Annotated in this window: 171 protein-coding genes and 3 tRNA genes (2 of these 174 only partly in view); 105 read left to right on the top strand and 69 right to left on the bottom strand. The window is 64.1% G+C overall.

All coding sequences use genetic code 11. The annotated features are described in order from the left end of the window. From ccmA to HXS65_RS08655, 13 genes are all read left to right on the top strand, one after another. Positions 1 to 619, top strand: partial view of a cytochrome c biogenesis heme-transporting ATPase CcmA gene (gene ccmA, locus HXS65_RS08715; RefSeq protein ID WP_176493758.1) — the 3' portion only. 95 nt of this gene lie to the left of the window's left edge; 619 of the gene's 714 nt are visible here — the last part of the coding sequence; its start codon lies off the left edge, out of view; its stop codon occupies positions 617 to 619. Then, the gene (gene ccmB / locus HXS65_RS08710; RefSeq protein WP_077378925.1) at positions 616 to 1338 is read left to right on the top strand and encodes a heme exporter protein CcmB; all 723 of its coding nucleotides are present in this window, start codon (positions 616 to 618) and stop codon (positions 1336 to 1338) included. Before ccmA ends, ccmB begins: the two co-directional genes overlap by 4 nt. Before the next feature lie 150 nt (positions 1339 to 1488). Further along, positions 1489 to 2286, top strand: coding sequence for a heme ABC transporter permease (locus HXS65_RS08705; RefSeq protein WP_176493757.1), 798 nt, complete (start codon positions 1489 to 1491; stop codon positions 2284 to 2286). Beyond that, entirely contained in the window at positions 2286 to 2480 is a 195-nt protein-coding gene (ccmD, locus tag HXS65_RS08700; RefSeq protein ID WP_176493677.1) for a heme exporter protein CcmD, read from the top strand. Before HXS65_RS08705 ends, ccmD begins: the two co-directional genes overlap by 1 nt. 81 nt (positions 2481 to 2561) lie before the next feature. Next, positions 2562 to 3059, top strand: a complete 498-nt coding sequence (ccmE, locus tag HXS65_RS08695) for a cytochrome c maturation protein CcmE (RefSeq protein ID WP_176493676.1) — start codon at positions 2562 to 2564, stop codon at positions 3057 to 3059. Beyond that, positions 3059 to 5059: a heme lyase CcmF/NrfE family subunit gene (locus tag HXS65_RS08690; RefSeq protein ID WP_084209385.1), complete on the top strand. Its 2001-nt coding sequence runs from the start codon at positions 3059 to 3061 to the stop codon at positions 5057 to 5059. The genes ccmE and HXS65_RS08690 overlap by 1 nt, the downstream gene beginning before the upstream one ends. Continuing rightward, positions 5056 to 5625 carry a DsbE family thiol:disulfide interchange protein gene (locus HXS65_RS08685; RefSeq protein WP_176493675.1) on the top strand — a complete coding sequence of 190 codons (570 nt, stop codon included), beginning with the start codon at positions 5056 to 5058 and terminating at the stop codon, positions 5623 to 5625. The genes HXS65_RS08690 and HXS65_RS08685 overlap by 4 nt, the downstream gene beginning before the upstream one ends. After that, entirely contained in the window at positions 5622 to 6155 is a 534-nt protein-coding gene (locus HXS65_RS08680) for a cytochrome c-type biogenesis protein (RefSeq protein WP_103751472.1), read from the top strand. The genes HXS65_RS08685 and HXS65_RS08680 overlap by 4 nt, the downstream gene beginning before the upstream one ends. Beyond that, complete coding sequence (gene ccmI / locus HXS65_RS08675; RefSeq protein WP_176493674.1) at positions 6152 to 7489, top strand: c-type cytochrome biogenesis protein CcmI; 1338 nt, start codon at positions 6152 to 6154, stop codon at positions 7487 to 7489. The genes HXS65_RS08680 and ccmI overlap by 4 nt, the downstream gene beginning before the upstream one ends. Positions 7490 to 7739: 250 nt before the next feature. Then, complete coding sequence (gene smc / locus HXS65_RS08670) at positions 7740 to 11258, top strand: chromosome segregation protein SMC (protein WP_176493673.1); 3519 nt, start codon at positions 7740 to 7742, stop codon at positions 11256 to 11258. A 259-nt stretch (positions 11259 to 11517) separates the two neighbouring features. After that, positions 11518 to 12777, top strand: coding sequence for a cell division protein ZipA C-terminal FtsZ-binding domain-containing protein (locus tag HXS65_RS08665; protein WP_077378945.1), 1260 nt, complete (start codon positions 11518 to 11520; stop codon positions 12775 to 12777). Positions 12778 to 13198: 421 nt separating this feature from the next. Further along, a complete protein-coding gene (gene ligA, locus HXS65_RS08660; RefSeq protein ID WP_255304476.1) occupies positions 13199 to 15319 on the top strand; it encodes an NAD-dependent DNA ligase LigA in 2121 nt (706 codons plus the stop codon). Between the two features lie 74 nt (positions 15320 to 15393). Continuing rightward, positions 15394 to 15696 (top strand): YheU family protein, encoded by a 303-nt coding sequence (locus HXS65_RS08655; RefSeq protein ID WP_240499610.1) that lies wholly within the window; start codon positions 15394 to 15396, stop codon positions 15694 to 15696. A 168-nt stretch (positions 15697 to 15864) separates the two neighbouring features. Here the strand turns inward: HXS65_RS08655 and HXS65_RS08650 are convergent, their stop codons facing one another. Then, the gene (locus HXS65_RS08650; RefSeq protein ID WP_084209380.1) at positions 15865 to 17175 is read right to left on the bottom strand and encodes a 2-hydroxycarboxylate transporter family protein; all 1311 of its coding nucleotides are present in this window, start codon (positions 17173 to 17175) and stop codon (positions 15865 to 15867) included. 269 nt (positions 17176 to 17444) lie between these two features. Between HXS65_RS08650 and HXS65_RS08645 the strand changes: the two genes are divergently transcribed. Next, entirely contained in the window at positions 17445 to 19199 is a 1755-nt protein-coding gene (locus HXS65_RS08645) for a sensor histidine kinase (RefSeq protein WP_255304465.1), read from the top strand. Between the two features lie 63 nt (positions 19200 to 19262). Then, a complete protein-coding gene (locus HXS65_RS08640) occupies positions 19263 to 20000 on the top strand; it encodes a response regulator (protein WP_084209824.1) in 738 nt (245 codons plus the stop codon). Between the two features lie 92 nt (positions 20001 to 20092). Here HXS65_RS08640 and mnmC read toward each other — a convergent pair whose 3' ends face one another. The 3 genes from mnmC to HXS65_RS08625 all read right to left on the bottom strand — a co-directional run bounded on the left by mnmC (position 20093) and on the right by HXS65_RS08625 (position 23459). Then, positions 20093 to 22435, bottom strand: a complete 2343-nt coding sequence (mnmC, locus tag HXS65_RS08635; RefSeq protein ID WP_308483177.1) for an FAD-dependent 5-carboxymethylaminomethyl-2-thiouridine(34) oxidoreductase MnmC — start codon at positions 22433 to 22435, stop codon at positions 20093 to 20095. Positions 22436 to 22578: 143 nt separating this feature from the next. Then, complete coding sequence (locus HXS65_RS08630; RefSeq protein ID WP_077378958.1) at positions 22579 to 22878, bottom strand: YciI family protein; 300 nt, start codon at positions 22876 to 22878, stop codon at positions 22579 to 22581. Continuing rightward, positions 22878 to 23459, bottom strand: coding sequence for a septation protein A (locus tag HXS65_RS08625; RefSeq protein WP_077378961.1), 582 nt, complete (start codon positions 23457 to 23459; stop codon positions 22878 to 22880). Before HXS65_RS08625 ends, HXS65_RS08630 begins: the two co-directional genes overlap by 1 nt. Before the next feature lie 255 nt (positions 23460 to 23714). Between HXS65_RS08625 and HXS65_RS08620 the strand changes: the two genes are divergently transcribed. From HXS65_RS08620 to HXS65_RS08610, 3 genes are all read left to right on the top strand, one after another. After that, complete coding sequence (locus tag HXS65_RS08620; protein WP_240499608.1) at positions 23715 to 24719, top strand: PHP domain-containing protein; 1005 nt, start codon at positions 23715 to 23717, stop codon at positions 24717 to 24719. Between the two features lie 141 nt (positions 24720 to 24860). Continuing rightward, the gene (locus HXS65_RS08615) at positions 24861 to 25484 is read left to right on the top strand and encodes an L-threonylcarbamoyladenylate synthase (RefSeq protein ID WP_176493671.1); all 624 of its coding nucleotides are present in this window, start codon (positions 24861 to 24863) and stop codon (positions 25482 to 25484) included. A gap of 175 nt (positions 25485 to 25659) precedes the next feature. Then, positions 25660 to 26469 (top strand): 5'-nucleotidase, lipoprotein e(P4) family, encoded by an 810-nt coding sequence (locus HXS65_RS08610; RefSeq protein ID WP_255304464.1) that lies wholly within the window; start codon positions 25660 to 25662, stop codon positions 26467 to 26469. Between the two features lie 121 nt (positions 26470 to 26590). Here HXS65_RS08610 and HXS65_RS08605 read toward each other — a convergent pair whose 3' ends face one another. Together HXS65_RS08605 and HXS65_RS08600 are read right to left on the bottom strand one after the other, a co-directional pair. Next, positions 26591 to 27631: an ion transporter gene (locus HXS65_RS08605; protein ID WP_084209376.1), complete on the bottom strand. Its 1041-nt coding sequence runs from the start codon at positions 27629 to 27631 to the stop codon at positions 26591 to 26593. Between the two features lie 178 nt (positions 27632 to 27809). Further along, the gene (locus HXS65_RS08600) at positions 27810 to 28817 is read right to left on the bottom strand and encodes a CYTH domain-containing protein (RefSeq protein WP_176493670.1); all 1008 of its coding nucleotides are present in this window, start codon (positions 28815 to 28817) and stop codon (positions 27810 to 27812) included. A gap of 481 nt (positions 28818 to 29298) precedes the next feature. On the opposite strand from HXS65_RS08600, the gene HXS65_RS08595 reads away from it, so the two are divergent. From HXS65_RS08595 to glrR, 6 genes are all read left to right on the top strand, one after another. After that, positions 29299 to 29979 carry a TIGR00153 family protein gene (locus tag HXS65_RS08595; protein WP_077378976.1) on the top strand — a complete coding sequence of 227 codons (681 nt, stop codon included), beginning with the start codon at positions 29299 to 29301 and terminating at the stop codon, positions 29977 to 29979. A gap of 41 nt (positions 29980 to 30020) precedes the next feature. Then, positions 30021 to 31304 (top strand): inorganic phosphate transporter, encoded by a 1284-nt coding sequence (locus HXS65_RS08590; protein ID WP_077378980.1) that lies wholly within the window; start codon positions 30021 to 30023, stop codon positions 31302 to 31304. 301 nt (positions 31305 to 31605) lie between these two features. Next, positions 31606 to 32916 (top strand): amino-acid N-acetyltransferase, encoded by a 1311-nt coding sequence (gene argA, locus HXS65_RS08585; protein WP_136939061.1) that lies wholly within the window; start codon positions 31606 to 31608, stop codon positions 32914 to 32916. Between the two features lie 1136 nt (positions 32917 to 34052). Then, positions 34053 to 35549: a HAMP domain-containing sensor histidine kinase gene (locus HXS65_RS08580; protein ID WP_077378985.1), complete on the top strand. Its 1497-nt coding sequence runs from the start codon at positions 34053 to 34055 to the stop codon at positions 35547 to 35549. 44 nt (positions 35550 to 35593) lie between these two features. Continuing rightward, on the top strand, positions 35594 to 36160 hold the full coding sequence (locus HXS65_RS08575) for a hypothetical protein (protein WP_077378987.1): 567 nt from the start codon (positions 35594 to 35596) through the stop codon (positions 36158 to 36160). Positions 36161 to 36281: 121 nt separating this feature from the next. Continuing rightward, positions 36282 to 37649, top strand: coding sequence for a two-component system response regulator GlrR (glrR, locus tag HXS65_RS08570; protein WP_127736341.1), 1368 nt, complete (start codon positions 36282 to 36284; stop codon positions 37647 to 37649). A gap of 202 nt (positions 37650 to 37851) precedes the next feature. Here the strand turns inward: glrR and xseA are convergent, their stop codons facing one another. The 4 genes from xseA to HXS65_RS08550 all read right to left on the bottom strand — a co-directional run bounded on the left by xseA (position 37852) and on the right by HXS65_RS08550 (position 42367). Continuing rightward, entirely contained in the window at positions 37852 to 39222 is a 1371-nt protein-coding gene (gene xseA, locus HXS65_RS08565) for an exodeoxyribonuclease VII large subunit (protein WP_176493669.1), read from the bottom strand. A gap of 161 nt (positions 39223 to 39383) precedes the next feature. Continuing rightward, complete coding sequence (locus tag HXS65_RS08560) at positions 39384 to 40886, bottom strand: tripartite tricarboxylate transporter permease (RefSeq protein ID WP_084209371.1); 1503 nt, start codon at positions 40884 to 40886, stop codon at positions 39384 to 39386. Between the two features lie 18 nt (positions 40887 to 40904). Next, on the bottom strand, positions 40905 to 41345 hold the full coding sequence (locus HXS65_RS08555) for a tripartite tricarboxylate transporter TctB family protein (RefSeq protein ID WP_077378995.1): 441 nt from the start codon (positions 41343 to 41345) through the stop codon (positions 40905 to 40907). After that, entirely contained in the window at positions 41342 to 42367 is a 1026-nt protein-coding gene (locus HXS65_RS08550) for a tripartite tricarboxylate transporter substrate binding protein (RefSeq protein WP_255304463.1), read from the bottom strand. Before HXS65_RS08550 ends, HXS65_RS08555 begins: the two co-directional genes overlap by 4 nt. A 179-nt stretch (positions 42368 to 42546) precedes the next feature. On the opposite strand from HXS65_RS08550, the gene HXS65_RS08545 reads away from it, so the two are divergent. From HXS65_RS08545 to guaA, 5 genes are all read left to right on the top strand, one after another. Further along, the gene (locus HXS65_RS08545) at positions 42547 to 43218 is read left to right on the top strand and encodes a response regulator (RefSeq protein WP_077378999.1); all 672 of its coding nucleotides are present in this window, start codon (positions 42547 to 42549) and stop codon (positions 43216 to 43218) included. Then, complete coding sequence (locus tag HXS65_RS08540; RefSeq protein ID WP_176493668.1) at positions 43215 to 44603, top strand: sensor histidine kinase; 1389 nt, start codon at positions 43215 to 43217, stop codon at positions 44601 to 44603. Before HXS65_RS08545 ends, HXS65_RS08540 begins: the two co-directional genes overlap by 4 nt. 59 nt (positions 44604 to 44662) lie before the next feature. Beyond that, on the top strand, positions 44663 to 45694 hold the full coding sequence (locus tag HXS65_RS08535) for an ABC transporter substrate-binding protein (RefSeq protein WP_255304462.1): 1032 nt from the start codon (positions 44663 to 44665) through the stop codon (positions 45692 to 45694). 253 nt (positions 45695 to 45947) lie between these two features. Beyond that, on the top strand, positions 45948 to 47417 hold the full coding sequence (gene guaB / locus HXS65_RS08530; protein WP_077379374.1) for an IMP dehydrogenase: 1470 nt from the start codon (positions 45948 to 45950) through the stop codon (positions 47415 to 47417). 165 nt (positions 47418 to 47582) lie between these two features. Continuing rightward, a complete protein-coding gene (gene guaA, locus HXS65_RS08525; RefSeq protein WP_077379004.1) occupies positions 47583 to 49157 on the top strand; it encodes a glutamine-hydrolyzing GMP synthase in 1575 nt (524 codons plus the stop codon). Between the two features lie 189 nt (positions 49158 to 49346). Here guaA and HXS65_RS08520 read toward each other — a convergent pair whose 3' ends face one another. From HXS65_RS08520 to HXS65_RS08510, 3 genes are all read right to left on the bottom strand, one after another. Then, on the bottom strand, positions 49347 to 49964 hold the full coding sequence (locus HXS65_RS08520; protein ID WP_176493667.1) for a hypothetical protein: 618 nt from the start codon (positions 49962 to 49964) through the stop codon (positions 49347 to 49349). Continuing rightward, positions 49961 to 51154 carry a DUF3500 domain-containing protein gene (locus HXS65_RS08515; RefSeq protein ID WP_218015069.1) on the bottom strand — a complete coding sequence of 398 codons (1194 nt, stop codon included), beginning with the start codon at positions 51152 to 51154 and terminating at the stop codon, positions 49961 to 49963. The genes HXS65_RS08520 and HXS65_RS08515 overlap by 4 nt, the downstream gene beginning before the upstream one ends. A gap of 142 nt (positions 51155 to 51296) precedes the next feature. Next, positions 51297 to 52187 (bottom strand): pseudouridine synthase, encoded by an 891-nt coding sequence (locus HXS65_RS08510; protein WP_176493666.1) that lies wholly within the window; start codon positions 52185 to 52187, stop codon positions 51297 to 51299. 309 nt (positions 52188 to 52496) lie between these two features. Between HXS65_RS08510 and HXS65_RS08505 the strand changes: the two genes are divergently transcribed. Then, complete coding sequence (locus HXS65_RS08505) at positions 52497 to 53777, top strand: NAD(P)-binding domain-containing protein (protein WP_176493665.1); 1281 nt, start codon at positions 52497 to 52499, stop codon at positions 53775 to 53777. A gap of 121 nt (positions 53778 to 53898) precedes the next feature. Here HXS65_RS08505 and HXS65_RS08500 read toward each other — a convergent pair whose 3' ends face one another. Together HXS65_RS08500 and HXS65_RS08495 are read right to left on the bottom strand one after the other, a co-directional pair. Further along, positions 53899 to 54213 carry a hypothetical protein gene (locus tag HXS65_RS08500; protein ID WP_077379015.1) on the bottom strand — a complete coding sequence of 105 codons (315 nt, stop codon included), beginning with the start codon at positions 54211 to 54213 and terminating at the stop codon, positions 53899 to 53901. Positions 54214 to 54429: 216 nt separating this feature from the next. Further along, positions 54430 to 54891, bottom strand: coding sequence for a hypothetical protein (locus tag HXS65_RS08495; RefSeq protein ID WP_176493664.1), 462 nt, complete (start codon positions 54889 to 54891; stop codon positions 54430 to 54432). A 295-nt stretch (positions 54892 to 55186) separates the two neighbouring features. On the opposite strand from HXS65_RS08495, the gene HXS65_RS08490 reads away from it, so the two are divergent. Then, the gene (locus HXS65_RS08490) at positions 55187 to 55627 is read left to right on the top strand and encodes a hypothetical protein (RefSeq protein WP_077379019.1); all 441 of its coding nucleotides are present in this window, start codon (positions 55187 to 55189) and stop codon (positions 55625 to 55627) included. A gap of 338 nt (positions 55628 to 55965) precedes the next feature. Here HXS65_RS08490 and HXS65_RS08485 read toward each other — a convergent pair whose 3' ends face one another. Beyond that, a complete protein-coding gene (locus tag HXS65_RS08485) occupies positions 55966 to 57495 on the bottom strand; it encodes a hypothetical protein (protein ID WP_218015068.1) in 1530 nt (509 codons plus the stop codon). Between the two features lie 835 nt (positions 57496 to 58330). Here HXS65_RS08485 and dbpA point away from each other — a divergent pair. From dbpA to HXS65_RS08470, 3 genes are all read left to right on the top strand, one after another. After that, positions 58331 to 59731 (top strand): ATP-dependent RNA helicase DbpA, encoded by a 1401-nt coding sequence (gene dbpA / locus HXS65_RS08480; RefSeq protein WP_077379020.1) that lies wholly within the window; start codon positions 58331 to 58333, stop codon positions 59729 to 59731. A gap of 224 nt (positions 59732 to 59955) precedes the next feature. Further along, entirely contained in the window at positions 59956 to 60528 is a 573-nt protein-coding gene (locus HXS65_RS08475; RefSeq protein ID WP_077379022.1) for a GNAT family N-acetyltransferase, read from the top strand. A 225-nt stretch (positions 60529 to 60753) separates the two neighbouring features. Next, positions 60754 to 60921, top strand: a complete 168-nt coding sequence (locus HXS65_RS08470; RefSeq protein WP_164850377.1) for a hypothetical protein — start codon at positions 60754 to 60756, stop codon at positions 60919 to 60921. Between the two features lie 185 nt (positions 60922 to 61106). Here the strand turns inward: HXS65_RS08470 and HXS65_RS08465 are convergent, their stop codons facing one another. After that, positions 61107 to 62465: a NarK family nitrate/nitrite MFS transporter gene (locus tag HXS65_RS08465; RefSeq protein WP_077379024.1), complete on the bottom strand. Its 1359-nt coding sequence runs from the start codon at positions 62463 to 62465 to the stop codon at positions 61107 to 61109. Positions 62466 to 63074: 609 nt separating this feature from the next. Here HXS65_RS08465 and HXS65_RS08460 point away from each other — a divergent pair. The 3 genes from HXS65_RS08460 to HXS65_RS08450 all read left to right on the top strand — a co-directional run bounded on the left by HXS65_RS08460 (position 63075) and on the right by HXS65_RS08450 (position 65745). Next, entirely contained in the window at positions 63075 to 63650 is a 576-nt protein-coding gene (locus HXS65_RS08460) for an ANTAR domain-containing response regulator (RefSeq protein ID WP_077379026.1), read from the top strand. Between the two features lie 50 nt (positions 63651 to 63700). Next, the gene (locus HXS65_RS08455; RefSeq protein ID WP_077379028.1) at positions 63701 to 64909 is read left to right on the top strand and encodes a CmpA/NrtA family ABC transporter substrate-binding protein; all 1209 of its coding nucleotides are present in this window, start codon (positions 63701 to 63703) and stop codon (positions 64907 to 64909) included. Positions 64910 to 65124: 215 nt separating this feature from the next. Further along, positions 65125 to 65745, top strand: a complete 621-nt coding sequence (locus HXS65_RS08450; RefSeq protein WP_077379030.1) for a TetR/AcrR family transcriptional regulator — start codon at positions 65125 to 65127, stop codon at positions 65743 to 65745. Positions 65746 to 65928: 183 nt separating this feature from the next. Here HXS65_RS08450 and preA read toward each other — a convergent pair whose 3' ends face one another. The 4 genes from preA to HXS65_RS08430 all read right to left on the bottom strand — a co-directional run bounded on the left by preA (position 65929) and on the right by HXS65_RS08430 (position 71259). Further along, entirely contained in the window at positions 65929 to 67293 is a 1365-nt protein-coding gene (preA, locus tag HXS65_RS08445; protein WP_176493663.1) for an NAD-dependent dihydropyrimidine dehydrogenase subunit PreA, read from the bottom strand. Beyond that, entirely contained in the window at positions 67293 to 68684 is a 1392-nt protein-coding gene (locus HXS65_RS08440) for an NAD(P)-dependent oxidoreductase (RefSeq protein ID WP_255304461.1), read from the bottom strand. Before HXS65_RS08440 ends, preA begins: the two co-directional genes overlap by 1 nt. Before the next feature lie 211 nt (positions 68685 to 68895). Further along, complete coding sequence (gene hydA, locus HXS65_RS08435; protein ID WP_176493661.1) at positions 68896 to 70338, bottom strand: dihydropyrimidinase; 1443 nt, start codon at positions 70336 to 70338, stop codon at positions 68896 to 68898. Between the two features lie 84 nt (positions 70339 to 70422). Further along, entirely contained in the window at positions 70423 to 71259 is an 837-nt protein-coding gene (locus HXS65_RS08430; protein ID WP_375782210.1) for a nitrilase-related carbon-nitrogen hydrolase, read from the bottom strand. 834 nt (positions 71260 to 72093) lie between these two features. Here HXS65_RS08430 and HXS65_RS08425 point away from each other — a divergent pair. Further along, positions 72094 to 73620 carry an NCS1 family nucleobase:cation symporter-1 gene (locus HXS65_RS08425; RefSeq protein WP_176493659.1) on the top strand — a complete coding sequence of 509 codons (1527 nt, stop codon included), beginning with the start codon at positions 72094 to 72096 and terminating at the stop codon, positions 73618 to 73620. A gap of 125 nt (positions 73621 to 73745) precedes the next feature. Here HXS65_RS08425 and HXS65_RS08420 read toward each other — a convergent pair whose 3' ends face one another. Further along, on the bottom strand, positions 73746 to 74639 hold the full coding sequence (locus tag HXS65_RS08420; RefSeq protein ID WP_176493658.1) for a LysR family transcriptional regulator: 894 nt from the start codon (positions 74637 to 74639) through the stop codon (positions 73746 to 73748). Positions 74640 to 74878: 239 nt separating this feature from the next. Here HXS65_RS08420 and HXS65_RS08415 point away from each other — a divergent pair, with 239 nt between their 5' ends. The 10 genes from HXS65_RS08415 (at position 74879) to HXS65_RS08370 (ending at position 88934) form a co-directional block, all read left to right on the top strand. Next, positions 74879 to 75988 carry an S-(hydroxymethyl)glutathione dehydrogenase/class III alcohol dehydrogenase gene (locus tag HXS65_RS08415; protein WP_077379043.1) on the top strand — a complete coding sequence of 370 codons (1110 nt, stop codon included), beginning with the start codon at positions 74879 to 74881 and terminating at the stop codon, positions 75986 to 75988. A 133-nt stretch (positions 75989 to 76121) separates the two neighbouring features. Then, positions 76122 to 76985 carry an S-formylglutathione hydrolase gene (gene fghA / locus HXS65_RS08410; protein ID WP_176493657.1) on the top strand — a complete coding sequence of 288 codons (864 nt, stop codon included), beginning with the start codon at positions 76122 to 76124 and terminating at the stop codon, positions 76983 to 76985. 635 nt (positions 76986 to 77620) lie between these two features. Continuing rightward, on the top strand, positions 77621 to 78910 hold the full coding sequence (locus tag HXS65_RS08405) for a GlxA family transcriptional regulator (RefSeq protein WP_240499605.1): 1290 nt from the start codon (positions 77621 to 77623) through the stop codon (positions 78908 to 78910). A 289-nt stretch (positions 78911 to 79199) separates the two neighbouring features. After that, positions 79200 to 79961, top strand: a complete 762-nt coding sequence (mtgA, locus tag HXS65_RS08400) for a monofunctional biosynthetic peptidoglycan transglycosylase (RefSeq protein WP_375782209.1) — start codon at positions 79200 to 79202, stop codon at positions 79959 to 79961. Between the two features lie 248 nt (positions 79962 to 80209). Beyond that, on the top strand, positions 80210 to 81220 hold the full coding sequence (locus HXS65_RS08395) for a dipeptidase (RefSeq protein WP_077379049.1): 1011 nt from the start codon (positions 80210 to 80212) through the stop codon (positions 81218 to 81220). A 124-nt stretch (positions 81221 to 81344) separates the two neighbouring features. Beyond that, the gene (locus tag HXS65_RS08390; RefSeq protein WP_043333737.1) at positions 81345 to 81881 is read left to right on the top strand and encodes a DUF5943 domain-containing protein; all 537 of its coding nucleotides are present in this window, start codon (positions 81345 to 81347) and stop codon (positions 81879 to 81881) included. 272 nt (positions 81882 to 82153) lie between these two features. Then, complete coding sequence (dgcA, locus tag HXS65_RS08385; RefSeq protein WP_176493656.1) at positions 82154 to 84232, top strand: dimethylglycine demethylation protein DgcA; 2079 nt, start codon at positions 82154 to 82156, stop codon at positions 84230 to 84232. 32 nt (positions 84233 to 84264) lie between these two features. Continuing rightward, the gene (locus tag HXS65_RS08380; protein ID WP_176493655.1) at positions 84265 to 86454 is read left to right on the top strand and encodes a (Fe-S)-binding protein; all 2190 of its coding nucleotides are present in this window, start codon (positions 84265 to 84267) and stop codon (positions 86452 to 86454) included. Beyond that, positions 86451 to 87992: an electron transfer flavoprotein subunit alpha/FixB family protein gene (locus tag HXS65_RS08375; protein ID WP_176493654.1), complete on the top strand. Its 1542-nt coding sequence runs from the start codon at positions 86451 to 86453 to the stop codon at positions 87990 to 87992. The genes HXS65_RS08380 and HXS65_RS08375 overlap by 4 nt, the downstream gene beginning before the upstream one ends. A 33-nt stretch (positions 87993 to 88025) precedes the next feature. Then, a complete protein-coding gene (locus HXS65_RS08370; protein ID WP_176493653.1) occupies positions 88026 to 88934 on the top strand; it encodes an electron transfer flavoprotein subunit beta in 909 nt (302 codons plus the stop codon). Between the two features lie 66 nt (positions 88935 to 89000). On the opposite strand, the gene HXS65_RS08365 is transcribed toward HXS65_RS08370, so the two are convergent. Then, the gene (locus HXS65_RS08365) at positions 89001 to 89708 is read right to left on the bottom strand and encodes a DUF4174 domain-containing protein (RefSeq protein WP_176493652.1); all 708 of its coding nucleotides are present in this window, start codon (positions 89706 to 89708) and stop codon (positions 89001 to 89003) included. 440 nt (positions 89709 to 90148) lie between these two features. On the opposite strand from HXS65_RS08365, the gene HXS65_RS08360 reads away from it, so the two are divergent. Then, positions 90149 to 90541 (top strand): DUF4168 domain-containing protein, encoded by a 393-nt coding sequence (locus HXS65_RS08360; protein WP_077379061.1) that lies wholly within the window; start codon positions 90149 to 90151, stop codon positions 90539 to 90541. Between the two features lie 97 nt (positions 90542 to 90638). Here HXS65_RS08360 and HXS65_RS08355 read toward each other — a convergent pair whose 3' ends face one another. Then, positions 90639 to 92228, bottom strand: coding sequence for a BCCT family transporter (locus HXS65_RS08355; protein ID WP_084209349.1), 1590 nt, complete (start codon positions 92226 to 92228; stop codon positions 90639 to 90641). A 435-nt stretch (positions 92229 to 92663) separates the two neighbouring features. On the opposite strand from HXS65_RS08355, the gene HXS65_RS08350 reads away from it, so the two are divergent. From HXS65_RS08350 to HXS65_RS08335, 3 genes are all read left to right on the top strand, one after another. Beyond that, the gene (locus tag HXS65_RS08350) at positions 92664 to 94436 is read left to right on the top strand and encodes an NADH-ubiquinone oxidoreductase-F iron-sulfur binding region domain-containing protein (RefSeq protein WP_176493651.1); all 1773 of its coding nucleotides are present in this window, start codon (positions 92664 to 92666) and stop codon (positions 94434 to 94436) included. Then, positions 94433 to 97465, top strand: a complete 3033-nt coding sequence (locus HXS65_RS08340; protein WP_255304460.1) for a molybdopterin-dependent oxidoreductase — start codon at positions 94433 to 94435, stop codon at positions 97463 to 97465. The genes HXS65_RS08350 and HXS65_RS08340 overlap by 4 nt, the downstream gene beginning before the upstream one ends. A 222-nt stretch (positions 97466 to 97687) precedes the next feature. Then, complete coding sequence (locus HXS65_RS08335) at positions 97688 to 97927, top strand: hypothetical protein (protein WP_077379069.1); 240 nt, start codon at positions 97688 to 97690, stop codon at positions 97925 to 97927. A gap of 154 nt (positions 97928 to 98081) precedes the next feature. Here the strand turns inward: HXS65_RS08335 and HXS65_RS08330 are convergent, their stop codons facing one another. Further along, positions 98082 to 98720 carry a flavin reductase family protein gene (locus HXS65_RS08330; RefSeq protein WP_176493650.1) on the bottom strand — a complete coding sequence of 213 codons (639 nt, stop codon included), beginning with the start codon at positions 98718 to 98720 and terminating at the stop codon, positions 98082 to 98084. Between the two features lie 1380 nt (positions 98721 to 100100). Here HXS65_RS08330 and cyoA point away from each other — a divergent pair. The 5 genes from cyoA to cyoE are packed head-to-tail and all read left to right on the top strand — an operon-like array spanning position 100101 to position 104905. Then, complete coding sequence (gene cyoA / locus HXS65_RS08325) at positions 100101 to 101069, top strand: ubiquinol oxidase subunit II (protein ID WP_077379075.1); 969 nt, start codon at positions 100101 to 100103, stop codon at positions 101067 to 101069. A 3-nt stretch (positions 101070 to 101072) separates the two neighbouring features. Next, positions 101073 to 103082, top strand: coding sequence for a cytochrome o ubiquinol oxidase subunit I (gene cyoB, locus HXS65_RS08320; protein WP_136939036.1), 2010 nt, complete (start codon positions 101073 to 101075; stop codon positions 103080 to 103082). Between the two features lie 2 nt (positions 103083 to 103084). After that, on the top strand, positions 103085 to 103711 hold the full coding sequence (gene cyoC / locus HXS65_RS08315; protein WP_077379079.1) for a cytochrome o ubiquinol oxidase subunit III: 627 nt from the start codon (positions 103085 to 103087) through the stop codon (positions 103709 to 103711). Continuing rightward, a complete protein-coding gene (gene cyoD / locus HXS65_RS08310; RefSeq protein WP_054555337.1) occupies positions 103708 to 104037 on the top strand; it encodes a cytochrome o ubiquinol oxidase subunit IV in 330 nt (109 codons plus the stop codon). Before cyoC ends, cyoD begins: the two co-directional genes overlap by 4 nt. Before the next feature lie 13 nt (positions 104038 to 104050). Beyond that, entirely contained in the window at positions 104051 to 104905 is an 855-nt protein-coding gene (cyoE, locus tag HXS65_RS08305) for a heme o synthase (protein ID WP_084209346.1), read from the top strand. 154 nt (positions 104906 to 105059) lie between these two features. Here cyoE and HXS65_RS08300 read toward each other — a convergent pair whose 3' ends face one another. Next, entirely contained in the window at positions 105060 to 106343 is a 1284-nt protein-coding gene (locus HXS65_RS08300; protein WP_077379084.1) for an SRPBCC family protein, read from the bottom strand. A gap of 673 nt (positions 106344 to 107016) precedes the next feature. Here HXS65_RS08300 and HXS65_RS08295 point away from each other — a divergent pair. Both HXS65_RS08295 and nhaC read left to right on the top strand, forming a co-directional pair. Further along, positions 107017 to 108126 (top strand): hybrid-cluster NAD(P)-dependent oxidoreductase, encoded by a 1110-nt coding sequence (locus tag HXS65_RS08295; protein WP_077379384.1) that lies wholly within the window; start codon positions 107017 to 107019, stop codon positions 108124 to 108126. A gap of 200 nt (positions 108127 to 108326) precedes the next feature. Beyond that, complete coding sequence (gene nhaC / locus HXS65_RS08290; RefSeq protein ID WP_255304459.1) at positions 108327 to 109856, top strand: Na+/H+ antiporter NhaC; 1530 nt, start codon at positions 108327 to 108329, stop codon at positions 109854 to 109856. A gap of 544 nt (positions 109857 to 110400) precedes the next feature. Here nhaC and HXS65_RS08285 read toward each other — a convergent pair. Further along, positions 110401 to 111294 (bottom strand): AEC family transporter, encoded by an 894-nt coding sequence (locus HXS65_RS08285; protein ID WP_084209344.1) that lies wholly within the window; start codon positions 111292 to 111294, stop codon positions 110401 to 110403. Positions 111295 to 111594: 300 nt separating this feature from the next. Here HXS65_RS08285 and glyA point away from each other — a divergent pair, with 300 nt between their 5' ends. From glyA to purU, 6 genes are all read left to right on the top strand, one after another. Next, positions 111595 to 112905, top strand: coding sequence for a serine hydroxymethyltransferase (gene glyA, locus HXS65_RS08280; protein ID WP_077379135.1), 1311 nt, complete (start codon positions 111595 to 111597; stop codon positions 112903 to 112905). A 141-nt stretch (positions 112906 to 113046) separates the two neighbouring features. Beyond that, complete coding sequence (locus HXS65_RS08275; protein WP_084209343.1) at positions 113047 to 114297, top strand: sarcosine oxidase subunit beta family protein; 1251 nt, start codon at positions 113047 to 113049, stop codon at positions 114295 to 114297. Positions 114298 to 114322: 25 nt separating this feature from the next. Then, positions 114323 to 114649 (top strand): sarcosine oxidase subunit delta, encoded by a 327-nt coding sequence (locus HXS65_RS08270; protein WP_043333138.1) that lies wholly within the window; start codon positions 114323 to 114325, stop codon positions 114647 to 114649. Continuing rightward, a complete protein-coding gene (locus HXS65_RS08265) occupies positions 114646 to 117753 on the top strand; it encodes a sarcosine oxidase subunit alpha family protein (protein WP_176493649.1) in 3108 nt (1035 codons plus the stop codon). The genes HXS65_RS08270 and HXS65_RS08265 overlap by 4 nt, the downstream gene beginning before the upstream one ends. Then, a complete protein-coding gene (locus tag HXS65_RS08260; RefSeq protein ID WP_255304458.1) occupies positions 117746 to 118447 on the top strand; it encodes a sarcosine oxidase subunit gamma in 702 nt (233 codons plus the stop codon). Before HXS65_RS08265 ends, HXS65_RS08260 begins: the two co-directional genes overlap by 8 nt. Before the next feature lie 203 nt (positions 118448 to 118650). Continuing rightward, positions 118651 to 119526, top strand: a complete 876-nt coding sequence (gene purU, locus HXS65_RS08255) for a formyltetrahydrofolate deformylase (protein WP_136939031.1) — start codon at positions 118651 to 118653, stop codon at positions 119524 to 119526. Positions 119527 to 119656: 130 nt separating this feature from the next. Here the strand turns inward: purU and fhuB are convergent, their stop codons facing one another. From fhuB to HXS65_RS08210, 9 genes are all read right to left on the bottom strand, one after another. Then, positions 119657 to 121780, bottom strand: a complete 2124-nt coding sequence (fhuB, locus tag HXS65_RS08250) for a Fe(3+)-hydroxamate ABC transporter permease FhuB (protein WP_255304457.1) — start codon at positions 121778 to 121780, stop codon at positions 119657 to 119659. Next, positions 121767 to 122777: an ABC transporter substrate-binding protein gene (locus HXS65_RS08245; protein WP_176493648.1), complete on the bottom strand. Its 1011-nt coding sequence runs from the start codon at positions 122775 to 122777 to the stop codon at positions 121767 to 121769. Before HXS65_RS08245 ends, fhuB begins: the two co-directional genes overlap by 14 nt. Then, the gene (locus tag HXS65_RS08240; RefSeq protein ID WP_077379143.1) at positions 122774 to 123541 is read right to left on the bottom strand and encodes an ABC transporter ATP-binding protein; all 768 of its coding nucleotides are present in this window, start codon (positions 123539 to 123541) and stop codon (positions 122774 to 122776) included. The genes HXS65_RS08245 and HXS65_RS08240 overlap by 4 nt, the downstream gene beginning before the upstream one ends. A gap of 46 nt (positions 123542 to 123587) precedes the next feature. Next, on the bottom strand, positions 123588 to 124187 hold the full coding sequence (locus HXS65_RS08235) for an RNA polymerase sigma factor (protein ID WP_240499599.1): 600 nt from the start codon (positions 124185 to 124187) through the stop codon (positions 123588 to 123590). Positions 124188 to 124504: 317 nt separating this feature from the next. Further along, positions 124505 to 127186 (bottom strand): GNAT family N-acetyltransferase, encoded by a 2682-nt coding sequence (locus HXS65_RS08230; RefSeq protein ID WP_218015067.1) that lies wholly within the window; start codon positions 127184 to 127186, stop codon positions 124505 to 124507. Further along, on the bottom strand, positions 127183 to 128739 hold the full coding sequence (locus HXS65_RS08225) for a lysine N(6)-hydroxylase/L-ornithine N(5)-oxygenase family protein (protein ID WP_176493647.1): 1557 nt from the start codon (positions 128737 to 128739) through the stop codon (positions 127183 to 127185). The genes HXS65_RS08230 and HXS65_RS08225 overlap by 4 nt, the downstream gene beginning before the upstream one ends. Further along, positions 128732 to 130420, bottom strand: a complete 1689-nt coding sequence (locus HXS65_RS08220) for an aspartate aminotransferase family protein (RefSeq protein WP_176493646.1) — start codon at positions 130418 to 130420, stop codon at positions 128732 to 128734. The genes HXS65_RS08225 and HXS65_RS08220 overlap by 8 nt, the downstream gene beginning before the upstream one ends. Positions 130421 to 130781: 361 nt before the next feature. Beyond that, a complete protein-coding gene (locus HXS65_RS08215; protein ID WP_176493645.1) occupies positions 130782 to 132917 on the bottom strand; it encodes a TonB-dependent siderophore receptor in 2136 nt (711 codons plus the stop codon). A gap of 282 nt (positions 132918 to 133199) precedes the next feature. Further along, entirely contained in the window at positions 133200 to 133841 is a 642-nt protein-coding gene (locus HXS65_RS08210) for a hypothetical protein (protein ID WP_176493644.1), read from the bottom strand. A gap of 215 nt (positions 133842 to 134056) precedes the next feature. Here HXS65_RS08210 and HXS65_RS08205 point away from each other — a divergent pair. Next, a tRNA-Ile gene (locus HXS65_RS08205) sits at positions 134057 to 134133 on the top strand. 341 nt (positions 134134 to 134474) lie between these two features. Here HXS65_RS08205 and HXS65_RS08200 read toward each other — a convergent pair. Then, positions 134475 to 135032, bottom strand: coding sequence for a PRC-barrel domain-containing protein (locus HXS65_RS08200; protein WP_176493643.1), 558 nt, complete (start codon positions 135030 to 135032; stop codon positions 134475 to 134477). Between the two features lie 587 nt (positions 135033 to 135619). Further along, positions 135620 to 135766 (bottom strand): hypothetical protein, encoded by a 147-nt coding sequence (locus HXS65_RS08195; protein WP_157109499.1) that lies wholly within the window; start codon positions 135764 to 135766, stop codon positions 135620 to 135622. A gap of 25 nt (positions 135767 to 135791) precedes the next feature. Between HXS65_RS08195 and HXS65_RS08190 the strand changes: the two genes are divergently transcribed. The 3 genes from HXS65_RS08190 (at position 135792) to HXS65_RS08180 (ending at position 137433) form a co-directional block, all read left to right on the top strand. After that, the gene (locus HXS65_RS08190; RefSeq protein WP_065392415.1) at positions 135792 to 136025 is read left to right on the top strand and encodes a hypothetical protein; all 234 of its coding nucleotides are present in this window, start codon (positions 135792 to 135794) and stop codon (positions 136023 to 136025) included. Between the two features lie 601 nt (positions 136026 to 136626). Beyond that, a complete protein-coding gene (locus HXS65_RS08185) occupies positions 136627 to 136920 on the top strand; it encodes a hypothetical protein (RefSeq protein ID WP_136939025.1) in 294 nt (97 codons plus the stop codon). Positions 136921 to 137205: 285 nt separating this feature from the next. Further along, positions 137206 to 137433 carry a hypothetical protein gene (locus tag HXS65_RS08180; protein ID WP_077379159.1) on the top strand — a complete coding sequence of 76 codons (228 nt, stop codon included), beginning with the start codon at positions 137206 to 137208 and terminating at the stop codon, positions 137431 to 137433. A gap of 94 nt (positions 137434 to 137527) precedes the next feature. Here HXS65_RS08180 and HXS65_RS08175 read toward each other — a convergent pair whose 3' ends face one another. Further along, positions 137528 to 139141, bottom strand: coding sequence for a peptidoglycan DD-metalloendopeptidase family protein (locus tag HXS65_RS08175; protein ID WP_255304456.1), 1614 nt, complete (start codon positions 139139 to 139141; stop codon positions 137528 to 137530). A 543-nt stretch (positions 139142 to 139684) separates the two neighbouring features. Here HXS65_RS08175 and HXS65_RS08170 point away from each other — a divergent pair. Next, on the top strand, positions 139685 to 140572 hold the full coding sequence (locus tag HXS65_RS08170; RefSeq protein ID WP_077379163.1) for a LysR family transcriptional regulator: 888 nt from the start codon (positions 139685 to 139687) through the stop codon (positions 140570 to 140572). 157 nt (positions 140573 to 140729) lie between these two features. Next, the gene (locus tag HXS65_RS08165) at positions 140730 to 141740 is read left to right on the top strand and encodes a glutathione S-transferase family protein (protein WP_176493641.1); all 1011 of its coding nucleotides are present in this window, start codon (positions 140730 to 140732) and stop codon (positions 141738 to 141740) included. Positions 141741 to 141771: 31 nt separating this feature from the next. Here HXS65_RS08165 and HXS65_RS08160 read toward each other — a convergent pair whose 3' ends face one another. Next, positions 141772 to 142278, bottom strand: a complete 507-nt coding sequence (locus tag HXS65_RS08160; RefSeq protein ID WP_077379167.1) for a YaiI/YqxD family protein — start codon at positions 142276 to 142278, stop codon at positions 141772 to 141774. 577 nt (positions 142279 to 142855) lie between these two features. Between HXS65_RS08160 and HXS65_RS08155 the strand changes: the two genes are divergently transcribed. From HXS65_RS08155 to HXS65_RS08145, 3 genes are all read left to right on the top strand, one after another. Beyond that, positions 142856 to 144553: a DEAD/DEAH box helicase gene (locus HXS65_RS08155; RefSeq protein WP_065392493.1), complete on the top strand. Its 1698-nt coding sequence runs from the start codon at positions 142856 to 142858 to the stop codon at positions 144551 to 144553. A 178-nt stretch (positions 144554 to 144731) separates the two neighbouring features. Continuing rightward, positions 144732 to 145304 (top strand): PRC-barrel domain-containing protein, encoded by a 573-nt coding sequence (locus HXS65_RS08150; protein WP_176493640.1) that lies wholly within the window; start codon positions 144732 to 144734, stop codon positions 145302 to 145304. A 53-nt stretch (positions 145305 to 145357) separates the two neighbouring features. Then, positions 145358 to 146125 (top strand): endonuclease V, encoded by a 768-nt coding sequence (locus HXS65_RS08145; protein WP_176493639.1) that lies wholly within the window; start codon positions 145358 to 145360, stop codon positions 146123 to 146125. A gap of 51 nt (positions 146126 to 146176) precedes the next feature. Here HXS65_RS08145 and HXS65_RS08140 read toward each other — a convergent pair whose 3' ends face one another. Together HXS65_RS08140 and HXS65_RS08135 are read right to left on the bottom strand one after the other, a co-directional pair. Beyond that, positions 146177 to 149707 carry an AAA family ATPase gene (locus HXS65_RS08140; protein WP_176493638.1) on the bottom strand — a complete coding sequence of 1177 codons (3531 nt, stop codon included), beginning with the start codon at positions 149705 to 149707 and terminating at the stop codon, positions 146177 to 146179. Beyond that, positions 149704 to 151101, bottom strand: a complete 1398-nt coding sequence (locus tag HXS65_RS08135) for an exonuclease SbcCD subunit D C-terminal domain-containing protein (protein WP_176493637.1) — start codon at positions 151099 to 151101, stop codon at positions 149704 to 149706. The genes HXS65_RS08140 and HXS65_RS08135 overlap by 4 nt, the downstream gene beginning before the upstream one ends. Before the next feature lie 358 nt (positions 151102 to 151459). On the opposite strand from HXS65_RS08135, the gene HXS65_RS08130 reads away from it, so the two are divergent. The 8 genes from HXS65_RS08130 to HXS65_RS08095 all read left to right on the top strand — a co-directional run bounded on the left by HXS65_RS08130 (position 151460) and on the right by HXS65_RS08095 (position 168660). After that, positions 151460 to 151879: a DUF1499 domain-containing protein gene (locus HXS65_RS08130; protein WP_077379176.1), complete on the top strand. Its 420-nt coding sequence runs from the start codon at positions 151460 to 151462 to the stop codon at positions 151877 to 151879. Between the two features lie 522 nt (positions 151880 to 152401). Beyond that, positions 152402 to 153742, top strand: a complete 1341-nt coding sequence (locus HXS65_RS08125; RefSeq protein ID WP_176493636.1) for an MFS transporter — start codon at positions 152402 to 152404, stop codon at positions 153740 to 153742. A gap of 210 nt (positions 153743 to 153952) precedes the next feature. Beyond that, on the top strand, positions 153953 to 158020 hold the full coding sequence (recC, locus tag HXS65_RS08120) for an exodeoxyribonuclease V subunit gamma (protein WP_176493635.1): 4068 nt from the start codon (positions 153953 to 153955) through the stop codon (positions 158018 to 158020). Continuing rightward, a complete protein-coding gene (locus tag HXS65_RS08115) occupies positions 158017 to 162291 on the top strand; it encodes a UvrD-helicase domain-containing protein (protein ID WP_176493634.1) in 4275 nt (1424 codons plus the stop codon). The genes recC and HXS65_RS08115 overlap by 4 nt, the downstream gene beginning before the upstream one ends. Then, positions 162284 to 164443 (top strand): exodeoxyribonuclease V subunit alpha, encoded by a 2160-nt coding sequence (recD, locus tag HXS65_RS08110; protein ID WP_176493633.1) that lies wholly within the window; start codon positions 162284 to 162286, stop codon positions 164441 to 164443. The genes HXS65_RS08115 and recD overlap by 8 nt, the downstream gene beginning before the upstream one ends. A gap of 112 nt (positions 164444 to 164555) precedes the next feature. Continuing rightward, complete coding sequence (nosP, locus tag HXS65_RS08105) at positions 164556 to 165746, top strand: nitric oxide-sensing protein NosP (protein ID WP_176493744.1); 1191 nt, start codon at positions 164556 to 164558, stop codon at positions 165744 to 165746. Beyond that, positions 165736 to 167169, top strand: coding sequence for a hybrid sensor histidine kinase/response regulator (locus tag HXS65_RS08100; RefSeq protein WP_176493632.1), 1434 nt, complete (start codon positions 165736 to 165738; stop codon positions 167167 to 167169). The genes nosP and HXS65_RS08100 overlap by 11 nt, the downstream gene beginning before the upstream one ends. A gap of 174 nt (positions 167170 to 167343) precedes the next feature. Continuing rightward, positions 167344 to 168660, top strand: coding sequence for an Nramp family divalent metal transporter (locus HXS65_RS08095; RefSeq protein ID WP_255303108.1), 1317 nt, complete (start codon positions 167344 to 167346; stop codon positions 168658 to 168660). Positions 168661 to 168710: 50 nt separating this feature from the next. On the opposite strand, the gene HXS65_RS08090 is transcribed toward HXS65_RS08095, so the two are convergent. Beyond that, a complete protein-coding gene (locus tag HXS65_RS08090; protein WP_176493631.1) occupies positions 168711 to 169517 on the bottom strand; it encodes a response regulator transcription factor in 807 nt (268 codons plus the stop codon). Between the two features lie 419 nt (positions 169518 to 169936). Here HXS65_RS08090 and HXS65_RS08085 point away from each other — a divergent pair, with 419 nt between their 5' ends. Beyond that, complete coding sequence (locus HXS65_RS08085; RefSeq protein WP_084209318.1) at positions 169937 to 171457, top strand: aldehyde dehydrogenase family protein; 1521 nt, start codon at positions 169937 to 169939, stop codon at positions 171455 to 171457. A gap of 270 nt (positions 171458 to 171727) precedes the next feature. Next, positions 171728 to 172756: an alcohol dehydrogenase AdhP gene (gene adhP / locus HXS65_RS08080; RefSeq protein WP_176493630.1), complete on the top strand. Its 1029-nt coding sequence runs from the start codon at positions 171728 to 171730 to the stop codon at positions 172754 to 172756. Positions 172757 to 172963: 207 nt separating this feature from the next. On the opposite strand, the gene HXS65_RS08075 is transcribed toward adhP, so the two are convergent. The 4 genes from HXS65_RS08075 to HXS65_RS08060 form a co-directional block, all read right to left on the bottom strand. After that, positions 172964 to 173455, bottom strand: coding sequence for a pyridoxamine 5'-phosphate oxidase family protein (locus HXS65_RS08075; RefSeq protein ID WP_084209317.1), 492 nt, complete (start codon positions 173453 to 173455; stop codon positions 172964 to 172966). A gap of 191 nt (positions 173456 to 173646) precedes the next feature. Then, positions 173647 to 174138 carry a CreA family protein gene (locus HXS65_RS08070; RefSeq protein ID WP_077379193.1) on the bottom strand — a complete coding sequence of 164 codons (492 nt, stop codon included), beginning with the start codon at positions 174136 to 174138 and terminating at the stop codon, positions 173647 to 173649. A gap of 73 nt (positions 174139 to 174211) precedes the next feature. After that, positions 174212 to 174553 carry a DOPA 4,5-dioxygenase family protein gene (locus HXS65_RS08065; RefSeq protein WP_136939013.1) on the bottom strand — a complete coding sequence of 114 codons (342 nt, stop codon included), beginning with the start codon at positions 174551 to 174553 and terminating at the stop codon, positions 174212 to 174214. A gap of 100 nt (positions 174554 to 174653) precedes the next feature. After that, positions 174654 to 175424 (bottom strand): sulfite exporter TauE/SafE family protein, encoded by a 771-nt coding sequence (locus HXS65_RS08060; protein WP_254696411.1) that lies wholly within the window; start codon positions 175422 to 175424, stop codon positions 174654 to 174656. A 310-nt stretch (positions 175425 to 175734) separates the two neighbouring features. Here HXS65_RS08060 and HXS65_RS08055 point away from each other — a divergent pair, with 310 nt between their 5' ends. Further along, positions 175735 to 176760, top strand: a complete 1026-nt coding sequence (locus HXS65_RS08055; RefSeq protein WP_077379197.1) for a succinylglutamate desuccinylase/aspartoacylase family protein — start codon at positions 175735 to 175737, stop codon at positions 176758 to 176760. Between the two features lie 144 nt (positions 176761 to 176904). Here the strand turns inward: HXS65_RS08055 and HXS65_RS08050 are convergent, their stop codons facing one another. From HXS65_RS08050 to HXS65_RS08040, 3 genes are all read right to left on the bottom strand, one after another. Further along, positions 176905 to 178302: a peptide MFS transporter gene (locus tag HXS65_RS08050; protein ID WP_176493629.1), complete on the bottom strand. Its 1398-nt coding sequence runs from the start codon at positions 178300 to 178302 to the stop codon at positions 176905 to 176907. 468 nt (positions 178303 to 178770) lie between these two features. Continuing rightward, positions 178771 to 179778, bottom strand: coding sequence for a tRNA dihydrouridine(20/20a) synthase DusA (gene dusA, locus HXS65_RS08045; RefSeq protein WP_176493628.1), 1008 nt, complete (start codon positions 179776 to 179778; stop codon positions 178771 to 178773). A gap of 148 nt (positions 179779 to 179926) precedes the next feature. Next, entirely contained in the window at positions 179927 to 180544 is a 618-nt protein-coding gene (locus tag HXS65_RS08040) for a TetR/AcrR family transcriptional regulator (RefSeq protein WP_176493627.1), read from the bottom strand. A gap of 273 nt (positions 180545 to 180817) precedes the next feature. On the opposite strand from HXS65_RS08040, the gene HXS65_RS08035 reads away from it, so the two are divergent. The 3 genes from HXS65_RS08035 (at position 180818) to HXS65_RS08025 (ending at position 184558) form a co-directional block, all read left to right on the top strand. Further along, positions 180818 to 181372, top strand: coding sequence for a carboxymuconolactone decarboxylase family protein (locus HXS65_RS08035; protein WP_077379203.1), 555 nt, complete (start codon positions 180818 to 180820; stop codon positions 181370 to 181372). Positions 181373 to 182170: 798 nt separating this feature from the next. Continuing rightward, positions 182171 to 183223 carry a magnesium/cobalt transporter CorA gene (gene corA / locus HXS65_RS08030; RefSeq protein WP_084209312.1) on the top strand — a complete coding sequence of 351 codons (1053 nt, stop codon included), beginning with the start codon at positions 182171 to 182173 and terminating at the stop codon, positions 183221 to 183223. A gap of 435 nt (positions 183224 to 183658) precedes the next feature. Beyond that, positions 183659 to 184558, top strand: a complete 900-nt coding sequence (locus tag HXS65_RS08025) for a LysR family transcriptional regulator (protein WP_043333112.1) — start codon at positions 183659 to 183661, stop codon at positions 184556 to 184558. A 36-nt stretch (positions 184559 to 184594) separates the two neighbouring features. On the opposite strand, the gene HXS65_RS08020 is transcribed toward HXS65_RS08025, so the two are convergent. The 3 genes from HXS65_RS08020 to cydD are packed head-to-tail and all read right to left on the bottom strand — an operon-like array spanning position 184595 to position 189145. Further along, positions 184595 to 185488: a short-chain dehydrogenase gene (locus HXS65_RS08020; RefSeq protein ID WP_176493626.1), complete on the bottom strand. Its 894-nt coding sequence runs from the start codon at positions 185486 to 185488 to the stop codon at positions 184595 to 184597. Positions 185489 to 185513: 25 nt separating this feature from the next. Next, positions 185514 to 187337, bottom strand: a complete 1824-nt coding sequence (gene cydC / locus HXS65_RS08015) for a thiol reductant ABC exporter subunit CydC (RefSeq protein ID WP_176493625.1) — start codon at positions 187335 to 187337, stop codon at positions 185514 to 185516. Then, complete coding sequence (gene cydD, locus HXS65_RS08010; protein ID WP_176493624.1) at positions 187334 to 189145, bottom strand: thiol reductant ABC exporter subunit CydD; 1812 nt, start codon at positions 189143 to 189145, stop codon at positions 187334 to 187336. The genes cydC and cydD overlap by 4 nt, the downstream gene beginning before the upstream one ends. A 301-nt stretch (positions 189146 to 189446) precedes the next feature. Between cydD and gltX the strand changes: the two genes are divergently transcribed. The 3 genes from gltX to HXS65_RS07995 all read left to right on the top strand — a co-directional run bounded on the left by gltX (position 189447) and on the right by HXS65_RS07995 (position 191288). Further along, positions 189447 to 190922, top strand: coding sequence for a glutamate--tRNA ligase (gltX, locus tag HXS65_RS08005; RefSeq protein ID WP_077379213.1), 1476 nt, complete (start codon positions 189447 to 189449; stop codon positions 190920 to 190922). A 196-nt stretch (positions 190923 to 191118) separates the two neighbouring features. After that, positions 191119 to 191194: transfer RNA gene (locus HXS65_RS08000), tRNA-Ala, on the top strand. A gap of 18 nt (positions 191195 to 191212) precedes the next feature. Beyond that, positions 191213 to 191288, top strand: a tRNA-Glu gene (locus HXS65_RS07995). A 575-nt stretch (positions 191289 to 191863) separates the two neighbouring features. Here HXS65_RS07995 and HXS65_RS07990 read toward each other — a convergent pair. Next, positions 191864 to 192751 (bottom strand): NAD(P)-dependent oxidoreductase, encoded by an 888-nt coding sequence (locus HXS65_RS07990; RefSeq protein ID WP_136939007.1) that lies wholly within the window; start codon positions 192749 to 192751, stop codon positions 191864 to 191866. Between the two features lie 239 nt (positions 192752 to 192990). After that, positions 192991 to 194277, bottom strand: coding sequence for a citrate synthase (gltA, locus tag HXS65_RS07985; RefSeq protein ID WP_077379217.1), 1287 nt, complete (start codon positions 194275 to 194277; stop codon positions 192991 to 192993). 391 nt (positions 194278 to 194668) lie between these two features. Between gltA and sdhC the strand changes: the two genes are divergently transcribed. The 10 genes from sdhC (at position 194669) to HXS65_RS07935 (ending at position 207168) form a co-directional block, all read left to right on the top strand. Continuing rightward, on the top strand, positions 194669 to 195046 hold the full coding sequence (sdhC, locus tag HXS65_RS07980; protein WP_043333108.1) for a succinate dehydrogenase, cytochrome b556 subunit: 378 nt from the start codon (positions 194669 to 194671) through the stop codon (positions 195044 to 195046). Next, positions 195040 to 195387, top strand: a complete 348-nt coding sequence (gene sdhD, locus HXS65_RS07975) for a succinate dehydrogenase, hydrophobic membrane anchor protein (protein ID WP_077379219.1) — start codon at positions 195040 to 195042, stop codon at positions 195385 to 195387. The genes sdhC and sdhD overlap by 7 nt, the downstream gene beginning before the upstream one ends. Positions 195388 to 195390: 3 nt before the next feature. After that, positions 195391 to 197163, top strand: a complete 1773-nt coding sequence (sdhA, locus tag HXS65_RS07970) for a succinate dehydrogenase flavoprotein subunit (RefSeq protein WP_077379221.1) — start codon at positions 195391 to 195393, stop codon at positions 197161 to 197163. A 114-nt stretch (positions 197164 to 197277) separates the two neighbouring features. Continuing rightward, positions 197278 to 197982, top strand: coding sequence for a succinate dehydrogenase iron-sulfur subunit (locus tag HXS65_RS07965; protein ID WP_077379223.1), 705 nt, complete (start codon positions 197278 to 197280; stop codon positions 197980 to 197982). 228 nt (positions 197983 to 198210) lie between these two features. After that, positions 198211 to 201045, top strand: coding sequence for a 2-oxoglutarate dehydrogenase E1 component (locus HXS65_RS07960; protein WP_077379225.1), 2835 nt, complete (start codon positions 198211 to 198213; stop codon positions 201043 to 201045). Positions 201046 to 201096: 51 nt separating this feature from the next. Beyond that, on the top strand, positions 201097 to 202647 hold the full coding sequence (gene odhB / locus HXS65_RS07955; RefSeq protein ID WP_077379227.1) for a 2-oxoglutarate dehydrogenase complex dihydrolipoyllysine-residue succinyltransferase: 1551 nt from the start codon (positions 201097 to 201099) through the stop codon (positions 202645 to 202647). A 110-nt stretch (positions 202648 to 202757) separates the two neighbouring features. Continuing rightward, positions 202758 to 204197 (top strand): dihydrolipoyl dehydrogenase, encoded by a 1440-nt coding sequence (gene lpdA / locus HXS65_RS07950; RefSeq protein WP_077379229.1) that lies wholly within the window; start codon positions 202758 to 202760, stop codon positions 204195 to 204197. Positions 204198 to 204305: 108 nt separating this feature from the next. Next, a complete protein-coding gene (gene sucC, locus HXS65_RS07945) occupies positions 204306 to 205472 on the top strand; it encodes an ADP-forming succinate--CoA ligase subunit beta (RefSeq protein WP_077379231.1) in 1167 nt (388 codons plus the stop codon). Beyond that, on the top strand, positions 205472 to 206344 hold the full coding sequence (sucD, locus tag HXS65_RS07940) for a succinate--CoA ligase subunit alpha (RefSeq protein WP_065392579.1): 873 nt from the start codon (positions 205472 to 205474) through the stop codon (positions 206342 to 206344). Before sucC ends, sucD begins: the two co-directional genes overlap by 1 nt. A 281-nt stretch (positions 206345 to 206625) precedes the next feature. Then, the gene (locus tag HXS65_RS07935; protein WP_176493623.1) at positions 206626 to 207168 is read left to right on the top strand and encodes a DUF302 domain-containing protein; all 543 of its coding nucleotides are present in this window, start codon (positions 206626 to 206628) and stop codon (positions 207166 to 207168) included. Between the two features lie 185 nt (positions 207169 to 207353). On the opposite strand, the gene glpQ is transcribed toward HXS65_RS07935, so the two are convergent. From glpQ to HXS65_RS07900, 7 genes are all read right to left on the bottom strand, one after another. Beyond that, complete coding sequence (glpQ, locus tag HXS65_RS07930) at positions 207354 to 208499, bottom strand: glycerophosphodiester phosphodiesterase (RefSeq protein WP_205632712.1); 1146 nt, start codon at positions 208497 to 208499, stop codon at positions 207354 to 207356. A 143-nt stretch (positions 208500 to 208642) separates the two neighbouring features. After that, positions 208643 to 209647, bottom strand: a complete 1005-nt coding sequence (locus tag HXS65_RS07925) for a lysylphosphatidylglycerol synthase transmembrane domain-containing protein (RefSeq protein ID WP_084209307.1) — start codon at positions 209645 to 209647, stop codon at positions 208643 to 208645. 63 nt (positions 209648 to 209710) lie between these two features. Beyond that, complete coding sequence (locus HXS65_RS07920) at positions 209711 to 210526, bottom strand: DUF2334 domain-containing protein (RefSeq protein WP_176493622.1); 816 nt, start codon at positions 210524 to 210526, stop codon at positions 209711 to 209713. Further along, the gene (locus tag HXS65_RS07915) at positions 210519 to 211628 is read right to left on the bottom strand and encodes a glycosyltransferase family 1 protein (RefSeq protein WP_077379411.1); all 1110 of its coding nucleotides are present in this window, start codon (positions 211626 to 211628) and stop codon (positions 210519 to 210521) included. The genes HXS65_RS07920 and HXS65_RS07915 overlap by 8 nt, the downstream gene beginning before the upstream one ends. A gap of 646 nt (positions 211629 to 212274) precedes the next feature. Then, a complete protein-coding gene (locus tag HXS65_RS07910; RefSeq protein ID WP_176493621.1) occupies positions 212275 to 212628 on the bottom strand; it encodes a hypothetical protein in 354 nt (117 codons plus the stop codon). Positions 212629 to 212900: 272 nt separating this feature from the next. Continuing rightward, positions 212901 to 214847 (bottom strand): exoribonuclease II, encoded by a 1947-nt coding sequence (locus HXS65_RS07905; RefSeq protein WP_136939002.1) that lies wholly within the window; start codon positions 214845 to 214847, stop codon positions 212901 to 212903. 172 nt (positions 214848 to 215019) lie between these two features. Further along, a complete protein-coding gene (locus HXS65_RS07900; RefSeq protein WP_077379241.1) occupies positions 215020 to 215685 on the bottom strand; it encodes an NAD(P)H-binding protein in 666 nt (221 codons plus the stop codon). A 406-nt stretch (positions 215686 to 216091) separates the two neighbouring features. Here HXS65_RS07900 and HXS65_RS07895 point away from each other — a divergent pair, with 406 nt between their 5' ends. Beyond that, entirely contained in the window at positions 216092 to 217213 is a 1122-nt protein-coding gene (locus tag HXS65_RS07895; RefSeq protein ID WP_255304455.1) for an oxidoreductase, read from the top strand. A 100-nt stretch (positions 217214 to 217313) separates the two neighbouring features. On the opposite strand, the gene HXS65_RS17565 is transcribed toward HXS65_RS07895, so the two are convergent. From HXS65_RS17565 to HXS65_RS07860, 7 genes are all read right to left on the bottom strand, one after another. Next, entirely contained in the window at positions 217314 to 218519 is a 1206-nt protein-coding gene (locus HXS65_RS17565; RefSeq protein WP_255304454.1) for a TIGR01620 family protein, read from the bottom strand. Further along, a complete protein-coding gene (locus HXS65_RS07885; protein ID WP_255304453.1) occupies positions 218516 to 220003 on the bottom strand; it encodes a YcjX family protein in 1488 nt (495 codons plus the stop codon). Before HXS65_RS07885 ends, HXS65_RS17565 begins: the two co-directional genes overlap by 4 nt. Positions 220004 to 220124: 121 nt before the next feature. Next, positions 220125 to 221330: an MFS transporter gene (locus HXS65_RS07880; RefSeq protein ID WP_084209808.1), complete on the bottom strand. Its 1206-nt coding sequence runs from the start codon at positions 221328 to 221330 to the stop codon at positions 220125 to 220127. Positions 221331 to 221496: 166 nt separating this feature from the next. Beyond that, complete coding sequence (locus HXS65_RS07875; protein WP_176493620.1) at positions 221497 to 222333, bottom strand: DUF2927 domain-containing protein; 837 nt, start codon at positions 222331 to 222333, stop codon at positions 221497 to 221499. A 157-nt stretch (positions 222334 to 222490) separates the two neighbouring features. Next, positions 222491 to 224083 (bottom strand): solute:sodium symporter family transporter, encoded by a 1593-nt coding sequence (locus tag HXS65_RS07870; RefSeq protein ID WP_136938999.1) that lies wholly within the window; start codon positions 224081 to 224083, stop codon positions 222491 to 222493. Positions 224084 to 224522: 439 nt separating this feature from the next. After that, positions 224523 to 226118, bottom strand: coding sequence for a solute:sodium symporter family transporter (locus tag HXS65_RS07865; protein WP_077379247.1), 1596 nt, complete (start codon positions 226116 to 226118; stop codon positions 224523 to 224525). Between the two features lie 392 nt (positions 226119 to 226510). Continuing rightward, positions 226511 to 228220: an alkaline phosphatase gene (locus HXS65_RS07860; RefSeq protein ID WP_255304452.1), complete on the bottom strand. Its 1710-nt coding sequence runs from the start codon at positions 228218 to 228220 to the stop codon at positions 226511 to 226513. A gap of 327 nt (positions 228221 to 228547) precedes the next feature. On the opposite strand from HXS65_RS07860, the gene HXS65_RS07855 reads away from it, so the two are divergent. From HXS65_RS07855 to katE, 3 genes are all read left to right on the top strand, one after another. Beyond that, positions 228548 to 229174, top strand: coding sequence for a DUF924 family protein (locus HXS65_RS07855; protein ID WP_176493619.1), 627 nt, complete (start codon positions 228548 to 228550; stop codon positions 229172 to 229174). A 99-nt stretch (positions 229175 to 229273) separates the two neighbouring features. Further along, the gene (locus HXS65_RS07850; protein WP_084209300.1) at positions 229274 to 229519 is read left to right on the top strand and encodes a GlsB/YeaQ/YmgE family stress response membrane protein; all 246 of its coding nucleotides are present in this window, start codon (positions 229274 to 229276) and stop codon (positions 229517 to 229519) included. Between the two features lie 259 nt (positions 229520 to 229778). Next, positions 229779 to 230686 carry the beginning of a catalase HPII gene (katE, locus tag HXS65_RS07845; RefSeq protein WP_176493618.1) on the top strand. The gene runs 1336 nt beyond the window's last position, so 908 of the gene's 2244 nt are visible here — the first part of the coding sequence; the start codon lies at positions 229779 to 229781; the stop codon falls past the right edge of the window.

Here is a 230686-nt window from a genome sequence, read left to right as displayed (position 1 = left end):
CCAGACGCTCGACTTCAGCCTCGCGGCGGGCGAGATCCTGCAGATCGAAGGCCCCAATGGCAGTGGCAAGACCACCCTGCTCAAGATTCTGTCCGGGCAGTTCCATGATCACGAAGGCGAAGTGCTCTGGCAGGGGCAGCCTGCCTCGCGGGTGCGCGACGACTTTCTGGGATCACTGCTCTATCTGGGTCACCAGCCCGGCATCAAGGGCACGCTGACGGCATTGGAAAATCTTGCCTGGTATCAGGCGCTCGGTGACGCCGCATCTTCTCGAAACGCCGCGGAGCGACGCTCGCTCGCCTGGGCAGCGCTGGACGCCGTGGGGCTTGCCGGCTTCGAGGATGTCCCGGCCCAGCAGCTGTCGGCTGGTCAGCAGCGGCGCATCGCCCTGGCGCGATTGCACCTGACACCGCGTCGACTGTGGGTGCTCGACGAGCCCTTCACCGCCATCGACATCGATGGCGTCCAGGCGCTGGAGGCGCTGTTGCTGGCGCACGCCGAGCGGGGTGGCAGCGTGGTGATGACGACCCACCATCGCTTCTCGGATGTCTCGCGATTGCGCCGAATAGGCCTTGGGCAACGCGCTGGCGCGGAGTCGAGGGAGGGCGCCTGGGCATGAGACATGATCCTCTGACACCATTGTCCGAGTCTCCCGTTGCCTGCTCGTTGGGTGGAGCACTCAAGGCGACACTTCGACGCGACCTGCGTCAGGCGTTGCGCCGGCGCAGTGAGCTGATCAACCCGCTGGTATTCTTCGCCCTGGTGATCACGCTGTTTCCGCTGGGGATCTCGCCGGACAAGGCGCTGCTGGCGACACTGGCGCCGGGGCTGCTGTGGGTGGCGGCCTTGCTGGCCACGTTGCTGTCACTTGAGGGGCTGTTCCGGCAGGACCTCGACGACGGTAGCCTTGAGCAACTGCTGCTGACACCCCAGCCGTTGCCATTGCTGGTGCTGGCCAAGGTGGCGGGGCACTGGCTATTGACCGGTCTGCCGCTGGCGCTGATGGCACCGCTGCTGGGCGTGATGCTGGGGCTGCCGAGCGGCGCCTTCGGGGTGCTGATCGCCTCGCTGGCGCTGGGCAGTCTGAGCCTGTCGCTGATCGGCGCGATCGGCGCGGCGCTGACGGTCGGGCTGCGGCGCGGCGGCGTGCTGCTCTCGCTGATCATCCTGCCGCTGTACATTCCCGTGCTGATCTTCGGCGCCGGCGCGGTGCAGAGCGCCGTCACCGGCATGCCCAGCGCCGCCCACCTGGCCATGCTGGGTGCGATGCTGGCGCTGGCACTGTTGCTGGCGCCGCTTGCCATCGCCGCCGGTCTGAGGTTGAGCATCAATGGCTAGTCCCTGCTCCCTGCCGGCTGGCAGAGGGTGGCCTGAGTGCCGCCAGCACTTCGCCAGATATCCTTTCGCCCCTGACAAGAGGCTCGTGTGAACGCCGATTCCGACTCTCATCAAGCGCCTGCTCGCAAGGTTCGCCCGCGCAAGGGCGGGCTGTGGCCATGGCTGCATCGCTTGGGCACACCGGCGACCTTCTTCGTGGCCAGCCAGCGCTGGCTGCCGTGGCTATGGGCCGTGGCGATCCTCGCGCTGGTGGCCGGCAGTGCCTGGGGACTGGCCTTCGCGCCGGCGGATTACCAGCAGGGCAACAGCTTCCGCATCATCTACGTGCATGTGCCGGCGGCGATTCTCGCCCAGTCCTGCTTCATGCTGCTGGCGGCATGCGCACTCATCTTCCTTGTCTGGAAGATCAAGCTGGCGGACATGGTCGCCACGGCCGCCGCCCCCGTCGGCGCCTTGATGACGGCGCTGGCGCTGTTTTCCGGCTCGGTATGGGGCATTCCCACCTGGGGCACCTGGTGGATCTGGGATGCCCGGCTGACGTCGATGCTGATCCAGCTGTTCCTGTATCTGGGCGTGATCGTGCTGCGCGGTTCCTTCGCCAGTCGTGACAGCGGCTCGCGTGCCGCCTCGATTCTGGCGCTGGTCGGCATGGTCAATATCCCGATCATCAAGTATTCGGTGGATTGGTGGAGCACACTGCATCAACCTGCCACCTTCACGCTGAGTGAAGCACCGCCGATGCCGGCCAGCATGTGGATTCCGCTGCTGCTGATGGTCATCGGCTTCTACGCCCTGTTCGGTGCGCTGGTGCTGATGCGCACGCGGGTCGAGGTGCTGAGGCGTGAGAGTCGCAAGCAATGGGTGCGTGACCTGCTGAGCCCGCACTCGGACTCACGCCCCGGCCAGAATTCGCCTGCAGGCCCCGTTTCCACAGAGGGTGATCACTGATGAGCCTGCCCGATGTCGCCTTCTCGAGTGTCAGCGAGTTCTTCGCCATGGGTGGCCATGCGCTGTATGTGTGGTCCGCCTGGGGCCTGACGGCGACGTGCCTCGCGGGGCTGGTGATCGCCACGCGGCTGTCCCGTCGCACGGTGGAGGCTGATATCCGCCGTCGCCTGCGTCGGGAATCCGCCCGCTCCTGAATCCATTCTCGACCTCCCGTGCCAGTCGTCCCGCTGGTCGCGAGAGGCATGATCGTCCCTTGCCCTGATCGAGCCCTGACCATGACCCCCAAACGCAAGCAGCGCCTGTATCTCGTCACGGCCATCGTGCTGCTGGCCGCCCTCGCGGTGGGCCTCACGCTCTATGCCCTGCGCGCCAACATCAATGCCTTCTACACCCCGACCCAGATCGCCAGTGGCGAGGCGCCCCAGGGGCGTCAGATTCGCGCAGGCGGCATGGTGCGCGATGGCAGTGTCAGGCGTGACAACGAGACGCTGGATGCCATCTTCACCGTCACCGATTTCGATCATGACGTGACGGTGCATTATCAGGGCATCCTGCCGGACCTGTTCCGTGAAGGGCAGGGCGTGGTGGTGATGGGCACCTTCGATGGTGAGCATCTCGAGGCCAGCGAAGTGCTCGCCAAGCATGACGAGAAGTACATGCCGCCGGAGGTGTCTGATGCTCTCAAGGCGTCCGGACGTGATGTCTCTGGCAACAGGACGGATGACAGGATAGACACCGGGATGACAGAGAAAACACCTCAGGAGGCGCAGTGATGGTGACGCAACTGTTGCCGGAAATCGGCCATTTCGCGCTGATTCTGGGGGCCTGTCTGGCCTGCGTGCAGGCGGTGGTGCCGCTGGCGGGAGCCGCCACGCGTCGCCCGCTGTGGATGAGCTTCGCCCAGCCGATGGCCTGGGGGCAGTTCCTGTTCGTGCTGATCGCCTATGCCTGCCTGACCGCGAGCTTCCTGCTGGATGACTTCAGCGTCGCCTACATCGCCAACAACTCCAACAGCCAGCTGCCGTGGTACTTCAAGTTCAGTGCCGTGTGGGGCAGTCACGAGGGTTCGGTGCTGCTGTGGAGCCTGATACTGGCGGGCTGGGGCTTTGCCGTCTCGCTGGGTGCGCGCGATCTGCCGCGCGACATGCTGGCGCGGGTACTGGGCATCATGGGATTGATCTCCACCGGCTTCATGGCCTTCGTGCTGCTGACCTCCAATCCCTTCGCACGTCTGCTGCCGGACATGCCGGCAGATGGCGCGGATCTCAATCCGTTGTTGCAGGACATCGGGCTGATCATCCATCCGCCGATGCTCTACATGGGCTATGTCGGTTTCTCGGTGGCATTCTCGTTCGCGATGGCGGCCCTGCTGGGCGGGCGCCTCGATGCGGCATGGGCACGCTGGGCGCGCCCCTGGACCAACATCGCCTGGGCGTTCCTGACCGTTGGCATCGCGCTGGGCAGCTGGTGGGCCTACTACGAGCTTGGCTGGGGCGGCTGGTGGTTCTGGGACCCGGTGGAGAACGCCTCCCTGATGCCGTGGCTGGCCGGGACCGCCCTGATCCACTCACTGGCGGTCACCGAGAAGCGCGGTGCCTTCAAGAGCTGGACGGTGCTGCTGTCGATCTTCGCCTTCTCGCTGTCACTGCTGGGGACCTTCCTGGTGCGCTCCGGCGTGCTGACCTCGGTGCACGCCTTCGCCAGTGACCCGGACCGCGGTCTGTTCATCCTCGTGCTGCTCGGTATCACCGTCGGTGGTTCACTGTTGCTGTTCGCGCTGCGCGCACCGCGCGTGCGCTCGACGCTCGGCTTCCACTGGCTGTCGCGGGATGCCTTCCTGCTGGTCAACAACCTCGTGCTGCTGGTGATGATGGTCACCGTGCTGCTGGGCACCCTCTATCCGCTGGTGCTGGATTCGCTGGGGCTGGGCAAGATCTCGGTGGGCCCGCCGTACTTCAATGCGCTGTTCGTGCCGCTGACCACGCTGCTGTGCGCCTTCATGGGGCTCGGGCCGGCCTCGCGCTGGAAGCAGATGCCGGGGCGCGAGCTTGCACGCCGTCTGGCACTTTCCGGCGGTGCGGCACTCATCATCGGTAGCCTGCTGCCGCTGTTGCTGGATATCGAGTGGAGTCTCTCGGTGGCGCTCGGGCTGGTCATCGCGCTGTGGGTGGTGCTGCCGCTGCTGCGCGACCTGTGGGACAAGAGTGCCTCCAGGGCAGGGCGCTGGGCAGGTCTCAAGCGCCTCACGCCCAGCTACTGGGGCATGCAGCTGGCGCATCTGGGCCTGGCGGTGACCATCGTCGGCGTGACGCTGGTCTCCAATACCGAGGTCGCCGAGAACGTGCGCATGGTGCAGGGCAAGGAAGTCAGCGTGGGCGGCTATCAATTCCGCATGACCGAACTTGGCGAGTATCGCGGCCCCAACTACCTGTCCGACCGCGCCACGGTGGAGGTCAGTCGTGATGGCGAGGCGGTGACGACGCTGCATCCCGAGAAGCGCCTGTTCCTGGCCAGCGGCATGCCGATGACCGAAACCGCGCTGGATGCCGGCTTCACGCGTGACCTCTACGTCGCCATGGGCGAGAAGCTCGATGACGATAGCTGGGCAGTACGCATCCAGGTCAAACCCTTCGTGCGCTGGCTGTGGCTTGGCGCCTTGCTGATGGGCGCGGGCGGTGTGATCGCCGTGCTGGATCGCCGTTATCGTCGGCGTGTCGAGGCCAGCACGGTGACCGACAATCCCTCACTCACCACGCAGGAGGCTCACCCATGAATCTTCGTCGTCTGGTGCTGTTCTTGCCGTTGGTGGTCGTGGTGGGGCTGGGCGCTTTTCTCTATCAGCGCCTCGATGATGACCCTTACGCGCGGGATTCCGCGCTGCTGTCGCGCCCCTTCCCTGAATTCTCGCTCAGCACCCTGGGTGACCCGCAGGCGAGCCTCGATGCCTCGCTGCTCAAGGGCCAGGTCAGCCTCGTCAACGTCTGGGGCGAGTGGTGCCCGACCTGCAAGCACGAGATGCCGCAGCTGCTGGATCTCGCGAATCGTGGTGTGCACATGGTCGGGGTCGACTACAAGGACACGCGTGCCAAGGGCCGGCAGTTCCTGGAGGAATTCGGTGACCCGTTCAGCGTCAATCTCTTCGACCCGGACGGCACCCTGGGGTTTGATCTCGGCGTCTATGGAGCACCGGAAACCTTCCTGGTCGATGCCGAGGGCGTGATCCGCTATCACCACACCGGCTACATCCGCCCCGAGGATGTCCGTGATGTCATCCTGCCGACACTGGAGCGGATCGCGAAACCTGCGACTGGTGCCGCCGGCGAGGAGGCCAGCTCATGAAATCCGTGCTCAAGAGTGTCGCCATCCCGCTGGTGCAGGCGCTGGTCGTGCTGCTGTTTCTCTCGTGGCTGGCGGCTGGCAAGGCGCAGGCCGCCATCGAGGTGCATCAGTTCGACAATCCTGTGCTGCAGAAGCGCTACGACAGCCTGACGGCCGCGCTGCGCTGCCCCAAGTGTCAGAACCAGGCGATCGGTGACTCGGATTCCCCCATCGCCGGTGACATGCGCCAGAACGTGGCGGATCTGCTCAATGACGGTCGCAGTGACAGCGAGATCCAGAATTTCATGGTCGCGCGTTTCGGCGAGTACGTGCTCTACAATCCGCGCCTCGATGGGCGTACCTGGCTGTTGTGGGGCGGCCCGGCGGCCCTGATCGCGCTCGGACTGCTCATCGTGGCCTTGATCGTGCGGGCCCGGCGACGGGCACGGGTGCGTGCGCTGGACGATGATGAGCAGGCACGCCTGTCAGCGCTGCTCGACAGGCACCGCGATGCCGGCAATGCACCGCAAGACGCCAAGGAGCGCTCATGATTCTGTTATGGCTGGCGATCGCCGTGCTGCTGCTTCCCGCCGGTTGGCTGCTATTGCTGCCACTGCGCCGCGCGCGCCGTGTGCATGCTGACCAGCAGGCCTTCGAGGACAACGACAGCCTCGGTGCCGAGAACGTGCGTGTCTATCGACGTCGGCTGGCCTCGCTGGAGCGCGGCCATGCGCGCGGCGAGCTGGATGACACGGCGCTGGCGGAAGGGCGTGTCGAGCTGGAACGCAGTCTGCTGGAGGATGCCGAGGCTTTGAGGCGCTCCCCGCTCAAGGCGGCCGGCAGTGGTCGTGTGCTGGTGCCCGTGTTGCTGGTAGCGATGGTGGCGGGCTCGCTCTACTGGTATCAGCGCGAGGGGGCGAGCGGCGATCTGGCGCTGGCGCAGGCGATTGCCGCCACGCCGATCCATGATGCCGCCAGCTTCAATGCGCGCATCGCGCGTCTGCGTGCCGAGGCCGAGGCACAGCCCGACAACGCCAAGGTGTGGATGGCACTGTTTCCGCTCTATCGTGATGCCGGACGCCTCGATGAGGCGATGCAGTCTCTCGAGGCGTTGATCGCGCTCGAAGGTCGGGTGCCCGCGCTGGTCGCGCAGCTGGCGCAGCTCAAGTTCTTCGCCGCGCAGCGCACGCTGACCGATGAGGTGCAGGGGCTGGTCGACGAGGTGCTGGCAGCCGACCCGCGTCAGCCTACCGTGCTCGGCCTGTTGGGTATCGAGGCGTTCGAGCAAGCCCGCTATCCCGAGGCCATCCACTACTGGCGCAAGGCGATTGCCGGTTTCGAGAACCCCGATGCCGCCAAGGCCCTGCGTGAAGGCATCGCGGCCGCGCGTCAGCGCATGGCGAGTGCCGGTGAAGTCGATGCCTCGGTGGCGCTGGACAGCCCGGCAACGGCTGCTGCTCAGGACAGTCAGGCAGGCACTGCACGTCTGACGCTCAAGGTGTCGCTGGACCCCGCACTCGAGGCGCAGCTGGCGGCGATGCCGGTGAGTGCTGACGAGGCGACCCTGTTCATCGTGGCGCGTGACGCCGAAGGCAAGTTGCCGCCGCTGGCGGTGGTGCGTACCACCGCAGACACGCTGCCGTTGACGGTCACGCTCTCGGATGACGACGCCATGGCCCCGATGGCGCGGCTCTCGATGGCGGAGCGCGTCACTCTCGTCGCGCGCATCTCCGCTTCCGGTCAGCCGGCGGCGCAGTCGGGGGACCTTGAAGGCAAGCTCGAGAATGTCATCGTTACTCGCAGCACCGAGGCCGATGCTGATGTCAGCCACGAGGCTGCGGACGCACCGCTGATGCTGCGTATCGATCACCGCGTCGCACGGTGAGTCGCGATGTGCCCCGACTCGACGATCTGATCACGTGGATCATCATTGCGCCGGTTGGGGCCATCGCCGCTTTTGGGTAGACTGCGCGCTGGTTTTTCGAAATGCCCTCGATGAGCGGCTGCTTCGTCGTTAGGACATGTTTACCCTGCCGCGGCGCGGGCTCTCCACCGGGAGACCTGAGAGACCGCGGCGGTTCAGGTTTTCCTGCTTCAGCTCTTCTTCCTCCAGACTCAAGGACGCGCCAGGCGCAATGCGGCTCAAATCGATCAAGCTGGTCGGCTTCAAATCCTTCGTCGATCCGGTCACCGTGCCCTTCGACAGCAACATGACGGCGATTCTCGGCCCCAACGGCTGCGGGAAATCCAACGTCATCGATGCTGTGCGCTGGGTCATGGGCGAGTCCAGCGCCAAGAACCTGCGCGGCGAGTCGATGACGGACGTCATCTTCAATGGCTCCACCGGGCGCAAGCCGGTGGGGCAGGCCTCCATCGAGCTGACCTTCGACAATGCCGACGGCAGCCTCGGTGGCGCCTGGTCCGAGTACGCCGAGATCGCCGTCAAGCGTCTGGTAACGCGTGACGGCCAGTCCGGCTACTTCCTCAATGGCCAGAAATGTCGCCGACGTGACATCTCCGATGTCTTCCTCGGCACCGGGCTCGGCCCGCGTTCCTACTCCATCATCGGTCAGGGCATGATCTCGCAGCTGATCGAGGCGCGCCCGGATGATCTGCGCAGCACCCTCGAGGAAGCCGCCGGCATCTCCAAGTACAAGGAGCGCCGCCGCGAGACCGAGAACCGCATGAAGCGCACCCAGGAGAACATGGAGCGCCTGGATGATCTGCGCGAGGAACTCGACAAGCAGCTCGAGCGCCTCAAGCGTCAGGCCGAAGCCGCCAAGCGCTACCAGACCCTCAAGCAGGACGAATACCGCCTCAAGGGTGAGCTGGCCGTGCTGCGTCGGCGTGGCCTGCGCGCGCAGCAGCGTGAGCAGCAGTCACGTGTCGCGGAGCTGGAAACCGGTGTCGAGCGCGAGATTCTCGGTCAGCGTCAGTGCGAGAGCCAGCTGGAAGAGCAGCGCTATCAGCACGACGAGCTGGCCGGTGAGCTGGAAACGCATCAGGCCGCCTTCTATGAGACCGGTGCCCAGATCGCCCGTCTCGAGCAGAGTCTCGAGCACGCCCGAACCCGTGAGCAGCAGCTGGCGGCGGATCTCGAGATCGCGCGGCGAGAGCTGAGCGACATCCAGCGCGTCGAGGGCGAGGACGGTGAGCGTCTCGAGATGATCGAGGCACGTCTGGAAGATATCGCGCCGGAACTGGAGCTGGCGCGTGAGACGCTGGAAGGCCTCGAGCTTTCGCTGGAAGAGGCCGAGGAGCGCCGCCAGGACAGCCAGAGCGAGTGGGAGCGCTTCAGCCAGGCCGACAACGAATCCCAGCGCGGGGCCGAGCGTGCCCAGAGCGAGATCCAGCGCATCGAGAATGCCATTCGTGACGCCGAGACTCAGCGCGAGCGCCGCCGTCAGCAGCTGGCGGAGCTGCCGGATGTCGTCGAACTGCGCGAGACACGCGAGGAACTGCGCGAGCAGCTCGACGAGCTGACGCTCGGCAGCGAATCGCTGGAGTCGCGCCGCGAGCAGGCCAGTGAATCCCGTGAGCAGGCACAGACGGATCGTCTGGCGCTGGACGGTGAGCGTGACCAACTGCGCCAGCGTCGCAACGTGCTGCAGGGCGAGCAGGCCTCGCTTCAGGCGCTGATCGATGCCGCGCTGCGGGATGACGATGACAGCCTGGCGACGCATCTGGACCGACATGGTCTCGCGCAGGCCCCGGCGCTGGCCGAGGGGCTCGAGGTCGCCGAGGGCTGGGAGTCCGTCAGTGCCTGGGTGCTGGGGCCCTTCCTCAAGGCACGCATGTCCCGTGCAGAGTCGGATGTGACGGCTGCCCTGATGAGTGAGTTGCCCGGTGGCGAGCTGTTGCTGGTCGATGCTGCCGGGGAGACGAATGCCACGGCCCCTGAAGGTACGCTGGCGGCGCGGATCACCGGTGCCCCGGCGCTGACGGGCTGGCTATCCAGCATTCACTGCGTCGAGTCACAGGCCGCCGCCTGGGGCCGGCGCGATACGCTGGCCGCCCATGAAAGCGTGCTGACACCGGACGGCCTGTGGTTGGGACGTGGCTGGAGCCGGCGTCAGATAGCGGGCGAGCGTGCCGACAGCGTGATCGGCCAGCGCGCGCGTCTCGAGCAGGTCGTGCTGGAACTGGAAGCGCTGGAGTCGCGACTCGACGATATCGAGGCGCGGCTGGCTGCCGCTGATGAACAGATTGCCGGCGCCGAGCAACAGCTCGAGCATCTGCGGGTCGAAGAGCGGGAGCTTGGCGAGCGTCAGCGTGAGCTGAGCCTCAAGGAGGCGGGGCTCGCCAGCCGACTCGAGCACGTCGATGGCCGTGCCCGTGAGCTTGAGGAAGAGCTCGAGCAGCTGGCGGAGACCCGCGAGAATCATGCCCTGACGCTTGAGGAGGCGCGCGAGCGCTGGCAGCAGGCGCTGGAGGCAGTGGAGAACAATGCCCAGTCGCGTGAGTCGCTGGAGCGCTCACGGCGCGAGCATCAGGAGGCGCTGGCCGGGCTGCGTGCCCAGCTGGCGCCCGCGCGGGAGCAGGTCAGCCGTCTCGACATGGAGAGTCAGCGCCTGGTGACAGAGCGCGATGGCATGCAGGGCCAGCGCATGCGAGCCGTCGAGCAGCGCGAGAAGCTCGCCGAGCGCATCGAGCTGCTCGAGGCCAGCCGTGAAGAAGCCTCGCTGCCGCAGGAAGAAGAGCGCGAACAGCTCGAGATGTTGCTCGAGACACGCCTCTATCAGGAAACCAAGCTGAATGCCTGTCGTGACAAGACTCATGAATTGGTCGAACAGATGCGTCAGGCCGAGCAGTCGCGCCAGACCCATGAACGCAATCTCGAGGGCATTCGTCAGCGCCTCGAGGAAGGGCGCATGCAGGTGCAGGCCCTGACCTTGAAAGCGGATGCGCAGGATGAGCAGCTGGTGGAGCTGGGCTATGACGAGGCGGCGATCACGCTGCTGGAGGACGAGCTGGACCCGAACGCCACCGAATCGGCCTGGAGCCACAATCTGGAGCAGGTCGGTGAGCGCATCAAGCGGCTGGGGGCCATCAACCTGGCCGCCATCGAGGAGTACGACCAGCAGGCCGAGCGTCGCAACTACCTGGAAGCCCAGCATGCGGAGCTGGCCGAGGCGCTGGAGACCCTTGAGCGTGCGATACGCAAGATAGATCAGGAAACGCGGGTGCGTTTCAAGGACACCTTCGACAAGGTCAACGCCGGAATCCAGACGCTTTTCCCGAAGATCTTCGGTGGCGGAACCGCGTGGTTGACACTGACAGGCGATGATTTGCTCGAGACGGGCGTGGCGATCATGGCACGCCCGCCCGGCAAGAAAAACTCGACCATTCATCTTCTGTCAGGTGGGGAGAAGGCTCTGACGGCGCTGGCGCTGGTCTTCGCCATCTTCCAGCTCAATCCGGCCCCGTTCTGCATGCTCGATGAGGTGGATGCGCCGCTGGATGATGCCAACGTCGGGCGTTATGCAAGGCTGGTGAAAGAGATGTCGGAAAGCGTACAGTTCATCTATATCACCCATAACAAGATCGCCATGGAGGCGGCGGATCGGTTGATGGGCGTCACCATGCAGGAACCGGGCGTCTCGCGTCTTGTCTCTGTAGGGATCGAAGAAGCGGCGGTACTGGCTGAAGCGTGAGTGAAAAGCCGTGCAGGAGGCCAAGGTCATCCTTGTGCGCGGTAGCCAGCGGCCGTCTTTGCGGCCAAGTTGGCAAAATCGTGTTGCACATAGAGATCGAAAGCACTACGAGTTTGCGTCATAGTGTCAGTCAGGGATAATTGAAGGGCGATTGCGCAGGTCACCACCACAGGATTGACATTCGAAAAATGTCCCCTTTTTCTGCAATCGCGCTATGCTGTTCACGTGCATGGTGCCCAAGCAAACAGGCTAATGACCCATGGAATTGAGAGAGTGGCTCATCTTGTTGGGGTTGGTGCTGGTCGCAATCATCGTCGTTGACGGTGTGCGCAGGCTCCAACGTCAACGTCGAGTACCCCGACTGGATCGAGCGGGTACGGAAGATTCCACCGAAGAGGCGGGTGTTTCCGCGGTGGAAGAAGAGGAAGAACGTGACAACTGGGAGCTGCCGAATGGCGGCTACCGGGTGGTTGGCGATGCCGAAGCGCAGGCCGAGGCGGAGCAGGATGCCGTGCTCGACAATGCCCATGGCATCAAGGCCTCACGGGTGACGCAACCGAGTCGTCCGGCACAGCCCATGGAGCGCCGTGAAGCGCCGGAGCGCAAGGGCTTCGGCGAGCGTGCGGCGGCCTTCGGGGCGCGTGCCAGCCAGTCGATGCGCGACGTGACCGCCAGTCTGGGCGCGCGGCGCGACGACGAGCATGACGAGGCGCATCGCGAGCCTGTGCTCGGCACCGCCTCCAGCGAGCAGTCAGAGACGGCGCGCGAAGAGGACTTCCATGAGAAGCCGGTGATCACCGCCGAGGACGACAGCATCAGCGTCTCCTCCACCCAGGCCGATGATCTCGAGCCGATGGCCGAGATCGAGGAAGGTCAGGATGTGAAGGCCGAAGCGTTCTCCGCTGGCCAGCAGGCCGATGACGAGCACGCGGCTTCCGAGCGCAAGGAGCCTTCGCTGGAAGCGGCCGCCGTGCCTGCAGCCGACACGACAGTCTCCGAGGATGATCGCCATCCGCTGGTGCTGCGTGCCGAGCGCAATCAGGTCGATGACCAGCTCGCACGTGACACCCTGGCTGATGCCAGTGAAGTCATCATCATCTCGGTGATGGCGCGTGGCGAGGAAGGCTTCAGCGGTGAAGACGTGCTGGGCATCTCGCTGGCCTGTGGTCTGCGCCATTCCGAGATGGGGCTGTTCCTGCGCCATGAGGAAGATGATGACGACAGTCCCTTGCAGTTCGCGATGGCCAACGTGGTCAAGCCGGGGATCTTCACGCCGGCCGAGATGGTGGACAGCCAGCTGGATGGTGTCACCTTCCTGATGCCGCTGCCGGGCGCGGACGACACTTCTGCCGCCTTCGAGACCATGGTCGAGATCGCCATGCTGCTGGTGCGTCGCCTGGGCGGTGAGCTCAAGGACGAGAACCACAGCGTGATGACGGCCCAGACCATCGAGTTCAAGCGCCAGCAGGTGCACGAGTTCGAGCGTCGCAATCGTCTGCATCGCTACCAGGCCAACTGATCGACTCGCGAGCCATTCTCAGAGTGGGTCCGTCATGCCACAAACGCCAACGGCGACCTTCGGGTCGCCGTTGGCGTTTGTGTTTCATGCGATTCTCCGTCCTCGTTCTGAAGCGCCTGATGCCATGTGTCATCTGCGGCCTTTCCTCTCAGCCGGGAGTGGGGTCCATCGAGCGCTTTGAGTACAATGACGGCATCATGGCGATCCCCCGGCCCTGCGATTCAGGCCGGAGGACCTGTCGCCACCCGCTTTCCGGTCGATCAGCGCAGCCCTTTGGGCACTGCTGATGAGGCCACCGTTTCGAGTGAGTGTCATGTCAGCCCAGGATGATCTGTTTTCGGCCCCTGCCGATGATTCCAGCGCCTCGAGCGTTCCTCAGTCCGCTGCTCCGGCCGCGGTGGAAGGTGTGCCTGCCAAGGTGATGGAGGAGGTCGCGCAGCTGCATCGCGAGCTGCTCGAGGCCAGCCACCGCTATTACGTGCTGGATGACCCGACGCTGACCGATGCCGACTACGACACGCGCCTGCGCCGTCTCGAGGCACTGGAAGCCGACTACCCCCAGCTGATCACGTCGGAGTCCCCCACCCAGCGTGTCGGGGCCGCACCGGCCAGCGGTTTCGAGGAAGTGCAGCATGCGGTACCGATGCTGTCGCTCAACAATGCCTTCGATGACGATGAGCTGCGTGCCTTCGTGCAGCGTGCGGCGAAAACCCTGGAGTTGGGCGATGTGGAAGACGCAGGCGAGGCATTGAGCTTCTGCTGTGAACCCAAGCTCGATGGCCTGGCCGTGTCGCTCATCTACGAGAATGGCGTGCTGGTACAGGGCGTGACGCGCGGCGATGGACGTACCGGGGAAGGCATCACCACCAATCTGCGCACCATCCGCTCGATCCCGCTCAGGCTGCGGGGGGATGATCTGCCGGCGCTGCTTGAAGTGCGCGGCGAGGTCTACATGAGTCACGCCGGCTTCGAGGCGCTGAATGCGCGCGGCCGCGACGAGGATGGCAAGGTGTTCGCCAATCCGCGCAATGCCGCCGCCGGCAGTCTGCGTCAGCTGGATTCCAGCATCGCTGCCTCGCGCCCGCTGGAGTTCTGTGCCTATCAGGTCGCGCGCCTCGATGAGGCGCTGCTGGCCACGGAGGTCGGTCAGAATCATTCCAGCCTGATGGCGCTGCTCAATGACTATGGCTTTCGCACCAGCCCGCAGCTTGAGGTGGTGCGCGGCGCCCAAGGCATCATCGAGTACACCCGCCGTCTCGGTGAGCAGCGCGAAGGGCTTGATCACGACATCGATGGCGCGGTCATCAAGCTGGATGCGTTGCGTCTGCAGCGCGAGCTGGGCTTCGTGGCGCGCGCGCCGCGTTGGGCCATCGCCTTCAAGTATCCCGCGCAGGAGCAGGAAACCACTCTGGAAGGCGTCGATTTCCAGGTCGGACGGACTGGCGCGCTGACACCGGTCGCCCGGCTGGCACCGGTGCAGGTCGCCGGGGTGGTGGTCTCCAATGCCACGCTGCACAACATGGATGAGGTGGAACGTCTCGGCGTGCAGATCGGCGACAGCGTGATCATCCGGCGGGCCGGCGATGTCATCCCGCAGGTGGTGCGGGTCGCCAGCGAAGGTGCCAGCCGTGAAGCCATCGTGCTGCCGGACGGCTGCCCGGTGTGCGGCTCCGAGATCGAACGTCTCGAAGGCGAGGTGGTGGCACGCTGCGCGGGCGGACTGATCTGCGCCGCGCAGCGCAAGGAAGCTCTCAAGCACTTCTCCAGCCGCAAGGCGCTGGATGTCGATGGCCTCGGCGAGAAGCTGATCGAGCAGCTGATCGAGCGTGAGCTGGTCAAGACACCGGCGGATCTGTTCCATCTCGACGCTGCCACGCTCGCCGAGCTGCCGCGCATGGGCGAGAAGTCCGCCGCCAATCTGGTCGCCTCGCTGGACAAGAGCCGCCACACCACCCTGGCGCGCTTCATCTATGCCCTCGGTATCCGGGAAGTCGGCGAAGCCACCGCGGCGAATCTGGCCACGCACTTCGGCACGCTTGAAGCGCTGCGTGCAGCGGATCAAGCCGCGCTGGAAGCCGTGGAAGATGTCGGCCCCATCGTCGCGGCGCATATCCATACCTTCTTCCAGCAAGCGACCAACAACGAGACGCTGGAGGCGCTTCTCGCCTGCGGTCTGCGCTGGGAAGAGGTCGAGATCGGCGAGCGACCCCAGCCGCTGGCAGGCCAGACCTGGGTGCTGACGGGGAGTCTCGACAGCATGACGCGTGATGAAGGCAAGGCGCGCCTGCAGGCGCTGGGCGCCAAGGTGGCGGGCAGTGTCTCGAAGAAGACCGCTGGTGTCGTCGCCGGGGAGGCGGCGGGCAGCAAGCTCGAGAAAGCCATGCAGCTGGGGCTCACGGTGCTGGATGAAGCGGCCTTCGTGGCGCGTCTGGCCGAGTGGGAAGCCGGCACCGACTCAGTTTCAGGCTCAGATTCAGATTCAGGCTCAGATTCGGACGCGCAGAAAGCCGATGCGCAAGACCGCGCAGGAGAGGATGCATGAGTACGGACACGCTGAATGATGCACCGCAGGCGCCAATGGCTGCGTCACGTTCCACGGATGAACAGGAGCTACCCATGAGTCAGATGCCGCTTGATCAGATGGACCCGAAGGATCGCTTCATCGAGGTGCCGCAGACCATGCTGCCCGCCGACACGCGTCGTGCCCTGCTGGAGACCTTCGTCACCCGTCAGGGCTATGACACCACCGATGTCGGCGAAGGCATGGCTGGCTGGGTCGCGGAGCTGGAAGGCCAGTTGTCACGCGGCAAGCTGTTGATCGTCCATGACATCGGCACCGAATCCACCGAGGTGATGACGCTGGAGCAATGGCAGTCCTTCGGGCGTCAGCTGGCAGACGATGAGGAAGAGGGCGACTGAGCCCGGCCAGCGGTCATGATCCGTTGGCGAAGCCCTGACCTTGCTCCTGACCCTGGAAACGACGACGCCCCCGGCACAGGCCGGGGGCGTCGTCGTTCCTGCAGCGTCTGTCGAGGCACCTGGCGTCGGTGCTCCTATCGAAGCCGGATCATGCGCATCGAGGCCGGATCATGCGAACCACATCGGCACGACCAGACTCGAGATCAGCAGGATCAAGGCTCCGCCCAGGCGCGAGGAAATCTGCGCGAAGGGCATCAGCTGCATGCGATTGGCCGCCGAGAGGACCGCGACGTCACCCGTGCCGCCCATGTTGGCCATGCACAGGCCAGCGGTGATGGCGGACTCGATGGGGTAGAAGCCGACCAGCTTGCCCACCAGCCCTGCACCGAAGGCGGCACCGGCGACGACACCGAAGACGATCACCACGTAGGTGATGGTGATGGCGTCGATCACCTGGCCCAGGTCGGTGTAGGCCACGCCGATGCCGAACAGCAGCGCGAAGGTCCAGTTGCCCGCGACGAAACGGAACCATTGAGCGGCAGCCTGGTTGATGCTTTCCGGCACCAGGTTGGCGCACTTGAGTACGGCAACCGCGATGATCATCAGCGCGTAGGGGTGCAGCGGGATGACCTTGCCGAGAATCTGGCTGGCGACGAAGAAGCTCAGGGCGATGACCATGCCGATGCCCAGCTGGGAGAGATCAGGCGCGCTCTTCTCTTCACGGACATCGACACCCGGCATCATCTGGCCGCCGCCGGTCAGTGACGGGAAGCGCTTGCCAAGCCCGTTGAGCAGCCCGGCGATGATGATGGCGAAGACATTGCCCAGCGCCAGCGCCGGTACCAGGATCGAGATGTAATAGCTGGCCGGCTGTCCCAGCAGTTGCTCGTAGATCTGGCTCATCGGCACGGCGCCTGCCCCCATGCCACCGCCCATGATGGGCAGGGCGATGACCATGACGGCATCCTTGGGCGAGAAGCCCATGATCCAGCCGACCAGCATCGCGAAGAGTGCCGCGAACAGCACCGAGCACAGCAGCGGCAGCGCGAAGCGTGCCCCGACCTTGACCAGCACGCGGGAGTCCATGCCGAGAATGCTGCCGGTGATCAGTGCCGCGATGTAGAAATTCAGAAAGCCGCCGGCCTTCATGAACTCGCTGACGCTGGCCGTGACATCCTGTGGCAGCCAGCCGCTATAGACCAGCGCTGCGGCACCGAAGATGGCGAGAATCGCTCCGCCTCCCAGGTAGCTGTTGATGATCGGCAGGCGATCACCCAGAAAGCCCAGCAGCTCACCGAGGACCATCATGACCATCAGGGCGCCGATCATGCCGGCCGGCAGGGTATCGGTGGCGATGGCGGCGATCAGGACCAGAAACGACAGGGCGAAGATCGGCAGGGACATGCCGAAGATGCGTGTCTTCAGGTAAGGCGACTCGTCGGCAGGCGTGGCCGTGGCGGTCTGCGAGGAATGTGTCATGCAGGCTCCTTGTCCTGCACTCTGTCGTTGCAGGACCTGTTGTCATGTCCGGATGCGCTGGCGTGGCATCGCGGGATCGGTTGGGACAAGGTGGGACATCATGTCCGCGCAGTGGATGCGCGTCACAGGGAGCTTACGATGTGGCTTTCGAGGGCCAAGTTTTGCGAATTAAAGAAAGCCTTTTGAAACTTATGAAACCGCATGGCGCGGCTCGCTCACGTGCTGGGCGAATTGGCCATGCCACCAAGGGGGCACGTGGACTGTCTGGCGTGTTGCATTCTTCTCAACCCGGACTGAGTGCGCTGACCTCGCTGCTGGCTGCCGGCATGGTGATCGTCAGTCTGCTGGTCGCGGCCTGGCTCTTCAGTGCGCAGCTGGAGCGGACCCAGCATGAGATACAGGGACAGCGCATCGCCGCCCTCGCGCAACGCATCGCGCGGCTGCCTGAGGTGCGCGCCACCTTGAGCGAAGCCAACGCCTCGCAGGCAGCGCCTCCCGCCGCGAATAGCCGCCTGGCGGCACGCATCGAGCGGCTGCGCCGCGAGAATGCCGTCGACTTCATCGTGGTGATGCGTCCGGACGGCGTGCGACTCAGTCACCCGGAGCCCGCGCGGATCGGCCAGCCGTTTCAGGGGGGAGACGAGCAACGTGCGCTCGGAGGCGCAGCCTATCTCTCCGAGTCCCGCGGTACGCTCGGCGAAAGCCTGCGCAGCTTTGCCCCGGTGATGGCCTCTGCATCCGATGGCGAAGCGCGTTCCGTCATCGGCGCCGTTGCCATCGGCATCACGCTGGATTCGCTGGGACGGCGGCTGGCCGATGAGAAGCGTCAGCTGCTGATCGGGCTGGGCATCCTGATGCTGTTCGGCACGCTGGGGGCGCTGGGGTTGGCACGCTATCTGCGCAGACAGCTCAAGGGGCTGGAGCCGGCGGCCATCGCGCGTCTGGTGGAAGAGCATCAGGCGGTGCTGGCCAGCCTGGAAGAGGGCATCATCGTGGTCGACCCCGAGGGGCATGTCACCCTGGTGAATGCCGCGGCGCGCGAGCTGCTGGGGACGGCTCCCGAACCGGGAGAATGCCTTGAGGCGTGGTTGCCCGATACCGGCATGCACGAGTGTCTAGCCGCGCACTCGCCGGTGGCGGAGCAGGACGCGGCTCGCCTGCGTCAGGTCACCCATGACGGGCGGCGATTGTGGGTGCGTTGCCAGCGGGTGCATGATGGCGAGCATCTCATGGGCGGCGTGCTGGTATTGCGTGAGCACGACCGCATGCAGCGCCTTGCCGAGGAGCTGACCGGCGTCCGCCGACAGGCAGAGTCACTGCGTGCCGCGCGCCATGAATTTCGCAATCGGTTGCATGTGTTGTCAGGGCTGACGCAGATGCAGGACCTCGACGGCCTGCGAGATTACCTGGCATTGCTGGTGGAGCGGGAGCTGCCAGCGGATGCCGCGGCCGCCGAGCGCATCGCGGACCCTCTGCTGGCAGGATTGCTGATCGGCAAGCACAGTGAGGCTCGCGAGCGGGGTATCGCGCTCAATGTCGAGCTGGACGTCGAATGGCATCATGCACGGCCCGAGCACCGGGAGATGCCCGGCGCAGCGCTGTCTCAGTCCGAGTTGTCTCAGGCCGTGCTGCCGGTGCTGGAGCGCAGCTTGAGCCATGATCTGGTCAGCGTGATCGGCAATCTGCTCGACAATGCCTTCGAAGCGCTGGAAGAGATGGACGATGCCACACACGCCCCGGCCGTCACTCTGAGCCTGATGCTGGAATCCGTGGGTGAGGCGTCAGAGGCCCAGTTGTCGATCAGCGTGGCAGACAACGGCCCCGGCATGCCGGTGGAGCTCATGGAGACGGCGCGCGCGGCGGGGGTAAGCAGTCGTGGTGAAGGTCGCGGGCTGGGGCTGTCGCTGGTACAGGAGATCGTGACCGCGCGCGCGGGAGACTGGCACTTCTACTCGCCCCCGGGCGGCGGCACCCTGGTCGAGCTGACCTTGCCCTGCCAGCGGTCGCCCACTGCGGCGCCCTGAGAGCATTTCACGTCGTTGGACGGCTGCCGTCCAAGACCCCGCATGATCAAGGAGCCTGAGCGCATGCGTGTGCTGATAGTCGAAGACGACCCCATGGTCATGCGTCTCAATGTCGAATACCTCAATCGTATCGATGGCATGCGCCTGGTCGCCCAGTGCGAGGATGTCGCCGCGGCGCTGGAGGTGCTGGCGCAGGAGGCGGTGGACCTGGTGCTGCTGGATGTCTATCTGCGCAGCCGCAGCGGTCTGGAGGTATTGCGCTGGTTGAGACGCCATGCCGCCCCTGACATCCAGGTGATCCTGATCACCGCCGCCAGTGAGGCGGATACGGTGCGCAGCGCGCATGCGCTCGGGGTATGCGATTACCTGGTCAAACCCTTCAGCTTCGCCCGCTTCCAGCAGGCGCTGGCACTGGCACGGCGTGGTCGCCAGCAGCTGGAGAGTCTCGAGGGGGAGGTCAGTCAGCAGCAGCTGGACCAGCTGTTCGGCTCGCACATGGCGGTCAGTGGTGCGGCGGGGACGGTGTCTGATGGCCGCCTGCCCAAGGGCGTGACGGCAGCGTCCCTGGCGCTGGTCGCCGGTGCCATCCAGGCGCTGCCACGCGCTGAAGACAGTTTCACCAGCGAGGCGTTACTGAGCGCCACGGGCATGTCGCGCGTGACCATCCGCAAGTACCTGCGCCATCTGGCGGCCTGCGGCATGCTCAGCGAGGCCTTCCACTACGGCCAGATAGGCCGCCCCTCCTTCACCTATCAGGTCATCGATCGTCAGGCGCTTGCCAGGCAGTGCCGGCTTCCCTGAAGGACGTCATCGGAGGGCGAGCCCTCTGCCTCTGCCAGTGCCCACCCATGTCTGCCAGTGCCCACCCATGTCTGCCAATGTCCGCCAATGCCTCAGCGCCGCTGCACGATATCGCGAATCAGGCGGCGTCCCGGGTGCAGGTGCTCGGCCAGTTCGCGCTCCAGCGGCAGCGGCTCGCCGCACAGCTGTGAGGCGATCAGCTCCGCACACAGCGGTGCGGTGGTGAAGCCGCGTGAGCCATGCGCGGTGGAGAGCCATAATCCCGGCAGATGGGCGCCGCTCAGTGATGGCACGCGCTTTTTCGCATCGAAGGCCATGGCGGCGTAATCCTCATGCCATTGCGCGGCGTCCGGTGCCGGACCGGCCAGCGGACTCTTGTCGGGGCTGGCGGCGCGCCAGGCGACACGCCCCTGCCAGGCATCGTCTTCCAGCCTGACGCCACGCGCCTGCTCCCAGGCAGCGACGAAGGCGGGCAGCGCACTGCGCAGCTCGGCGACATTGGCGATGTGATCCGCCTCACGGACCGCCTCATCCTCATCGCGCGGGGCGAAGGTCGCGCCGAAGCTGAGCGTCACGCTGCCGTCGGCGTGACGCTGACAGGGCGAGACATAGCCGCCGGCACACACCACGCTGTCGAGCATGGGCAGCCCTGCTGCCTGTTCGGGCGGCACCGTGATCTCGCTGACCTGACCACGAATCGGCTGCAGCGGCAGATGCGCGAGCGGCTCGGGCAGGTGAGTCTGCTCCCCCAGCGCGACGATCAGCTGATCCACTTCCAGATAGCTGCCGTCGCTGGCTTGCAGCTGCCAGCGTGGCGCGCCGTTGCCTGTCTTTCCGCCTTCCTCTCTGCCTTCCTCGGCCCCCAGCGACTGAATGGCCACGATGCGCGCCTGCCGAAAGCTGACGCCCGGTGTGGCGGCGAGGTGCTGACACAGCGCCTTCGGGCGCACCCAGCCCGCGACGGGATAGAAGAGGCCATCGAAGGTGATCTCGTTGCCGGCGATCTGGCTGGCCTGGCCGGCAGTGACCGGCCTGAGCAGCGCCTCGGGCAGTGGGTGATTGTCCGCGAAGCGCTGTTGGCGCTTGCGCTCACGCTCGCTGGTGGCCAGCTGCAGCACGCCGCTGGCGGACCACAGGGTCTGCTCGGGGTCGAGGCTTGCCAGCCAGCGCCGGCTGTATTGCAACGCGGCCAGCTGGAAGCGGCTGGCAGGGTTGGTCTCGGCGGCCAGCTTCACGTAGAGCGCCCCCTGGGTATTGCCGGAGGCCCGCGCACCGGGGGCTTCGGCGTCGATCAGCGTGACCTTCACGCCACGCCGCGCCAGCGCCTCGGCGCAGCTGGTGCCGGCGATGCCAGCGCCAAGTACCGCGACGTGTGTCTCGCGGGAGATGGGCGCCGGCTGGGGCGGCTGCGTCCAGGGCTGTTCCCGGCGCAGCGGATGAAGCACCCCGCGCTGTGCGGGCGATGTCAGCGGGGGACGGGGCCGGTCATGCTGTTCCTGCCTTTCGGCAAGCCCCATCAGCTCGGCGCGCGCCGCCGAGGTGGCAGCGTCCAGCTCGCCGCAGATCATCTCGCGCTTCATGCCATGGCCGGGCACCTTGCGCCAGGCGAAGCCTGCCGCCCGCAGGCCGCGCCGCACGAAGCCCGCGGCGGTGAAGGTGGCGAAGGTCGCCTCGGGATGCGAGATGCCGGCCATGGCCGCGAACAGCGCCGGTGACCACATTTCCGGATTCTTCGACGGCGAGAAGCCATCGAGGAACCAGGCATCCACGCCTCCTTCGAGGCGTGACAGGCGCTCGACGGCATCGCCGAAGTGCAGATCCAGCGTGATGCGCTCATCCAGCCACAGACGATGCACGCCGAGTACCGCAGCCGGCCATTGTGCCACCAGCGGTTTCGCCAATGAGGCGAGATCCGGCCAGGCGGACAGCGCGCGTTCGAGATCCGCGGCACGCATCGGATGCTTTTCCACCGAGACGACATGCAGGCGTGCCTCGGCGGGTGCCGTGGCCAGAAAGCGCTGGGCGGCGCACAGGATATTGAGGCCGGTGCCGAAGCCGGTCTCGCCGATCACGAAGGGGCGCGCTTCCCGCCAGTCACGGAAGCGCTCGCTCAGACGATTGCTGTCGAGGAAGACGTGCACGGTCTCGGCGCGGCCATCGTGGATCGAGAAGTACACATCCCCGTAATCCATGGCCTGTGGGGCCGCGTCATCCCATTCAAGGCGTGCCTCTTCCAGCGCGGCCAGCGGTGCCAGCGGGACCTCCGGCACCACGCCGGGGGCCGTGACAGGGTCGATCGCGCTCGGTGGCGTCGTCGCAGGCTTGCGTGTCATGGCGTTCGGCCTGCCCTTCGGCGCCGCGTCGGACACTGACGATGCGGACGGCTCAGGCGTGGCGGAAGCGGGCTGGCGGGGGGAGGAGGGACGATCGTTCACGGGCATTCCTGGCAGGAGGTCGAGCGGGAGAGCAGGGCATCAGGGCAGTGGCCGGGCAACGTCTCCAACGCAGACGACGGACAGCCAGGCTGTCCGTCGTCAGGGGGCGAAGCCGCCGGTCACCGGCCGAGCGGCAGTCAGGACTAGGGCAGTGTCTGCTTGAACGGCTTCACTTCGGCGCTTGCATAGACACCGGCGATGACGAAGGGATCGGCATCGGCCCACTTCTGGGCCTCTTCGAGAGAATCGAACTCGGCGATGATGACGCTGCCGCTGAAGCCGGCGTCTCCCGGTGCTTCGCTGTCGATGGCCGGGTTGGGGCCGGCGATGACCAGACGGCCTGCGGCATTCAGGGCCTCAAGACGTGCCAGATGTGGTGGTCGCGCTGCCATGCGCGCTTCGAGACTACCTTCGACATCCTGACAGACAATGGAATACAGCATCACGAATCATCCTTATGTGAAGAGGTGGAAGAGGAAGACTCTTCCTGAGGGGCCTGCACCATGTGACGGGACAGATAGACGCCCTGAACGATGACGAACAGCAGTGTCAGGCCAAGCATGCCGAACAGCTTGAAATCGACCCAGATGTCTTCCGAATAGTGGCTGAAGACATAGATGTTGAGGCCGCCCATGGCGAGGAAGAATACCACCCACGCCAGGTTGAGGCGGTGCCAGATGGCACGCGGCAGCTGGATCGCCTTCTCCATCATGCGCTCCACCAGCGGCTTGCCGCCGAACAGCGGCGAGAGCAGGAAGGCGACGGCAAACAGCCAGTTGACCACGGTCGGCTTCCACTGGATGAAGGCGCTGTTGCCGAACAGCACGGTCGCGCCACCCAGCACGACGACCAGCGCCAGCGTGACCAGCTGCATCTTCTCGACACGCTTGTGACGCCAGTAGATATAGAGCACCTGGGCGAGGGTGGCAGGGATCAGTACGGCCGTGGCCATGATCATGTCGCCAGTCGTCTTGTAGACGGCGAAGAAGATCACGATCGGCAGAAAGTCGAGCAACATCTTCATGAGAAACACACACTCCTGGACACGACGGCGGTGCCGTCGGGAAGGCAAGGGCTTGTGCGAGTGGTATCCTTTGGCAACCAGCGGCGCACCCTTGCCTGCATGCGTTCATTCTGCCGCCATTGCTGCCTGCTGACAAAGCCCATGTGGCTTCCAGACATATACGGCAGTCAACACTGCCCCTGACGTCCCTGCCGAGGGCTTGCCAGCATGATCGGCAACTCGAGGCTCTGGACGTTCATCCCGAGAGGTTTTCCCGTGTCCGACGTCCTGTCCGACCATCCGCCGACATCCGAGTCGCCCGCTCACCAGCCATCATCGCCACCGCCTGCCCGTCCGGTCCCCCGCGCGCTGCCCCAGCGTTTCGAGACGGACATCGAGGTGCCGGACATCGACCTGCACATGCACTCGACCGCCTCCGATGGCGGCATGGCGCCGGCAGAGCTGGTCGCGCTGGTCGCGCGGCGCGGCGTCTCGCGCATGTCACTGACCGATCACGACAGCATGGAAGGCATCTTCGAGGCTCAGCAGGCGGCGATTGCCCATGGCGTCACCCTGCTGCCGGGCTGCGAGCTGTCCGTGCGCTGGCGCAATCAGACCATCCACCTGGTGGCGCTGATGCCCGAGGGCGCCGGAGACGCGTTGAGCGCCGGCCTCAGGCAGCAACATGATGCACGTGAGCGGCGCAGTCACGAGATCGCCGCGCGCATGGAGAAGCTGGGACTGAGTGATGCCATGCAGCGTGCCCGTGAGCAGGCCACGCTCAGCGGGTCGGGAGACCGCCCCCTGTCGCGGCCCGACTTCGCGCGCGCGCTGGTGGAGGCGGGGCTGGCCCGTGATCTTCAGGATGCCTTCAAGCGTCACCTGGGCTCCGGCCAGAAGGGCGACGTCAAGGCACACTGGCCCGAGATGGAAGAGGCGGTGGGATGGATACGTGCCGATGGCGGTGTCGCGGTGATGGCGCACCCGATGCGCTACAAGCTCACCCGCACCAAGCGCGGTGAGCTGCTGCGGGACTTCATCTCTGCCGGCGGTGAGGCCGCCGAGCTGGTCAGCGGCTTCCAGAACATCGACCGTGCGCGTGACCTGGCGCGTCAGCTGGATGAACTGGGCCTCTATGCTTCCGTCGGCAGTGATTTCCACTTCCCCGGGGGGCCGCTGGCACCCGGCAGCATGAGTCCGCCACCGCGCACCAGAGTGCCGCCCGTCTGGTGTCATCCGCGCCTTGCACCCTTTTTTGCGGCCGCCACCGCCACCATGTGATAGAGATGGCAGAGCCGGCCTGACTGGCGTGTCGCGTCGTGTCAGGCCGGTCTTGTCGAGAGTTCGCCGAGAATTTGCCGAGAGTTCGCCGAGATCAGTGCGCCAGTGTCCGGCGCACTGTGCTGACGCAAGGAGCGCCGCATGGGACAGTTTTTCCAGATACACCCTGAAAACCCGCAGAAACGTCTTATTGATCAAGCGGTTGCCATCATTCGGCAGGGGGGCGTGATCGCCTACCCGACCGATTCCGGCTATGCACTGGGTTGCCACCTGGGCGAGAAGAAAGCCATCGAGCGCATCAAGCGTCTGCGTGAACTCGATGACAAGCACAACTTCACCCTGATGTGCTCGGATCTGTCGGAAATCGGTACCTACGCCAAGGTGGACAATGCCGTCTTCCGACTGCTCAAGAGCCACACGCCCGGAGCCTTCACCTTCATCCTCCACGCGACCACCGAAGTGCCACGCCTGCTGTTGCATCCCAAGCGTCGCTCCATCGGCGTGCGCGTGCCGGACCATGCCATCACGCATGCCCTGCTGGAGGCACATCACGAGCCGCTGATGAGTGTGACGCTGATTCCGCCGGGCGAGGAGCTGCCGATGACGGACCCGGAAGAGATCCGCCAGCGCTTCGGGCATGCGCTGGATCTGATCATCGATGGTGGGGCCTGCCGCCTGGAGGCCACCAGCGTGGTGGACCTGCGCGACCTGCCGCCCGTCATCGTGCGTGAAGGGCGAGGCGACATCTCGAACTTCATCGAGTGAGGCACGCCGCATGACGCGCGTGGCGAGATGCTCATGACGCGTTGCTCATGACGACGAGAAGCGGATGGTGACATGGCAGGCGAGGTCGTTGAACAGGAATTCAATAACGCTGAGTGTTAATATTCGACTGTCTTGATAATTCAACGACATACCTATCATGCACAGAGGATCATCGATGCCGATCACGTCTTCATCTCAAGCGCGTGTCTCATTGCTGGCGAGAGCCACCAGGGTCGCGACACTGGCAGGAATCATGGGCCTGGGAGTCGCTCCCGTCAGTCAGGCGGCCGAGACACCCGAGGCAGCGCAGTGTCCGCCGGCAGCATATGCCATGGCACTTCGCTATCAGCAGCAATCGGCGGAAGTCACGGCCCTGCAGCGTCAGAGCTATGCGCTGGCGACACGTCAGCTGGAGACACTGCTGGCATCTCGTGATGACGAGAAACCTGCCGCGATCATGACCGACCTTGATGAAACCGTGATCGACAACTCCGCGCTGCTGGTGCGTGATCTGAAGGCCTGTCATGACTTCACGGGCTGGGACACCTGGAAGGCGTGGGAGCGAGAGGGCAAGCCGACCCTGATTCCGGGGGCCAGGGAGTTCCTCGAACTTGCCGCATCGCGTGGCGTGGCGATCTACTACGTGTCGGATCGCTACGAGGAGAACAAGGACGCCACGGTCGCCACGCTGAAAGCCCTGGGTCTGCCCGGTGTCGATGACGCCCATGTGCGCCTGCTGGGGCCGAGCAAGTCAGTGCGTCGCCAGGCGATCGCGAAGGATCACGACATCGTGATGCAGCTGGGCGACAGCCTGCATGATTTCGCGGATGACTTCTCCGACAAGACGCCCGAGCAGCAGAAGGCGCTGGTCGCGGAGCAGGCGCAGCATTTCGGCAAGGATTGGATCATGTTGCCGAATGCCTCCTACGGCAGCTGGAGTGAGGCCACGCTGACCGCCTGGGACAAGCCCTTCTCTGACCGCTAGCCCTTGCCGGCTTCCGGCTGAATGACAACGCCCCCGGACCTTGCGGTCTCGGGGGCGTTGTCATTTCCGAGGCGTTGTCATTTCCGAGGCGTTGTCGTGTGCCGAGTGACACTCGGCCTCGTCAGCTGCGGTCGCGGTCGGGGGAGTCGTCGCCTGGGGAGGCGGTTTCCTCCTTCGCTGGCGGCTCGGCGTCGGGCTCAGGTCCGGGTTCTGGGTCTGTCTCAGGCTCTGGTTCAGGCTCTGGCTCGCGTGGGTCTCGCGTGTCTTCATCCAGCCAGGTGCCGCAGAACTTGCAGTACTTGGCATTGCGATCATGGCCCTCACGGCCACAGCCGGGGCAGGCTTCATCGCTGGTCTGCTGCATGCGCAGGCCGTTGAGCACCTCGGCCGAGAACACGCCGGTGGGCACGGCGAGAATCGAATAGCCCAGTATCATCATCATCGCCGAGATGAACTGGCCCAAGGGCGTGATGGGGGCGATATCGCCGTAGCCCACCGTGGTCAGCGTCACCACCGCCCAGTAGAGCGCCTTGGGGATGGAGGTGAAGCCGGCTTCCGGGGGTTCGATCAGATAGATCAGGGCACCGAATACCGTGATGATGCTGAGTACGGTGATGAAGAACAGCAGGATCTTGCGACGACTGCGCGCGAGAGCCTCGACCAGCATGCGACCTTCGCCGACGAAGGCCATCAGGCGCAGCACGCGGAAGAGCCGCAGCACACGCAGCACTCGCACCACCAGCAGTGCCTGCGCCCCCGGAATCAGCAGCGAGAGCCAGGTCGGGGCGATCGACAGCAGGTCGAGCACGCCGTAGAAGCCCTTCGCCCAGGTGCCGGGGTGTTTGAGGCAATAGAGGCGTACTGCGTATTCCAGCGTGAACAGCAGGGTGAAGGTCCATTCCAGGATACGGAACAGCTCCCCATGGCGGGCATTCAGCGACGGCACGCTATCGAGCATCACCACGGCGACGCTGGCGAGAATCATCGCGACCAGCGCGATATCGAAGGCCTTGGCCGCCTTGGTGTCGGACTCGAAGATCCAGTGGAATAGCCGGGCGCGCAGCCTGCCGCTGGCCGGCTCGAAATCGCTGGAGCGAGGGGGGGCGGTGGCGGATTGTGACGTACTGCCGTATTCGTTGGCCGGCCCTTGGCGTTCAGGCATGCGGGCTTCCTTGACTGGCGTCGCAGCGCCGGGGCGGGCTGCGACGCGATGGTGGGGGCAGGGCAGGTGAGGGCGCGATGGCCTGGCGCTCAGCGAGCGATTTCACCGGGGTCTCTCAATGAGCTTTCTCAACGAGCTTTCTCGATGAGCTGTCTCACTGAGCTTTTAATGAGCTGTCTCACTGGCCTCGGCTGCGCAATGCCGCCAGCAGCGACAGGCTGTGCTGACCGAAGGCCGCTGTCATCCAGCTGTCTGGCGTGCCCTGCTCACGGGATTCGCTCAGCGCCTCCGTCAGCGCCACCGCATGGACATGACCGGGATGCTGACTGGCGGCCAGGCGCGAGGCCAGGGCCGAGAAGGCGGCCAGGGCGTGATCGTGCCAGCGCATGTCATCTTGCTGCTGGCGGTCGGCATGTGCATCCAGGGCATCGATGGCCGCGGCGAGCAGGGCATTCGTGTCGGTGGTATCCAGCGTCTTCTCGTGCCATTCGCCATCTCTGAGTGCGGCACCGCGGCGTGCCTTGCTGGCATCTGCCGGGCGCAGGGCCAGTCGGCTGGACAGGGATTCCGCCAGCGTCCACAGCACCCCTTCGCGCTGCTCGGCGCTCAGGTCGTCACCGCCAGTGAGTTCCAGTTCGATCTCGCGGATGTGCGTTTCCCGACCTGCTGCCTTCACGTGGCCGAGATCCAGCGCCATCTCGACGCCGACACCCGCTGTCTGGCCATCCTGCGTCACCGTCAGCTCCAGCTGCCAGGCATGACGTTCGAAATCCGTGCTGAAGGTAGGGGCGAGGGCGCCGAGCAGGTGCTCACGCGGACCTTCCTCAAGCGCCTGCAGAGGGGGAAGGCCGCGCAGGCCATCGAGATCGAGGTCTGTCTGGCCATCGGGCAGCGCCCATTCCCACTCGCCGCGCGAATGCAGGCCGCCATGGCTTTCGCCACTGGTCTTGAGGGTCTGGCGCAAGGGGCGCGTAGTGTCGGCATCCTCTCCACTGCGGCGCAGGCGCAATGCCATCTTGGCGCGTTCCAGTGCATGCTCAGGCGTGTCGAAATAGGTATTGGCCAGCCAGCGACGACGGGGCGTGGTGCCAGCCAGTTCCGCGATATCCGCAAGACGTTCCAGAATCGCCGTGCGTCCGAGGCCGCTGTGGGTCAGCGCCAGCTTGAGTTCGATTTCCTGCGCCATGACGACGGCACTCCCTGTACGAGAAGATGAAGAATGAAGATGGCCGGGCATGGATGACGACAGCGATACGAGGACGCTGGCGGCCTGTCCGAGATCCCGGGACAGGCAGCCCCCGGCGGCTTCATGCTCGCGCCTGTCCCTTGCCAAGGCAAGCGCGGAGCGTGTCGCCAGCCTTCCCACGGCAGGTGATCCGTCAGCAGAATCACAGTGATATGACAGTATCGTGACATTTGTGTGACATGAATTGCCTGCCGCCAACTCCTTGGTTATATTATGAACAATGTAATCAGTCAGCGACCCCGCGTCCTGTCGCTACATGACAATCTCTCCTCTGGAATCCTTCGAGTTCCCCCCCGACTGCCGCTGATGTTGCGTGAAGTACAACAGCATGGCGGTATCGTGTCGTTACGATGAAAGTTATGTGATCGTCACAAAGGCTTTGCTACACTCCGCGCGTCAATCCTTAACGCCGACGGCCACTATGGTAACGACCAACCCTTTCTCTTCGATGTTCGGGCGCTCGCCTTTCAAGGCGCTGCACACCCACATCATCAAGACAGACGACTGTGCCCAGCACTTGCTGACCTTCTTCGACGCCTGCGAACAGGGTGATTGGGATCAGGCGGCCAGCATTCGTCAGACCATCAGCAAGCTGGAGCGTGAAGCGGACGAACTGAAGACGCAGCTGCGTCTCAATCTGCCCAATTCGCTGTTCCTGCCGGTATCCCGTTCCGACCTTCTCGAGCTGATCCATGTCCAGGATTCCATCGCGAACGTCACCAAGGATATCGCCGGCATCATGCTGGGTCGCCACATGCAGATACCCACCGCGCTGGTGCCCGCCATGCGTGAGTATCTGAAGACTGCGGTCGAATCGGTCTGCCAGGCGCGCCGTGCGCTGGGCGAGCTGGAAGATCTTGTCGAGTCCGGCTTCGGGCGCAACATGAGCGAGCTGGTCGACAAGCTGATCAATGAGCTGCATGAGCTCGAGAAGCAGTCCGACGAACAGCAGATCGCGATCCGCCAGACCCTGTTCTCGCTGGAAGCCGCTCTGCCACCGGTCGACGTGATCTTCCTCTACAAGATTATCGACTGGGTCGGCGATGTCGCCGATCAAGCTGAAAAGGTCGGTACCCGACTGCAGATCCTGATGGCGCGCTAAGCGCTGTCAGGACGTCCTGCCATCTGCTCAAGAGTTCCCTAATGTCCATCATTGCTCAATACGGCGATGTGCTCGTCATCCTTGCCTGCGTATTCGGTTTCTTCATGGCGTGGGGTGTAGGCGCGAACGATGTCGCCAATGCCATGGGTACCTCGGTTGGTTCCAAGGCCATTACCATCAAGCAGGCGATCGTCATCGCCGTGATCTTCGAATTCCTCGGTGCCTGGCTGGCTGGTGGTGAAGTCACCGATACCATCCGCAAGGGCATCATCGACCCGTCACTGCTGATCCAGAATCCGCAGTTCCTGGTCTACGGCATGCTGGCATCACTGCTGGCCGCCGGTATCTGGCTGCTGATCGCGTCCATGAAGGGCTGGCCGGTCTCCACGACCCACTCCATCGTCGGTGCCATCGTCGGCTTCGCGGCGGCGGGTCTCGGCGTGGATGCGGTCGAGTGGCCCAAGGTCGGTCAGATCGCGGCCTCCTGGCTGGTCTCGCCGCTGCTGGCGGGCTCCATCGCCTTCGTGCTGTTCAAGTCCGTGCAGACGCTGATCTTCGACAATGAAGACCCGTTCGCGGCCGCCAAGCGCTATGTCCCGATGTACATGTTCCTGGTCGGCTTCATCATCTCGATGGTGACCATGGTCAAGGGCCTCAAGCATGTCGGGCTGCACCTGAGCTTCGAGTCCAGCCTGCTGCTGGCCGTCGTCATCGGTGCCATCGTGATGGGGATCGGCGTGCTGATGGAGCGCAAGGTCGCGCGTTCTCGCCTCAAGGAGAAGAATCGCGCCACCGGGGATGATTTCGACTTCAGCGGCGTCGAGAAGGTCTTCGGCCTGCTGATGATGTTTACCGCCTGTGCCATGGCCTTCGCCCACGGCTCCAACGACGTGGCCAACGCGGTCGGTCCGCTGGCAGCCATCATCAGTGTCGTCGATTCCGCCGGTCAGATCGGCGCCAAGGCCAGCATGCCCTGGTGGGTACTGGTGCTGGGTGGCGGCGGTATCGTCGTCGGCCTGGTCACCTATGGTCGCCGCGTCATCGCCACCGTCGGTACCGGCATCACCGAGCTGACCCCGTCTCGTGGCTTCGCGGCCACCCTGGCGGCGGCCTCCACCGTGGTGCTGGCCTCCGGCACCGGCCTGCCGATCTCCACCACCCACACCCTCGTCGGTGCGGTGCTGGGGGTAGGTCTGGCACGCGGCATGGCAGCGCTCAACCTGCGCGTGATCGGTACCATCGTGATGTCCTGGCTGATCACTCTGCCGGCCGGCGCGATCCTGTCGATCCTGTTCTTCTTCATGTTCAAGGGCATGTTCGGCTAAGCCGACATCTGCCTCAGCGCCCGGGCTTGCGACGGGGTGTGCGACAGGGCGCTGCATGAGAGAAACACGCAAGATGCATCGGCAAGACGCATCGGCAAGATGCATTGGCAAGACGCACTTGAAAAACGTTTTTGAAAAAACGTTTTTGAAAAACAAGAGAGGCGACCTTCGGGTCGCCTTTCTCGTTTAGGCCGCATGGATGTCAGGGGCGTCGCTCGCCGTGCAGGCTGCGGCGCTGATATGATGATTCATGGGCATGCCTGACATGCCATTTTCCCTCCCTCCTGCACGGAGCTGGCTCTTGAACACGCGTTTTCCCTTCGCGGACTGGTTTCGCAACTCCTCTCCCTACATCAACGCTCACCGTGGGCGCACCTTCGTCATTCTGATCGAAGGCGAAGCGCTGTCTTCCTCACGACGAACGCAGTTGATTCAGGATCTGGCGTTGCTGCACACCCTCGGCGTGCGACTGGTGGTGGTGTTCGGCGTGCGTCCGCAGGTCAGGGAAGCGCTGGAGGGAGTGGGAATCGAGGCCGAGCGTCATCAGGGGCGTTGGGTCGTCACCCGTGACATCCTCGCGCATCTGGAGCAGCAGGTCGCCACGCTGCGCCTGCGCCTGGAGGCCAGCCTGTCGCTGGGGCTGCCCAATACCCCGCTGCATGGTGTCGAGCTCTCCGCCGTGTCGGGCAATCTGGTGATGGCCAAGCCGCTGGGCGTGCGAGAGGGCGTCGACTTCCTGCACGGTGGCGAGGTGCGTCGGGTGCGCAGCGAGGCCATCCAGGGGCTGCTTTCCCAGCAGGCCATCGTGGTGCTGCCGCCGCTGGGCTTCTCCAGCACCGGCGAAGTCTTCGACCTCGATGCGGCCGAGGTGGCCGAGCACGCGGCCGTGGCGCTGGCCGCCGACAAGCTGATCCTGCTGGGAGAAGGGGAGGGGCTGTTCGATGAGCATGGCGTACTGTTGCGTCAGCTCAATCCTGAGCAGGCCGCCGCCCTGGCACCGCCACGTGAGGATGACAGCGAACTGTCTCGTCATCTGGCCGCGGCCTGTGGTGCGGCGCGGCGCGGCGTCGGTCGCACTCACCTGCTCAGCTGGCGGGATCGCGATGCGCTGCTGGGCGAGCTGTTCACCCGCGACGGGATCGGCACCATGATCACCCGCCAGGGCTATGAACAGCTGCGCAAGGCACGCCTGGAGGATGTCGGAGGATTGCTGGCATTGCTGGGGCCGCTGGAGCAGCGCGGAATCCTCGTCGCTCGCTCGCGTGAACGCCTCGAGCACGAGATCGACGACTATGTCGTGCTCGAGCGTGACGGCATGATCATTGGCTGTGCAGCCCTGCATGTCAGTCGTGACGCTGCCATGGGTGAGCTGGCCTGCGTGGCCGTGCATGATGACTACCGGCGTGGCCAGCGGGGTGAGCAGCTGCTGGCCGAGATCGAGGTGCGTGCACGGCGTGGTGGCCTCACGCATCTGTTCGCGCTGACCACGCATACCCTGCACTGGTTCATCGAGCACGGCTTCGTGTCGGCCGGCCTGGATGACCTCCCGCCGATGCGCCGAGAGATCTACAACTCCGCGCGCAATTCCAAGGTGCTGATCAAGGCGCTCTAGTCACGACCCAAGCACGTGGCGCTCAAGGCGCTTGCCGTCGCCCTCAAGACTCTCGACCCCCGTCAGCTGCCTGAACGCTTCAGGTGACTGACGGGGGTCTTGCGCATGATACGCAGGAAATTTCGGCAAGATGCCGCGCTTCTGGATCGATGTCGCACTTCTGGATCAGTGAGTGGCGCGATGTCTTGCAAAGGAGACGTTTCAATTGATTGATATGGAAGGAGAAAATCGGATACCAACGATAACTGTTGGCATTTTGCGACGAAAAGGACGTGTATTTCATCGTTTCACGCCTCGTGCGTGGGAATCCACGCCGATGCCGGTTTTTGTATCTTTGCAAGTCATTGTTTTTGAATGTGTTTTTCGGTTATTGGCACGGCATTGGCAATAGTCATGTTGAGCACGAGGGAGTGCCCATGAAAATGGACATTCTCTCCGGCCTTCCAGCGATGACGGTACTCACTACCCTGTGCGCTCCGTGATCGCTGACAGGCCAAGCGTCTGCTCCACGCGATGTGTGACTTCAGGTTGCGATGAGACAGGTACGGCCCCCAGAGGGCATGGAAAGTATCTTTAGGGCAAGGATGCCCGGGCATGGATGCCCGATACTGGATGCGGTGATGCTTGATCCGTCACCGCCATCCCCGGAATTCAGGTGAGCGCCGGGAAGTGCCCGGCGAGCGCCGCAAGCATTGCGATGCATCGCCCCCCTGTGATGTATCCGATAGGGAGCTCGGACCCTGTCCGAGGCGAGTGTCAACTGACCTGGAACGACCACCAGGTGGCACTGGCGACTCCCGGGCCAGCGACAGGCAGACCACCTGTCAGGCCCAGCAATCACGATGGAGGTCTGCTCTCCAGGTAACAGGCATTCGTCGTGATGACTGACCCTTCAGTTCCCTGCGTACTTGGGCCGGCTCTTGCCGGCCCTCTTTTTGTGCGTTTCACGAGGATGGGTCAAGTGAATCATCCACGACACCTGCCCGGGCGCGGTTTCTGTCGTCGAGCGGGGATGAATTAAATCAGAATCATATTGATTAACGAACTGGCAACCGCGATGGGCGCTGGCGAACTCTGGTATCCTTGGAAGACGTGATTCGATGATGACCACCCCTTTCCTGCATAGAGTTCTTTCAATGGCCTCCAAGGTGACACGGCACTGGCGCCCCCGCTCTCTGCTTCAATTGGTATTGATGGCATTCATGGTGGTGATGCTGCCGATTGCAGTGCTGATGTTCCAGGCGGGTCAGGCACTCTCCGAGCTCTCGGAGCTGGCCGATGTCAGCGCTCGCCAGGCGGTTGACCAGACTCGCCGAGCCCGCACCCTGACCAATCTCGCCGTCGAGATGGAGCGCAGCGCACGCCAGTACGCGGTGCTGGAAAATCCGGATCTGATGAAGATCTACGCTGACAAGGCCAGTGCCTTCCGCGAGCTGCTGGACGAGCAGGCGCGCCTGCTGGGCGAGGGAGACCCGCGCGTCAGCGAACTCAAGGGCTCGCTGTCGCAACTCGAGCGCATGCCCGAGATGAGCGTGGCGCAGGTCAGCAGTCATCTCGAGGACTTCGGTCCCTTCTCCATCCAGGCCAGCGGCCTTCTGAACTCCACCCGTGAACTCGTCGATGCCCGCATCGAGGGCATTCGTGCGCGCGCCTCCCAGGTGAAGACTCAACTGTGGTGGCAGACGGCCGCGCTCGTCTCCATCAGCCTGTTGCTGATGCTGTTCTTCACCTGGCTGATCATTCGTCCCATCCGTCAGCTGGAGCGGCGCATCAATGGTCTCGGCAGCGGCACCGACCGAGAGGGTCCGCTCATCAAGGGGCCCGCCGAGCTGGTCCAGCTGGGTGAGCGTCTCGACTGGCTGGCGGCGCGCCTGGATGAGCTGGAAGAGCAGAAGCAGCAGTTCCTGCGTCACATGTCGCATGAGCTCAAGACACCGCTGGCCAGCATCCGTGAAGGCACCGGGCTGTTGATCGATGAGGTCGCCGGTCCGCTCAGCCCGCATCAGATGGAAATTCTTGGCCTGCTGGATGACTCCAGCAAGGAATTGCAGAAGCTGATCGAGCAGCTCCTGGACTACAATCTGCTGCAACACAATCAGGGGCTCGAACGTAGCCGCTTCGATGTGCACGAAGTCTTCAAGGAAGTGCTGTCAAAGCACCGCCTGGCACTGGAGAAGAAGGGCATGCGCGTGCACCTGCCACCCGCCAGCCTCAGCTGGGAGGCGGATCGTCCGCGTACCGGCCGGATTCTCGACAACCTGATCTCCAACGCCATCGCCTATGGGGAAGATGGCGGCGATCTATGGCTGAGGGCGCGCAAGGAGCGTCGCCAGCTGGTGATCGAGGTCGCCAACAGCGGCGAACCGATCGCTCCGAAGGACCGCGATCACCTGTTCCAGCCCTTCTATCAGGGCGCGGTGAAGCGCAAGGGGCCGCTCAAGGGCTCCGGTATCGGCCTTTCGGTGGCCGCTGACAGTGCTCGCGCCCAGTTTGGTCAACTGGCGCTGGTGGAGGACGCCAAGGCCGACGTCTGTTTCCGCCTGACCTTGCCGACCCCCAGCCGCTCACCCTCCTCTGGTCAGGAAGGTGAGCAGGTCCTGCTGGGGGGTGACAGTGCACCCCATACCACATGAAATGGCACCCGAGAGTGCCATCAGACACGCAAGGAAGAGAAGTGATGAAGGGTCAACGACTGTTGACGGGAATCACCACCGGCATGCTGGTCAGCTTGCTCAGTGCCTGTGGCGCCCTGTCGAATATCACCTTGCCGGGCAACGAACACGTCGCCGATACTCCCAGCGTTCAGGACAGCTGTCATGGGGCGGGCGATCTGCCCGATTTCAAGGAAGGAAACTGCCTGTTGGATGAGTGGGTCGCCTTTGCGCTGCAGGCTCAACGCGGCAACGATCAGTGGCGCGACAGCACCCTGATGCAGCTGGAAGGCAACCGCCATGACCGTCGTCTGGCGCGTGCCATCGTGCTCAGCTGGGGAGACGAGTCCGATTGGGAACTGGCCTCTGACCTCTACAAGGCGGACCTGCCCACCGCGCCGAGTCGTCTGCAGCCGCTGCTGCGCCAGTGGCTCAATGGGCTGGAGGAGCGTCGCGGCCTGATCGCGGATCGCGACAAGAGCGAAGGCGTCCGCCGCAAGCTGAGTGCCGAGAACGCCCAGCTCAGCAAGAAGCTCGAGGCGCTGACCGCCATCGAGGAAGCCATCAATTCTCGCCGTCAGACCACGCCCTGAATCCGATGCCGGGCGTGTCTGGCCACGAACTGTCATTGGCCCAACCGGCTGCATGACGCAAGACTGTGCGGGACTGACGTCGGAGGGATTTCCGAGCGACAGGCCCGCAAGGAGAGTTAGTGTGAAATACGCTCAAGCGCATATTCTGCTCGTGGATGACGATGCAAGTCTGCTCAAGCTGCTCGGCATGCGTCTCGAAAGCCGTGGCTTCAAGGTCACCACCGCCAGTAGCGGCCGTGAGGCGCTCAGCCGTCTGGAGGCGGCGCGTCCTGACCTGGTGCTGTCTGACCTGCGCATGGACGAGATGGATGGCATGGCGCTGTTCGGCGAGCTGCAGAAGCGTCAGCCGGGCATGCCGGTCATCCTGCTCACGGCGCATGGCTCGATCCCGGACGCCGTCAGTGCCACTCGTCAGGGCGTGTTCAGCTTCCTGACCAAGCCCGTCGACAAGGATGAGCTGTTCGCGGCCATCGACGAGGCGCTGGCCCAGGCGCCGCCCGTAAAGGAGGGTGACGATGCCTGGCGTGCCGGCATCATCACGCGTTCCCCGCAGATGGAGCAGATTCTCGAGCAGGCACGCATGGTCGCGGCTTCCGATGTCAGCGTGCTGGTCACCGGCCCGTCCGGCTCCGGCAAGGAGCTGATGGCCAAGGCCATCCACAACGCCAGCCCGCGTGCCTCGCGTCCCTTCGTCGCCATCAACTGTGGCGCGCTGCCGGAGCAACTGCTGGAAAGCGAGCTGTTCGGTCACGCCAAGGGCTCCTTCACCGGTGCAGTCAGCGCGCACCAGGGCCTGTTCCAGGCGGCGGATGGCGGTACCCTGTTCCTCGATGAGATCGGCGACATGCCGCTGGCGTTGCAGGTCAAGCTGCTGCGTGCGCTGCAGGAGCGTCAGATCCGCCCGCTGGGCTCCACGACGTCAGTGCCCATCGATGTGCGCATCATCTCCGCCACGCACCGCAACCTCGACAAGGCGATGCATGACGGCGACTTCCGCGAAGATCTCTACTACCGCCTCAACGTGGTCAATCTGAAGCTGCCCGCCCTGCGCGAGCGTGCCGAGGATGTGCCGCTGCTGGCCAAGTACCTGATCAGCCAGGCGGCTGCCCGCCACAAGCCGTTCGTGAAGGGCTTCTCGCCGGAAGCGCTCAATCTGCTGGCCTCCAGTGCCTGGCCGGGCAACGTGCGTCAGCTGGTCAACGTGGTCGAGCAGTGTGTCGCGCTCACCAGCTCCTCGATGATTCCGGAAGCGCTGGTCTCCCAGGCGCTGGCCGCGGAAGAGAACGCCTTGCCGTCCTTCTCCGAGGCGCGTGCCGGTTTCGAGCGCAGCTATCTGATCAAGGTGCTCAAGATCACCGAAGGCAACGTGACCCAGGCCGCGCGGATCGCCGGGCGCAACCGCACCGACTTCTACAAGCTGCTGGGACGTCATGATCTGGAGCCGGGCGCCTTCAAGCCGGGCGCCGAGCAGGGTCCGCCTGACTTTTGATCCAGCGCGCCCGAAGCTGCGCGAAAGACCAGGGTCAAGACCTGCGTAGCCGTTCACGCGTGTCAGTGTGAGTGGTGCGCAAGGCGAGTGATCAAGAGCGGTCTGGTGTATCTGACGTGAGCCGCCCATGAAAAAGCCCCGTTACCGGTTCCGGTAGCGGGGCTTTTTTCGGTCTGGTGGCGCATCAGTGCCGATCAGGTGCTCAGGGCCTGGGCTTGTAGCGGCGCTTGACCTCGACGGCCAGACGGCCCTCGCCGAGGCGGATCGAGAGCATCTCGCCGGGCTGGGTCTGATGGGCGGCGCGGATCACCTTGCTGTCGTCCGCTGCCGGCGTCTGGCTGCCGCCGACGCGCTCGACGATGGCATAGCCGCGGTTGAGCACGTTGAGCGGGCTGACCGCGTTCAGTGCGCGCATCGCGCCTTCCAGTCGCTCACGATCCGCTGCCAGCCGGCGCGGCAGGGCATTGTCGAGGCGTGGTGTCAGCATCGCCAGCTGCTGGCGATGGCGCTGGATATCACGTGCGGGGCTGGCCTGCTGCAGGCGGCGGGTCAGCTGGTCGGCCTTCTGCTGCTCACGGGTCATGCGCATGCGCACTGCGACGTGCAGGCGGCGCTCCAGCTCACGGGCTTGCTGGCGCTGGGCCTGCAGCTCGCGCGCCGGATGGCGCAGGCGCGAGCGGGCGTGATCCAGTCGCTGTGCCGCCTGATCGAGCCGTCCGCGCTGAGCACGCCACAGTCGCTGCGTGAGGGCAGCCAGCTGCTGCACCTGGGCACGTTGATCCGGATACAGCGCCTCGGCGGCGGCGGATGGCGTGGGCGCGCGCAGGTCGGCGGCCAGTTCCGCCAGTGTGGTGTCAGTCTCGTGGCCGATGGCCGCCACCACCGGCAGGCGCGAGTGGAAGATCGCGCGCGCCAGATGCTGGTCATTGAAGGCCCACAGGTCCTCGAGACTGCCGCCGCCCCGCGTGATCAGCAGCGCATCGCAATCGCTGTCGCGATTGGCCATCGCCACCGCACGAATCAGCTGGGGTACCGCCTGTGGCCCCTGCACCGCCACCGGCAGCACGCTCAGGCGTGCCTGAGGCCAGCGCTTGCGGGTCACCGCGATCACGTCCTGCAGCGCCGCGCCGGTCGCGGAGGTGATCGCCCCCAGATGGCGCGGCGGGTGGGGCAGGGCGCGCTGATTGGCGAACACGCCCTCGGCTGCCAGCTGCTCCTTGAGGCGTGCCAGACGCGCCAGCCACTCCCCCAGCCCCGCCTGCTGCAGCGCCTCGACGATCAACTGATAGTCGCCACGCGCCTCGAACAGCGACACCTTGGCGCGCACCCGTACCCGGTCACCATCCTTGGGCTTCTCACGCAGAAACTGGGCGCGGCTCTTGAACAGCGCACAACGCACCTGGGCGTTGTCATCCTTGAGCGTGAAGTAGCAATGGCCGGAACGCGGCTGCGAGAAGCCCGAGATTTCCCCCTCGATCCAGAGCTCCCCCAAGCCTCGCTCCAGCAGGCGCTTGGACTCACGATTCAGCTGGGTGACGCTGATGGCATCGGCGGCAGACGATGTTTCGAACACGCGGCAATCCTTGTGTGAGGGCTTGTGGGGGAATCCGTAGCGGAGCTTGTCTGGTAGATGGAGAGGGCCATGATGCCACAGGCGGGGAGTCCGCCACCAAGAAGCCCCCGGACTCCTGAGGGAGAACGGGGGCTTGGGGTTTGCCACACGGGGTGCCTTGATCAGGCTGTACGCGTCTTGCGCTTGCCGAGTCGTGACAGCAGGAAAGGCCCGAGCAGCAGCAACAGCGAGGCCAGCCACAGGCCCTGCGAGATGCCCGATTGCCACAGGATACTGCTGTCGCCACCGCTGATGGCCAGGGCACGACGCAGATTCTCTTCCATCAGTCCGCCGAGCACGAAGCCCAGCACGATGGTGGCCAGCGAGAAGTTCAGCTTGCGCAGCAGGTAGCCCAGCACGCCGATGCCCAGCATCAGGTAGATGGCCCCCATGTCGGAATGCAGCTGATAGACCCCGACGAAGGACAGGATGACGATGCCCGGTACCAGTGCCCAGCGCGGGATGGTCAGCACGCGCGCGAAGAAGCCGGCCAGCGGCAGGTTGAGCAGCAACAGCACGATGTTGCCGATGTACAGCGAGGCGATCAGGCCGCCCGCGACCTTGGGATGCTCGCTGAACATCATCGGGCCGGGCGTGATGTTGTAGAGCATCAGCGCGCCCAGCAGCACGGCGGTGGTGCCGGAGCCCGGAATGCCCAGGGTCAGCATCGGCACGAAGGAGCCCGCTGCGGACGCGTTGTTGGCGGCTTCCGGCGCGGCCAGGCCACGCATGTCGCCGGTACCGAAGGTATTGTTCTTGTCGCTGACACGTTTCTCGGTGGTGTAGGAGACGGCCCCCGCCACCGAGGCGCCGGTACCCGGCAGCACACCGATCAAAAAGCCGAGCAGGCCGGAGCGCAGCATGGCGCCCTTGCAGTAGAGGATTTCCTTCATCGTCACGAAGACGCGGCCGATGACAGGCAGGGCGCCGGTCTTGCCATGCTGCAGGCGGCTTTCCAGCATCAGCAGGATTTCACTGATCGCGAACATGCCGATGATCAGCACCACGAAGTCGATGCCGTCGTAGAGGTCGGGGATATCGAAGGTGAAGCGCTGGATACCGGTGCCGGAATCGACGCCGACGGTGCCGATCAGCACGCCGAGAATGGCGCCCAGCGCCGTCTTGACCGGGTCCTTTCCCATCATCACCGACATGGACGCGAAGGCGAACACCATCATGGTGAACAGCTCCGCCGGACCGAACTGCACGGCCACCTTGGCCAGCAGCGGGGCGAACAGGGTCAGACCCAGGATCGCGATGCTGGCACCGACGAAGGAGCTGATCGCCGAGATGCCCAGTGCCGGTCCCGCCAGGCCCTGCTTGGCCAGCGGATAGCCGTCGAGGGTGGTCATCACGGCGCCGGCATCCCCCGGCACGTTGAGCAGAATGCTCGACATCCGGCCGCCGTATTCGGCACCGGTATAGATGCCTGCGAGCAGAATCAGTGCCGATTCCGCCGGCAGGCCGAGGGTATAGGCCAGCGGCATCAGAATGGCGATGCCGTTGATGGGGCCTATGCCCGGCAAGGCACCGAACAAGGTGCCCAGCAGTGCGCCACTGAAGGCCAGGCCAAGGTTGAGTGGCGTCAGTGCGACGCCAAAGCCCTGGAGGATGAAATCAAACATGAGAAAGCCCTCTCGGAATCAGGAAAACCACAGCCCGGTCGGCAGCGAGATTTCCAGTACGGCGGTGAACAGCACGTAGCTTGCGCCGGCCATCAGCACCCCGGTCACGCAGGCAGCGCGCCAGCGGGCACCGAACAGGCGGGCGATGGCGGTGATGGCGGCGACGGCCGTGATGGGGTAGCCGAGGCGCACGAAGAAGAAGGCGAAGGCGATCAGGATCACCATCACCAGCCCCAGTTGCAGCATCACGCTGGCGGATGGCCAGTCACCTTCCGGGCCAGGGCGCAGGATCAGCACCAGCGAGAAGATGGCCATCAGGATCGAAAGGCCGATGGGAAAGGCCTTGGGGCCTACCGGGTCGTAGGCGAAGGGCACTTCGATACTCAGGGACTGGGCGACGATGAACGCCGCCAGTCCCATCAGGGCGAAGCCCAGGATGCGATCGGCGGCGAGTCTCATTTTGTCAGTCCCACTTCCTTGGCGAGGGTCTTGAAGTCGGCGACCTGGCCTTTCACGTAATCGTCAAAATCCGCGCCGAACTTCTGGATCGGGAACAGACCGCGGGCTTCACGGATCTCGGCGAATTCCGGTTTTTCGCTCAACTGCTTGAGGCGTTCGACCCAGGCGTCGTAGTCGGCATCGCTGACGTCCTTGCCCATGTAGTAACCACGCCAGATCGGCCAGGTCACGTCATAGCCCTGTTCGGCAGCAGTGGGAATCTCGGCGAAGGCGCCGTCCATGCGTTCTTCGGACAGCGCGGCCAGTACGCGAATCTTGCCGCTGGAAAGCTGGGACTTGAGCTCGGACAGATCACCGGTATAGACCTTGATGTGATTGCCCAGCAGTGCCGCCAGCGCTTCACCACCGCCCTCGAAGGACACGTAACGCAGCTTGCGCGGCGAGACATCGATGGACTTGGCGATCAGCGCGGCCTTCATCCAGTCCTGGCTGCCGATGGTGCCGCCGGCGCCGAAGGGAATCTCGCTGGGATGTGCCTTGAGGTCCTGCATCAGTTCATCGAGGGTCTGCCACGGGGCGTCTGCATTGACGACCACCGCGCCATAATCGACCCCCAGTGCGCCAACCCAGCGGACGTCATCGGCGCTGAACTTGCCGAACTTGCCCAGCGCCAGATTGACGGCGGCACCGGTGCTGGCGGCCACGACCAGATTGGGGTCATCACTGCGTACCCCGATGACGTGGTTGTAGGCGACCGCGCCGATGCCACCCGGCATGTAGGTGACCATCATCGGCGAGTCGATGATGCCGGTTTCCAGCAGGCCGTTGGCGGCCAGGCGGCAGGTGAGGTCGTAGCCACCGCCGGGCTTGGCCGGGGCGATGCATTCGCTCTTGTCGGCCGCGGCGGCGGGCATGGCGACCAGGCTTGCCGCGGCCAGCGCGAGCGGCGCTGCCATGGCGGCGGCGAGGCGCAACGGCGTGATGTCGCGAAGGGAAGAGGGCAGGCGTCGGGACTGGCGCATGGTGTGCTCCTGATGGCTGTTGTTTTTGTCTTCACAGCGCCTTTTGCTTTATGTTCATGGCGACAGGGTGGCGCTGTCTGATCGGTATATCGCAGCGGTAATTGCGATACCGGCATGGTAGGAGCGCGACCTTTCATCAACCTGTCACTTTCCCTTCCCCTTACTGAGACTTTGGATGCATGCGCCTGCTCGTCGTCGAGGATGATCCCCTCATTTCCCGCACCCTGCAGCGCAGTCTGTCGACGCTGGGCTATGCCATCGATGTCTTCGATACTCTGGCACCTGCACGGGACGCGGCGCGCCAGGGCGGCTTTGATCTGATCCTGCTCGATCTCGGCCTGCCGGATGGGCAGGGCATGGACCTGCTGTCGGAGTTGCGTCAGCGCAATGACCTGACGCCGGTGCTGATCATCACGGCGCGGGATGGGGTGGACGACCGGGTGCGTGGACTGGATCTTGGTGCCGATGATTACCTGGCCAAGCCGTTCTCGCTGGTGGAGATGGAAGCCCGTGTGCGGGCCTTGCTGCGGCGCAGTCAGGGACGCAGTGACAACACGCTTCGCTTCGGTCCGCTTGCCATGTCGACCCGCAGCGGCACTTTCACGCTGGTGGGCGCGACGCTGGATCTGCCACCACGGGAGCGTCTGCTGCTGGAAAGCCTGATGCTGCACGCCGGCAAGGTGGTGTCGCGGGAGGTGATCGAAGGCAAGGTATTCGGCTATGGCGAGGTGGGCTCGAATGCGTTGGAGGTCTACATCAGTCGGCTGCGCAAGCGCCTGGCAGGCAGTGAGATACAGATCCGTACCCTGCGTGGGCTGGGCTATCGTCTCGAGATGACAGACGCCGGATGATCATCCACGGCAAGCTGCGCAATCGCCTGCTGGGGTGGATGCTGAGCATGATGCTCATCGTCGGCGGGCTCGTGTTGATCGATGCCTGGGTCACCAGTCAGCGCTCGGCCCAGCGCGCTTTCGACAATCAGCTCGAGGATGCGCTGCTGGCCATGTCAGAAGCCATCCAGTGGCAGGATGACAAGCCGCGCATCATGATGCCGCCGGCTGCCCTCAAGATTCTCTCCACACGACATCAGGAACGTGTCTTCTACCGCCTGCTGGATGATCAGGGGCAAGTACTGGCCAGCAACCTCGAGATCCCGCTAACCCCGCAGATGCTGCGCGAGGCTGGAGAAAGGGATGTCTGGCAGGACATCCGTTATCAGGGCGTCACGTGGCGGCTGCACGCGCGCAGCGTGCGTTCCGCAGGCTGGGAGCGGCAATTTCGTGTGCAGCTCTGGGTCGGACATACCACCGAAGGGCGCCGGCAGCTGGCGCGCGAGCTGATGATTCGAGCCACGGGCCGCATGCTCATCATGGGGGTGCTGGCGGTGGTGATGATCCTGATCACGCTGAGGCTGGCGCTGACACCGCTCAAGCGTCTGCGGCATCAGTTGCGTCGGCGTCAGCCGCAGGATGCCACGCCGCTGGAGGGCACCATGCCGGAAGAGATGCGCGAGCTGGTCGAGACGCTGGAGCAGCTTTTCCACCGCCAGGGAGAATCCCGCGATGCGTTGCTGCGTTTTACCGCCGATGCCAGCCACCAGCTGCGCACGCCGCTGGCGGGAGTGCAGAACCTGGCGGAGTTCGCTCTGACGAGCTCATCACCTGACGAATGGCGCGCAGCGCTCGGGGATATCCACGCCAGCGCTGCACGCACCAGTCGCCTGGCGGGGCAGTTGTTGAACCTGACGCGGCTGCGTCACCTGGCATTGCCCACCGAGCAGGACGCGCTGGACCTCGGTGAACTGCTTCGCGGCGTGGTGCTGGAGTGGGTGGATCACGATCTCGCGCGCCTGCATGACCTGGGGCTGGCCGAACTGCCTGCACAGCCGCTCTGCGTGATTGGCGAGTCGTGGGCGCTGCGCGAACTGATCGGCAATCTGATCGAGAATGCGTTGCGCTACACCCCGCCCGGCAGCGAGATCACCCTGCGCCTTGCCGCCCATGACGATAGCGTGCTGCTCAGCATCGAGGACAACGGCCCCGGTGTGCCGAAGGAGATGCTGGAACGACTCTGTCAGCCCTTCGAGCGCGCAGGGCGTCAGGACACCGACGGTTCGGGACTTGGGCTGGCGATCGTCGAGACGATTGCCCTGCGCCATCAGGCTGACTTGCAGGTCACCAATCGCGATGTGGGAGGGCTGTGCATTCGCATCCGCTTTCCGAGGTGGCCGTCATGAACCTCATGTCTGACAGGCTGCGCGCCACCCCAGGGGCCCGCCGAGTCACGAGTTGCCTGGTGCTGGCCCTGTGGGCAGGTCTCGCCACTCTCCTGGCTGCCAGGCCAGTCATGGCGGCCCAGGACCGCCTGGTCATTGAAGCGGCAATGGATCGCCAGGTCGCGGCGCCCTTGCTGGCGGCCTTCTCGCGCCAGTATCCCGCCATCGAGATCGTCTATCACGATCGCACGACGATGACGCTCAATGCACTGGCCGTTCAGGACGACGCGGGGGCCGATATCATCATCAGCTCGGCGATGCCCTGGCAGGTGGCGCTGGTCAATCAAGGACTGGCCCAGCGACTGGACAGCGAGGCTGCAAGGCAATGGCCCGAGTGGGCCAAGTGGCGCGATGAAATCTTCGCCTTCACCTTCGAGCCCATCGTGATGGCCTACCGGCTGGATCTCGCGACCAGAATGATGCCGCCATCCTCGCATGCCGACGTACTGAACCTGCTGACGGAGCATGCCGAGACACTGACGGGGCGAGTCGTGGCCTATTCGCCCTCGAAGAGCGCACTGGGATACGCGCTCCATCTTCAGGATTCCTACTATTCAGGACGCTTCTGGAAACTGGTCGCGGCGCTCGGACAGGTCGACACCACTCTCGAGACCAGCACGCAGCGCATGCTGGAAGGCCTGAGCGATGGCCGCTACTGGCTGGGGTACAACCTGCTGGGGTCCTACGCCATCCGCTGGGCACAGTCCCACCCTGAGGTCATCGTGCAGATGCCCACTGACTATGCGTTGATCTCCATGCGCACCGCCTTCATCCACCGCGATGCTCCGCATCCGGAGGCTGCGCGAACCTTCATGGATTTCCTCATCGGGCGGCAAGGGCAGCATGTGCTGGCGGGCGAGACACCGCTCTACAGCATCCGCACGGATATCACCGGCCCCTACACCGCCCAGTCGCTGCGGGATCAGGTCGGCCAGCGGCTCTACCCGCAGCCTCTGGACGCCTCGATTCTGAGCATGCTGGACACGGCGCGTCGTCACGATTTTCTCGACCGCTGGTTCGATGCCTACTCCGGCGGTACGCCGACCCCCTGACGCCAGCGCATCCGCCGGCGCATCCCGCCGCAGGCCGCGCCATCCGTGGCTCTAGTTGACCAGATGGTTAGTGTCAGGGGGGTACGAAATCGCGAGATTGATAGCCTGCGACGTTTGTCTCGAGTGGGGCGAATGGGTTATCATGGGTGATTACCTCGCAGCAACCGCTAGAACCGTAGTCATGGCGCCCGTCCATCGGGCCCTGCACTGCGGCTTTCGCGCATCCCTCATAAACTGCTACTGGGCGTTCGACATGCTACGTATAGCGCAAGAAGCTCTGACGTTTGATGACGTTCTTCTCGTCCCCGGCTACTCCGAGGTCCTCCCCAAGGACGTCAGCCTGAGATCACGTCTCACACGCGACATCAGCGTCAATATCCCGCTCATCTCCTCTGCGATGGATACCGTCACCGAAGCTCGCCTGGCCATCGCCATGGCGCAGGAAGGTGGTGTCGGCATCATCCACAAGAGCATGAGCATTGCCCAGCAGGCCGCGGAAGTCCGCAAGGTCAAGAAGCACGAGAGCGTCATCGTGCGTGACCCGGTCACTGTCAGCCCGAAGGCCAAGATCCAGGATCTGCTGGCGATGTCCGAGGAGCATGGCTACTCCGGCTTCCCGGTGGTCGAGGGTGAATACCTGGTCGGCATCGTGACCGGTCGCGACATGCGCTTCCAGCCTGACTTCAGCGATACCGTCGCCGGCATCATGACCGGCCGCGACAAGCTGGTCACCGTGCTGGAAGGCACGCCGCTGGAACAGATCAAGGCCAAGCTGCAGGAAAGCCGCATCGAGAAGATGCCGATCGTCGATGACGAATTCCGCCTGCGCGGTCTCGTCACCGTTCGCGACATCGAGAAGGTCAAGACCTACCCGAACGCCGCGAAGGACAGCAACGGCAGCCTGCTGGTCGGCGCCGCCGTCGGCACCGGCCCGGAAACCCCGGACCGCGTCGCGGCTCTCGCCGAAGCCGGCGTTGACGTCATCGTCGTCGACACCGCTCACGGTCACTCCAAGGGCGTGATCGACCGCGTCGCCTGGGTGAAGGAGCATCATCCGAAGATTCAGGTCATCGGTGGCAACATCGCGACCGCCGAAGCCGCCATCGCCCTGGCAGAAGCCGGCGCGGACGGCGTCAAGGTCGGCATCGGCCCGGGTTCCATCTGCACCACGCGCATCGTCGCCGGTGTCGGTGTGCCGCAGATGAGCGCCGTCGCCAACGTCGCGGCCGCCATGGCCAAGTACGACGTGCCGGTCATCGCCGATGGCGGTATCCGCTTCTCCGGTGACATCGCCAAGGCCATCGCCGCAGGCGCCAGCATCGTCATGATCGGCGGTCTGCTCGCCGGTACCGAGGAAGCGCCGGGTGAAGTCGAGCTGTTCCAGGGCCGTACCTACAAGGCGTATCGCGGCATGGGCTCCATGGGCGCCATGTCCCAGACCCAGGGTTCCAGCGATCGTTACTTCCAGGACAAGAACGCCGGCGTCGAGAAGCTGGTACCGGAAGGCATCGAAGGCCGCGTGCCCTACAAGGGCATGATGAGCGCCATCGTGCACCAGCTGATGGGCGGCCTGCGTGCCTCCATGGGCTACACCGGCAGCCAGACCATCGAAGAGATGCGCACCAAGCCGCAATTCGTGCAGATCACCGGTGCCGGCTTCGCCGAATCCCACGTCCACGACGTGCAGATCACCAAGGAAGCGCCCAACTATCGGCGCGACTGAGACATAGCGAAGCGCGAAGCAAAGCGGGAGCCCTACACGGGTTCCCGCTTTGCTTAGGTCGAAGAAACTTCTGGTCTCGGCTATTCTCGGCGCCAGATTGTGTCGACCCCGCGCTCCCTCGCAGCTCCGAAGCGGGTCACATGACTCCCCAATGAGAGACTGAAGATGCAAGACATCCATTCCCACAAGATCCTGATCCTCGATTTCGGCTCCCAGTACACTCAGCTGATCGCACGTCGCGTGCGTGAGCTGGGCGTGTTCTCCGAGGTGCGTGCCTTTGACATCACCGAGGAAGAGATCCGCGAGTACAACCCCAACGGCATCATCCTGGCCGGTGGCCCGGAATCCGTGACCGAGCTGGACTCGCCGCGTGCGCCGCAGTGCGTGTTCGAGATGGGTCTGCCGGTGTTCGGCATCTGCTACGGCATGCAGACCATGGCCGAGCAGCTCGGCGGCAAGGTCGAAGGCTCCAACGTGCGCGAATTCGGCTATGCCCAGATTCGTGTCGATGGTGAGTCCGCGCTGTTCAAGGACATCAAGGACCACCTGGACGACGAAGGCCGCCCGCTGCTCGACGTCTGGATGAGCCACGGTGACAAGGTCGCGAAGGTCCCGGAGACCTTCACCGTCACCGCCTCCACCCCGAGCTGCCCGATCGCCGCCATGGCGTGGGAAGAGAAGCAGTTCTACGGCGTGCAGTTCCACCCGGAAGTCACCCACACCCTGCAGGGGCAGCGCATCCTCGAGCACTTCGTGATCGAGATCTGCCAGTCCGAGCGCCTGTGGACCCCGGCCAAGATCATCGAAGACCTGACCGATCGCGTTCGCGCCCAGGTCGGTGACCGCAAGGTGCTGCTCGGCCTCTCCGGCGGCGTCGACTCCTCCGTGGTCGCGGCGCTGCTGCACAAGGCCATCGGTGACCAGCTGACCTGCGTCTTCGTCGACAACGGCCTGCTGCGCAAGAACGAAGGCGACCAGGTCATGGAAACCTTCTCTCGCCACATGGGCGTCAAGGTCATCCGTGTGGACGCCGAAGACCTCTTCCTCGGCAAGCTCAAGGGTGTCAGTGACCCGGAAGCCAAGCGCAAGGCCATCGGCAACACCTTCATCGAAGTGTTCGATGCCGAAGCCGCCAAGCTCAAGGACGTCGACTTCCTCGCCCAGGGCACCATCTACCCGGACGTGATCGAATCCGCTGCCAGCAAGACCGGCAAGTCCCACGTCATCAAGTCCCACCACAATGTCGGCGGCCTGCCGGACGACATGAAGATGGAACTGGTCGAGCCGCTGCGCGAACTGTTCAAGGACGAAGTCCGCAAGGTCGGCCTCGAACTCGGCCTGCCCTACGACATGGTCTACCGTCACCCCTTCCCGGGGCCGGGTCTGGGCGTGCGTATCCTCGGTGAAGTGAAGAAGGAATACGCGGACATCCTGCGTGAAGCCGACGCCATCTTCATCGAAGAACTGCACAACTTCGACTGGTACCACAAGACCAGCCAGGCGTTCGCCGTCTTCCTGCCGGTCAAGTCCGTCGGTGTCGTCGGCGATGGCCGTCGTTACGAGTGGGTCATCGGTATCCGTGCCGTCGAGACCGTCGACTTCATGACCGCCCGCTGGGCGCACCTGCCGTATGAGCTGCTGGAGAAGGTCTCCAACCGCATCATCAACGAGCTGGAGCACGTCTCGCGCGTCACCTATGACGTCAGCAGCAAGCCGCCGGCCACCATCGAGTGGGAATGATCGCCTGACGATCACCCCTCGCTGAGCTGACGCAGCGTTCTGTCGAGACGGTCTCTTGAACGGATCGAGACGAGAACGCAGCAAGCAAAAAGCCCTTCCGGCCATTGGCCGGAAGGGCTTTTTTTGTGGACGCGATTCAGGGAACGCTTACCGCCTTGTTTACTGCAGTTCGAATCACTCCTGCTCGACTCACTCCTGTTTGACTGGCGCCTGCCTGGCCTTGCGCAGGTCGAGCCGGACGCCGTGGGCGGAGTGGAAGAAGCCGAAACCGGCCAGCGGGCGGGTGTCGCCGTCGGGCGTTTGCCAGTAGACATCGGCGCGGTGGTTGCGGACTTCGTGCATCACGGCGTCGTATTGCAGCAGCAGTGAGTCCGGTTCGGCTTTTTCGGTCGTCACGTTCCATTCGGTGATGACCAGCACGTAGTCGCCGAGTTGTGGCTGATAGGTGGATGCGAGACGCGCCTCGGTGAGCGTCAGCGGCAGTGCGTCGCCGTCCTTGGAGAGCGCCAGATGCTGATTGAGATAGTCGCCGAGTTGATCTGTCAGCGCCTGCGCCAATGGAGCGCCGGGCTTGGCGTCACCAAGGGCTGCCAGTTCCGGCGCGGCGATCAGCAGGTCTTCACGCGGGAACTGGAGCGTGAGGTGCAGCGTGTGCTGCGGTTGCTGCTCGAATGTCAGCACGCTGCCGGGCAGGGCGTGGGCGTGAGCCGTCTCGATGAGGCCGCCTCCCGCCCCGCTGGCCCCATTGCCGAGGGAGATCACGGCAAGGGCGAGCAGGGCGGTGCGCCAGGAAGCGCGCCGGATCATTCGGTCTGGCCGCCGTAGTCGTCGGTGCGATCCCGCCATACCGAGTGCGGATGGTTGCCGACCTTGTCGGTGGACTTGTTGGACTGCAACGAGAATTCGATCCACAGCGAGGGGCCGTGGATACGCACGTAATCGTTCTCGGCGCTGACCTGCGGCGTGCCGGAGAAGCCGAGGTAGGTATCCGGAAGCTCTGCGGTGTACTTCGCCATGTAGGCCTTGGCCTCCGGCGCGGAGATGTCGTCCACGTAGGTCTCGATGGCCGTCAGCAGCAGCGCTTGCTGGTCGTCATCCAGCTCGGAGACGGGAATGCCTTCATAGCTTTCGGGGATGGCATCGTCGGCCTGGGGGCCAGCGAGGATGTCACGGTAGGTGCCTTCCAGTGTCGCTTCGGCCTGTTGATCCTCGGAGAGCGAGCTGAGCAGGGTGGCGAAGGCATCGCGTTCCTGGGTCAGCGGCTCGTTCACGCGCCCGTTCATCTCGAAATACGGGAAGGGTTCCACGCCACGGAAGGAGGGCGTGGCACCGGCCAGCTTGCCATCGGTGTAGGTGTTGGCGAAGGCCATGTGGTGGCCGCCGTAGTACAGCTCCCAGGTGCCGCTCTCACCCGGTGTGCCGAGGAAGGCGAACTTGGTGTTGTAGGAGGAGTAACCGGCCTTGTAGTCGGTGCTGACGGTGTTGATGTAGTCATCGGCGTTGAGCGTCTGAATCATCTCGTCGAAGCCTTCATCCGGCGCGTGGCCGGTGGCCTCCAGCATGATCGCCTTGACGAGGCCGCGCTGCTTGATGTTCAGCTCGCCCAACAGCACGCCGGGGCGTTTCGGGAAGGCGCCAGCGGGCAGGTTGCTCCAGTTCTCGGCTTCCTCGAGTGAGTAGTCATGCTGAAGGTTCTTGAGGATGTCATCGTCGGAGATATCGGCCTTGAGCAGATCAATCAGGCACAGCATGCGCTCATAACCTGGCGTGTCGCCGCACTCGGCGGCGCTCTCGGGGATCGGCACGCTCTGCATCAGGGTGCTGGTATCGCCCATGCGCGCGCGCAGCGCCTCGCTCAAGGCCTGGTCTTCCGCTGACATCGGCGGCGGGCCATCGTGATCGGGCGGCGGCCCGTCGTGCCCTTGTTGTGCAAGGACGGGGAAGGACAGGAGCGCGGCCAGCGCGGCTCCTCCGGTCACTGCGAGACGTCGGGACATCGATGGGCCTATTTTCCGGGGACAGGAAGAAAACCTTAGCCCGCCTGACGTCGAGCAGGAAGCCTTCGCCAGATGAATTCTTTGTGCACATGCCGTGGGCTGTGCGTCGGCTGGCGACGACAGCCACTGGCTATCTCGCGCCTCACGCCAGCGTCAGATCACCGTCGTATTCGAAGCACCTTTCCTCGCCGCTGACGGGATCAATGAACTCGAATCCCTTGGAGAGCAGCTGCAAGGGGCGCGCGTAGTCATCCGGCGAGAGCGGTTGCAGCTCGGGGTAGTAACGGTCATTCAGGATCGGCCAGCCCAGTGACTGCATGTGCACCCGCAGTTGATGGCGACGCCCGGTGATGGGGTGCAGCTCGAACAGCGCCCGGCTACCGCGTTGCGCGACACAGCGGATCAACGAGTGGCTGTTGGGCTCGCCTTCGGAGACCTGAAAGCGGAAGCGTTGCTCGGCCTGTTCAAGGCGGTTCTTCACCTCCCACTGCTGGCCCACCAGGGACTCATCGCTGTGTGTCTCGGCAATGGCCTGATAGGTCTTGTGGATATTCCGCGACTTGAACAGCTCATGATAGCGGTGACGCGATTCGGGATTCAGCGAGCACAGCACCAGCCCGGCGGTGGCCCTGTCCAGGCGATGCACCGCCTGCAGCGCCTCTATTCCGGTACTGTCGCGCAGGCGCTGCTGCAGGCACTCGTTCACGTACAGGCCGCCGGGCGTCACCGGCAGAAAATGCGGCTTGTAGGCCACCAGGATGTGCTCATCCTGATGGAGAATCCGCTCCGCGAAGGGGATGCTCGGCTCACGCGCCACCTCACGGTAATAGAAGACGCGCAGATGTGGCTGGTAGGGCGTCTGCGGGGTGATCAATGCGCCATCCTCGCGATGCACCTTGGCGGTGGCCATGCGCTCGCGCCAGGTGGCCTCATCGATGGCCGGAAACTTCTGCAGCAGATATTCCAATACCGTCGTCACGCCGGGGTTGATCTGCGGCAGGCTCAGCTTGGAGGGGCGGGCGGAAATGGACATGGAAGGCATCACGGTGGCGAGAAGAAAGGGCGAGCGTGGGGCGAGCAAGCCTCACCCTCATGGCGATGGCCCAGTGTAACCGAGCGACGCATGGCTGTCGGGGCAGATGGCCTTGCGAGAGGTTGGTGCGGGAGTGGAGCGATGCGTGCGAGAGGCTTGCCGAGGCGACCAGCGCGGCCTGTGTGTGGCTGTGGATATGCGGGTTATCTTTAGAAGAAAATAGCCAAATAAGCCTTGTCGTCTTACGCTGAAAGCCACGCATGACGAGGCTTTCATCCCCACCCTCCCCACGACTGGAGCGAAGACGCGATGCAAGATGCCAACAGCCACCTGCCGATTGCCATCATCGGGGCAGGCCCGATAGGGCTGAGCGCTGCGGTCAACCTGCTGGCTGCGGGCCTGGAGCCCATCATCTTCGAATCAGGCGAGCAGGTCGGGGAGCATCTGGCTCGCTGGGGGCATGTGCGCATGTTCTCGCCGTGGTCCTACAACGTGGACCCCGTGGCAGCCGAATGGCTCACGTCCACCGGCTGGCAGGCGCCACGAGCGGATGCCTTCCCCACCGGCGCGGAGCTGCTCGCCGACTACCTCCAGCCGCTGGCCGCGCTGCCGGAGATTGCCTCCCGCCTGTATACCGCGACACGGGTCACGCATGTCAGTCGCCTGCAGCATGATGTGCTGCGCTCGCAAGGGCGAGAGGAGGCACCCTTCGTGCTGCGTGTCTCGGGGCAGGATGGCGAGCGCGACGTGCTGGCACGGGCGGTGATCGATGCCTCCGGCACCTTCCAGTGCCCCAATGGCATCGGGGCGCATGGCATTCCCGCACTGGGGGAACTCGCGGCGGCAGAGCGGATCGCCTACGGCGTGCCGGATATCACCGGCAAGGCGCGGGAAGACTATGCCGGCAAGACGGTGCTGGTGGTCGGGGGCGGGCATTCGGCCTTCAACGCGCTGCAGGATCTGGTCAGCCTGGCCGAGCAGAACCCGGACACGCGCATCCTGTGGGGCGTGCGCTCCGCCACGCTGGACAACGTCATCCGCTCACCGAAGGACGATGAGTTGCAGGAGCGCCGGGCGCTGGAAGTGCGTATCCAGCAATGGTTGGAAGACGGCAGATTCGAGGTGGTGACCAATCTCGCCATCGAGGCGATTCATCCACAGGGAGAGCAGGGTGCTCGCCTCGTGGTGGAAAGCGGTGGCCAGCGCCTGCCGGCGGTGGACCGCATCATCGCCGCCACCGGCTTCCGCCCGGATCTCGCGCTGCTCTCGGAGCTGCGTGTCTCGCTCGACCCCGCCACCCAGAGCCCGGCGCGCCTCGCACCGCTGATCGACCCCAACCAGCACAGCTGTGGCTCCGTGCCGGAACACGGCGCCGCCGAACTGACCCACGCGGAACCCGGCCTCTATATCCTCGGCATCAAGAGTTACGGTCGCGCACCCACCTTCCTGATGCGCACCGGCTACCGCCAGGTGAAATCCGTCGTCGCCGCACTGCTGGACCCCGACGCCGTCATCCCCGCCCCGGTGTGTGGCGCCACCCGCAGCGCTGCCAATCAGGCATCACGCCAGTGTGAGCCAAGCTGTGGGTAAGAGCAGGTAAGGACTGACAATGAAAAAAGCCCTCCCGGCATCGCCGGGAGGGCTTTTTAATGCGTCTTGCGGACTACGTTCACCGATGGATGATCTGCGGGTTTCTACTGAGATCATCGTCTTACATCGGGTGTTGCTCTTCTTCGTAGAGCTCGGCCTTGGCGTCGCGGAGGACATCTTCGCAGGCGCTGTGGTTGGCCAGTTGCAGCATCAGATTCTGGCTGAGGGCGAAGCCCTTGCCCAGACAGGTGTCGACCTCTTCGCGACTGAGCGCCGGGGTGACATTGCAGTCAATCTTCATCGTACGACTACCGCCATCAAAGCGGTCGGCGAGGGCGCGCAGGCGCCAGGCAAGCCGTGTTTTCCAGCGGGCGGTGGGGTCGGGGCCTTCCGTCACGTCGAGCGTGCAGCGCCATTCAGGTTTGTAGACCTTCATGTGAACCTCCTCGGCTGGTCGTTTCAATGATCGATCGTGATGTTCTGCTCCGCTTGCTGTGCTTGATGTCTTGCGTTGTTTCTCGTACCGGAAGTCCGTTCCAGACGTGCTCCTGGTCGTCGTGCGCGTGCATCTGCCACGAGGGCGGCGGCGAGACATGGACTGTCGTCAACCGGGCCCGTCACTTCACCATACGAGTTTTGGGCCCGGGTTACATCAGTTCGAGTGTAAACGTTGGTTATCCTCATGTGTTCTCAGCAGGCATTCCAGTGCCAGATGCAGCCAGTCAAAGGTGTCACGCGGGGCTACCGCTGGTGAATCATCAGGGCTGAGGGCTCTGGTGTGCTCGCCCAGCAGCTCCGTAAGCGTCTCGATCTGCATGGCGTGATGTAATGCGAATGTCTCAAGCTCCCCACTGGTAGACCAGATCTCCTGCATCACGGTCGGCACGGCACTCATGGCGCAGGCGGCGTCCAGTATCTCGCCGCGTTCACGCTCGGCCTGTATGTGCGCGGCATGCTCCAGCAGCCTTGCGCTCAGGGCGGGAAAGCGTGCCTGGACAATCGCGGGAGGCAGGTGGGAGGGAGATGTGCACGGCGGGTGGGCAGATGCATCGCGCGGTGCCTGCCAGCGGCGCAGCGGTGCACCGGATGTCGGCGTGTCTGGTTGAGAGGCCATGTGGATAACTCCAGTGTGCAAGCGCCAGTGCTACAGGTGTCTTGAGGATGGACAGGCATTCAAGCGTTGTCAGTCGCGGCAGGAGAGCAGAGATGAGGCGCCATCACCGCTGACGCAGCAGTGACTTGCGCTGAAGAGCGCAATCGCGTGATGGATTGCCAAGTGGTTCATTTCGCGAGAAAAAAGTCGATCTGGATGCAACCAGACCTCAATGGTGTGCGTACACAGGAAGACGTGCCCGGCACGAGGCGGCGCTGACTGCCTGACAGGCCCATTTCCTCTGGAGAGAATTGACATGACGAAGTACGCCGATCGAATCCGCATTTCCCTGCTGCTGCTGCGCCTCGGGGTCTTCCTCGTGATGACAATGTGGACGTTGGACAAGTTCTTCAATCCCGGTCACGCCGCGGCCATCTTCGAGAAGTTCTATTCCATCGGGGGTGTCGGCGAAGGCATCGTCATCGTGATCGCCGCCATCGAGATGGTGCTGTTGCTGATGTTCCTGGCAGGCGTGAAGAAGACCCTCACCTATGGGCTGGTGCTGGTGCTGCATGCCGGCTCCACGCTGTCTGCCTTCAATCAGTATCTCGCGCCGTGGGAGCACCTGCTGTTCTTCGCCGCCTGGCCGATGCTGGCCGCCTGTGTGGCGCTGTTCCTGCTGCGGGAAATCGATACCTGCTTCACCCTCGGCGGCAAGCAGGCACGTCTCGCGCAAGCACAGACCCAGGCCGGCTGAATCTCGGGTTCGTGAGTCACCCGTTGCCTGTGCGCTGACAGCAAGCGCCAGTAGCCAAAAGGCCCGGTCATGCGATGCATGGCCGGGCCTTTCATGTGCTTGCTGCAGGGTGTCGTGTGTGTCTTTCGCCTAGTGTGTCAGAGTGTCATTTCTCGTTATTGTTATCTTTGTGATAATCATGATGACGTTGTTGAGGTTGTCAGCGCCTTGTTGACGTATTCATAACGACGCCAGATCATTACGTAAGATCTGACGCAAGGCGTGGCATGAGCCCTCATGCCTTGTCGATGCTTGCCTTGTCGATGCATGCCTTGTCGATGCATGTCAGGCGATGCAGGTCAGGCGATGCTGGAGCGCAGCGGCGAGGACAGAGTCTCGCTCAGCGTGTTCAGCGCCGTGGTCAGCTCGCGTTCGGCCTCCTTCACGCGTTGTGCGCCAGAGGATGGCGCTGCCTGCTCGGCCAGCTGGGTGGCGGCGGACAGCGGGTCCGTCACCGGTGTTGCCACATGCTGCGTTTCCAGGCGTGCGAGGATGGTCTCCAGCGCTGGCAGGCTTGCGTTGTTGTGGAATTGCCAGACGCCGTAGATGCGGCCATCGAAGGCGGCTTCACTGCCCAGGGTGGGGTCTGCCGCCAGTCCGGCGCCGAGTCCGAACAGGTAGAGGCCCTCAAGGAGGTTGCCTGAGAGGTCTCGGGGATTGCCGGTGGCATCGGAATCCAGTCCGCCCTTCACCTGGCTGAGCGGCAGCGGCTGACGCGTCGCATCCAGCAGGCGCGGCAGAATCGGCTGATAGCCGTTGCACTGCACCACTACCGGCGCGTCGGCCAGTGCTTCGCTGGCCGCGAGCAGGCGTTGCTGAGGGCCGGGGCCGGTCTGGATGAGCCTGACCTGCATGTCGCAGTCTGCTATCCGACCGCTGGAAAGCACTTGCTGGCCGATGCTCAGGGCACGGTAGCGCAGCCCGCCGGAGCGATTGATGCGTCCGCTGATGGGGCAGACATCGCGCTTGGCATCATAGGAATAGCCCGCGGCCTTGGCCTCTTCGGCGTTCTCGAAGAACAGCCGGACAGGCGAGCGGTGGAGCAGGGTGATCTCGTCGATGCGCGTCTTGTGGAATGCGCTGGCGAGCAGATCCAGCATCGAGAAGGCGCTGTGGGAGCCACCCACCACGCAGACACGCCCACCACGCCGCAGGCGCGGCAGCAAGAGGCTGCGCAGCTGACCTTCCGGCATGCGCAGCAGTTCATCACCGCTGTAGATGCGCGCACGCGGTGACAGGGACAGTCCCTGGCGCGAGAGGTCCTGGGTCAGGTGTTCCGGGCATTGATAGCCGCCGAGATTGAGCACCAGGTTGGAGGTGCGGATCCGTGTCGGACGAGACGCGTGTTCCGGTGTGTGAGTCAGCGTCAGCAGATTGTCATCCTCGATGCGCTCAACCTCATCGAGACTCGTGCCGCACCACAGCTCCACGCCGGCAAGGCGGGTGGCGTGATCCAGTACCAGCCGGGACGCCGCTTCCAGCAGGGTGCCCACTTCACTGAGCGCCGGGGCGGTGAAGGCCTGGGCGCGAATATTCTCCAGGCACGGATCGCCTTCCAGCGGAGCGAAGACCTCCGCGAGGGCCGGGTCTCTCAGGCAATCGAGAAAGACGTCCCCCACCGAGTTGGCCGTGATGCGATATTCGCCCAGCCGTCCGGCCCCCAGAGGCGCATCCCGATGAATGCCTCCGGCATCCAGTATCAGCAGACCATGGCGTGCGAGTTGCGCCAGTTTTCCGGTTTTCAAGGCATTGAATAGAAACCCCATGCCCGCTGGGCCAACACCGGCCACGACACATCCGTAGGCGGTGATTCGTGAAATATCCTTCATCAGGTTCTGCTCCCTTTGTGGTTCGCTGCGTCCTGAAACTGTCTTGATGACGGGGTGTTTCTCCTGACCAGTGGAGCCCCTGTTTCTCAAGAAGATCGTGGCCATTCAGCGCCAGTCTGTGCTGGCTCGTGAAGGCGTCATTGGCGTCGTCGGCCCTGGCCCACGCGGAGGGTATGAGCGTGTTCGGGCTGTCATGCCTTCATGAAAAGGCATTGATATTTCTCATTGATATCAATTTAATCAACAAGATAGCGGAGTAATGGGCGTGATGATGCGGTGATGCTCTCATGACGGGACATGGGTGTTGCACAGATGATGCAGACGATGATCAGTGACGAGACTCGATACCGGTGCGTCCCTTTTTCGTTGAGGTCTGCACCCTTGATGCAACGCTTGAGGCATGGCGATAGGTATCGATGACAATCAATTCTCACACGCGCACGATCACTCGTGGCGTGGCGCAAGACGTGGGAAATGACAGGAACGTCAACGGGTATTCTGGTGAATCGAACAGGATTAATAAATGACCTGAATCAGGATTGAAAACGGCTGATGACGAAAATCATTCATTGCCATTAATGCGATATCGTTTGCCTCATGCGAGGGGATTATCGACTGGTGCGAGGAAGGGACTGACAACCAGCAGTCGATCAGCTGTCGTGTCGTTGGAAAGGATGGCAAACGTGAACGCGGCCGGCGCGCTGGCAGGAACCCGCAGACATGTGAATTCGCAGGTAGAGGCGTGCAGGCGAGCGAGCGCTGGCTCTGTTATGCTCTGCGCCCGCACGCATGCCTGTTCGGCTCGTGCCTGTTCATCGACTGAAGGAATGTCCTCGTGACTGACGCCACCGCCACCCCTGCCTTTGCCTCTCTGGCGCTGGCGCCCGAGCTGCTCACCAATCTGGAGACGCTCGACTATCACACCATGACGCCGATTCAGGCACAGAGCCTGCCGCCGATGCTGGAAGGGCGCGATGTCATCGCCCAGGGCCAGACGGGCTCCGGCAAGACCGCCGCCTTCGGCCTCGGCCTGTTGTCGCGCCTCAAGGTCTCGCGCTTTCGTGTCCAGTCGCTGGTGCTGTGCCCCACGCGTGAGCTGGCCGATCAGGTCGCCGGCGAGATCCGCCGTCTGGCGCGCGGTCTGCACAACGTCAAGGTGCTGACGCTGTGTGGCGGTGCGCCCTTCGGCCCGCAGCTGGGCTCGCTGGAACACGGCGCGCATATCATCGTCGGCACGCCGGGCCGTGTGGACGAGCACCTGCGCAAGGGCAGCCTGAGCCTTGCCGAGCTCAATACCCTGGTGCTGGACGAGGCCGACCGCATGCTCGACATGGGCTTCGCCGAGGTGCTGGATGCCATCATCGCCGAGACCCCGGAAGCGCGTCAGACGCTGCTGTTCAGCGCGACCTTCGCCGATGGCGTGCGCCCGATCGCCGAGCGCATCCTGCGGGAGCCGGTCAGCATCGAGGTCGCCTCCACCCACGATGACAGCAGCATCCGTCAGCTGTTTCATCGGGTAGCGGATGAAGAGGCGCGTTTCGAGGCGCTGCGTATCCTGCTGCTCAAGTATCGCCCTGACACCAGCGTGGTGTTCTGCAACACCAAGCGCGAGGCACAGGAGGTCAGCGATGCCCTCAATGAGCACGGTTTCAGTGCCATGGCCCTGCACGGTGATCTGGAGCAGCGCGAGCGTGATCAGACGCTGGTGATGTTCGCCAACAAGAGCACCTCGATTCTGGTGGCCACGGACGTCGCGGCACGCGGGCTGGATATCGACGCGCTGGATGCGGTCTTCAATTACCAGATCGCCCGGGACCTCGATGCCCACGTCCACCGTGTCGGGCGTACCGGTCGCGCGGGCAGCTCCGGTATCGCCTGTACGCTGTATACCGAGAAGGAAGACTATCGCCTGGCCAAGCTGGGAGATTTCCTCGAGCAGACGCTGGAAGCCGAGCCGCTGCCGGCGAAGAGCATGCTGACCCGTGAACCCTTCCGCGCGCGCATGGCGACGCTGCAGATCGATGGCGGCAAGAAGGACAAGCTGCGTCCCGGCGACATCCTCGGTGCCCTGACGGGCGATGGCGGCCTGCCGGGCAGCCAGATCGGCAAGATCAAGGTACTGGCCCGCACCACCTACGTGGCCGTGGAGCGCGATGTCGCCAAGGCCGCGCTGACCCAGCTGATGAACGGCAAGCTCAAGGGCCGTTCCTTCCGCGCGCGTCGCCTCAAGAGCTGACAGGGGCGCCCGCCTGAAGGCGTGGAAATCAGCAGAGGAGTGACATGGCAGGTCCCACGTCTCTCATCTGGATCACGACCTTGTCATCACGTCATTCGATGCCCGCCACTTCGGCGGGCATCGTGCTTTTTGAGCAGTAGATTGACTCTCGCGGGCCATGACGGCGGTGGCTAAGCTTGGGGGTGACGGCCCTGATCGACAGGGCGCTGAACCGGTAACTCGTGATGACTGACAATCCCGCCGATAATCTTCGCATCCGTGAAGAACGTCTCATCGATCATGAGCGCATCTACCGCATCCATGAGTCCGTGTTTGCCGGCCACCGGGAGGCTCGCCTGGGCGACAGACTGCGTCGCAGTGATCTGGCGCAGATCTCGCTGGTGGCCGAGCGCTTCTCTGACCCGGAAAGCGGGCGTCACCTCAGTGAAGGCGAAGGAGGGCTGCTGGGACATGTGATGGCCTCGCGCGTGGAACTCTCCGGCTGTCCGGGACGCGTGCTGATGGCATTGGCGCCTCTGGCGGTGCTTCCCCAGCACCAGCGTCATGGCATCGGCAAGCGGCTGGTGATCTCGGCGGTCAAGCGTTGTCGTCTGCTGGGAGCGGGCGCCGTGGTGGCGGCGGGTCATGCCGAATTCTATGCCCATCTGGGCTTTCATCCGGCGCGCCATTACGGCCTTTATTGCCATCACGAGGATGTGCCGGGCGCCTTCGTGGCCATCGAGCTGGTGCCGGACTATCTGGCGGGGCTGGGAGGCGAGGTGCTCTTCGACCATGGTTTCTCTGACCTGGGCCTCTGACCTGGGCCCCTGGCTCGAGCGCAGATTCGCGCTCTGATCCGGGCTCCTCGAAGGGGTTTGCCCTGTGGTGTGCCTCGTCACTCGGTCATCCCCTTGCAACTCGGCGTTGCGCCACCCTTGAAACCGCGCGACACCCGCTCCATGTCCTGTGTATCCCCGCGCTGTTGTCTGTACTGGTGTGCAGGCCGGGGCGTTATCCCGACCGATGATTCAAGGAGAGACATCATGAAGCTCAAGACTCTGGGTAGTTCGCTGATGATTGCCATGCTGGGTCTCGGTGGCCTGTCACTCGCCGGTTGCGAGGACGAGGGCCCGATGGAGAAGGCTGGCGAGAAGATGGACAACGCCGTGGAAGACGCCGGTGACAGCGTCGAGAACGCTACCGACAGCTGATGGCTGGCCGTGACTCGCCCGCGAGCACGGCGAACCGCAAGATGTGAATGCACAAAGGCCCCGCCTCTCATGAGGCGGGGCCTTTGCATGTCAGGGCTTCGTGTATCAGGGCTTCGTGTATCAGGGCTCCGTGTATCAGGGCTGCATGTGTCAGAGGTTTGAGAAAGTCTCAGGAAGAGACAGGCTCAGACAGACACGGGCTGCTGGTCACTCTGCTGCTTGCGTTCCGCGACGGCGGCCTCATAGGCGCGGCCTTCCTCGGCCTCGGTGGCGGCGCTGAAGCGCACCAGCAGGGCGAACAGCGAGATCACGATCACGCCCATGCCCAGATACATCAGGCCTTCCTGGTAGGTCAGTTCTTCACTGCGGAACAGGAAGCCCGCGGCGACAGCCCCCGCGTTGCCGCCCGCGCCGACGATACCGGCCACCGCGCCCAGTGCCTTGCGATTGACGAAGGGCACGATCCCGAAGGTGGCGCCTTCCGCCATCTGCACGAACAGGCTGAACACCAGCATGATGCCGATGGCCACCGCGAGGGTTTCCATCTGGGCGAAGCCGACCAGCGCCACGCCTTCACACAGCAGCGCGATGAACAGCCAGCGCACGCGACCCTTGAGGCCGGATTGACGGGCGAACAGGTCGGAGAAGACGCCGCCCAGGGTGCGCGCGAACAGGTTCATCAGGCCGAACAGGCCCGCGATGAGGCCGGCGGTGGCGAGATCGAGATCGAAGTGATCGAAGAAGTAGATGGCGGCGACGTTGTTGATGGTCAGCTCGACCCCGAAGCAGGCGCCGTAGACGAGGAACAGGGCCCAGACACGGATGTCGCGTGCCGCCGCGCCGAAAGTGGCGCGCATGCTGTATTCCTTCTCGGCCTTGGGCAGCTCTCCACGCTCACGCAGCTCGCTGAAGTTGCCGTCCGGGGCATCCTGGGTGAAGAAGTAGTAGGCGATCCCGGTGAGGAACAGCACGATGCCCGGCACGACCATCGCCAGACGCCAGCCCAGGGTCTGCTCGACGCCCAGCATCAGAAGGCCGGCCATCACCAGCGGCATCAGCATCTGGGTGGTGCCGCCGCCCAGGTTGCCCCAGCCGGCGGTGGTGGCATTGGCGGTGCCGACCACGTTGGGGCCGAACATCACGGAGGTGTGGTACTGGGTGATGACGAAGGACGCGCCGATGGCACCGATGGCCAGACGGGCGAGGAAGAAGGATTCGAAGCTGTCGGCGAAGCCGATGCACATCACCGGCAGAGAGCCGAGGCACAGCAGCCAGGTGTAGGCCTTGCGTGGCCCGATGCGATCACACAGCACGCCGATGGCAAGTCGCACGATCACCGTGATGGCGACGGAGGCGATGATGGTGTTGCCGATCTGGGTCTTGGTCAGGCCGAGGTCATCGCGCACCACGGCCATCAAGGGCGCGATGCCGAACCAGCCGAAGAAGCAGACGTGGAAGGCGAACCACGACATGTGGAAGGCGCGCATCTGCGGGGTATTGAAGCTGAACAGCCGGATACGGCTGGCCTTGTTGCGAATATCCATGAGTGGGCTCCTGGTACAGCGTCGGTGCCGGGCGCCAGGGTCTCGGCGCACGACGGGTGGTCGAACAGCTGTGAACGACAGCGGGGCGCCTCGTCATTGAGGGGCCTGGTTCGACGCACTCGTACTCCCGGGAGCCTGGTCCACGTCATGGATGATGCATGGCACGCTTGTCTGCCATTGCCTGACTCAAAGCAAGTAGCGCGCCACTTGCGGGGGTGTTGTGCGTCCAACCCCCGTCATATCAAGGGCTTGGAATCATCATGTCGGGCAAGACAGCAGTGGGGAGTAAGCAGGGCGATGCCCAGTGGCGGTGCGCGGCGAGGTGAGGATGATCCAGTCTGGCGCACGTGGCGGGCGAGAGATCGCCAGATCACGCCATGCATCATTGCTGTGCAGCCGGGCGCGCCCTTGCGCACTGCGGAAGGCCTTTCTGGCCAGCGCTGCACCAGTTTGTGGCATGAATCCTGCAGTGTCAGAGGCGTGACGCCATCCTGACTCCCGCTTGCGAAGACGCCGTCGTCCTTGATCTCGGACGTCGGTGCCTGATCGCTCGAGGCGTCGCCTGACACCCCGGCACCACCGCCTGACACACTGCCAAGGAAGCCTGATATGCCCGTGACCGTGTTGATCGTCGATGTGCGCAGCGAGCGTTCCGCCGCTCTGGAGCAGGCGCTGTTGAGCGCCGGCTTCGAGGTGGCGCTGCGGGTCGATGAACACGAGGACCTGCATGCGCTGGTGCAGCACCATCAGCCGGATGCCGTGATCATCGACGCCGACCTGCCCAGCCGTGACACCCTCGAGCACCTCGGCCAGCTGGGGCGTCACTATCCCAAGCCGATGATCATGCTGGCCAGTGAGGACGCGCCGGACCTGGTGCGCCAGGCGGCTGGCGCCGGCGTGTCCGCCTACGTGGTGGATCACGTCATGCCGGCGATGGTGCGCAGCATGGTCGAGGTGGCCATCACCAGCTTCGAGGCTCACCGTGCCCTCAAGGGCGAACTCAATCGCACCCAGACCACTCTGATACAGCGGCGCAGCGTGGATCGCGCCAAGGCGCTGGTGATGGAGAGTCGCGGACTGGGGGAGGATGCGGCCTACCAATATCTGCGCAAGACCGCGATGAATCGGCGTCTGGCATTGCACGAGCTGGCCGATGAGCTGCTCAAGGCGTCGCGTCGGCACTGAGCCGAGTCTCGTGATGTCCTTCTCTTTCGATCGTTCAAAAGGTGGATGTGATGCTCAGTGATTCTCTTCTCAATGGCCATCAGTTGACGCTGGGGTTGATGCCGCTCAATGACGCGGCACCTCTGGTGGTGGCGGAGCGTCAGGGGTTCTTCCGTGAGGAGGGACTGGCCGTGACGCTCAAGTGGCAGCCGTCGTGGGCGGCACTGCGCGATGACCTGCAGACCGGCGTGTTGCAGGGCGCGCAGATGCTGGCGCTGATGCCGCTGACCTCGACCCTGGGGCTGGATGGCCGCGCCACACCGGTGATCAGCGCGATGACGCTCAATCTGGGCGGCAACTCCATCACCCTGTCGCGGGCCCTGATGGCGGCGCTGGCCGAGGAGGGGCATGACCTGGGCTCTCCGCTGGCGGTGTCTCGGGCGCTGGCGGCGCACGTGCAGAAGCGCCGCGAGCGTGGGGAGGCGGCGCTCAAGCTTGCCAGCGTGCATCCCTTCTCCTCTCACCGCTATCTGTTGCGTTACTGGCTGGCGGCCGGCGGGATCGACCCGAATCGCGACATCGAGATGCGTGCGGTGGCCCCGCCGTTGATGGCCGCCCAGCTGGCAAGTGGCGCGCTGGACGGCTTCTGTGTCGGAGAGCCCTGGAACAGTCTGGCCGCCGTGCAGGGCATGGGCCAGGTGGTGGCGGGCAGTCACGATATCTGGCGCTTCGGGCAGGAAAAGGTGCTGGGCGTGCGCGAGGACTGGGCGGAGCAGCACCCGCTGGCGCATCAGGCGCTGATTCGCGCGCTGCTCAAGGCCTGTGCCTGGCTGGACCGCCCGGGCAACCGTGAGCAGGCCGCGCAGTGGCTGCATGATGAAGGCATGCAGGAAGTGCCGCTTTCGGTGGTGGCGCGTGGACTGCGCGACGTGGATGTCGAGCAGTCGGTGGAGGCGTTCCAGCGGGAAAATCCCGGCTGGACCATCTTCCATCGCTACGCGGCCAACTTCCCGTGGCGCTCGCAGACCCGCTGGTATGCCGCCCAGATGCAGCGCTGGGGGCATCTCGAGGGAGTCAGCGACAATGACCTCGAAGCGACCCTGGCACGCTGCGTACGCCCGGACCTCTACCGCAGCGCAGCCCGCAAGCTGGGCATGGTGGTGCCGGTGGCGGATGAGCGCAGCGAAGGCACGCATCCGGCGCCCTGGTGGCTGAGCGGCGAGGCAGGGCAGGTGCCGATGCCGGCGGATGGCTTCATCGATGGGGCGGTCTTCGAATGACACCGCTGGCGCGCGCTGAAGCGTGAGGCGACAAGCCGAGGGGTGAGCAGTGGGAAGCGAGTCAAGAGGCGAGAGGTGAGGGGTGAGGGGTGAGGGGTGAGGGGTGAGGGGGTAGAGAAGAGACGCCCGCGAGCGCGAAACCTGTCGGCTCAGGCATGTTGGCAGTGCGGTTATGATATTCTCATCCCACTGCCAGCACCGCGTCAGGGGATCGCATGACCACTCGCAAGTCTCAGATTCGCAAGGATAATGTCGGCCGCATCCTGCTCGCCGCCGAAAAGATCTTCGCTCTCAAGGGCTATGTCGGCGCCAGCATGGTCGATATTGCCGCCGAGGTAGAGCTGCCCAAATCCAATCTGCATTACTACTTCAGCACCAAGGAAGCGCTGTATCGCGCGGTCCTCGATGGTCTGCTGGCGCTGTGGAAGGAAGATGCGCTGTGCTTCGAGGCCTATGACGACCCGCAGCTGGTGCTCTCCACCTACATTCGCGCCAAGATGATGCACTCGCGCCAGCGTCCGTATGGCTCCAAGGTATGGGCCAGCGAGATCATGCAGGGCGCGCCGGTGCTGGGCGAGGAGCTGACGGTGTGGCTCGACGAGTGGGCCGAGATGAAGAAGTCACGCCTGCGCCAGTGGATCAGTGAGGGGCGCATTGACAACGTCGATGCTTCCGCCTACCTGTACATGATCTGGGCCAGCACCCAGCACTACGCCGACTTCGACCACCAGATCGCGGTACTCAATCAGGGCAAGGCGCTGAGTGATCGCGAATTCGAGCAGGCGGTGCAGAACGTCACGCGGGTGCTGCTGAAGGGCGTTGGCTTGTCCGCCTGAGTCATCAGGTGATGTCATTATTATATTACCCTAAGGCTAACAATGATCATCATTGATGGATCATGAGACCATTGAAAAGGGGCTGCCATTGCTGGCAGCCCCTTTCTGTTTTCACGCCACTGAACGTGGCGTCATGCGCTGGTATCTGTGCGGATCATCCAGATCTTGTCCGCAACGTCAGGGTCACGCCGCGCGATGCGGGTTGCGCGGGTCCTCCATCCAGTTCATGTACGGCTTGCCGGTGTCCTGCACTTCCATGGTGATGCAGTCCTCGACCGGGCAGGTGATCTCGCACAGGTTGCAGCCCACGCAGTCGGCGTCCTTCACCTCATAGCGGGCGGTGCCGTTGTCCCTGGCCAGATGCAGGATGGCCTGGTGCGAGGTGTCCTCGCAGGCGATGTAGCAGCGTCCGCAGCCGATGCACTTGTCCTGGTCGATCCGCGCGATCACCTGGTAGTTCATGTCCAGCTGCTTCCAGTCGGTGGTGTTGGGCACCGCCGCGCGGGAGAACTCCTCGATCCGCTGATAGCCCTTGCTGTCCATCCAACGCCCCAGGCCGTCCTTCATCTCCTCGACGATACGGAAGCCGTGCAGCATCGCCGCGGTGCACACCTGCACGCTGCCCGCGCCGAGGGCGATGAATTCGGCGGCATCTTCCCAGTTGGAGATGCCGCCGATACCCGAGATCGGCAGGTTGGCGGTTTCCGGTGTGCGCGCGATCTCGGCCACCATGTTCAGCGCGATGGGCTTCACGGCGCTGCCGCAGTAGCCGCCATGGGTGCTGCGGTCGCCGACGATGGGATGCGCGACCATGCGGTCGAGGTCCAGATGGGTGATGGAGTTGATGGTGTTGATCAGCGAGACGGCATCTGCGCCGCCACGCCAGGCCGCCTTGGCCGGTTCGCGCACGTCGGTGATGTTGGGGGTCAGCTTGACGATCACCGGCAGCGAGCTGTAGGTCTTGCACCAGCGCGTGACCTGCTCGACATACTCCGGCACCTGGCCCACCGCCGCGCCCATGCCGCGTTCCGGCATGCCGTGGGGACAGCCGAAGTTGAGCTCGATGCCGTCACAGCCGGTAGCCTCGACCTGCGGCAGGATGGTCTTCCAGGCCTCTTCCTCGCACGGCACCATCAGCGAGACGATCAGCGCGCGGTCCGGCCAGTCCTTCTTGACCTGGGTGATCTCGCGCAGGTTGATCTCCAGCGAGCGGTCGGTGATCAGCTCGATGTTGTTGAAGCCGCTGACCTCGCCATTCGGGCCATAGTGCGCCGAATAGCGCGAGGAGACGTTCACTGCCGCCGGGTCTTCCCCCAGCGTCTTCCAGACCACGCCTCCCCAGCCGGCTTCGAAGGCGCGTACCACGTTGTAGGCCTTGTCGGTGGGCGGGGCGCTGGCCAGCCAGAAGGGGTTGGGGGCACGGATGCCGGCGAAGTTGACCGACAGATCGGCCTTGTAGCTGGCGACGTGATCGCCACTTGCTCCAGCACTTGAGCCAGCGCCTGCCGGACGCGCGTTGTCATCATTGAGCGGGGTATGAATGGTCATCAGGCGGCCTCCACCTTGAGCATCAGATCGTGATGGATGGCCTCGGCGGCCAGCTTGCCGTGGGCGACGGCTTGAACGGTGAGATCCTGTCCGCGAGCGATGCAGTCACCGCCGGCATAGACGCCCGGCAGACTGGTGCGCAGCATCTCGTCCACCTCTATCTTCGCCCCCTCGCGGGCCAGCCCCGCGGCATGCGCATCGCTCAGGCTCGCGTCATCGAAGCCCTGGCCGATGGCGGTGAAGATCCCATCGCAGGCCAGGGTGAAGGTCTCGCCGGTATCGACGAGTCGGCCATCCTCGACCCGTGTGCGCGCGAACTGCATCGCATTGAGCGCGGCGTCACCACCATCCTCACTGTCGCTTGCCACATCGATGGCCAGCGGACGCGCCCAGGTGTGGATCATCACGCCATTGGCCCGCGCGATTTCCTGCTCGTGATGGGTGGCGGACATCTGCTCCTCGCCACGCCGATAGACCAGATCCACCGTCTGCGCGCCGAGGCGCCTGGCCTGCACGGCGATGTCGATGGCGGTGTTGCCGGCGCCGATCACCACCGCGTGCCTCGGCACTGCCAGCGCGTTCAGTTCGCCGCTCTGACGCAGCACCTTGATGAAGTCGGTGGCCGCCATCAGGCCGCTGGCATCCTCGCCGGTCAGGCCGAGGGCATGGCTGGTGCCAAGGCCCAGGCCCAGGAAGACGCTGTCGAACTCGCGTGTCAGGGAGGCCAGCGCCAGGTTGTCGCCGAGGCGCTGGCCATGGCGGATCTCGATGCCGCCGATCTCGAGCAGGAATTCGACTTCGCGGGCGGCGAAGTCATCGGTCAGCTTGTAGCGGGCGATGCCGTATTCATTCAGGCCACCGGCCTTTTCCTCGGCCTCGTAGATCACCACGTCGTGGCCGAAACGCGCCAGGCGATGGGCGCAGGAAAGCCCGGCAGGCCCGGCACCGACCACGGCGATGCGCCGGCCGGTGCTGGCTGCCCGCGTGAACGGGTGGGCCTCGAACTGGGCGTTGTCCAGTGCATGGCGCTGCAGCAGACCGATCAGCACCGGCTGGCACTCATCGCCCTGATTGCGCACGCAGGACTGCTCGCAGAGGATCTCGGTGGGGCAGACGCGGGCGCAGCTGCCGCCGAGGATATTGGCATCGAGAATCTCGCTGGCGGCGCCGTCGAGATTGTCATCGTGGATACGGCGGATGAAGGTCGGGATGTCGATGCTGGTCGGGCAGGCCTTGATGCAGGGCGCGTCATAGCAATACAGGCAACGCGAACTCTCGATGAAGGCCTGACGCTTGCTGAGCGCCGGATGCAGATCAGTGAAGCGCGCACTCAGCGCCTCTTCCGCGAGCCCGGACGGGGCCCAGTGGGAAGGAGTGGAGGATGTCGTCACGGTGTGGCTCCTGCCCGCGCTCAGGCGCGGGGTCATTGTTGTTGGTCTTGCAGGCGAGTCAGATCGTCTTGCGCTAGCAGCGTCTTGTTTGGCAACGCCTTGATTGGCAGCGCTTCGGGACCGGCAGCGCGTCAGGTGCGCTGCCAGGCCGTCGTTCAGTCGTGTCGTTCAGTCGTGCCGGTATTGTCTTGTTCCAGTCGTTCGTCGGCCCTCAGCTGCGATCCACGGCGGTGACGACATTGCTCTCGGCGCGGGCCTTGAGCTGGTCGAACACGCTGGGGTAGGGCGGGCGTTCGACGTATTGGCCGTGGCCACGCCTGGCGTGCAGTTCGCCATCGCGCCATGCCCAGTCGCCGCGGCTGATGGTGTGACGCGGAATGCCCTTGACGGTGCGGCCCTCGAAGATGTTGAAGTCGATGTTCTGGTGGTGGGTCTTGGCCGAGATGGTGCGCTCGGCGTTGGGGTCCCAGACCACGATGTCGGCGTCGCTGCCGACACGAATCGCGCCCTTGCGCGGATACAGATTGAAGATCTTGGCGGCGTTGGTGGAGGTCAGGCCGACGAAGTCCTCGGCGGAGAAGCGCCCGGTGTTGACGCCCTCGTGCCACAGCATCGCCATGCGATCCTCGACCCCGGCGGTGCCGTTGGGAATCTTCGAGAAGTCGTCCTTGCCCATCTCCTTCTGCTCGGCGCAGAAGCAGCAGTGATCGGTGGCGGTGGTCTGCAGGTCACCGGACTGGATGCCGCCCCACAGTGCCTGACGATGCTCCAGCGAGCGGAACGGCGGGCTCATCACGTGGCCTGCCGCGAATTCCCAGCTCTTGTTCTGATAGACCGCTTCATCGATCAGCAGATGGCCTGCCAGCACCTCGCCGTAGACCGGCTGGCCGTGCTCGCGGGCGTAGCGGATTTCCTCCAGCGCATCGGCGGTGGAGACGTGCACCAGATACACCGGCGTGCCCAGAGTGCCGGCGATGCGGATGGCGCGGCTGGCGGCCTCGCCCTCGACCTGCGGCGGACGCGACAGCGGATGTGCCTCGGGCCCGGTGATGCCCTCGGCCAGCAGCTTCTGCTGCAGGTGGTAGACCAGCTCGCCGTTCTCGGCATGCACGGTGGGAATCGCGCCCAGCTCCAGACAGCGCGCGAAGCTCGAGACGAGGGTGTCGTCCGGTGCCATGATGGCGTTCTTGTAGGCCATGAAGTGCTTGAAGCTGTTGACCCCGTAATCGGAGACCAGCGTCTGCATGTCCTGGCTGACGCTCTCGTCCCACCAGGTGACGGCGACGTGGAAGCTGTAGTCGCAGCACGACTTCTCGGCCCACTCGCGCCAGGTGTGATAGGCCTCCATCAGCGGTTGCTGGGGGGAGGGAATCACGAAATCGATGATCATGGTGGTACCGCCGGCCAGCGCCGCGGCGGTGCCGCTCTGGAAATCCTCGCTGGCCACGGTGCCCATGAAGGGCAGCTGCATGTGGGTGTGCGGGTCGATGCCGCCGGGCATCACCAGACAGCCGCTGGCGTCGATCACCTCGCAGTCGTCCGGTACCTCGAGGTCGGTGCCGATGGCGGTGATGGTCTCGTCGTCACACAGCACATCGGCGGTGTAACGCTCTTCGTGGGTCTGGATGCTGCCGCCCTTGATCAGGATTGCCATGAATCTCTCCCGGCCGCATCGCGCGGCCTTGTCCGGCATTGAGTGTCAGGTCGTCTTGTTGTTGTCGTGCGGGTCGTCAGTCCGTCACTCGCCGTCGGTGAGGCGGGTATAGGCGTCCGGGCGACGGTCGCGGAAGAACTGCCAGTTGTTGCGCACCTCGCGCACCATCGACATGTCGAGGTCGTGGATCAGCAGCTCATCCTCGGTGGCGCTGGCCTGGGCTTCGATCTGGCCGCGTGGATTCACGAAGTAGGAGGAGCCGTAGAACTCGCCGATATCCCAGGGCTGTTCATGGCCGACACGGTTGATGGCGGCGATGTAGCAGCCATTGGCGGCGGCGGAGGCGGGCTGTTCCAGCTCCCACAGATACTGGGAGAGGCCCGCGACGGTGGCGGAGGGATTGAAGATGATCTCGGCGCCGTTGAGCGCCAGTGCGCGCCAGCCTTCCGGGAAGTGGCGGTCGTAGCAGATGTAGACGCCGATGCGCCCGTAGGCGGTGTCGAAGACCGGCCAGTCGGACTTGCCGGGCTTGAAGAAGAATTTCTCCCAGAAGCCCGCCACCTGCGGGATGTGGGTCTTGTGATACTTGCCCAGATAGCTGCCGTCGGCATCGATGACGGCGGCAGTGTTGTAGTACACCCCCGGCTGCACTTCCTCGTAGAGGGGCACGATGATCACCATCTGATGCTTCTTCGCGTACTGCTGCATCAGGGTGACGGTGGGGCCGTCGGGCACGCGCTCGGCGGCGGCATACCACTTGGCATCCTGGCTCGGGCAGAAATAGGGCTGATTGAAGACTTCCTGGAAGCACAGGATCTTGACGCCTGCCTCACCGGCCTGGTCGATCAGCGGCAGGTGGGCCTCGTTCATGGCATCGCGGATCTGTGCGGGCTCGAGGTCGGAGGAGACGTTGAGTCCCATCTGGATGACGGCGCAGCGCAGCTTGCCGGCATCCTCGGTATAGGAGATGCGGGAGTCGTTCGACATGTCATCCTCATCGGGCGCTTGGCGCCGGTTGTTGTTGTCTTCAATGAGTGCTGGTGGGCAGAGCGGGTGAGCCGGGATGGCGCGAAATGGGTCCTGGAAAATCACTCCGCCTGTCCGGAAAGTCTGCATGCCCGCGGCAGGTATCGTGGGTCAGGGAAGGTCCGATGCATATCCTGTCTCACCAGTCAGCTTAATGAACATTAGACAGTGTTCCCGCGTTCGGCAAGACGAAGTGTCAAATAAAGTCTCGTGAATTTATCTTGTTGTTATAAAAGGATTTTCGGTCAAGATTTCGCATGAATTCACCATTGTGGTGCCAGGAGAATCAGCGTGGTTCACGCGATTTTCAAAGGAAAACTCAATGCACATCAGTGGCTTGTGATCGTCTGTATGGGCCCTGTGCAAGACCGCCTTGCACCAGCTTGGAACCTGACCATACTGACAATTGGCGCGAACACGGCGTGTCGCCACCTGACGGGCATCAGACGGTCAAACCCGCGCCATTGCCTCTCAAGTTGTCTTGCGGGACAGGTTTGATTTGACGGCAATAATGCCGCCATCGGCATGCGATTTGCCCATGAAAGGTACCGCTTCATGATGATGGGTAATTCAAGCATCCCTTGGCTGAAACAGGGTGGAAAAGTGAATCAGGAGGGTGAAGGAAGGGACGGATCTTCAAAGACGGCAAGACGCGCCACAGAGCGCAAAGGCAGGACAAGCGACGTGCATCACCCTCAACAATAACAACAGCTGAACAGGTGAGGACTCATGGCCCCGACACAGACTCGCTCGCACATGGTGCGCAGCAATGAGGAAATGATCGAGCTGGTGGTGGCGCAGGACGTCGCCCGCAGCCCGCGCTACAACGAGGATATCGCGCCGACCAGGAGTGCCGAGCGCACCTGGTCGCGCTGGAACATCGCCGCACTGTGGGTCGGCATGTCGATCTGCGTGCCGACCTATACCCTGGGCGGCGTGCTCACTGCCTACTTCGGATTGAGTGTCGGCGAGGCGCTGATCACGATTCTGGTCGCCAATCTGGTGGTACTGATTCCACTGACGCTGAACGCCTTCCCCGGCACGCGTTTCGGGATTCCCTTTCCGGTGGTGCTGCGTTCATCGTTCGGGATCATCGGCTCCAACGTGCCGTGCATGATTCGGGCGGTGGTCGCCTGTGGCTGGTTCGGTATCCAGACGATGTTCGGCGGCCTGGCGATTCACCTGCTGCTCTCGAGCCTCTCGGCCGACTGGAAGGCGCTGGGCGGGGTGGGCGAGGTCATCGGCTTCTTCCTGTTCTGGGCGCTCAACCTGTTCGTGGTGATTCGCGGCGCGGAATCCATCAAGTGGCTGGAGACGCTCTCCGCGCCCTTGCTGCTGGCGGTGGGGGTCGGCCTGATGGTGTGGGCGCTGCCGCATACCTCGATCAGCGAACTGCTGGCCCAGCCACCGAATCGTCCCGAAGGCGATGGTGTGGCCAGCTACTTCATGGCGGGCCTGACCGCGATGGTCGGCTTCTGGGCGACGCTGTCGCTGAACATCCCGGACTTCAGCCGTTACGCGAAGAGCCAGAAGGACCAGATCGTCGGTCAGATCATCGGCCTGCCGCTGACGATGTTCTTCTTCGCGGCGCTCGGCGTGGTGCTGACGGCCGCTTCCAGCTCGCTGGTGGGGGAGACCATCTCCGACCCGGTCAACCTGATCGGTCGCATCGACAGCCCCGGCTGGGTCGCCATCGCCATGGTGCTGATCATCATCGCGACACTCTCCACCAATACCGCGGCCAACATCGTCTCGCCGACCAATGATTTCCAGAACATCGCGCCGAAATTCATCAACCAGACGCGCGGCGTACTGCTCACCGGGCTGGTCGGCGTGCTGTTGATGGGCTTCGAGCTGATCAAGAAGATGGGCTGGATCGTCTCGGACGTCAGTCTCGAGAGCCTCTATTCCAACTGGCTGCTGGGCTATTCGAGTCTGCTGGGGCCGATCGCGGGAATCATGATCGTCGACTACTTCGTGATCCGTCGTCAGTCCTTTGATCTGCCGGCGCTCTATCTGGATGGCAGCACCTACCCGGCCTTCAATCCAGCGGGCTTCATCGCCTTCTTCGTGCCGGTGGGGCTGACGGTGATCAGCTTCTCGCAGCCCGGGCTTTCCTGGTTCTACGACTACGGCTGGTTCACCGGCTCGCTGCTGGGGGCGCTGGTCTACTTCGTGGCCAGCAAGCTGCTGGTCAAGGCACCGCAGGTGCACCTGCCGGAGGCGATACCGGGTGGCGGCGCACAGCGTGCCTGACGCCGCTGGCGGATAGCTCGCAACGCAACGTCACGTGCAACGACAGACGGGCTGCCCATCGGCAGCCCGTCTGTCGTCGTGGCAAGGGGAAGTGACGGCCGGTTGAGGCATTCGCGCCCTGGCCGTCAGCCCACCAGGCCGGGGATGCCGCCCTCGAAGCGCTCGACCATGAAGTCGACGAACTGGCGCACCTTGGGCGAGAGATGGCGGTGGCGGGGATAGACGATCCACACCCCGGTATCGCGCACCTGATACTCATCCAGCACCGAGATCAGCTTGCCACTGGCCAGGTGAGGCGCGACGTAATAGTCGGGAATCTGGGCAAGCCCGAGGCCCTTGAGCGTGGCGTCCAGCAGTGCCGGCCCGGAATTGGCCTGCCAGCTGCCGGAGATGCGCACCTCGCGTCGCTGGCCCTCGACCTCGAACAGCCATTCACGCTTGGAGCCCGCCAGGCAGCGGTGGCTGGAGAGCTCCGCCAACGTGTGCGGGCGCGGCGCACGCTGAAAGTAGTCGTGCGAGGCGACGACATACTCCTGGCGGTCCACCAGTCGCCGCGCGATCAGCGAGGAGTCCTTGAGCACGCCCATGCGAATGGCGACATCGAAGCCCTCGTCGATCAATTCCACCGGACGATTGGTGAAGTGCATCTGCACTTCCAGTTGCGGGTGCAGCAGCTGGAAGTCGTTGACCAGTGGCGCGACGTAGCGCTCACCGAAGGTGGTAGCGCTGGTCAGCTTGAGCACGCCGCTGGGACGGGCGTGGAAGTCGCCGATGGCCTGTTCGGCGGCGCGGAAGCCATCGAAGAGGTGATGGCAGTGCTCGTAATACACCTGTCCGGCATCGGTGAGACGCGTCTGACGGGTCGTGCGATAGAGCAACTGGGTATCAAGCTGGGCTTCCAACTGGCTGATCAGGCGACTGACATGTGAGCTGGAGACCCCGAGATGACGGGCGGCACCGGAAAACGAGCCGATTCTGACGACTTCCACAAAGGCTTCGATGCGGTCCCAACGCTGCATGCCCGCTCCTCATCATTGTTGTTGAGTGACAATAATCATCTGAGTGCTGACGGCTTAATCCCGCCAAGGTCACTGCGTAGACTGTGTTGCATACTGATGGCACCGCACGCGTTGCGGCAATGCATTGCTCCTTGCCTGTCCCCCCGCGTGAGCCCCTTGTGAGCAAGGGGTCACCGGCAGGCTCGCCGGGAGAATGCCACGGATCAGTCTACCGCCATTGTTGCTCCGAGGAGATATTAATGAAATCACGTGCTGCGATTGCGCTGGAAGCCGGCAAGCCGCTGGAGCTGGTCGAGATCGATGTCGAAGGACCGAAGGCCGGTGAGGTGCTGGTACGCATCGTCAATACCGCCGTCTGCCACACCGATGCCTACACCCTGTCCGGCGCAGACCCCGAAGGCCTGTTCCCGTCCGTACTGGGCCATGAAGGCGCGGGTATCGTCGAGGAAGTGGGCGAGGGCGTCACCGGTCTGGTGCCGGGCGACCACGTCATCCCGCTCTATACCGCCGAATGCGGCAAGTGCAAGTTCTGCCTCTCCGGCAAGACCAACCTGTGCAGCGCCGTGCGCGCCACCCAGGGCCGTGGCCTGATGCCGGATGGCACCTCGCGCTTCTCGCTGGACGGCAAGATGCTGCACCACTACATGGGCACGTCTACCTTCTCCGAGTACACCGTGGTGCCGGAAGTTTCGCTGGCCAAGGTGTCCAAGGAAGCGCCGCTGGACAAGATCTGCCTGCTGGGCTGTGGCGTCACCACCGGTATCGGTGCGGTGATGAATACCGCCAAGGTCGAGCCGGGTGCCACCGTGGCCATCTTCGGTCTCGGCGCCATCGGTCTGGCCGCCATCCAGGGCGCGGTGATGGCCAAGGCGTCGCGCATCATCGCCATCGACATCAATGAGGACAAGTTCGATCTGGCCCGCAAGTTCGGCGCCACCGACTTCGTCAACCCGAGCAAGCTGTCCGTGCCGGTCCAGGAAGCCATCGTCGACATGACCGACGGCGGCGTCGATTACTCCTTCGAGTGCATCGGCAACGTCAAGGTCATGCGTGCCGCGCTCGAGTGCGCGCACAAGGGCTGGGGCGAATCCATCATCATCGGCGTCGCCGGTGCCGGTGAAGAGATCGCCACCCGCCCCTTCCAGCTGGTGACCGGGCGTGTCTGGAAAGGCTCCGCCTTCGGTGGCGTCAAGGGCCGTACCGAGCTTCCGGGCTACGTCGAGCGCTACATGGATGGCGCGATCAACCTCGACGACTTCGTCACCCACCAGATGCCGTTCGAGAAGATCAACGAGGCCTTCGACCTGCTGCATGAAGGCAAGTCGATCCGTACCGTGCTGAGCTTCTGATCCGCGAGCGATCTTTGGCTGAAACGCCTCCGGGCCGGGCAGGCAAGCGTGATGCCTGGGCGGGCTCGGAGCGTGAAACGGCGTCGGCTTGCCGACGCCGTCTTCATGAGGCGATATCACAAGGGAGAGCATGATGACCGCGACCGAACAACTCGAGCTGGTCAGCGCCAACAAGGTGCATGGTGGCTGGCTCAAGCGTTACCGTCATCGCAGCGGCAGTCTGGATTGCGACATGGTGTTCGCCATCTACCTGCCGCCGCAGGCCGAACAGGGCCCGGTGCCGATGCTGTGGTGGCTGTCGGGGCTGACCTGCACTGACGAGAACTTCATGCAGAAGGCCGGCGCGCAGCGCAAGGCAGCCGAGCTGGGCATCGCCCTGATCTGCCCGGACACCAGCCCGCGTGGCGTGGACCTGCCCGGCGAAGACGAGAGCTATGACTTCGGCAGCGGTGCCGGCTTCTACGTCAATGCCACCCGCGAGCCGTGGGCGCGCCATTACCGCATGTACGACTACGTCACCGAGGAGCTGCCGGCGCTCGTCAAGCGTCACTTCCCGGTGGATGGCGAACGCGAGTCCATCTCCGGCCACTCCATGGGCGGCCACGGCGCGCTGATCTGCGCGCTGAAGAATCCGGGCCGCTATCGCTCGGTCTCCGCCTTCGCGCCGATCGCCAATCCGATGGCCTGCCCGTGGGGCGAGAAGGCCTTCAGCGGCTATCTCGGCGATGACCGCACCCAGTGGGCGCAGTGGGATGCCTGCGAGCTGGTCAAGCAGGCGGGCAACAGCGGTGCCGCGCGTCAGGAGCTGTTCGTCGAGCAGGGCGAGAATGACCAGTTCCTGGAAGAGCAGCTCAAGCCGGAGCGTCTGGAGACGGTCTGCGCCGAGCAGGACCACCCGCTGATCCTGCGTCGCCAGCCCGGCTATGATCACAGCTACTTCTTCATGGCCAGCTTCATCGATGAGCATCTGACCTACCATGCGAAACACCTCCTTTGAGGTGTGAGGATGGTAGCCAATGAAGATAAAAAGGCATGCGAAACACCTTCTTTCTTGAGGTGAGCCTGAAGCCTCGAGCTGTGATGTGACATTGCCAGCCACAGGGGATCGCTCTCCGAGCAGAGAACCTGCGTGAAAGACAGAAACGACAGCCCCGGCATCCATTACAGGATGTCGGGGCTGTCGTTTTTCCGTCATGAGCGACACCGCCTTTCAGAACCTTTCGCTATGAAGGGCGGTTTTCGTGGCTCGCGGTTATATCGCGTCGTTGTCAGCCAATCACGGCGTTATTCTGTGCCGTACAGCAACGATGATTTGCCGTGCAGCGGCGATTTAATCGCTGCGCGGTATCAGGGCGATGGTTTACTGTCGAGAGGTGGACAACGCACGACGTCCAAGCAGTGATTCACGACACCCCTGACGTTATCGGACTCCTTCGGGTCGCATCCCGAGTCGCTCAAGCGAAAGATCACGATGATGGCTGTCATCACTGCTGGAATCGCCAGCCTTCCGGTCGATTCCCTGCTGAGTGCCAACAACGACAATATCGCGGACCCCCTGATCGCCGACTGATCCGGGTGAGGGCATTCATGCTCCGGTCTGCAACTCAGGCAGATAGCAAGAAGGAGTTCCCCATGGCACTGACCAGTGGCCGCATTGATCGCCCGCACGATCGCTCTCACATGACATCCGGCTTTTCCTCCGATTCCCGCCGGGCGGGGGCTCGCTCGCTGGGCCCTCAGGCCGGCGAGACACGCCAGCCGCAGACCATCGGCTTTCTGTTGCTCGACAGCTTCACGCTCATCTCGCTGGCCTCGGCGGTGGAACCGCTGCGCATGGCCAATCAGCTGGCCGGACGTGAGCTGTATCGCTGGTACACCGTGACCCTGGAAGGCATGCCCGTGCGTGCCAGCGATGGTCTGCAGGTCACGCCGGATGTGTCGGCCGAGACCTGCCCGGCGCTGGACATGGCCATCGTCTGTGGCGGCGTCGGTATCCAGCGGGCGGTGCAGCGCCCGCATGTCAGCTGGCTGCAGGCCCAGGCGCGCGCTGGCCGTCAGCTGGGCGCCGTGTGTACCGGCAGCTGGGCGCTGGCGCAGGCCGGGCTGCTGGAGGGTCACGAGACCAGCATTCACTGGGAGTGTCTGGCGGCCATGCAGGAGGCCTTCCCGCGCGTACCGCTGACCACGCGACTGTTCTCCATCGACCAGCAGCGTGCCACCGCCTCGGGCGGCACCGCGCCGATGGACATGGTATTGACCATGATCGCCCGCGAGCATGGCCGTGAGCTGGCGGCGGGCATCTCCGAGATGTTCATCTGTGACCGCGTGCGCGGCGAGCAGGACCAGCAGCGTGTACCGCTCAAGCACGTGCTGGGCACCACCCAGCCCAAGCTTCTGGAAATCGTCGCGCTGATGGAGGCCAATCTGGAGGAGCCCATCGGTCTGGACGAGCTGGCCCACTACGTGGATGTCTCGCGCCGTCAGCTGGAGCGCCTGTTCCAGCGCTATCTGCACTGCTCACCGTCGCGCTACTACCTCAAGCTGCGCCTGACGCGGGCGCGTCAGCTGCTCAAGCAGACGGCGCTGTCGATCATCGAGGTAGCCTCGGCCTGTGGCTTCGTCTCCACGCCGCACTTCTCCAAGTGCTACCGCGAGTACTTCGGCATGCCGCCGCGCGATGAGCGTATCGGTGGTGAGCGTCAGCCCGGCGTGTCTGACGTGCCGTGTCGTGCCGATGTCGATCATCAGCTGCACGGCGTGGCCAGTCTGGAAGGCGTACTGCATGGTGCCATCCATCAGTCGCTGAGCCAGACGACTGCCTCCTCGCCGCTGCATACCGCCGCCGAATCGCCGGTGTCCTCGGCGATCCTGGCGCTGGCCAATGCGCGTGGCGAGCCAACCTACGCAAGCGTCAGGCTCTGATCGCCATACACCTGCGTGACGGGATGACCCCTCGATGCCCCTGCCCTTCGGCCGGGGCATCTTGGTTTTCACAGGAGCCATCGGCGGGCTCTGGTACACTCGAGCGCTGCATGAGGCAGTAGCTGACAACAAGGGCTGGGAGACGGGATGACCCGTCGTGATCAGCCACGACACGCGCGACAGGGGACGGCGAGGGATGGCACGAACACAGGGGCAGAAGACCCGCGATGGGCAATCGGCACGCCGCGGCGCGACACGCAGGCCGGCGGCGTCCGTGAAGATGCGCCCGATGGAGCGTCTGCGCTGGCTGGCGGTGTGGGCATTCAAGGTGCTGGGCTGCTGGATGGTCGCCTGTGTCGGCCTGGTGGTGTTGCTGCGCTTCGTGCCATTGCCGGTGTCGATGGTGATGCTGGAGAAGTGGGGCTACAGCCTGGTCTCGGGGGCGCCGCTGGCGCTCCAGCATGACTGGGTGCCGATGGAGGAGATTTCCCGCAATGCTCGGCTGGCGGTGATCGCCTCGGAAGACCAGAAATTCCCCGATCACTACGGCTTCGATGTCGATCAGATCGTCAAGGCCATCGATGCGCGCCTGGCCGGTGAACGGCTGCGCGGGGCCAGCACCATCAGCCAGCAGACCGCCAAGAATGTCTTCCTGTGGAACGGGCGCAGCTGGGTGCGCAAGGGGCTGGAGGTCTGGTTCACCATCCTGATCGAGGTGATCTGGCCCAAGGAGCGCATTCTCGAGGTCTATCTGAACGTCGCCGAGTGGGGGCCGGGGGTGTTCGGTGTCGAGGCTGCGGCCGAACATCACTTCAATACCGATGCCGCCAGCCTGTCCGCCTACCAGGCCAGCCTGCTGGCGGCGGTACTGCCCAATCCGATTCGCTTCAATGCCGGCAAGCCCTCGGCCTATATCCAGCGGCGTGCCAGCTGGACGCGGCGCCAGATGAACAATCTCGGCATGGGCTATCTCAAGCGGCTGGAACAGCCGCGTGGCTGGTTGAGCTGGGACCTGCTGCCTTCGCTGAAGGAGCTGTCCCCCGCGCACTGACCGGCTTGACGGTACACCATCGGCTGTCCCACGACGCCCCGGCTCTCTCGAGTCGGGGCGTCGTCGTTTCAGAAACGACAGTCCTGACGCGATTCGGTAGCCACGCGTCGCATCTGGCGTCAGAGGGGGAAGAGGGCAGGACTATGCTGGCACAGCCTGCTGGAGATCGTGTTCCGGCAGACCCTGTCCGCCGGGTACGGGCAGTGACCTGACTTCCAGAGCCGCCTGCCCAGCGCCGGAGCGACATGATGTCCGAATTCTCCTCCTCCTTCGGTGGGTCCGATGCGGCCCGCGCCCTGCACGATGACAGCATTGTCATCGATGGTCTGGTGATCGCCAAGTGGCAGCGCGAGCTGTTCGAGGACATGCGCAAGGGCGGTCTGAGTGCGGCCAACTGCACCGTCTCGGTCTGGGAAGGCTTCCAGGCGACCGTCAACAACATCGTCAAGAGCAACCAGCTGATCGCCGAGAGCAGTGACCTGGTCTGCGTGGCGCGCACCGCCGCCGACATCCGCGCCGCCAAGGCCGCGGGCAAGACCGGCATCATCTACGGCTTCCAGAATGCCAACGCCTATGAAGACCAGATCGGCTATGTCGATGTCTTCAAGCAGCTCGGCGTGGGCATCGTGCAGATGTGCTACAACACCCAGAATCTGGTCGGTACCGGCTGTTACGAGCGCGATGGCGGCCTGTCCGGCTTCGGGCGCGAGATGGTCGCCGAGATGAACCGCGTCGGCGTGATGTGTGACCTGTCCCACGTCGGCTCGAAGACCTCCGAGGAAGTCATCCTCGAATCGAAAGTCCCTGTCTGCTACTCCCACTGCGCGCCGGCCGGTCTCAAGGACCACCCGCGCAACAAGTCCGATGCCGAGCTGCGCTTCATCGCCGAACACGGCGGCTTCGTCGGCGTCACCATGTTCACCCCCTTCCTCCGGGCCGGCGTCAACGCCACCGTCGATGACTACGTTGAGGCCATCGAATACGTGATGAACCTGGTCGGCGAGGATGCCATCGGCATCGGCACCGATTTCACCCAGGGTCACGGTCAGGACTTCTTCGAGTGGCTGACCCACGACAAGGGCTACGCCCGTCGTCTCACCAACTTCGGCAAGATCGTCAATCCGGAAGGCATCCGCACCATCGGCGAGTTCCCCAATCTGACCGAGGCGCTGCTGCGTCGCGGCATGAGTGAGCACCAGGTGCGCAAGATCATGGGCGAGAACTGGCTGCGCACGCTGGAAAACGTCTGGGGCGGCTGAGTCTGCCTGCCTTGGGCCTTTTCTGGTTCGCTCTTTCTTGATCGCACTTTCGTGATCTCTCTCCTGATCTCTTTCTTGAACTCTCTTTTGCATCTCCCTTTCAGCCCCTTTTGAGGACACCGACATGAGCAAGATGGCCCCTGAACTGCCGATCGAGGTGGATAGCGAGACCGGCGTCTGGACCTCCGACGCACTGCCGATGCTGTACGTGCCGCGTCACTTCTTCATCAACAACCATGTCGCGGTGGAAGAGGCGCTGGGCGTGGAGAAGTACGCCGAGATTCTCTATCACGCCGGCTACAAGAGCGCCTGGCACTGGTGCGAGAAGGAAGCCGAGCTGCACGGCCTGGTCGGCGTGGAAGTCTTCGAGCACTACATGAAGCGTCTGTCTCAGCGCGGCTGGGGTCTGTTCATCACCGAGGAGATCGATCTGGAGCGCGGCACCTGCAAGGTACGCCTGGAGCACTCCTGCTTCGTCTATCAGCAGGGCAAGACCGGCACAAAGCTTGAGTACATGTTCACCGGCTGGTTCGCCGGCGCGATGGACCAGATTCTGGCCGCGCGTGGCAGCGAGCTGCGCACCGTCGCCGTCCAGACCCAGAGCGGTGGTGAGGAAGGCTGTGATGTGGGGTATTTCGAGGTCGCTCCCGGAACAGTGTGACGTTTTCAGATCCGCCACTCTCTATTCCATGGCTCGGGTCAAGGCCCCGGCCTAGGCCCGGCCCAGGCAAAAGGCAAAAGCCGGCTGCCCGATCCTCTCTCTGTCACGACACTCACCACACACACAACAACGACAACGCAACGCCTGAGCGCCGCCTTTCCTGACATGCAAGACGCCTGATGCCGCCCGCCGCCACGAGCCCCGACTCGAGGCGGCGGGCAGGCCAGGCCGGCGTGACAAGGCGGCGCTCTCCCCGGCGAGGAGCTTTCACCATGGCATTCGACGCACTCTTCCAGCCGATCGAGATCGGCAAGCTGACCATCCGCAACCGCGTCGTCAGTACCGCCCATGCCGAGGTGTATGCCACCGATGGCGGCATGACCACCGAGCGCTACGTGCGCTACTACGAAGAGAAGGCCAAGGGCGGGTGTGGCCTGTGCATCTGTGGTGGCTCCTCGGTGGTCTCCATCGACAGCCCGCAGGGCTGGTGGAGCTCCGTCAATCTGTCGACTGATCGCATCATCCCGCATTTCCAGAATCTGGCCGATGCCGTGCACAAGCATGGCGGCAAGATCATGATCCAGATTACCCACATGGGCCGTCGCTCACGCTGGGACGGTTTCGACTGGACCTCGCTGATGTCGCCGTCCGGTATCCGCGAGCCGGTGCACCGCTCCACCTGCAAGACCATCGAGGTGGAAGAGATCCAGCGCATCATCGCCGACTTCGCCCAGGCGGCGCGGCGTGCCAAGGAAGGCGGCCTGGACGGCGTCGAGCTGTCCGCCGTGCACCAGCACCTGATCGACCAGTTCTGGAGCCCGCGCGTCAACAAGCGCACCGATGAGTGGGGCGGCAGCTTCGAGGGCCGCATGAAGTTCGGCCTCGAGGTGCTCAAGGCGGTGCGCGCCGAGGTCGGTGATGACTTCGTGGTCGGCATGCGTATCTGTGGCGATGAATTCCATCCCGATGGCCTGTCGCATGACGACATGAAGCAGATCGCGGCCTATTACGACGCCACGGGTCTGCTCGATTTCTTCGGCGTGATCGGCTCTGGCTGTGATACCCACAATAGCCTCGCCAACGTCATTCCCAACATGTCCTACCCGCCGGAACCCTTCCTGCATCTGGCCTCCGGCATCAAGGAAGTAGTCAAGATTCCGGTGATCCACGCCCAGAACATCAAGGACCCCAATCAGGCCGAGCGCATCCTGGAAGGCGGCTATGTCGACATGGTCGGCATGACCCGCGCGCACATCGCCGACCCGCACATCATCGCCAAGATCAAGATGGGCCAGCTCGACCAGATCAAGCAGTGCGTCGGCGCCAACTACTGCATCGACCGCCAGTACCAGGGCCTGGACGTGCTGTGCATCCAGAATGCCGCGACGTCACGCGAATACATGGGCCTGCCGCACGAGATCGAGAAGACCAGCGGCCCGGTGCGCAAGGTCGTCATCGTCGGTGGCGGTCCGGCCGGCATGGAAGCGGCCCGCGTGTGTGCCGAGCGTGGCCATGCCGTGACGCTCTTCGAGGCGAAGGAAGAGCTGGGTGGCCAGATCACCACGGCTTCCAAGGCACCGCAGCGTGACCAGATCGCCGGTATCACGCGCTGGTATCAGCTGGAGCTGGCACGTCTGAAGGTCGACCTGCGCCTGGGCACCCGCGCCGATGAGGCCACCATCCGTGACCTGCGCGCTGACGTGGTGATCCTCGCGGTGGGCGGCCGTCCGTTCATGGAGCAGTTCGAATCCTGGGGCTACGACGAGGACCCGGCCAAGAGCCTGATCGTCTCTTCCTGGGACGTGCTGGACGGGCGTGTCGCGCCGGGCAGCAACGTGCTGATCTACGACAGCATCTGCGAATTCTCCGGTGTCTCGGTGGCCGATTATCTGGCCACCAAGGGCGCCAGAGTCGAGATCGTCACCGATGACATCAAGCCGGGGGCGGCGGTCGGCGGCACCACCTTCCCGACCTATTACCGCAGCCTGTATGCCAAGGAAGTGGTGATGACCTCCGACATGGTGCTGCATGAGGTCTACCGCGAAGGCGAGGGGCTGGTGGCGGTGCTCGAGAATGAATACACCGGCACGCTGGAAGAACGCGTCGTCGATCAGATCGTGGTCGAGAACGGCGTGCGCCCGGATGAAGCGCTCTACTACGCCTTCAAGGACGGCTCGCTCAACAAGGGCCAGATCGACGTCGAGTCGCTCTACGCCATCAAGCCGCAGCCGTGCCTGAGTCAGGCCACCGACGGGGATGATTACCTGCTGTTCCGTCTCGGCGACTGCAATGCACCGCGCAACACCCACGCCGCCATCTATGACGCCCTGCGCCTGTGCAAGGATTTCTGATCGCGTCTGACACATCGGTGGGAGGTTTGGCTATGAACGAAACAGTGTTGTCGGTGTTGATCTTCGCCGCCTTGGCGCTGGCCGCCATCGGTGCGGTCAAGCGCATCGGCCTGTGGCGCCAGGGGCGGGCGGATGCCACGTCCATGAGCGTGGGAGAGCTGATCGCGAGCCTGGCCAAGGTGCCGCGCCGCTACGGGGTGGACCTGCACCACGTGGTCGCGCGGGACCGCTACATGGCCAATACCCACGTCGCCACCGGAGGTGGCTTCGTGGCCGCGGCGCTGCTGATGGTGGTGGTCTACGGCTTCGGCATCGACTCCGCCTGGCTGGGCATCTTGCTGCTGCTGGCCAGTGGCGCGATGTTCGCTGGTGCGCTGTTCGTGCGTCGTCGTCGTCTCGACCCGCCGGCGCGCCTGTCGCGTGGTCCGTGGATGCGTCTGCCAAAAAGCCTGCTGGTGTTCTCTGCCAGCCTGTTCGTGATGAGTCTGTCACTGGTGCTGCCGGAAGGCGTCGGCGGCATGATCTCCGGCGGTATCCTCGGGCTGGTGCTGGTGGCGGGGATCGCCTGGGGGCTGCTCGAGATGATCGTCGGCATGACCGGTGGCGGCTCGCGCATCACCGGGCCGATGAAGCATGCCTTCGCCGGCGCGCTGCATCTGGCCTTCCATCGGCGTCCGGCACGTTTCAGCACCCGTGACAGTGCGGGCATCCGCGACAGCGCGCTGCTGCCGCTGGATCTTTCCAATCCCGAGGCACCGCTGGGCGTCGGCAAGCCTGCCGACTTCAACTGGCGTCAGCTGCTGGGCTTCGATGCCTGCGTGCAATGCGGGCGCTGTGAAGCGGTGTGTCCGGCGTTCGCGGCCGGTCAGCCGCTCAATCCCAAGAAGCTGATCCAGGACATGGTGGTGGGCATGGCGGGGGGCAGCGATGCCGCCTACGCCGGTTCACCCTATCCGGGCGATGAGCCGAAGCGCGCGCCCGGCCAGCATGGCGGCGGCCCGCAACAGGTCATCGTCGGGGCCTCTCCGCATGCTCGCCCGGCAGCTCAGGCAGCATCATCCGGGCCGATCCAGATCAAGGCGGCGCCGGGCGCTGCGGGCAAGCCGGCAGACGCCGACAAGCTGATCCACGAATTCACGGTACTGGTCGAGCCGGAAACCCTGTGGGCCTGCACCACCTGTCGCGCCTGCGTCGAGGAGTGCCCGATGATGATCGAGCACGTCGATGCCATCGTCGACATGCGGCGCCACATGACGCTGGAGCAGGGCGCGACCCCGGGCAAGGGCGTCGAGGTGCTCGACAATCTCATCGCCACCGACAATCCGGGCGGTTTCGCGCTCGAGGCGCGTCTGCACTGGGCGGCGGATCTCGACCTGCCGCGCATCGCCGAGGTTCAGGCCGCTCGGGAAGCGGCGCGTGATCCGCGTCCTGTGGAAGCGCTGCTGTGGCTGGGCGACGGTGCCTTCGACATGCGCAACCAGCGCACGCTGCGCGCCTTCGTGCAGGTGCTGCGCGCGGCCAGGGTCGATTTCGCCATCCTCGGTGCCGAGGAGCGTGACAGTGGCGACGTGGCACGCCGTCTGGGTGACGAGGCGACCTTCCAGTCGCTGGCCACCCGCAATATCGCCACCCTGTCGAAGTACCGCTTCGCGCGCATCATCACCTGCGATCCACACAGCTTCCATGTGCTGGGACGTGAATATGTCGCCTTCGGTGGCGACTACCTCGTCAATCACCACACCAGCTACATGAACGAGCTGCTGGCGGCAGGTCGTCTGAGTCTCGATGCCACCAGACTGGCCACGCTCGGCTCGGTCACCTGGCATGACCCCTGCTATCTGGGCCGCTACAACGGGGAATTCGAGGCGCCGCGTACCCTGCTGGCGGCACTGGGACTGGAAGTGCGCGAGATGCAGCGCTCCGGCTTCCGCTCACGCTGCTGTGGTGGCGGCGGTGGCGCGCCGGTGACGGACATTCCCGGCAAGCAGCGTATCCCCGACATGCGCATGGGCGACGTGCGCGAGACCGGCGCCGAGGTAGTGGCGGTGGGCTGCCCGCAGTGCACCGCGATGCTGGAAGGCGTGGTGGCGCCGGCGGGTGAAGCCGAACCCCAGGTGCTGGATCTGGCGGAACTGATGGCGCGGGCGCTGGTAGCGGATGCGTCCACGCAGGGCTTGGCGACGTCGACCACGCAGCCCACTGACGCGGAGGTGGCGGCATGACGATCCCCGTCGATCCACAAGCAACCGAGCATCCACACCCATCTGAGCGCGAGCCACTGCCACGCCGTGACCCGCGCCTGGAGCAGCAGGCACGCAATCGTCTGCACCCGCAGCATCTCAGCGCGCTGCAGGCGCTGGGCCGAGGCGCGGCCACTCCTCAGGAACGCTGGATGGGCCCGAAGGGCGTGATGCGTCGCAATCCCCACGTCGGCCACTTCATCGCCGCCAATGGCCGCAAACGCATCGATCGCAGTGGCCGCTCCGGGCCTGTCGCGGCAGGTGCCGGTCAGGCCGCCGTCGTGGCCAAGGCGCGCGTGCTGCCGCTGGTCGAGATCGCATCACCCGCCTTCCTGATCGCGGTGGTGCCGGACATGACCGGCGGGCGACTCTCGAGTCACGACCGCGATGTGCTGGGGTTGGCGCGTCAGATCGCCGATGCCGACCCCGCCCATCTGGGGGCGGTGTTGGCCGTCACCTTCGGCACCTTGCGCGAGGAGGGTGACGCCGCCGACAGTGTCGGACTCGGTGCGGCAGGTGCCGATCGCTGGCTGCACTTTGCCGACAGTGTCCACGATGGTTACGCGCCGCTGGCCCAGCTGGCGGAGCTTGAGGCCATTGATACACGCCTGGCACCACGGCTGTGGTTGCTGCCGGAATCCCGCACTGGCGGCGGTGAGCGTGGCCGACGTCTCGGGGCGCGCCTGCTGTGCACGGGCGATGCGCTGGCGCGGCCCAGCGGCAATGTCTATCAACTCGAGGGCGAGCTTGCGGCCATCGGGCGTGGCGAGCTTGCCGAGGTGAACGTCACCGGGCGCAGCGGCAATGGTCAGCAGGACCTGACCCGCGCGCTGACCCGTATCCTGCTGTGCGAGGCGGAATGCGCCGAGCCGGTGGAAGATGTGCGCCACGCCGCGCTGCCGCTTGAGTGGGAGGCAGCCAGCACCGCGCACGCCGTGCCAGACGTGATCGAGGATCTTGGCCCGGTGGCGGTCGATCCCTCCGCGATCGCGCTGGGTGAGGCCGAATTCATTCTCTCGGCGGGCAACGGCATTCGCGACTGGGATGGCTTCCACCGTGCCGCCAGTCTGCTGGGGGCCACCGAAGGCGCCTCGCGGGTGGCGGTGGATGACGGCTTCATGCCGCGTGCCCGTCAGGTCGGCGCCACCGGTACCTGGGTGACGGCGCGGGTGTACGTGGCGGTGGGCATCTCGGGGGCCATCCAGCATCTGCAGGGCATCCAGCGCTGCGACAAGGTGGTGGCGATCAATCTCGATGGCGGCTGTGACATGGTTAAGCGCGCGGATCTGTCGGTGATCGGCGACGCCGGGGCGATCCTCGCCAGTCTCTGTCAGCAGCTCGAGGCCGAACGCGGTGGTGGTGGTGACGCCGCCCAGGCGGCAGGTGGTGCCTCGGCGGCGGGTCAGTCGTCTACTGCGCCCGCTATGTCCTCCAACCCGTCCTCCAACCCGTCCTCCAACCCGTCCTCCAACCCGTCATCCAGCCCGTCATCCGCCACGCTTGCCGCCGACGCGGCCTGAACTCGCGCCTGCGACAGGAGAAAGGAGAAGGACATGAAGGCAGATCATTCGTCCATTGCGCAGCAGGCCTCGGAACCGCTTGAGGTCGTGAGTCTGGTATCGCTGGGGCAGCACCCGGTCTCGGGGCGTCTGCGGCGCGCCGAGCAGGACGCCCGCGCCCTGGAGCTGTGTCTGGCATTGGAGCGCCAGTCGGCACCCGGTGCCGTCAGCCTCAGCGCCTGGCACGCCAGTGGCAGCAAGATCGCGCCTGGCAGCGAGCAGGACCAGGCGCTGCGTGGCTATCTGGGCATGGGGCTGGAGTCGTTGACGCTGGTGACGCCTGACTCTCTTCAAGCTGAACCGCTCACGGCTGTCGATCCGCAGGCGGCGGCTGCCGATCAACCGGTCATCGATGTCTGGCCGCTGCTGGTGACGCGCCTCAAGCAGGCGGCACCGCAGCTGGTGGTGTGCGGTGGCCAGAGTGAGACCGGCGAGGGCAGTGGCCTGCTGCCGCATCTGCTGGCGGAGAGCCTCGGCTGGCCGCTGGTGGAGGGCATCGTTGCGATCGAGAGCTGCGATGGCGCGCATCTCACCGCCTTGCAGGCCTTGCCGCGTGGTCAGCGGCGGCGACTGCGGGTGAAGCTGCCGGCACTTGTCAGCGTCGATGCCGCCGCGCCGGCGGCACGTCAGTCGGCCTTCGCGCAGGCGCGGCGCGGTGAACTTGCCTCACTGGCCAGCGGCGAGCTTGCCCATGACGCGGTGGCGGAAACCTTTGCCATCGCGCCGGCTCGCAAGCGACCCAAGCGCTTGAAGCGCATCAAGGCGACCAGCGCGCGGGACCGCTTCAAGGCCGCGGCCGCCAAGGCCGAGGGTGGCAGCGGCAAGCGTCTGGAAGGCGTGAGTGCCGAGGAGGGCGCGGCGGAAATCCTCAAGCTGCTGCGCGAGGAAGGCGTACTGCGCTGAAGCTGCGCAGACATGAAAACGCCCCTGTCAGCTCGGCTGGCAGGGGCGTTTCGTCGTTCAGGCGTGTCATTCATCCCACTGCCAATCCTTGTCATCCAACGGTGCGGGCGAGGTATGTTCCTCGCTGCCCGAGGAGGTCTGACGGGTGGCCTCGCCGGCTTCGCGCTGGCGCATCGGCATGCTGTCGATCACCTGATAGATCTGGTCCGGTGCGACGAACCCCTCCAGCTGCATCTTCTTGCCGCCGTCCTTGCCGATCAGGATGACGGTGAAGGGCGCGCCCTCGCGCAGCTGCATGGCATCACGCAGGGCGCGAACCTCCTCGAAGCTCATCGGTACGCCATCATGGATGCCGCGCGTGCCCATCAGCGTATAGAGCGTGACATCGCGCTGCTGCATCTCGCCACGCGTGGCGCGTAGCTCATCGCGCTGGCGCTCCAGCTCACGGTCCTGTTCATCCGGCGCGACCAGCACCAGCGAGCGACGGTTCCAGGTCTCGCCCAGCAGCGGATTGGCGGCGGGGTCGACGTTGGCGGCGGTCATGGTGGTATCTACCGTGTCTGGTGGAGAGGGCGGTGGCGGCGCCCCTGCGGAAGTCTCGGCGGGCGCATTCAGCTGCGGATTCTCATCCAGCAGGCTGAGGGCCTGGGCGGGGAGACTCGTGAACAGTCCGGCCAGCAGGCACAGACTCACTCCTCGGGCGAATGCTGCCCGGACAGCGATGTGGCGCGGCAACGAGCGGCGCGAGGGCGAAGACGGCGTATATCGGGACATGACAGTCCTCCGGCGGCGTGGGGCAAGAATGCAGGACAGTCCGGCATGGGACCGCAACGCAGGGGCCTGATGTCAGGTTATGTCAGTCTGCACCAGTTTGCCGACCTTGTGCAGGCGGTTTGTGTGGTACTGCACGGGGCGATATATCAGCGGTAACTGCACGGACATGACGCCTGCTGTCTGACAGGATGGCTGCCAGATGAGGGAAAGTGTCTGCATGATCTTTCTCGGGCAACTCGGTGCTTGTATGGGTGTCCAGCTCGCAGGAGGCCTGCCATGCGGGGCTTGGTGGTCTTTGCGTTGCTCGTTTGCGACAGTTGTATCCAGAGTTATCCGAATGTTTTTCAAACAGTTACACGAAAGATTGAACATCCGGCCGTGGTGTCCGTCTGAGTTGGTGTAATCACTTTTTGATGATCAATGAATGACTGGAGGTTGCAATGAAACGGATGACTGCATACATGACGGCTGCCCTGATCTCTGCGGGCATGATGTCTGCGCCGGCGTTCGCTGCTGACGCACCGGCCCAAGGTCAGGCTCCTGCTCAGGCGACACAGGCTCAGGCCGGTGACTTCAGCGATGCGCAGTTGGAACAGTTCGCTGCTGCCTCCCAGGAGATCGCACGCATTTCCCAGGATTTCGCCGGCAAGCTGCAGGAAGCTGACGACGAGACCGAAAAGCAGAGCGTCCGTCAGGAAGCCAATGACGAGATGGTCAGCGCGGTCGAGGACTCCGGTCTGGAAGTCGCGACCTTCAACTCCATCGGTCAAGCGGTGCAGAACAACCCGGACCTGATGAAGAAGGTGCAGAAGCTGGCTCAGGAAAACTCCTGATCTTGCCTGGATGACGTTCGGGTCATCCAATGAAGACGCCGCCCCCGGTTGCCGGGGGCGGCGTTTTTTTGTGCTCATGATCCGTCAGCGCCGCATGTCAGGCACCGGTGACCGGACGGGCGAGCGCGTCCTGCGCCTTCCTTTCCTGCATCAGACCACGGAACAGCGAATAGCACATCACCAGCAGTACCAGCGTGAACGGCAGACCCGTGGCGATGGCACCAGCTTGCAATGAGCCCAGTGCGGCGCTTCCCCCGCCATAGAGCAGGGCACCGGCAATCAGGCCTTCCATCGCCGCCCAGAAGACTCGCTGGCTGACCGGCGCATCCACCTTGCCGCCGGCAGTGATCGAGTCGATCACCAGTGAGCCGGAATCCGAGGACGTGACGAAGAACACCAGCACCAGCAGGATGGCGATGAAGGACGCCACGCCGGACAGCGGCAGGTTGTCGAGCATCTGGAACATGGCCAGTGACACGGAATCGATGCCGTTGGCCAGCGCGCCGACCCCATTGATGGCCTGTTCCAGAGCCGTGCCCCCGAAGACGGACATCCACACGATGGTGACGAGTGTCGGTACCAGCAGCACGGCGGTGACGAATTCGCGCACCGTGCGGCCGCGCGAGACACGCGCGATGAACATGCCGACGAACGGCGACCAGGAAATCCACCACGCCCAGTAGAAGACGGTCCAGCCGTGGAACCAGCTCTCGTCCGGGCGATCGATCCAGTTGGACAGCGGCAGCAGGTATTGCACATAGCTGAGTGTCGTGGTGCCAAGTCCCGTGAGGATGGCCAGCGTCGGCCCGAAGATGAGGATGAAGATGATCAGCACGGCGGCGATGATCATGTTGATGTTGGAGAGCAGCTTCACCCCGCCGTCCAGGCCACGACTGACCGAGTAGATGGCCACCAGGGTCACCAGGATGATGATCGCGATCTGGGTCGGCAGGCCATCGCCGATGCCGAACAGGTAATCCAGCCCCGATGCCGCCTGGGCGGAGCCCAGCCCCAGCGACGTCGCCAGCCCGAAGATGGTCGCCAGCACGGCCAGAATGTCGACGACATGCCCCATCCAGCCCCAGGTGCGCTCACCGAGTATCGGGTAGAACGCCGAGCGGATGGTCAGCGGCAGGCCCTTGTTGTAGGTGAAGAAGGCCAGTGACAGGCCCACCACGGCGTAGATGGCCCAGGGATGCAGGCCCCAGTGATACATGGTGGCACCCAGCGCGGCGCGTGCGCCCTCCGGCGTGCCGGCAGGCGCATTCAGCGGCGTGCCGTACCAGTCGGTGTAATAGGCCACCGGCTCGGCGACGCTCCAGAACATCAGACCGATGCCCATGCCGGCGGCGAACAGCATCGCGAACCACGAATGCGTCGAGAACTCGGGAGTCGCCTTCTGGCCGCCCAGGCGCAGCTTGCCCACCGGGTGAATGATCAGCAGCAGGCAGAACAGCACGAAGAGGTTGCCGGCCAGCATGAACAGCCAGTCGCCATGTGCGATGGACCAGGCCTTGGCGCCGCCCAGGGCACTTTCCGCGCCCGCGGGGAAGACGATGGCAAACAGGATGAAGCTGACGATCAGCACGGCGCTGATCGCGAAGACGGGGTTATGCACATCGAGACCCATGACCTGGACATTGTCCTGGCCGATCTCGTAGTCCGTGTCATACGGATTCGATGACATGTGGTGACCTCATGTTGTTATTGGTGTCGCCATCCGAGCAGGGCGGGTGGGGCGAGTCGAGGCGTTGTCGCGGGTGTCTCCCGTGGCTGCGATGAGGGAAGGGGGTGGAGTGGCAATTCAGAGCGCGGTGGCGAATCTGACTGCGGGACAGGTCGCCGTCGGGCCTCGGTGATTGTGTGAGGGCTGGGCGAGGGCGAGTTAGCTGGATACGACGCCGACATGTGCGTGACTGACATGCGAGGCGATTCGGCGGGGGAGGCGGTTGTCGCGGCTCTGCCCGCTTTGTAGATTGCGATCTACAGTGAAGGAACCTGCCCGGCGTGACGCACCTGCCGGACAGCGCCCACCTTCACGCAGACGCGTCCACGGTCCAGCCAGGCCGTTGTCTCGACCGCACGCTCCGCCAGTTCATAACGATAACAATGTGGTGCCGCCATGACGCCTGAGACCCTGACCGAGCCGACCCCCGTCGCTCGTCGCCGTTCGCGCAGCCAGTTGCGCGGCCGCCCGCTGGATGCCGAGGCCTGGGCCGAGGTGCAGCGCCTGCTGGGCGATGCCCCGGCGCAGCGTGACCTTCTGCTCGAATATCTGCATGTGCTCAATGATGAGGTCGGCTATCTGACGCTGGCCCATCTGCGCGCGTTGGCCGAGTGGATGCGCCTGCCGATGGCCGAGGTCTACGAGACGGCCACCTTCTATGCCCACTTCACCGTGGTGCGCGATGGCGAGACGCCCCCCGCGGCGCTGACCGTGCGCGTCTGTGATTCGCTGTCCTGTCAGCTGGCCGGCTCCGAGGCCCTGCGCGCTGGCCTCGCCTCAGGGCTGGACCCCGCACAGGTGCGCGTGCTGCGGGCACCCTGCATGGGGCGCTGCGACAGTGCGCCGGTGGCGGAGGTCGGGCATTGTCATCTCGGCCATGCCAGCGTGGAAGGTGTCACGGCGGCGATCGCCGAGGGCCATGTGCATGCCGCGCCGGCCGCGAGTCTCGACTATCCGCGGCTGGCGGAATATCGCGCCAGTGGCGGTTATGGGCTGCTCGCCGCGCTGGAGGGCGGTGAGGTCAGCATCGATGACCTGGCGCAGATGATCGAACAGGCCGGTCTGCGTGGCCTGGGCGGAGCGGGCTTCCCGACATTTCGCAAGTGGGGCTTCGTGCGTGCCGAGACAGGGCCGCGCTATTGCGTGATCAATGCCGATGAAGGCGAGCCCGGCACCTTCAAGGACCGCTGCTATCTGGAGCGTGAGCCGCACACCTTCCTCGAGGGCGCGCTGGCCAGTGCGCATGCCATCGAGGCCGAGGCGCTCTACCTTTACCTGCGCGACGAGTACCCGACCCTGAATGACGTGCTGCGCGAGTGCATCGCGGAGCTGGAAGCCGCAGGCCTCGTCGCGTCCGGCTTCATCCATCTGCGGCGTGGCGCCGGGGCCTATATCTGCGGCGAGGAATCGGCGCTGATCGAGTCGCTGGAAGGCAAGCCCGGCAAGCCGCGCCAGCGTCCGCCCTTCGTGGCCCAGTGCGGGCTGTTCGGACGCCCGACCCTGGTCAACAACGTCGAGACGGTCTACTGGATCGCGCGGCTCCATCGCGAAGGGCACGCGCCATACGTGGCAGCCGGACGCCAGGGGCGTCAGGGGCTGCGCAGCTTCTCGCTCTCCGGGCGCGTCAGACGCCCGGGCATGTATCTGGCACCGGCCGGCATCACGCTCAATGAGCTGGTCGAGGAATACGGCGGTGGCATGGCCGAGGGCCATCGCCTGCGGGCCTATCTGCCCGGTGGGGCCTCCGGCGGCATTCTGCCGGCCAGCAAGGCGGACCTGCCGCTGGACTTCGACACCCTGCAGGCCCATGGCTGCTTCATCGGCTCGGCCGCGGTGGTGGTGCTGTCGGACCAGGATGACCTGGCGGCGGTGGCACGCAATCTGATGAGCTTTTTCATGGATGAGTCCTGCGGCCAGTGCACGCCGTGCCGCGTCGGCACGCGCCAGATGCTGGCGGCGCTGAGCGGCGATGAGTGGGATGAGACGCTGCTGACGCGCTTGTCGCAGGTGATGATGGATGCCTCGATCTGCGGGCTGGGGCAGGCCGCGCCCAATCCGGTACTCGGCCTGCTCAAGGATTTCCGGGAGACCCTCGCCAGCAGCGGGGTGCGCTTGATCGCCACGAGCCAGGCGAGCCATCCGGCTGACGCCACGGGAGGTGAGGCATGAACGCGCTGACAGGACTCGGCAACTCGCCTTCGGATGATCAGCCGCTGCGCGAGGATGGCTTCACCATCACCCTGGATGGCGCCGAGGTGACGGCCTATCCCGGCGAGACGCTGTGGACGATCGCCAGGCGTGCCGGCGAGACGATTCCCCACCTCTGCTACAGCGAATTGCCGGATTATCGCGGCGATGGCAACTGTCGCGCCTGCATGGTCGAGATCGTCGGCGAGCGCACCCTCGCTGCCAGCTGCATCCGCGAGGCGCGGGCGGGCATGGTGGTGCGCAGTGCCAGCTCTGAGCGGGCGGGTGCGGCGCGTGCGATGGTGGTGGAACTGCTCGCCGCCGACATGCCAGCCGAGGCCCATAACCCCGATGTCAGCAGTCACTTCATGGCGATGGCCGAGCTGCTGGCGGTGGATGTCGGGCACGCTCGCGAGACGCTGGGCGGTGCCCGCGAGACGGTCCGTGAGTGGCTGGGGGATACGGTTGAAGAGTGGCTGCCGACGCCGGCCAGCGCTCTCGATCACTCCCATGCCGCGATGGCGGTCAATCATGACGCCTGCATCAGTTGTGGCCTGTGCGTACGCGCCTGTCGCGAGGTGCAGGTCAATGACGTGATCGGGCTGGCGGGGCGTGGCAGCAATACGCGCATCGTGTTCGATCTCGAGGACCCGATGGGCGACAGCACCTGCGTCGCCTGCGGCGAGTGCGTGCAGGCCTGCCCGACCGGTGCCCTGATGCCCGCCGCCCAGGTGGATGAGCAGGGTCATGGCGACAGCGCCGCCGTCGATGCCCGCGTCGCCTCCGTCTGCCCGTACTGCGGCGTGGGCTGTCAGCTGGAGTATCAGGTCAGTCGTGGCAGCGGCGAGGCGTTGGTCGGCGAAGGCCAGCAGGCCGCGACGCTGGCGGATGCCCGACAGCTCAGTGCGCCCTCAGACGCGATCACTCGCGAAGCGACCAGCCACCGTCAGCCGGTCGCGGATGCGCGGCTCGACAACATCATCGCGGTCAGTGGTCGTGATGGCCCCTCCAATCACGGACGTCTGTGCGTGAAGGGGCGCTTCGGCTTCGATTATCCGCGTCATCCGGAGCGCCTGATTCGCCCTCTGATCCGCCGTGACGGCGTGGCCAAGGGGCTGGATGCGAACTTTGACCCCGCCCACCCGCTGAGCCACTTCCGTGAGGCCAGCTGGGACGAGGCCCTCGAGGTCGCGGCCGCGGGGCTCATGCGCCTCAAGCGAACGCATGGCCCCGATAGCCTGGCGGGCTTCGGCAGCGCCAAGTGCACCAACGAGGAGGCGTGGCTGTTCCAGAAGTTGGTGCGCACCGGCTTCGGCTCCAATCATGTCGATCACTGCACGCGGCTGTGTCATGCAAGTTCAGTGGCGGCGCTGATGGAAGGCGTCGGCTCGGGCGGCGTGAGCGCCTCCTTCATGCAGGCCGAGCAGTCCGATCTCATCGTGCTGACCGGCTGCAACCCGGGCGTCAATCATCCGGTGGCCGCCACCTTCTTCAAGCGCGCCGCCAGGCGAGGCACGCGCATCGTGGTGATCGACCCGCGCGCGCTGGCGCTGCGGCGTCATGCGCATCGCTCGATCCAGTTCACGCCGGGGGCGGACGTGGCGCTGTTCAATGCCATGCTCAACGTCATCATCACCGAAGGGCTGGCCAATCAGGCCTATATCGAGGCGCATACCGAGGACTTCGCCGCGCTGGCGGAGCACGTCATGGCATTGACGCCGGAGGCGATGTCGCCGCTGTGCGGCGTGGCGGCCGAGGAGATTCGTGCCGTGGCCCGTGAGTACGCGACGGCCGAGCGCGCGATGATCTTCTGGGGCATGGGGATCTCGCAGCACACCCACGGCACCGACAATGCCCGCTGTCTGATCGCGCTGGCGCTGGTGTGTGGCCATGTCGGGCGGGAGGGCACCGGCCTGCATCCGCTGCGCGGGCAGAACAATGTCCAGGGCGCCTCGGATGCCGGGATGATTCCGATGGTCTTCCCGGATTATCAGCCGGTGGGTGACACGGCGGCGCGCGCGCGACTGGAAGCGCTGTGGGATACGCCGCTCTCGGCCACACCGGGCCTGACGGTGGTGGAGATCATGCACGCCATCCATGCCGATCAGATTCGCGGCATGTACATCCTCGGCGAGAATCCGGCGATGTCGGACCCGGATCTCGATCACGCGCGCAGCGCGCTGGCGCATCTCGAGCATCTGGTGGTGCAGGACATCTTCGTCACCGAGACGGCGCAGTTCGCCGATGTGGTGCTGCCCTCATACGCCTGGCCGGAGAAGGACGGCAGTGTCACCAACACCAATCGTCAGGTGCAGCGCGGGCGGGCGGCACTGCGTGCCCCGGGCGAGGCCAAGCCGGACTGGTGGATCACCCAGCAGCTGGCGCGGCGCATGGGGCTTGCCTGGGATTACGCCGGGCCGCAGGAGATCTACGCCGAGATGCAGCAGGGCATGGATTCCCTCGACAACATCGACTGGGCGCGGCTGTCCGAGGAGAACTCGGTGACCTACCCGTGCCTGACGCCGGGAGGCGAGGGTGAGGATGTGGTGTTCGGCGATGGCTTCCCGCGCGCCAGCGGTCGGGCCCGCTTCGTGCCGACCTGGCCCACGCCGCCGGATGAGACGCTGGATGACGACTATCCGACGGTACTGACCACCGGCCGTCAGCTGGAGCACTGGCATACCGGCTCGATGACGCGCCGCGCGTACGTGCTCGACAGTCTGGAACCTGCCGCCGTGGCCACGCTCAACCCCGTCGAGCTGGAGCGACTGGGCATCACGGCGGGGGAGGCGCTCTCGATCACCACGCGGCGCGGTCAGATCACGCTGGCCACCCGCGCGGACCCGCTGACGCCGGCCGGCATGGTCTTCGTGCCATTCTGCTACGCCGAGGCCGCCGCCAACCTGCTGACCAATCCGGCGCTGGACCCGGTGGGCAAGATCCCCGAGTTCAAGTACGCCGCCTGCCGCCTGGCCAGAGCCGAATCTGCTTCGGCCAGTCTGGACATGTGAACGCGAGGGGAGGTGAGAGGAGGGAAAGGAAAGGGCAGGGCACGTCTGGCGCAAATGCCTATGGCAGTGGCGCTGGCGGATACGCAGGGCGTGCCTCGGTCTGACCAGAATGTCGGAGACGGCTCGCCGCACGTTTCGGCTATCCTCAGAAGGGCCATGCTCAGAACAGAGTGGGTCAATACCAATGACAATGCCCGCCGTCAGCGAGCAAGGAGAATGACGATGATGATCGTGGAGCTGATTGATCACGAAGACTTTCGTGAGCGGCTGGTGGCACTGGGCGTGCAGATTTCCGAACATGCCTGCGCGGACACCTGTGCGCGCATGGCGTTGAGAAAGCATGTGGAAGTCGGGGTGCCCGGCTTGCAGGAGCTGGTGCGCGAGCTGGTGATGCACTCCGATATCCTGCTGCCTTCGGTGCGTCAGGCACTCGACAAGTACCTGCTGCCGGGGTTGCGCTGAAGCTTCCCCGCCACCGTCAATCCTCTGGGGCAGTGATTGCGGGATAGGTGAGTCACCAGAGTCACGAGAGCATCTTGAGCGGGCCTGTCATCAGACAGGCCCGCTCTGCGTTTCGGCCCGCTCAAGGCTGATCAGGCAGGTCGCTCAAGGCTGATTAGGTAGGTCGCTCAAGGCTGAAGAGACTGTCGGTGCGCGCATAATCGCTGCCGGCCATGCGCCCGATGGCGCGCAGTACCTCATTGTCGACATGGCGGCCATCCCAGACCTCGGGGTCTGCATGGACCACCACGACCTCGGCGAGCACCAGTGAGCCGGACAGGGGCTGGTCTCCCAGGTGGATGATGTCGCGGAGTCGGCAACCGAAGGCGATCGGCGCGCCGTCCACGCGGGGGGCCTGCAGCGGCGGCATGGCTAGCTTGTTCAAGCCGGCGTGGGCGAATTCATCCTCGCTGGCCGCGAGGCTGGCACTGGTGAGATTGAGTGCCTCGCTCATGGCCTCGCCCCCGATATGGATGACACATTCCGCCACCTGTCCGAGGTTGTCGAGAGTGTCCTTGGTACGCCCTTCGCCGTTGCGCAGCGGGCTGAAGGCCAGCACCGGTGGATTGACGCTTGCCACGGTGAAGAACGAGAACGGCGCCAGATTGGCATTGCCGGCGGCATCGATCGTCGAGACCCAGGCAATGGGCCGCGGCGCGATGCTGCCCGAGAACAGTCGATAGAGAATGCTGGCGGGTAGCTGGTCGGCGTCGAGCAGGGCATGGCTGGCGGAGGGGGACTGGTCAGTCGTCATCGGGCGCTGCTCCATCGGGTAGACAGGTGCCCCTGGCAGGGGAGGGCGATGCGCAAGCGAGGTTCGACGTCGAGAAGCGGCGTCGAGAAGGCAGGGCTCGTGATCGCCCAGCGGCGCTGCATCAGGGTCTCGAATCTCGTCTCGACATGCCGCCTGCTCCCTTGCGGCAAGGGGGTGAACAGCAGGATAGCGCGTGTCCCTGCAGGAACAAACTTTCAAGTCTCGTTGCGCCGCGACATGCGTATCAATGATTCGGGAGGATAGTCTGTACGGGAAAAGGAAAGTGAAAAATCAGAAAGATCATTGGCGACATTTCTGGTGTGGTCAATTGTCGCATCCCTTGACCTGATGCTGAAACATGGTTCCTGAGATGCCATCACGGTCTTCAGGCCTGGTGGCTCCGCAGGACTTTTCAGAGACTTGGCTGGCACTTGTGTGGTGTTTTTGTATCCAATTGGTGTCTATTTGGTGTTTATTTGTAAATTTTTTATGAAATGGCGCGAGGCGTCATCTGATGAAAAAAGACTGAATATGAACAAATGATGAGGACGAAGTCGCTGGATTGTGACAACGATTTCATCCATTCGTGCGGGAATGAAAAATGTCATGGTGAATCAATATAAGGAGAATTACGTCACGATTTCCAGAGCAGGATGGGAAATTATAATGGAACGAAGTGCGGCATTTTTTGCAATTGAGAGTGTGAAAAAGACGTCGGTGATCTCGATCCGTCGGTAGGCAGGCAGTCAGGCGTCTCGATGTGACGAGGTGTTTCTGCCAGGCGGCACTCCTTGCGCGGGTGTCATTGCACGCACTTTTTTGGATGAATATTGCTGTATTTATTGTTTTGTTGAAATTTTATACTCTTTTCGTGCTTGGGGTTGGCGTTTCCCGTGGGGCCTCGGCGGGCGCTCGTGGACCTGGGAAGGCACGTGAGTCGGGAAATGGTCATCGCGCAATGCGGGGGTGGCCAGAGCCTTGTCGGCGGGAGGAGTCAGGGCACCTCGAAGGGAGGAAATTCCGGATTGGCGTCTGGTCGCCCAAGTGACGCCGTGTTGCCTGTCAACATGATTGACGCCTTCGTCAGGTTCCTCGTTCAGTGGTCAGGGCATAACCCGAACGCGTGAGGGAGGGCATCGTCCTCTCCCGATGGTGATTGGCTGCGCGCGCGAGGGGAAATTGATCGGCAGGTGCGACTACCTGCGTCAGTGTGCCCCGTAGTCAGCCCCCCTGATTTTTCTCTATCCTGTGCCCCGCCTGCGGGAAATCCTCTGATTTCGTTCGAACGATCGACGGCTTCCTGTTGGTCATTTCTTCGAACGCTGTGTTCCACATGTGGGCTCGTCATGACGTCATGGCGTGTTCCAACGAGGTCGTGAGATGAGAAAAAGCCTAATGCGGGGGGCTCTGCGGGGACTCCCCATCCTCGCGGGATTGTTGATGCTGTCCGGCTGTGATGCCGTGCTCTTCGATCCCAAGGGACCCATCGGTGAATCCGAGAAGTCGCTGATTCTGACTGCTACCTACCTGATGCTCGTGGTCGTTGTCCCGGTCATCTTCATGACGCTGTGGTTTGCTTGGCGCTATCGCGATACCAAGCAGAGCAAGGCGACCTATACGCCCAACTGGGCGCATTCCACCAAGATCGAGATCGTGGTCTGGGGCATTCCGTGCCTGATCATCCTCGCGCTGGGCATCCTGACCTGGAAGAGCACGCATGAGCTGGACCCGCGTGCCGAGATCCAGGATGGCGGCGAGCCGATCGAGGTTCAGGTCGTGTCGATGGACTGGAAGTGGCTGTTCATCTATCCGGAGCAGGGCATCGCGACAGTCAATGAGCTGGCCATGCCGGTGGATCGCCAGGTGCGCTTCCACATCACCTCCGAGACCGTGATGAACTCGTTCTTCGTCCCGCAGCTCGGCAGCCAGATCTACGCGATGGCAGGCATGGAAAACCGCCTGCACCTGATCGGCAACGAAGTGGGTACCTATGACGGTATCTCTGCCAGCTACAGCGGCGCCGGCTTCGCTGACATGCACTTCAAGGCGCATGTGATGAGCGAAGGCGACTTCGACGCCTGGATCGAGAAAGCGCGTGGCAGCAGCAAGGTGCTGGATGACGCCGGCTACGAGGCACTCAAGGAGCCGAGCGAAGACGTGGCACCCACCTTCTATGGTCAGGTCAAGCCGAATCTGTACGAACAGATCATGGCGCCCTACATGGATGGCATGGAGCTGGGCATGGGTGACATGAAGATGGGGGGCAAGCATCACGGCGAGTCCGCCCACGACATGTCAGGCCATGACGCTGCCGGTCACGCTGAATCTGCGATGGCAACCGAGGAATAAGCAATGCTTGGAAAACTCACAATAGAGGCTGTTCCGTATCACGAGCCGATCGTCATGATCGTGCTTGCGGCGGTAATCCTCGGTGGTGCAGCCCTGTTCGGCTTCATCACGGTAAAGAAAAAGTGGGCCTACCTGTGGAATGAGTGGTTCACCTCTGTCGATCACAAGAAGATCGGCATGATGTACATCATCGTCGCGCTGGTGATGCTGATTCGTGGTTTCTCCGATGCGATCATGATGCGTTCCCAGCAGATGCTGGCGTCCACCGGCGGTCACGGCTATCTGCCCCCGGATCACTACGACCAGATCTTCACTGCCCACGGCGTGATCATGATCTTCTTCGTGGCGATGCCGCTGGTCATCGGTCTGATCAACGTCGTCGTGCCGCTGCAGATCGGCGCACGTGACGTGGCGTTCCCGTTCCTGAACTCGCTGAGCTTCTGGCTGTTCGTGGTCGGCGCGCTGCTGGTCAACATCTCTCTGGGTCTGGGCGAGTTCGCCAAGACCGGCTGGCTGGCCTATCCGCCGTTGTCGGGGGCCAATTACAGTCCCGGGGTCGGGGTGGATTACTGGATCTGGTCATTGCAGATTTCCGGTGTCGGTACCCTGCTGACAGGTGTCAACTTCGTCGCCACCATCCTCAAGATGCGTGCGCCGGGCATGACCCTGATGAAAATGCCGGTCTTCACCTGGACCGCACTGTGCGCCAACGTCCTGATCATCGCGGCCTTCCCGATCCTGACCGCGACCATCGCGATGCTGACGCTCGACCGTTATCTTGATTTCCACTTCTTCACCAATGACCTTGGTGGAAACATGATGATGTACGTCAACCTCATCTGGGCCTGGGGCCATCCTGAGGTGTACATCCTGGTGCTGCCGGTCTTCGGTGTGTTCTCCGAAGTCATCTCCACCTTCTCCAAGAAGAAGCTGTTCGGTTACACCTCTCTGGTGTGGGCGACCATCGTCATCACGATCCTGTCGTTCGTCGTCTGGCTGCACCACTTCTTCACCATGGGTGCCGGCGCTGACGTGAATGCCTTCTTCGGTATCGCGACGATGATCATCTCGATCCCGACGGGCGTGAAGATCTTCAACTGGCTGTTCACCATGTACCGCGGTCGTGTCGAGATGACCTCTCCGGTGCTGTGGACCCTCGGCTTCATGGTCACCTTCACCATCGGTGGCATGACCGGTGTCCTGCTGGCCGTGCCGGGCGCCAACTACGTCCTGCACAACTCGCTGTTCCTGATCGCCCACTTCCACAACGTCATCATCGGCGGCGTGGTCTTCGGTGCGATGGCCGGTATCACTTACTGGTTCCCGAAAGCGACCGGCTTCATGCTGTGCGAGAAGTGGGGCAAGCGTTCCTTCTGGTTCTGGATCACTGGCTTCTACCTCGCCTTCATGCCGCTGTACATCCTCGGCTTCATGGGCATGACCCGTCGTCTGCAGCACGTCGACAACCCGCTGTGGGTGCCGTACCTGGTCGTCGCCTTCATCGGTGCCTGCCTGATCATGATCGGTATCGCGTGCACCGTGATCCAGATCGCGGTCAGCATCAAGGACCGCAAGAAGCTGCAGGACACCACTGGCGATATCTGGGGCGCGCGTACGCTGGAGTGGAGCACCACTTCACCGGCACCGTTCTACAACTTCGCTCACGAGCCGCAGGTCTCTGAACTCGACGAGTTCTGGGAAATGAAGGAACGCGGTATCGAGCAGGAGGCCAAGAAGCCTTATGCGCCGATCCACATGCCGCGCAACGCAGCGGCCGGTGTCATCATCTCCGCCTTCAGCCTGGTGTTCGGTTTCGCGCTGATCTGGCACATCTGGTGGATGGCCGTGGTCGGGCTGGTCGGCATGGCCGTCAGCTTCATCGTGCGCACCTTCAACTATGACATCGACTACTACGTGTCCGTCGAGGAAGTGGAGCGTGTCGAGCGCGAAGGTCGCGAGCGTCGTGCCCTGCCCAGCGCCCGCACACCTAACGACACAGTGGTTCAGGGGTAATCATGGCGAACAATGCAATGACATCTCATGATGGGGCGCACGACGCCCATGACGATCACGAGCATCACGATACCAATGGCCTGAAGGTCTTCGGTTTCTGGCTCTATCTGCTGAGCGACTGCATCCTGTTCGCGATGCTGTTCGCAGGCTATGTGGTACTCAGCCAGGCGTATGCCGGTGGCCCGACGGGCGCCGAGATCTTCGAGCTTGACTTCGTGCTGGTCGAGACCGCGCTGCTGTTGGCCTCGAGCTTCACCTACGGCCTGGCGATGCTGGGCATGAACCGCGGAGACAGCTCCGCGGTCATCAAGTGGCTGATGATCACCTTCGCCTGTGGTGCGGGCTTCATCGCGATGGAAATCTATGAGTTCCATCACCTGATCGTGAATGGCCATGGCCCGGACAAGTCCGCGTTCCTGTCAGCCTTCTTCACGCTGGTCGGTACCCACGGTCTGCACGTGACCGTCGGTCTGGTCTGGATGGCGCTGCTGATCATCCAGGTCAAGCAGAAAGGCCTGACGGAAATGCATCGTGGTCGTCTGATGATGCTCAGCCTGTTCTGGCACTTCCTGGACGTCATCTGGATCTGCGTCTTCACCGTCGTCTATCTCACAGGAGTGATGCTATGAGCCATTCCAACAACGACCACAACGACAATCACGGCAGCGTCAAGCAGTACGTGACCGGTCTGATCCTCTCCATCATCCTGACCATCATCCCGTTCGGGATGGTGATGATGATGGACGATCCGGGTGTCGGCGTGATCTGGGCCATCTACGGCTTCGCCATCGCTCAGGTCTTCGTGCAGCTGTACTTCTTCCTGCACCTGGACGGCTCCAAGGAGCAGAGCTGGAATGTCATGGCCATGCTGTTCACCCTGGTGATCGTGGCAATCGTCGTTGGTGGTTCCATGTGGATCATGATCGAGCTGAATCAGAACATGATGCCCATCTGATAGCGTGAGCCTGATGATCAAGGACTACCTGCGTACCACCAAGCCGGGCATTATCTTCGGCAACCTGATCACCGTCAGCGGCGGCTTCTTTCTCGCTTCCGGTGGTGAGGTGGATTGGGCGCTGTTCATCGCCACCCTGGTCGGGGTGGCGTTGATCGTGGCCTCAGGCTGTGTGTTCAACAACTGCATCGATCGCGACATCGATCGTCACATGGCGCGTACCCAGGGCCGTGCTCTGGTGCAGGGCGACATCTCGCTGACGGGGGCCTTCGTCTTCGGCAGCGTGCTGGGCCTTGCGGGCTTCTGGCTTCTGGCCGCGATGACCAATCTCATGGCGATGATCGCCGTGGGTCTGGGCTTCGTGATCTACGTCGGGGCCTACAGCATGTGGCTCAAGCGTGGCTCGGTGTATGGCACTCTCATCGGTTCACTGTCCGGCGCCGCGCCGCCAGTGGTCGGTTACCTGGCTGTCACCGGCCAGGCGGACATGGGGGCGCTGCTGCTGTTGATCATCTTCAGCATGTGGCAGATGCCGCATTCCTATGCGATTGCCATGTTCCGTGTCGATGACTATCGGGCCGCCAATATTCCGGTACTCCCGGTAGCGCGAGGCATGGAGCATGCCAAGCGTGTAGTGACGGGGTACATTGCCGGCTTCATCCCGGTGTCGCTGTTGCTGACACTGTGGGGATATACCGGCATCTGGTATCTGGTAGTCGCGACCGTCACGGGTGGCTGGTGGCTGTATCTGGCCGCCTGGCGTCTCAAGGATCAGCCTGATGCCTCCTGGGCACGCAAGCTGTTCGGCTTCTCCATCATCATCGTCATGGCGCTCAGCCTGATGATGAGTCTGGACACGCAGCTGTAATCCAGCCGTAGTATCTCTCGGGTGACCGCCTTCGGCGTGTTGCCCGGGTGAAAGCCAAAAAAACCCGCCACCGGCTTGCCGGTGGCGGGTTTTTTCTTGTCTGTCCTTTAGAGTCTCAGGTTTCGAGGACTCAAGGCATCAAGGACTCAAGCCCTCAGGCCAGCTGCAGATGCGGCTCCTGCTGTTCCTTGAGCGCTTCCTGCATGCGCTCGGCATACCAGTCGACGAAGTCGACGACGCCGAACTCGAAGGTCGCCGAGTAGGGGCCGGGCTGATAGGCGCTGGAGTTGACGCCGCGCTGGTTCTCTTCCACCAGCTGACGGTCCTGATCATTGGTGGCGTCCCACACCTTGCGCAGCTTCGCCAGGTCGTAGTCGACACCTTCCACCGCGTCCTTGTGCACCAGCCACTTGGTGGTCACGCGGGTCTTGAGGGGGCCGATCGGGTCGACCTGGAAGACCACGGCGTGATCGCCCATGAAGTGGTTCCAGGAGTTGGGCAGGTTGAGGATGCGCAGCGAGCCCATGTCGGGGCTCTGCAGGCGACCCAGCAGCTTCTTGCACGCCGGCGTGCCGTCCGTGGTCATCGAGACGGTGCCTTCCAGCAGCGGCGTGCGCGTCATGCGATTGCGGCGACCGAAGCGCACCAGCTGATAGGGCACCTTCTCGGCATCCCAGTCGGCCTGCTTCTTGGCGACCAGCGCCTTGTAGGCTTCGGTGGCTCGCGGGTCGTCGGTGTCATCGAATTCCTGCAAAGTGTTGAGCAGCTCCGGGTGGGAGCCGTCGCAGTGATAGCACTCGCGATTGTTCTCGATCACCAGCTTCCAGTTGCCTTCCTCGATGATGGAGGAGCTGGCCGCGACCTTGACGTTCTCCATGTCGTAGGGCTTGAGGTAGAACTCCAGCGTCTTGAAGAACGGCTCACAGTTCTCGGGCTGCTCGGCGAGGTTGATGAACAGCATGCCGCCGGCTGAACGTACGTGGACGGGGTGCAGGCCGTAGTCACTGGTATCGAAGGTGGTGCCCATGTCGGAACCGGCGAACAGCAGACGGCCATCCAGTTCATAGGTCCACTTGTGATAGCCGCACACCAGCTTGGCGACCTTGCCGCGCTCGGTGCTGCACAGGCGAGACCCGCGATGGCGACAGACGTTATGGAAGGCATGGATGGCCCCGTTGTCACCGCGCACGATGATGATCGGGCTGTTGCCCACGTCCATGGTCATGAAGTTGCCCTTGAGCGGGATCTCGCTGCCGAGACCGGCAAACAGCCACTCGCGCTCGAAGATCTCCTTCATGTCGAGATCGAACAGGCGCTGATCATTGTAGAAGGGCTGGGGCAGGGTATAGCCGGGACTGCGGGCCTGTAGAAGCCGCGCGGCGGCCTCGCGTACCGCCTGACGCTGCTGGTCCTGAGCGTGTTCCAATAGATCGCTCATCGCGATGTCCTCGCACGGTCGGTAGGCGCCGGGAGCAGGGTCGCCTTGGGTTGAGTGAGTGTGCTGATCATTGTTGTTGTGAAGCCGGGACAGAGGAAACGAGTGAACAGACCATTGCCGGGCAGCACCGCGGCAGACATCAGCGCACCTAATAAGTCAGCGCACCTATGAGTCAGCGCACCTATGAGTGAGTGCCGATGCATCGCGCGGTGCGTCGTCCCGTCCTGGTCGGTTCGGGTGTCGAGGGCGGCGCAGGTAGAGGGGCCGCTCGCTCAACAGGATAGTCAGCGTGGAAGTTCAGGCAGCCCGCATGATATCCGGTGGCTTTGCCACGCATGGATCGCAGTGTGGCTGAGGTCAAGTCGCGACTTGTGTCTGATGGCGACGCTCAATGATGTATTTCCGACGCCGGTCGTCTGCGCAGGGCCTTCGAGGCACAGGCAGGTGCAGCGGTGAGGCGGGGGCAGGGCACTGCGGGGTCGTGATTGGAGGGATCGGGCATGTTTCTGTCGTGCACGGATAAATGCTTGCCGGACGCTGACTCGACAATCCAGAGCATGTCCCACCGTTGGTCGCGCACGCAGCGCAGGGTGGCCTGACACTGTCTCTTCAAGAACTGACACTGCCCCTTCAAGAACATGTCTCCAAGAACAACATGCCCAGCGAGGCCTTCATGAGCACCACACTCAGCAACTTCAATCCGGTTACGACGCAGACCTGGACCAACGGTCGACATAGCGTGCGCTGCGTGAAGGTCATTCAGGAAACCTGGGATGTGCGCACCTTCTGTTTCATGGCCGAACAGCCGGTGATGTTCTTCTTCAAGCCGGGGCAGTTCGTGACCCTGGAGCTGGAGATCGATGCGCAGCAGATCATGCGCTCCTACACCATCTCCAGCTCGCCGTCGGTGCCCTACAGCTTCTCGATCACCGTCAAGCGTGTGCCGGGCGGACTGGTCTCCAACTGGCTGCATGACAATCTGAACGAAGGTGACGAGCTGGCCGTGCACGGCCCGGTGGGCAACTTCAACTGCATCGACTATCCGGCGGAACGCATCCTGATGCTGTCAGGCGGGGTTGGCATCACGCCGCTGATGTCGATGGCCCGCTGGTACTTCGACACCAATGCCAACGTGGACATCGCCTTCTTGCACAGCGCCCGCAGCCCGCGCGACATCATCTTCTGGCGTCAGCTCGAGTTCATGGATTCGCGGGTGCCGGAATTCAACATGCACATCATCTGCGAGCGCTTCGAGACCGGTCAGACCTGGTCGGGCTACCGCGGCTATCTGACCGACGCGATGCTCGAGATGATCGCGCCGGACTTCATGGAGCGCGAGATCTTCTGCTGCGGCCCGACCCCCTACATGAATGCGATCAAGCATCTGCTTCGCAGCCATGGCTTCGACATGAGCCGCTACCACGAGGAGTCCTTCGGGGCCACGCCGGTGGAGGTCGAGGAGGAGGCCATCGAGCAGGCCGAGCAGGCGGAAGTGCTGGCCGATGAGCTGGACCGCGCCGACCTGACGCGCGTCGAGTTCGCCACGACCGGCAAGTCGGTGCAGATCGCCCCGGGCGAGACCGTCCACGCCGCCGCCGCCAAGCTCGGCCTGCATATTCCGAAGGCCTGCGGCATGGGCATCTGCGGGACCTGCCGCGTGCAGAAGGTCTCCGGGGAGGTCGCGATGGAGCACAACGGCGGCATCACCGATGAAGACGTCGCGGATGGCTTCATCCTGTCCTGCTGCAGCGTGCCCAATGGGGATGTGGTGATCGATTACTGATCTCGCCCACCACTCGCCGGCAAGATGACATTGGCGACAGGTTTGAGGAGAGGTGAATGAATCTCGTGCAAGTGATTGGCAGAAAGTCGTAGACGATGTCGCATTCAGGGAGGTAGATGCCGCTGTCAGCCATCTGGAGTGGCGTCAGTCGATTAGCGTGGGGGTACAACAAGTACAACTGGCTAATGGAGCAATACCTCATGACTCGTGATGTTGATGCACCGCAACGCCCCTCTCTGCCCATGGCCAGCCTGCCGATTCTGGCAACCCTGGCCGTGCTGGCCCTGCAACTCTTCGTCTTTGGCGAATTCACTCCTCACGTGCCGCTGATCTGTGGTGTCGCCCTGACGGCGCTGGTCGGTTGGAAGCTGGGGCACGGCTGGTCGGCGATGGAAGAGGGCATGATGCGCATCGTGCGTGTCGGCCTGCCCTCCATTGCCATCCTCATTCTTGTCGGCATGACGGTCGGGGTGTGGATCGCCTCGGGCAGCGTGCCGATGATCATCTATTACGGGCTCAAGCTGATCTCGCCGGAATACTTCCTCGCGACGGCGATGCTGCTGTGCTCGGTGGTCTCGGTCACGCTCGGCACCAGCTGGGGCACCGTGGGCACCGTGGGGCTGGCCTTGATGGGTATCGGCGCCGGTTTCGGCATCCCACCGTGGTGGACGGCCGGTGCCGTGGTCTCCGGGGCCTTCTTCGGCGACAAGGTCTCTCCCCTGTCGGACACCACCAACCTCGCTCCCGCCGTCACCGGGGTGAATCTGTTCGCCCACATCCGCAACATGATGCCCACCACCATCCCCTCGATGCTGATCGCCCTGGTGATCTACCTGGTCGCCGGCAACCTGCTCGCCGCCGGGCAGACACTGGATCTCGAACGCATCACCGCGATTACCCAGGGCCTGGACGGGGCCTTCGAATTCAATCTGTGGGTGCTGGTGCCACCGCTGCTGGTGATGACACTGGCCATCGCCCGCATGCCGGCGTTGCCGGCGCTGTTCGTCGGGGTGCTGGCCGGGGCGGTAGTGGCCTATGGTGTCCAGGGCGAGGCCATCAAGGCGCTGTTCGGTTACATGCAGAGCGGCTACACCCTGAATACCGGCGTCAGCGAGATCGACAGCCTGCTCAATCGTGGCGGCCTTATGTCGATGGCCTGGGTCATCCTGCTGGTGATGATCGCACTGGCCTTCGGCGGGATGCTGGAAGTGATCGGCTGTCTCGAAGCGCTGTGCGCCGCCGTGCTGGTCAAGGTGCGCGGCATCTTCGGGCTGCAGGTCGCGGCCAGTTCCACTGCCGCGCTGACCAACGTCATCGCGGGCGACCCCTACCTCTCGATCGCCTTGCCGGGACGCATGTACGCACCGATCTTCCGTGGCGAAGGCTACTCGACCCTCAATCTGTCCCGCTCTCTGGAAGAGGGTGGCACGCTGGTCTCGCCGCTGGTGCCCTGGAATGCCAGTGGCGCCGTGGTCATCAGTTCGCTGGGGCTGATCACCAGTGGTGGCAGTCTCGAGGGGCTGCTCTACATTCCGCTGGCCTTCGCCTGCTGGCTATCGCCGCTGATCGGGCTGCTTTACACCCTGGCGGGACGCTTCATCGTTCGCGCCGACGATGCCGAGCGCGCCGAATGGGCGGACAAGGGCCATGCCGTGGTCTCCCTGGCGCAACTGCGGGACACGACACGGCAGACCGCACAGGCGGGACGACCGCTGCAGGCGCACGGTTGAGCGCCTCAAGCATGAGGGTTCTACGACTTCATGCTCAGGTTCATGAGCAAGTCGACTCGCGCAGGATGACGGCACAAACCATCTGGAGGAAGTGCCGGCCTCGAGACTACGCTTCAGGTGTTGCCGACAGGAAGCCTGCTGGCTGTCAGGAAGGTCGTTGCGGGGTGCCCGCAAGCGCGATCCCCGTATCGTGCACCAGAGACCGACACTTCCTCTGCCAGCTTCCAGCTGCAGATCGAGAGCGGAAGACATCCTGAACGATGCGTGATGGCCACTCCCGTCACGGGAAAATCGGAAGAAAGGGCAATGTCTCATCAAGGGAACGGTTCACTGCCCCCAGGCTGAGAGGCAGTGACGGACGACTAGAACAGCCGGCAGAACAGGAAAGTTTCGCACTGCGGGAGCACGACGCATGCCTGGGCATGTGGAGATGGGCTCCCGCGGTGCGGCTACTTTCTGCAGGAAGATACCCACGACCACGCATGCCTCGGCCTGCGTGGTTTTTTCATGCGCCGAGCAAGCGCCGGGGCATGCCCGGCAGGCATCACTGCCCCATCTCGGCCCCCAGCACGGCGAGCAGCGCCGGCAGGTAGAGGAAGGCCGCCAGGGTCGAGCAGAAGACCAGCGTGGCCACGTATTCCGGCTCGCGGCCTGCCTTCTGGGCAAACATGTAGTTGTAGACCGCCACCGGCATGGCCATCTGCATCACCAGCACGTGCAACGCCAGCGGCGGCAGCTCCAGCAGCGTGCCGATTCCCCAGGCGCAGGCGGCGGCGAAAGGGATGCGCAGGGCGCTGAAGCCCACGCCTGCCGCCAGATTCCTGACGCGGATACTGGCCAGCGAGACGCCAAGGGTGATCAGCATCAGCGGCACGGTGAAGCCGGAGATCAGCTCCAGGCTGTTGGCCACGAAGCGCGGCATGTGGATGTCGCTGAGCAGCAGGGTGGTGGCGAGGATACTGGCCCAGATGGTCGGGGATCGCACGACGCTGCGCAGCGGGTTGCCGCTGGTGCTGGCAAGCCAGGCACCGAGCGTGAACTGCAGAAGCGACATGGTGACCATGATGGTGATGGCGTAGGCGAAGCCGGCCTGGCCGAAGGCATACAGGGACACGGGCAGGCCCATGTTGCCGACGTTGGAGAACAGCAGCGGGGCCACCGCGACCTTCCACGGCTTGCCGATCAGGCGGGAGAACGGCCAGCTCAGGGCCAGCAGCAGCGCCATTACCGTGAGGGTCGCCAGGCCCGTGCGCAGGAAGCTGGAATTATCGATCTCGGCACTGCCCAACGCGTTGAGAATCAGTGCCGGTGTGCCGATGTAGAGCACCAGCCGGGTGACGAAGGCCATGGGGTATTCATTGCCCAGGCGCACCCAGAAGAAGCCGATGGCGGCGCCACACAGCACCGGAGCCATCACCGCCAGCAGTTCCATCAACATGCCACCTTCCTCCTTGTCTTCCCGTTTCGCCCTGAGTCTTCCCGTATCGCCCTGAGCGCGACAGCCCTTGCTGTCTGCGTATCTTCGCATATGCCTGTCGCTAGCATACCTGCCTTGTGGCGCCAGCCCGAGTCGCATCTGCGCAGGCATGTCGCATTCGCACTGCACGGTGACGCTGACAAGCAGCCTGCCCGTCAGGGGCGGGGCTAGTATCGGAGCACATCTGCAAGGTTTGACCTGCCGGGTCCTCATGACCCCTCTGCATTTCCAACGACAACATCCGATAACCGGAGGCGCGCAATGTCTCAGCAACATGGCTACACCCGTGATGACCGACTGGCCAGACTCGATCCCGCTCTGGCCGAGGCCATTCTCGAAGAGACAGCGCGTCAGGAAGCGCATATCGAGCTGATCGCCTCCGAGAACTATGCAAGCCCGCTGGTGATGGAAGCCCAGGGCAGCCAGCTGACCAACAAGTATGCCGAAGGGTATCCGGGCAAGCGCTACTACGGTGGCTGCGAATTCGTCGACAAGGTCGAGACACTGGCCATCGAACGTGCCTGTGCGCTGTTCGGCTGTGACTACGCCAACGTGCAGCCGCACTCCGGTGCCCAGGCCAATGCCGCCGTGTTCATGGCGCTGGTCTCGCCGGGCGACACCATTCTCGGCATGAGCCTGGCGCATGGCGGTCACCTGACCCACGGCGCCGCCCCCAACTTCTCCGGCAAGCACTACAACGCCATCCAGTACGGCCTGACCGAAAGCGGCGAGCTGGACTACGAGGAGATGGAGCGTCTGGCGCGCGAGCACAAGCCGAAGATGATCATCGCCGGCTTCTCCGCCTACTCCCGCGTGGTCAACTGGCGTCGTTTCCGCGACATCGCCGACGAGATCGGTGCCTGGCTGATGGTCGACATGGCCCACGTGGCCGGTCTGGTCGCGGCGGGTCACTACCCGAGCCCGATCCCCCACGCCCATGTCGTCACCACCACCACGCACAAGACCCTGCGCGGCCCGCGTGGCGGCCTGATTCTCTCCGCCACCGGCGACGAGGCACTGTACAAGAAGCTCAATGGTGCCGTCTTCCCGGGTCAGCAGGGTGGCCCGCTGATGCATGTCATCGCTGCCAAGGCCGCGGCCTTCAAGGAGGCGATGAGCCAGGACTTCGTCAGCTATCAGGCGCGCGTGATCGCCAATGCTCGTGTGATGGCTCACGTCTTCATGGAACGCGGCTATGACGTCGTCTCCGGCGGCACCGATGACCACCTGTTCCTCGTCTCGCTGATCCGTCAGGGCGTGACCGGCAAGGACGCGGATGCCTCTCTGGGCCGCGCCCACATCACCGTCAACAAGAACAGCGTGCCGAATGATCCGCAGAGTCCCTTCGTGACCTCCGGTCTGCGCATCGGCACACCGGCCGCCACCACGCGCGGCTTCGGCGAAGCGGAATGCGAGGCGCTGGCCGGCTGGATCTGCGACCTGCTCGACGCGCTGTCCAGCGGCGAGAGCGACAAGGTCGAGGCTGAAGTGCGCGGCAAGGTCGAGGAAGTCTGTGCGCGCTTCCCGGTCTACGCCTCCGCCAGCATCACTGATACCGCCGAGATTGCCTGAACAGGGCGCTGGCGAGAGACAACGATAACCACGACACATGCCGCAAGCGCAGAGACATCACTCGGGTGACAACAACAGACATCACTCGGGCGAGAGCACCGGACAGCGCTTGCGGTGGCAAAGATGTGAGGAGGGTGGCAAATGCAGCGTTACTCGGGATTCGGGCTGGTCAAGCATGCGCTCAGCCACCATGAGAACTGGCAGAAGGTCTGGCGTAGCCCAGAACCCAAGAAGGAATACGACGTCATCATCGTCGGTGGCGGCGGGCATGGACTGGCCACGGCCTACTACCTGGCCAAGGAACACGGCATCACCAATGTCGCGGTGATCGAGAAGGGCTGGCTGGGCGGTGGCAACACCGCGCGCAACACCACCCTGGTGCGCTCCAACTATCTGTGGGACGAGGCGGCGGCGCTCTACGAGCACTCCATGAAGCTGTGGGAAGGCCTGTCCCAGGACCTGAACTACAACGTGATGTTCTCCCAGCGTGGCGTGCTCAACCTGGGCCACACCCTGCAGGACATGCGTGACATCCAGCGCCGCGTGAACGCCAACCGTCTGCAGGGCATCGACGGCGAGGTGCTGGACACCCGGCAGGTGCAGGAACTGGTGCCGGCGATGGACTGCTCCAGCCGCGCACGCTATCCGATTCTCGGTGCCTCCTGGCAGCCGCGCGGTGGCGTGGCGCGTCACGACGCCGTGGCCTGGGGCTTCGCGCGCGGTGCCGACAGCCTCGGCGTCGACCTGATCCAGCAGACCGAGGTCACCGGGTTCCGCAAGCAGGATGGCGCCATCGTCGGGGTGGAAACCTCGCGCGGCTTCATCGGTGCCAAGCGTGTCGGCGTGGTCACCGCCGGCAACTCCGGGGTGATGGCCGAGAAGGCCGGCTTCCGTCTGCCGCTGGAATCCCACCCGCTGCAGGCGCTGGTGTCCGAACCGCTCAAGCCGATTCTCGACACCGTGGTGATGTCCAACCACGTCCACGGCTATGTCAGCCAGTCCGACAAGGGTGACCTGGTCATCGGGGCCGGCATCGACGGCTACGTGGGCTACGGCCAGCGTGGCAGCTACCCGACCATCGAGCACACCCTGCAGGCCATCGTCGAGATGTTCCCGATCTTCTCGCGGGTGCGCATGAACCGTCAGTGGGGCGGCATCGTCGACACCTGTCCGGACGCCTGCCCGATCATTTCCAAGACGCCCGTGAAGGGGCTCTATTTCAACTGCGGTTGGGGCACCGGTGGCTTCAAGGCCACGCCGGGTTCCGGCAACGTCTTTGCCTGGACGCTGGCCAAGGGGCGCACCCATCCGCTGGCAGAACCCTTCTCCTATGACCGTTTCAACACGGGCAAGCTGATCGACGAACATGGCGCCGCCGGCGTCGCGCACTGAACCTGCCGTCAGGAGACGACCGACCATGATGCATATCTTCTGTCCCTACTGCGGCGAGCTGCGCGAGGAAGAGGAATTCCACGTCAAGGGCCAGGCGCATATCGAGCGCCCGAAGGACCCCGAAGCCTGCTCCGATGCCGAGTGGGGGGATTATCTGTTCTTCCGCAACAACCCGCGTGGCGTTCATCACGAGCTGTGGATCCACGCCGTGGGCTGTCGCAAGTATTTCAACATCACCCGCCACACCGTGACCTACGAGATTCTCGAGACCTATCGCATGGGCGAGCAGCCCACCATCACCGGTGAGACGAAAGCCGATCCGACCACGCAAGCCAAGGGGGTGAGCGCATGAGCCAGCAAGACCACCAGACCGCCGCTGCCCCGCGCCGTCTCGCCTCGGGTGGACGCATCGATCGCGCCACGCCGCTGACCTTCACCTTCAATGGCAAGCGCTATCAGGGCCTGGCAGGCGATACCCTCGCCTCGGCGCTGATGGCCAACGGCCTCGATGTGCTCAACGCCAGCTTCAAGTATGCGCGTCCGCGGGGCCTGGTCGCCGCCGGTGCCGAAGAGCCCAACGCCATCCTGCAGCTGGGCAGCACCGAAGCGGGCCAGGTGCCCAACGTGCGTGCCACCCAGCAGGCGCTTTACGACGGCCTGGAAGCCCACGCCGTCAGCGGCTGGGTCAAGGCCCAGAAGGACCTGATGAGCCGTTTCCTGCCGCAGGTCGGCAAGCTGGGCGGCAAGTTCATGCCGCCGGGCTTCTACTACAAGACCTTCATGGCGCCGGCCTCGCTGTGGATGACGTATGAAAAGTACATCCGCAAGGCCGCCGGTCTCGGGCGTTCTCCGCTCGAGGAGGACCCGGACATCTATGATCACCTGCATCAGCACACCGATGTGCTGGTGATCGGCTCCGGCCCGGCGGGCCTGATGGCGGCGCTGGTCGCGGCCCGCAGTGGCGCGCGCGTCATCCTGTGTGACGAGCAGGAAGAGCTGGGTGGCTCACTGCTCTCCATGTCGGCGGACTGTCTCGATCAGACCCTGGACGGCAAGCCCGCCATCGAATGGCGTGACGCCGTGCTGGCGGAGCTTGCGGCCTGTGAGGATGTGCAGTTGCTGCCGCGCACCACCGCCAACGGCTATCACGATCACAACTTCGTGACGCTGCACGAGCGCCGCACCGAGCATCAGGCCGATCTCGCACCGCGCAATGCCCGTGGCGCCCAGCAGGCACGTTCACGCCTGCATCGCGTGCGCGCCCACCGCGTCATCATGGCCACTGGCGCCCACGAGCGGCCGCTGGTCTACAGCCACAACGATGTGCCGGGCAACCTGCTGGCCGGTGCCGTCACTACCTATCTGACCCGTTACGGCGTCGCCGCCGGTAACAAGCTGGTGTTGTCGGTCAACAACGACCATGCCTATCGCGCGGCGCTGGCATGGAAGGCGGCCGGTCGTGAGGTGGTCGCGATCGCCGATGCGCGTCCGGCCCCTGCCGGCGTGATGGTCGAGGCGGCGCGTGCCGCCGGCATCCGCATCATCGCCGGCTCCGCCGTGATCGAGGCCAAGGGTGAGCGCCGCGTGACAGGCGCGCGCATCGCGGCCATCGATATCGATGGATTTACTGTCACCGGTGAAGTGGAAGAGCTCGCCTGCGACACCATCGCCAGTTCCGGCGGCTACAGCCCGGTGGTTCACCTGGCGGCGCACACCGGCGCGCGTCCGGTATGGAGTGATGAGATCCACGGCTTCCTGCCGGCGCTGGGCGCACCGATGCTCAAGGGCTTCGATGCCTGCGGCGCCGCCAATGGCAGCTTCGCGCTGGAAGATGCGCTGGTCGCGGCCTATGCCAGCGGTGTCGCCGCGGTGGAAGCCTGCGAGTTCGAGATCGCCAAGGCCGAGGTGCCGGCGGTGTCCGAGCTTGCGGAATCCCCGATGCTGCCGCTCTATCAGGTGCCGCATGACAAGCCCACCGCACGCGCACCCAAGCAGTTCGTCGATCTGCAGAACGACGTCACTGCCGCCGGGATCGAGCTTGCGACCCGCGAAGGCTTCGAGTCCATCGAGCACGTCAAGCGCTACACCGCGATGGGCTTCGGCACCGACCAGGGCAAGCTGGGCAACATCAACGGCATGGCGGTCGCCGCGCGCTGTCTGGGGCAGACCATCCCCGACACCGGCACCACCGTGTTCCGCCCCAACTACACGCCGGTGACCTTCGGCGCCATCGTCGGCCGTCACTGCGGCGAGCTGTTCGACCCGATCCGCTACACCGCGATGCACGAATGGCACGTGGCGCAGGGGGCGAAGTTCGAGGATGTCGGTCAGTGGAAGCGCCCCTGGTACTACCCGCAGGGCAGTGAGGACATGCATGCCGCCGTCGAGCGCGAGTGTCTGGCGGTGCGCGAGAAGGTCGGCGTGCTGGATGCCTCGACCCTGGGCAAGATCGACATCACCGGTCGCGATGCGCGCGAATTCCTCAACCGCATCTACACCAACGCCTGGGCCAAGCTGGGCGTCGGCAAGGCGCGCTACGGCCTGATGTGTCACGACGACGGCATGGTGATGGACGACGGTGTCACCACCTGTCTGGCCGAAGACCACTTCCTGATGACCACCACCACCGGTGGCGCGGCCTCGATCCTTGAGTGGCTGGAACTGTGGCACCAGACCGAATGGCCGGAGCTGGACGTGCAGATGACCAGCGTCACCGATCACTGGGCGACCCTGACCGTCACCGGCCCCGAGGCGCGCGCGCTGGTCGGCGAGCTGACCGATATCGACCTTGACCGCGACAGCTTCAAGTTCATGGAAGTGCGTGAAGGACTGATCGCCGGCATTCCCGGGCGCATCTTCCGCATCTCCTTCACCGGCGAGCTGTCCTACGAACTCAACGTGCCGGCCAACTACGGGCTGCATGTCTGGAAGCGTCTGTTCGAGTGCGGCAAGAAATACGGCCTCACGCCCTACGGCACCGAGACCATGCACGTGCTGCGCGCCGAGAAGGGCTTCATCATCGTCGGCCAGGACACCGATGGCTCGATCACCCCGGAAGACCTCGGCATGCAGTGGTGTGTCGGCTATAACAAGCCGTATTCCTGGATCGGCAAGCGTGCGCTGTCGCGTCCGGATACCCGCCGCGATGACCGCAAGCAGATGGTCGGCCTGATTCCGACGCGCAAGAAGGCCGGCGATGAGCGCATCGTGCTGCCGGAAGGCTCGCAGATCGTCTTCGACCCGGAGCACGCCATCCCGATGCCGATGGTCGGCCACGTGACCTCCAGCTACTACAGCCCGACGCTGGGACATGGCTTCGCGCTGGCGGTGGTCAAGGGCGGTGCCAAGCGCATCGGCGAGACGGTGTTCCTGCCGCAGGCCGATGGCACGACGCTGGAAGCCGAAATCACCTCACCGGTGTTCTACGACAAGAAAGGGGAGCGCCAGCATGTCTGATGCCACCACACTCGACCCGCAAGCGGGTGCCGCCGTCGAGGCGCAGCCGCAGGACATGACAAGTTCTCAGACGTCAGTGATCGACCAGCGCCCGACGCCTGAAGTTCACGCTCAGAGCGCCCGTTCGCCGCTGGCGCATCTGTTCACGGCCCGCGATGACGGTGATGCCGGCGTCGTGCTGCAGGAGAAGGCGTTTCTCGGTCATCTGACGCTGCGCGGTGACCCCGCGCAGCCGGGCTTCGCCGAGGGGGTCGAGGCGGCGCTGGGTCTGGCGCTGCCGTTGACCCCGGCGACCCTCCACCAGAATGAGGGCGGTCGCTCGATCCAGTGGCTGTCACCGGATGAGTGGCTGATCCTGGTGTCCGGCGAGGAAGCCTTCGCTGTCGAGAAGGCGCTGCATGAGCGGCTTTCGGGGCGCTATCAGGTGGTCAACGTCAGTGGTGGCCAGACCGTCATCTCGCTGAGTGGCGACCAGGCGCGTCAGGTGCTGATGAAGTCGACGCCTACCGATGTGCACCCGCGAGCCTTCCCGGTCGGGCGGGGCGTACCGGCGGTGTTCGCCAAGGCGACGCTGGTGCTGCGCCGCGTCAGCGAGAGCGAATTCGAGCTGGTGGTGCGCAGAAGCTTCGCCGATTACCTCGGCCGCTGGCTGCTGGATGCCAGCGAGGAATTCGGGGTCTGCATCAAGGCCTGAGATCTGCGTCTGGAGAGAGCTCTGTCGCAGGCGCACGCCATGATCTGAATCAACTGCCAGGGGCCTTGCCCGGGCCAGGAGGCGGGCTTCAGAAATACTGAAGCCCGCCTCAATAATATTGGTTTGTCGCGCAGGGCCCCGGATGCAACCCTGACGTTGCAGCTTCCAACAATGAATAATCCTTACATGACAGGCACCTATGTATGCGTGATACCTGGATTCTGACCGCCCAATGTCCCAGCCGTATCGGCACGGTGGACGTCGTGACACGCTACCTGCGCGAGCAGGGCTGCTATATCACCGAGCTCAATTCCTTCGATGACCGCCTGTCGGGGCGCTTCTTCATCCGGGCCGAATTCCGGCCCCAGACCGAGGCCGGCGAACTCAGCGACAGCTTTGACGCCGCCGGTTTCGAGCAGGGGCTGGGCACGCGTGCCGCCGACTTCGAGATGGACGTCAGCCTGAGTGCGCCGGAGGAGCGCATGAAGGTGGTCATCATGGTCTCGCGCTCGGACCACTGCCTGAACGACCTGCTCTATCGGCATCGCATCGGCCAGCTGCCGATGGACATCACCGCCGTCATCTCCAACCACCCGGACATGGCGCCGCTGGCCGAGTGGCATGGCCTGCCCTATCACCACCTGCCGATCACCGCCGAGACCAAGGCCGAGCAGGAAGCGCAGGTGTGGCAGATCGTGCAGGACACCGGTGCCGAGCTGGTGATTCTGGCGCGCTACATGCAGGTGCTGTCGAGTGACATGTGCGAGAAGCTCTCGGGGCGGGCGATCAACATCCACCACTCGCTGCTGCCGGGCTTCAAGGGCGCGCGCCCCTATCACCAGGCCTACGAGAAGGGCGTCAAGCTGGTCGGTGCCACCGCGCACTACATCAACGATGATCTCGATGAAGGGCCGATCATCACCCAGGGCGTCGAGACGGTGGATCACGCCCACTATCCGGAAGACCTGATCGCCAAGGGCCGTGATATCGAGTGCCTGACCCTGTCGCGTGGCGTGCGTTATCACCTCGAGCGCCGCGTCTTCCTGCATGACAGGCGCACGGTGGTGTTCGGCAACTGAGTGCAGATTGCGAAAAGAGAAACGCTGAAACACGAAGCCCGCGATCAGGAGGTCGCGGGCTTCGTGTCTTCTGGCGTCGTGTCTTCTGGCGTCATGTCTTCTGGCGGTGAGGCCTCTCAACGAGAGCGACTCAGCCCGACTTGCGCAGGCTCCACAGGAAGTAGCTGCCGCCGATCAGCGAGGCCATCAGGCCGGCGGGGATCTCGTAGGGCGAGAGCAGCTGACGGCCCAGCCAGTCCGCCAGCACCATCAGCAGCGCCCCGCACAGCACCGCGCCGAGCATGTGCTCTCGCGCGCGGCTCAGCCCCAGCAGACGCGCCAGATGCGGGGCCAGCAGGCCGACGAAGGACAGCGGGCCGACGATCAGGGTCGCCAGCGCGGTGAGCACCGCCACCGCACCCAGCAGCACCAGACGGGCGCGGGTCACGCCGATGCCCAGCGCACTGGCGCTCGCCATGCCCAGCGGCAGGATGTCCAGCCAGCGCGCCAGCGGGCGCACCAGCAGCACCGCGACGATCGCCAGCGCGAGCACGCCAACCGCCGCCGAGAGACCCACGTAGTAGGTGGAGCCGGACAGCCAGGCCAGAATCTGCTGACCGCGCGGGTCCCCATCGGCGAGGATGATGCCGCGCACCGCATCGTAGAGCGCCGTGATCGCCACCCCGCACAGCAGCACGCGTTCGGGGATGAAGCCGCTGCGATGATTGAGCGCCACCAGCAGCGCCAGACAGGCCAGTGCCCCGCAGACGCCCGCGCCCAGCAGGGTCAGCTGGCCCGGTTCCGGCACCAGCAGCAGTGTCAGCATCAACGCGATGGCGGTGCCGCCGCTGATGCCGAGAATCTCGGGGCTGGCCATCGGGTTGCTGGTCAGGCGCTGCAACAGGGTCCCGGCGAGGGCCAGCAGCACGCCGGCACCTGCCGCCGCCAGCACGCGTGGCAGACGGAAGTCCAGCACGCTGGTCTGGCCTGACAGCAACTGTTGGAGCATGTCACCGCCAAGCGTCCAGCCATCGACGCCATTGCCGACGAGAAGCGCCAGCAGCAGGGCGATGATGACGCCTGCCAGCAGCCAGCCCAGCAGACGGTCGGGGCAGGGATGACGATGCGTCAGTGACATGCCGTGATGACTGGCGGGGCCTGCCCCCTGCGCCATCTTCAGGCGCGGAATCAGCCACAGCAGCAGCGGCGCGCCGAGGGCCGCCGTCATCGCGCCGGTGGGGATCAGGTTGGGCAGCAGGCCATCGAGACTGGCGACCACCAGGTCCGTCACCGCCAGCAGCAGTGCCCCGAACAGCGGTGCCCACAGCAGGCGTTGACCCAGGCGGCGTGCGCCCATCAGACGCACGCAGGCCGGCGCGGCCAGGCCGATGAAGCCGATGATGCCCAGCACGCTGACCACGCAGGCGCTCAGGAATACCGCCAGCCCCAGGCTCATCAGACGCAGCTTGCGCAGCGAGACGCCCAGGCTTCTGGCATTGGCCTCGTCGAGATCCAGTACCGCCAGCGGGCGCATCAGCACCAGTGCCAGCAGCATGCCCGGCAGCAGACGGGTGATCAGCGTGGTCACGCCGCCCCAGCCGTTCTGCGCCAGCGAGCCTGCGCCCCATACCAGGGTGCCGTGCAGGGCTTCCTGATGGAACAGCAACAGCACCATGCCCAGCGCGCCGATGTAGAGGTTGACCACCAGACCCGCCAGCACCACCACGGTGGGTGACATGCCGCGCGCCCAGGCCAGCGCGAATACCAGCCCCATGGCGGCCAGGCCACCGGCCAGCGCGACCCATTCTCGGCCGAGCTGGAAGCCGTCACCTCCAAGACCCGTGCCGGCCATCAGCGCCGGGGCGAACAGCGTCGCCAGCATCATCGCCAGACTCGCGCCACTGGCAACGCCAAGGGTAGTGGGCGCGGCCAGCGGGTTGCGCAGCACCTGCTGCATCAGCACCCCGGCCATGCCCAGCGCAGCCCCGGCCAGCAGCGCGCAGAGCAATCGCGGCCACCAGCTGACATGGGCCACCAGCTGGGCGGAGAGCAGGGCACTGTCTGCCTGGCTGAGACTGGCGGCATTCGTGACATCGGGGGATGACCACAACGCCGTCAGGCCCTGCATCAGGCTCAGGCCGTCACGGTTGAGGGCGAGGCTGCCCAGCACCAGCAGGGCCAGCGTGAGCAGACTGCAGGCTCTGCCGGGAGTGAGCCGAAGGGGATTGGGGGCGGAAGAGGAACGCTCTCTCATGACCTGCTCAGGGGTGGCCATCGGTGATCTCTCCCTCAGGTGCCGGCTCGCCGTCGAGCGCCGTGTCCGTGTGGTCGTTGATCAGATGCTCGTCAAGCAGATCCTCGTCAAGCAGATGATCGGCGAGCAGGTCGGCGAAACGATTGGCCGAGGGCAGGGCGCCAAAGCTCCATACCGGCGGCAGGAACAGTGGCGCCGAGGCAGCGCTGTTCTCGCGCACGCCGGGCATGGCCTGCCACAGACCATTGCGCGCCAGGGCCTCGCGTCCGCCGGGTGGCAGGGGCTCCACCACCACCATGCGGCCCTTGAGGGTCACCAGCTTCTCGAGACTGACGGTGGCGAAGCCCCAGGCATTGGTATCGCCTTGCCAGGCATTGTCGATGCCCATGCGCTCGATCACCGCCTGGAACAGGCTGTTGTCACCGAAGATGCGCACATGGCGGTCATCCATGAACTGCACCATCAGCAGGGGGCGCAGCGCCTGACCCTCGCGAGCGCTCTGCTGGCGCAACGCGGCAGCGTAGCCGGCCAGTCGGGCCGTGCTCTGGCGAATCAGTTGCTCGGCCTGTGGCTCGCGCTGCGTCAGCTTGCCCAGCTGGCGGGTCGCCGCGACCAGCGTCTGCCAGGTGTCGGCATCCGGGGTATAGATGGCGACACTGGTGACCGGCGCGATGGCCGACAGGCGTGGCGTGAGGCTGGCGAGCATCGGGCTGATCAGGATGTCATCGGGGGCGAGGGCGGCCAGCTGCTCCAGATTCGGTTGGGTGCGCAGGCCGAGATCCCGCGTGCCTTGAGGCAGCGCCGGTTGAGCCACCCAGCTGGCGTAGGTCTCCACCTGGCCCACGCCCATGGCGCGCACCCCGAGTCCGGTCAGGGTCTCGGCCAGGGTCCAGTCCAGTGCCACGACGGGGCGATCGACGAAGCCCGCTGGTGCCTCATGGGCGTCACCCGTCGTGGCGGCGCTGGCGGATCCCGCGGCCAGCAGGCTCAGGCCGATCAGTGCCATCAGCCACTTCATACCGGCACCGCGATCTGCTGCTGGCCATGCGCCGGGGTGATCACCTGCATCTCGACGCCATAGATATCCTTGAGCGTGGCGGGATTCATCATCTCGTCGGGCGCGCCTTCGGCCAGCACCTTGCCACTGTGGAGCGCTACCAGACGGTCGCAATATCGCGCCGCCAGATTGATGTCGTGCAGCACGATGATGATGCCCAGTCCCAGGGTGTGGCTGAGATGCGAGACCAGCTCCATCACCTCGATCTGGTGGGCGATATCCAGCGCCGCCAGCGGTTCATCCAGCAGCAGATAGCGGCTGCCCTGGGCTAGCAGCATCGCCAGCCACACGCGCTGACGCTCGCCGCCGGAGAGCGTATCGACCTGCTGGTCGGCGAAGGCCTCGGTGTGGGTCAGTGCGATGGCGCGCTCGATGGCGGCCTCATCCTCGGCGCCGGGACGCCCCAGCAGGCCGTGCCACGGATAGCGCCCGAAGGCGACCAGCTCTCGTCCGGTCAGCGCTTCGGCGGCCGGCAGGTGCTGGGGGAGATAGGCCACGGCGCGGGCGAATTCACGGTTGCCGAATTCCGAAAGCGCACGCGCATCCAGCGACAGCCGGCCGCTGGTGGGCTGCATCTGTCGCGCCAGCAACTTGAGCAGCGTCGACTTGCCGGACCCGTTGTGACCGATCAGGCCATGCACCTTGCCCGGCGCGAAATCCAGCGCGGAGGCTTGCAGCAGACAGCGCTGACCGAGGGTGAAGCGCAGTTGGTCGAGAGTGAACATTGAGGCGTCCGTCAGCCGCATTCGAGGCGGTGCTTGAAGGTGGAAATCATGATGAAGACCCGGGGATGTCGCCAGCGCGCGTCCTGTTGTCGGCCCGCTCACCGCGAAAGCAGCCGGCGGCCGTCAGTCGATCCGCGCAATGGCGTTGCGCCTGCTGGACATAGCGGCCTGCCATGCGCTCCGAGACCCCCAGACGCTCGCCGATCTCACGCTTGGTCACGCCTTCCAGTCGATACCAGAGGAGTGACTGACGAAGATGGTGGGGCTGCTCGGCGAGCGCCTGCTGGATCACCTGAAGCTTCTGGCGCCGCGCGAGACAGCGCTCGGGGTCCAGGCGTGTCGCCGAGAGACGCTCGTCGTCGTCCTCCATTTCCTCGAAGACCGGGGCGCGCGACTGGTGGCGGTGATGATCGATGATCAGATTGCGTGCGATCCGATACAGCCAGGCGCGCGGATTGCGCGGCGGCTCCCCTGTCATCCTGAGGCGCAGATAGACGTCATGGCACATGTCTTCCGCCAGATCATGCGAGGCCAGCTGACGGGTCAGGAATCCGATCAGCTCCTGGTGATAGCGGGCAAACAGTGCGTCCAGCGACGCCAGCTCATCCTCGGCCACCGCGCTGGTGTCCGTCCGGGCGTCAGCCACCGGGCAGGCAGCCCGTGCCGGCGAATCGCAGGGGGGCCGTTGCGTCTGCAGGTCAGCGCCCTCATCTGAGCGGGCTTCTGTCAGTGCTTGGAATGCGCAGAAGAAAGAGGACATCCACGGCTCGCAATGAGGATTGGCGTGATGGGGCGCTCAATCATATTGGTGTTGCGAATCATTATCAATGTCTGTCTGGCAGGCACGCGTCTGACCGCCTGCGAAGCATTCGGAGGCGGTCAGACGCGCAAGGCGGGACTTGCGCGGAGGGGGCCGGCCTCCCGGATCACGTTCAGCCACATGATCCGGGAGGCGCGACGCCGTCAGTGGCGAGCGAAGGCGGCGATGGGGTTGTCCAGCTCTCCCTTGAGTTGCAAGGCACCGGAGGGGTCGGTGAGGTCGACCATCTGCTGGTTGTTGCGCAGCTGCAGTCGGTTGAGGCACGACAGCGTGAAGCGTGGCGCGAACAGGTCGTGACGCGCGAACTTGTCGGCCATCTCCGGGTGCGCATCCTGGTAGTCATGGATGCAGGCCGCGACGCGTGACCAGAAGGCGTCTTCCGTCATCACCTGCTCGCGCACCAGCAGCGGTACCGCGAAGCGGAAGATGCAGTCGAAGATATCGGTGAGCAGCGACAGGATGCGGATCGGTTCCGGCACCTCGACCACCAGACGCTCGACTCCTTCCGGCAGCTCCAGGGCGCGGGTCTCGTCGGTGGCGAACAGCGCGGCCTCTTCGGCGATGTCCTTCATCAGTGCACCACACGGCACGCCATCGCGCAGGCGCATGATCAGGTTCTCGCCGTGGGGCATGAACACCAGATCATGCTTGAAGTAGCAGTGCAGCAGCGGCGTCATGTAGGCCGTCAGCCACTTGTCGATCCACGCTTCGGCGCCGATGCCGGAGCGCTCGATCAGCGCAGGCAGCAGCGCCTTCTCGTCGTTGTCGACGTGCAGCAGTGCGGCCATGGTCATCAGGCGCTCGCCCTCGTCCTTGACGTCTTCCGGGCTCTCGCGCCACAGGCTGGCCAGCATCTTGCGATAGCCGACGGCCGCCGGGTCGGCATCTTCCAGCACGTCATCGCGATAGCCGATGGCGGCGACTTCACGCAGCAGACGGAAGCCCCATGTCTCGAAGGACGGGTCGGAGTCGATCAGCCCCTGCAGCCACTGGTTGATGGCCGGCGTGGCGCGCATGTAATAGGGCGACAGACCGCGCATGAAGCCCATGTTGAGGATCGACAGCGCGACCTTCACGTAGCGGCGGCCCGGCTGGTTGCGGTTGTAGAGCGTGCGGATCGACTGCTGGGCCTGATAGCGGTCCTCGCCAAGGCCCAGGCACACGATGCGCTGGCTTGAGATCTCGGCGGCGAAGGTGATCGCCAGCTTGTGATTCCACTGCCACGGGTGCACCGGCATCATCAGGTAATCGGCGGCATCGAGGCCCTTGGCCGTCAGCTGATGCTCCAGGCGGGCCAGTTCGGCGTGACCCAGTTCCTCTTCCAGCAGACGGCGCGGATCGAGACCATCCACGCCGGAGTAATGCGCGTTGTCGCGATGCACGGCGATCCACACCAGCGCGAAGGGCTGTGCGGCCTCCGGCGCGTAGGCGCGATAGTCCAGCGCATCGAAGCCCATGCGGCCATTGTTGGCGACAAAGCACGGGTGACCTTCACTCATCGCCGATTCCAGGGTCTGGAAGGAGGCACCGGCCAGCACGCGGGCGGATTGATTCTCGCGCACGGCGCGCTGCATCTTCCAGGCGCTGGAAGCGAGCGTGGCGCTGACTTCCTCGAGATAGACCGGCAGCAGGCGCGGCGGAATCTCCAGCACGTCGTTGAGCTCCAGAATCAGCTCGCGGGCATCCAGCGGCAGGGCCTCGCCATTGGCGTCCAGACGCTGGAGGGAGGCCGCGTCGATCAACCAGTGATCGAGCTGGAAGCGGCGCGCCACGAAGCGATATTCCACCGCACGACGACTGACGGGGGCCTTGTCGCTCGCCGGGGCAGACAGCGAGAGGCGGTAATGATGCCAGCCATCCGTGATGCGGGCGTTGGTCTCGTCGGCACACTGCGGGTGGATCAGGCGCTCATGGCTGAATTCGGCCAGTGCCTTGCGCACCAGCAGGCGATTGGCCTGCTGCCAGTCCGGCCCGGTGAGGTGCTGGCCGGCCGCCGCCGGATTGGCGGTGATGGTGGTATCCAGTCGCGGGCTGCGGCTCGCCAGGGCGGCGCGGAAGTCCTGCGGGGTGCAGAAGCATAGACGCGCGGGCTTGCCGTCGAGATCCAGCGGGCCGTGATCGACGAAGCCGACGGCGGCATTCAGCGGGTGAATGGCGGTATTGCGGCTGTCGGGTTCGACCACCACGCGAGTGACCGGGCGGACTGCCTCACCGGTATCTGCGGCGTGCTCGTCACGGAACTGGCCGGCGAAGATCATCGCCATGATCGATTCGATCACCGCCCGTGAGAAGCCGCTGATGGGGGCCTGGTCATCGCTGCGCGGCGCGATGAGGAAGTGCATGCCGAAGTCGCCTGGCTGCACGGCGTAATGCTTGCCGAGCGGGTCGTGTGCCGGGTCATACAGCTCGACCAGAAACGCCGGCTGGTCGTTGTAGAGACCGAGCCAGCCCTGGGCGTGGCGACTGTCTTCCAGGCCCTGATAGAAATCGTGCTTGGTGGTGAGCAGGTCTTCGCTCATGCCCCAGAAGCTGGCGCGCGCGCCACTGGTCCACTCGTCCACCAGCGCCATGTCGGCGGCGAGATCCAGCGGGCGCAGCGCGAATTCCGCTCGCTCCGGCGTGCTGTCATCCTGCGGCTTGCGCAGGCGCGCCTGGGCCTGTTCGAGTTCCACCGAGCGGCGCGTGAAACGTGTGCCGGGTACCGGGCTCAGCAGGTCGAGTGCCGGGGAGGTGTCCAGTGATGTCTCGCCGAAGATATGCTGGGCCGGGGTCGCGGCGCTGTGGGCGTTGGCACGGGGGGTGGTGATGTCGACGGGCATGTTCATGCGGTGGTCTCCCGGTGTTGCGCTGCGCGTGAGGACTCGGTGGGGGCGGTGCTGGACGAGGCGGTCTTTTCGCTGGCCGCACTGGCATGCAGGTCGGTCTCGCCGTAGGCCAGATGGGCGGCGGGCAGAGGCGTGAAGCCGTTGCCGTTGCCCTTTTCAACGCCCGGGGCGCCGAAGCTCTGGAAGGCGATGCGCCGCTCGATGGGATAGACCTCACGCCCGGTGATGGCGCGCAGGATGCAGCTGTTGCGATAGCAGGCCATGCCCAGGTCCGGGGCGGCCAGCGAGTGGGTATGCAGCTCGGCGTTCTGGACGAAGATCTCGCCGGCAAAGGGCGACTGGTCACCTTCATTGCCTTCGGCGTCTGCGGTGCTCTGCGCATCGACGGCGTAGAAGCGCCCGACGGCGTAGCGGCCTTCGGCGTCACGACGGATGCGTGACTCGATGCTCTTCAGGAAGGGCGGGGCGACGTAGTGATACCCGGTGGCCAGTACCACGGCACTGGTCTCGTGGCGCCATGCCTGCTGCTGTTCGCGCTGATAGAGCCCCAGGCTGAAGTCGCCATCGGCGCTCTCGCGAGTCAGCGAGGTCAGCTCGGTATTGGTCATCAGGGTGGTGGGCACCACGCCCTGCAGCTGCTTGGCGTAGAGGGTGTCGTAGATCTCGTTGATCAGTTCGAGATTGATGCCCTTGTAGAGGCCCTTCTGGGTCGCCAGCAGGGTGTTGCGCTGTTCGCGCGGCAGGGCATGGAAGTAGTCGATGTAATCCGGTGACGTCATCTCCAGCGTCAGCTTGCCGTATTCCAGCGGGAAGAAGCGCGGCGAGCGCGTGATCCAGTTGAGCTGGTAGGCGTGCTGGTCGATCTCGCGCAGCAGGTCGAGATAGATCTCGGCGGCGCTCTGGCCGGAGCCGATGATGGTGATGGCCGGCTGGGACGTCAGTTCGTCCTTGCGCGCCAGGTAGTGGGCGTTGTGGCACACGCGGCTGCCCGCCACCGGCACCTCGCCGCGTACCGCATCGGCAGCGCCGGGCAGATACGGCTGGGTGCCGGTGCCCAGCACCAGCTTGCGTGCGCGATAGGTGAAGGCCTCGCCGGTGCTGGGGCGAGTGCCGCGCACCACATAGATGCCGCCGACATGCTGGATGTCCTGGACCTCGTGATCGAAACGCAGGCTGGTCAGCTCGCGCGCCGCCCACTGGCAGTACTGGTTGTACTCGCGGCGCAGCAGGAAGAAGTCTTCGCGAATGTAGAAGTTGTAGAGCTTGTCATGCAGCTTCAGATAATTGAGGAAGCTGAAGTGGCTGGTCGGGTCGGCCAGCGAGACCATGTCCGCCATGAAGGGCGTCTGCATGCTGGCGTCTTCCAGCAGCATGCCCGGGTGCCAGTCGAACTCGGCCTTGCGCTCCAGGAAGACGCCGTTCACGTCCTCCAGCGGCTCGCTCAGACAGGCAAGGCTCAGGTTGAAGGGGCCGATGCCGATGGCGACGAAGTCGAGCACCTCATTGCGCGTTTCAGCTGTGTCGGTGACGTGAGGAGTCGAGGTGTCATGCATGACGGCTTTCCTTTGCTTCTGTGGTGTGGCTGCGACGGCTGGCGGCGGGGGCATCGGCCAGTGCTGCGGCGTGGCTTGCCTGGGCCGTGGTGCTGACGGCGAGGTGATGCGCCTTGACCAGCGCCTGACCATGCTGGCGGATCAGCTCGACCACCGCGGCGATGTCGTCGCGGGTGGTGTCCGGGTTGAGCAGCGTGAACTTCAGATACTGACGGCCGGAGACCTTGGTAGCGGCGACGATGGCTTCCCCGCTGCGCGACAGGCGCTTGCGGATCTCGCGATTGAGGGCGTCCCACTGTGCATCGCTGAGGGTGTCTTCGTTGGCGTCATGGAAGCGGAACACCAGGGTGCTGAGCTCCGGGGCCTGGACGACATCGATGTCCGGTGCCGCTGCGAGCAGCTGATGGCCCTCGCGAGTGAGGTCGATCACGCAATCGAGCATGTCGCCGAGGGCATCGGCGCCCATCAGGCGCAGCGTCAGCCACAGCTTGAGCGCATCGAAGCGCCGCGTGGTCTGCAGGCTCTTGTTGACCTGATCCGGTGTGCCCTCGCGGGCCTGGAGTTCCGGGTTGAGGTAGTCGGCGTGATAGGTGACGTGGCGCAGCTGGGTGCGATCACGCACCACGCAGGCGCTGCAGCTGACCGGCTGGAAGAAGGTCTTGTGGTAATCGATGGTGACGGAGTCCGCCATCTCGACGCCCTTGAGCCAGTGACCGTGGCGACGCGAGGTGATCAGACCGCCGCCGTAGGCGCCATCGACGTGGAACCAGATGCCACGTGCATGACATTCACGGCCGATGGCCTGCAGCGGGTCGATGCTGCCGAAGTCGGTGGTACCGGCGGTCCCGACCACGGCCATCGGAATCAGGCCTTCCGCGCGCGCCTTGTCCAGCGCCTCACGCAGGGCTATCGGGTCCATGCGGCGACGCTCATCCACGGCGACGGGGATGACGGCGTTGTGGCCGAGGCCGAGCAGGGCACAGGCCTTCTGCAGGCTGAAATGGCTGATGCCGGAGGCGAAGACGCGCAGGCGCCCGGCTTCCGGCGGCAGGCCGTGGGTCTGGTTGCCGGGATGGTTGGGCAGCTTCTCGCAGACCGCGTCACGCGCCAGCAGCAGCGCCATCAGATTGGATTGGGTGCCGCCGCTGGTGAAGATGCCGTCCGCGGTCGGACCCAGGCCCAGTCGTTCGGTGGTCCAGTCGATCAGGCGCTGCTCGATCAGGGTGCCGCCGGCGCTCTGATCCCAGGTGTCGAGGGAGGAATTGATCGCGCCGAGCAGGCTTTCCGCCCAGACACCCGGCAGCACGACCGGGCAGTTGAGGTGTGCGATGTAGCGCGGGTGATGGAAATAGACGGCATCCTTCAGGTAGAGCGACTGGAGCTCCTCCAGGCCCGCTTCCAGATTCTCGAGGGGCGTTTCGAGATCCAGCTCGGCAAAGGCCGGGCGCAGGGCTTCCGGGGTGATACCGCTGAAGGGTTGCTGAACGTTCTCGAGCTGTTCGGCGACCAGACTGCTGATGCGTTGCATGCCGGCCTGCCAGGCATCCATGTTGGCAGGTGAGAACAGGGCGGCGCTGGGTGAGCGGGACAGGGAGCTCGCGGCGGCAGCGGCCTGGGGGGCAGACGCGGGGGATCCTGCAGCCGCGCCATAGGTGGCGGCGGAATCTTGAAGGCTGTGCATTACATAACCTTATGCGAATGTTCGCAGATAAAGACTTGGAAGAGACTCGCAGCCAGCCAGGGCAGGTGGCACAGGTGCGAGGACCAGTCAGGACATTCATCAAGTGCCGCGTGATGCGGTCGTTGTTGTGGGTGAAGTTGTTGGCAAAGCGGTTGGCGCGGTCAGTCACGCCTGCCGTGGGCATCGGCAGAGAGTGAGTCGTCACCGAGCGCCCCTGTGTCGGGCAATCTCGATGTCATGTGCGGCACACGCCAGAGGTATCAGATGATGAGTGGTTCAGGGCGATGGTGCCGGCGACATCCTTGCCACCGGCGGGTCATGCGGGTCGATTCAGAATCGACGGACGGCGGACGTGTCGGAATCAGAAATCATAGGTCAGTGTCGCGGTCACGCTGCGCTCGGCACCGTAGTAGCAGAAGCTGGTGCTGTAGCAGGACGCGATGTATTCCTTGTCGAACAGGTTGCTGACGTTGAGCTGCACGCTGGTGCCGCTCCAGCCGACCTGGCTCAGGTCGTAGCCGACCAGGGCATCGACGAGTGCGTAGTTCGGGACCTTCTCGGTGTTCTCGGAATCCGCCCACATGTCGGCGTAGTAACGCACGCCGAGGCCGGCATTCAGGCCGGTCAGAGGGCCCTCGTTGAAGGCGTAGTCACCCCAGACGCTGACCTGGTGCTTCGGCACCTGATTGGCATCGTTGCCTTCGGTGCCATCTTCCGCCTTGGCATAGGTCACGTCGGTGTAGCTGTAACCGGCCTGCAGCGCGAAGTCGCGGGTCAGCTGGGTGCGGGCTTCCAGCTCCAGGCCCTGGGACTCGATCTCGCCGTAGGACGTGTAGTAGCTGTCTTCCGGGTCCTTGGAGGCGACGTTTTCCTGATTGATGCGGAACAGCGAGACGCTGTACTGATCACGCGTGCCGTTGGGCTGGTACTTCATGCCGACTTCCACCTGCTTGCCGGTGGTCGGGTCGAGCAGATCGCCATCCTCGTCGGTGTAGGAGTTCGGCGAGAAGGAGGTGGAGTAGCTGACGTAGGGCGAGATGCCGTTGTCGAAGCCGTAGATCAGGCCGATACGGCCGCTCATCTCGTTGTCGTTCAGCTCACTGCTGGTGTTGTAGTCGCGATCGGTATTCTTGATGTTGACCCAGTCCTGACGCAGGCCGGCGGCCAGGTTCCAGCGGCCCCAGCTGAGCTGATCCTGCAGGTAGACACCGGTCTGATCCAGTTCACGCTTCTGGTTCTCGGTGGCATAGATGGAGACATCGGCATCGCTGCTGCTGCTGGTGACGTCCAGCGAGCTGGCGGTCCCGTATTCCCAGTCCACGTCGTTGGTGCGGGTCTGATAATCGGCACCGAACAGCAGGGTGTGATCGATGTCGCCGGTGGAGAAGCGGGTCTCCAGCTGGTTGTCGACCGTCCAGGCACGCAGGCTTTCCTCGCCACCGGAGTAGTAGCGGGTCAGCTCGGTATCCGAGGCCCAGCCATAGGCGTAGACCTGCTCGAGATCCACGTCGGAACGCAGGTAGCGGAATTTCTGGCGCGCGGTGACATCGTCATTGAAGCGATGCTCGAAGTCATAGCCGAGCATGCGTTCGGTGCGATCGAATTCCTCGTAGTCCTCGTCGCCTTCGTAGAAGTCGTTGCCGAGCTTGATGCCGTCGTGACTCACCACCGTGCCCTCGTAGGGGAGGCCTGAGTGGTAGCCGCCTTCCGGGTCCTTCTGGAAGTAGCCCATCAGTGTGACGGTGGTGTCGTCGGTGACATCCATGGTGATCTGTGGCGAGAAGGCATAACGCTCTTCGCTGACGGAATCGACCTGGGTGTCTTCGGCGCTGGCAAGGCCGGTCAGGCGATAGGCGATGCGCTTCTCGTCGTCCAGCGGGCCGGTGAGATCGAAGGCCGCGCTGCGCTCGTTGTCGTCACCGACGGTGAAACGCACCTGGCCGGAGTCCTGGAACTCGGGGCGCTTGGACTGCATCGCGACCAGGCCACCCGGCGAGGAGCGGCCGTAGAGGACGGAGGACGGCCCCTTGACGACTTCGATGCTGTCGAGGAAGTAGGGGTCGATGGTCATCGAGCTGTAGGAGCCCGAGTCACCCATCAGCTTCAGACCATCCAGGAAGGTGTTGCTGACACTGCCATCGGAGAAGCCGCGCAGGACCAGATAGTCATAGCGGTTGGAAGCACCGATCTGATTGGTGAACACGCCCGGCGTATAGTCCGCGGCACGCTGCACCGTCTCGGCGGCGCGCTTGTCGATGTCATCACGGGTGATGGTGGAGACAGCCTGGGGAGTTTCCAGGTAACCGGTCTGCGTCTTGGTAGCCGCCGTGGTGGTGACCGTCATGGTATCCAGCTGCTCGTCCTGAGCATCCCGATGGTCGGCCGCCACGGCCTGCCCGGTGAAGGGTAGGCTCAGGGCAATCGCCAGTGCCAGCGGGTGCCGTGGCAGTGAAAGCAATGGGGATTGATGCGGGTGTCGCGTGGCGGAGTCTTTCATGAGTGACGATGTTCCATCCTGAATGATGTTTTTGCGAATGCTTCTTGTTTGTCGTTCTCTCCTGAGGGAAGACGTACAGGGTTGGCATTTCTGAACCATGAATGAGAATTATTTTTGTTATCTGATGTCAGTGGGCCGTGTACGTGGCCTGGCGGGGGCTTCCGGTGGCGCTCAGACATGCAAAGACCGCCCCGAAGGGCGGTCTTTGTCAGAGGGCGGTCTTTGTCAGAGTGCGGTCCTTGGCAGAGGGGCGCCTCGACGGAGGATGGCGCCGGCGGGGGATCAGCGGTCCTGCATCTCGCCCTGCAGCGTGATGGGGATATCGCCGACCAGATTGCCATAGCCCAGCAGGCCAAGCAGGGTACTGCCGACCTGGTTCTTGGCGACTTCCGCGCTGTCCAGCGCTATGGGCTCGGCGTTGGCGAAGCTCAGGCGGTCGGCACTCTCGCGGGTCACGTTCAGAGGCAGGGTGTCGCGGTGAGTGCGGTTGCCATCGGTGGCCGTGAAGGGCACCTGCATGCGTGTCGTCCTGCCTGTCTCCAGCGCTGCCAGAGCCACGGGGTCCAGATTCAGTGTCAGGGTGGCGAGACGCATCTGGCTGACGCCTGACAGCCACGGCGGCAGCTCGCCGACCTTGTCCAGCAGATCGGTCTGACCGACGCTGAGCGGAATGCTCATCTTGCCGTCATCACCGACGGTGCCGCTCAACCCACGCAGGTGGTGGACGTGCTCGACATTGCCCTGCGCCTTCTGTTCGGTCAGCGTGGCGGTGGCGCCACTGGCATCCGGGATCAGCTGCCAGGCTGCCTGGCTGGGCACGCTGATGCCGATACCACTCATGGCAACGGCCAGGGCGAGGGCCTTGATAGGGGCGCGAAGGCGCTTGTGGAAGGAAGAGGTCCAGCGAAGAAAGGGAAATGACATGGTGACTCCTGATGGCTGGGCGCTACGAAAGGTGAGCTCTGTGCGGCGCATTGAGACATTGGACACGCCAGTGGCGCAAGGGTTCGTGACAGGGTGGCAGGCGGGATGGGGCTGATCGGAGGCGGTGACGGCGGCTCGTGTCCAGCGAGGTCTATGTTGTTGAGTTTTCGGGCTTTCCTGACGCTTTGGCTTTCGCTATCATAGCGGCGCTGTCCGGGCCCATAGCTCAGTTGGTTAGAGCACTCGACTCATAATCGATTGGTCGCAGGTTCAAGTCCTGCTGGGCCCACCATCCCGAGGCGCTTTTCTGTAGCGCCTGCCAGGTCGCCATCGGCGGCTTTTTTTGTGCCTGCCCGTTTCGCCAGATCGATGGTTGTCCGCTTTCGGCTCTCCTCCGTGGCTCTTCGCCTTTCGCTGGCGGGGATCTCGGTTGCATGGGCTCGCATCAGCACGTCAGTCGTTCCGGCACGCCTTCGCTCCGCCAGATACCAGAACGCCCCGTGCCAGGTGGCGACGGGGCGTCGGCTCGAACGTCGTAAAGGACTGCTCTGATGTCACTGCCTTGCGGGCGGCGACGAATCCTTCATGTCACTGTCACGAGAATGGCGCGAGACGCTTCGGTGTCAGTGGTGATCACTGAGTCTCGTCTGCCATCTCATCCTGAGCGTCATTGGCGGCACCGCTGATCGCGTTGCCTGCCGAGGTCAGGGCATTGGCGGTTGCCTGACGAGTGTCCTGCCAGGCGCTGGCAGCAGTGTCCTTGGTCTCATCCCAGGCAGCGGCCGCGCTCTTGCGAGTGTCCTGCCACCAGTCGGTGGTGTACTGCGGCTGTTCCTTGAGCTGAGACTCATCCATGTTCACATGAATGCGATATTCGAGATTGTCGATGTCGTCACCCTGACGGGTTTCCAGCGTGAACTTGCCGGTCTCGACCACGTACTGCTGATCATCAAGGCCCAGCACTTCATCACTCTCGACCACCAGCGCGGCGACCTGCATGTTGTCGTCGAGCAGCACATCTTCCACTTCGCCCACGACTTGCTGGTCGTTGTTCTGCAGATAGACGTCAGCATCCATCAGTTCATCAGCGGAGTAGAGTCCCTGCGGATTGGCCATGGCCAGGCCGGAGGTGGTCAGCAGAGTGGTCGCGGTGATCGCACCCAGAATCTGTTTGCGGTTCATCTTGCTCATGCCGTACTCCTTGCGTGTCGATTCTTCATTGCCGTCTGCCCTGATGTAATCCGGCGGCGACTGCGTGGCGTGCTGCAGTGATGGGCCAATCAGGACATGGACGATGTCGGGCTGCCATCTCGTGCAGCCATGCTTCCTAAGATTCAGATGACGCGATCAAGTTTCAAGGGGGGAGTGGAAAAACTTGTACGGTAGTTCATGCGCTCGTCACGAATCAGGTGCACTTTTCGGCCAGCGAGATGCCGGCGTCTGGCGGGGCTACGGCGGTCTGCCGGCAGAACAGGAGGGCAAGGCATGGAGGTGTCCATCAGTGAATATCGACGGCCAACCGCGCTGTCATCCGTGCTGGCGGAGGAGAATTCCGCACTGTACCTGCAGTTTTCATTGCACGATCACTGAATTTGTAGCGAAGTGTTACGGTCGGGGCGTGACGATCGTCAGTGGTGAGATCGACATCTGCAGGGGGGTCAACGCTGCGTAATCGCAGTTCAGGATGGGAGGTTCAGGGTGTACGTTAGCTATACGGATACGTTTTGATACTCAGAAAAACTTGTACAACAGTTTTCAAGTGTCTAACTTTGAGGGTGTCAGAGCGCAGCGAGGCCAACGATGAACGCCTCGCCAAGAGAGGGAATGGAGATCCGCAGCGTGCTTTTCAAGCCCTCGTCCTTTCCTTGCTCGAGATCTGGCAGGTCACGGTCGAATCTATTGAGGAAGGCCGTGAGAGTTTTCATCAAGGATCCAGCGGAGGGCATCGAGATGAACGCAGTGCGCAAGGTTCCCATGGAGTGTTCACGTTGTGGCAGCAATCGCGTCAATCTGGGAGAAAGCCCAGCAGATGACGATATCGTGAGCTGCGCCGAGTGCGACGAATTTCTCGGGGTGTGGTTCATGCTGCGCGACCGGCTTGAAGCCAGCGCTCGCAAGCGTGCCACCATCGACCCTGCCTTGATGGCCAACCAGGTGATCAAGCAGCTTGATGCACAGGCTTGAGATGTTCTACCCACTGACAGCCAGCAGGTGATACGGCATTCATCAGTCGTCCAGCATGCTGGTCAGTGAGATGTGAGAGTCAGGCTTCGGCAATCGTCATCCTTTCGGTCAATCGTCCATTGCCGGAGCCCCGAGCAAGTGCCTTGTCAGAGGCGACATGAATTCGTGATACCGCTGGCGACTGTCCAGCGTCCTGGTCGACCCCCTCGGTGAGCGTTGGCTCCCGATTCAGGTCCTGTTCTGCCTGAGAGTGTTTTCCCGGCCATTGGCCGGGATTTTTTTGTGTGTCATCCGACAAGGCAATCAGCGTGTTTCGAGACAGCCTTGATCTGCATCATCCGTGGGAGTGTTATTCGTTTGTAAGATTGTCCTGTCAGGATGAGGCGCGTCTGATGCCCTGTCGCGGATGAGACATGCTGGAGATGCCTCGAGCTATCCGGGACATCAGCAAGGAATCTGATATTTCTAACATAAAGTGCAATGGAGTCTGCGGCCTCGTGTCTCCATCATGCGCACGCATGCTGAGCCATGTCTGCATGATCCCCTTATCGAGAGCCTGGTCATGACAACGTCACCTCTTGCGCCGAAAAGGAGTTCGCGCATGTTTTCTACTTCAATCCCGACCAGTAATGGTCCTCGCTGCCCCGAGTGCAATGAATCATTGCATTGGCCAGCCTGTGATCTCCCCGATGAGCACCTGTTGAAATGCCCGAATGGTCATGTCCTGTGTTCCATGGGGGACTTCCGACTGGCAGCACGTGAGATGGCGCTCCAGGAGGAGTTTCGTCTGACGCGAGATGGTGCCCGCTCCCATGCGCAACGACGCCCACTGGAGCACTCCGCGAGAAATCGTCAGGATGCCATCGTCAGCGGTGAACGCATCAGCGCGGCTTGAGAGTTCGCGCATCCTGAGGTCTCCAGCTCATTGCAAAGCCCCCGCCCGCGCCGGGGGCTTTGCGTTCCTGGCACACGACGCGAGCGGGAAGGAAGTCGTGTGCAGGAGACAGGCAGCCGCCTCACGGCTGCTCTTCTCGACCTTCGGTGGCAAGCACGCCATGGGGTTGCAAGCAGGATGCCTGCCCCCATGTCTTTCACAACCGCATGGATCCTGCGCACTTCCCGTTCCCCGGGCTTGCGTCGCGGATGCATGCCTTCCAGAGACTGCACAGGAGGCTGTTACATGTCCGATCTATCCGAGGAACTGCGTATCCCCAAGCCGTGCCCCGACTGTGGTAGCAAGCGGATGCGCGTCTCTCAGGTGCACAATCCGGAAGACAAGGTCTTCTGCGCCTCGTGCGGCACTTACGTCTGCCTGTATGCGGATGTGGCCAGGATGCGCGAGGAGGGGGCGTCCAGTGAAGCCGAAGAGCTGCTGGAGCAGGCCGCCAACAAGGGTATCAAGAAGTAACGACATCACCGGGGTATCCGGAGATGCCACGCCCTGAAACGCAAGAGGCCCTCACGTCGGTGAGGGCCTCTTGCGTTTCAGGGCATGGCGCGAATCAGCTTTCGTCAGAGCCTGTCGGCGTCGATGCCTTGGCGATGGCGCCGGTGTTGTCGGCGGCTTCCAGCTTGGCCAGCATGTTCTGTGACTCACGCTTGAAGGCGGCCAGCGCCTTGCCGGACAGTGACTTGTTGTTCGGCAGCTGGACGCGCATGGCATCGACCTGACGATTGTTGACCATCACCTCATAGTGAAGGTGCGGGCCGGTGGAGCGGCCGGTATTGCCGGACAGGGCGATCTTCTCACCCATCTTCACGCGCTCGCCTTTCTTGACCAGGGGTCTGGAGAGGTGCAGGTAGCGGGTCTTGTAGCCATTGTCCATGCGCAGCACGAGGTAGCGGCCCGCCAGCGGGTGATTGCCGACCAGTTCGACCACGCCATCAGCCGTGGACAGGACCGGTGTACCGACGCGAACGGCAAAGTCGGTGCCCTTGTGCGGGCTGATGCGACCAGTGACCGGATGGCGACGGCTCAGGTTGAAGGGCGAGCTGATGCGCGCCTTGTGAGCCAGCGGGTAGCGATTGAAGGCCGGGTCGAGCCCCTTGCCGTCCGGAGTGTAGTAGCGGCCATCGGCGGCATTGCGCACCACGGTCAATGACTTGCGGGTACCCTCGTAGCGGGCGGCCAGAATGCGCGAGTCGGTGCTGGTGCCATCGATCATGTCAGACTCGACCAGCACCTGGAACTTGTCGCCCTTGCGGGTATCGCGACGGAAATCGATCTTCTTGCCCAGTACCTGGGTCAGCTGGGTGACATCCGCCACGCCAAGACCGGTGGCCTCCGCCGAGAGCGAGAAGCTGCCGCTGACGGTACCGGCGAATAGACGCTGGGTCGCTTGAGTGGCCTTCTCTATCTTGGCGACGCTGAAGGAATCCTGCTGAGGGTCACGCTTGACCATGAAGCCGCGACGCGCATCCTTCATGATGCGCAGCGCCAGCAGGTTGCCGTCCTCGTCGAGCTTGTAGTCGAGGCTGTCACCGATACGCCAGTGGGTCAGCACACGCTTGTCCGGCAGCGACTTGATGATGCGGGTGGTCTCGCGATAGCCGAGCCCCAGAGAACGCTCCGCCATCACGGCAAAGGTGTCGCCCGCCTGCACGGTGTAGGTCTGCCATTCCGGGACATAGACTTCCTTGGCTGCCAGTTCGGTCTGCAGCGTCGGGCTCTCGCCTAGCTCGACCGGATCGACGGACAGATCATCGTAGGAGGTCCCGCCGGCCTGCTCATCGGTCGCGGTGGCGATCACCGCCTCGGCCGTCTTCACGGCAGAAGGTGCCAGTGCCACGATCGGGCCGGGCTCAGTCTCACCGGGAGGGTAGTTGGCGTCGGTCAACATCACCGGCATGTCGAAGTCGACATCGATGACCTCACTCGGCGTCAGCGCGGAGAGTGGCACCTCGCCAGCTGCGCTCAGTGCCTGATGCCCCGCATCAAGACTGGCCGTGGCCAGCGGAGCAGGCGTCTGTTGCGCGTGCGCGATGGCAACCGGCAATGCGTTCGTCACCTCCGAGCTGGCATTGGCCAGGTCGATGGCGAGGTGGCGAGAGGCAGGTGAGATCTCTTGAGAGTCCAGAGTTTCAAGAAGCTTGTGAGCGCCCAGCACGGTGACCATTGTGGCAACAGGTAAAAGAAGATACTTGTGCACGCGTGGGAGCGAATGAAGGATTCGCAGCATAGTTGACCGATGATGTGATGAAGTGAACAGAACAGAAGACGACAGATTCGCATCCGAACCTTAACCAAGCTTTTGCGCATTCGATAGGCTGGACACATGTCCAGTATTAGGAATTCAACCCTGTTTTGATCATCAGGGGTCGTGCTAGCGGTGTCTGTTTTATGAGGACAGTCGAAAATCCCGCCATTTTTGCTTAAGAAACGCTGTTCTCACAGTAATATCTGCTTGCTGTTAAATTTTGTAACTTCGTCGAAATATTCTGCAAGTCAGTGCGTACATCACGAGGATAGCGTCCTGTTGTCAGAGGATTGTGACGCAGAGTGGCGAACGTGTTGGCACATGATGCTCTGGCGTCGCAACATGAGATCTCTGAAGGGGGCGAAGATTGTCCAGAGGGACAGCAGGGTGGCGTCGCTCGTGTCGCCCTGTCTCGCCTTTCGTGCGCCCGCGTGGCAACAAGAAATCAGTGGAGAATGTCCGATGTCGTCTCGAGTGACTCTGGCCCAATGGCAGATGCTGGCCGCCGTGGTCGATCATGGCAGTTTTGCCCGAGCCGCCGAGGCCGTGCACAAGAGCCCCTCCACGCTCAATCATGCGGTGCATCGCCTGGAGGCGTTGCTGGGAGTGCCGTTGCTGGAGCCGGTGGGGCGCAACGTGCGCCTGACCGAGGCCGGCGAGATGCTCCTGCGTCGCGCACGCCAGTTGATCGAGAGTGCCAGCGCGCTGGAGGATGTGGCCCAGGCGCTGTCACAAGGCATGGAGAGCGAGATAAGCCTGGCCGTGGACCAGCTGTTTCCCTCGGACCTGCTGGCCCGTGCGTTGGAGGGGTTCTCCGCGGCCTATCCCCAGGTACGGATACAGCTGCACGAAACCACCCTGACGGGTGGCAGTGAGCTCTGGGATGCCGGCCAGGTCGATCTGCTGGTCAGCGCGCTGCCACAGGAAGGGCAGCTTGGTAGCCTGCTGGTGCGGGAAACCTTCGTGGCGGTAGCAGCGCCAAGGCATCCCCTGCATGCGCTGGGACGGCCGCTGGATCTGCGTGATCTCGAACAGCATCGGCAGCTGGTGGTGCGCGACAGCAGTCGCTCGACAGGCATGGATGCCGGCTGGCTGAAGGCAGAGGAGCGCTGGACGGTGAGTCATCTGGCGACGTCCGTCGATCTCGCCGAGCGTGGCCTGGGCTTTGCCTGGCTGCCGCGTTCACGAATCTCGCAGGCGCTGACCCAAGGGGCACTCGTGCCCTTGCCCTTGCTCAACGGCGGCGAGCGTGAGATCGACATTCATCTCTACCTGCCCGATGCCGACAGCGCCGGCCCTGGCGTGCGTGCGATGGTCGAGCAGCTGCATCACAGCGTTCAAGGGGGGTGAAGCACTCCTGAGCCACATGAGGAAGCGGCTGGGGATTGGAAAAGCCTCTGGGCGCTACCACCTGTCAAAGAGGCGTCATTCGTTGCGTGCGGGGACCATGGCTCCTCTGCGATCCCTTGAATGGCTATCCTCACCTTGCATGACAGGACATTTCCTCATGGGCTTACTGGTCGATGGCACCTGGCAGAATCGTGGTTACGATACCGACAGCAATGGCGGGGAATTCAAGCGCGAGAGTGCCAGCCTGCGTGACTGGGTCGTACCCCCCGGTGCGGCCGAGCAGGGCCCTGACGGCCAGTCTGCCGTGCCCGCCGAAGTCGGGCGCTATCATCTCTATGTCTCGCTGGCCTGTCCGTGGGCCCACCGTGCGCTGGTGATGCGTTCTCTCAAGGGACTGACGTCGGTCGTGGGCATGTCCTTCACCAGCCCCTACATGCTGGAACATGGCTGGAGCTATCTCGAGGAAGAGGGCTCCAGTGGCGATCCGATCAACGGCGTGCGCTACCACCATCAGCTCTACACCATGACCGACCCGCACTACACCGGCCGTGTCACCGTACCGGCGCTGTGGGATCGCAAGGCGGGTCGCATCGTCAACAACGAATCCGCTGACCTGGTGCGCATCTTCAACGACGCCTTCGATCCGCTGACCGGCAATGACCTGGATTTCTCTCCCGAAGACCTGCGCGGCGAGATCGACGCTCTCAATGCCGAGATCTACGACAAGGTCAACAATGGCGTCTACAAGACCGGTTTTGCCACCAGTCAGCAGGCCTATGAGCGTCACTTCACCGCGCTGTTCGCCTGCCTGGATTCACTGGAACGCCGCCTGGCCGACTCGCGCTATCTGGTCGGTGAGTGGTTGACCGAAGCGGACATCCGCCTCTTCACCACGCTGCTGCGCTTCGATGTCGTCTATCACGGCCACTTCAAGTGCAATCAGCGCCGCATCAGTGACTATCCCAATCTCTCGAATTACCTGCGCGAGCTGTACCAGTGGCCGGGCGTCGCCGAGACCTGCGATCTCGCGCAGATCAAGACCCACTACTACGGCAGTCAGCTGGCGGTGAATCCGACCGGTATCGTGCCCCTCGGCCCGATGCTGGATCTCGAGGCACCGCATGATCGTGAGCGCCTGACAGTGCAGGGCATTCGCCGCCACCACTGAAGCCATCGCTGCCGGGACGAGGCGTTCGGCCTCACGGCCTGGTTCGTCTGGCCTTGGCCAGCCAGCGGTCCAGCGCATTGCCGAAGTCGCGCTGCTCGCGCTGGCCATAGGCGGAGGGGCCGCCGGTGTGTTCGCCGCTGGAACGCATGCTCTCCATGAAATCGCGCATCTGAACCTTGGCGCGGATGTTGTTGGCATCCAGTGTCTCGCCGCGGCTCGTCATCACCAGGGCGCCTTTCTCGATCGCCTCCAGCGCCAGCGGCAGGTCGGACGTGATCACCATGTCGCCGGGCCGGGCGCGCTCGACGATCAACTGGTCCGCCGCATCGGCACCGGCAGGGACGGATAGCGCCTTGACATGCACCGAGCGTGGCAGCGGCACCTGATGATTGGCCACGAACCAGGTGGGGGTCGCGGTCCGCTCCGCGGCGCGGACCAGGATGTCGCGCGCCGCGCGGGGGCAGGCGTCAGCATCGACCCACAGCGTGGTGATGGGCTCGGCGGGTGAGGGGGTGGTGGGGTCTTGCACGTCAGTCATGCCGTCTCCTGTCAGAGGGAATTGGCGAGTGTGGCCTGCGCCGACAGACGCCTGGCCTGCGACCAAGGTCAAAAGAAAGGATGCAGAATGCGCGAGGGACTGCTAGAATGCCAGCTCCTCGCATGTAGTGACCCACCATCCTGAGTAGCCGAAGCCGGTGATCGCCTTTCTTGACAGGCCTTCAGACGGTAATTTCGCGCCTCCCGGACCGAGTGGCGTAGCTTGCCCCGAGCCCTCCGTGACCCCTCGATCCTTCGATGTCCGGCCGCCGCGACGCAAGACCCGTCCCAGTCCACAGTGTGCATGATGGAGCGCCCCGAGACTCTCAAGTGGAGAGCCTCTGGTTGCTGTACGGTCGCCGCAGCGTTGTGCCTGATAGCGGAAATGCGTCTGCCATCAGAGCAACCCGGGCCCGTCCATGCCAAGACGTCCAAGCACTCGTACGTTTTTTCTGATGATGCCAGCGCCTCGTGCCTGACGGCATCGCCAGACGGAGCCCTTACGCTTCGTGTCGGTTCAAGCCGACCCATTCTTCAGCTACAAGCTTCACTTGTAGCCATTTAGGTGTGAGATATACATGACCACGACTTCCGTCGTCGATCGCTTCAGCGATCTTGCCCTGCTGCCTGCCGTCCTGACCTCTCTCGAGAAGCTGGGCTACGAAACACCGTCCCCCATCCAGGCCCAGACCATCCCGAGCCTGCTCGATGGCCGTGACATGATCGGTCAGGCCCAGACCGGTACCGGCAAGACTGCGGCCTTCGCTCTGCCGCTGCTGACCCGTCTGGACCTCGACCGCCGCGAGCCGCAGGTTCTCGTGCTGGCTCCGACCCGTGAGCTGGCTCAGCAGGTCGCTGTCAACTTCACTCGTTACGGCCAGTTCATGCGTGGCCTGGAAGTTGCCACTCTGTGTGGTGGTCAGGACTACCGCGAGCAGATGCGCAGCCTGAAGAGCGGCGCCCAGATCGTCGTCGGGACTCCGGGTCGTGTCATCGACCACCTGGATCGCAAGAGCCTGAAGCTCGACGGCCTGTCCGCCCTGGTGCTGGACGAAGCCGACGAGATGCTGCGCATGGGCTTCATCGATGACGTCAAGCGCGTCGTCGCCGATACCCCGAAGGAAGCACAGCGCGTGTTCTTCTCCGCGACGCTTCCGACCGAGATCGAGCGTATCGTCAACCGCTACCTGGTTGATCCGATCAAGGTGGCCATCAAGTCCGAATCCAAGACCGCTTCCACCATCGAGCAGATGATGGTGCGTGTCGAAGGCGGCGCCAAGCTGGAAGCGCTGTCTCGCCTGCTGGAAGTCGAGACCGTCGATGCCGCCATCGTCTTCGTGCGGACTCGTGCCGCCTGTACCACCGTCGTCGAGCAGCTGATGGCTCGCGGTATCTCCGCTGCGGCACTGTCCGGTGATCTGGACCAGTCCCTGCGTGAGCGTACCGTGACGCGTCTGAAGCGTGGCAAGGTCGACGTGCTGGTCGCGACCGACGTCGCCGCTCGTGGTCTGGACGTGGCGCGTATCACCCACGTCTTCAACTACGACCTGCCGGGTGACAGCGAATCCTTCGTGCACCGTACTGGCCGTACTGGTCGTGCCGGTCGTGAAGGTCGCGCCATCACCTTCGTCAGCGGTCGCGAGATGCGCAAGGTTCGCTGGATGGAGCAGGCCCTGGGCCAGCGCATCACCGAACGCCAGCTGCCGAGCGAAGAAGAGATCCGTGCTCACCGTGACGCGGCCTTCCGTGCTCGCGTCGTCGAAGCCCTGGGCAGCAGCTCCAATGGCCACCGCGCCCTGGTGCAGAGCCTGATCGAGGAAGGTCATGATCCGGTCGAGCTGGCCGCGGTCTTCGTCAAGATGGCTCGCGCCGAAGAGACGCCGATCCAGTCCCTGCCGAAGCCGGGTGCGCGTCGCAACGAGCGTCCTGAGCGCGGCGAGCGTCCGGAACGTGGTGAGCGTCGCAGCTCTGCGCCGGTCGCACGTGAAGGCATGAAGCTCTACCGTGTGGCCGTCGGCCATCGTGACGGCGTCAAGCCGGGTCAGCTGGTTGGCGCTCTCGCCAACGAAGGTGGCATCGAAGGTTCGCGCATCGGTCGCATCGACATCCGCAACACGCACAGTGTCGTGGAGCTGCCGAGCGGTCTGCCGACCAGCATCGTGTCCAAGATGGCGCGTGCTCGCGTCGCTGGCCGTCCGCTGGAACTGGCAGAAGACGGTGCGGGCGCTCGTCCGCAGCGCCGTGAAGGTGGCAACGACGACCGTCGTCGCGCCTGATCAGGCCTGAGTCTGGCCGGCGCTGAACACAGTGCTGGCCACGGCTTCTGAAAAGACCGGTACCTCTCACGAGGTGCCGGTTTTTTTGTGCCTGGACGAAAGGCGCCACAGGGGCTGGTATCCTGTTCTGGCATAGCGGTGGAGCGTCCACCGTCCATCATTTCCCGAGGATGCCCACATGATCTCTTCACTCGATGCCCTGCGCCGTGGCCTGAAGGCCGCGCCCGCCCGCCAGCTGATACTGTGCGCTCTGCTGGCGACACCCTGGTTGTCGCTCAGCGCGGCCCACGCCGAGTCCGGCATGCCCGCCAGCAGCGCCACGCCGGAGATTCGCGTCCCGCTGGTCTCGCTGGAGGCCCTGCGGCTGTCACCGGTGGTCACGCCGCAGGGCGAGGTGCTGGGTCGGGTCGAGGATGTGCTCAGTGATACGCGTGGCCAGATCCATCGTCTGTTGATCCGCCCGGAAGGCGGTGACAAGGCGGCCAGCATCGACTTCACGCGCTTCACTCGTGAAGCCGTCAGTGATCCGCTCGCCGCCACGGCCCCCGGCGACATCCGCTACCGCCTGGTGCTCGACATGACGCCGGAGCAGCTGCTGGCACGCGCGGATCAACCGCTTTCCAATCGGCTCTCGCGTCAGCTGGAACGCAGCATGGGGGAGGTCGGCAACGGGCTGGACAGCTTCCGCAACCAGGCGGCGGAGGTGCTGCGTTCACTGGGCAAGCAACTTGAAGGTGAGGGCGATCGATAGCATCTGAGAGGGAGAGACCCGCAACCGCCGTGAGGGAATGCATGAGTAAGTGCATGAGTGAGTGGACGACAGCACTGCACGATTGGAATCTCGACCCTGCCGACGCCGTCGCCAAGCAACGCGAAATGGCGACGCGACTGACGCTGACGCCGCCCTGGGGAGCAAGTCCCGAGGCCTGGCCGGCGACCATCACGGGGGTCGATATCGGCTTCGAGGATGCAGGCGAGGTGACACGCGCGGCGGTGGTGACGCTGGATCTGGCGACGCTGGAACCCCTCGAGCAGCAGCTGATCCGTCAGCCGACCCGCATGCCCTACATTCCGGGCCTGCTGTCGTTTCGGGAGCTGCCCGCTGCCATCGCCGCCATTGAGGCACTCGAGCGGCCGCCCGAATGCCTGATGGTGGACGGTCATGGCATCGCCCATCCGCGCCGCCTGGGTGTGGCGGCGCATCTTGGCCTGTGGTGTGACCTGCCGTCCTTTGGCGTGGCCAAGAAGCGTCTGTGCGGCAAGCATGGCGAGCCGGGCGATGCGCGTGGTGACTGGGTCGCGTTGACGGATCGCGTACGCGAGGCGGATGCCGAGCTCGGCATCATCGAGGATACCGAGCTGCCCAGACGCGAACAGCGCAGCCAGCTGGGCGCCGTGCTGCGCTCACGCGCGAAGGTCAAGCCGGTGTTCGTCTCGCCGGGCCAGCGCATGAATCTGGACACGGCGCTTTCGATGACCCTGCACTGTCTGGGCAAGACCAAGCTGCCCGAGCCGACCCGGCTGGCGGATCAACTCGCCAGCCGACGTCTCAAGCGGCTCCGTGATGCCTAGCTTCGCATTACCTGTCTTTGCGTTATCTGTCTTTGCGAGGCCTGGCGACGCTTAGCCTTCGATCTCCAGACGGCTCTGGCCGTTGCCCGAGGGGCGCACCGCGATACGCACCGGAATGCGCTCATGCATCTCGGCCACATGCGAGATGACCCCGACGCGACGGCCGCTGGCCTGCAGGCCATCCAATGCCTCCATCGCCAGCGCCAGCGAATCCGGGTCGAGACTGCCGAAGCCCTCATCGATGAACAGCGATTCGATGCGCAGCTCGCCGGAGGCCATGCCCGCCAGGCCCAGCGCCAGTGCCAGCGAGACAAGGAAGGTCTCGCCACCGGACAGCGAGTGAACGCTGCGCAGTTCATCACCCATCTCGGTATCCACCACCACCAGTCCCAGCGGGCTGGCGCCGCGTGCCAGACGATAGCGACGTGCCAGATTGGTCAGGTGCAGATTGGCATGCTCGATCAGGCGTTCGAGATTGAAGGCCTGGGCGATGGTGCGGAACCTGGCGCCGCTGGCGCTGCCGATCAGCTCCGACAGCGCCCCCCAGCGCTGATGTTCGGCACGCGCGGCTGCGAGACGCTCGGCAAGCGCGGCGCTGCCACTGCGGCGCTGATCATCATTGAGTATCGCCGCCTGTGCCGTCTGATGGGCCTCGCGCACGGCATTGAGCGGTGCCTTGAGTGTCGTGATCAGACTGGCCAGCGCCTCGCCAAGCTCGCGGGTGTCGTCCTCGGGCCCTGGCGGCGCATCCGTCAGTGTGCCAGCGGCTCCTTCTTCCGGTGCCTCCTGCAAGCGGGCCTGCAGACCAGCATGCACCGCCAATGCCTGCTCGGCCTGGCCGCGAATGACGCCGAGCTCTTCAGCCCCTGATGCACCGTCTGCCTGCGTATCGTCTCCAGTCGTGTCCTCGGCGGGCGCTGCCAGCTGTTCGAGCGCTGCCTGCCAGTCGGAGGTCCGAGCGGCCTGCCAGTGTTTGAGCTGACGCGCATTGCGCTCCTCACACAGGGCATCCGCGCGTGCGACTCGCTCGTGGGCGCTACGCAGTTGCTGGCGCAGTGCCTGCAGGTCGTGATCCTCGACGGCCAGCAACTCCTCGATACGCGCGTCATCCAGGCCAGGGTTCGCGGCCTGCCAATGCGCGCGTTCGCTGTCGAGCGCGCGCTGCTCCTCTTGCAGCTCCGTCTGGCGTTGCTGCAGGTTGGCCTGCTGCTGCGTCAGCTGCTGTTGCTGGTCGCTCAGCTCTTGCAGTGCCTGACGCGCATCCTCCTGCTCATTGCGCATGCGGGTGGTCAGCGATTCGACCCAGTCGGACCAGTCGCTCACGCTGGCATGCTGTCGCCTGGGGTCTGCGCTCAGCTGCTGGGCAAGCGTGCCGCTCAGCTGCTCGATCTCGTTCGCCAGCGCCGCGATGCGTGCCTCACACTGCTGAAGCTGCGCTTCGCCATGCTGGCATTGCGTCGTCAGGGTGGCGTGGCGTGTCGCCAGTGCCTGGCGTTGCTCCCGCAGCGGCGTCAGCTGACGCAGCGTCGTCACCAGCGTGTTCTGACGGGCGTCCAGTTCGCCAAGGCGCTGCTCGATCAGTTCCAGTGCTCGTGCGGCAGGCAGCTGGGGCAGGGACTCAAGCAGCGGCTGCTCTGACAGCGAATGCCGAGCCAGAATGTCGGTCAGGTTCGACTGACAGGTCTGCGCCTGCTGCTGCAGACGTTGTCGTTCCGTGTGCAGCTGCGCCTGTTCCTGCTGCAGATAGCCGAGCTGCTGCTCGAGACGTGCGTGCTCGTGACTGGCCGCCTCCATGGCGTGCTGCGCGGTGGCCGTGGCCTGTCGGCGCTGTTCAAGGCGCTCGCGGGCCTGCTGTTCCAGCTGAGCGATCAGCGCCTCGGCCGGCGCGGCCTGGCCGGCGGCGGGGTGCTCATGGCTGCCACATACCGGACATTCCTCGCCATGGACCAGCCCACGGCGCAGCGCCATCACGTTGTCGCTGCGTGCCAGACGCTCCTGCTCCTGCTGGCGGCGCTCGGCGTCTTCCTCGTGGCGCGCCTGATCACGGGCCTGCAATGCCTGGGCCTGCCGGGCAGCCACATCGCGCAACGCCTCTTGCTGCCGAGGCAGCTGCTGCTCCAGCTCGACAAGGCGCTGCTGGACCTCATCACGGCGGGCCAGGCCATTGATCTGCTCGCTGAGCACAGGTTTCAGCTGCAGCAATGCATCGCGCTGACGTTGCAGTTGGTCCCGATGGTCTTCGGCATCGCTCAGCGGCTGGCCGGACTCGTCGACCAGCGTCGCCTGTAGCTGCAGGAGTTGCTGATCCAGCTGCTGGCGCTGTCGATCCTGTGTCTCCAGCTCCTGCTGATGGTGGCCGAGCGTGTCGCGCAGGCGTTGCTGTTCACTCTGCTGGCTGACATGTGTCTCGCGTTGTTGTGCCTGACGCGAGGCCACCTGACGGGCCTCTTCCAGCTTCGGCAGTTGCTCGCCACGCCAGGCCTCGCAGCGTTGCATGCGTTCATCGGCGGCCTGCTTGTCGGCCCGGGCCTGCTCGGTACGTGGTGACAGAGTGCCGAGCTGTTGCTGTACCCGGGTGAGCTGCGTGGTCAGCTGGGCATGCTGCGGCGAGATCGCCTTGAGGCGCAGCAGGGCAGGGCGAATCGGCGCGAGGGCTTCCAGGGCGCTGAGTTGCTCGCGCTGACGGGATAGCGCAGCACTGGCGGCGTGAGCCTCCTTCTGTTCAAGCTGCGCCTGACCCAGGGCCTGTTCGAGCTCGCCCGCCGTGGTGGTCCACTGGTGATAGGCCGTCAGCGCATCATGCTGTTCGCTGAGGCGGGTCATGGCCGTCTGGCGTAGACGGACCTCATCCTCGAGTGCCTGGCGCTCGTCCGGGCTTGCCGGCAGCTGGCCATCCAGCTGGCGTTCGAGCTTGTTGACGGCCTCGCGGGCGCTGCGCTCACGCTCGTGGGCGGCGATCGAGATATCGGAGTAGTGGCCGGTATCGGTCAGTTTCTCCAGCAGCTCCGAGCGCTCGTTGTCGTTGGCGCGCAGGAAGGCGCTGAACTCGCTCTGGGCCAGCAGTACGGCGCGGGTGAACTGCTCGAAGTTCAGTCCCAGTCTGTCGATGATCAACGCCTTGGCGTCATTGCTGGTGGTATTGAGGGTCTGAGCTGACTGGGTGTCATCGGCCGTGGGCAGCAGCTGGAGATGTTGCTTGGCGTTCTGCAGGCGTCCGCCGGGCTTGCCGCGCGCACGGCTGACCGTCCAGCCGGCGCGATAGCGCAGGCCATCGCGGCCGATGAAGTCCACCTCGGCCTTGCCTTCGCCGCAGCCGCGCCGGAGCAGGCTGCGCGGGTCCTTGAGGGTCAGCTGATGCTCGCCGACATCCTCCAGCTGACCGCCGCTCGGGGTCTGGCGCAGGCGTGGCGTGGTGCCGTAGAGCGCCAGACACAGGGCATCGAGCAGCGTGCTCTTGCCAGCGCCGGTGGGGCCGGTGATGGCGAACAGGCCCGCATCGGACAGCGGCGCCTTCTCGAAGTCGACTTCATGCGCGCCGGCCAGCGAGGCCAGGTTGTCGAGGCGCAGGGCGAGGATCTTCATGACTGACCTCCCTTGGCCTTGTCTGCCGAGGCTGTCTTGTCGTCCTGGCGACTGGGCTTGGTGGTCTTGCTCGGTTCCCCTGCCAGGCGTGCCTCACGCGCGATCTCGACCTCCTCGAGCAGCTGGGCGAAATCCTCGATCAGTGACGGGGCCGGCTCGCTGTCATAGGTGGCGCGATAGTGGCGCTCGAACAGCCCCATCGGCCCCAGTTCATCGAGCTTCACGCCCTTGGGCGCGCGATTCTCGGCGCTGGGCGCCGGATAGCGGGTGACCAGCTTGATCAGCCGCAGCGGCGCGTCTTCCAGCAGTGCCTCGATGCGCGCGCGCAGGTCGATCACGGGCGCCTCCAGCTGCACGCTCACCTCAAGCCACGGCCAGCGTGCCGACTCGAGTTCACGGTCTGCCTCGGCGACCAGCGCCGTGAGCTGGGCGGTGATCTCGGTCAGCGGTGCCGGTCCGATGCGCGTGAGCGCGACATGGCAGGGCACGCGATGCTCCTCGACGCCCGCGAGTGTCTCGTCTTCGAGGGTGATTTCCAGCACGCGGTGACCGTAATCGACCTCGGAGAAGTCCATCGCCAGCGGCGTGCCGCAATAGCGGATACGCTCCTGGCCGCCCACGCGTTGCGGACGATGCAGGTGGCCGAGCGCCACATAGGCGATGTCGTCGGGGAACAGGCTGGTCGAGAGCGCCTCTTCACCGCCCATCAGGATCGGCCGTTCGCTGTTCTCGGAGACTTCGCCATCACGCATGTGCGCGTGACCCATGGCGATCAGCGCCTCGCCGGGCTGGCGGGCGGCACGCGCCGCGCTGACCAGCTGCTCGTGCACACGGGCCACGCCGTCGCGGTAGGCCTCGCTGCGCGTGCGTTCGGCCTTGCCTGCTGCTTGCCCTTCTTGCTCGCCGCTGCTCAGTCCGGTGACCTCGGCCGGGCGCAGGAAGGGCACCGCCAGACACAGGGCGCGGCGCTTGCCATCACGATCATGCAAGGGCACCAGCAGATGCTGGCAGTCGAGGCTGTGGGCATCGCCGCCGTCGGCGGAATCATCCACCCAGCGCACGCGACCCAATGCATGCGTCTTGAGACGCGCGAGCAATGCGGCTGGCAGCTCGATGCGCGAGCCGGAATCGTGATTGCCGGCGATCATCACGATCTCGAGCGCCGCGTCCTGCTCGTGGGCGCGCACGATGAAGTCGTAGAGCAGCTCCTGGGCGGCGAGGCTCGGATTGACCACATCGAACAGATCCCCGGCGATCAGCAGGGCGTCCGGGGTCAGACACTTGAGCCGTGCCAGCAGCCAGTCGAGAAAGGCGGCATGTTCGACATGGCGACTCTGGCCATGGAAGCTCTGGCCGAGATGCCAGTCCGAGGTATGCAGAAAGCGGAAGCTCACGATGCGTTCCTTGCGGTGTCAGAAGGATAATCACGAACCCGGTCGAGCTGACGTCCGAGTCTGGATGTGCTCAGTGTACGGATTGCGTCTGGTCGGGCGAAGGGGAGGGCATCATGTGTCGTGCATCTGGAGCGCATTTTCAGGCAGTTGATCTGGATCAATCCCGTTCACGGGCAAAATCGACAAAAGTCGCTACGCTGAAAGTCGAGGCCTGTGTCGAAATCCGACAAGCCCCGGCGATGGCAGCGTCAGGGTGGCTTCAGAAAGGCAGGAATCGATGGACGACCAATGAACAACAATCAGGCCGGCAACATGGGAAGCCGTTGCCGATGCCCAGAGATGACAGGAAGGAATCGCAATGCGCCACGGTCTTTTTGCCTCACCTCGCCCCGATAACCTCGGCCTGCATGATGGGCTGCTGGCACCAGCCCCGAGTACCCCCAACGGGGTCAGCTCCCAGGCCTCCGACAGCAAGCATTACGTAGCGCCGCTCCCGATGCCGACGGACTGTTGCCTGAGCGCGATGGAGAAGATGCACAGCATCATCGAATCCATGGGTCATGCGGAAATCATCAGTACGGATGACGGTTATCTGCATGCGGAATTCCACACGCCCCTGCTGGGCTTCGTCGATGACGTGGAAATCGTCTGCAATGAACAGGAAGGCGTCTGTCATGTACGCAGCGTGTCACGCATGGGACATTCCGACCTCGGCAAGAATCGTCAGCGGGTCGAGGATATCCGTCATCGTCTCGAAGGCTGGGGTTACTGCAGCTGAAGCTGCCCCGAGAAGGGCATCGCTCACGTCGATGCGCCACTTTCACCTCGCCAATGCACCTGTGTGTCTCCCGACGACTTTCCATCACCCCGGTCGGCCTGTTCAGGCGCCGGGGTGTTTCGTCTGCGTCTTTCGTGCCTGATCTGCCTGGCCGGGCTTTCATGTCCCTTCGTGCGCTTGCGACATTTCGTGCCCCTCGCTGCAGAAACCGCCCGTAATCCGTGAGCGGGCGCTACCCAGCCACGGACGTGTTTGCTACTCTGGGTGCGTTACATGAGACGCATGACTGCATCGAGCAATATTGTGTTTTTCGCAATACAGTGATGCAGCGTACGCTGGCAGGATTCCGCACCATCGCCACGCCCGGGGCAACCCCGGTGCTTTCCGCCATTGCGCTCGCTAGGACGCCTGACCGTGGCGTCTGCGAGGCTTGTGCTGAAAGACGACACGACAACAAGATGCGCGACGCGTGAATCACTCTTGACCATCGCTGGACACCAGCCCCCGCTAACACAGAGATCCATGAACGATTCCGTCCCCGCAGCGGGCACAGCCACCGCTGCCCACGATTTGCCCAACGAAAATTCGCTCAAGCGTGGTGACATCAAGGTACTTGGCCTGTCCGCACTCGGCGGCGCCCTCGAGTTCTATGACTTCGTCATCTTCGTGTTCTTCGCCACCGTCGTCGGTCAGCTGTTCTTCCCGCCCGACATTCCCGAATGGCTACGTCAGGTGCAGACCTTCGGTATCTTCGCCGCCGGTTACCTGGCGCGCCCGCTGGGCGGCATCATCATGGCCCACTTCGGCGATACGCTGGGTCGCAAGAAGATGTTCACGCTGTCCATCTTCATGATGTCGTTGCCGACCCTGCTGATGGGCATGCTGCCGACCTATGCCGTCATCGGCATGTGGGCGCCGCTGCTGCTGATCATCCTGCGCATCTTCCAGGGTGCGGCAGTCGGCGGTGAGGTGCCGGGGGCCTGGGTGTTCGTCAGCGAACACGTCGCACCGCGTCACAATGGTCTGGCCTGCGGCACCCTGTCGATGGGGCTGGTGGGCGGCATCCTGCTCGGCTCGCTGATGGCCAGTGCCATCAACAGTGTCTATACCCCGCAAGAGGTGAGTGATTTCGCCTGGCGGATTCCGTTCATCATCGGTGGCGTGTTCGGGCTGTTCTCGGTCTACCTGCGTCGCTGGTTGCACGAGACCCCGGTCTTCGCCGAGATGCAGCAGAAGAAGGCGCTGGCCGCCGAGCTGCCCTTGAAGATGATCCTGCGTGAACAGCGTCCGGCGATTGCCGTGGCGATGGCCGTCACCTGGGTGCTGACCGCCGCCATCGTGGTGGTGATCCTGATGACACCGAGCCTGATCGCGGAGCTCGAGGGGCTGACTCGTGCCGCCGCCTTCTCCGCCAACAGTCTGGCGATCGTGGCGGTGTGCATCGGCTGCATCGTGTCCGGTTACATGGTCGATCGCATCGGTGCCGGGGTGACTCTGGTGCTGTGGAGCGCTCTGCTGGGCATCACCTACTGGATCTTCCTGGCCACCATGCACTCGGACCCCAGCCTGCTGGTGCCGCTCTACTGCCTGACCGGCTTCAGCGTCGGCATCGTCGGCGCGGTGCCGAGCATCGCGATCCGCGGCTTCCCGCCGGCAGTGCGCTTCACCGGGCTGTCGTTCTCCTACAATGTCGCCTACGCCATCTTCGGTGGCTTCACGCCGATTCTGGTCTCGCTGATGATGACCGTCTCGCCGCTGTCGCCCACCTGGTACGTGGCGGCGCTGTCGCTGATGGGCGTGGTGCTGGGTCTGTGGCTGGCGCTCAGTCCGCGCGGCCGCGAGCTGATGGAAATCACGCGCTGAGCAGAGCACTGACTCGGCGCCAGAGCGCCTGTTCCCGACCAGTCAGGCATTCATCTGCCTGAAAACGCGCATCACCCTCCGGGGTGGTGCGCGTTTTCGTTTGGGCCAGCGCCGAGGCGACGCTAGGATGGAGGCACTCGTCACGCCTCGCTCTCGACTCGTCTCGCCTCGGCCATGAGGGCTCGGGGGCTTTGCCAGCAGGATGCCCGCATGTTTACCGTTCTTCACGCCAATCACCTCGAGGATCTGCGCGATCTGGCGCTCAAGGTGATCAAGGCCGCTCCCCAGCCTCCGCTGGTGCCGGAAACCTTTCTCGTCCAGTCCAACGGCATGGCCCAGTGGCTGAGGTTATCATTGGCCGAGGCCGATGGCATCGCTGCCTCGGTCGATTTTCCACTGCCCTCAAGCTTCGTGTGGCGTGCCTATCGCGGGGTCCTGGGTGGCGTGCTGGGCGACGAGATTCCGGAGCTGTCACCCTTCGACAAGGGCCCGCTTGCCTGGCGTCTGCTGCGCCTTTTGCCGGGCCTGCTGGCCGATGAATCCCAGGCGGAATGCTATGCGCCGCTCAGGGATTACCTGTGTCGCGATGAGCGTGGCCAGCTGATCGAGGCAGTCGATGAGGGTGCCCTGCCTGCACTGCCCGAGGGGCCGGAGGCAGAGCGTCAGCAGTGGCAGCTGGCCTGCCAGCTGGCGGATCTCTTCGACCAGTACCTCAACTACCGTCCCGAGTGGGTGCGCAGCTGGGAGAGCGGGCTGGAGGATGACAACTTCCGCGATGCCTTCGCGCGTCAGCAGGCCGCAGGCGAGCTGCCCGCCAATCTGCTGCCGGACAACCTGCCCGCCAGCCAGAAATGGCAGCCGGCCCTGTGGCGCGCGGTACTGGCGGATGCGCCGCCCAGCAGCCGACAACATCACCGTGCCGCTCTGCATGGTCGCTTCGTCGCGGCCGCGCGCGCGCTGGAATCACTGCCCTCATCACGCCGCCACCCGTTGCCGCCACGCCTGTTCGTGTTCGGCATCTCGGCACTGCCGGGGCAGACGCTGGATGCGCTGCATGCGCTGTCCGGGGTGATGGACATCTACCTGATGATCACCAATCCCTGCCGTCATTACTGGGGCGATATCGTCTCCGACCGCGAAGCCGTGCGGCGCAGTATGAGAGCCGACAGTCTGCGCATGGACAGCGAGCGCGTCGCGCGACAGCGTGCCCGTCACCCCGAGGCACCGGCGCTGACCGGGCTGGCGGAGGAGGAGCTGCACCTCAAGGCCAATCCGCTGCTGGCCGGGCTGGGTGCCCAGGGGCGTGACTTCATCGTCAATCTGTATGAATTCGAGAGCGCGCTGTCCGGCCGCGACAGCGGTTTCGATCTCGAACTGGACGTCTTCGTGCCGCGCATCAGCGAGGATACGCCGCCCGAGCAGGCACCGCTGCTGCATCAGATCCAGGATGAGATTCTCGAGCTGGTGCATCCCGGCGAGCGCGCCCTGGCCGAGGGAAGACCTCGCAGGCTGGAGGCGCAAGATGATTCCATTAGTCTGGTCAGCGCCCACTCGGCGCTGCGTGAAGTCGAGATTCTGCATGACCGCCTGCTGGCGGCCTTCGAACGTGCCCACGAGGCGGCCAGGCAGGGTGGGGGCGAACCGCTGCGGCCGCGCGACATCCTGGTGATGGTGCCGGACATCGACCGATATGCCCCCTATATCGAGGCGGTGTTCGGTCAGCTGCCGCCGGGCAATCCGCGCCATATTCCCTTCACCATCGCCGACCGGGTGGCCAGTCAGGCCAATCCGCTGCTCGGACTGGTCTTGATGCTGCTGGAGCTGCCGGAGCGCCGCCTCGGCGTCAGCGAGGTGCTGGATGCACTGGATGTCGCCGCCTTCCGGCGTCGCTTCGCCATCGAGGAGGGCGAACTTGAGCGCCTGCGGCGCTGGCTGGCCGACAGCGGCGTGCGCTGGGGGCTCTCCGGTGAGCACCGTGAGCAGCTTGGTTTCATGCCTCTCGACGAGAACAGCTGGCGCTTCGGGCTCGAGCGCATGCTGCTGGGCTACGCCACCGGGGCCCCGGCGGCCGGCGCCCCGGCGGCAGGCTCCCAGGCGGCCGGCTCCCCAATACAAGGTGAGCAGAGCGCCGACCTGATGGACGGCCTGATGGATGGCCTTGTCGACATGAACGGCCTGAGCTTCGATGGTGTGGTGCCCTTCGATGAAGTGGCCGGTCTCGAGGCCGAACTGGCAGGCAAGGTCGGCGAGCTGATCGAGAGCCTGGATCGCTGGCGCCGCTGGCTGGACACCTCGCGTACGCCAGCGGACTGGGCGACTACGCTTCAGCGATTGTGGGAGGAGAGCCTCAGCCCGGACAGTGCCGAGGAATTCGACATTCTGGCGCGTCTGCAGGCGGCGCTTTCCCGCCTCGACAAGGGCTGGCAGCAGGCCGGTTTCGAGGGCTGTCTGTCGCTCAAGGTGGTGCGCGAGGCGCTGCGTGGCGAGCTGGACAGTGGCGGTCTCGCCCAGCGCTTCCTTGCCGGTCGGGTCAACTTCGCCACCCTGATGCCGATGCGTGCAATTCCCTTCCGCGAAGTGCACCTGCTGGGCATGAACGATGGTGACTACCCGCGCGTGCGCATGCCGCAGGATTTCGATCTGATGGCCAGCCGCCCTCAACCGGGAGACCGCTCACGGCGTGACGATGATCGCTACCTGTTCCTGGAGGCGCTGCTGGCGGCGCGGGATCGCCTGTCGATCTCGTGGGTCGGGCGTGACCAGCGCGACAACGGCGAACGGCCGCCCTCGGTGCTGGTCGGGGAGCTGCTTGATTACATCGAGCTGGGCTGGACCCCCGAGACGCATGCCGAGGCACCGGGTGTCTCTCGCGAAGCTGCCCTGCGCGAGCGCCTGATCACCGAGCACCCGCTGCAGCCGTTCTCGCGGCGTTATTTCCATGCCTCCCAGGCAGCGGCCGTCGATCTGTTCAGCTATGACGCCAGCTGGTCGAGCCTGTATCGCGCGGCGGGTCAGGCTCCAACCTCAGGGGCGTCCCCGGCGAATCAACGCGAGGCCAGTCAGGCGAGCGCGGCGGGGGCCGCCGCCTTGAAGCAGCTGGTGGAGCAGGCGCCGGAGTCCCATCTGCGTCTCGGCGCGGACTCGCTGGCGCGCTTCCTGCGTCGTCCCTGGCAGCTGGGGCTGGACCGCGTCGGCGTGCGCTTCCGCGATGCCGAGGTGCCGGATGAGGACAACGAACCCTTCGCCCCCGACGGGCTGGAGAACTTCACCCTGACTCGCGAGCTGCTGGACGCCGCGCTCACCGGACAATCCTTGCCGCTGGCCGCCGAACGTCTGCGCCGGGCCGGGCGCCTGCCGGCGCTGGGCTTTGCCGATGCGCTGATCGAACCGCGTCTCAAGCGTCTCGATCAGCAGCTGGCCAGCTGGCGCGATCAGCTCAGCGATGCCACCTCGCTGCCGCCGCGCACCCTCGAGGTACCGCTGATCATGCAGGATGAGGACGGCAGGCCCTTGCGGGTGACGCTCACCACGCGCCTGATCAGCCGTCGGCAACTGCGCGATGACGCCGAGGGCGAGAGCCGCCTGCTGGCCACGCTGGAGGCGACCCACTTCGGCACCCTCAAGCCTGGCAAGGAGGGCCGCTACAAGAAGCTCGGCAAGCCGCATCGTCTGCTGGCCGGCTATCTCGACTGGCTGATGGCCAACGCGCGCCCCGGCCTCGGGGAGGTGGCGGGTGATCAGGGCACGCGCCGTGAAGGCTATCAGTGGCTGGCGGTGTTCGAGGACCGCTGGCTGCTGTTCCCCGCGCTGCGCATCGAGCAGGCCGAGGCCGCGCTGCGCCATCTCGTCAAAGCGTATGCCCAGGGCTGGCAGGCGCCGCTGGCCGCCGCGCTGGAATTGGCGACCACGCTCTGGGAGGTAGTGGGCGAGGAGGATCGCAGTGCCTTGTTCGGCGCACTCAAGGCGCAGGCCGCTGACGGCACGCCAACGCTTGAGACGGCGCTGGCCGCCATCCACAAGCCCTGGCTTGCCGACAGCCTGTCGCGCGCCATGGAAACCCGCTTCACGGAAGACATCTTCAAGGGCCCCCAGGCACTCAGGCGACAGGAAGGCGCGCTGGGCGAGCTGTGGCCGGAGTTTGACGCCTTCGCCCGTGCGGGCGGCGTGCTCAACAGCGTGCAGCTCTATCAGCCGTTGATCGAGAGCATGATCGGCGTGCGTCAGGGCATTCTCGGCGAGCGCGCGGTGGAGCTTGCCACCGGGAAGGGGCAGTCATGAGCGATACCAGAGTGGAAGGAATGAGCGGTGTGGAGAGTGGCGTGAGGAGTGGCATCGCTCAGGACAAGGAAGCGGCAATGAGTGACGAGATGGATCCGAGCCAGCAGGGCCAAGCCCTCGATATTCCGACGCTGCCCCTGCTCGGTCAGCATCTGATCGAGGCGAGTGCCGGCACCGGCAAGACCTTCACCCTCGCCGCGCTCTACGTGCGGCTGGTGCTCGGCCCCTTGCCCGGGCAGGCGGCCAGCGTGAGCTATCCGCGTCCGCTGACGCCGCCGGAGATTCTGGTGGTGACCTTCACCGAAGCCGCCACCGCAGAGCTGCGTGACCGCATTCGCGCGCGCCTCAAGCAGGCGCGTGAGGCGCTGCTGGGGCGTGCCAGTCCTGATCCGATCCTGGCTGAATTGCTCGCGCCGCTGCTGACATCCTCACCTGCCGAGGACGCATCGCGCCTCAAGGCCGCGGCGGCGCGGCGCCTCGATCAGGCCGCGCGCCTGATGGATGACGCCGCCATCTTCACCATCCACGGCTTCTGTCAGCGCATGCTCAGTCGGCATGCCTTCGATGCCGGCGGACGCTTCGGCGCCGAGTTGCTGCAGGATGGTCAGTCACTGCTGACGCGTTGCGTCGAGGATTACTGGCGCTGCGAATTCTACCCGTTGGCTCGCGAGTGGCAGGCCTTGATCCGTGGGCGTTGGGCCGGCCCGGAAGCACTGGGAGAGGAGCTGCGCGGCCTGTTGCGTGACGGCACGCCACGCCCGCTGTATCGCGACGGTGAATGCCTTGAGGCCCCGCGAGACCTGAGCGAGCTGCTCGGCAATGCCGAGCAGTGGCGTCAGCAGCAGCAGGCCGCCCGGCGCGCCGTCGAGGAAAGCTTCGATGAGCCGGCCATCCGCGACGTGATGGGCGAGGCCTTCGCCAGCAAGGCGCTCAATGGCAACAGCTACAAGGAGGCCGAGCTGGAGCCTCGCCTGGCGGCGACGGCCGCCTGGCTGGCCAGCGGCGAGCACGATTTCGCCGCCGACATGCTCGACAGCAAGAAGCTGTGCTGGCTGAGTCAGGCCAAGCTCGAGAAGGGCACCAAGAAGAACTGCCAGACGCCGCGTCACCCCTTCTTCGCGGCGCTGGACCTGCTGGCCGAGGTGCCGGCGCCTGATGCCGTGCTGCTGGATCAGGTCGCCGTGCACGCGCGTGACAGCGTCGCCCGCGCCCTGATCTGCGAGAAGCGCCGTCTGGGACTCTGGGAGTTCTCGGACCTGCTCAATGACCTCGACCACGCGCTGGACCCTTCGCTCAATGGCGAGGCCAGCCAGCGTCTGGCGCGTCAGATCCGTCAGGAACTGCCGGTGGCGATGATCGATGAATTCCAGGATACCGACCCGGTCCAGTACCGCATCTTCCGGCGCATCTATCCGCAGACGGCGGGCGATGGCTCGCGCGATGAGCAGCACGTTGACGTTTCTGACCGCGACGAGGCTGACAAGGCACCCAGCACGCTGTTGATGATCGGTGACCCCAAGCAGGCCATCTACGCCTTCCGCGGCGCCGATATCGATACCTATCTGGCGGCGCGCCAGGTCACCCCCTCGCGCTTCACCCTGCCGCGCAACTTCCGCTCCAGCGCCGCGATGGTGGCGGCGGTGAATGCGCTGTTCGCCCAGCATCCCGCGCCCTTCGGCAGTGAGGACATTCCCTTCCAGCCGGTCGAGGCCCAGGGCACGCGCACCCGGCTGGTGCTGCGGCATCCGGATGGCCGCGAAGAGGCCGCCTGTGCACTGAATCTGTGGTGGGCCAACGGTGAGCGCCTGAGCGCCGATGCGCATCGCCGCGACATGAGTCGGGCCTGCCGCACCCAGATCCAGACACTGCTCGAGGGCCAACAACGCCTGGCGGCGGGCGAGCCGGGACTGGTGTTCATGGACGCGGGAGATTCGACGGTGCGGGGCGTGGCCGCCAGCGATATCGCGGTGCTGGTACGCAACGGGCGCGAGGCCGCAGCGGTGCGTGGGGCGCTTGCCGAAGGCGGTATCCGCAGCGTCTATCTGAGCGAGAAGAGCTCGGTGTTCGACACGCCGGAGGCCTTTGAGCTGCTGCAGCTGTTCGAGGCTGTCGCCCATCCGCGGGATGACCGTCGTCTGCGCGCCGCGCTGGCGACACGCCTGCTGGCGGATGACCTCTCGCTGGTCGAGCGTCTCGGCGTGGATGAGCTGGCCTGGGAGCGCGAGGTCGAGCGCTTCGATGGCTACCACCGTGACTGGCAGCGGCGCGGTGTGCTGCCGATGCTGCGCGGCGTGATGCGTGACTTCCGGGTCGGTGAGCGGCTGGCGGCCCGCGCCGGGGGGGAGCGTGCCCTGACCGACGTGCTGCACCTGGGGGAGCTGGCCCAGAATGCTGCCCAGCGGCTCGATGGCGAACAGGCGCTGCTGCGCTGGTGGCATCAGGCACTGGAATCCGGCCATGAAGCGCTGGACAGCGACAGCCTCAGTCAGCGACTGGAAAGTGATGAGGGGCTGGTGCGGGTCGTCACCATCCACAAGTCCAAGGGGCTTGAGTATCCCATCGTGCTGTTGCCGTTCATGGCCAGCTTCCGCGCCGCCGAGCCGGACAGGAATTTCGGCCTGCTGACCCTCAAGCAGCGCTGGCTGGCTGTGGCTGACGTGGGAGGTGATGACCAAGGAGGTGATGACCAGGGAGGTGATGACCAGGGAGGTGATGACGAGGAAGTACCTGCTCGGAGAGTCGATCAGGAGGATGACGCGCTCGATGACAGCATCCTGGTCAAGAAGCCCTCCAAGGAGGCCATCGCGGCGGCCGACCATGCACGGCTGATGGAAGACGTGCGCCTGCTCTACGTGGCGCTGACGCGTCCCAAGTTCGCCTGCTGGTTGGGGCTGGCGCCCATCGGCAAGGGCGGCTTCAGCAAGCAGCTCAGCCTGCCCGTCACCGCCATCGGTTATCTGCTCGGCATGAGTGACAACGAGGAGATCGAGGCCAGCGCCATCGAGGCTGCCTTGTGCCGCTGGTGTGAACAGCAGTCGGCCGGACTCGCTCGCGTGTCCGGTCTGCCGGAGTTGCCCGGTCATGACTATCAGCCACCGGCGGAGCGCGATCAGCACTTCCATGGCGCGCGTCACTTCGCCGGCGGTATCGAGGATGACTGGTGGATCGCCTCCTACACCGCCTTGCTCACGGATGCCCGTCAGGTGACGGCGGCGCTGGAAGACACCGGCGATGCCGAGGATGACCGCGTGCCCGAAGGCGCCACCGAGATCGCGCTGGAAGAAGGCGAGCAGGGCCTGACCCGCCCGGACCGCGAGGTGGCGGGCCAGTCAGGCCCGCTGCTGGCGGGCGGCCTGCCGATGACGGTGGGCGAGATCCACCTGCATGATTTCCCGCGTGGGCCGCGCCCGGGGACCTTCCTGCACGGCCTGCTGGAGGCGGTGGATCTCGATCGTCTCGGTGCGGAGGACTATCGCGGCGAGCTTGAGCGGCTGGTGGGCTCGCGGCTGCATTTCGGTGGCTTCGATGCCAGCTGGCAGCCACGCCTCACCGACTGGCTGGAGCAGGCACTGACCCGTCCGCTGCAGGGCTTCGAGGGCGAGCCTATCCTGCTCAATCGACTCGAGGCCTGGCAGCCGGAGCTGGAATTCTGGCTGCCGGCCGTACACGCGCGCAGTCTGCCGCTGGACGCCGTGGTCACCGCGCTGGAGCCGTTGCCGCGCTCGCGGCCCAGGCTCGCGCCACGCCGCATGCACGGCATGCTCAAGGGCTTCATCGATCTGACCTTCCAGTCCGGCGGCCGCTGGTACGTGCTGGACTGGAAGTCCAACTATCTGGGCGAGCGCCCCGAGGACTACCTCGGTGAGTCGCTGGCCCGCGCGATGGTCGAGCACCGCTACGACCTGCAGTACGTGCTCTACACCCTCGCGCTGCATCGTCTGCTCAAGGCGCGCCTCGGCGAGGACTACGATTACGAACGCTGCATGGGGGGCGTGCTGTATGTCTTCCTGCGCGGCCTGGATGCCGGCGGTGATTCACCCGCGCTTGCGGTGGATGAAGCCACGGCGACGCCCGGCCGGCCCTTTGAAGAGACAGCGACCCCCGGCGTGGCGACACCCGGCGTGTTCCAGCGCCGGCCATCACAGGCGCTGATCGAGGCGCTGGATCTCTGGCTGGGCGGTGACAGCTCCGCATTGGACAGCCTGCTCCTTCACACCACCGACACCACGCCACTCACGCAAAGCGGCCAGCAGGGGGCCTTCGATGTCTGACGCCACGCCTTTGGAAACGCAGCAGCTCAGCGCTGCCCCTGACGCCCCGACTGCCGAGACCCTGCTCGCGACGCTCGGCCTGTGGGTGGAGCTGGGCTGGCTCAGGCGAGTCGATGCCCATCTGGTGCGCTTCATGGCGCGTCATGTGCCGGAGGCCCCGGCCAGCGTGCTGCTGGCGGCTGCGCTTGCCAGCCACCAGCTGGGGCGCGGGCATGTGTGCCTGTCGCTGTCGCGGGCGCTGGCCGAGCCACGCGCGACCCTGTCGCTGCCACCGCTGGAGCAGTCCGAGGCGCACCTGGCCGAGGTCAGCGTGGCCCTGCCGGAAGCCTTCCTGGCGGATCTCGATGCCGGCCGCTGGGCCGAACAGCTGGCGGCATCGCGGCTGGTCAGCGTGCTGGCGCAGGCCGACTCCCCGGCGGGTCATCTGCCGCTGCGCCCGCTGGTGCTGGTGGGCGAGCGCCTCTATCTGCGGCGTTACTGGCAGGCCGAGCGTGAAGTCGCGGCGGGGCTGCGTGCGCGGATGGGGCCGAGCGAGGAGGGCGAGACACGGGTCAGTGATGCGCTGGGCGAGCGTCTGCGTGAGCTGTTCGCCAGCAATCAGCCGGACCCCCATGGCGCGCCGGACTGGCAGAAGCTGGCCTGCGCTCTGGCGCTGCGTCAGCGCCTGACGGTGATCTCCGGCGGTCCCGGTACCGGCAAGACCACCACCGTCACGCGCCTCTTGGCACTGTTGCAGGCGCAGGCGCTCTCTGGTGGAGCTGGCGGTGTGGAGGTGGAGAGCGGTGTGGTAGGCAGTGTCGAGAGCGATGAGACAGGCCATCCGCATGAGCGTCGGGCGCTGGATATCCGACTGGTCGCCCCGACCGGCAAGGCGGCGGCGCGGCTGTCGGAGTCGATCCGTGGCGCGGTGGCGAAGCTCGAGGTGCCAGACGCGGTGCGCGCCGCCATCCCGCGTGAGGCAAGCACCGTGCACCGCCTGCTGGGCGCACGTCCGGATTCCCGCCATTTCCGCCATCACGCCGGCAACCCGCTGGCGCTGGACCTGCTGGTGGTGGATGAGGCCTCGATGGTCGATCTCGATCTGATGGCCGCACTGCTCGGGGCGCTGCCTGCCCATGCCCGCCTGATCCTGCTCGGCGACAAGGACCAGCTGGCCTCGGTGGAAGCCGGCGCCGTGCTGGGCGATCTCTGCGAGCATGCGCTGCCGCCGCGTTACTCACCGGCAGTGTGTGCAGATCTCGCCCGCCTGACCGGCGAAACGCTGGATGAGGCCATCGCCACGCCGGATGTCTCGGAGACGCAGGATACGGCAGACCGCGGCCGACTCGCCGATCACGTGGTGGTGCTGCAGAAGAGCTACCGTTTCTCCGTCGACAGCGGTATCGGTGCCCTGGCGCGTGCCTGCAATGCCGGAGACCGCCAGGCGCTGCGCGCCGTCTGGAAGACCGGTTATCGCGATATCGCCTGGCTGAAGCTCAGCGGCCCGGAGGACCGCGATCTGGAAAAGCTGGTGGTCAATGGCTATCGCCCGGCGCTGGAGGCCGTGCGTGAGCGGCGCCCGGCACGAGAGGTGATCGATCTGCTGCTCGAGTTTCAGCTGCTGTGCGCGCTGCGCCGTGGCCCCTATGGGGTCGATGGCCTCAACCAGCGTGTGGCGCGGGTGCTGATGCGCCGTGGGCTGATCGCCGAGGAACGCGGCTGGTACGCCGGGCGTCCGGTGATGGTGACGCGCAATGATCGCGCGCTGGGGCTCTACAACGGCGATGTCGGCATCACCCTGTCGGACCCCGCCGCCGGGGGGCGCCTGCGCGTGTTCTTCCCGGTCGAGGAGGAGGTGTCGTCAGACGCCGAGCGTGATGGGCAGGACACCGTGATCCAGCGCTTCCACCGTGGCGTGCGCGCGGTATTGCCGTCTCGCCTCGAGGCGGTGGAGACGGTCTTCGCGATGACGGTCCACAAGTCGCAGGGTTCCGAGTTCCGCCATGTGGTATTCGTGTTGCCTGAGGGTGCCAATCCGATTCTGACTCGCGAGCTGGTCTACACCGGTATCACGCGGGCCAAGTCGCGGGTCACGCTGGCGGGCACCCGCCGCGAGACGCTGGAAGGCGCCATTGAACGACGCGTGGTGAGAGCCAGCGGGCTGGTGCTCTAGCCCGGACGCCGACGGATGATCGTCAGGTCAGGCCCCGCTGCGCTCGACAGGAGGAGGGGACATGACGGATGTCAGCAGTCGCGTGAAGGGAAGGCCGCAGCCACAGAGCGAGATGATTGCCGTACCGCTGGCCACGGCGGCCAGCCAGCTCAAGGACCCGCAGGCGGCGGTGGCCGAGCTGGCCCGAAAGCTTGATGACTCGCTCGGTGGCCGCCAGCGGCTCGGCGGGGTGCTGTTCTTCTGCTCGGCGGATTACCCCCTCCCGGCACTGGGTCAGGCGCTGGCCGATGCCTTCGGTGAGGTAGCGGTGAGTGGCTGCACCACCGCCGGCGAGATCACGCCCGAGGGCTATGCGCGCGGCTCCATCACCGCCATCGGCCTGGCGCGCAGCGACTTCGCGCTGGCGCAGGTGTTGATCGATGATCTGAGCGGTTTCGACCTTCCGCGTGCCCAGACGTTGAGTGATGAGCTGCTGGCGCGCTGTCGCGAGCAGGCCGTGGCGCCGGTGATGGGCAACAGCTTCGCGCTGACGCTGCTCGACGGCCTCTCGAGCAGCGAGGAGCAGGTACTGGCGACGCTGGATGCAGCGCTGGGCAGCATTCCCGCCTTCGGTGGCTCCGCCGGGGACGACAACCGGTTGGCGCATACCTATGTCTACGCCGACGGGGTCTTCCATGATCAGGCGGCGGTCGTGGTGGTGATCAATACGCGGCTGCCGTTCGAGGTCATCAGTACGCACCACCTCACGCCGCTGGCCGACAAGCTGGTGGTGACGGCGGTGGACCGCGATTCACGCCGCGTGCTGGAGCTGAATGCCGAGCCCGCCGCCGAGGAGTATGCGCGGCTGGCCGGTGTCGCGCCCGAGGCGCTGGAGGAGGCGGTCTTCGCGCGCTGCCCGCTGGCGGTGCGCATCGGTGAGGCGCATTACGTACGCTCCATCCAGCGCGTGAATGCCGATGCCAGCCTGAGCTTCTACTGCGCGGTGGAGACCGGCATCGTGCTCACTGCCATGCAGGCCACGCCGATTCTCGCGCAGCTCGAGCAGCGGCTGGCCGAGGTGGAGGCGCGTCTGGGGCCGCCCGCGCTGACCATCGGCTGTGACTGCTTCCTGCGGCGCATGGAGATCGAGGCGCTGGGGCTGGAGGCAGAGGCCTCGCGTCTTCTCAGGCGTCATCGGGTGATCGGCTTCAATACCTACGGTGAGCAGCATCACGGCATGCACATCAACCAGACCTTCACCGGCGTGGTGATCGGCCAGCGCCGTCTCGCGGCCGATGGCACGGGAGGGCAGGATGGCGCCTGATACGCCGCTGACAGATTCCCGAAAGGACGGCCTGAGCGCTGAGCTCGCCGCCCTCAAGGCGCGCAATCGCCAGCTGGAGAAGATCAACGCCGCCCTGATCGAGCGGGTCGAATCCAGCAGCCCTTCACCGAGCGCGCCCTACGCCGCCTTCGAGCACGCCGTCCTGCTGGCGGATCAGGTGCGCGAGCGTACCGACACCCTGCACCGCACCCTCGATGAACTGGGGGCACTCAATCGACGTCTGACCGCCGCCAAGGCCGCCTCCGAGGCGGCCAACCACTCCAAGACGCGCTTTCTCGCCGCCATCAGTCATGATCTGCTGCAACCCCTGAATGCCGCCCGACTGTTCGCAAGCGCCCTGGAAGAGCAACTGGCGAGGCTGGCACTTGATGACCCCACGCCGCGCGACGCTTCGCCGGGCGAGCTGGTGGCGCGGCTGGGGCGCTCGCTGGCCGATGTCGAGAGCCTGCTGGGCACGCTGGTGGACATCTCGCGGCTGGATGCCGGCGTGCTGACGGCCGATGTCGCCACCTTCCCGGTGCGTGAGCTGCTGGATGTGCTCGCCGAGGAATATCGTCAACTGGGCGCTGCACGTGGGCTGGAGCTGCACTACGTGGCCAGCCACCTGAGCGTCGAGTCAGATCTGCAGCTACTGGCGCGCGTGATACGCAATTTCCTGAGCAATGCCCTGCGCCATGTGCCGGATGGCTCGACGCGCGGGCGGGTGCTGCTGGGGTGTCGCCGGCGCGGTGACTGGCTGGAGATCACCGTGGCCGACAACGGCCCCGGCATCGCCGAGCATCAGCGCGAGGTGGTCTTCCAGGAATTCCGGCGTCTCGCACCGCGCCAGGACAATGAGCAGCGCGGCCTCGGGCTGGGGCTGGCGATCGTCAAGCGCATCACCGGCCTGCTGGAGCACCCCCTGTCGTTGGCCAGCACGCCGGGGCGCGGCGCTGCCTTCGCGGTGCGCGTGCCGATTCGACAGCCTGCCAATGTGATGGGCCCATCGGCTGACGCGCCTTCTCCCGGTCAGCCTTGCGCGTCACCGCTCGCGCAGCCGCTGCTCGATACCGTTATCTGGGTGGTCGAGGATGATCGGGAGGTATGTGCCGGCATGCAGTCATTGCTCGAGGGCTGGGGCGCGAGTGTCCACTGCGCCGATACCGCCGAGGTGCTGTTGCGGCAGGCGCTGGCCGCGCCGCCGGAGGTGTTGATCGTCGATCATCAGCTGGGTGACGGGCAGCCCGATGGTCTGGCGCAGGCACAACGCCTGCGCAAGCGTTGGCCAGACCTGCCGGTGGTGGTGATCAGCGCGGACCACTCGGCGCCGCTCAAGGCCAGGGCACGCGCGCTCGGCTTCGGGTTCCTCCTCAAGCCGGTCAAGCCGCTGCGCCTGCGCCAGCTGTTGCTCCATTGTCGTTAGCCTTCGCGGGGGAGGAAGAGGCAGGAGGGATTGAAGGAGACTATCAGCTACCGCGCTGAATTTTAATGAGAACTAATCGTATTTAGCATGTATGCTCGTGTCATGACATCCCGCATCCCCTTTCTCTGTTCGCGGGCCATTGATCTGGCAGGTTTCCCTCCCATGCTGAATATCATGTCCGATAAATCCGTACGTCATGCCGCCAGCATGTCGCTGGGCAGTGAAGGTGAAGCCTCTGCTGCCGGCGGTGTGCGCACTGCATCCCCTCTGTCCCTTGCGGGACGCCTGCGTCGCGCGCTGCCGTTTCTCGGCCCGGCGATGATCGCCGCCGTCGCCTACATCGACCCCGGCAACTTCGCGACCAACATCGAGGCCGGCTCCCGCTATGGCTATACCCTGCTGTGGGTGGTGCTGTGGGCCAACCTGATGGCGATGTTGATCCAGACCCTGTCCGCCCGGCTGGGGCTGGCCACCGGCAAGAATCTGGCGGAAGTCATCCGTGAACGCTTCCCGCGCCCGGTGGTCTGGGCCTTTTGGGTGCAGGCGGAGATCGTCGCCATCGCGACCGATCTGGCCGAATTCCTGGGGGCGGCGCTGGCCTTCAATCTGCTCTTCGGGCTCAGCATGCTGGAAGGGGCGCTGTTGACCGGTGCCATCACCTACGCGGTGCTGGTGATGCAGCGCTACGGCTTCCGCATGATGGAGATGATCATCGGGGCGATGATCCTGGCGGTGTCGGCGGGATTCCTGCTCGAGATCATCCTCAGTCGTCCGCCGGTGGAACCGATCATCTACGGCCTGCTGACACCAGGTTTCCCGGATAGCCATGCCATCTTCCTGGCGGCCGGTATCCTGGGCGCCACCGTGATGCCCCACGTCATCTACCTGCATTCCGCGCTGTCCCAGAATCGCATTCGGGTGCGTGACAGCGGTCAGCGCCGTCGCGTGATGGGCTACTACCGTCTCGATGTGATCATCGGCATGGCGCTGGCGGGGCTGATCAACATGGCGATGCTGGTGCTGGCCGCCAAGGTCTTCCATGGCAATGGCGAGACCGGCGTGGCTTCCATCACCGAGAGCTACAAGCTGCTGTCGCCGCTGATGGGCCAGAATGCCGCGAGCCTGATCTTCGGCTTCACGCTGCTGCTGGCGGGGCTGTCCTCGTCCATCGTCGGCACCCTGTCCGGGCAGGTGGTGATGCAGGGCTTCGTCAACTTCCGCATTCCGCTGTGGCTGCGCCGCGTGATCACCATGGCACCGGCCATCGCCATCATCCTGATGGGGCTGCCGGAGCAGCAGGTGCTGGTCGCAAGCCAGGTGGTACTCAGCTTCGGGATTCCCTTCGCGCTGGTGCCGCTGCTGATGTTCACCGCCAATCGCCGCCTGATGGGGGACCTGGTCAATCGTCACTGGGTGACGGCCATCGGCATGCTGGTGGCAGCGGTCATCATCCTGCTCAATGGCTATGTGCTGGTCGGGGAGCTGATGTAGGGCGAGTCACTCTGTCCCGACACCTGATGGGCAACGCCCCGGTTCGCGCCTCATTCGTGAGCGTTGGACCGGGGCGTTTCGCGTCGTGGGGCGGCAGAGGCCTCACTCGGGCCTGACACGGCAGGCAGGGCGTGGCTGGCCAGCAGGATCGCCTGCACCCTGCTGGCGACCCCCAGCTTGTGCAGGATGGCGGAGACATGCGACTTGACGGTGGTCTCCGCCACGCTCAGCTGCCAGGCGATCATCTTGTTGGACTCGCCCAGCACCATGCGTTCCAGCACGCCGCGCTGCTTGGTGGTGAGGGTCTGCCAGCGCCGCGCAAATTCAGCATCGCTGAGGCTCGGCGCCAGTTGGGGCGCTGGCGGTGGCACTGGTACCGATGATGCTGGTGCCGATGATGCAGATGCAGATGATGCTGAGAGCGGCGCTGGACGCGGCGCAGCGCGCATCAACTGGGCAGGCACGTAGACCTCCCCGGCCAGCATGCGTGCGAGGGCATCGCGCAGGGTCTGCGCCGAACTCGACTTGGACAGATACCCCACCGCACCGAGCGCCAATGCCTCGAGTACCGTCTCGCGCGCCTCGTGGGCGGAGAGAATCGCCACCGGCAGCCAGTCTGCCTCCTCGCGCAAGCGCGTCAGGCCTTCCAGGCCGTGGCTGTCGGGCAGGTCGAGATCCAGCAACAGCAGGTCGAGGCTATCGGCATGCGCGTCGATGAGGCTGAGCGTCTCCGCGAGACTGGCGGCCTGCAGCAGCTCGTAGGGCGGTGCCGGGGCGTCAGCGACGCTCAGACTCAGGGTACGACTGATGGCATCACGGAACAGCGGATGATCATCCGCGATCAACAGACGGTACATGGAGGCTCCTGGCCGGTGGCGGGCGATATCCTGATCAAGGCTTTTCTGATCATGACCTTGCTGATAGTAGCTACCCTGAGCATAACGTCATGGCGTGGTGTCGTGCCTTGCGGCCTTCGCGGTATGGCGGCGTTCGTTTCTCCTCGCTTTTCTCCTCCCAAGGGATGAGACGGTCTCCGCCCATGGGGGCATGTCGCGATTGGCGTCGGTGGTCAAGACTGTGAGAGTCGCCTGATCAAGAGGCTCTTGATAGAGCGGGCAGCGAGTCAGCGCCAACGGCGCCACTGCAGAAGGGCCAACACAGGCGTTTCGCTGACACGACAACGACTTTTCAGCAACGACAACGACTGCGCAGCAACGACAACAACAGGTCGTCGATCACGAGCGCCACTCGTGAATCCGACCCACAGGAGTTCGCCATGATCTACGCCTCCCCGGGCAGCGCCGACGCGCTGGTCACGTTCAAGGACACCTACGGCAATTACATCGGCGGGCGTTTCGTCGAGCCGGTGAAGGGGGAATATTTCGACAATGTCAGCCCGGTGACGGGCGAGGTGTTCTGCCGTATCCCGCGCTCGAGTGCGGAAGATATCGATCTCGCGCTGGACGCCGCCCACAAGGCAGCTCCCGCCTGGGGCAAGACCTCGGTGCAGGAGCGCTCCAACATCCTGCTCAGGATCGCGGATCGCATCGAGCAGAATCTCGAGATGCTGGCGGTCGCCGAGACCTGGGACAACGGCAAGGCGGTGCGCGAGACGCTGAACGCTGATATCCCGCTGGCAGCGGATCATTTCCGCTACTTCGCCGGTTGCCTGCGCTCCCAGGAGGGCACCGCGGCGGACATCGATGCCAATACCGTCTCCTATCACTTCCACGAGCCGCTGGGGGTGGTGGGGCAGATCATCCCGTGGAACTTCCCGATCCTGATGGCGGCCTGGAAGCTCGGCCCGGCGCTGGCGGCGGGCAACTGCGTGGTGCTCAAGCCGGCGGAACAGACCCCGGCCTCGATCCTGGTGCTGGCGGAACTGATCAATGACCTGCTGCCGGCAGGGGTGCTCAACATCGTCAACGGCTATGGCGCCGAGGCCGGACAGGCACTGGCGACCAGCAAGCGCATCGCCAAGATCGCCTTCACCGGTTCCACCCCCGTGGGCTCGCACATCCTCAAGTGCGCCGCGGAGACCATCATTCCCTCCACGGTGGAGCTGGGCGGCAAGTCCCCCAACATCTACTTCGCCGACATCATGAATGCCGAGCCCGAGTTCATCGACAAGGCTGCCGAAGGGCTGGTGCTGGCGTTCTTCAATCAGGGCGAGGTGTGCACCTGCCCGTCACGCGCTCTGATCCAGGAAAGCATCTACGACGACTTCATGGCCCGTGTGATGGAGCGCGTGAAGACCATCAAGCGCGGCAATCCGCTGGATACCGACGTGCAGGTTGGCGCACAGGCCTCCCGCGAGCAGTTCGACAAGATCATGTCCTATATGGATATCGCCCGTGAGGAGGGGGCCGAGGTGCTCACCGGCGGCAGCAGCGAGCAGCTGGAGAACGAGCTGGCCAACGGCTATTACATCCAGCCGACCCTGCTGAAGGGCCACAACGCGATGCGTGTCTTCCAGGAGGAGATCTTCGGGCCGGTGGTCGCCGTCACCACCTTCCGCGACGAGGCCGAGGCGCTGGCCATCGCCAATGACACCGAATTCGGTCTCGGCGCCGGTGTCTGGAGTCGCGACATGAACGTCGCCTTCCGCATGGGGCGCGGTATCCAGGCCGGTCGCGTGTGGACCAACTGCTATCACCAGTATCCCGCCCATGCCGCCTTCGGTGGCTACAAGAAATCCGGTGTCGGTCGCGAGACCCACAAGATGGCACTGGAACACTACCAGCAGACCAAGAACCTGCTGGTCAGCTACGACATCAATCCACTCGGCTTCTTCTAGGCCTGACCGTCAGCGCCACCGAGGCTAGTGGCGCTGAATCCACCTCCCGCGATGCCTCCTCGAGGAATTCCTCTCGATGCCCGCGCCAGATCCGACTTGCTTGATCTGGCGCAGGGCAGGGAGCACCGCGTCTGGTTTCAATGAAGAGGCAGGTCCGGGGCGTGCGCGAACACTAGCCCTCGCTCACGACCGGACGGGATCGCACTCTCCGCCTGATCTCTGGCTCGCCTTTCCAAGGTTCGTCTTTCGACAATGAATGAGGAGTCCATCATGGATAACAGCATGAAAGCCGCCGTGGTACGTGAATTCGGTGCACCGCTGGTGATCGAGGAAGTCGCGGTACCGCGACCGGGGCGTGGCGAGATTCTGGTCGAGGTCGCCGCCTCCGGGGTCTGTCACACCGACCTGCACGCCGCGCATGGCGACTGGCCGGTGAAGCCCAACCCACCGTTCATCCCGGGACATGAGGGAGTGGGGACCATCGCGGCGGTGGGCGAGGGTGTGACCCACGTCAAGGAAGGCGACCGGGTCGGGGTGCCCTGGCTCTACTCGGCCTGTGGCCATTGCGAGCATTGTCTGGGTGGCTGGGAGACGCTGTGCGAGAGCCAGCAGAACACCGGCTATTCGGTGAATGGCGGCTTTGCCCAGTACACGCTGGCGGATGCCGGCTACGTGGGGCGTCTGCCGGACAGCGTGGGCTTCGTGGAGATCGCGCCGGTGCTGTGCGCCGGGGTCACGGTCTACAAGGGGCTCAAGATGACCGACACTCGCCCCGGTCAGTGGGTGGTGATCTCGGGGATCGGCGGGTTGGGTCACATGGCGGTGCAGTACGCCCGCGCCATGGGCCTGAACGTGGCGGCGGTGGATGTCGATGATGCCAAGCTGGATCTGGCCCGCCGTCTGGGGGCCACCGTGACCGTGAATGCCATGAAGGAAGATCCGGCAGCCGTCATCAGGCGTGAGATCGGCGGCGCGCACGGCGCACTGGTGACGGCGGTGTCGCCCAAGGCCTTCGATCAGGCCCAGAACATGCTGCGCCGTGGCGGTACCCTGGTGCTCAACGGCCTGCCGCCGGGTGACTTCCCGCTGCCGATCTTCTCTACGGTGCTCAACGGCATCACGGTGCGTGGCTCCATCGTCGGTACGCGTCAGGACCTGCAGGAGGCGCTGGACTTCGCCGCGGAAGGCAGGGTCGCCGCCACCGTGCAGACCGGCAGGCTCGAGGATATCAATGACATCTTCGGGCGCATGATCGACGGCAAGATCGAAGGGCGCATCGTGCTCGACATGAAGTCTTGAGGCGTTCACTGTCCTGAGCTTGAACCCTCTCCACCGACGACAGGTCTGCAGGAATCGGCAGGACTCGGCAGGATTCGGCAGGCGGCAGGAGACCAGACACGACAACGCCAGCCCTCGGGCTGGCGTTGTCGTGTCTGGCATGGCCGTGTGCGTCAACTCTTACGCGGGCACTTCAAAGAGCTCTCCATGACGAGCTCGGGCTTCTGCTCATACCGTGCCGAATTTCTCGTTCTCACCCATGTCCGGGGTGTGGTCCTTGTCGAGGTTGGCGCGCGCAATCTCATAGAGTTGATACGCCTTGCTCTCCTTGGCCTTCCAGTGTTCACCGGATTGCACCTTGACCTCCAGCAGAGTGACATCGGGGTCATCCTTGCCTTCCGGGAACCAGGCGGCCACGAACGGATTCCAGAACTTGTCGATCAGGCCCTGATCGCGGTGCAGATTGGCATGACCGCTCAGCGACACATAGACGCCATCATCCTGATCGGAAAAGCTCAGGCAGACCTCGCTGTCCTTCTTTGCTTCAAACACCTTCTCGGCACTGGCTCGCGTGAAGAACCACAGGGTGCCGTCGTAGTCATCCTGCACCAGATGCATCGGGCGGGCATGTGGCATGCCGTCACCCTGCGTCACCAACATGCCGACCTTCACATCCTTGATCAGCTTCCAGATCTTCTGCTTGTGCTCCGGGCTCGACATCGTGTGTCACTCCTTTGCCTCATGCGAATGAAAATCCGACTGGCTAGCCGTTGATCAAGACCTTGGAGCGACACCCCATAACTTCAAGGGATGATGGTGAAGCTTTCGCTTGATGAGTCAGCGCATGATGAATCAGGGCTTGATGAGTCAGGGCTTGATGAGTCAGGGCTTGATTCAGGCGCCGAGTCGGCTCACTGCGCTGCCGGTGCCTGCCAGGCCTCGCTGCCCCATAGCGGCACGCTGCTCAGCGCATGCTTGAAGCTGCCGCTGGTTTCCTTGGTGCTGTAGGCGATGTAGAGCAGGCTCTGGGAGTCACGGTCCAGAATACGGCGGATCTTGAGGCTCTTGAGCAGCACGCTCTTGGACTTGCGATAGACCTCCTCGCCACTCTTGGAGGTGTCGATGTCGGCGAGCATCGCCGGGGTGATCGGGCCGGTCTGGCGGCAGGCGATGCTCATGTCGGAGGGGTCGGAGAAATCGAGATTCGCCTCGATGTTGCTCAGGTGACAGGTCACGCCCGGCACCTTCGGGTCGATCAGGCTCTCGATCTTGATGTCCTTGGTGGTGAACAGGCCCAGCGAGACATCCCCGACCTCATTGTCGTCACAGCCGGCCAGCAGCAGGCCAGAGGCGATCACGCCCAGCAGGGCGGCACGAGGGGATAGGCGGCGCAGTCGAGTCATGGGGTCATCCTTGAGTCAGTGGGTAAGGCGAAGGCGGCAAGGCGATGATAGCGTGTCGGGCGACCTCCGAGCCTCACTCATCGCCGAAGACGTGCAGATTCAGCGGGTGGGAGCTGCCCAGCCACATCACGCCCTGGGTGTGATCAAAGAGATCATCACCGGTGCCGGCGTGCACGAAGATGTCCAGCGTGCCGCGATTGAGCGCCAGCCACGGGATGATGCGCCCGAAGTCTTCGGGAGCGAAGGACAGCTGACAGCTCCACAGCGGGTGCGGGCCTACCGGCTGCTCATGAAAGCGACCGACGCGCAGGGGAAAGTGCTGCTCGGCCTGGGCCGCCAGCTCGCGAGCGGCGGCCAGACTCTGCTCATCGGTGTAGTAGAGATGTGCGTGGTAGTAGTGGATCTGCGGTGTCATGGCGTTGCCCCGGTCATTCTCGAATGTCTGTCTGAAAGCGTTACCCAGAAGGTCATGCTGGCTGGCGGCAGAGGTCGCCAGGCGTGATGGCGCGCGGACATCAGCCCCAGGCCTTGTAGATCAGCTGTACGCCGACCAGTGCCATCGCGAGGATGATCAGGCGGAAGAACAGCCTCTCGTTGACGCGGGATTGCAGCCACAGGCCGCTCCTGACACCTGCCCAGGCCACCGGCACCAGCAGCAGCGAGGTGGACAGACTGGTGAGGTTGACCTCGCCCAGCGCCACGTAGGGGCCCAGCTTCATCAGATTCATGCCTGCGAAGATGATCACCGTGGTGGCGATGAAGGTCTCCTTGGGATGCTGACGCGGAATCATGTACAGGTTGTAGGGCGGGGCGCCGGCGTGGGCGAAGAAACTGGTGAAGCCGGCCGTGGCACCGGCAGGAATGGCCAGCCAGCGCGGCAGCGGATTCCTCGCGGTGGGCTTGAACAGCATGTAGGCGGCGAACAGCAGCGAGATGACGCCCAGCAAGCCACGAATCATGTTCTCGTTCAGCTCATCGAACAGCACCACGCCCACCGCGATGCCGATGGCGGCGCTGGGCAGGATGATGCGCACCTCCGACCACAGCTGCTTGCCCCACCAGGCGCGAGCGCTGAGAAAGTCCATCACGATCAACAGCGGCAGCAGGATGCCGGCCGCTTCCAGCGGACCGATGGCGAGCGCCATCAGCGGCACGGAAAGCGAGCCGAACCCGCCGGCGAAGCCGCCCTTGGAGATGCCGGTCAGGTAGGTCGAGAAGACGATCACGCTCCAGGCCAGGGCGGAGTAATCGGGCAGGGTCAGCAGAGAGTCGAGAAGATCGGTCACGGGCAGCTCTTGTCAGTGGCAGTCAGGACGAGGCCGAGGCGTGTCATTCTCGCCATGTCGCTCCCGTCATATCGTGCTCGCCATGTCGTGGTCAGGTGTCGTCACGCCGTCGGCGTCATGCCATTGTTGAACAATTCCGTCCGGTCTTCATCCCGACACGCTGCAATGAAGTCTTTCCCTTGACGCACCAATGCGCTAAAAGGCGCATGTCGCACAGTGTTTTCTTTCGAGACACTGGGCGAGCAGCCTGATCTGACAGGAGCTGTCACGACGCCTGTCGCTCGTTGGTCGAACAATCTCTGAGGTGGCGATGTCACGCGCTCCATTTGAAATCAGCGGTACCCGCATCGCGCCGGGAACGCGGGCCCAGGTCGATGTGCCTGTCGCCAAGCTCTACACCCACGCGCCGTTGCATATCCCCGTCGAGGTGGTGCATGGCCGTCAGCCCGGCCCGGTGCTGCTGGTGTGTGGTGCCATCCATGGCGACGAGATCAACGGTGTCGAGATCGTGCGTCGCCTGCTCAAGAGTTCCAGCCTCGCGCGGCTGCGCGGCACCTTGATCGCGGTGCCCATCGTCAACGTCTTCGGCTTCGTGCAGCACACGCGCTACCTGCCGGACCGCCGTGACCTCAACCGCTGCTTCCCGGGCAGCGAGAGCGGTTCGCTGGGCTCGCGGGTGGCGGCGCTGTTCCGTGAGCAGATCGCCGACCAGGCCACCCACATCATCGACCTGCACACCGGCGCGATTCATCGCACCAACCTGCCGCAGATTCGCGCCACCATGAGCGGCAGCGACGCCACGCGCCAGATGGCGGATGCCTTCGGTGCACCGGTACTGCTGAACGCCGAGCTGCGTGAAGGCAGCCTGCGCGCCTATGCCAGTGGCCGTGGCGTGCCGGTCATCACCTATGAGGCCGGCGAGGCGCTGCGCTTCGATGAGTGGGCGATTCGTCCGGGTGTCAGCGGCGTGAAGCGCGTGATGCGCTCCATCGGCATGCTGGCCAAGGACCGCGACCGCAAGCCCAGCTCCCGCGCGGTGGAAATGTCCAACGGCTCCAGCTGGGCGCGCGCCTCCATCGATGGCATCGTCCAGAGCCGCGTGGGCCTGGGAGACCGCGTCGAGAAGCATCAGGTGCTGGGCATCGTCGCCGACCCCTTCGGCAACAGCGAAAGCGAGGTGCTGTCGCCCGCGGATGGCATCATCATCGGCATGGCCAATCTGCCGCTGGCCAACGAGGGCGAGGCGCTCTATCACGTGGCGCGCTTCCATGCGATCGACGATGCCGAGAGCGCCGTCGACAACTTCCAGCAGCTGTTCGTGCCGGACTCTATCTAGGCGGTTTGTTTCACTTCAGGCCACTTTATGGCCCTGTTGCTGGTAGTGACAACGCAAACGCCCCGCTCAATGAGCGGGGCGTTTGCGTTGTTGCAGCAGCCTGTCGTGTCGTCGTCGGTAGTGAAGATGACGACGACTGCGAGATCAGCCGTGGCTGGTCTGGGTCTCGAGCGGGCCGTCATGACGCGATTCCGCGCCGTGCATCCAGTCGACCAGCTTGCCGGCGAACACCAGCAACAGCAGGCCGCCGAGCACGCCGGTGATGGCGATGCCACCGAACACGCTCATGGCGCCGGCTTCGCCGACCAGCGAGCCGATCATCCCGGCCAGGTAGTTGGCCAGTGCCACGAAGGCGAACCAGGCGCCCATCATCAGCGCGCCCATGCGAACCGGCGACAGCTTGGTGACCATCGACAGCCCCACCGGCGACAGGCACAGTTCGCCCAGGGTGTGGAAGAAGAAGGCGCCGACCAGCCACATCATCGAGGCGCTGCCCGCGGCTTTCTGTTCCAGCACCGCGCCGATCATGCACACGAAGCCGATGCCGAGGGCGATCAGGCCGAAGGCGAACTTGACCGGCGAGCTGGGCTCGCGATCATTCATGCGTGTCCACAGTCCCGCCAGCAGTGGCGAGAGCAGGATGATGAACAGCGGGTTGAGCGACTGGAACCAGGCCGCCGGGACTTCAAAGCCCATCAGCATGCGGTCGGTGTAGTCCTGCGCGTACAGTGCCATCAGGCCGCCGCCCTGCTCGAAACCGGCCCAGAACAGGATGGTGAACAGACCCAGCACCAGGATGACCTTGATGCGATCGCGCTCCTCGCGGCTCAGCGGTGTCCTGGTGGTGCTCCTCTTGCTCAGGCGTGCCTCGCGTCTGGCGCTGGGCTCCACGCCGAGCTCGCCCAGATGGCGAGGCGCGAAGATCAGCTGGATGGCGACCGCCAGCAGCATGCCGATACCCGCCACCAGGAAGCCGGCGTTCCAGCCATAGCCTTCGGCCATGGAGCCCGCGACGATACCTGACAGCAGCGCACCGAGGTTGATGCCCATGTAGAAGATGGTGAAGGCGCCATCACGACGGTGATCGCCCTGTGGATAGAGATCGCCGACCATCGTCGAGATGTTGGGCTTGAACAGGCCGTTGCCGACGATCAGCAGGCCGAGACCGACGTACAGCAGCATCTCGGCATCCAGACCACTCATGTCCGGTGGCACGGCCAGCACGAACTGGCCGGCCGCCATGATCAGACCCCCGATCAGAATCGCGCGGCGTGCGCCCAGCCAGTTGTCCGCCAGTGCGCCGCCGAACATCGGCGTGATGTATACCAGCCCCGTGAAGATGCCATACAGCTGCAGGGCATCGCCCTGATTCCAGCCCAGCCCGCCGCTGGTGACGGCATCGGTGAGATAGAGCACCAGCAGGGCGCGCATGGCGTAGTAGGAGAAGCGTTCCCACAGTTCCGTGGAGAACAGCAGATAGAGTCCGGCCGGGTGCCCGAACAGCTCACGGCTGTTGGCTCCGGAGGGGGAGGATGTGGACATGGAACCTCGAAGGATGTGTCAGCATGAGCAGCGCAGTCCGTCATGGGGGACTGCATGGACCGGTCCACAGGTCTGTGGGGGAAGCCGGTGACGGAGCCGTTGTATGGCCGTCAACACGTCAGCACGACGTGACGATGACGTGACCTGTTGTTGTCCGCATGGTCAGTCATTCTGCGCGAGACGCCCTTGTCAGACAATCAAACGAAAGTCATGCATGTCATTGGTATTAAAGGAGTTATCAGCTTATACAGCGACGCAGGGTTGCGTGTTTCGGCATCTGTGAATGTTCTGTCATCGCGCCTTTCCCGATAGGGGCTGCCGGTCGCTGGACCGACGGATCGACGGCTCGTTGGGGACGTTGAGAACATGGGAATGCCAGAACGACGACACCCGGCACATGGGCCGGGTGTCAGTGGACGGTCTTCTGGAAATGCTGCGTTCCTGAGGAAAGGGGCAGAGGCTGCCGGATCAGGCCTGTTCGGCCTGAGTCTCGGGCCGGTGCTCCGGCACGCGGGCCATGGCGTCATCGATCACCTCGATGCCCGCACCCGGCTTGTGGGCGTTCTCGGAGACATGGCGGCGGAACTGGCGGCCGCCCGGCTGTCCCTGGAACAGCCCCAGCAGATGGCGGCTGATGTGATTGAGGCGCACGCCCTCGGCGAGACGCTTCTCGATGTAGGGGCGGAAGGCACGCAGCGCATCGTGGCGGCTGGTGTGCGGATTCTCGGCCTCGCCGTACAGCTCGCTGTCCACCGTCGCCAGCAACCAGGGGTTGTGGTACGCCTCACGGCCGACCATCACGCTGTCGACATGCTCCAGCTGCTCGTGCAGCTCATCCATCTGCTTGAGGCCGCCGTTGATGCCGATATGCAAGGACGGGTGCGCCTGCTTGAGGCGGTGCACGCGGCCGTAGTTCAGCGGCGGCACATCGCGGTTCTCCTTCGGTGACAGGCCCTGCAGCCACGCCTTGCGCGCATGCACGCTGAAGGTGTCGCAGCCGGCATCGGCCACGGTGCTGATGAAGCGCTCGAGATCGGCGTCCTCATCCTGATCATCGATCCCGATGCGGCACTTCACCGTCACCGGAATCTTCACCTGCGCCTGCATCGCCGCCACGCATTTGGCCACCAGCTCCGGATGGCCCATCAGACAGGCACCGATCATGTTGTTCTGCACGCGATCGCTCGGGCAGCCGACATTCAGGTTCACCTCGTCATAGCCCCAGCTCTCGGCGATCGCCGCACACTCGGCCAGCGCCTGCGGGTCACTGCCACCCAGCTGCAACGCCAGCGGGTGCTCCGTCTCGTCGTGACCGAGGAAACGCTCGCGGTCCGGATTGAACAGCAATGCCCCGGTGGTCACCATCTCCGTGTACAGCAGCGTACGACGGCTCAACACGCGCGCGAAGGCGCGGTAGTCACGGGTCGTCCATTCCATCATCGGCGCGACGGAAAAGGTGCGGTCAATCGGTGTCATCGGCATGGCAGTCATATCGGCTGGTGTGGGAGCAGGGGACGGAGCATCAGGTGCAGGCGCTGTCGAGACAAGCGGGCGGTGATTCTAGCAGCATGTGAGGCGAAGCGCCGAGTCAGAGGGAGCCGCGAGCCATTGCTCCGCTCATGGCTCAATGCGTGTTGTTGATATTCAGCGCCTCGATATCCTGGGCGATGTCTTCGGCGAGCTGGCGGACGGCGTCGCTTTCGCCTTCACGCTGGGCGTAGGCGCGCAGGCCCATGACTTCTGCCTGGAGGCGGCGACCGAGGCGTTCCGGCTGATGAGCAGGGCGCTCGGGGTCGACGAGTTCACCGGCGTCGCGGGCGTCCGCGAAGGCCTGGCGGAAGCGGGCTTCCATGCCGGCGAGCAGTGTCTCGACCTTGTCGCGGGCGGCCTGTTCGCGCTCACCGAGTTCCAGCAGGCTCTTGGCCAGCATGCAGGCGCGTGACGGGACTTCGCTGTCACGCAGTCCGCCGAGCTTGCGGATGTAGGCGGCGAGGGCGGTCAAGGGCGAGTCGTGACTGGCCATCAGGCTTTCCATCTCGCGCAGGCTGCGCGCGGAGTAGCACTCCAGCGCTTCCTGGAAGAGGCCATCCTTGCTGCCGAAGGTGGCGTAGATGCTGCCGGGACGCATGTCGAGCGCGCGCTCGATGTCCTTCAGCGAAGTGGCATGAAAGCCCTTCTGCCAGAAGAGATTCAGCGCCCGGTCGAGGGAGTCCTGGCGGTTGTGCAAGGTCGCGCGTGGCATGGCTGTCCTGACGATGGGGCTCGCGAGTGTCGCCTGACTCCACACAGTGTGGAGGGGAGGCTGATCCCGAGGAGCAAGGTATTGAGTGAGTACTCAATTTTAACTTGAATGACCGCTCAAATCCAGCTAGTGTGTCCCACGACAACGTAGCGAAGCGCATGAGCAGGTCTTTTTTTGAGCAATTGCTCATCATCATGGGTAGCGACGACGTTCACGACGCCTCCCCAGCCCTGCCATTGCGCTCATCTCGTCCATCATATTGAAGGAGTCATCATGACCGATTTCACGCTGCATACTGCCGATACCGCCCCGCAGGACAGCAAGCCGCTGCTCGACAAGTCCGTCAAGGCCTTCGGCATGGTGCCGGGTCTGCACGCCGTGATGGCCGAGGCGCCGGGCCTGCTGGAAGGCTATCAGGTACTGCACCAGCTGTTCCTCGACAGCAGCTTCAATGATGAAGAGACTACCGTGGTGTGGCAGACCATCAATGTCGAGCACAACTGTCACTATTGCGTGCCGGCACACACCGGTATCGCCAAGGCGATGAAGGTGGATGACGCCATCACCGAGGCGCTGCGCAACGAGACGCCGCTGCCGACCGAGCGCCTGGAAGCCCTGCGCACCTTCACGCTGGCCGTGGTGCGTGAGCGTGGTTTCGTCGATGACGCTACCGTGCAGACCTTCCTCGATGCCGGCTACACCAAGCGCAACGTGCTGGAAGTGGTTCTTGGCCTGTCCCAGAAGGTGATGAGCAACTACACCAATCACCTGGCCGAGACGCCGATCGACGAGCCGTTCAAGAAGTTTGAATGGCACAAGCAAGGCTGAAGCCGCAGAACGGATGATGCATGACCTGCGAGAGGGGTGAAGCGCGCCGTCATTCAATCTTAATGAAAATATTTCTCATTAGTGTTGACGGACGCGTGCTCGCGACCTAATCTGAGGCCATCGCTTCCCCGCCATGGGCAGCGGTGCCCCGGTCAGTGGAGTCAGGCCCCTTTCCGGGAGGCTTCTCATCAGACGTTTTACGGTCCTTGCCAGCGGCTCCCCTCACGGGTGAGCCGCTTTTTTCATGCGCAAAAAAAGACGCCCCCTTCGCTTGCACGAGGGAGGCGTCCGGAAGCGCTTCTCGAGTCATTCGCTTTCCCTCTGCCAATGACAGGGAGGAAGGCTTGCGAGTCGAGCGGTGCTTCGTGCCCGCCAGAGTGTGGATGTCAGGTCCGAGGCGGGCGTCTCATCAGGCCAGTCACGACCTTGATATTCTGGCGGCATGATACGTCAGCTCATCGATGGAGGCCAGCCGTGATGGTGAGATAAACGCTGTCTCAATGGTTAATGAAAATAATTCTCATTGGTATTGACGGGCGATCCGTCAGGGCATAATCTTGGGTCATCGCTTCCCGCCATGGAACGCGATGGCCAGAACAGCGGAGTCAGGCCCCTGTTCAGGTTTCTCCTCATCAAGCTAGTCACGGTCTTCGGGCGACTCTTCGAGTCGCCCTTTTTCTTGGCGGTGTCACGGCTGTCAGCGTCTGTCGCGCCTTTCTCCTGCCTCTGTCAGGCCCCGCACTCCCGGTATCTCGTCTAGAATGGCCCTTCCTTCAGGTCATTCACACGGGACCGTGCATGATTACCCTCTATCGCCTTCATGAAGACGGGCGCCTGCGTGGCGAGCAGATCGTGCTGCCCGACATGTCCGACGGCGAGGCGCCGCAGCTCGCCGACAGCCATGAGCAGGCCAGCGCCCTGCATGCCGAGCGGCTGGCCAGTGATGAGCTGGCACCTCCGGTACTGGTGCGTGGCGATGTGCTGTGGATCGACCTCTGCCAGCCCGATGAGGCCGAGCAGCGCTGGGTGAGCGAGCAGTTCAGCGTGGAGCTGCCGAAGATCGAGGAGCTCGAGGAGATCGAGTCGTCCTCGCGATTCTATCTGGCCGGCGATGGCATCCATGTCGTCTCGCTGTTTCCCCATCGCAGGGGGCGCGAACCGCAGACCGCCAACGTCGCCTTCCATCTGCACGGGCGGCAGCTGATCAGCATGCGTCACGAGGAGATCGGGCTGTTGCGGCTGTTCCGCAATCATCTGCGTCGCCAGCGCCTGAGTCCCCAGGATGGCTGGGACGTGCTGCTGGCATTGCTGGCGATGAAGGTCGATTACCTGGCCGATGAGATCGAGGACATCTATCGCGCGCTGGAGGTACTGGGCAAGCAGGCGGTGCATCCTGAATCGCTGGAGGACACCCTGCATGGCATCCTGCTGCAGGAGCGCTACAACGACAAGGTGCGCCAGGCCCTGCTGGACAGTCAGCGGCTGTTGCGTCAGCTGACGCGCCATCTGCCCGCCGAGCCGCATCACAAGGCTCGGCGTCAGGAAATTCGCGACATGCTGCGCGATGTGGATTCGCTCAATCCGCACACCACCTTCATCTTCGAGAAGGTCAACTTCCTGCTGGATGCCTCGATCGGTTTCACCAACCTCGACCAGAGCCGCATCATCAAGATCTTCTCGGTCGCGGCAGTGGTGTTCATGCCGCCGACCCTGATCGCCAGCATCTACGGCATGAACTTCCACTGGATGCCGGAGCTGGACAAGGACTGGGGCTATCCCTTCGCGCTGTGCCTGATGGGGGCATCGGCTCTTTCGACCTACTTGTTCTTCAAGTGGAAGAAATGGTTGTAAGTCGCTGATCAAAGGCAAAAAAAAGCGCCTGGCGTCGTGAGACGGCCAGGCGCGCAAATAGCTTGCATTACTACACTGAAGATCGCCACCGAGGCCCGGGATGGGCCGACGGCGAAACCGCGCGTGCGGGTGTCGCCATGCAGACCAGTCACCGGGACCCGGTGGGATGAGCAGTGCAACTACCTGAGCGCGAACCTGAATCGCCTGACTGCGCCACGCAGGCCAGACGCTTCACGGTCTAGTCCGGAAGCAGACGGTCGATGCCGCGACGCGTCTGCTCCCGCATGTTCGAGGTGCCCAGTATAGGGCGACGCGCTTTGGAGAATAAGCGCGTACAATCGAAAACTAGGGTTTCCAATATGGAAACATGTTCGCGTGGTCACGCAGGACGCTCGTCAATGGGCGTCTGGAGCTGAATCAACTCTGGAGTATGGGATGGCGACGCTTGATGCCCTGCGGGTCTTCGTCGAGGTGGTACGAGCGGCGAGCTTCACGGCCGCCGCGAGACGCCTGGGAATTTCCAAGTCGCTGGCGTCCAAGCGCGTGGCGGCACTGGAGGAGCAGCTGGGGGTGAGTCTGATCAATCGCTCGACCCGCAAGCTGCATCTCACCGAGGCGGGGCGCATCTATTACGAGCACGGGCTGCGCATCCGCGAGGAGCTGGAATCCGCCGAGGCGCGGGTGCAGTCCGTCACCTCCCAGCCGATGGGCCAGCTCAAGGTCTCGGCGCAGGTGTCGTTCGGCTTCATGTATCTGGCCGCCCCGACCACCGCCTTCATGCGCCGTTATCCGGACGTCAGCGTCGAGATCCTGCTGGAGGATCAGCGCTTCGAGCCCATCGATGAGTCGGTGGATCTGGCGATTCGCATGGGACCGTTGCCGGATTCCTCGATGGTCTCGCGGCCACTGTGCAAGGTGGTCTATGGCCTGTATGCGGCACCGGATTATCTGGCGCGCGTCAATGCCCCGCCGGTGCAGCCGCAGGACATCCGCGCCTTCGATACCATCTTCTACGGCAATTACGATCTGGGTGCCCACTGGCGCTTCACGCTCAACGGGCAGCCCTTCGATGTGGAGCCGGAGTCGCGGCTGGTGATCAACAATCTGCTCGGTGTGGTGGAGGCGGCCAAGGCCGGTTTCGGTCTCGCCTATCTGCCGACCTTTTCCGCGCGTGCAGCAGTGGAAAGCGGTGAGCTGGTGCCGTTGCTGCAGCCCTACTGGAATGAGCACGGCTCGATGGTGGTGCTGTTCCGCTCGCGCAAGTACCTGCCCGACAAGACGCGTGCCTATCTGGACTTCATCACCGAATGGTTTCAGGAGCATCTGCAGCTCTGATCGCCCCCGCTGCCTCTCTCGCCCCCGCAGCTTCCGTCACCAGTCGATCGGCTCGCCGGCCCAGTCACGGAAGCCGCCGCTGTCCTCTGGCGACAGCTCACCCGCCACCCGCAGCAGGCGACGCGCCACGTAGCCTGGCGTGAACAGCTTGTGCTCGGGGACCCGCGCCTGAAAGGGGGCCGAAAGCTCGGTATCGGTGGTGCCCGGATGCAGCGCGACCAACACAGCCTCGGGATTGCGGCGCGCGATCTCGATGGCGGCGGTCTTCAGCAGCATGTTGTGACTGGCCTTGCTGGCACGGTAGGCATACCAGCCGCCACTGCGGTTGTCGCTGATCGAGCCGACCCGCGCCGAGAGCGAGGCGAAGATCAGCGGCGTGCGCCGGCGCAGGCGTGGCGCGAGCATCCCCAGCAACAGGGCGGGGACGAAGGCATTGACCTGATGCAGGCGCGTCAGCGCGGCCATGTCGAGATCCTCGAGACGTTTCTCGGGCCACAGTGCCGCGTGCTGCTCAAAGGCTTCCTCATGCAGCAGACCCATGGTGTTGAGGATCAGTGCCGGTGGCTGGCCTGGCCTGGGCTCGTTCTCCTCGTTCTCCTCGTGCTTCTCCTTCTCCTTGTTCTCCTTCTCCTTGTTCTCTTCCTGCCCCGTGTCATCCAGTTGCTCGCGGAGCCAGTCTGCCAGCCGCGCCATGCCCTCGTCGGTGGTCAGGTCAGCCTGCAGTGAGGCAAGTGCGGGATGTGCCGGCAGACGCGAGACGTCACGGCTGACCGCCAGCACCCGGCCGCAGCGTTCGTGGGCGAGCAGCTCTTCGAGCATCGCGCGTCCGATACCGCCCCCGGCACCCGTCACCAGAGCGGTGAAGCCCTGTGGGAGGCGTGCAAAGGTGTCCGCGGCCAGTGGTTGATCCTTGAGTGTGGATTCCGTCATCGTCCCTCCCGCGATAGCGTTCATGTCAGGCCTGATTCGTGGTGCGCGCCATCAGGCGTGCCAGCCGCGAGTCGGCCTGCAGTGTGGTTGGCGTGGCATCTTCCTTGAGTCTCCCTTCTTCCAGCAGTGCCAGACGCGCAAAGCGCTCAAGCCCCAGCGGCTGATGGGTGATCATGATCAGGCTGCGTCCCCGGCAGGCCGTGAGAATCGCGCTGATCACCCGCTCGGCACTCTCGCGATCCAGGCCTTCACAGGGCTCGTCGAGCAGCACGATCGGGGCGGGCGAGAGCAGCGCCCGTGCCACGCCGAAGCGACGCAGCTGGCCTCCGGACAGCGAACGGCCCCCCTCATCCGGGAAGCCAGCCAACCCCTGCGGCTGTCGGGCCAGCCACTCGCCAAGCCCCAGGCTATCCAGCATGTGGATGAGTGTCGCATCACTGGCCTCAGGCGCGGCCAGGCGCAGATTGTCAGCGTAGCTTGCGCAGAACAGATGCGTGTCCTGCGGACAGACGGCGAAGCTTGCGCGCAGTGTGGCCTCGTCGAGCGACTCAAGCGCCACACCGCCCAGATGAATGCTGCCGGAATTCGGGGCATGGAAGCGGCTGAGCACTTCCAGCAGGGTGCTCTTGCCGCTGCCGGAGGGGCCAAGCAAGGCCAGATGCTTGCCCGGTGCCAGGCTCAGCGACAGCTGCTCGAGCACCTGAGTGTCGCCATGCGCGACACTCAGGTCATGGATCACCAGTTCATATCCGGCCGGCGTGGCGGCGGCGGAGTCCGCCGGAAACTGTGGCGCCGGGGTATCGGCCTGTACCTGGTTGAGGCGCGCGGCCGCCGACAGGCAGCGGCCCAGCCCCTGCCAGGCCAGCGGCAGGGGGGCGAGGGCTTCGAAGGCACCGAGGATCGCCAGCAGAAACAGCGCCAGCAGGCGGCCGTCGAGCAGCTCGCCGGCATGGGCGGTCACGTCACCGACAGCCGTCTGCGTCTGGGGCGCCATCTGCATGACGCCGAGCAGGGCGACCCCTGCCAGCGTCAGCCCCAGCAGCGTATGGCTCAGCCAGGTGGCCAGCGCCTGACGACGCGCCTGGGAGCGCTCGATGCGATCACGCTCGGCCTGTTGCTCCGCCAGGCTGGCAAGCTCTGCCTGCCAGCGTCCGTAGATGACCAGCTCGCCCAGGCCCTGCAGTCGCTCCAGCAGACGGGCACGCAGGTGACTGGCGGAGGCCTGATGGTGCATGGCATCGCGGCTGCCAAGATGCCAGGCCAGCCACGGCACCAGCCCCCCGGTCAGCGCCAGTCCCAGCACGGTGATCAGCGCCAATGTCGGCGCGAAGACACCGATCAGCGTACCGGCGGCGAAGATGGCACACACCGCCACCAGTGACGGAATCAGCACGCGCACATAGAGGCTGTCGAGGGCATCGACATCCGCGCCCAGACGCGTCATCAGCTCGCCCTGCCCAGCACGCTGCAGAGCGGCGGGGGAGAGGGGTTCGATGGCGTCGAACAGACGACGACGCAGGCTGGCCAGCAGGCGCAGCGTGCCTTCGTGGGTGGTGACACGCTCGCCATAGCGTCCGGCGGTGCGCGCCAGTGCCAGTCCGCGCACGCCAGCCGCGGGAGTGAAGAAGTTGAAGGCCTGGGTGGCCGCGACGCTCACGCCGGCCACGGCGGTGGCGGAGAGGAACCATCCCGACAGCGCCAGCAGCCCGGTGGCTGCCAGCAGGGTGATCAGCGCCAGCAGGGCACCGACACCCAGCCAGCCCCGGTGCTCGCGCATCAACGCCAGGTAGGGACTCAGTTCGCCAAGCGATGGTGGCCGGGCGGTCGGGGGGACGTCAGGGGGTGTCATGCATCACCTCGCGGGCTGGAGGCCTGCAGGTGCCGATCTTCCACCAGGCGGCCGCCTTCGAGACGGATCAGCCGCTGGCAGAGTGGCAGCAGTTCGGGACGATGCGTGAGCAGCAGCAGGGTGCGGCCTTCGCCGAGGCGTTGCAGTGCCCGGATCACGCGTGCCTCGCTCTCGGCATCCAGGCTGGCGGTGGGTTCGTCCAGCAGCACCAGCGGCGCATCATGCAGGAAGGCGCGCGCCAGCGACAGGCGGCGTGCCTGCCCACCGGACAGTGGCTGACCGCCCTCGCCAAGCGGTGTCGCGAGTCCGTGGGGCAGGCTGGCGTGCCATGTGGACAGGTCGGCCTTGGCCAGCGCGGCCTCGAGTTCGTCGTCGCTGGCCTGAGGCTTCGCCAATCGCAGGTTGTCGGCCAGCGTGCCGGACAGGACCACCGTTTCCTGGCCCACCCAGGTGGCCGTGCCGGCCGGGAGACCCTGGGTCAAGGGATGTCCATTCAGAGACAGCATGCCGTCGGCGACCTCGACGAAGCCCAGCAGCAGGTTGAGCAATGTCGACTTGCCTGCTCCGGAAGAGCCGGTGATGGCGATTCGTTCACCGGCGGCGATCTGCAGTGACAGCGGGCCCAGCGCGGGGGGCGTGTCCGGGAGCTGGCCGGCATGGCGCACGCTCACGTCCTGCAGTCTCAGGGCGCTGAAGGTGATGGGGCGGGTCGCGCTGCGAGGCGGCGTGGTGTTCACGTCGTCAGGCGTCTGCTGACAGGAGAAGGGGGTGGCACCGACGATCGGCGCCAGGTCGAGCGCGGCCGCTTCGGCCTCGGCCTTGGCGTGATAATGCACGCCCAGCTCGCGCAGCGGCTGATAGAACTCGGGCGCCAGCACCAGAATGAACAGGGCGGTCTGCAGCGTCAGCGGTGCCTCGTCCCAGGTGCCGAACTGCAGATGACCGAGGAAGTGAAAGCCGAGATAGACCGCCAGCAGCGCGATGGACACGGCGGTAAAGAATTCCAGCACCGTGGAGGACAGGAAGGCGAGGCGCAGCACGCGCATGGTGCGCTTGCGAAAGGCGTGACTGACGGCCTCGACCTGGGCGCCGCGTCTGGCGCTGCCGAACAGCTTGAGCGTCTTCAGGCCGGTGAGCAGGTCCATGAAGTGGCGCCCCATGCGGTCCATCTCCTGGAATTGCTCGCGGGAGCGCTTGCGCGCCGCGATCCCGACCAGAATCATGAAGATGGGCACCAGCGGGGCGGTGATCGCCAGAATCAGGCCCGCCGCCCAGTTGAGCGGAAAGACGACCGCCAGCAGCAGCAACGGGATGAGCCCGGCCAGGCGAGTCTGGGGGCGAAAATCGGCGTAATAGCCATGCAGCGACTCGACCTGGTCCCAGACACGGTTGGCGAGGCTGGCACGGTGCTGGCGATGCACCCACAGCGGGCCGAGTTCGGCGAAGCGCTGCAATAGACGCTCACGCAGGCGGCGACGGATCTGCTGACTGGCACGGGTGCCAGCATAGCTGCGCAGCCCGCCAAGCGCGCCTCGCAGCGAGAGGCTGGCCGCGAGTACCGCGATGGCCGGCCACAGTGTGATGAGCGACTCGCGCTCGATCGCCACGCCCTGGGCGAGGCGCGCGATGCTCCACGCCTGTGCCAGCAGCACCAGGGTCGAGAGCAGGGCGCAGCCGATGGCGATGTTCGGCCAGTGGCCGCCAGCTCGGGCCAGGGTCTCCAGCCAGCGGCGTGGCACGAACTCAGGCGACGAGGCGTCAGCGTCAAGGGGGGAGGCAACATCAGACGAGGCGGTGGTTCGGGACATGCTGGCTCCTGCCGGTGGTGGCAGAGGGGGTGGTGAGAAGGCGCGGGCGCCAGGCGTCACGGCGGACGATCATCGGGCGTCAGCTTACCGCCGTGGAGGCGTTGGCACACGGTGACGCACTGTCGCACATCTTCACCTTGCGTATAATATGCCCCCAGTACAGGCTGCCGAATTGAAGCGTGTTGGCCGGGCACCACTTGCCAGGCTGGTTCGAGATCTTGTCGCGCCTCGCGCCCGGCCGTCATCTCGAGACGCTTTTCGACACCCTTCTTGACACTCCCCCTGAAATACTGGACTCCACATGACCGTTCGTACGCGTATCGCACCGTCGCCGACTGGTGATCCCCACGTCGGCACTGCCTATATCGCCCTGTTCAACCAGTGCTTCGCTCGTCAGCACGGTGGCGAGTTCATTCTGCGTATCGAGGATACCGATCAGACTCGCTCCACCGGTGAGTCCGAGCAGATGATTCTCGACTCGCTGCGCTGGCTGGGCATCGAATGGTCGGAAGGTCCGGATGTCGGCGGCCCCCATGGTCCGTATCGCCAGAGCGAGCGTGGCGACATCTATGCCGCGCATTGCCAGCAACTGATCGATGCCGGCCACGCCTTCAAGTGCTTCCGCACCAGCGAGGAGCTGGATGAGCTGCGCGACTCCCGCAAGGCCGAGGGTCTGCACATGGCGCTCAAGCCGTCCGATCTCGCCCTGCCGGCCGAGGAAGTGGCACGTCGTGAAGCGGCGGGTGCGCCCTTCGTCATCCGCATGAACGTACCGGAAAGCGGTACCTGTGTGGTCAAGGACATGCTGCGCGGCGAGATCGAGGTCGACTGGGCCCAGGTCGATGCGCAGATCCTGCTCAAGTCCGATGGCATGCCGACCTACCACCTGGCCAACGTGGTGGATGATCACCTGATGGAGATCACCCACGTGATGCGCGGTGAGGAGTGGATCAACTCGGCACCCAAGCATCAGTTGCTGTATGAGTACTTCGGCTGGCAGATGCCGGAGCTTTGCCACATGCCACTGCTGCGCAACCCGGACAAGACCAAGCTGTCCAAGCGCAAGAACCCGACGTCCATCCTGTATTACCGCCGCATGGGCTATCTGCCGGCGGCCGTGATCAACTATCTCGGGCGTCTCGGCTGGTCCATGCCGGACGAGCGCGAGAAGTTCACGCTGAGCGAGATGCAGGAGCACTTCGACATCCAGCGCGTCTCCCTTGGCGGCCCGGTGTTCGATGTCGAGAAGCTCAGCTGGCTGAACGGTCTCTACATCCGTGACCTGTCCGAGGACGAGCTGCTGAGCGAGCTGCGTCAATGGGCCTTCAACGAGTCCTACGTCAAGCAGATCCTGCCGGAAGTGAAGCCGCGCATCGAGACGCTGTCCGAGGCGATTCCGCTGGCGGGGCACTTCTTCTCCGGACTGCCGGCCATCACGCCGGACGACTTCGCCAAGGCCAAGCTTCAGGGCGAAGATCTGGTGCGTCAGATGCAGTTCCTGACCTGGAAGCTCGAGGCCGTGAGCACCTGGGACAAGGAGCACCTGCTGGCGGAAGTGAAGCTGCTGTCCGAGCACTTCGAACTCAAGATGAAGGACTTCCTGGCGCCGGTGTTCGTGGCGGTGACTGGCTCGGCGACCTCCACCTCGGTGATGGATGCGATGGTCATTCTCGGTTCCGACATGACCCGTGCACGTCTGCGTCATGCCGTGGCAGTGCTGGGCGGCGTCTCCAAGAAGGCTGCCAAGCGCTTCGAGAAGGAATATCGCGAGCTGTAAGGGTGTCAGTGATGCCTGAAGGGCCCCCATGGCGAACGTGTGTCATGGGGGCATGCGCTGCAGCAGGGCGCTGAGCCTTCTCAAGGCGCTGTCGGACTGCCCTGGTGGCCCTGATGAGGCGCGCGACGGAATTGTGTGAAAAAGAAGTTGACGACTACGAGGCGGGTCAGTAATATACGCCTCGTTCTTGAGAGACGGGGCCTTAGCTCAGCTGGGAGAGCGCAACACTGGCAGTGTTGAGGTCAGCGGTTCGATCCCGCTAGGCTCCACCAAGTTTCTCAAGCGACTGCGTCCCATTCGTCTAGTGGTCCAGGACACCGCCCTTTCACGGCGGTAACAGGGGTTCGAACCCCCTATGGGACGCCACTCTTCTGACATCTCGAGTCGCCTGTGATGGCCTCGGGAAGTCAAAAAAAAGCACACCTTGCGGGGTGTGTTTTTTTTGTCTCTGATTTCGGCTTATGCACAGCCGGTGTGTCGCCCGAAACGCATGTTATCCCCAAGTCGCCCTTGACATCGCTGTTGTGTTGTCCACTGCGCGGCCAGGACGTGAACTTTCCTCATACTCCCCCTCGAAGTGCGGCCATCCGGTCTGCGCTTGCTCCTGCATGCCAAAATTTTCTTTTATATCAATGGCTTATAAGCTGGTTAAAAATTGTGCAATCTGTTGGTAAGCCCGCTGTCATGCAGGTTGGAAGCGCTTGTCTAAGGGTTATCAACGAGGTTATCCACAGATAGTGTGGAAAAAGGCAGCGCAGCGTGACGGTGACAGGGTTGTTGCAATGCGGCATCAAGAAAGCCCCGATTCCAACGTCTCGCTGACGCTGGAATCGGCGCTTTTCGTCGGGCGGCTTGCACGGCTAGCAGGACGTCATTCGTTCAGTGCCTGATTCGCTGCGCGATGACGCGGGCGAGGCCGCTTCGAGTGGGGAGGGCTCGCCTCATCTGGCCAGGCGCTTGAGCAGCGAGGAGGTGTCCCAGCGGCCGCCCCCCATGCTCTGGACGTCGGCATAGAACTGATCGACCAGCGCCGTCACCGGCAGGCTTGCCTCGATGCGGCGTGCCTCCGCCAGACAGATGTCGAGGTCCTTGCGCATCCAGTCGACGGCGAAGCCGTGCTCGTACTCATCGCGGATCATGGTGGCGTGTCGGTTCTCCATCTGCCACGAGCCCGCTGCGCCCTTGGAGATCACCTCGATCACCGCCTCACGATCCAGTCCCGCCTGCTCGGCGAAGTGCAGTCCCTCGGAGAGCGCCTGAACCAGTCCGGCGATGCAGATCTGGTTGACCATCTTGGTGGTCTGGCCGGCGCCGGTCTCCCCGATACGCTTCACCATGCGCCCGTAATGCGCCAGTACCGGTGCTGCGCGCTCGTAATCTTGCGGGTCACCGCCGCACATGATGGTCAGCGCGCCATTGATGGCCCCCTGCTGGCCGCCAGACACGGGGGCGTCCACGAAGCCGACCGAATGCTCGCGCGCCGCCACGTAAAGCTCTCGCGCCAGATCAGCGCTGGCCGTGGTGTGATCCACCAGCAGTCCTCCCTCCGACAGACCGGCCAGTACGCCATCGGCGCCGTAGGTGACGCTGCGCACGTCATCATCATTGCCGACGCACATCAGCACGATCTCGGCGCCTTCCGCGGCTTCTCGCGGCGTGGCGTGATGGGTGCCGCCGTACTCCTCGCACCACTGTTCGGCGCGCGAGCGGGTCCGGTTGTAGACGCGCACTTCCCATCCTGCGCGTGTCAGGTGGCCGGCCATGGGGTGACCCATGACGCCGAGTCCGATGAAGGCGGCAATGCGTGGCGTTGCGTGTGTCTCTGACATGCGAAGGGCTCCTGGCCATCTATCAGCGAAAGGCGGACTTGCTGGGCATGACGGCGGTGTCGGTACCGCGTGACATTACGCTAGCACGTCTGGCGTGGGGCGAGGGACTGTATATGACTGATGGCTTGTGCAGGAGGGGTGACAGGGGCGTGAGGCAGGCGAGCAGGGCAGGGGCGTCAGAAACGAAAAAACCGCCTCCTGAGAGGCGGTTTCGGTCGGCTGCCGGGGTGCGACGTGGCTTACTTGGCCGGGTAGTCGCGCTGCGGGTGGCCGGTGTAGAGCTGGCGCGGGCGGCCGATACGATGGCCACCGGCGATCATCTCGTTCCAGTGGGAGATCCAGCCGATGGTGCGTGACATGGCGAAGATGACCGTGAACATGTTGGTCGGGATGCCGATCGCCTTGAGGATGATGCCGGAGTAGAAGTCGACATTCGGGTACAGCTTGCGCTCGATGAAGTACTCGTCTTCCAGTGCGATCTGCTCCAGACGCTTGGCGATCTTGAGCTGCGGATCATCGGCCATGCCCAGCTGCTCCAGCACCTCGTCACAGGTCTCCTTCATGACCTTGGCGCGCGGATCGAAGTTGCGATAGACGCGGTGACCGAAGCCCATCAGCTTGAACGGGTCATCCTTGTCCTTGGCCTTGTCGATGAAGCGCTGGATGTTCTCCTCGGAATCCTCACCGATCTCATCGAGCATGTTGAGCACGGCCTCGTTGGCGCCGCCGTGTGCCGGGCCCCAGAGTGCCGCGATGCCGGCGCTGATGCAGGCGAACGGATTGGCACCGGTGGAGCCTGCCAGACGCACGGTGGAGGTCGAGGCATTCTGCTCGTGGTCGGCGTGGAGCATGAAGATGGTGTCCATCGCCTTGGCGAACACCGGGTTGATCTTGTACTCCTCACACGGATTGCCGAACATCATGTACAGGAAGTTCTCGCCGTAGGAGAGGTCATTGCGCGGGTACATGAACGGCTGGCCGATGTTGTACTTGTGGCACATGGCCGCAAGGGTCGGCATCTTGGCGATCAGGCGCACCGCACTGACGTAGCGTTCCTTCTCGTTGTTGATGTTCAGATTGTCGTGGTAGAAGGCGGCCAGGCCACCGACGACGCCACACAGGATCGCCATCGGGTGGGCATCACGACGGAAGCCCTTGAAGAAGTTGACGATCTGCTCGTGCACCATGGTGTGGTTGCCGATCAGTTGCGCGAACTTGTCGTACTCTTCCTTGTTCGGCAGCTCTCCGAACAGCAGCAGGTAGCACAGCTCTATATAGTTGGAGCTCTTGGCCAGCTGGTCGATGGGGTAGCCGCGATGCAGCAGGACGCCTTTCTGGCCATCGATGAAGGTGATGGAAGATTCGCAGGCGGCGGTGGAGACGAAGCCCGGGTCGTAGGTGAACATGCCTTCGGCGGTCAGGCCGCGGACATCGATGACGTCCTGGCCGAGCGTGCCGGAATAGACCGGAAATTCGATGGTCTTGTCGATACCGTCTACCGTCAGTGTCGCTTTCTTGTCAGTCATGCCGACCTCCTCATTATTCGCGTAACTCTTTGACTTGCTTGCCATGCCGGGCTTGCATCAATCCCGCCCACTATAGAAGCCCGCCAAAGATTGTCAATTCGCCACTCGGCGTAGAGACGTGCGATGCTGCGCTGTGCGTCAGTTTCCCGACGTTTGTCGTTCCATGCCCTTCAGGTTGCGTCCTGATCGCCGCATTTTGTGCAATTCGTGGTTGCGGCTATGCGACGTCGTGTCATTTGTCATGCCAATGGCCAACCCCTATAATCCTCCGTCGCGCGACTGGCGGGAAATTCGGCTCGGTACCGTGGATGGCCTGCGCCCGAGACCCTTCCTCAAACCACCGCCCCTGCGGGCTTGCGTCCGTGTTGGGCCAAGAGAGTGTGTAAGAGCCGTGAATAGCAAACGACCCGTAAATCTCGATCTGACGACGATCAAATTCCCTCTCCCTGCCCTTACTTCAATCACTCACCGTATTACCGGCGTGATTCTGTTCGTGGGCCTGGTGTTCGCGTTGTGGGCACTCGATGCCTCGCTGTCCTCCCCGGAAGGGTTCGAGGCAGTGCGTGACACCCTGGCAACCAATTTCCTTGCCAAGATCGTGGCCTGGGGCCTGCTGTCTGCCCTCGGTTTCCATTTCGTGGCAGGTATCAAACACCTGCTGATGGACATGGATATTGGTGTCGAACTTGAAAGTGCGAATCGCAAGGCGCAGGTCACTGTCGTGATCAGTGCTGTTCTCGTGGTCCTGGCGGGAGTCTGGGTATGGTAAACAACATCACCAATTTCAGTCGCAGTGGTCTGTCTGACTGGGTACTGCAGCGTGTGTCTGCCGTGGTTCTGGCAGCCTATTCCGTGTTCATGGTCGGCTATCTCCTGCTGCACCCGAACCTCGATTACGCCACCTGGAGTGGTCTGTTCGAGAACACGGCAATGCGCATCTTCTCTCTGATGGCATTCATCGCGATTGCCGCACACGCCTGGATCGGTCTGTGGACCGTGGCGACCGATTACATGAAGCCGACCGCGCTGCGCTTCGGTTTCCAGGTCTTCGTCATCCTTGCGTTGTTCATCTTCTTGGTCTGGGGCGTTCAAGTCCTGTGGGGAGCCTGATACATGTCCACCATGCGTAGCCTGACATTCGACGCGATCATCATCGGCGGCGGCGGCGCTGGCCTGCGTGCCGGTCTCGAACTGTCCCAGTCCGGCAAGAAGACTGCCGTGCTGTCCAAGGTCTTCCCGACCCGCTCGCACACTGTCTCTGCCCAGGGCGGTATCACCTGTGCCATCGCCTCTGCTGATCCGAACGACGATTGGCGCTGGCACATGTATGACACCGTCAAGGGCGGCGATTACATCGCTGACCAGGACGCGGCTGAATACATGTGTACCGAAGGCCCGAAGGCGGTCTTCGAGCTGGAGCACATGGGTCTGCCGTTCTCTCGCTTCGACAATGGCCGCATCTATCAGCGTCCGTTCGGTGGCCAGTCCAAGGACTTCGGCAAGGGTGGCCAGGCAGCACGTACGTGCGCCGCGGCTGACCGTACCGGCCACGCGCTGCTGCACACGCTGTATCAGGCCAACCTGAAAAACGGCACCGTCTTCCTCGACGAGTGGTACGCCATCGATCTGGTCAAGAATGCCAACGGCGACATCGTCGGCGTGATTGCCCTGTGCATCGAGACTGGCGAGACCGTCGTCGTCAAGTCCAAGGCCACCGTTCTGGCCACCGGTGGTGCGGGCCGTATCTACGCCTCCACCACCAATGCCCTGATCAACACCGGTGACGGTATCGGCATGGCACTGCGTGCCGGCCTGCCGGTCCAGGACATGGAAATGTGGCAGTTCCACCCGACCGGTATCCACGGTGCGGGCGTGCTGGTCACGGAAGGCTGCCGTGGTGAAGGTGGCTACCTGGTCAACAAGGACGGCGAGCGCTTCATGGAGCGTTACGCGCCGAATGCCAAGGACCTCGCGGGTCGTGACGTCGTCGCGCGCTCCATGGTCATGGAGATCCTCGAAGGTCGTGGTTGTGGCGAGAATGGCGATCACGTCTTCCTGAAGCTGGATCACCTCGGTGAGGAAGTGCTCAACAAGCGCCTGCCGGGTATCTCCGAGCTGTCCAAGACCTTCGCGCACGTCGATCCGACCAACGCGCCGATCCCGGTCGTGCCGACCTGTCACTACATGATGGGCGGTATCGCCACCAACGTGCACGGTCAGGCCATCGCGCAGAACGAAGACGGCACCGACCGCATCGTCAACGGCCTCTATGCCGTGGGTGAAGTGGCCTGCGTCTCCGTTCACGGTGCCAACCGTCTGGGCGGCAACTCGCTGCTGGATCTGGTTGTCTTCGGCCGCGCGGCAGGCAAGTACATCGAGAGCGCGCTCAACGAAGGCATCGAGTACCTCGAGCCGACCCAGAGCGACATCGATTCTGCCCTGGTGCGTCTGAATCGCTGGAACGAGTCCGAAAGCGGCGAGTCCGTGCCGGAACTCAAGCGCGAACTGCAGCAGATCATGCAGAACTCCTTCGGCGTCTTCCGTCAGGAAGACAAGATGGAAGAAGGCGTCAAGCAGCTGTCCGAGCTGCGTGAGCGTATCGCCAAGGCGGGGCTGGCTGACAAGTCCCAGGTCTTCAATACCGCGCGTATCGAAGCCCTTGAGCTGGACAACCTGATGGAAGTGGCGGAAGCCACCGCCATTGCGGCCCTGACCCGCAAGGAAAGCCGTGGTGCCCACTCCCGTTACGACTTCCCGGATCGTGATGACGAGAACTGGCTCAAGCACTCTCTGTTCTTCCCGAACGAGAAGCGTGTCGGCAAGCGTGACGTGAACTTCGCGCCGAAGACCGTCGAGCGTTTCGAGCCGAAGATTCGTACCTACTGAGTCTGACAAGCACCAGTTCGCACTCGCTCGAGTTCACGCTCGCTTGAGTTCGCCGTGATCCAGGTGCGTGCAGGGCATCGCACGCACCTGACCCGTTTGCCCGGAGGGGAAACCATGCTTCAGGTATCCATATACCGCTACAACCCTGAAACCGATACTGCGCCGTACATGCAGGAGTTTCAGGTCGACACCCAGGGCCGTGACCTGATGGTGTTGAACGTGATGGAAATGCTCAAGGAACAGGACAGCTCGCTGGCCTATCGTCGCAGCTGCCGCGAAGGTGTCTGTGGTTCCGACGGCATGAACATGAACGGCAAGAACGGCCTGACCTGTGTCACCGCGCTGTCCGAAGTCGTCAAGGACAACAAGCTGGTGCTGCGTCCGTTGCCGGGCCTGCCGGTCGTGCGTGACCTGGTCGTCGACATGAGCCTGTTCTACAAGCAGTACGAGCGCATCCAGCCGTACCTGCTCAACGACACGCCGGCCCCGGCCATCGAGCGTCTGCAGTCGCCGGAAGACCGCGACAAGCTCGACGGTCTCTATGAATGCATCCTGTGTGCCTGCTGCTCGACGGCCTGCCCGTCCTTCTGGTGGAACCCGGACAAGTTCGTCGGTCCGAGTGGTCTGCTGCAGGCCTATCGCTTCCTGGCCGACTCGCGTGACACGGCCACCAAGGAGCGTCTGAGCGAACTGGACGACCCGTTCTCCGTATTCCGCTGTCGCGGAATCATGAATTGTGTCGCGGTTTGCCCGAAAGGTCTGAACCCGACACGTGCTATCGGCAAGATTCGTGAGCTTTTGCTGGCAAACGCCACTTAAAAGCCGAGCGCTAGCTTGTTATGATTGCACGTCAGCTGCGGCAGGGTGTCACACCTTGTCGCAGCGCACAGCTTGCTGGAGCCGGTGCCTTGTGCACCGGCTTTTGACGATAAAAGAAGACTCAGATGGTGAAGGCCTCCATGGTTTCGCCATACAGGGCATAATCGAGTGACGCCGACAGCGCTTGTCCGGCGCCTACCCCACCCCATCAGTCAGGGTGACCGAGAGATGCAAGAAGGCACAATGGAGTTGATGTGGCGCACTTCCCATATGAGCGGCGGGAATGTCCACTACGTAGAAGATCTCTACGAGCGTTATCTTGTCGACCCGAACGAGGTTCCCGACGAGTGGCGCAACTACTTTGATACTCTGCCGCGTCATGACGGCAGCCCCTCCCAGGATGTTCCGCTGACCCCGATCCGTGAGCAGTTCTACGAGATGGGTCGCAACAGTCGCCGCTCGGTGGCTGTCTCGGCGGGCGAGAGCAGCGAGAACAAGAAGCAGGTTCGTGTTCTTCAGCTGATCAACGCCTATCGCTTCCGTGGCCACCAGAAGGCGGACATCGATCCCCTCGGTCTGCGCAAGCCGGCACCGATTCCTGATCTTGAGCTTTCCTTCCACCAGCTGTCCTCCGCTGACATGGACGTCGAGTTCCAGACCGGCTCGCTGTTCCTCGGCAAGGACGTTGCACCGCTGAAGGAAATTCACGCCGCGCTGGAGCAGACCTACTGCCGCAGCATCGGCGCCGAGTTCATGCACATCGTCAATACGGAAGAGAAGCGCTGGCTGCAGCAGCGTTTCGAGTCCGTGCGTTCCAAGCCGAACTTCTCACGCGATGTCCGCCATCACGTGCTGGAACGTCTGACCGCCGCCGAAGGTCTCGAGAGCTACCTCGCCAGCAAGTACCCGGGGACCAAGCGCTTTGGTCTGGAAGGCGGCGAATCCTTCATTCCGATGATGGATGAGCTGATCCAGCGCAGCGGCAAGTACGGTACCAAGGAAGTCGTGATCGGCATGGCTCACCGTGGCCGCCTCAACCTGCTGGTCAATCTGCTGGGCAAGAGCCCGTCCGAGCTGATCGAGGAATTCGACGGCAAGAAGCAGATCGCCAAGGGCTCCGGTGACGTGAAGTACCACCAGGGCTTCAGCTCGAATGTCATGACACCGGGCGGCGAAGTCCACCTGGCACTGGCGTTCAACCCGTCGCACCTGGAGATCGTCTCTCCGGTGGTCGAGGGCTCGGTGCGTGCCCGTCAGGATCGTCGTGAAGACGCCGAGGGTGACAGCGTACTGCCGATTTCCATCCACGGTGACGCGGCATTCGCCGGTCAGGGCGTGGTGATGGAAACCTTCCAGATGTCGCAGACCCGTGCCTACAAGACGGGTGGTACCGTTCACGTCGTCATCAACAACCAGGTGGGCTTCACCACCTCGCGTGCCGATGACGCGCGTTCCACCGAATACTGCACCGACATCGCCAAGATGGTTCAGGCGCCGATCATCCACGTCAATGGTGACGACCCGGACGCCGTGCTGCACGCCGCCCAGGTCGCCATCGACTATCGCCAGCAGTTCAAGCGTGACGTGGTGATCGACCTCGTGTGCTACCGCAAGCGCGGTCACAACGAGGCGGACGAGCCGTCCGGCACCCAGCCGCTGATGTACGCCAAGATCAAGTCCCAGAAGACCGCTCGCGAGAAGTATGCGCAGCGTCTGGTCGAGGAAGGCGTGCTCAGCGAGGAAGAGACCCGGCAGCTGGTGGATCAGTACCGCGCGGATCTCGATGCCGGCAATCACGTCGCCAATGCCCTCGTGAAGCAGCCGAATACCGGTCTGTTCGTCGATTGGACGCCGTACCTGGGCCACGAGTGGACCGGCGATGCCGATACCTCGATGGACATGAAGCAGCTGCAGGCGCTCGCCAACAAGATGTGCGAAGTGCCGGACGGCGTCTCGGTCCAGCGTCAGGTCAACAAGATCTACGAAGACCGTCGCAAGATGGCCGCCGGCGGCATGCCGCTGAACTGGGGCTTCGCCGAGACGCTGGCCTACGCCACCCTGGTGGATGCCGACCATCCGGTACGCATCACTGGCCAGGACGTGGGTCGTGGCACCTTCTCCCACCGTCACGCGGTGGTGCACAACCAGAATGATGGCAATACCTACGTGCCGCTGCAGCACATCAAGGATGGTCAGGCAACCTTCACCATCCATGACTCCTACCTCTCCGAGGAAGCGGTGCTGGCCTTCGAATACGGCTACGCCACGACCATGCCGACGGCATTGGTGGTGTGGGAAGCCCAGTTCGGTGACTTCGCCAACGGTGCCCAGGTGGTGATGGACCAGTTCATCTCCTCCGGCGAGAGCAAGTGGGGCCGCCTGTGCGGTCTGACCATGCTGCTGCCGCACGGTTACGAAGGTCAGGGGCCGGAGCACAGCTCCGCGCGCCTCGAGCGCTATCTCCAGCTGTGTGCCGAGCACAACATGCAGGTGTGCATGCCGACCACGCCGGCGCAGATCTATCATCTGCTGCGTCGTCAGGTCATCCGCTCGCTGCGCAAGCCGCTGGTCGTGTTGTCGCCCAAGTCACTGCTGCGTCACAAGGAAGCGACTTCCACCCTCGACGAGCTGGCCGATGGCCGCTTCGAGATGGTGCTGGCCGACAAGGGCAATCTTGAAGCTTCCAAGGTCAAGCGCGTCGTGCTGTGTGCCGGCAAGGTCTATTACGACCTGGCAGGCTATCGCGCCGAGCAGGGCCGTGAAGACGTTGCCATCATCCGTGTCGAGCAGCTCTATCCCTTCCCGAAGGAAGAGCTCCAGGCCGCCATCGCCGACTACGAGAATCTCGAGCAGGTGATGTGGTGCCAGGAAGAGCCGCTCAACCAGGGTGCCTGGTATCAGAGTCAGCACCACATGCGTCAGGTCGCTGATCAGCATCGTCAGGGCCTCGGCATGAGTCTGGCCTTCGCCGGACGCCCGGCCTCTGCGGCGCCTGCCGCGGGCTACATGTCCGTTCATAACGAACAGCAGCGCCAGCTGGTCGACGACGCCTTCAACAAGTAAAGGCCCGCGACCCGCAAGGGCACCGAGAGAGAATCGAGTTAAGGAACTCCAATGGCTATCGATATCAAAGCGCCGTCTTTTCCGGAATCCGTCGCCGAAGGCACAGTGGCGACCTGGCACAAGCAGCCCGGTGACAGCGTCGAGCGCGACGAGCTGATCGTCGAGATCGAGACTGACAAGGTGGTGCTGGAAGTGGTGGCACCGCAGAACGGCACCCTGGGCGAGATCAAGGTCCAGGAAGGCGAGACCTGCGAGTCCGAGCAGGTACTGGGTACCATCGGTGACGCAGACGCCGCATCTTCCGACGAGAAGAAGCAGGCGCCCGCTGAAGGCAAGGACGACGCCAAGGCCGAGAGCAAGCCGGCCGCCGGTGGCGAAGGCGAGACGCTGGAAGTCAAGGCGCCGAGCTTCCCGGAATCCGTCGCGGAAGGCACTGTCGCCACCTGGCACAAGAAGGTCGGTGACGCCTGTGAGCGCGATGAGCTGATCGTCGAGATCGAGACTGACAAGGTCGTGCTGGAAGTCGTGGCTCCGGCAGATGGCGCCCTGAGCGAGATCAAGGTTCAGGAAGGCGAGACCTGCGAGACCGAAGCCGTGCTGGCACTGTTCAGCGCTGGTGCTTCCGGTGCCGCTGCTCCGGCCGCTGAGGAAAGCGACAGCAAGTCCGACGAAGGTCAGGACGAGAAGGTCGGTGACAAGATTCTCGCGCCAGCCGCTCGCAAGATGGTTGCCGAGCACGACCTGGACGTCAGCAAGCTGGTCGGTACCGGCAAGGGCGGTCGCGTGCTGAAGGAAGACGTGGCCAAGGCCGTCAAGGAAGGCACCGCAGCCAAGTCCGCTGCCAAGCCTGCTGCCGCACCGAAGGCCGCTGCACCGAAGGCCGCTCCGGCCTTCGAGGGCGAGCGTCCCGAGAAGCGCGTGCCGATGAGCCGCATGCGTCAGACCATCGCCAAGCGCCTGGTCAATGCCCAGCAGACCGCCGCCATGCTCACCACGTACAACGAAGTGGACATGAGTGCGGTGATGGAGCTGCGCAAGCAGTACAAGGACACCTTCCAGAAGGTGCACGACACCAAGCTCGGCTTCATGGGCTTCTTCGTCAAGGCGGCCACCGAAGCGCTCAAGCGCTTCCCGGACGTCAATGCCTCCATCGACGGCACCGACATCGTCTACCACGGTTACCAGGACATCGGCGTTGCCGTGTCGTCCGATCGTGGTCTGGTCGTGCCGGTCCTGCGTGATACCGACAGCATGAAGCTTGCCGATGTCGAAAAGACCATCGTCGACTTCGGTCAGCGCGCGCGCGCCGGCAAGCTGGGCATCGATGAGATGCAGGGCGGCACCTTCACCATCACCAACGGCGGCATCTTCGGTTCCCTGATGTCCACGCCGATCCTGAATCCGCCGCAGACCGCCATCCTGGGCATGCACAAGATCCAGGAGCGCCCGATGGCCGTGAACGGTCAGGTCGTCATCCGTCCGATGATGTATCTGGCGCTGTCCTACGACCACCGCATGATCGACGGCAAGGATGCAGTCCAGTTCCTCGTCGCCATCAAGGACCTGCTGGAAGATCCGGCTCGTTTCCTGCTCGACGTCTGAGACTGCAACGCCTCACGCCCGGGGCTTCCCCGGGCGTGTGCGGCCCCGATGGGTGACAGGTTGCCCATCGGGATGCCAATCCGAATCGAACTGCACCAACAGGAAGAGACATGGCCGATAAATTTGATGTAATCGTCATTGGCGCGGGCCCCGGTGGCTATGTGGCTGCCATCCGCGCGGCTCAGCTGGGTCTGAAGACTGCCTGCGTCGAGAAGTGGGTCAACAAGGAAGGCAAGACCGTCCACGGCGGCACCTGCCTGAACGTCGGCTGCATCCCGTCCAAGGCGCTGCTGGAAACCTCTCACAAGTTCGTCGAGGCACGTGACGAGTTCGCCGAGCTGGGCATCAAGGCCGATGGCGTCGAGATCGACGTGGCCAAGATGATCGAGCGCAAGGCGCAGATCGTGAAGAACCTGACCGGCGGCATTTCCGGTCTGTTCAAGGCCAATGGCGTGACCGCCCTGGAAGGTACCGGCAAGGTGCTGCCCAACAAGCAGGTCGAAGTCACCGGTCACGACGGCGAGAAGGCGACCTACGACGCCGAGAACATCGTCATCGCGTCCGGTTCCGTGCCGGTCGAGATTCCGCCGACGCCGCTGACCGAAGGTCTGATCGTCGATTCCACCGGCGCCCTCGAATTCACCGAGACGCCGAAGCGTCTAGGCGTCATCGGTGCCGGTGTCATCGGTCTCGAGCTGGGTAGCGTGTGGAGCCGTTGCGGTTCTGAAGTCACCGTGCTGGAAGCGGTCGACAGCTTCCTGCCGATGGTCGATGCCGCTGTCGCCAAGGAAGCCCAGAAGCTGCTCAAGAAGCAGGGTCTGGACATCAAGCTCGGCGCCCGTGTGACCGGTTCCGACATCAAGGACAGTGAAGTCGTCGTCAAGTACACCGACGCCAACGGCGAGCAGGAACAGACCTTCGACAAGGTCATCGTCGCGGTCGGCCGTCGTCCGTACACCCAGAGCCTGCTCGACAGCGATGTCGGCATCAATCTGGACGAGCGTGGCTTCATCCACGTCGATGACCAGTGCGCGACCAGCGTGCCGGGTGTCTACGCCATCGGTGACGTGGTACGTGGCCCGATGCTGGCCCACAAGGCCTCCGAAGAGGGCGTGATGGTTGCCGACATCATCGCCGGCCACAAGGCCGAGATGAACTACGACGCCATCCCGAGCATCATCTACACCTTCCCGGAAGTTGCTTGGGTCGGCAAGACCGAGCAGCAGGCCAAGGCCGAAGGCATTGAAGTCAAGACCGGCAGCTTCCCGTTCGCGGCAAGCGGTCGTGCCATGGCCAACAATGCCACTGAAGGTCTGGCCAAGATCATTGCCGACGCTGAGACTGATCGCGTCCTGGGTGTTCACATCATCGGCCAGCATGCCGGTGAGCTGATCGCTCAAGGCGTGACGGCCCTCGAGTTCGGCGCCAGCGCCGAAGACCTCGCGCTGATCTGCACGGCTCACCCGACACTGTCGGAAGCCGTACACGAAGCCGCGCTGGCCGTTGACGGGCATGCGATTCACATCGCAAACCGCAAGAAGCGCAAGTAAGCGTCCTTCCGAACAAGAGGCGCGTCGCCCCGGCCAGGCCGGGGCGAACGGTGGCAGCCGCATCTCGCGACTGCCGTTCGAGTCTAATGCAACCAATGGCATGACACGATGAACCTTCACGAGTATCAGGCAAAACAACTGTTTGCCGACTATGGCCTGCCGGTGTCCAAGGGCTTCGCCGTTGACACCCCGGAAGACGCTGCTGAAGCGTGCAAGAAGATTGGCGGCGACAAGTGGGTCGTCAAGGCACAGGTCCACGCAGGTGGCCGCGGCAAGGCCGGCGGCGTCAAGCTGGTCGAGAGCGCACAAGCCGCTTCCGACTTCGCTTCCCAGTGGCTGGGCAAGAACCTGGTGACCTACCAGACTGACGCGAATGGTCAGCCGGTCACCAAGATTCTCGTCGAGAACTGCACCGACATCGCCGAAGAACTGTACCTGGGTGCCGTCGTCGACCGTACCACTCGTCGCATCGTCTTCATGGCTTCCACCGAAGGCGGCGTGGAAATCGAGAAGGTTGCCGAAGAGACACCGGAAAAGATCCTGAAAGCCGAGATCGATCCGCTGGTCGGCGCTCAGCCGTACCAGGCGCGTGAACTGGCCTTCAAGCTGGGTCTGAACCCGACCCAGATCAAGCAGTTCACCAAGATCTTCCTGGGTCTGGCGAAGATGTTCGCCGACAAGGATTTCGCGCTGCTGGAAATCAACCCGCTGGTCATCACCGACGAAGGCAACCTCCACTGCCTCGACGGCAAGATCAACATCGATGCCAACGCCGTCTACCGTCACCCGGACCTGCAGGCGATGCACGATCCGTCTCAGGAAGACGAGCGTGAAGCGCATGCTGCCAAGTTCGAACTGAACTACGTTGCCCTCGACGGCAACATCGGCTGCATGGTCAACGGCGCAGGCCTGGCGATGGGCACCATGGACATCGTCAACCTGTCTGGCGGCAAGCCGGCCAACTTCCTCGACGTGGGTGGCGGTGCTACCAAGGAACGCGTTGCAGAAGCGTTCAAGATCATCCTGTCCGACGACAACGTCAAGGCTGTTCTGGTGAACATCTTCGGCGGCATCGTGCGTTGCGACATGATCGCCGAAGGCATCATCGGTGCCGTCGAGCAGGTCGGTGTCAACGTGCCGGTCGTGGTGCGTCTGGAAGGCAACAACGCTGAACTCGGCGCCAAGAAGCTGGCCGAAAGCGGTCTGAACATCATCGCTGCTACCAGCCTGACTGACGCGGCGCAGCAGGTTGTCAAAGCTGCGGAGGGCAAGTAATGAGCATTTTGATCGACAAGAACACCAAGGTGATCTGCCAGGGCTTCACTGGCGGCCAGGGTACCTTCCACTCTGAACAAGCCATCGCCTACGGCACCAAGATGGTCGGTGGCGTGACGCCGGGCAAGGGTGGTCAGACTCACCTGGGCCTGCCGGTGTTCAACACCGTCGCGGAAGCTGTTGCCGAGACTGGCGCTGAAGCGTCCGTCATCTACGTGCCGGCACCGTTCTGCAAGGATTCCATCCTTGAAGCGGCCAATGCAGGCATCAAGCTGATCGTCTGCATCACCGAAGGCGTGCCGACTCTCGACATGCTGGAAGTCAAGGTCAAGTGCGACGAGCTGGGCGCGCGTCTGATCGGTCCGAACTGCCCGGGTGTCATCACTCCGGGTGAGTGCAAGATCGGCATCATGCCGGGTCACATCCACCAGCCGGGCAAGGTTGGTATCGTGTCTCGTTCAGGCACCCTGACCTATGAAGCCGTCAAGCAGACCACTGACCACGGTTTCGGTCAGTCCAGCTGTGTCGGTATCGGTGGCGACCCGATTCCGGGTTCCAACTTCATCGACATCCTCGAGCTGTTCGAGAAGGACCCGAAGACCGAAGCCATCGTCATGATCGGCGAGATCGGCGGTTCCGCTGAAGAAGAAGCGGCTGCCTACATCAAGGCGAACGTCACCAAGCCGGTCGTCTCCTACATCGCTGGTGTGACTGCGCCTCCGGGCAAGCGCATGGGCCATGCAGGCGCCATCATCTCCGGCGGCAAGGGTACTGCCGACGAGAAGTTCGCGGCTCTGGAAGAAGCTGGCGTCAAGACTGTGCGTTCACTCGCAGAGATCGGCGATGCCATCAAGGAAGTCACTGGCTGGTAAGCCTGTGATCTCCTGACAGCGCTCGGCGGCAACGCTGAGCGCATGTCACCGAAAGGGCAGACCCACCGGGTCTGCCCTTTTTTCATGTCTGTCACTCGGTGAGGGAGTCATTGTCGGGAGCGATAGCTCATGCAAATGCGCATCACATCGCCTTCGCCACTCCAGACGGCAGGTGCGTTTGGATCAAGCAATTGCTAATCTGATGAGGTTCATTGGCACCTGACCAAGCGACACGTGCAGATGCCCCACGGCGAAACACGACTCACTGATGAGGATGTTCCATGCTCAAGACCTTCCCCGCTGTCACGCGTTCCGCCCGCCTGCTGGCGCTGCTGTCTCTGCCGTTGGTTACCGGCATTCCGCTGATGGCCAGTGCAGATTCCGGCGCGGCGGCAGCGTCCGCTCCTAAAGCCTCGGCGAGCATGCAGGTGCCTGCCAAGGGCATCGAGTCCGTGACCAGTCGTGAGGATGTCGCCACCGTCCAGGCGCGTCTGGAGAAGGCGCTCGAGGCCAAGGGGCTGACGCTGTTCAGCGTCATCGAGCATGAGGCGGGTGCCGAGAAGGTGGGGATGGAGCTTCCTGCCACGCATACCGTCATCTTCGGCAACCCCAAGGTCGGTACCCTGTTGATGCAGTGCAATGGTTCGGCTGCGCTGGATCTCCCGCAGAAGATGCTGATCCGTGCCGTGGAAGGGGGCAGCGTGATCGAGTGGAATGATCCGCAGTATCTGGCCAATCGTCATGATCTGGATGACTGCAAGCTGCCGCTGGACAAGATCGGTGGACTGCTCAAGGGCCTGGCGGCCGAGGCAGCGGGGCAATGAGACGTGAAGACGCCACGTTTCAGCGCTGATCCTCCCAGTCTGGACGACACTGACACGAGCACTGACATCAGACACTGACATCCGTTTCTGACATTGCGCAGGACGAAAAAAGCCGGACTCCCTGAGGAGTCCGGCTTTTTCATGTGTCACCGCTCGCATTTCTGCAAGCCGTCCTGCCGTGAGTCCTACAGGGCTTCGCCGTTGTGCTTGAGCCACTGTACCGCGCGGTCCGGGTAGTCCGTGAAGACGCCATCGACATCGGCGTCGACGAAGAACACGCGCAGCATGTCATCATAATCGCTGGCCCAGTCAGGGATGCGACCCTCATCAAGCCGGAAGGTATAGGGCATCACGATCAGGCCTGCTGCATGCGCTTCCTTGACCAGCGGCGTGACCTTGATGTCGTCCCGGGTCGAGCTATCCTCGATCACCATCGGCTTCCACGGCCCGATGCCATCGGCATAGCCGGCAATCCGCTGCATGGCCCCATCCTGGTACATCCAGTCATAGCTGTAGGGCTCGAGCTTGCCATCCGAGCCCGGCTGGAAGGTCATGTCCCAGCTGGTCTCGCCCATCAGCTGCACCAGTCGCAGGTCCATGCCCAGCTCGGGCTGCAGCGTGTCGTGGATGCGTTCGAGTCCATTGGGATCAAAGACCTGCACGATGGCATTGTCGTCATGGTCCACATAGCCGTACTGCTTGAGCGTCTCGAGAACGGCTCTGGAGATTTCCTTGCCCTCGGACTGATGGAACCAGGGGGCCTTGATCTCGACATACAGGCCGACATCACGGCCCGTGGAGTGATTCAGGCCCTGAATCATCTCGATCTCCTCGCTCAGCGTATGCAGACCGAAGTGGGACTTGCCCAGCGGGAAGCGCTCGGGGTAATCCGTGACACGCTCGCCATCCTTGACGGTGAAGCCCTCGCTGAAGGCCAGCTTGCGCAGCTCATCCAGGGTGAAGTCGATGGCATAGTAGCGGCCATCCTCACGAGCGCGGTCCGGGAAGACATCGGCGACATTGGTCACGCGATCCAGAAAGCGATCATGCAGCACCACCAGCTGATCATCCTTGCTCATCACCACGTCCTGCTCAAGGAAGTCGGCACCCTGGGCATAGGCCATCGACTTGGCGGCCAGCGTGTGCTCGGGCAGGTAGCCCGAGGCACCACGGTGAGCCACGACGACCTTGTCGGTGCCATGGCCGGGGTCGATGCTGCGCAGCGTCGCGTCATCGGCGAGGGCAGTGGAGGCCGTGGTCACAAGCAATGCGCCCATCACGCCAAGACGCGTGAGTGAGCGGTGAGTCAGGAAATGAGGGGAGCCGGACATGTGGGATCACCTTGGATGTGGTTATTGTATGGACGTTCAACATCGAATCATTACCATAACAAACACTTATCCAAATGGCGATGAGCAATGGAAATGAATGATGATGCGCTGGAGCTGTCCGGCAGAGGTGGGTCGCTGGGGGGTCAGGCCGAGGGCGAGCGACGATTGAGCAGGCGGGCCAGCATGCCGCGTCCCGCCATCACGAAGAACACCGGGGCACCGGCGATCAGGTAGAAATAGAAGGTGACGGCGCGCCAGATGACGACGGCGGCAGCGGCGGTGGAGGCACCGATGACAGGCCCCAGCAGTGCCGTGGACGAGAGTTCGGCACCGCCTGCACCACCGGGCAGCAGCGTCAGTTGCCCGGCGGCGAGCGAGAGCATCTGCACGATGAAGGTCCAGCTCCAGTCGATGTCGCGCCCAAGTCCCGCGACGGCCAGATAGAGGATGGAATAGCGCAAGAGCCAATGGGCGCAGCACAGCAGAAAGATCAGGCTCAACGTCAGGCGAGGCAGGGCGAGCGTCTCGATCAGTGCATGGCGGAAATGGATCAAGGCACGCGCCAGTCTGAGGCGCGAACGATGGCGTACCTTGAGCCAGCGCAGCAGGCGGCCACTGGCCTTGATCAATCGTCGATGATGCTTGCCGAGCGCCGCCAGCAGGCCGAAGCCGAAGATCAGCAGCAGCGCCGGCACGGCCAGCATCCAGCCCAGGCGTAGATCGATGGTATGCGACAGTGCGTAGAGCCCGATGCTGGCGAGCGCCGAGAGAAAGAACAGCATGTCGGTCATCTGGTCGACGGCAAACACCGCCGAGGCGTGTGCCGGGCGTACCCCCTGACGTGCCAGCAGCCCCATGAGAGTGAGCGGGCCGCCACTGCCACCCGGCGTGGCGCTGATGGCGAACTCGGTGGCCATCACCATGCCCAGTGCACGCCGCTGTCCTAGGTGGCCGCCACGCCCGGCCAGCAGCAGGCGCAGGCGTCCGGCATTCAGGTTCCAGCACATCACGATCATGCCCAGCATCAGCGCGAAGGTCTCGAGGGGGAACTGGCGCAGCTGGCTCCCCAGCCCACTGCCGCCCAGCACCAGCGGCACGGCGATGACCAGCACCAGGCCGGCTCCCAGCATCCACAGGGCGCGATTCATGGTGGATTCTCGTGTTCAGGCGATGGGTGGAAGGGCATGGTGCCCAGGGCATGCTGCGGGAACTCAGGCAGCACTGTCGGCATTCCGTCGATCGGCGGTGAGCAGCCCCTTGTGTGTCAGCCAATCGAGCTTGGTCATCGGCAGATAGCCATCATCCAGCAACCGTGTGACAAGTCGTGCCCAGTAGTCTCGCGAGCCCGTGTGGCGCATGTCGACCGGATGCAGTCCGAGGCGCAGGACATCGGCGTCACGCTCACGCGCCATCTTGCGTTCCGTGACCCAGCGGGACATGGCGCGCCGCGGCGCGGAGCGCGCGCTCCACACCAGTCCCGGAGCATCGATGGGGGTGAAGTCCGGCAGGCGATAGAGGTGCTGAGGGTCGCTGGTGTATTGGAAGTCCAATGCCTGCAGGGCGCGCCGTGTGCCGTCACTCATCAACCAGGCCGGTGCCACGAAGCCCGACAGCGGCCAGCCGAGCCGCTTGAACAGGGCAGCGCCTTCCTGAAGACGCCGTCTGGCTTCGCTCTCATCGAGGGGATAGAACTCGCCTTCCCAGGTCAGTACGCGGCGCATCACGTAATCGCGTGGCGTGCGGGGCGGCGGCGCATCATCGCAATGATGAAAACCATGCAGCGCCAGCTCATCGCCCTGCTGTCTGCGGGCCTCCAGCAGGGCAATGAACTCGGGAGCACTCTCGAGAGGGTTGCGATGGTGGAAGTCCGGCACCACCAGCCAGGTGATCGGGCAGGGATGGCCAAGTCGCTCCTGACACAGCTCATCCATCTGATTGACGAAGTCGCGATAGTCCTGCCAGGTCTCGGGAGCGATGTCGTGGAGGACCAGCAGGAAATGCTTTCTGGCGGCTGGAGACTCACCCATGTGTCACCTCTTCCAGTATCGGTTGCAGCTGAGTGCCGGTGACGGCGCGATAGTGATCGAGCAGTCCATCCACCACGCGGTCCCAGTCATGGTGCTTCTCCACATGACGACGCGCCTGGCGACCCAGGGCCGCCGGGTCATTGGCGAAGATGTCCTGAACGGCACGCGCCATGGCATGCGGTGCATGAGGATCACACAGCTGGCCACAGCCCAGCGGAACATTTTCCGCCAGCGCACCGGCGCGAGCGGCCACCACTGGCGTGCCGCAGGCCATGGCTTCCAGCACGACCAGACCGAAGGTCTCCTGTGTGCCGGCATGCAACAGCACATCGACGGAGGCGACCAGTCTTGCCACCTCCGCGCTGCTGCAGAAATGGCCGGTGACACTGACATTGTCCGGCAGGTGGCGAGGCATCCCGGAGCCGATCAACAGCAGATGATAATTCGGGCCAAGCAGACGGGCGACTTCCAGCAGCTCGTCGAGATTCTTCTCGCGTGAACCGCGGCCGGCGAAGGCCAGCAGTCGCACGTGATCCGCCAGGCCAAGTTCACGTCGCAGGTCCTGATCCCGGCAATCGGGGTGGAAGGTGTTCAGATCGACGCCCAGTGGCTGGATGTGGACATTGCGTACCCCGAGTCGATCCAGTCGCCTCGCCATCACGTCACTGGGTGCCAGCACGCGATCGAAATGGCGATAGAGGCGCTGCACATAGCGATCGACATTGGCCCCCGACCACTCGCCGAGACGGTTGGTGATCAGACGTGGCAGATCCGAGTGATAGAAGCCGATCACCGGGACATCCAGCTTGCGGCCTGCATCCAATGCCGCCCAGGCGGTGACGTAGGGGTCACCCGCCTCGATCACGTCCGGCTGCAGTGCCAGCAGGGTGCTGACCCAGCCTCCACGCCTCAGCGGGAAGCGGTAGCCATTGCCGAAGGGTATCGGGGGTGCCGGGACGTGATAGAGGTCATCGCTGACACTGGAGGACTCTCCGGGAACCAGCAGGCTGTGACGAATGCCTGGTCGGCTTCGTAGGCGTCGTCGCTTGGCTTCCAGATAGGTTCTCACGCCGCCGCTGGACGGCGCATGAAACATCGTCATGTCTGCAACGTGGAGCATCTATTTGATTCCGTTGTGTTTTCTGGCAGACAGCGCCGAAAGGTCAATTCTTGTGCCCAGTCTGAGTCTGCTATTGATCTGGGGGGGAGAGGGGTGGGCTTCAAGTAGGCTTTTGGGAACGCGGAAGTCATGTTGCGCAACTGGCTCTGCTTTCCGGTCGCTGGCTACCCCCTGCACTCAAGAGTGAGACGCCAACCCTACGCCATGGATGGCGTGACCCATGTGACAGCGGCCGGAGGATTTTGTGCGATGCCAGCCGAGGAGGCGTCATGCTGGCCCAGCAGCGAATGCGCTCGCGGGCACAACACGGTTGCGGCGTTGGTGAGCCGCGGTGCAGACAGAACGTGATGCGGGGGGAGTGATTCAGGGGAGTGATGCGGGTAGGGGATTCAGGGGACTGATGCGGGAAGGACGTGATACTGGAAGAAAGTGATCAAGGGAGATAGTGAAAAAGGGAGAGAGTGAAAAAGGGAGAAGCGACGGGACACCTGGCCATGCCATGGCAAAAAAAATCCCACCCGGGCAGCCGGATGGGAAAGTTGCGTGCACTACAGGAATTCAGGGGGATACGCGGATGGATTCCCGAGGCCTTCTCAGACGCGGACTACGCCTGGGAGTGCCTCAGGACTCATGAGAATGATTGAGCGGACAGGGAGGACATCGCCTGGCCCAGCTCTTGGGAGAAGGCGGCTTCGGGCTCGGCGGGACGTTGACTGGCGAGCAACACGAGGCTCAGCAGCATGCCGGCTGCGAGCAGCAGGCGATTGCGTGTCCGGCGGCGGTCCCGCTCCAGCAGCATGGCCACATGCTCCATCGCCTCCTGCTGGATCTCACGCTGTCGCTGTGGCGTGACCGCGTCACGCGAGTGGCCATCTGACGGCTGATCGGTGATACGTGCCAGGACCATGGCCGGCTGGCGCACGATGGCGGCGTGTTCTGCAGCATGACGCTGTGAGGCAGCAGGCGAGCGATGGAATTTCATGGGAGGTCCTCTCACGGCAAGTGGCAGCATGGACAGATGGCAATGACTGACTCGGTACTTGACTCAATCAACGTTGGCGCGAGGAGTGTGGATGCCTCGTGTCTCGATGAAATGAGTGTAGCGTGATTTTCTGTTTCATAAAATTACAATTTATCACGATACGATCACGCTATGAATACGTTACGTTTCAGCAACGAAAACGCCCCGGGCGCAGAGCGCTCCGGGGCGTGGGGTGCCGCCATCCTGTCAGACGGCGGTGAGCAGGTCGCGGCTTATTCGGCCGGACGACCCACCAGTGAACGACGTTCTTCACGGGCTTCGGTCAAGGAGACCTTGATGATGTCGCCCAGGGAGTAACGCAGCTCGTCTTCGATGCGCACACGGCCTTCCTTGTCATCGATCGCGACCTTCTTGCGATCAGTGTGGATCAGCGGTGCCGGAATGAAGACGCTGGCGCCATTCTCTTCCAGGCGCACACGCATGCCACCGCGGCGGATGTCGATGATCTCGCCAGTGAAGACCTGCTGCTCTTCGGCGGCCTTGGTCAGGTAACGCACGTAGAGCCAGTCCTTGACGTCGCGCTCAGCCATGCGGTTGAGACGACGACGTTCACTGAGGTGTTCGGTCAGCTGCTCGGTGGCTTCGGCCGGAGCATCCTGACCCAGAATCACGCGCTTGATCAGGCGATGGTTGACCATGTCGCCGTACTTGCGGATCGGCGAAGTCCAGGTGGCATAGGCCTCGAGACCCAGACCGAAATGCGGGCCCGGCTGGGCAGACATCACGGTGTAGCCCTGGAAGCGACGCATGCGCACGTCCAGCCAGGTATCCTCGCGGCTGTCCAGCTCCTGACGCAGCAGGCGATAGCCTTCCAGGCTGCCCAGCTGTTCCGGCGTCGCGGTGATCTCCTGAGTGGCCAGGAATTCGATGGTGTCGTCGTACTTCTCCGGTGCAAAGCCCTGGTGCACGTTGAAGATGCCGTGACCGATGTGCTTGGAGAGCAGACGTGCGCAGCTCAGGTTCGCGGTGATCATGGATTCTTCGATCATGCGATTGCTGATGCGGCGATGGTCGGCACGCACGTTGAGCACGTTGCCTTCCTCATCCAGCTCGAATTCGAAGTCCGGACGCTCGCGGAAGATCTGGGAGTTGCGTGCACGCCAGGCGATACGCGCCTGAGTGAAGGCTTCCAGCTGACGCAGGCCTTCGGCCAGCTCCTCGGTTTCCGGCTTCCAGCTGCCTTCCTGGCCTTCGATCCAGTCAGAGACGTTGTCGTAGGTCAGGCGGTGATGCGAGCGCATGGTGGCCGCGAAGAACTTCGGCTCACCGATCACGCCGTCGGTGTCGATGTCGACGATGCACATCAGCGTCGGACGGTCTTCACCTTCCTTCAGCGAGCACAGGTCATCGGCCAGGATTTCCGGCAGCATGGTGACGTTCTGGCTCGGCAGGTAGACGGTGAAGGAGCGCGTGCGCGCCTCTTCGTCCACGCGGCTGCCTTCCGGCACATAGGCGGTCGGGTCAGCGATGGCGATGCTCAGGGTCCAGCCGCCTTCCGGGCGCTCGACGATGTGCAGGGCGTCATCCATGTCACGGGTCTTCTCACCATCGATGGTGAAGAAGGGTACGTGAGTCATGTCTTCGCGGGTCAGACCTTCCTCCAGCAGCGGCCAGTCGTTGCCGCCCTCCGGAGAGGCCTGTTCCAGCGCGTGACGCGCCAGGGTGACACGCCACGGCACGCGCGGGTTGTCCACCTCGGCGATGACTTCCTCGATCTGGGCGAAGAAGCTGCGGTCATCCTTGCGCATCGGGTGACGCAGCAGACGAGCCACGACCCAGTCGCCATCATTGAGGCTTTCCTCATTGATGCCGCGCTTCACGCGCGCTTTCATGCGCGTGTTGATGGACGGGTGATCCGGCATCACGTTGAGGCGACCGTCACGCTTGCCGACACGAGCGACGAAGCGGTCGACACCCGTCTCGATCAGCACTTCCGGCTGTACGGATTTCTTCTCGCCTTCGACCTTGACGGTCGCTTCGACGGTATCACCGTGCAGCACCTGCTTCATGGCGGGCGGCGGCACGAAATACGACTCGCCATCCTCGCACTCGAGGAAGCCGAAGCCCTTGTCGGTGCCTTTGATCACCCCCGTGACACGGGGAATTTCCTGGCGGATTTGATCTTTCAGCTGCGCCAGCAGCGAATTGTTCTGCAGCATTTCGGAAGTTCTGTTGGCGGGGTCAGTGGCTCACTATACGGACATGACGCATGGGGGGAAAGCGGCCAGAGACTCCGACGCCCGCACGGGCTGCGTGCGGGCGTCGGCAGCTGGCCGAACGAGTGGCGATGACGCCGCCGGTGGCGGTGCGTCGCTTGCGCCAGATGCGGCTTCAGACCGTGGCAGCAGCGTCCTGCAGCAGGCTGGAGACCGATTGATCACCATCGAACAGCGTGAAGACCGGTGCCTTGCGATGGCGACCTCCGATCTCGCGCGCCTGCATCACGCCCAGCAGGAATTCCGCCACGTTGGCGCGTGAGACCTGCATCTCGTCGGACTTCTCCGCGTCCTGGGTCAGCTTGCCGTTGCCGGCTTCCTCGGTGAGGCGGCCCGGCTTGACGATGACGTGGCGCAGTCCGCTCTCGGCCAGGCAGAGATCCGCCGCCTTCTTGGCCGCGAAGTAGGGACGCATGGCCGCCGGGCCTGCCAGCGGGGTCTCGGAGCGGATCGAGCTGACCTGGATCACCCGCGAGAGGCCGAATTCCGCGGCCAGTTCCGCAGTGCGCATGGCACCGTGCAGGTCGATGGTCAATGTCTTGTCAGGGCCGGTATGCGGGCCGGACCCCGCGACGAACACTGCCTGGTCACAGCCATAGAACGCCTGGCGCATCTCGCCTTCCAGGTCTCCCATGACGGTCGGAATGCCGCGTTCATGGAACCAGCCCTGCTGGTCCGTCGAGCGGATCATGGCGACGATGGGTTCGCCGGCGGCCTGGGCCTTCTCGCAGAGTTGACGACCGATCTTGCCATTGGCACCGATGATGAGCGTCTTGCGCATGTTGGCGACTCCTTTTTCGGGGGAACGAATGCAGCAGGCCGAGCTATCATCTCGAGAGAGCGATCCTCAAGCGATGACTCGGCGGGATACCGTCTTTCCTGCGGCCGGCCGGAGTGAACTTCAAGTGGTCCTGCCGTCGGGAGTCTGACAGGAGGCAAGGCCATGAGAGATGTGATGGGGGGAGTGGACAGAGCCGATCACACGCACGCGAGGCCGGCACTCGCAAGCCGCGCATGACTGATGTGAGCGCCGACACACCTACATGAGTCTTAGCTTATAAATACTGCGGTATTAAAGGCGCATGCCGGGGCTATGCCGTGACGTGCAGCCTGCTAGGATGGCGCTACAACACCCGAGAGCCCACGGCTCTCGGTCTCCACGACAGCATGAAAGACAAGGACGTCCGATGAGCGCCACGATGAATTCCGATGCCGCGCCCTCCCAGACACAAGGCAACGCCATTCGCGTCGGCCTGATCGGTTATGGCATGGCGGTGCGTACCTTCCATGCGCCACTGATCGAGGCGACGCAAGGCCTGGCGCTGGTCGCGCTCTCGACCTCGCGTCCCGAGGTGGTCAAGGTCGAACGTCCCGAGCTCGAGGTGGAAGCCACTCCCGAGGCACTGCTGGCGCGTCAGGACATCGATCTCGTCATCATCGCCACGCCCAACGAGACCCACTATCCCCTGGCGAGTGCGGCGCTGGCGGCTGGCAAGCATGTGGTGGTCGACAAGCCCTTCACTGTCACGCTGGCCGAGGGTGAGGCGCTGGCCCGAGAGGCGGAGCAGGCAGAGCGGGTGCTGGCGGTGTTCCACAATCGTCGCTTCGATGCCGATTTTCTGACGCTGGTCGAGCTGATCGAGGGCGGTACCCTGGGGCGCATCGCCCACATGGAGTCCCATTTCGACCGCTTCCGCCCCAGCGTGCCGGACCGCTGGCGTGAGCAGGCCCTGCCCGGCAGCGGCCTGTGGTACGACCTCGGGCCACATCTGCTGGATCAGGCGCTGTGCCTGTTCGGCGAGCCTGCCAGTATCCAACTGACGCGTCGCACCCAGCGCGAGGGAGCCGTCACCGATGATTTCTTCCATGCCGTATTGAGCTATGCCTCGCATGCCATCTATCCCTCGCTGGTGGTCGAGCTGCACGCCAGTGCCTTGGCGGCCGCACCGACGGCACGTTTCGCCGTCCACGGCACGCGCGGCAGTTACGTGACGTTCGGTCTCGATCCTCAGGAGGCATGTCTCAAGGCCGGCAGCTTCCCGGCCCGTGACGAGGCCGAGCGGCTTGCGCAGCAATGGGGGCGCGACCCGCGCCCGGGCATGCTCACGGTGCTGGAAACGGCAAGGGAGGCCGGCGATGGGGAGCAGGTGCTGGTCGCCGGTATCCACCAGGGCCGCGATGGCGACTACCCGGCCTGGTATGCGCGGCTGCGCGACTGCATCCGTTCCGGCAGTGCCAACCCGACGCCCGCCGACGAGGCGCTGCGCGTGATGAAGTGGCTGGAAGCGGGGATCGCCAGCGAAGGCTGAGGCTGTTGGCGGTGAGATGACTCACGAAAACGCGCGCCCCGATGACTCGGGGCGCGCGTTCTGCTTTCAAGAGAGTGACAAGGATCAGCCTGCGATGCGCTCAGGCGTTGGCGTCGTCCTCGCCCTTGTCGGCCTTGCGCATGCGCGAGAATAGCTCCGCGCGCAGCTCGCCGATGCGCGGTACCTCCTCGGCATGGAAGGGGATGGGGCGCAGCAGGCGCATGGCACGCAGGCCCAGGCGGGCGTTCATCAGGCCACTGCCCAGCCCCTGTCCGGCCTTGGTGGAGAGGCGGCCGGCCAGATTCATCGACAGCAGATCCATGCTGGCCTCGGCGGCCAGTTCACTGGCGCCGGCGAAGGCCATCGACGCCAGCACCTCCTTGAACAGACGCAGACGGCTGGCGTAGCCCAGCTCCAGTCCGTAGAGGCGCGACAGGCGCTCCATCATGCGCAGTCCGCGCCAGGCCACCAGGCTCATGTCGACCCAGGTCAATGGCGAGACCGCCACCATCACCGCCGTCTCGCCGCTCATGCGCGAGATCAGACGCCGCGCCTCACGGTCCCGCGGCCCCAGCACATGGAAGGCGAACAGCTCGCGGCGCTCCGACGGGGAGTGATGCGCTTCGCAGGCAGCGCGCCAGGCGCGCACGCCGGCATCATCCTCGCCCAGCTTCATCTGACGGCGCAGCTGCTCAAGCAGGTCTTCCTGCTGGCTGTCGGCCTTGCCGCCTGCCTTGTTCGAGCCCTCGTCAGGCGTGGACGGCGCATCACCGCGCTGGCCAAAGCTTTTCTGGCCAAAGCCTCCTTGACCAAAGCGCTCCTGGCCAAAATCACCCTGCTGATGTTCTTCCAGCTCGGCACGCAGCGCGACATGCTTGCGCAGATGACGCAGTCGGAAGAGCTCCTTGCCCAGCGCGCGGGCGCCGAGCCCGATGGCACCAAGCCCCAGCAGGCCCCAGGCCCCGGCGATCAGGTCACCGCCCATGGCCGCCTGATACAGCGCATGGCCGGCCTCGACACCACCGAGTGTCAGGGTGCCGAGCAGCAGCCATTTGAGGCCACGATGGCGTGGCCTGGCGCTCAGCGTTGCATCGAGTCCCGGCGTGGCGGGTGCTGGTTCGGCCGCGGCCAGTGGCTGGCTTTCCATCTCCGGCGAGAAGTGGCGCGCGCCGCGCAGGGCCTCTGCCGCGCTCTCGGTGGGGCGCTCGGCGTAAGCCGTCGAGGTGGCATCGGCCTGCGCCGAGTCGGCAGAACCGGGACTCGTGAAGCGTTTGCCCGGGCGCGGGTGGCGGGATTCAGTGGTCATTTCAGGTGGTCTCCCAGCAGCCAGTCGAGCACGGCGTCCATGCGAATATGAGGGGGGGCATTGCCATCAACCTGCGGCGGCGCGAAGTGGGGGAAGTCGAAGCGGTTCTCGGCCCAGAAGTTCGGGTCGGGCAGCCGTGAGGGCACCTCGCCCGGGAACAGCAGCACGGACTCGCGGCCAGCGCCCCGCGCGCCTGAGTCGCTCGACCCTTCGTGCTCACCGAGCAGGTGTCCCGCCAGCGCCGGATGACGCTGACCATTCTCGACCACTTCACGCGCCTCGCTGGCGCGGATGGCGGCGATGGTGAAGGCCTTGAGCGGCACGTCGCGATAGCGCAGGCGTTTGAGCGGGCCCGCCAGTAGCTGCTCGAGCAGGTCGCGCATCGCACCATGCTGCTCGGGGGTGACGTGGTCGGCCTTGGTGGCGGCGATGGCCAGGCGGTCGATGCGACGGTCCATCAGGCGCGCCAGCAGGTGACGGCGGCCATAGGCGAAGCTGTCGAACAGCTTGTCCAGCGCGCGGCTCAGGTCGCGGAAGGGTGCCGGGCCGGCGTTCAGCGCGCCCAGCACGTCGATCAGCACGATCTGGCGGTCAAAGCGCCGGAAGTGGTCGTGATAGAAGGGACGTACCACGCGGCGGCGGTAGTGATCGAAGCGCCGCGCCAGGGTGCGGTACAGGCTGGTTTCCGGCAAGGCGGCCAAGGCGTCGGCTGTCCAGTCGCCGAGCCCCGGCAGCGGGAAGAACTGCAGCACCGGCGCTTCATCCAGCTCGCCGGGCAGCAGAAAGCGGCCCGGTGTCAGGTCGACGAAGCCCCCCTTGCGGCGTGCGGCGTGCAGATAGTCGGTATACAGGCTCGCGATCTCGGCGAGGCGGTCTTCATCCACTTCGCTGTCCGGCGTCAGGCCCGCGATGGCGCCCATCCAGTCATGCGCCCAGTCGCCGCGCCCATCGGCCAGCTGCGTCTCGCATTCGCTGCTCCAGGCGGTGAAGTCCTGCTCCAGCATCGGCAGGTCCAGCAGCCATTCGCCGGGATAATCGATCAGGTCCAGTGTCAGGGTGGCGCGCTGGCTGTCGAGCATGCGCGCGGCGCGTGAGGTGGGGCGAAAGCCGATCTTGAGACGCAGCTCGCTGATGCTGCGGGTCGGCGTCGGCCATTCGGGGCCATGGGGCGAATGCTGGCCGGACAGCGAGCGCAAGCCGGCTTCCAGCGGAAAGCGCGGGATGGAAAGATCCGGCTGACTGACACGCTCTGCCCCGAGCAGACGGCCATCGCGGGCGGCAGGCAACAGCTCCAGACGCGCGCCGAGTCCTGCGTGGCGCAGCTGCTCGATCAGCGAGACGAGAAAGGCCGTCTTGCCGGCACCGGACAGACCGGTGACGGCGAGCCGCAGCTGACGATCGAGGCCGCGCTCCAGCAGGTCATGGGCTTCGCGGCCCACCTCGCGGGCAAGCTGGCGGGCGTTGCGGGTCATGGTGTTGAACATCAGGCATTCCCTGTCAGTGGGGGCGAGGCGGCGACACGACGTGACGGCAGATCGGCAGGTGATGGTGAACGCGAATCCGGCAATGGCCAATGGCCGACGTCGTGCGCCGTGATGCTCGCCGTCAGTGCTGTATCTGCGGGCGATCGGTACGCAAGGCAAGCTGTCGCCATGCCAGCAGTGCCACGGGCAGCAGGCAGGCGGGGATCAACAGCAGGTTGAGCAACGCCCAGCCCAGCGTGCTGACCAGTGGCCCGGCCAGCAGTGCCGTCACCGCGCCTGTGGTGAAGACGAGGAACTCGTTGGCGGCCTGGGTGCGGGCCTTCTCGTTGGGGCGATGACAGCGGGTCAGCAGTGTGGTGGCGGGCAGGAAGGTGAAGTTCCAGCCGATGCCGAGCAGGATGAGGCCGAGGAAGAAGCCCTGGGTGCCGGTCAGATAGCCGGCGGCCAGCAGCTGCGCGGTGCCAAGGCTTGCCAGCAGGAAGGCGCAGCCGGTGATGATCATGGTGCCGGTGCCGAAACGTGCGGTCAGGCGTCCGGTGAAGAAGGAGGGCAGGAACATCGCCACCACGTGCCATTGGATGGTGGTGGCGACGTGATCGAATCCGTGTCCGGCATGCGCCATCGCCAGTGGCGTGGCCGTCATCGCCAGGTTCATCACCCCATAGCCGACCATCGCGCTGAGCACGGCCAGCAGGAAGGTCGGTTGGCGCAGGATCACGCCCAACGGGCGCGCGGGTTCGGGTTCATCATCGCCGTCCGACTGGGCGCTGCCTTCGCTGGGCAGCCGAATGAAGGCCAACAGCAGCAACGCCACCAGATACAGCGCCCCCAGCCCGAGAAAGCTGCCCAGGAAGGGCGTGTCGGCCAGTGCATGACTGGTGCGGGCAAGCCAGGGGCCGAAGAAGGCTGCCAGCACGCCACCACCCATCACCAGCCCGATGGCGCGCTCCCGCTGCTCCGGGGGCGCGGCTTCCATGGCGGCGAAGCGATACAGCTGGCCGAAGCCGATCCCGATGCCCACCAGCCAGGTGGAGAACAGGAACAGCCCGAAATGCTGCAGATGCAGCGCCAGCACGGCCAGCCCCGCGCCTGCCAGTCCACACAGATTGCCGAGCACGAAGCCGCGGCGTCGTCCGAGGCGTGCGGTGATCAGCGAGGCAGGGATGGTGGCGCACATCAGGCCCAGCCATTGGGTCGCGACCGGCGCGGTCGACCAGCTGCTCGAGGCAAGCTGGGCACCGATCAGCGGCGAGACCGCGATCAACAGGATATTGCCGCTGACCAGCAAGGCCTGGCACAGCGACAACAGCGTAACGGCCAGCGGCAGGCGGGCCCGACCGGCAGTGGAGGATGAGGATGACATGATGACGCAGCTCCGACGGATTGCGGCGCCTGATGCGCCTGTCCTGATTATGCCTGTGCTCCGCTCAGGCGTTCCAATTCTCCGTCAGGCGTCGAGGAGTCCGGGGCGGGGCGCGTGATGACTTGCATGCCTACTCTCCCGCCCATTCCCGCAGGCTGTCCCGGCGCACGCGGCGAATGGCATGTGACAGCTCGCCCTGCTCGGCAAGTCGCTGGATGACCGCAGGCAGCGCAGCGCGCACCTGCTCGGCTGACATACCGGGGGAGAGCTCAGGGGCATAGAGCATCTTGAGCAGCACGTAATCCAGCGGGCTCAGCCAATGATCCACCGTGACGTCGCTGAAGATGGAGGGAAACACCCTGTCCGAATCATTGGGCAGCCCCATCAGCTGGGCGGTCTCCTCGACGACGCAGTCCACCAGGCGCGCCTTCTGGCGGGCGTAGTCGACCGGAATCAGGATCAGTCCACTGGCGATGGCCTGGTCGGCCCCGGTCTTGAACAGTGTCAGGCAAACACCTTCCCGCAGTGCCTTGCGCATGCCCGGTGTGCTGGCCTGCTGCTTGCCGACGTAGGCGGCGGCCTCGTGAGTCATGTGGTCCCGGGTGATGAAGGCGATGCGCAGGTTGGCCTCTCTGGCGGAGGACACGAAACTCAGCGGCTGGCCGGTGATGGCGGAGAGATGACGAAACTGGACCTGGCTCAATTGGCGTTGCAGGCGGGCGTCACCCAGCTGCGAATCGAGCCAGACCGTGATCGGCACCTGCCAGCGGGTGAGCGAGGCGCTGCTGCCGGGCTGGTATTCACGCTTGAGCGCCACCTCCAGAAAGCTGTCCGTCAGCACATCGGCGCGCTGCCAGCGCTCGGCGGCCTGGCTGACAGGCACCGACATCAGTGAGGCGAGCAGGGAGATCGACAGTGACAGCACCTTGAGGCGCGGACGACGGCTACGCAGGCGACAGCGGGACATGGGAGGCCTCGGTGATGAGCGACTCGTCCAGCATGCCTGAAAGCGGTGCAGCAAATGCACAAATGCACGAATGCCCCGGCTGTCCGGGGAGACAGGGCGGGGCATTCGTGTCATGGCGGATGTGCTGCTCGCGGGGCGAGTCAGCAAACGGCGCGGGTCAGATGAAGGCCAGATAGATGGCGATCACCAGCACGACCAGCAGCAGCGCACAGACCTTGGCACCTTTCCAGGGGGTCATGTCGATGGCGCCGACATCCTGCTGGATCCATGGCTCGTCACGCGGTGCCAGCTTGCCGATGATCAGCATCATCGCGATCAGCAGCACGAACACCAGGCCGACGAAGTGGAACTCGTGGATCACGTCCAGCACGCCGGAGAAGGCCGGCACGAAGTAGACCACGCCGATCACGCTGCAGCCGATCAACAGCGCCAGGTTGGCGGCGATGGTCGGCACGCGACGCGTCAGCAGGCCCATCAGCACCACGGCGAAGATCGGGATGAAGTAGATGGCATTCATCTTCTGCAGGTAACCGAACAGGCTCTCCTGACCGGCCAGCAGCGGCGCGAGGGTCATGGAAGCGATCGCCAGCACCCAGCCGAAGCCCTTGGAGACCTTGACCACTTCCTCGTCGCTGGCATCACGGCGCAGGTGCGCCTTGTAGATGCCGGTGGAGAACAGCGTGGTGGTGGCGTTCAGCGCCGAGTTGAAGGATGACAGGATCGCCCCGACCATCGCGGCGGCGAAGAAGCCGGTCAGCGGTGCGGGCAGCACGTCGAACACCAGCTGGCCGTAGGCGCTGTCGGCCTTGACGCCGGAAGAGGCGTAGAGGTGATAGGCGATGATGCCGGGAATCACCAGATACAGCGGGCCCAGCAGCTTGAGCGCGCCGGTCAGCAGCACGCCTTTCTGGCCCTCGGCGAGGGTCTTGGCGGCGAAGGTGCGCTGGATGATCTGCTGATTGGTACACCAGTAGAAGAAGTTGATGATCATCACGCCGGTGAACAGGGTCGAGAAGGGCACCGACTGGTCTTCACTGCCCATGGAATTGAATTTCTCGGGATTGGCGGCGGTCAGCGTGTCCCAGCCAGCCATCACGCCCTGGCCGTCGCTCACGGCATCGAGACCGAACCAGACGATCAGCATGCCGCCGATCAACAGTCCCACGCCGTTCAGGGTGTCGGAGATGGCGATGGAGCGCATGCCACCGAACAGCGCATAGATGGCACCGATGATGCCGACCACCCAGATGGTCATCCACAGCAGTGCATTGGGCGAGCTGATACCGGTCAGAGAAGGCAGATCCAGCATGCCCTGCAGGCCGATGGCACCGGAGTAGAGGATGATCGGCAGCAGGATCACCGCATAGGCGAACAGGAAGATGAGGTTGGTGATCAGCTCGGTGCTGCGCCCGTAACGCAGCGCCAGCAGTTCCGGCAGGGTGGTGATGCCACTCTTGAGGAAGCGTGGCAGGAAGAACAGCGCCATCACCACCATCGCCAGCACCGCCATGACCTCCCAGGCCATCACCGACAGACCATCGGTGAAGGCGGCGCCATTCAGACCGACCATCTGTTCGGTGGACAGGTTGGTCATCAGCAGTGAGCCCGCGATCAGCGGGAAGGTCAGACTGCGTCCGGCGAGGAAATAGCCGGTGGAATGCGAGGTGTCATCGCGATGTGTCCACCACCAGGTCAAGGCGGCGACCAGGCCGGTAAAGAACACGAAAGAAACAAGGGTAAGGGCGTGCATGGGAGGAGGGTTCCTTGATGCTGGCTGGCGCGACGTCTGGCTCACGGGCACTCGGTCCGCGCGGCGATTCGGCGATCAGTCCAGCAGTATCGATGCAATGCACACAGCGAGCTGTGTCATCGTCCGTGACGAGACTCACCGGTAACATTCGCGGCAAGTCTGGCGACAGTGTAGGTATCTCCCGAGTTCCTGCTATCCGCCATTTGTAGAACATACGTTGGTTTCGGGGCTTGGCTCGCCCCTGTCGGCGTGATGGCGGGCAGGGGAAACGTGTGTCAGGCCCGCCTTGTGAGCCCCGCCTTGTAAGACCCGCCTTGTGAGCCCCGCCTTGTAAGACCCGTGACGCGAGACCCGCCGCGCCGCGCAACGAAAGCGCCCCGTCTCGGCGAGGAGAACGGGGCGCAGGCGGCCAGGGGGACACCGTCAGGTCATGCAGTGCTCAGCCGGCGAAGGCCAGATAGATGATCATCACCAGTATGAGAAGAATGATGCTGGCGATGCGCGTGCCAGCCCAGGGCGTCATGTCGATGGCACCGACATCCTGCTGGATCCAGGGCTCGGCACGCGGTGCCAGCTTGCCGATCACCAGCATCAGGGCGATCAACAGCACCAGCACGATGGCGATGAAGTGGAAGTTGTGCACCTTGTCGACCAGCTCGGAAAGCACCGGCACGAAGTAGAACAGGCCGATGACCGCACAGCCCAGCACCAGCGCCAGATTGGCGGCGATGGCCGGCACGCGCCTGGAGAGAAGTCCGACCACGATCACCGCCAGCAGCGGGATGTAGTAGATGGAGTTCACCTTCTGGATATAGACGAACAGGCTTTCCTGAGTCGCCAGCAGCGGCGCGATGGTCATCGCGGCGGCTGCCATGATCCAGCCCGCCCATTTGGACGCCTTGACCACCTCTTCATCGCTGGCATCCGGCTTGAGGCGTGCCTTGTAGACATCGAGACTGAACAGCGTGGCGGTGGAGTTGAGCGCCGAGTTGAAGGACGACAGGATCGCGCCGACCATCGCCGCGGCGAAGAAGCCGGTCAGCGGGGCAGGCAATACATCGAAGACCAGGCGACCGTAGGCGGCGTCAGCCTTGATGCCATCACCGGCGTAGAGCTGGAAGGCGATGATGCCCGGCAGTACCAGGTACAGTGGGCCCAGCAGCTTGAGCGCGCCGGTCAGCAGCACCCCCTTCTGGCCCTCGGCCAATGTCTTGGCGGCGAAGGTACGCTGGATGATCTGCTGGTTGGTACACCAGTAGAACATGTTGAGCAGCAGCACCCCGGTGAACAGGGTCGAGACCGGCACTGACTGGTCATCACCGCCCAGCGAATTGAGCTTCTCCGGGTGTGTCTCCTTGAGTGTTTCCCACCCGGCGAGAATGCCGTTGCCATCACTGATCCGATCCAGCCCGTAGTAGACGATGATCATGCCGCCGATCAGCAGCCCGATACCGTTCAGGGTGTCGGAGATGGCGATGGAGCGCAGACCGCCGAAGAGGGCATAGATGGCCCCTGCGATGCCGACGGCGATCACGGTGCCGGTCAACAGCACCATCTGGGAATCGATGCCGGTCAGGGCATGCAAATCCAGCACGCCCATCAGGCCGAGGGCGCCGGAATAGAGAATGCTGGGCAGCAGGATGATGGCGTAGGCCAGCATGAAGATCAGGTTGGCCAGCAGCTGGGTGGTGCGATCGAAACGCAGTGCCAGCAGCTCCGGCAGGGTAGTGATGCCGCTCTTGAGGAAGCGTGGCAGAAAGAACATGGCCATCGCGACCAGCGAGACCACGGCCACCACCTCCCAGGCCATCACGGAGAGGCCATCGGTGAAGGCGGCCCCGTTCAGGCCCACCATCTGCTCGGTGGAGAGATTGGTCATCAGCAGGGAGCCTGCGATGATCGGGAAGGTCAGACTGCGGCCGGCGAGAAAGTAGCCGGTGGAATGGCGATGGTCGTCACGACGGGTCAGCCACCAGGTGATCACGGCGACCAGCCCCGTGAAGAACACGAAGGAGCTCAGGGTGAGGGCATTCATGGCGTTATCCTTGTTGAACAACAGGGCTCGGAGGCCTGGCTGCTCAGTTGCCATCACCCGATTGGCCTGCCTCACCGTTGGCGCGCGGTACCTCGAGGCAGGCGGTCAGTGATCGACAACCAGCGTGCCGATCAGTGTCAGAGAAATGCGCTCACCTCTCCATTGACAATTTGTCTGACATTTTTCCCCAATTGTCTGAAGCGTGCAGACATAGCAGCGTGGCCGGATGTCCTCTTCCGGCGCAGGGTCTTCTCGAGTGGCTCTGGGGAAGGCGGCACCCGACAGGCGGCCCAGACAGGCGAATGCCCCATGCACTCGAGAATCCGCCCTCGGGATCCTGTCGTGCACGGGGCATTCGGGGTAGAGCGTGAACCGCGTGTGTCGCGGCAAGTTCAGCCCATTCGCGACTCAGGCGTCAGCACCTTCTGATAGAGCGAGGCGCCGTGGATATCCTTGAGCGTGACGGTCAGTGCTTCGTTCTCCGGATCGAGATCCACCTGACCGAAGAACTGGAACCCTTCGCTGGGCGACATGTTGGCACGGCCTTCCGGCGGTGCCTTCACGAATTCCAGTCTTGGCCCGAAGGTATTGTCCAGCTCGCCAGGGCCGTAGGTGCCGGCATGGATCGGCCCGCTGACGAATTCCCAGAACGGCGTGAACTCCTTGAAGACGGCGCGCTCGGGCGAGTAGTGGTGCGCGGCGGTGTAATGGACATCCGCCGTCAGCCACACCAGGTTCTGGATGTCGTGATCGCGCACGAACTTCAGCAGCTCCGCGACTTCCTGTTCGCGTCCCAGCGCCTCACCATCGCCATTGGCACCGTTCTCGAAATTGTCGCCGTCACGCACCAGCAGGCCGATGGGCATGTCGGAGGCGATGATCTTCCAGGTGGCGGTGCTGGCCTTGAGCGACTGCTTGAGCCATGCCAGCTGATCGCGCCCCAGGAAGTCGGTCTCGGGGCCACGCCCGGACTGGCGATTGGCGGAATTGGGGCCGCGGAAGCTGCGCATGTCGAGCATGAACATCTCGAGCCCCGGGCCGAAGCTGAAGTTGCGGTGGATGCGTTCCGGCGCGGCTGGGCCGGTCCGCAGCGGCATGTTCTCGAGGAAGGCACGACGCGCATTGGCGGACAGCACGTCGAGATTCTTCTCGGTGTAGCGATCGTCCTCGAGAATCTCGCCCGGATACCAGTTGTTGGTGGTCTCGTGGTCATCCCACTGGGCGAACATCGGCACCTCGGCATTGAAGCGACGCAGGTTCTCATCCATCAGGTTGTAGGCGTACTGACCACGATACTCGTCCAGGGTCTCGGCGACCTTGGACTTGGCCGGCGTGACGATATTGCGCCACAGGCTGCCATCGTGCTGAGTGACGCTCTCCTCGAGCGGGCCATCGGCGTAGATGGTGTCGCCGGAATGCAGGAAGAAGTCCGGCTTGACCTGACGCATCGTCTCGTAGAGGCGCAGGCCACCGAAATCCGGGTTGATCCCCCAGCCCTGGCCGACGGTGTCACCGGACCACACGAAACGCAGCGCACGTGGTGTCTGAACGCCGGGCGGCAATACCAGACGCCCGGTGGTCGCCTCACTGATGGCGCGGTGGTCATCCAGTGCCGCATAGCGTACCCGGTAGAAGACTTCACCGCTGGCATTGGCGCGGGTGTTGATGCGGGTCAGATCCAGCTTGCTGGTCAGGCCGTCGGCCGGCAAGGCCACGGGGCCGCGCATCTGGAAGGCGCCACGCATCTCGATGTTGTCGGCCAGCTCGATCAGCATGCGGGCCGGCTTGTCGGTCTGACTCCACAGCATGGCGCGGCTGGCGGTCACGTCGCCGCTCATGACGCCAGAGGGCATGCCCGGGCGACGACCCTCGGCCATCACGATGGCCGGGGCGCCCAGCAGGCCTGAGCTTGCCAGCAGGCCCACGCCGGCACCCTGAAGGCCACGGCTCAGCAGGCGTCGGCGGTCCATTCGCGAAGGTGCGCCGGCGCGTGCGACATGCGAGTCACCGGGGTTCGCGTTCGCGTCGTCCTGCGAGGTGGGCGAGGCAGGTGTCGTGCGCGAGGAGCGGGAAGGTAGCAGATCAGACAGACGGCGGGACATGAAGGGCTTCCTTGTTACGGTCTGGCATCAGGATGGCAGCGGCGGCAAAGGTGCCGCGGTGGCTGACAGGGCTCACGGGAGAGGCTACTTTCCATGCTCAAGATGACGATCAGGTGTCAGAACCATGATCGCCATGCAGTCCCGTGAACCGGCAGCGCGACGTCCGGCCGTCAGAGCCTCCTTGCGGTGTTGCGGTGTTGCGGGTTCTCTTTGCCTTGTGGCCGCTCGCTCGCTTTCTCGCTCGCTTTCTCGCTCGCTTTCTCTGTTTACCTCTTCCCTTTGCGACTTGCTGTCACTTCTTGCCACTCCTGGATCAGGACACCTTTCATGAGTCCCTCACGCCCCTCGAACCCGACACCTCCATCGTCCACCCCCGCGCCATCGGATGCCGACAGGCTGATCGCGGATAGCCATCCCCAGGCACGGCCGGTGCTCGAACATTGGTTCACTCGACTGACGCCCAAGGACTGGTTTCGCAAGAGCGAGGCCCTCGATGCTCAGCTGCGTGAACGGTTCGCGGAGCTTCTCGAGCAGGCACTGGTCTGTGAACTGTGGGAGTGGCGCACCACTCCCGGTGGTCGGCTGGCGGAAATCCTGGTGCTGGACCAGTTCGCGCGCAATATCCATCGCGATACCCCGCGTGCCTTCAGTGGCGACAGCCTGGCACTCGCGCTCTCCCAGCAGGCCGTGGCGCTGGGGGATCTCGAACGCCTCCCGCTGGCCTGGCAACCCTTCGTCATCATGCCGTGGATGCACAGCGAGTCGTTGCGTGTCCATGAACACGCTGAAGCGCTGTTTGCACGCCCAGGGCTCGAGGACACGCTGCGCTTCGAGCGACGGCATGCGGACATCGTGCGTAGATTCGGCCGTTACCCGCACCGCAACGCGATTCTCGGCCGTGTTTCCACGCCACAGGAGGAGGCATTTCTTCGCCAGCCCGGTTCCTCGTTCTGACGATCGGGAAATCTGACCCTTTTAATTTCGCGAGATCGTCTCCAAGACATGTTCATCGGGCGCACAGCGCCACTTCATCCGCAAGAAAGGAGACAGCAGATGGGTATCATTCTTGGATTGATCATCGGTGGTCTGGCTGGCTGGATCGCAGGCAACATCATGCGTGGCGGCAGCTTCGGCATTCTCGGCAACATCGTCGTCGGTGTGGTCGGTGGCCTGCTGGGCAGCGTCATCTTCAAGCTGCTGGGGCTGGCCTCCACCGGCATCATCGGCTCGCTGGTCGTCTCGATCGTAGGGGCGGTGGTATTGCTGTGGATCGTCTCGAAGGTCAAGTCCAAGGCCTGACGACGCGGCGCCGGCGAACATCGTCAGGCGTTCCACAACAGTTCAGGTCGCAGGTGCATCAAGTCCCACGTGGGTGTCCTAAGGGATTCATTCGAGACACCCGCCGCATGGAAGTCGCCTGTCATCGGTTGCCCCTGACAGCCAGACGGTCCTCGTGACCGTGGCAAGGCAGCCTGACAGGACATCGCAAGGCCGAATCAACTTCGACGCCATCCCGGATGGCGCGTTGCAGATCTAGCGAAAACAGGAGCGTTTGAGCATGGCGAGCAATGAGCACGATTCAGCATCCTCCCCCCAGTCAAATGCCGACAGCGCCAAGTGCCCGTACCACGAGGGCCAGAACCGCTCGGCAGACGCGGAGAATCCCTATACCCATCCCAATCGCAACGGGCCACATGACACCCAGCCCAATGCCGGGGATGGCAAGGCCAAGGACGAGGCGCTGGAGACCTATCGCGCGGATGCCGAGGGGCATGACCTGCGTACCAACCAGGGATTGCGCATCGCGGACAACCACAACTCGCTGAAGGCGGGGGAACGCGGTCCGACCCTGATGGAAGATTTCATCTTCCGCGAGAAGATGAACCACTTCGACAACGAGCGTATTCCGGAGCGTATCGTCCACGCGCGTGGCGCGGCCGCGCACGGGTATTTTCAGGCGTACGACAATGCCGCCAGGTACTCCAAGGCCGGCGTGTTCCGTGATCCGTCGAAGAAGACACCGGTGTTCGTGCGTTTTTCCACCGTACAGGGCTCGCGCGGCTCCAATGACACCGTCCGTGACGTGCGCGGCTTCGCGACCAAGTTCTATACCGATGAAGGCAACTGGGATCTGGTCGGCAACGACATCCCGGTGTTCTTCATCCAGGATGCCATGAAGTTTCCGGACTTCGTGCACGCGGTGAAACCGGAGCCGCACAATGAGATTCCCCAGGGGCAGTCGGCTCACGACACCTTCTGGGATTTCGTGTCGCTGATGCCGGAAACCACCCACACCGTGCTGTGGACCATGTCGGATCGTGCCTTCCCGCGCCATTACCGCAACATGGAAGGCTTCGGCGTGCATACCTTCCGTCTGATCGACCGTGAAGGCGTGTCGCGCTTCGTCAAGTTCCACTGGAAGCCGGTGGCGGGTACCTGCTCGCTGATCTGGGATGAAGCCCAGAA

The sequence above is a fragment of the Cobetia sp. 5-25-4-2 genome (genome assembly GCF_013374075.1).
GTDB classification, from domain to species: domain Bacteria; phylum Pseudomonadota; class Gammaproteobacteria; order Pseudomonadales; family Halomonadaceae; genus Cobetia; species Cobetia marina.
Note: the sequence above shows the minus strand (reverse complement) of the source record. Positions and strands in the feature narration are given on the sequence as shown.

Excerpts from the sequence above, each read along its gene's own strand:
- HXS65_RS08195 (WP_157109499.1), bottom strand. The coding sequence starts at position 135,766 with ATGAAAACTCTCACGGCCTTCCTCAATAGATTCGACCGTGACCTGCCA.
- HXS65_RS08680 (WP_103751472.1), top strand. The coding sequence starts at position 5,622 with ATGAAATCCGTGCTCAAGAGTGTCGCCATCCCGCTGGTGCAGGCGCTG.
- HXS65_RS08600 (WP_176493670.1), bottom strand. The coding sequence starts at position 28,817 with ATGGCGCAGGAAATCGAACTCAAGCTGGCGCTGACCCACAGCGGCCTC.
- HXS65_RS08210 (WP_176493644.1), bottom strand. The coding sequence starts at position 133,841 with ATGTCATTTCCCTTTCTTCGCTGGACCTCTTCCTTCCACAAGCGCCTT.
- HXS65_RS08615 (WP_176493671.1), top strand. The coding sequence starts at position 24,861 with ATGGGACAGTTTTTCCAGATACACCCTGAAAACCCGCAGAAACGTCTT.
- nhaC (WP_255304459.1), top strand. The coding sequence starts at position 108,327 with ATGACTCGTGATGTTGATGCACCGCAACGCCCCTCTCTGCCCATGGCC.
- HXS65_RS08055 (WP_077379197.1), top strand. The coding sequence starts at position 175,735 with ATGTCACGCGCTCCATTTGAAATCAGCGGTACCCGCATCGCGCCGGGA.
- HXS65_RS08405 (WP_240499605.1), top strand. The coding sequence starts at position 77,621 with ATGGCACTGACCAGTGGCCGCATTGATCGCCCGCACGATCGCTCTCAC.
- ligA (WP_255304476.1), top strand. The coding sequence starts at position 13,199 with ATGGAGGAGGTCGCGCAGCTGCATCGCGAGCTGCTCGAGGCCAGCCAC.
- cyoD (WP_054555337.1), top strand. The coding sequence starts at position 103,708 with ATGAGCCATTCCAACAACGACCACAACGACAATCACGGCAGCGTCAAG.
- HXS65_RS08475 (WP_077379022.1), top strand. The coding sequence starts at position 59,956 with ATGACTGACAATCCCGCCGATAATCTTCGCATCCGTGAAGAACGTCTC.
- cyoC (WP_077379079.1), top strand. The coding sequence starts at position 103,085 with ATGGCGAACAATGCAATGACATCTCATGATGGGGCGCACGACGCCCAT.
- HXS65_RS08470 (WP_164850377.1), top strand. The coding sequence starts at position 60,754 with ATGAAGCTCAAGACTCTGGGTAGTTCGCTGATGATTGCCATGCTGGGT.
- dgcA (WP_176493656.1), top strand. The coding sequence starts at position 82,154 with ATGGCATTCGACGCACTCTTCCAGCCGATCGAGATCGGCAAGCTGACC.
- HXS65_RS08330 (WP_176493650.1), bottom strand. The coding sequence starts at position 98,720 with ATGACGACTGACCAGTCCCCCTCCGCCAGCCATGCCCTGCTCGACGCC.
- HXS65_RS08485 (WP_218015068.1), bottom strand. The coding sequence starts at position 57,495 with ATGAAGGATATTTCACGAATCACCGCCTACGGATGTGTCGTGGCCGGT.
- HXS65_RS08155 (WP_065392493.1), top strand. The coding sequence starts at position 142,856 with ATGACCACGACTTCCGTCGTCGATCGCTTCAGCGATCTTGCCCTGCTG.
- HXS65_RS08050 (WP_176493629.1), bottom strand. The coding sequence starts at position 178,302 with ATGTCCACATCCTCCCCCTCCGGAGCCAACAGCCGTGAGCTGTTCGGG.
- HXS65_RS08160 (WP_077379167.1), bottom strand. The coding sequence starts at position 142,278 with ATGACTGACGTGCAAGACCCCACCACCCCCTCACCCGCCGAGCCCATC.
- HXS65_RS08335 (WP_077379069.1), top strand. The coding sequence starts at position 97,688 with ATGATGATCGTGGAGCTGATTGATCACGAAGACTTTCGTGAGCGGCTG.
- HXS65_RS08580 (WP_077378985.1), top strand. The coding sequence starts at position 34,053 with ATGGCCTCCAAGGTGACACGGCACTGGCGCCCCCGCTCTCTGCTTCAA.
- HXS65_RS08560 (WP_084209371.1), bottom strand. The coding sequence starts at position 40,886 with ATGTTTGATTTCATCCTCCAGGGCTTTGGCGTCGCACTGACGCCACTC.
- HXS65_RS08070 (WP_077379193.1), bottom strand. The coding sequence starts at position 174,138 with ATGACTCGACTGCGCCGCCTATCCCCTCGTGCCGCCCTGCTGGGCGTG.
- lpdA (WP_077379229.1), top strand. The coding sequence starts at position 202,758 with ATGGCCGATAAATTTGATGTAATCGTCATTGGCGCGGGCCCCGGTGGC.
- HXS65_RS08380 (WP_176493655.1), top strand. The coding sequence starts at position 84,265 with ATGAACGAAACAGTGTTGTCGGTGTTGATCTTCGCCGCCTTGGCGCTG.
- recD (WP_176493633.1), top strand. The coding sequence starts at position 162,284 with ATGTCTGACGCCACGCCTTTGGAAACGCAGCAGCTCAGCGCTGCCCCT.
- cyoA (WP_077379075.1), top strand. The coding sequence starts at position 100,101 with ATGAGAAAAAGCCTAATGCGGGGGGCTCTGCGGGGACTCCCCATCCTC.
- HXS65_RS07865 (WP_077379247.1), bottom strand. The coding sequence starts at position 226,118 with ATGAATGCCCTCACCCTGAGCTCCTTCGTGTTCTTCACGGGGCTGGTC.
- HXS65_RS08365 (WP_176493652.1), bottom strand. The coding sequence starts at position 89,708 with ATGTCCCGATATACGCCGTCTTCGCCCTCGCGCCGCTCGTTGCCGCGC.
- fhuB (WP_255304457.1), bottom strand. The coding sequence starts at position 121,780 with ATGGCCACCCCTGAGCAGGTCATGAGAGAGCGTTCCTCTTCCGCCCCC.
- HXS65_RS08170 (WP_077379163.1), top strand. The coding sequence starts at position 139,685 with ATGTCGTCTCGAGTGACTCTGGCCCAATGGCAGATGCTGGCCGCCGTG.
- HXS65_RS08395 (WP_077379049.1), top strand. The coding sequence starts at position 80,210 with ATGTCCGAATTCTCCTCCTCCTTCGGTGGGTCCGATGCGGCCCGCGCC.
- HXS65_RS07935 (WP_176493623.1), top strand. The coding sequence starts at position 206,626 with ATGCTCAAGACCTTCCCCGCTGTCACGCGTTCCGCCCGCCTGCTGGCG.
- HXS65_RS08390 (WP_043333737.1), top strand. The coding sequence starts at position 81,345 with ATGAGCAAGATGGCCCCTGAACTGCCGATCGAGGTGGATAGCGAGACC.
- HXS65_RS17565 (WP_255304454.1), bottom strand. The coding sequence starts at position 218,519 with ATGACCACTGAATCCCGCCACCCGCGCCCGGGCAAACGCTTCACGAGT.
- adhP (WP_176493630.1), top strand. The coding sequence starts at position 171,728 with ATGGATAACAGCATGAAAGCCGCCGTGGTACGTGAATTCGGTGCACCG.
- HXS65_RS08515 (WP_218015069.1), bottom strand. The coding sequence starts at position 51,154 with ATGTCCCGACGTCTCGCAGTGACCGGAGGAGCCGCGCTGGCCGCGCTC.
- HXS65_RS08180 (WP_077379159.1), top strand. The coding sequence starts at position 137,206 with ATGTCCGATCTATCCGAGGAACTGCGTATCCCCAAGCCGTGCCCCGAC.
- preA (WP_176493663.1), bottom strand. The coding sequence starts at position 67,293 with ATGACCATTCATACCCCGCTCAATGATGACAACGCGCGTCCGGCAGGC.
- HXS65_RS08425 (WP_176493659.1), top strand. The coding sequence starts at position 72,094 with ATGGCCCCGACACAGACTCGCTCGCACATGGTGCGCAGCAATGAGGAA.
- HXS65_RS08165 (WP_176493641.1), top strand. The coding sequence starts at position 140,730 with ATGGGCTTACTGGTCGATGGCACCTGGCAGAATCGTGGTTACGATACC.
- HXS65_RS08455 (WP_077379028.1), top strand. The coding sequence starts at position 63,701 with ATGCTCAGTGATTCTCTTCTCAATGGCCATCAGTTGACGCTGGGGTTG.
- HXS65_RS08630 (WP_077378958.1), bottom strand. The coding sequence starts at position 22,878 with ATGCTGTATTCCATTGTCTGTCAGGATGTCGAAGGTAGTCTCGAAGCG.
- HXS65_RS07910 (WP_176493621.1), bottom strand. The coding sequence starts at position 212,628 with ATGAAATTCCATCGCTCGCCTGCTGCCTCACAGCGTCATGCTGCAGAA.
- HXS65_RS08245 (WP_176493648.1), bottom strand. The coding sequence starts at position 122,777 with ATGAAGTGGCTGATGGCACTGATCGGCCTGAGCCTGCTGGCCGCGGGA.
- HXS65_RS08300 (WP_077379084.1), bottom strand. The coding sequence starts at position 106,343 with ATGAGCGATCTATTGGAACACGCTCAGGACCAGCAGCGTCAGGCGGTA.
- nosP (WP_176493744.1), top strand. The coding sequence starts at position 164,556 with ATGATTGCCGTACCGCTGGCCACGGCGGCCAGCCAGCTCAAGGACCCG.
- HXS65_RS08575 (WP_077378987.1), top strand. The coding sequence starts at position 35,594 with ATGAAGGGTCAACGACTGTTGACGGGAATCACCACCGGCATGCTGGTC.
- hydA (WP_176493661.1), bottom strand. The coding sequence starts at position 70,338 with ATGGCAATCCTGATCAAGGGCGGCAGCATCCAGACCCACGAAGAGCGT.
- HXS65_RS08220 (WP_176493646.1), bottom strand. The coding sequence starts at position 130,420 with ATGCACAGCCTTCAAGATTCCGCCGCCACCTATGGCGCGGCTGCAGGA.
- HXS65_RS08065 (WP_136939013.1), bottom strand. The coding sequence starts at position 174,553 with ATGACACCGCAGATCCACTACTACCACGCACATCTCTACTACACCGAT.
- HXS65_RS07875 (WP_176493620.1), bottom strand. The coding sequence starts at position 222,333 with ATGTCCCGCTGTCGCCTGCGTAGCCGTCGTCCGCGCCTCAAGGTGCTG.
- HXS65_RS07920 (WP_176493622.1), bottom strand. The coding sequence starts at position 210,526 with ATGGGTGAGTCTCCAGCCGCCAGAAAGCATTTCCTGCTGGTCCTCCAC.
- HXS65_RS08465 (WP_077379024.1), bottom strand. The coding sequence starts at position 62,465 with ATGGATATTCGCAACAAGGCCAGCCGTATCCGGCTGTTCAGCTTCAAT.
- HXS65_RS08650 (WP_084209380.1), bottom strand. The coding sequence starts at position 17,175 with ATGACACATTCCTCGCAGACCGCCACGGCCACGCCTGCCGACGAGTCG.
- cyoB (WP_136939036.1), top strand. The coding sequence starts at position 101,073 with ATGCTTGGAAAACTCACAATAGAGGCTGTTCCGTATCACGAGCCGATC.
- HXS65_RS08505 (WP_176493665.1), top strand. The coding sequence starts at position 52,497 with ATGCAAGATGCCAACAGCCACCTGCCGATTGCCATCATCGGGGCAGGC.
- HXS65_RS08190 (WP_065392415.1), top strand. The coding sequence starts at position 135,792 with ATGAACGCAGTGCGCAAGGTTCCCATGGAGTGTTCACGTTGTGGCAGC.
- HXS65_RS08085 (WP_084209318.1), top strand. The coding sequence starts at position 169,937 with ATGATCTACGCCTCCCCGGGCAGCGCCGACGCGCTGGTCACGTTCAAG.
- HXS65_RS08075 (WP_084209317.1), bottom strand. The coding sequence starts at position 173,455 with ATGTCGAGCCCGGAGCACAAGCAGAAGATCTGGAAGCTGATCAAGGAT.
- HXS65_RS07900 (WP_077379241.1), bottom strand. The coding sequence starts at position 215,685 with ATGCGCAAGACGCTCATCATCGGTGCCAATGGCAAGATCGGTCGTCAA.
- HXS65_RS08360 (WP_077379061.1), top strand. The coding sequence starts at position 90,149 with ATGAAACGGATGACTGCATACATGACGGCTGCCCTGATCTCTGCGGGC.
- HXS65_RS07860 (WP_255304452.1), bottom strand. The coding sequence starts at position 228,220 with ATGTCCCGCCGTCTGTCTGATCTGCTACCTTCCCGCTCCTCGCGCACG.
- HXS65_RS08150 (WP_176493640.1), top strand. The coding sequence starts at position 144,732 with ATGATCTCTTCACTCGATGCCCTGCGCCGTGGCCTGAAGGCCGCGCCC.
- HXS65_RS08495 (WP_176493664.1), bottom strand. The coding sequence starts at position 54,891 with ATGGCCTCTCAACCAGACACGCCGACATCCGGTGCACCGCTGCGCCGC.
- HXS65_RS07850 (WP_084209300.1), top strand. The coding sequence starts at position 229,274 with ATGGGTATCATTCTTGGATTGATCATCGGTGGTCTGGCTGGCTGGATC.
- HXS65_RS08240 (WP_077379143.1), bottom strand. The coding sequence starts at position 123,541 with ATGTTCACTCTCGACCAACTGCGCTTCACCCTCGGTCAGCGCTGTCTG.
- HXS65_RS07885 (WP_255304453.1), bottom strand. The coding sequence starts at position 220,003 with ATGTTCAACACCATGACCCGCAACGCCCGCCAGCTTGCCCGCGAGGTG.
- HXS65_RS08450 (WP_077379030.1), top strand. The coding sequence starts at position 65,125 with ATGACCACTCGCAAGTCTCAGATTCGCAAGGATAATGTCGGCCGCATC.
- HXS65_RS08285 (WP_084209344.1), bottom strand. The coding sequence starts at position 111,294 with ATGTTGATGGAACTGCTGGCGGTGATGGCTCCGGTGCTGTGTGGCGCC.
- HXS65_RS08540 (WP_176493668.1), top strand. The coding sequence starts at position 43,215 with ATGATCATCCACGGCAAGCTGCGCAATCGCCTGCTGGGGTGGATGCTG.
- HXS65_RS08545 (WP_077378999.1), top strand. The coding sequence starts at position 42,547 with ATGCGCCTGCTCGTCGTCGAGGATGATCCCCTCATTTCCCGCACCCTG.
- ccmE (WP_176493676.1), top strand. The coding sequence starts at position 2,562 with ATGACCCCCAAACGCAAGCAGCGCCTGTATCTCGTCACGGCCATCGTG.
- odhB (WP_077379227.1), top strand. The coding sequence starts at position 201,097 with ATGGCTATCGATATCAAAGCGCCGTCTTTTCCGGAATCCGTCGCCGAA.
- HXS65_RS08460 (WP_077379026.1), top strand. The coding sequence starts at position 63,075 with ATGCCCGTGACCGTGTTGATCGTCGATGTGCGCAGCGAGCGTTCCGCC.
- cydD (WP_176493624.1), bottom strand. The coding sequence starts at position 189,145 with ATGTCCCGAACCACCGCCTCGTCTGATGTTGCCTCCCCCCTTGACGCT.
- HXS65_RS08655 (WP_240499610.1), top strand. The coding sequence starts at position 15,394 with ATGAGTCAGATGCCGCTTGATCAGATGGACCCGAAGGATCGCTTCATC.
- ccmI (WP_176493674.1), top strand. The coding sequence starts at position 6,152 with ATGATTCTGTTATGGCTGGCGATCGCCGTGCTGCTGCTTCCCGCCGGT.
- HXS65_RS08275 (WP_084209343.1), top strand. The coding sequence starts at position 113,047 with ATGCAGCGTTACTCGGGATTCGGGCTGGTCAAGCATGCGCTCAGCCAC.
- glyA (WP_077379135.1), top strand. The coding sequence starts at position 111,595 with ATGTCTCAGCAACATGGCTACACCCGTGATGACCGACTGGCCAGACTC.
- HXS65_RS08295 (WP_077379384.1), top strand. The coding sequence starts at position 107,017 with ATGAGCACCACACTCAGCAACTTCAATCCGGTTACGACGCAGACCTGG.
- HXS65_RS08510 (WP_176493666.1), bottom strand. The coding sequence starts at position 52,187 with ATGTCCATTTCCGCCCGCCCCTCCAAGCTGAGCCTGCCGCAGATCAAC.
- dusA (WP_176493628.1), bottom strand. The coding sequence starts at position 179,778 with ATGACACCGATTGACCGCACCTTTTCCGTCGCGCCGATGATGGAATGG.
- ccmB (WP_077378925.1), top strand. The coding sequence starts at position 616 with ATGAGACATGATCCTCTGACACCATTGTCCGAGTCTCCCGTTGCCTGC.
- HXS65_RS08595 (WP_077378976.1), top strand. The coding sequence starts at position 29,299 with ATGGTAACGACCAACCCTTTCTCTTCGATGTTCGGGCGCTCGCCTTTC.
- HXS65_RS08095 (WP_255303108.1), top strand. The coding sequence starts at position 167,344 with ATGTCCGATAAATCCGTACGTCATGCCGCCAGCATGTCGCTGGGCAGT.
- HXS65_RS08265 (WP_176493649.1), top strand. The coding sequence starts at position 114,646 with ATGAGCCAGCAAGACCACCAGACCGCCGCTGCCCCGCGCCGTCTCGCC.
- HXS65_RS08350 (WP_176493651.1), top strand. The coding sequence starts at position 92,664 with ATGACGCCTGAGACCCTGACCGAGCCGACCCCCGTCGCTCGTCGCCGT.
- glpQ (WP_205632712.1), bottom strand. The coding sequence starts at position 208,499 with ATGTCCGGCTCCCCTCATTTCCTGACTCACCGCTCACTCACGCGTCTT.
- HXS65_RS08270 (WP_043333138.1), top strand. The coding sequence starts at position 114,323 with ATGATGCATATCTTCTGTCCCTACTGCGGCGAGCTGCGCGAGGAAGAG.
- HXS65_RS08140 (WP_176493638.1), bottom strand. The coding sequence starts at position 149,707 with ATGAAGATCCTCGCCCTGCGCCTCGACAACCTGGCCTCGCTGGCCGGC.
- HXS65_RS08420 (WP_176493658.1), bottom strand. The coding sequence starts at position 74,639 with ATGCAGCGTTGGGACCGCATCGAAGCCTTTGTGGAAGTCGTCAGAATC.
- HXS65_RS08100 (WP_176493632.1), top strand. The coding sequence starts at position 165,736 with ATGGCGCCTGATACGCCGCTGACAGATTCCCGAAAGGACGGCCTGAGC.
- HXS65_RS08665 (WP_077378945.1), top strand. The coding sequence starts at position 11,518 with ATGGAATTGAGAGAGTGGCTCATCTTGTTGGGGTTGGTGCTGGTCGCA.
- HXS65_RS07965 (WP_077379223.1), top strand. The coding sequence starts at position 197,278 with ATGCTTCAGGTATCCATATACCGCTACAACCCTGAAACCGATACTGCG.
- HXS65_RS08610 (WP_255304464.1), top strand. The coding sequence starts at position 25,660 with ATGCCGATCACGTCTTCATCTCAAGCGCGTGTCTCATTGCTGGCGAGA.
- HXS65_RS08115 (WP_176493634.1), top strand. The coding sequence starts at position 158,017 with ATGAGCGATACCAGAGTGGAAGGAATGAGCGGTGTGGAGAGTGGCGTG.
- guaB (WP_077379374.1), top strand. The coding sequence starts at position 45,948 with ATGCTACGTATAGCGCAAGAAGCTCTGACGTTTGATGACGTTCTTCTC.
- fghA (WP_176493657.1), top strand. The coding sequence starts at position 76,122 with ATGACCGCGACCGAACAACTCGAGCTGGTCAGCGCCAACAAGGTGCAT.
- cyoE (WP_084209346.1), top strand. The coding sequence starts at position 104,051 with ATGATCAAGGACTACCTGCGTACCACCAAGCCGGGCATTATCTTCGGC.
- HXS65_RS08260 (WP_255304458.1), top strand. The coding sequence starts at position 117,746 with ATGTCTGATGCCACCACACTCGACCCGCAAGCGGGTGCCGCCGTCGAG.
- HXS65_RS08690 (WP_084209385.1), top strand. The coding sequence starts at position 3,059 with ATGGTGACGCAACTGTTGCCGGAAATCGGCCATTTCGCGCTGATTCTG.
- HXS65_RS08625 (WP_077378961.1), bottom strand. The coding sequence starts at position 23,459 with ATGAAGATGTTGCTCGACTTTCTGCCGATCGTGATCTTCTTCGCCGTC.
- mtgA (WP_375782209.1), top strand. The coding sequence starts at position 79,200 with ATGGAGCGTCTGCGCTGGCTGGCGGTGTGGGCATTCAAGGTGCTGGGC.
- recC (WP_176493635.1), top strand. The coding sequence starts at position 153,953 with ATGTTTACCGTTCTTCACGCCAATCACCTCGAGGATCTGCGCGATCTG.
- HXS65_RS08175 (WP_255304456.1), bottom strand. The coding sequence starts at position 139,141 with ATGGTCACCGTGCTGGGCGCTCACAAGCTTCTTGAAACTCTGGACTCT.
- HXS65_RS08130 (WP_077379176.1), top strand. The coding sequence starts at position 151,460 with ATGCGCCACGGTCTTTTTGCCTCACCTCGCCCCGATAACCTCGGCCTG.
- HXS65_RS07915 (WP_077379411.1), bottom strand. The coding sequence starts at position 211,628 with ATGACGATGTTTCATGCGCCGTCCAGCGGCGGCGTGAGAACCTATCTG.
- HXS65_RS08685 (WP_176493675.1), top strand. The coding sequence starts at position 5,056 with ATGAATCTTCGTCGTCTGGTGCTGTTCTTGCCGTTGGTGGTCGTGGTG.
- HXS65_RS08090 (WP_176493631.1), bottom strand. The coding sequence starts at position 169,517 with ATGTACCGTCTGTTGATCGCGGATGATCATCCGCTGTTCCGTGATGCC.
- HXS65_RS08375 (WP_176493654.1), top strand. The coding sequence starts at position 86,451 with ATGACGATCCCCGTCGATCCACAAGCAACCGAGCATCCACACCCATCT.
- HXS65_RS07855 (WP_176493619.1), top strand. The coding sequence starts at position 228,548 with ATGAGTCCCTCACGCCCCTCGAACCCGACACCTCCATCGTCCACCCCC.
- HXS65_RS08340 (WP_255304460.1), top strand. The coding sequence starts at position 94,433 with ATGAACGCGCTGACAGGACTCGGCAACTCGCCTTCGGATGATCAGCCG.
- HXS65_RS08490 (WP_077379019.1), top strand. The coding sequence starts at position 55,187 with ATGACGAAGTACGCCGATCGAATCCGCATTTCCCTGCTGCTGCTGCGC.
- HXS65_RS08040 (WP_176493627.1), bottom strand. The coding sequence starts at position 180,544 with ATGCCACGCGCGACCTTGCACAACCGCCAGGACTCCCTCGACCGGGCG.
- HXS65_RS08550 (WP_255304463.1), bottom strand. The coding sequence starts at position 42,367 with ATGCGCCAGTCCCGACGCCTGCCCTCTTCCCTTCGCGACATCACGCCG.
- gltA (WP_077379217.1), bottom strand. The coding sequence starts at position 194,277 with ATGACTGACAAGAAAGCGACACTGACGGTAGACGGTATCGACAAGACC.
- HXS65_RS08025 (WP_043333112.1), top strand. The coding sequence starts at position 183,659 with ATGGCGACGCTTGATGCCCTGCGGGTCTTCGTCGAGGTGGTACGAGCG.
- HXS65_RS08555 (WP_077378995.1), bottom strand. The coding sequence starts at position 41,345 with ATGAGACTCGCCGCCGATCGCATCCTGGGCTTCGCCCTGATGGGACTG.
- HXS65_RS07905 (WP_136939002.1), bottom strand. The coding sequence starts at position 214,847 with ATGCTGCAGAACAATTCGCTGCTGGCGCAGCTGAAAGATCAAATCCGC.
- sdhA (WP_077379221.1), top strand. The coding sequence starts at position 195,391 with ATGTCCACCATGCGTAGCCTGACATTCGACGCGATCATCATCGGCGGC.
- HXS65_RS07895 (WP_255304455.1), top strand. The coding sequence starts at position 216,092 with ATGAGCGCCACGATGAATTCCGATGCCGCGCCCTCCCAGACACAAGGC.
- HXS65_RS08415 (WP_077379043.1), top strand. The coding sequence starts at position 74,879 with ATGAAATCACGTGCTGCGATTGCGCTGGAAGCCGGCAAGCCGCTGGAG.
- HXS65_RS08185 (WP_136939025.1), top strand. The coding sequence starts at position 136,627 with ATGTTTTCTACTTCAATCCCGACCAGTAATGGTCCTCGCTGCCCCGAG.
- HXS65_RS07990 (WP_136939007.1), bottom strand. The coding sequence starts at position 192,751 with ATGTCAGAGACACACGCAACGCCACGCATTGCCGCCTTCATCGGACTC.
- HXS65_RS08430 (WP_375782210.1), bottom strand. The coding sequence starts at position 71,259 with ATGGGACTCAACGTCTCCTCCGACCTCGAGCCCGCACAGATCCGCGAT.
- HXS65_RS08605 (WP_084209376.1), bottom strand. The coding sequence starts at position 27,631 with ATGCCTGAACGCCAAGGGCCGGCCAACGAATACGGCAGTACGTCACAA.
- HXS65_RS08355 (WP_084209349.1), bottom strand. The coding sequence starts at position 92,228 with ATGTCATCGAATCCGTATGACACGGACTACGAGATCGGCCAGGACAAT.
- HXS65_RS07960 (WP_077379225.1), top strand. The coding sequence starts at position 198,211 with ATGCAAGAAGGCACAATGGAGTTGATGTGGCGCACTTCCCATATGAGC.
- sucD (WP_065392579.1), top strand. The coding sequence starts at position 205,472 with ATGAGCATTTTGATCGACAAGAACACCAAGGTGATCTGCCAGGGCTTC.
- HXS65_RS08035 (WP_077379203.1), top strand. The coding sequence starts at position 180,818 with ATGACCGATTTCACGCTGCATACTGCCGATACCGCCCCGCAGGACAGC.
- cydC (WP_176493625.1), bottom strand. The coding sequence starts at position 187,337 with ATGACACCCCCTGACGTCCCCCCGACCGCCCGGCCACCATCGCTTGGC.
- HXS65_RS08145 (WP_176493639.1), top strand. The coding sequence starts at position 145,358 with ATGAGTGAGTGGACGACAGCACTGCACGATTGGAATCTCGACCCTGCC.
- HXS65_RS08500 (WP_077379015.1), bottom strand. The coding sequence starts at position 54,213 with ATGAAGGTCTACAAACCTGAATGGCGCTGCACGCTCGACGTGACGGAA.
- HXS65_RS08370 (WP_176493653.1), top strand. The coding sequence starts at position 88,026 with ATGAAGGCAGATCATTCGTCCATTGCGCAGCAGGCCTCGGAACCGCTT.
- purU (WP_136939031.1), top strand. The coding sequence starts at position 118,651 with ATGCGTGATACCTGGATTCTGACCGCCCAATGTCCCAGCCGTATCGGC.
- HXS65_RS08125 (WP_176493636.1), top strand. The coding sequence starts at position 152,402 with ATGAACGATTCCGTCCCCGCAGCGGGCACAGCCACCGCTGCCCACGAT.
- HXS65_RS08215 (WP_176493645.1), bottom strand. The coding sequence starts at position 132,917 with ATGAAAGACTCCGCCACGCGACACCCGCATCAATCCCCATTGCTTTCA.
- HXS65_RS08225 (WP_176493647.1), bottom strand. The coding sequence starts at position 128,739 with ATGCATGACACCTCGACTCCTCACGTCACCGACACAGCTGAAACGCGC.
- HXS65_RS07925 (WP_084209307.1), bottom strand. The coding sequence starts at position 209,647 with ATGAATCGCGCCCTGTGGATGCTGGGAGCCGGCCTGGTGCTGGTCATC.
- sdhD (WP_077379219.1), top strand. The coding sequence starts at position 195,040 with ATGGTAAACAACATCACCAATTTCAGTCGCAGTGGTCTGTCTGACTGG.
- ccmD (WP_176493677.1), top strand. The coding sequence starts at position 2,286 with ATGAGCCTGCCCGATGTCGCCTTCTCGAGTGTCAGCGAGTTCTTCGCC.
- HXS65_RS08230 (WP_218015067.1), bottom strand. The coding sequence starts at position 127,186 with ATGAACATGCCCGTCGACATCACCACCCCCCGTGCCAACGCCCACAGC.
- HXS65_RS08520 (WP_176493667.1), bottom strand. The coding sequence starts at position 49,964 with ATGATCCGGCGCGCTTCCTGGCGCACCGCCCTGCTCGCCCTTGCCGTG.
- guaA (WP_077379004.1), top strand. The coding sequence starts at position 47,583 with ATGCAAGACATCCATTCCCACAAGATCCTGATCCTCGATTTCGGCTCC.
- sucC (WP_077379231.1), top strand. The coding sequence starts at position 204,306 with ATGAACCTTCACGAGTATCAGGCAAAACAACTGTTTGCCGACTATGGC.
- HXS65_RS07870 (WP_136938999.1), bottom strand. The coding sequence starts at position 224,083 with ATGCACGCCCTTACCCTTGTTTCTTTCGTGTTCTTTACCGGCCTGGTC.
- gltX (WP_077379213.1), top strand. The coding sequence starts at position 189,447 with ATGACCGTTCGTACGCGTATCGCACCGTCGCCGACTGGTGATCCCCAC.
- HXS65_RS08640 (WP_084209824.1), top strand. The coding sequence starts at position 19,263 with ATGCGTGTGCTGATAGTCGAAGACGACCCCATGGTCATGCGTCTCAAT.
- HXS65_RS08020 (WP_176493626.1), bottom strand. The coding sequence starts at position 185,488 with ATGACGGAATCCACACTCAAGGATCAACCACTGGCCGCGGACACCTTT.
- corA (WP_084209312.1), top strand. The coding sequence starts at position 182,171 with ATGATTACCCTCTATCGCCTTCATGAAGACGGGCGCCTGCGTGGCGAG.
- HXS65_RS08200 (WP_176493643.1), bottom strand. The coding sequence starts at position 135,032 with ATGAGCAAGATGAACCGCAAACAGATTCTGGGTGCGATCACCGCGACC.
- HXS65_RS08590 (WP_077378980.1), top strand. The coding sequence starts at position 30,021 with ATGTCCATCATTGCTCAATACGGCGATGTGCTCGTCATCCTTGCCTGC.
- smc (WP_176493673.1), top strand. The coding sequence starts at position 7,740 with ATGCGGCTCAAATCGATCAAGCTGGTCGGCTTCAAATCCTTCGTCGAT.